The 174,940-nt window shown below is 37.1% G+C and carries 146 protein-coding genes, 1 other RNA gene and 1 pseudogene (1 of these 148 cut by a window edge); 66 read left to right on the forward strand and 82 right to left on the reverse strand.

What is annotated here, in order from left to right:
• The 4 genes in view from pfkA to pgi are tightly spaced (at most 58 nt apart) and all read left to right on the forward strand, a layout consistent with a single transcriptional unit that may run on beyond the window.
• Positions 1 to 318, forward strand: the end of a protein-coding gene (pfkA, locus tag VZD24_RS01715) for a 6-phosphofructokinase (RefSeq protein ID WP_279447758.1). 666 nt of this gene lie to the left of the window's left edge; the window shows 318 of its 984 coding nt (coding positions 667-984); its start codon lies off the left edge, out of view; the stop codon is at positions 316 to 318.
• 58 nt (positions 319 to 376) lie between these two features.
• A complete protein-coding gene (gap, locus tag VZD24_RS01720) occupies positions 377 to 1,372 on the forward strand; it encodes a type I glyceraldehyde-3-phosphate dehydrogenase (RefSeq protein ID WP_279447759.1) in 996 nt (331 codons plus the stop codon).
• Between the two features lie 3 nt (positions 1,373 to 1,375).
• On the forward strand, positions 1,376 to 2,281 hold the full coding sequence (locus tag VZD24_RS01725) for an N-acetylglucosamine kinase (RefSeq protein WP_342686496.1): 906 nt from the start codon (positions 1,376 to 1,378) through the stop codon (positions 2,279 to 2,281).
• Between the two features lie 15 nt (positions 2,282 to 2,296).
• Positions 2,297 to 3,865: a glucose-6-phosphate isomerase gene (gene pgi, locus VZD24_RS01730; RefSeq protein ID WP_342686495.1), complete on the forward strand. Its 1,569-nt coding sequence runs from the start codon at positions 2,297 to 2,299 to the stop codon at positions 3,863 to 3,865.
• A 21-nt stretch (positions 3,866 to 3,886) separates the two neighbouring features.
• On the opposite strand, the gene VZD24_RS01735 is transcribed toward pgi, so the two are convergent.
• The 3 genes from VZD24_RS01735 to VZD24_RS01745 all read right to left on the reverse strand — a co-directional run bounded on the left by VZD24_RS01735 (position 3,887) and on the right by VZD24_RS01745 (position 6,130).
• Positions 3,887 to 4,228 carry a Kazal-type serine protease inhibitor family protein gene (locus tag VZD24_RS01735; protein WP_279447762.1) on the reverse strand — a complete coding sequence of 114 codons (342 nt, stop codon included), beginning with the start codon at positions 4,226 to 4,228 and terminating at the stop codon, positions 3,887 to 3,889.
• A 98-nt stretch (positions 4,229 to 4,326) separates the two neighbouring features.
• A complete protein-coding gene (locus VZD24_RS01740) occupies positions 4,327 to 5,364 on the reverse strand; it encodes a hypothetical protein (RefSeq protein WP_342686494.1) in 1,038 nt (345 codons plus the stop codon).
• A 22-nt stretch (positions 5,365 to 5,386) separates the two neighbouring features.
• The gene (locus tag VZD24_RS01745; protein ID WP_342686493.1) at positions 5,387 to 6,130 is read right to left on the reverse strand and encodes a DUF6345 domain-containing protein; all 744 of its coding nucleotides are present in this window, start codon (positions 6,128 to 6,130) and stop codon (positions 5,387 to 5,389) included.
• 309 nt (positions 6,131 to 6,439) lie between these two features.
• On the opposite strand from VZD24_RS01745, the gene VZD24_RS01750 reads away from it, so the two are divergent.
• The 3 genes from VZD24_RS01750 (at position 6,440) to VZD24_RS01760 (ending at position 12,180) form a co-directional block, all read left to right on the forward strand.
• A complete protein-coding gene (locus VZD24_RS01750; protein ID WP_342686492.1) occupies positions 6,440 to 7,981 on the forward strand; it encodes a YifB family Mg chelatase-like AAA ATPase in 1,542 nt (513 codons plus the stop codon).
• A gap of 101 nt (positions 7,982 to 8,082) precedes the next feature.
• Positions 8,083 to 10,950, forward strand: a complete 2,868-nt coding sequence (locus VZD24_RS01755) for a M16 family metallopeptidase (protein ID WP_342686491.1) — start codon at positions 8,083 to 8,085, stop codon at positions 10,948 to 10,950.
• A gap of 105 nt (positions 10,951 to 11,055) precedes the next feature.
• The gene (locus VZD24_RS01760; RefSeq protein WP_342686490.1) at positions 11,056 to 12,180 is read left to right on the forward strand and encodes a DUF2891 domain-containing protein; all 1,125 of its coding nucleotides are present in this window, start codon (positions 11,056 to 11,058) and stop codon (positions 12,178 to 12,180) included.
• 1 nt (position 12,181) lies between these two features.
• Here the strand turns inward: VZD24_RS01760 and VZD24_RS01765 are convergent, their stop codons facing one another.
• The 17 genes from VZD24_RS01765 to VZD24_RS01845 form a co-directional block, all read right to left on the reverse strand.
• A complete protein-coding gene (locus VZD24_RS01765) occupies positions 12,182 to 13,510 on the reverse strand; it encodes an ATP-binding protein (RefSeq protein ID WP_279447768.1) in 1,329 nt (442 codons plus the stop codon).
• Positions 13,511 to 13,572: 62 nt separating this feature from the next.
• On the reverse strand, positions 13,573 to 14,076 hold the full coding sequence (locus tag VZD24_RS01770; RefSeq protein ID WP_342686489.1) for a hypothetical protein: 504 nt from the start codon (positions 14,074 to 14,076) through the stop codon (positions 13,573 to 13,575).
• Positions 14,077 to 14,120: 44 nt separating this feature from the next.
• Complete coding sequence (locus tag VZD24_RS01775; protein ID WP_342686488.1) at positions 14,121 to 16,055, reverse strand: eCIS core domain-containing protein; 1,935 nt, start codon at positions 16,053 to 16,055, stop codon at positions 14,121 to 14,123.
• Between the two features lie 67 nt (positions 16,056 to 16,122).
• The gene (locus VZD24_RS01780; protein ID WP_342686487.1) at positions 16,123 to 17,517 is read right to left on the reverse strand and encodes a contractile injection system tape measure protein; all 1,395 of its coding nucleotides are present in this window, start codon (positions 17,515 to 17,517) and stop codon (positions 16,123 to 16,125) included.
• A gap of 246 nt (positions 17,518 to 17,763) precedes the next feature.
• A complete protein-coding gene (locus VZD24_RS01785) occupies positions 17,764 to 20,388 on the reverse strand; it encodes a hypothetical protein (RefSeq protein WP_342686486.1) in 2,625 nt (874 codons plus the stop codon).
• Positions 20,389 to 20,400: 12 nt separating this feature from the next.
• A complete protein-coding gene (locus VZD24_RS01790; RefSeq protein WP_342686485.1) occupies positions 20,401 to 23,061 on the reverse strand; it encodes a baseplate wedge protein in 2,661 nt (886 codons plus the stop codon).
• Positions 23,049 to 26,186: a baseplate J/gp47 family protein gene (locus VZD24_RS01795; protein WP_342686484.1), complete on the reverse strand. Its 3,138-nt coding sequence runs from the start codon at positions 26,184 to 26,186 to the stop codon at positions 23,049 to 23,051. Before VZD24_RS01795 ends, VZD24_RS01790 begins: the two co-directional genes overlap by 13 nt.
• 6 nt (positions 26,187 to 26,192) lie before the next feature.
• Positions 26,193 to 26,600 (reverse strand): GPW/gp25 family protein, encoded by a 408-nt coding sequence (locus VZD24_RS01800; protein ID WP_279447775.1) that lies wholly within the window; start codon positions 26,598 to 26,600, stop codon positions 26,193 to 26,195.
• 30 nt (positions 26,601 to 26,630) lie between these two features.
• Complete coding sequence (locus VZD24_RS01805; protein ID WP_279447776.1) at positions 26,631 to 26,924, reverse strand: PAAR domain-containing protein; 294 nt, start codon at positions 26,922 to 26,924, stop codon at positions 26,631 to 26,633.
• 101 nt (positions 26,925 to 27,025) lie between these two features.
• Positions 27,026 to 28,771 (reverse strand): type VI secretion system tip protein VgrG, encoded by a 1,746-nt coding sequence (vgrG, locus tag VZD24_RS01810; RefSeq protein WP_342686483.1) that lies wholly within the window; start codon positions 28,769 to 28,771, stop codon positions 27,026 to 27,028.
• Positions 28,772 to 29,458 carry a CIS tube protein gene (locus VZD24_RS01815; protein ID WP_342686482.1) on the reverse strand — a complete coding sequence of 229 codons (687 nt, stop codon included), beginning with the start codon at positions 29,456 to 29,458 and terminating at the stop codon, positions 28,772 to 28,774.
• Entirely contained in the window at positions 29,458 to 29,616 is a 159-nt protein-coding gene (locus VZD24_RS01820; RefSeq protein WP_279447779.1) for a DUF5908 family protein, read from the reverse strand. The genes VZD24_RS01815 and VZD24_RS01820 overlap by 1 nt, the downstream gene beginning before the upstream one ends.
• A 1-nt stretch (position 29,617) precedes the next feature.
• On the reverse strand, positions 29,618 to 30,058 hold the full coding sequence (locus tag VZD24_RS01825; RefSeq protein ID WP_279447780.1) for a phage tail protein: 441 nt from the start codon (positions 30,056 to 30,058) through the stop codon (positions 29,618 to 29,620).
• Positions 30,058 to 30,495 carry a phage tail protein gene (locus VZD24_RS01830; protein ID WP_279447781.1) on the reverse strand — a complete coding sequence of 146 codons (438 nt, stop codon included), beginning with the start codon at positions 30,493 to 30,495 and terminating at the stop codon, positions 30,058 to 30,060. The genes VZD24_RS01825 and VZD24_RS01830 overlap by 1 nt, the downstream gene beginning before the upstream one ends.
• Positions 30,496 to 30,586: 91 nt before the next feature.
• The gene (locus VZD24_RS01835) at positions 30,587 to 32,011 is read right to left on the reverse strand and encodes a phage tail sheath family protein (protein ID WP_279447782.1); all 1,425 of its coding nucleotides are present in this window, start codon (positions 32,009 to 32,011) and stop codon (positions 30,587 to 30,589) included.
• Between the two features lie 8 nt (positions 32,012 to 32,019).
• Positions 32,020 to 32,895 (reverse strand): hypothetical protein, encoded by an 876-nt coding sequence (locus VZD24_RS01840; RefSeq protein WP_342686481.1) that lies wholly within the window; start codon positions 32,893 to 32,895, stop codon positions 32,020 to 32,022.
• Complete coding sequence (locus VZD24_RS01845) at positions 32,892 to 33,485, reverse strand: Pvc16 family protein (protein ID WP_279447785.1); 594 nt, start codon at positions 33,483 to 33,485, stop codon at positions 32,892 to 32,894. Before VZD24_RS01845 ends, VZD24_RS01840 begins: the two co-directional genes overlap by 4 nt.
• 243 nt (positions 33,486 to 33,728) lie before the next feature.
• Here VZD24_RS01845 and VZD24_RS01850 point away from each other — a divergent pair, with 243 nt between their 5' ends.
• The 4 genes from VZD24_RS01850 to VZD24_RS01865 all read left to right on the forward strand — a co-directional run bounded on the left by VZD24_RS01850 (position 33,729) and on the right by VZD24_RS01865 (position 36,207).
• Positions 33,729 to 34,076, forward strand: a complete 348-nt coding sequence (locus VZD24_RS01850; protein WP_279447786.1) for a hypothetical protein — start codon at positions 33,729 to 33,731, stop codon at positions 34,074 to 34,076.
• Positions 34,077 to 34,079: 3 nt separating this feature from the next.
• Positions 34,080 to 34,805 (forward strand): hypothetical protein, encoded by a 726-nt coding sequence (locus tag VZD24_RS01855; RefSeq protein ID WP_279447787.1) that lies wholly within the window; start codon positions 34,080 to 34,082, stop codon positions 34,803 to 34,805.
• 98 nt (positions 34,806 to 34,903) lie between these two features.
• Positions 34,904 to 35,557: a sensor histidine kinase gene (locus VZD24_RS01860; protein ID WP_342688755.1), complete on the forward strand. Its 654-nt coding sequence runs from the start codon at positions 34,904 to 34,906 to the stop codon at positions 35,555 to 35,557.
• Positions 35,554 to 36,207, forward strand: coding sequence for a response regulator (locus VZD24_RS01865; RefSeq protein WP_279447789.1), 654 nt, complete (start codon positions 35,554 to 35,556; stop codon positions 36,205 to 36,207). Before VZD24_RS01860 ends, VZD24_RS01865 begins: the two co-directional genes overlap by 4 nt.
• Here VZD24_RS01865 and VZD24_RS01870 read toward each other — a convergent pair.
• From VZD24_RS01870 to VZD24_RS01900, 7 genes are all read right to left on the reverse strand, one after another.
• Complete coding sequence (locus tag VZD24_RS01870) at positions 36,204 to 36,839, reverse strand: RluA family pseudouridine synthase (RefSeq protein WP_279450261.1); 636 nt, start codon at positions 36,837 to 36,839, stop codon at positions 36,204 to 36,206. The genes VZD24_RS01865 and VZD24_RS01870 overlap by 4 nt on opposite strands.
• A gap of 177 nt (positions 36,840 to 37,016) precedes the next feature.
• The gene (gene panB, locus VZD24_RS01875; RefSeq protein ID WP_279447790.1) at positions 37,017 to 37,835 is read right to left on the reverse strand and encodes a 3-methyl-2-oxobutanoate hydroxymethyltransferase; all 819 of its coding nucleotides are present in this window, start codon (positions 37,833 to 37,835) and stop codon (positions 37,017 to 37,019) included.
• Between the two features lie 119 nt (positions 37,836 to 37,954).
• Complete coding sequence (locus VZD24_RS01880; protein WP_342686480.1) at positions 37,955 to 39,379, reverse strand: L-serine ammonia-lyase; 1,425 nt, start codon at positions 39,377 to 39,379, stop codon at positions 37,955 to 37,957.
• 149 nt (positions 39,380 to 39,528) lie between these two features.
• A complete protein-coding gene (gene dinB / locus VZD24_RS01885; RefSeq protein WP_279447792.1) occupies positions 39,529 to 40,746 on the reverse strand; it encodes a DNA polymerase IV in 1,218 nt (405 codons plus the stop codon).
• Between the two features lie 136 nt (positions 40,747 to 40,882).
• The gene (locus VZD24_RS01890) at positions 40,883 to 43,915 is read right to left on the reverse strand and encodes a DNA polymerase III subunit alpha (RefSeq protein ID WP_342686479.1); all 3,033 of its coding nucleotides are present in this window, start codon (positions 43,913 to 43,915) and stop codon (positions 40,883 to 40,885) included.
• Between the two features lie 137 nt (positions 43,916 to 44,052).
• Positions 44,053 to 45,312 (reverse strand): MFS transporter, encoded by a 1,260-nt coding sequence (locus VZD24_RS01895; protein WP_342686478.1) that lies wholly within the window; start codon positions 45,310 to 45,312, stop codon positions 44,053 to 44,055.
• A 109-nt stretch (positions 45,313 to 45,421) separates the two neighbouring features.
• The gene (locus VZD24_RS01900; protein ID WP_342686477.1) at positions 45,422 to 46,885 is read right to left on the reverse strand and encodes an alkaline phosphatase family protein; all 1,464 of its coding nucleotides are present in this window, start codon (positions 46,883 to 46,885) and stop codon (positions 45,422 to 45,424) included.
• 155 nt (positions 46,886 to 47,040) lie between these two features.
• Between VZD24_RS01900 and dnaK the strand changes: the two genes are divergently transcribed.
• Entirely contained in the window at positions 47,041 to 48,954 is a 1,914-nt protein-coding gene (gene dnaK / locus VZD24_RS01905; RefSeq protein ID WP_342686476.1) for a molecular chaperone DnaK, read from the forward strand.
• A 168-nt stretch (positions 48,955 to 49,122) separates the two neighbouring features.
• Positions 49,123 to 49,977: a bile acid:sodium symporter family protein gene (locus tag VZD24_RS01910; RefSeq protein WP_342686475.1), complete on the forward strand. Its 855-nt coding sequence runs from the start codon at positions 49,123 to 49,125 to the stop codon at positions 49,975 to 49,977.
• 164 nt (positions 49,978 to 50,141) lie between these two features.
• Here VZD24_RS01910 and VZD24_RS01915 read toward each other — a convergent pair whose 3' ends face one another.
• A complete protein-coding gene (locus tag VZD24_RS01915; RefSeq protein ID WP_342686474.1) occupies positions 50,142 to 50,855 on the reverse strand; it encodes a leucine-rich repeat domain-containing protein in 714 nt (237 codons plus the stop codon).
• 87 nt (positions 50,856 to 50,942) lie between these two features.
• On the reverse strand, positions 50,943 to 51,590 hold the full coding sequence (locus VZD24_RS01920) for an alpha/beta hydrolase (RefSeq protein WP_279447799.1): 648 nt from the start codon (positions 51,588 to 51,590) through the stop codon (positions 50,943 to 50,945).
• A gap of 45 nt (positions 51,591 to 51,635) precedes the next feature.
• On the opposite strand from VZD24_RS01920, the gene VZD24_RS01925 reads away from it, so the two are divergent.
• Genes VZD24_RS01925 through menD form a run of 3 tightly spaced genes read left to right on the forward strand, consistent with a single transcriptional unit; the run spans position 51,636 to position 54,821 of the window.
• Complete coding sequence (locus VZD24_RS01925; RefSeq protein ID WP_279447800.1) at positions 51,636 to 52,061, forward strand: PaaI family thioesterase; 426 nt, start codon at positions 51,636 to 51,638, stop codon at positions 52,059 to 52,061.
• Positions 52,061 to 53,125, forward strand: a complete 1,065-nt coding sequence (locus VZD24_RS01930; protein WP_342686473.1) for an isochorismate synthase — start codon at positions 52,061 to 52,063, stop codon at positions 53,123 to 53,125. The genes VZD24_RS01925 and VZD24_RS01930 overlap by 1 nt, the downstream gene beginning before the upstream one ends.
• Positions 53,126 to 53,156: 31 nt before the next feature.
• Positions 53,157 to 54,821, forward strand: coding sequence for a 2-succinyl-5-enolpyruvyl-6-hydroxy-3-cyclohexene-1-carboxylic-acid synthase (gene menD, locus VZD24_RS01935; RefSeq protein WP_342686472.1), 1,665 nt, complete (start codon positions 53,157 to 53,159; stop codon positions 54,819 to 54,821).
• Here the strand turns inward: menD and VZD24_RS01940 are convergent.
• Entirely contained in the window at positions 54,811 to 55,218 is a 408-nt protein-coding gene (locus VZD24_RS01940; RefSeq protein ID WP_279447803.1) for a hypothetical protein, read from the reverse strand. The two genes, menD and VZD24_RS01940, sit on opposite strands and share 11 nt — an antisense overlap.
• Positions 55,219 to 55,305: 87 nt before the next feature.
• On the opposite strand from VZD24_RS01940, the gene VZD24_RS01945 reads away from it, so the two are divergent.
• Positions 55,306 to 56,136 carry a CvfB family protein gene (locus tag VZD24_RS01945; RefSeq protein WP_279447804.1) on the forward strand — a complete coding sequence of 277 codons (831 nt, stop codon included), beginning with the start codon at positions 55,306 to 55,308 and terminating at the stop codon, positions 56,134 to 56,136.
• Here the strand turns inward: VZD24_RS01945 and VZD24_RS01950 are convergent.
• The 6 genes from VZD24_RS01950 to VZD24_RS01975 form a co-directional block, all read right to left on the reverse strand.
• Positions 56,133 to 56,741, reverse strand: a complete 609-nt coding sequence (locus VZD24_RS01950; protein WP_342686471.1) for a MarR family winged helix-turn-helix transcriptional regulator — start codon at positions 56,739 to 56,741, stop codon at positions 56,133 to 56,135. The two genes, VZD24_RS01945 and VZD24_RS01950, sit on opposite strands and share 4 nt — an antisense overlap.
• Before the next feature lie 67 nt (positions 56,742 to 56,808).
• Complete coding sequence (locus VZD24_RS01955) at positions 56,809 to 57,072, reverse strand: DUF2024 family protein (protein WP_279447806.1); 264 nt, start codon at positions 57,070 to 57,072, stop codon at positions 56,809 to 56,811.
• A gap of 2 nt (positions 57,073 to 57,074) precedes the next feature.
• Positions 57,075 to 57,794: a hypothetical protein gene (locus tag VZD24_RS01960; protein ID WP_342686470.1), complete on the reverse strand. Its 720-nt coding sequence runs from the start codon at positions 57,792 to 57,794 to the stop codon at positions 57,075 to 57,077.
• Between the two features lie 53 nt (positions 57,795 to 57,847).
• Positions 57,848 to 58,081: a thioredoxin domain-containing protein gene (locus VZD24_RS01965; RefSeq protein ID WP_279447808.1), complete on the reverse strand. Its 234-nt coding sequence runs from the start codon at positions 58,079 to 58,081 to the stop codon at positions 57,848 to 57,850.
• Between the two features lie 164 nt (positions 58,082 to 58,245).
• Positions 58,246 to 58,725 carry a hypothetical protein gene (locus VZD24_RS01970; protein ID WP_279447809.1) on the reverse strand — a complete coding sequence of 160 codons (480 nt, stop codon included), beginning with the start codon at positions 58,723 to 58,725 and terminating at the stop codon, positions 58,246 to 58,248.
• A 54-nt stretch (positions 58,726 to 58,779) separates the two neighbouring features.
• Positions 58,780 to 59,898: a C1 family peptidase gene (locus VZD24_RS01975; protein WP_279447810.1), complete on the reverse strand. Its 1,119-nt coding sequence runs from the start codon at positions 59,896 to 59,898 to the stop codon at positions 58,780 to 58,782.
• Between the two features lie 132 nt (positions 59,899 to 60,030).
• On the opposite strand from VZD24_RS01975, the gene VZD24_RS01980 reads away from it, so the two are divergent.
• Entirely contained in the window at positions 60,031 to 60,870 is an 840-nt protein-coding gene (locus VZD24_RS01980; protein WP_279447811.1) for a 1,4-dihydroxy-2-naphthoyl-CoA synthase, read from the forward strand.
• 61 nt (positions 60,871 to 60,931) lie between these two features.
• Here VZD24_RS01980 and asnB read toward each other — a convergent pair whose 3' ends face one another.
• From asnB to VZD24_RS02020, 8 genes are all read right to left on the reverse strand, one after another.
• On the reverse strand, positions 60,932 to 62,629 hold the full coding sequence (asnB, locus tag VZD24_RS01985; RefSeq protein WP_342686469.1) for an asparagine synthase B: 1,698 nt from the start codon (positions 62,627 to 62,629) through the stop codon (positions 60,932 to 60,934).
• Between the two features lie 282 nt (positions 62,630 to 62,911).
• Positions 62,912 to 65,326, reverse strand: a complete 2,415-nt coding sequence (locus VZD24_RS01990; protein ID WP_279447813.1) for an alpha-ketoacid dehydrogenase subunit alpha/beta — start codon at positions 65,324 to 65,326, stop codon at positions 62,912 to 62,914.
• A 99-nt stretch (positions 65,327 to 65,425) separates the two neighbouring features.
• Positions 65,426 to 65,650 (reverse strand): hypothetical protein, encoded by a 225-nt coding sequence (locus VZD24_RS01995; protein WP_279447814.1) that lies wholly within the window; start codon positions 65,648 to 65,650, stop codon positions 65,426 to 65,428.
• A gap of 38 nt (positions 65,651 to 65,688) precedes the next feature.
• Entirely contained in the window at positions 65,689 to 68,499 is a 2,811-nt protein-coding gene (locus VZD24_RS02000; RefSeq protein WP_342686468.1) for a gluzincin family metallopeptidase, read from the reverse strand.
• A 45-nt stretch (positions 68,500 to 68,544) separates the two neighbouring features.
• Positions 68,545 to 69,234, reverse strand: a complete 690-nt coding sequence (locus VZD24_RS02005; protein ID WP_279447816.1) for an LOG family protein — start codon at positions 69,232 to 69,234, stop codon at positions 68,545 to 68,547.
• A gap of 60 nt (positions 69,235 to 69,294) precedes the next feature.
• Positions 69,295 to 72,156, reverse strand: coding sequence for an excinuclease ABC subunit UvrA (gene uvrA / locus VZD24_RS02010; RefSeq protein WP_342686467.1), 2,862 nt, complete (start codon positions 72,154 to 72,156; stop codon positions 69,295 to 69,297).
• Between the two features lie 83 nt (positions 72,157 to 72,239).
• Positions 72,240 to 73,952 carry a gamma-glutamyltransferase gene (gene ggt, locus VZD24_RS02015; RefSeq protein ID WP_342686466.1) on the reverse strand — a complete coding sequence of 571 codons (1,713 nt, stop codon included), beginning with the start codon at positions 73,950 to 73,952 and terminating at the stop codon, positions 72,240 to 72,242.
• The gene (locus VZD24_RS02020; protein WP_279447819.1) at positions 73,949 to 74,533 is read right to left on the reverse strand and encodes an acyl carrier protein phosphodiesterase; all 585 of its coding nucleotides are present in this window, start codon (positions 74,531 to 74,533) and stop codon (positions 73,949 to 73,951) included. The genes ggt and VZD24_RS02020 overlap by 4 nt, the downstream gene beginning before the upstream one ends.
• 40 nt (positions 74,534 to 74,573) lie before the next feature.
• Between VZD24_RS02020 and VZD24_RS02025 the strand changes: the two genes are divergently transcribed.
• Positions 74,574 to 75,641, forward strand: a complete 1,068-nt coding sequence (locus VZD24_RS02025; RefSeq protein ID WP_279447820.1) for an acyltransferase family protein — start codon at positions 74,574 to 74,576, stop codon at positions 75,639 to 75,641.
• Positions 75,642 to 75,721: 80 nt separating this feature from the next.
• Positions 75,722 to 77,110 (forward strand): phosphoglucosamine mutase, encoded by a 1,389-nt coding sequence (glmM, locus tag VZD24_RS02030; protein ID WP_279447821.1) that lies wholly within the window; start codon positions 75,722 to 75,724, stop codon positions 77,108 to 77,110.
• Here glmM and VZD24_RS02035 read toward each other — a convergent pair whose 3' ends face one another.
• Positions 77,111 to 77,986 (reverse strand): lysophospholipid acyltransferase family protein, encoded by an 876-nt coding sequence (locus tag VZD24_RS02035; RefSeq protein ID WP_279447822.1) that lies wholly within the window; start codon positions 77,984 to 77,986, stop codon positions 77,111 to 77,113. It abuts the gene before it with no gap.
• Between the two features lie 119 nt (positions 77,987 to 78,105).
• Here VZD24_RS02035 and VZD24_RS02040 point away from each other — a divergent pair, with 119 nt between their 5' ends.
• Entirely contained in the window at positions 78,106 to 78,756 is a 651-nt protein-coding gene (locus VZD24_RS02040; protein ID WP_279447823.1) for a rhomboid family intramembrane serine protease, read from the forward strand.
• Positions 78,757 to 78,801: 45 nt separating this feature from the next.
• Here the strand turns inward: VZD24_RS02040 and VZD24_RS02045 are convergent, their stop codons facing one another.
• The 3 genes from VZD24_RS02045 to VZD24_RS02055 all read right to left on the reverse strand — a co-directional run bounded on the left by VZD24_RS02045 (position 78,802) and on the right by VZD24_RS02055 (position 81,097).
• Positions 78,802 to 79,800: a phosphatase PAP2 family protein gene (locus VZD24_RS02045; RefSeq protein ID WP_342686465.1), complete on the reverse strand. Its 999-nt coding sequence runs from the start codon at positions 79,798 to 79,800 to the stop codon at positions 78,802 to 78,804.
• A gap of 89 nt (positions 79,801 to 79,889) precedes the next feature.
• Complete coding sequence (locus VZD24_RS02050; RefSeq protein ID WP_279447825.1) at positions 79,890 to 80,180, reverse strand: chaperone modulator CbpM; 291 nt, start codon at positions 80,178 to 80,180, stop codon at positions 79,890 to 79,892.
• Positions 80,180 to 81,097, reverse strand: a complete 918-nt coding sequence (locus VZD24_RS02055; RefSeq protein WP_342686464.1) for a DnaJ C-terminal domain-containing protein — start codon at positions 81,095 to 81,097, stop codon at positions 80,180 to 80,182. Before VZD24_RS02055 ends, VZD24_RS02050 begins: the two co-directional genes overlap by 1 nt.
• A gap of 313 nt (positions 81,098 to 81,410) precedes the next feature.
• Between VZD24_RS02055 and VZD24_RS02060 the strand changes: the two genes are divergently transcribed.
• The 14 genes from VZD24_RS02060 to VZD24_RS02125 all read left to right on the forward strand — a co-directional run bounded on the left by VZD24_RS02060 (position 81,411) and on the right by VZD24_RS02125 (position 99,008).
• Positions 81,411 to 83,261 (forward strand): DNA topoisomerase IV subunit B, encoded by a 1,851-nt coding sequence (locus VZD24_RS02060; RefSeq protein ID WP_279447827.1) that lies wholly within the window; start codon positions 81,411 to 81,413, stop codon positions 83,259 to 83,261.
• 12 nt (positions 83,262 to 83,273) lie between these two features.
• Entirely contained in the window at positions 83,274 to 83,711 is a 438-nt protein-coding gene (locus tag VZD24_RS02065) for a hypothetical protein (protein WP_279447828.1), read from the forward strand.
• A gap of 54 nt (positions 83,712 to 83,765) precedes the next feature.
• Complete coding sequence (locus VZD24_RS02070) at positions 83,766 to 86,426, forward strand: DNA gyrase/topoisomerase IV subunit A (protein ID WP_279447829.1); 2,661 nt, start codon at positions 83,766 to 83,768, stop codon at positions 86,424 to 86,426.
• 265 nt (positions 86,427 to 86,691) lie between these two features.
• A complete protein-coding gene (gene rpsA, locus VZD24_RS02075) occupies positions 86,692 to 88,542 on the forward strand; it encodes a 30S ribosomal protein S1 (protein WP_342686463.1) in 1,851 nt (616 codons plus the stop codon).
• 217 nt (positions 88,543 to 88,759) lie between these two features.
• Positions 88,760 to 89,299, forward strand: a complete 540-nt coding sequence (gene pyrR, locus VZD24_RS02080; protein ID WP_279450262.1) for a bifunctional pyr operon transcriptional regulator/uracil phosphoribosyltransferase PyrR — start codon at positions 88,760 to 88,762, stop codon at positions 89,297 to 89,299.
• A gap of 43 nt (positions 89,300 to 89,342) precedes the next feature.
• Positions 89,343 to 90,272, forward strand: coding sequence for an aspartate carbamoyltransferase catalytic subunit (locus VZD24_RS02085; protein ID WP_342686462.1), 930 nt, complete (start codon positions 89,343 to 89,345; stop codon positions 90,270 to 90,272).
• On the forward strand, positions 90,272 to 90,607 hold the full coding sequence (locus tag VZD24_RS02090; protein WP_279447832.1) for a ribonuclease Z: 336 nt from the start codon (positions 90,272 to 90,274) through the stop codon (positions 90,605 to 90,607). The genes VZD24_RS02085 and VZD24_RS02090 overlap by 1 nt, the downstream gene beginning before the upstream one ends.
• 49 nt (positions 90,608 to 90,656) lie before the next feature.
• Positions 90,657 to 91,562: a ribonuclease Z gene (locus VZD24_RS02095; RefSeq protein WP_279447833.1), complete on the forward strand. Its 906-nt coding sequence runs from the start codon at positions 90,657 to 90,659 to the stop codon at positions 91,560 to 91,562.
• A gap of 51 nt (positions 91,563 to 91,613) precedes the next feature.
• Positions 91,614 to 92,741 (forward strand): T9SS type A sorting domain-containing protein, encoded by a 1,128-nt coding sequence (locus VZD24_RS02100; RefSeq protein ID WP_279447834.1) that lies wholly within the window; start codon positions 91,614 to 91,616, stop codon positions 92,739 to 92,741.
• A 105-nt stretch (positions 92,742 to 92,846) separates the two neighbouring features.
• Positions 92,847 to 93,491, forward strand: coding sequence for a pyridoxamine 5'-phosphate oxidase (gene pdxH / locus VZD24_RS02105; RefSeq protein ID WP_279447835.1), 645 nt, complete (start codon positions 92,847 to 92,849; stop codon positions 93,489 to 93,491).
• 66 nt (positions 93,492 to 93,557) lie between these two features.
• Positions 93,558 to 94,043, forward strand: coding sequence for a SixA phosphatase family protein (locus VZD24_RS02110; RefSeq protein WP_279447836.1), 486 nt, complete (start codon positions 93,558 to 93,560; stop codon positions 94,041 to 94,043).
• A complete protein-coding gene (ppk1, locus tag VZD24_RS02115; protein ID WP_342686461.1) occupies positions 94,043 to 96,139 on the forward strand; it encodes a polyphosphate kinase 1 in 2,097 nt (698 codons plus the stop codon). The genes VZD24_RS02110 and ppk1 overlap by 1 nt, the downstream gene beginning before the upstream one ends.
• 1 nt (position 96,140) lies before the next feature.
• Positions 96,141 to 97,055 (forward strand): Ppx/GppA phosphatase family protein, encoded by a 915-nt coding sequence (locus tag VZD24_RS02120; protein ID WP_342686460.1) that lies wholly within the window; start codon positions 96,141 to 96,143, stop codon positions 97,053 to 97,055.
• A 345-nt stretch (positions 97,056 to 97,400) separates the two neighbouring features.
• Positions 97,401 to 99,008: an FMN-binding glutamate synthase family protein gene (locus VZD24_RS02125; RefSeq protein WP_279447839.1), complete on the forward strand. Its 1,608-nt coding sequence runs from the start codon at positions 97,401 to 97,403 to the stop codon at positions 99,006 to 99,008.
• Positions 99,009 to 99,038: 30 nt separating this feature from the next.
• Here VZD24_RS02125 and VZD24_RS02130 read toward each other — a convergent pair whose 3' ends face one another.
• From VZD24_RS02130 to VZD24_RS02160, 7 genes are all read right to left on the reverse strand, one after another.
• A complete protein-coding gene (locus VZD24_RS02130; RefSeq protein ID WP_279447840.1) occupies positions 99,039 to 99,509 on the reverse strand; it encodes a tRNA (cytidine(34)-2'-O)-methyltransferase in 471 nt (156 codons plus the stop codon).
• Positions 99,510 to 99,980: 471 nt separating this feature from the next.
• Complete coding sequence (locus tag VZD24_RS02135) at positions 99,981 to 100,256, reverse strand: hypothetical protein (RefSeq protein WP_279447841.1); 276 nt, start codon at positions 100,254 to 100,256, stop codon at positions 99,981 to 99,983.
• 128 nt (positions 100,257 to 100,384) lie between these two features.
• Positions 100,385 to 100,990, reverse strand: a complete 606-nt coding sequence (locus VZD24_RS02140) for a class I SAM-dependent methyltransferase (RefSeq protein WP_342686459.1) — start codon at positions 100,988 to 100,990, stop codon at positions 100,385 to 100,387.
• Between the two features lie 88 nt (positions 100,991 to 101,078).
• Positions 101,079 to 102,374, reverse strand: coding sequence for a chloride channel protein (locus VZD24_RS02145; protein ID WP_279447843.1), 1,296 nt, complete (start codon positions 102,372 to 102,374; stop codon positions 101,079 to 101,081).
• An 85-nt stretch (positions 102,375 to 102,459) separates the two neighbouring features.
• Positions 102,460 to 104,217, reverse strand: a complete 1,758-nt coding sequence (locus VZD24_RS02150; RefSeq protein WP_279447844.1) for an SLC13 family permease — start codon at positions 104,215 to 104,217, stop codon at positions 102,460 to 102,462.
• An 81-nt stretch (positions 104,218 to 104,298) separates the two neighbouring features.
• Entirely contained in the window at positions 104,299 to 104,880 is a 582-nt protein-coding gene (locus tag VZD24_RS02155) for a MiaE family protein (protein ID WP_279447845.1), read from the reverse strand.
• A 91-nt stretch (positions 104,881 to 104,971) separates the two neighbouring features.
• The gene (locus VZD24_RS02160; RefSeq protein ID WP_342686458.1) at positions 104,972 to 106,825 is read right to left on the reverse strand and encodes a DNA polymerase III subunit gamma/tau; all 1,854 of its coding nucleotides are present in this window, start codon (positions 106,823 to 106,825) and stop codon (positions 104,972 to 104,974) included.
• Between the two features lie 138 nt (positions 106,826 to 106,963).
• Here VZD24_RS02160 and rnpB point away from each other — a divergent pair.
• Positions 106,964 to 107,313: RNase P RNA component class A (gene rnpB, locus VZD24_RS02165), an RNA gene on the forward strand.
• A gap of 394 nt (positions 107,314 to 107,707) precedes the next feature.
• On the opposite strand, the gene VZD24_RS02170 is transcribed toward rnpB, so the two are convergent.
• From VZD24_RS02170 to VZD24_RS02180, 3 genes are read right to left on the reverse strand one after another with little or no spacing between them, the layout of a single operon-like run.
• Entirely contained in the window at positions 107,708 to 108,241 is a 534-nt protein-coding gene (locus tag VZD24_RS02170) for an RsmD family RNA methyltransferase (protein ID WP_279447847.1), read from the reverse strand.
• A gap of 2 nt (positions 108,242 to 108,243) precedes the next feature.
• On the reverse strand, positions 108,244 to 109,059 hold the full coding sequence (locus VZD24_RS02175; RefSeq protein ID WP_342686457.1) for a DUF3822 family protein: 816 nt from the start codon (positions 109,057 to 109,059) through the stop codon (positions 108,244 to 108,246).
• Positions 109,040 to 109,702 carry a hypothetical protein gene (locus tag VZD24_RS02180; protein ID WP_279447849.1) on the reverse strand — a complete coding sequence of 221 codons (663 nt, stop codon included), beginning with the start codon at positions 109,700 to 109,702 and terminating at the stop codon, positions 109,040 to 109,042. Before VZD24_RS02180 ends, VZD24_RS02175 begins: the two co-directional genes overlap by 20 nt.
• A gap of 128 nt (positions 109,703 to 109,830) precedes the next feature.
• Here VZD24_RS02180 and VZD24_RS02185 point away from each other — a divergent pair, with 128 nt between their 5' ends.
• The 6 genes and pseudogenes from VZD24_RS02185 to VZD24_RS02210 all read left to right on the forward strand — a co-directional run bounded on the left by VZD24_RS02185 (position 109,831) and on the right by VZD24_RS02210 (position 115,493).
• Positions 109,831 to 111,252, forward strand: a complete 1,422-nt coding sequence (locus VZD24_RS02185; protein ID WP_342686456.1) for an ATP-dependent DNA helicase — start codon at positions 109,831 to 109,833, stop codon at positions 111,250 to 111,252.
• A gap of 67 nt (positions 111,253 to 111,319) precedes the next feature.
• Positions 111,320 to 111,898 (forward strand): DUF4126 domain-containing protein, encoded by a 579-nt coding sequence (locus VZD24_RS02190; protein WP_342686455.1) that lies wholly within the window; start codon positions 111,320 to 111,322, stop codon positions 111,896 to 111,898.
• Positions 111,899 to 111,949: 51 nt separating this feature from the next.
• A pseudogene (gene kdsB, locus VZD24_RS02195) lies at positions 111,950 to 112,660 on the forward strand (3-deoxy-manno-octulosonate cytidylyltransferase); the annotation flags it as partial.
• A gap of 45 nt (positions 112,661 to 112,705) precedes the next feature.
• A complete protein-coding gene (locus VZD24_RS02200; protein ID WP_279450263.1) occupies positions 112,706 to 113,764 on the forward strand; it encodes an iron-containing alcohol dehydrogenase family protein in 1,059 nt (352 codons plus the stop codon).
• Between the two features lie 13 nt (positions 113,765 to 113,777).
• A complete protein-coding gene (locus tag VZD24_RS02205) occupies positions 113,778 to 114,338 on the forward strand; it encodes a 1-acyl-sn-glycerol-3-phosphate acyltransferase (RefSeq protein ID WP_279447852.1) in 561 nt (186 codons plus the stop codon).
• A gap of 123 nt (positions 114,339 to 114,461) precedes the next feature.
• The gene (locus tag VZD24_RS02210; protein WP_279447853.1) at positions 114,462 to 115,493 is read left to right on the forward strand and encodes a hypothetical protein; all 1,032 of its coding nucleotides are present in this window, start codon (positions 114,462 to 114,464) and stop codon (positions 115,491 to 115,493) included.
• A 175-nt stretch (positions 115,494 to 115,668) separates the two neighbouring features.
• Here VZD24_RS02210 and VZD24_RS02215 read toward each other — a convergent pair whose 3' ends face one another.
• From VZD24_RS02215 to gcvT, 5 genes are all read right to left on the reverse strand, one after another.
• The gene (locus VZD24_RS02215; RefSeq protein WP_279447854.1) at positions 115,669 to 116,394 is read right to left on the reverse strand and encodes a YebC/PmpR family DNA-binding transcriptional regulator; all 726 of its coding nucleotides are present in this window, start codon (positions 116,392 to 116,394) and stop codon (positions 115,669 to 115,671) included.
• Positions 116,395 to 116,543: 149 nt separating this feature from the next.
• Positions 116,544 to 116,825, reverse strand: coding sequence for a 4a-hydroxytetrahydrobiopterin dehydratase (locus VZD24_RS02220; RefSeq protein ID WP_342686454.1), 282 nt, complete (start codon positions 116,823 to 116,825; stop codon positions 116,544 to 116,546).
• Positions 116,826 to 116,866: 41 nt separating this feature from the next.
• Positions 116,867 to 117,724 (reverse strand): sugar nucleotide-binding protein, encoded by an 858-nt coding sequence (locus VZD24_RS02225; RefSeq protein WP_342686453.1) that lies wholly within the window; start codon positions 117,722 to 117,724, stop codon positions 116,867 to 116,869.
• 21 nt (positions 117,725 to 117,745) lie between these two features.
• Entirely contained in the window at positions 117,746 to 118,660 is a 915-nt protein-coding gene (locus tag VZD24_RS02230) for a glutaminase (RefSeq protein ID WP_279447857.1), read from the reverse strand.
• Entirely contained in the window at positions 118,660 to 119,742 is a 1,083-nt protein-coding gene (gene gcvT / locus VZD24_RS02235) for a glycine cleavage system aminomethyltransferase GcvT (RefSeq protein ID WP_342686452.1), read from the reverse strand. The genes VZD24_RS02230 and gcvT overlap by 1 nt, the downstream gene beginning before the upstream one ends.
• Before the next feature lie 221 nt (positions 119,743 to 119,963).
• On the opposite strand from gcvT, the gene VZD24_RS02240 reads away from it, so the two are divergent.
• Positions 119,964 to 121,325, forward strand: a complete 1,362-nt coding sequence (locus tag VZD24_RS02240; RefSeq protein WP_279447859.1) for an NAD-dependent succinate-semialdehyde dehydrogenase — start codon at positions 119,964 to 119,966, stop codon at positions 121,323 to 121,325.
• 48 nt (positions 121,326 to 121,373) lie between these two features.
• Here VZD24_RS02240 and VZD24_RS02245 read toward each other — a convergent pair whose 3' ends face one another.
• Together VZD24_RS02245 and VZD24_RS02250 are read right to left on the reverse strand one after the other, a co-directional pair.
• Positions 121,374 to 124,466 (reverse strand): WD40/YVTN/BNR-like repeat-containing protein, encoded by a 3,093-nt coding sequence (locus tag VZD24_RS02245; RefSeq protein WP_342686451.1) that lies wholly within the window; start codon positions 124,464 to 124,466, stop codon positions 121,374 to 121,376.
• Between the two features lie 93 nt (positions 124,467 to 124,559).
• Entirely contained in the window at positions 124,560 to 125,318 is a 759-nt protein-coding gene (locus VZD24_RS02250) for an outer membrane lipoprotein-sorting protein (RefSeq protein ID WP_279447861.1), read from the reverse strand.
• A 198-nt stretch (positions 125,319 to 125,516) separates the two neighbouring features.
• Between VZD24_RS02250 and VZD24_RS02255 the strand changes: the two genes are divergently transcribed.
• Positions 125,517 to 125,906, forward strand: coding sequence for an acyl-CoA thioesterase (locus tag VZD24_RS02255; protein WP_342686450.1), 390 nt, complete (start codon positions 125,517 to 125,519; stop codon positions 125,904 to 125,906).
• Positions 125,907 to 125,909: 3 nt separating this feature from the next.
• Here the strand turns inward: VZD24_RS02255 and VZD24_RS02260 are convergent, their stop codons facing one another.
• Together VZD24_RS02260 and VZD24_RS02265 are read right to left on the reverse strand one after the other, a co-directional pair.
• Complete coding sequence (locus VZD24_RS02260) at positions 125,910 to 127,172, reverse strand: mechanosensitive ion channel family protein (RefSeq protein WP_342686449.1); 1,263 nt, start codon at positions 127,170 to 127,172, stop codon at positions 125,910 to 125,912.
• A complete protein-coding gene (locus tag VZD24_RS02265) occupies positions 127,172 to 127,450 on the reverse strand; it encodes a DUF3817 domain-containing protein (protein ID WP_279447864.1) in 279 nt (92 codons plus the stop codon). The genes VZD24_RS02260 and VZD24_RS02265 overlap by 1 nt, the downstream gene beginning before the upstream one ends.
• Before the next feature lie 114 nt (positions 127,451 to 127,564).
• On the opposite strand from VZD24_RS02265, the gene VZD24_RS02270 reads away from it, so the two are divergent.
• Positions 127,565 to 128,488, forward strand: coding sequence for a mechanosensitive ion channel family protein (locus tag VZD24_RS02270; RefSeq protein WP_342686448.1), 924 nt, complete (start codon positions 127,565 to 127,567; stop codon positions 128,486 to 128,488).
• 48 nt (positions 128,489 to 128,536) lie between these two features.
• On the opposite strand, the gene VZD24_RS02275 is transcribed toward VZD24_RS02270, so the two are convergent.
• Entirely contained in the window at positions 128,537 to 129,154 is a 618-nt protein-coding gene (locus VZD24_RS02275) for a M15 family metallopeptidase (RefSeq protein ID WP_342686447.1), read from the reverse strand.
• Positions 129,155 to 129,224: 70 nt separating this feature from the next.
• On the opposite strand from VZD24_RS02275, the gene VZD24_RS02280 reads away from it, so the two are divergent.
• Positions 129,225 to 129,950, forward strand: coding sequence for an SDR family oxidoreductase (locus VZD24_RS02280; RefSeq protein WP_279447867.1), 726 nt, complete (start codon positions 129,225 to 129,227; stop codon positions 129,948 to 129,950).
• Between the two features lie 81 nt (positions 129,951 to 130,031).
• Here VZD24_RS02280 and VZD24_RS02285 read toward each other — a convergent pair whose 3' ends face one another.
• The 5 genes from VZD24_RS02285 to VZD24_RS02305 form a co-directional block, all read right to left on the reverse strand.
• A complete protein-coding gene (locus tag VZD24_RS02285) occupies positions 130,032 to 130,874 on the reverse strand; it encodes an OmpA/MotB family protein (protein WP_279447868.1) in 843 nt (280 codons plus the stop codon).
• A 90-nt stretch (positions 130,875 to 130,964) separates the two neighbouring features.
• On the reverse strand, positions 130,965 to 131,105 hold the full coding sequence (locus VZD24_RS02290; RefSeq protein WP_279447869.1) for a hypothetical protein: 141 nt from the start codon (positions 131,103 to 131,105) through the stop codon (positions 130,965 to 130,967).
• 26 nt (positions 131,106 to 131,131) lie between these two features.
• Positions 131,132 to 132,058, reverse strand: coding sequence for a mechanosensitive ion channel family protein (locus VZD24_RS02295; protein ID WP_342686445.1), 927 nt, complete (start codon positions 132,056 to 132,058; stop codon positions 131,132 to 131,134).
• A gap of 9 nt (positions 132,059 to 132,067) precedes the next feature.
• Entirely contained in the window at positions 132,068 to 133,888 is a 1,821-nt protein-coding gene (locus VZD24_RS02300) for a sodium:proton antiporter (RefSeq protein WP_342686444.1), read from the reverse strand.
• Positions 133,889 to 133,983: 95 nt separating this feature from the next.
• On the reverse strand, positions 133,984 to 134,850 hold the full coding sequence (locus tag VZD24_RS02305) for a sigma-70 family RNA polymerase sigma factor (protein ID WP_279447872.1): 867 nt from the start codon (positions 134,848 to 134,850) through the stop codon (positions 133,984 to 133,986).
• 124 nt (positions 134,851 to 134,974) lie between these two features.
• On the opposite strand from VZD24_RS02305, the gene VZD24_RS02310 reads away from it, so the two are divergent.
• From VZD24_RS02310 to VZD24_RS02335, 6 genes are all read left to right on the forward strand, one after another.
• Positions 134,975 to 135,184: a hypothetical protein gene (locus tag VZD24_RS02310; protein WP_279447873.1), complete on the forward strand. Its 210-nt coding sequence runs from the start codon at positions 134,975 to 134,977 to the stop codon at positions 135,182 to 135,184.
• An 84-nt stretch (positions 135,185 to 135,268) separates the two neighbouring features.
• Positions 135,269 to 135,919, forward strand: coding sequence for a hypothetical protein (locus tag VZD24_RS02315; RefSeq protein ID WP_342686443.1), 651 nt, complete (start codon positions 135,269 to 135,271; stop codon positions 135,917 to 135,919).
• A 194-nt stretch (positions 135,920 to 136,113) separates the two neighbouring features.
• Positions 136,114 to 136,572: a universal stress protein gene (locus tag VZD24_RS02320; RefSeq protein WP_342686442.1), complete on the forward strand. Its 459-nt coding sequence runs from the start codon at positions 136,114 to 136,116 to the stop codon at positions 136,570 to 136,572.
• 62 nt (positions 136,573 to 136,634) lie between these two features.
• Positions 136,635 to 136,940 (forward strand): DUF1456 family protein, encoded by a 306-nt coding sequence (locus VZD24_RS02325; RefSeq protein WP_279447876.1) that lies wholly within the window; start codon positions 136,635 to 136,637, stop codon positions 136,938 to 136,940.
• Between the two features lie 689 nt (positions 136,941 to 137,629).
• Positions 137,630 to 138,244 (forward strand): YqaA family protein, encoded by a 615-nt coding sequence (locus VZD24_RS02330; protein WP_279447877.1) that lies wholly within the window; start codon positions 137,630 to 137,632, stop codon positions 138,242 to 138,244.
• 71 nt (positions 138,245 to 138,315) lie between these two features.
• Complete coding sequence (locus VZD24_RS02335; protein ID WP_342686441.1) at positions 138,316 to 139,581, forward strand: MFS transporter; 1,266 nt, start codon at positions 138,316 to 138,318, stop codon at positions 139,579 to 139,581.
• A gap of 97 nt (positions 139,582 to 139,678) precedes the next feature.
• On the opposite strand, the gene VZD24_RS02340 is transcribed toward VZD24_RS02335, so the two are convergent.
• Entirely contained in the window at positions 139,679 to 140,413 is a 735-nt protein-coding gene (locus VZD24_RS02340; RefSeq protein ID WP_342686440.1) for a YoaK family protein, read from the reverse strand.
• 252 nt (positions 140,414 to 140,665) lie between these two features.
• Between VZD24_RS02340 and VZD24_RS02345 the strand changes: the two genes are divergently transcribed.
• On the forward strand, positions 140,666 to 141,280 hold the full coding sequence (locus VZD24_RS02345; RefSeq protein WP_279447880.1) for a Crp/Fnr family transcriptional regulator: 615 nt from the start codon (positions 140,666 to 140,668) through the stop codon (positions 141,278 to 141,280).
• Between the two features lie 87 nt (positions 141,281 to 141,367).
• Here VZD24_RS02345 and VZD24_RS02350 read toward each other — a convergent pair whose 3' ends face one another.
• Entirely contained in the window at positions 141,368 to 142,243 is an 876-nt protein-coding gene (locus VZD24_RS02350) for a pirin family protein (RefSeq protein WP_342686439.1), read from the reverse strand.
• Between the two features lie 244 nt (positions 142,244 to 142,487).
• Between VZD24_RS02350 and VZD24_RS02355 the strand changes: the two genes are divergently transcribed.
• Positions 142,488 to 147,578, forward strand: coding sequence for a translocation/assembly module TamB domain-containing protein (locus VZD24_RS02355; RefSeq protein ID WP_342686438.1), 5,091 nt, complete (start codon positions 142,488 to 142,490; stop codon positions 147,576 to 147,578).
• 32 nt (positions 147,579 to 147,610) lie between these two features.
• Positions 147,611 to 149,884, forward strand: a complete 2,274-nt coding sequence (tamL, locus tag VZD24_RS02360) for a translocation and assembly module lipoprotein TamL (RefSeq protein WP_342686437.1) — start codon at positions 147,611 to 147,613, stop codon at positions 149,882 to 149,884.
• A 6-nt stretch (positions 149,885 to 149,890) separates the two neighbouring features.
• On the opposite strand, the gene VZD24_RS02365 is transcribed toward tamL, so the two are convergent.
• Positions 149,891 to 150,502 carry a hypothetical protein gene (locus tag VZD24_RS02365; protein ID WP_342686436.1) on the reverse strand — a complete coding sequence of 204 codons (612 nt, stop codon included), beginning with the start codon at positions 150,500 to 150,502 and terminating at the stop codon, positions 149,891 to 149,893.
• 140 nt (positions 150,503 to 150,642) lie between these two features.
• On the opposite strand from VZD24_RS02365, the gene msrA reads away from it, so the two are divergent.
• Both msrA and VZD24_RS02375 read left to right on the forward strand, forming a co-directional pair.
• A complete protein-coding gene (msrA, locus tag VZD24_RS02370; RefSeq protein WP_342686435.1) occupies positions 150,643 to 151,188 on the forward strand; it encodes a peptide-methionine (S)-S-oxide reductase MsrA in 546 nt (181 codons plus the stop codon).
• A gap of 259 nt (positions 151,189 to 151,447) precedes the next feature.
• The gene (locus tag VZD24_RS02375) at positions 151,448 to 151,894 is read left to right on the forward strand and encodes a cold-shock protein (RefSeq protein ID WP_279447885.1); all 447 of its coding nucleotides are present in this window, start codon (positions 151,448 to 151,450) and stop codon (positions 151,892 to 151,894) included.
• Positions 151,895 to 151,961: 67 nt separating this feature from the next.
• On the opposite strand, the gene VZD24_RS02380 is transcribed toward VZD24_RS02375, so the two are convergent.
• Positions 151,962 to 152,195 carry a YtxH domain-containing protein gene (locus VZD24_RS02380; protein WP_279447886.1) on the reverse strand — a complete coding sequence of 78 codons (234 nt, stop codon included), beginning with the start codon at positions 152,193 to 152,195 and terminating at the stop codon, positions 151,962 to 151,964.
• 490 nt (positions 152,196 to 152,685) lie between these two features.
• Here VZD24_RS02380 and VZD24_RS02385 point away from each other — a divergent pair, with 490 nt between their 5' ends.
• The 5 genes from VZD24_RS02385 (at position 152,686) to VZD24_RS02405 (ending at position 159,659) form a co-directional block, all read left to right on the forward strand.
• Positions 152,686 to 154,788 (forward strand): elongation factor G, encoded by a 2,103-nt coding sequence (locus tag VZD24_RS02385; RefSeq protein WP_279447887.1) that lies wholly within the window; start codon positions 152,686 to 152,688, stop codon positions 154,786 to 154,788.
• 30 nt (positions 154,789 to 154,818) lie between these two features.
• Positions 154,819 to 155,049 (forward strand): VF530 family protein, encoded by a 231-nt coding sequence (locus VZD24_RS02390; RefSeq protein ID WP_342686434.1) that lies wholly within the window; start codon positions 154,819 to 154,821, stop codon positions 155,047 to 155,049.
• A gap of 84 nt (positions 155,050 to 155,133) precedes the next feature.
• Entirely contained in the window at positions 155,134 to 156,687 is a 1,554-nt protein-coding gene (locus VZD24_RS02395; protein ID WP_279447888.1) for a DEAD/DEAH box helicase, read from the forward strand.
• Positions 156,688 to 156,913: 226 nt separating this feature from the next.
• A complete protein-coding gene (locus tag VZD24_RS02400; RefSeq protein ID WP_342686433.1) occupies positions 156,914 to 158,155 on the forward strand; it encodes a peptidoglycan-binding domain-containing protein in 1,242 nt (413 codons plus the stop codon).
• A gap of 157 nt (positions 158,156 to 158,312) precedes the next feature.
• Entirely contained in the window at positions 158,313 to 159,659 is a 1,347-nt protein-coding gene (locus VZD24_RS02405; protein ID WP_279447890.1) for a DEAD/DEAH box helicase, read from the forward strand.
• A gap of 8 nt (positions 159,660 to 159,667) precedes the next feature.
• Here VZD24_RS02405 and VZD24_RS02410 read toward each other — a convergent pair whose 3' ends face one another.
• Both VZD24_RS02410 and VZD24_RS02415 read right to left on the reverse strand, forming a co-directional pair.
• Positions 159,668 to 161,923: an nSTAND1 domain-containing NTPase gene (locus tag VZD24_RS02410; protein ID WP_342686432.1), complete on the reverse strand. Its 2,256-nt coding sequence runs from the start codon at positions 161,921 to 161,923 to the stop codon at positions 159,668 to 159,670.
• Positions 161,920 to 163,431, reverse strand: coding sequence for a toll/interleukin-1 receptor domain-containing protein (locus VZD24_RS02415; RefSeq protein WP_342686431.1), 1,512 nt, complete (start codon positions 163,429 to 163,431; stop codon positions 161,920 to 161,922). Before VZD24_RS02415 ends, VZD24_RS02410 begins: the two co-directional genes overlap by 4 nt.
• Positions 163,432 to 163,705: 274 nt before the next feature.
• Here VZD24_RS02415 and VZD24_RS02420 point away from each other — a divergent pair, with 274 nt between their 5' ends.
• From VZD24_RS02420 to VZD24_RS02435, 4 genes are all read left to right on the forward strand, one after another.
• Complete coding sequence (locus VZD24_RS02420; RefSeq protein WP_279447893.1) at positions 163,706 to 164,650, forward strand: EamA family transporter; 945 nt, start codon at positions 163,706 to 163,708, stop codon at positions 164,648 to 164,650.
• Positions 164,651 to 164,895: 245 nt separating this feature from the next.
• Complete coding sequence (locus tag VZD24_RS02425) at positions 164,896 to 165,945, forward strand: NAD(P)-dependent alcohol dehydrogenase (RefSeq protein ID WP_279447894.1); 1,050 nt, start codon at positions 164,896 to 164,898, stop codon at positions 165,943 to 165,945.
• Between the two features lie 250 nt (positions 165,946 to 166,195).
• Positions 166,196 to 168,415, forward strand: a complete 2,220-nt coding sequence (locus tag VZD24_RS02430) for an ATP-binding protein (RefSeq protein ID WP_279447895.1) — start codon at positions 166,196 to 166,198, stop codon at positions 168,413 to 168,415.
• A gap of 46 nt (positions 168,416 to 168,461) precedes the next feature.
• Entirely contained in the window at positions 168,462 to 169,124 is a 663-nt protein-coding gene (locus VZD24_RS02435) for a response regulator (protein ID WP_342686430.1), read from the forward strand.
• A 3-nt stretch (positions 169,125 to 169,127) separates the two neighbouring features.
• Here the strand turns inward: VZD24_RS02435 and VZD24_RS02440 are convergent, their stop codons facing one another.
• From VZD24_RS02440 to VZD24_RS02450, 3 genes are all read right to left on the reverse strand, one after another.
• Positions 169,128 to 170,363, reverse strand: a complete 1,236-nt coding sequence (locus tag VZD24_RS02440; protein WP_342686429.1) for a T9SS type B sorting domain-containing protein — start codon at positions 170,361 to 170,363, stop codon at positions 169,128 to 169,130.
• Position 170,364: 1 nt separating this feature from the next.
• Positions 170,365 to 173,430 (reverse strand): Ig-like domain-containing protein, encoded by a 3,066-nt coding sequence (locus VZD24_RS02445; RefSeq protein ID WP_342686428.1) that lies wholly within the window; start codon positions 173,428 to 173,430, stop codon positions 170,365 to 170,367.
• Between the two features lie 215 nt (positions 173,431 to 173,645).
• On the reverse strand, positions 173,646 to 174,940 hold a 1,295-nt coding region (locus tag VZD24_RS02450), incomplete at its 5' end, for a hypothetical protein (RefSeq protein WP_342688757.1).

Consider the following 174,940-nt stretch of genomic DNA (forward strand, 5'->3'; position numbering starts at 1 on the left):
GTTGTTTCTGAAGGGGATGAAGCCGGAAAAAATATTTTTGGACTCGCAAAATACATAGAAGAAAATTTAACCGAATACGAGGTAAGAGTTACGGTGCTAGGCCACATCCAACGTGGTGGTTCACCCAGCTGTTACGATCGGGTACTGGCGAGCAGGTTGGGCGTTGGAGCAGTTGATGCCCTCTTGCGGGGAGAAACGAATGTTATGATTGGTATTGTTCACAATAGCGTAGTTTCGGTACCTTTTTCGGAAGCCATAAAGGGAAGTAATGCCATTGATGAAGAATTAATTCGCGTTGCCGACATTATTTCAATCTAACTAAGTGCTATAAATTAAAAGCACTTATAAATTCAATAATAAAAATTTTAAAACATATATGATAAAAATAGCAATTAATGGCTTTGGCCGAGTAGGGCGCTTAGTCTTTAGAGTAGCAGCCACAAGGGAGGATATAGAAATAGTAGCCATAAACGATTTACTGGATGTAGAACATCTGGCTTATTTATTAAAATACGACTCCGTACACGGAAAATTCCCTGGAACAGTAGCGGTAAAGAATAAAGAACTATGGGTTAACGGAAATAAAATTCGCGTAACTTCACAAGAACGCCCCGAAAACCTAAAATGGGACGAAGTTAATGCTACAATTGTAATAGATTGCACCGGTATTTTTAAGGAAGTAGATTCTGCTGCGGCACATTTAAAAGCAGGAGCAAAAAAGGTAATAATTTCTGCACCTTCAAAAACAGCTCCTATGTTCGTTATGGGCGTTAATCACAAAAATGTAAAACCAACTGATACAATAATTTCAAATGCTTCTTGTACTACAAATTGTCTTGCGCCATTAACCAAAATAATAAATGATGAATACGGTATAGTTGAAGGCTTAATGACTACTGTACACGCCGTAACAGCCTCTCAGGCTACCGTAGATCAGCCTTCAAAGAAAAATTACAGGATCGGAAGAAATGCACTCAGCAATATAATTCCTACAAGTACGGGTGCCGCAATTGCCGTAACCAAAGTTATTCCGGAGCTAGAAGGTAAACTAACGGGTATGGCATTCCGGGTGCCAACTACAAATGTATCTGTAGTAGATTTAACTGTCCGTACCAAACAACCAACAACCTACGATGCAATAAAGACCCTTTTTAAGAATGCAGCTGACAATGAATATAACGGAATTGTAAATTATACTGAAGATCCCGTAGTATCGCAAGATTTTATTTCGGACCCCTATATTTGTACTTTCGATGCAAATGCAGGTATAGCGCTTAATGATAATTTCTTTAAGTTAGTGGCCTGGTACGACAACGAATATGGCTACTCCGCAAAACTTGTAGATTTGGCAGCACATATTGCAACTATATAGATTATGATTTTAATAACCGACGGTGGCTCTACCAAATGCGATTGGGTCTTACTAGATAAGTCTGGCAACGTGCTCTTAAAAACAGCAACTTTAGGATTAAATCCTACGGTGGTTCCCAAAGACGAATTACTGCTTCGTATTGCTTCAAATACAGATCTAAAAAATGTTTTTGAGCAAATTGAAATCCTGAATTTTTATGGCGCGGGATGCGGAACCATTTCTCCGCGAACTATTTTACTAGAAGTATTACAAACACTTTTTCCGAAAGCAAAAGTAAGCGTTGCCGAAGATTTGGCAGCTGCGGTTTACGCTGCCACTACTAAACCTGGAATTGTATGTATTTTAGGTACAGGCAGCAATAGTTGTTACTTTGATGGTACCGAAATTCACGCGCCAATTGCATCATTGGGCTATATTTTAATGGATGAAGCTAGCGGAAATTATTTCGGAAAGCGATTAATCCGCGATTACTTCTACCGCCACATGCCGGATGAAATTGCTTTAGAATTTGAAAAATGCTTCAATTTAAATGCAGATGAAATTAAAATGAATTTGTACAAAAAACTAAATCCAAATGCATATTTGGCTTCTTTTGCGCAATTTATTTTTGCACAGCCCGAGCACCTACTTAATTTTGACACATCCAAAACCGGTGCAAAGAAAATAAACCCATATTTTTACGAGTTAATTAAAGAAGGCATTACACAATTTATTGAATGTAGGGTGCTGTGTTTCGAAAATGCGCGCGAGGTGCCCATTCATTTTATAGGCTCAATAGCTCATTTTTCAAAAGATATAATTAAGGATTGTTTTAATGAATACAATCTTGAACTCGGAAACATTGTGCAGCGTCCCATAGATGGACTCATTGAATATTATAAGGATAGCATTTTAAAATCACAGATCTAAACCCGCAAATTAAAGATGTCATTACCCGCCGTAAATCCTACTAAAACTGAAGCTTGGAAAGCGCTTGAAAATCACTTTCAAAATATAAAAGAACATCAAATGCAGCAGGTGTTTTCTGAAGATAGCAAAAGGGCCAATCGCTTTAAAATTGAATGGCAAGATTTTTATTTCGATTTTTCCAAAAATAGAATAACCGATGAAACGATATCACTCTTGTTAAAATTGGCCGAAGAGGTAAAGTTGAAAGAAGCCATAGACTTACAGTTTTCGGGAGCAAAAATTAACAAAACCGAAGATCGAGCAGTATTGCACACCGCCTTGCGCAATTTTGATAGTTTGAAACCCGAGGTAAAGGATACGCTGCAAAAAATGCAATACTTTTCAGAAAAAATTATTGGTGGCGCGCATAAAGGTTTTTCAGGAAAATCTATTACCGATGTTGTTAATGTAGGTATTGGCGGCAGTCATTTGGGGCCGGAAATGGTTACCGAAGCTCTCAAGTGTTATAAAAACCATTTAAACGTTCATTTTATCGCAAACATAGATGGCGATGAAGTTGCTGAAAAACTAAACAGGTTAAACCCTGAAACTACACTTTTTATAATTGTTTCAAAAAGTTTTACAACACAGGAAACGTTGGTGAACGCTTCGGTAATTCGGAATTGGTTTTTAGAAAATACATCTAAAGACGATATTCAAAAACATTTTGTCGCTGTTTCGGCAAATGTTGATAAAGCAATGGATTTTGGTATTTCGGCAGACAATGTTTTTCCCATGCCGGATTGGGTTGGTGGTAGGTTTTCGCTTTGGAGTGCAGTGGGACTATCTATTTCCTGTGTCGTTGGTTTTAAAAATTTTGAAGCCATGCTTTTTGGTGCTTTTGAGGCCGATAAACATTTTAAAAGCCAACCCTTTAAAAAAAATATACCTGTAATAATGGCGCTGCTCTCGGTATGGTACAATAATTTTTTTGGAGCCGAAAGCGAAGCAGTGGTTCCTTATTCGCATTATTTACATAAACTTGTTCCGTATTTACAACAGGCCGTGATGGAGAGTAACGGTAAAAGTGTTGATAGAAATGGCGAAAGTGTAAATTATCAAACCGGCACTATTGTTTGGGGCAGTGTGGGTACCAATGCGCAGCACGCTTTTTTTCAATTGCTACATCAAGGTACAAAATTAATTCCAACAGATTTTATTGGTTTTAGTGAACCCTTGCACGGCAATCTTGAAAATAACAATATTTTAATGGCGAATTTGTTTGCGCAAACTGAAGCGTTGTGGGAAGGCACCCAGTTAAAGACCGTTGAAAGTACTTTTAAACATTTTGAAGGAAATAAACCTTCCAATACAATTTTAATAAAGAAATTAACGCCCAAGAATTTCGGAAGTTTAATTGCTTTATACGAGCATAAACTTTTTGTACAAGGAATTATTTGGAATATTTTTAGTTACGATCAATGGGGAGTGGAGTTAGGAAAAACAGTTGCAAAAACTACATTAAAAGCTATTGAAAATCAACAATTATCGCTGTTGGAAAACGCTTCTACAAAAAATCTTGTTTCAAAAATAGTTGAGAAATAGCACGGTATTTTAGACTGCTTTTCATTTGCAATTTCCTTTTGTCCATTTTTTAATTCCTGCACGTTCCGCTTCACAACTATTGCTGTAGTTTTTATTATTGCAGCCGCAAACTGGATCGTATAAATCTGGGCAGGCTATTTTGTATGTTTTGGTAATTTCTTCGTAACAATCCTTATCTAAGTCTTTTAATGGAATGGAATCCGGAGCTTTTGGTTGCTCATAACCTTCTGGCGGTTCTGGGGTTTGTGGAGTTTCTACGGTTACGGTATTTTGTTTTCCGTCGTTGCATCCCGAAAAGCTAAATAGAAATACACTCACGGTACACAGTACGAAACAGATGAATATTTTTTGCTTAGTTTTCATATTATCGTATTTATAAAAGAACTATCAAGTTACAAAAATTAGCTTTTGCCAGGTAGTAACTTGATAGTTTTTAGATGATTATTAAATTGAAACAATAATTAATCTATGTCGTTTTTATTTTTCGGATTTGAAATTCGCGATCCTTTTAAAGACGTTTTCTTAATCATTCTCTGTGCTTGTGGCGATTCCTCAGCCGCGGCAATTGCCTCTGGCGGATTGTTTAGAGCAGAAACAATCCCAATGTAATCGAAGGTAATGCTGGGGCTTTCTTTTACCTTTGGCAACATTATATCTACCTGAAAGAAATATGCCGGTTGAATGTAATTTTTTCCGCCATCGTAGTATGCCAAATACATATCCTTTATTTTAAATTTAGCTTCTTTTCCGTAGTCCTTCATAAGTTGGCGTTGCATTTCCATTTCGGCTTGTTTTGCATTTTTTAATGACGACTTGCCAACAGCTTTACTTGAAGTTTTTTCCACTTCTTTCCATCTAGATTTTACACCTACAATTTCACCTTTATTGCCTACGTGTACGATAATTTTTGAACCCGCGCCATATACAGGCACTCCATTTAACATTCTACCATAGGTAATTGTACGCAGCACATCCATTACTTCTTCAGAACCAGCAGCAGAGGCGCGTAAACCACCAGAATGCATCATTTTCAGTTCTTTTAAATTGGCCGGTGCAAGTCCGGTTTCTTTAAGAAAAGAAAGCGAAATATCTTTTGCTTTTTCTGGATCCGGTAACCGGATACTGGCTTTTTCGTAATAGCCATCCATTCCTTTACTGAAAGACAAAGTACCGCTTTTTAGATCTTGCTCGTAAAACGCAGAAGGGTCTTTTTCGCTAAAGGTTAAAACTTCCTTTATAGAAGATGGTACCATTCCTTTGGCGGCTATACTTTTTGCAGCAACTTGCTGAAATTTTTTCATCTTCTCTGGCTTAACTGCCGATGTAGAATATACATACATATCGCCCTCTTGATAGGTAATTAGGTTTTTATATGCAGTAGGCGCAACAGTAAGGTTTTTAATAGGGGTTGTTTTTTTATTTACAAATGAAGACATTGTAAATATTGAAATCACGATGGTTCCAATTGTAAATAACGATGTTTTATATGATTTTTTCATTGTGTAGTTTTTTAATTTATTATTAATATTGCCAGTAAGTGTACATTCCTCCGGTTCCTGGCGCGGGATCGCTAGCATAGGAACCCAATCTGTCATTGGTGCAACCTCTACCTACAATTACACTTGCCAATCCCGGATACGGATAATTGCTCCCGTATTGTGGGTCGTAATATGAAGGATTAAAAATCCAGAAGCGTTCTTCGTCAACAGCATCAAACCATGATTGCCAAACAGCCCCATTATTTTTAAGCTTACAGGCGTAGTTGTTAGGTATTCCATTGTCGGAATGGCTTAGTGTATGAAAACCAACCAATTGGTGCATGCCACCAAACATTGCATTATAATCGCTCCACCAATTAGATTTTTCGGGTCGCGAAGATACCGTGTAACACGATTCAATTATCATAAATTCTAAATCGTCTCCCGAGTTTCCGTATTGGGGTACTGTTTTTAGGTTTACTCCCAAGCCCAAACTTTGATTGGTTTGGATGTAATGATAATTACCGTGACCAGCTACATAGGCTAAATCCATAGCATCTACATAATTTTGGTGCGAAGTGGTAAATTCATATGGTTCTGCCCAATAATACTGCTCGTATTGCCAACTGTGGGAACCAATGTTTTTTGGGCTTTGGAAATTTTTTATAAAATTCCATACATTTCTAACAAACCGGCTTTCAGCCTGATCTACGTAACCGCCAATTTTGCGGCTTCCTGAAAAGGAAATTGTGCTAAATATCAAAACGAAACTAACAGCTAGAATCAATTTTGAATTTTTTGAAATTTGGTTGAACATAATGTGTTTGTATTTAAGTTGTTAATATTAATTTGAAACTTTTCACGTTTCAATCTCGGCAAATATAAAAAAGAATCTTTCGGACAATAGAAGTTAAAACACTGTTTATCAATAGGTTAAATCCTATTTTTTAAATAGGTAATTCCCTGAAAGAAAGTCAGGAAAATTCCTATTTCTTCGTTGTAAATAATGGGTAAATGCGGTTTTAAAATAGTAATTCGCAAAAAATTAGTACCTTACTTTCAATAATCTCCCCTTCAAGTCAAAAATTAAATTACTATGCTTACAAAAGTATACGGAAGCGCAGTCTTTGGCGTTGAAGCCACAACAATTACGGTTGAAGTAAATGTAGATATTGGCGTAGGCTATCATTTGGTTGGTTTGCCGGACAATGCCATTCGCGAAAGCAATTTTCGGATTGCAGCAGCATTACAAAACAACGGCTACAAAATTCCCGGAAAAAAACTTATATTAAATATGTCGCCCGCAGATCTTCGGAAGGAGGGCTCGGCCTACGACTTAACTTTGGCAATGGGCGTATTAGTGGCAACGGGACAAATTGCCGAGCTAAATCCACTTTCGGAATATATTATTATGGGCGAATTGTCTTTAGATGGAAACTTACAACCCATCCGGGGTGCATTGCCAATATCCTTAAAAGCAAAAGAAGAAGGGTTTAAAGGCTTTATTCTTCCGAAGCAAAATGCAAAAGAAGCTGCTATCGTAGAAGGAATTGACGTTTTTGGTATTGATAATATTAAAGAAGTAATTGATTTTTTTAATAAAAACATTCCGTTGACCAAAATTGAAGTGGATATGGAAGCCGAATTCTACAATCATTTGGAACATCCCGAATTCGATTTTGCAGATGTAAAAGGACAAGAGTCTATAAAGCGTTGTATGGAAATTGCTGCTGCAGGTGGGCATAATATAATTTTAATCGGACCGCCTGGTTCAGGTAAAACGATGCTTGCTAAAAGACTGCCGAGTATTTTACCACCGATGACGTTGCAGGAAAGTTTGGAAACAACAAAAATTCACAGCGTTGCTGGACGTACAACGGAAAAAGGGGGCATTATGACTTCGCGACCCTTCCGCAGTCCACATCATACCATAAGCGATGTGGCCTTGGTTGGAGGTGGGCAATATCCACAACCTGGAGAAATTAGTTTGGCACATAATGGCGTACTATTTTTAGATGAATTACCCGAATTTAAACGTGGGGTTTTGGAGGTAATGCGGCAGCCATTAGAAGATCGCGATGTAACCATTTCGCGGGCTAAGTTTACAGTAACCTATCCTTCCAGTTTTATGTTAGTGGCTAGTATGAATCCAAGTCCGGGAGGATATTTTAACGATCCCGATGCGCCTGTAATGTCATCGCCAGCAGAAATGCAGCGGTATTTAAGTAAAATTTCGGGCCCACTTTTAGATAGAATTGATATACATATTGAAGTAACACCAGTGCCTTTTGAAAAACTGAGTGATGCACGTCGCGGTGAAGCCAGTATAGTTATTCGGGAGCGGGTTTCCAACGCCCGGAAAATTCAATCAGAACGTTTTATGGATTCTGAAAATGTTCACTACAATGCCCAAATGGGCGTAAAGCAAATTCGAAAATTTTGCAAGCTCGATGAGGCTTCACTTCAACTTTTAAAGACTGCGATGGAACGATTGAATCTTTCAGCCCGTGCCTATGATAGAATTTTAAAAGTGGCTCGCACCATTGCAGATTTGGAAGCTTCCGAAGAAATTAACGGCAATCATATTTCTGAAGCTATTCAATACAGAAGTTTGGATCGGGATGGATGGTTTGGGTAAATTACTTATTACATCTTTTTAAAGTAGGTTTTAACTTATTTTTAAGATTGAAGCCAACTTCCCGCACTATCTTTAAAACTTTCTTAAAAAACCAATTTATTATGTTTAAAATTTCCATTAAAACCAGTGCCGTGGTATTAGCCTTAACTGCACTAGTTGTTTTCTCCTGTAAAACAAAACAAGAGGTTAGCGGTGATGATAACGCCAAACTTTCCGTAGAATTTGAAAAATACGAGCTGGAAAACGGTCTAGACGTAATTCTTCATCAAGACAGTAGCGATCCAATTGTATCGTTGGCAATTCAATACGGAGTAGGTTCAAATCGCGAAAAAACGGGACGTACCGGTTTTGCACACTTGTTTGAGCATATGCTTTTCCAAGAATCTGAAAATGTGCCACAGGATCAATTCTTTAAAACAATTCAAGATGCTGGAGGAACATTAAATGGTGGCACTTGGAAGGATGGAACTATTTATTATGAAGTTGTGCCGAAAAACGCAATGGAAACAGTAATGTGGCTTGAAAGCGACCGAATGGGCTTTTTAATCAACACCGTAACTGAAGCTGCTTTTGAGAACCAACAAGAGGTAGTACAAAATGAAAAACGACAACGCGTGGATAATAATCCGTACGGGCACACAAGCTACGTTATAGACAAGAATATTTATCCGGAAGGCCATCCATATAACTGGCAAGTAATTGGCGAATTAGAAGATTTGCAAAATGCAACCGTGGAAGACGTAAAGGAATTTTACGATCAGTTTTACGGACCAAATAATGCAACCTTGGTATTAGCTGGAGATTTTAATACGGCGGAAGCTAAACAAATGATTGAAAAATATTTTGGTGAAATAAAGCGCCGCCAGGAGGTGGAGCCACTTAAACCACAACCTGTAACACTATCTGAAACTAAAAGACTTTATCACGAAGATAATTTTGCCACCGCGCCACAATTAAATATGGTTTGGCCAACGTTAGAACAATACACCGAAGATGCGTACGCATTAGATTTTTTGGGCGAAATACTTTCCCAAGGTAAAAAGGCGCCATTATATAAAGTTTTGGTTAAGGAAAAGGATTTAACTTCACGTACAACCGCCTATAACAATTCAAGTGAATTGGCTGGAAGTTTCCGTATTTCTATTACGGCAAATAATGGTGTAGATTTAGATGCTATAGAAAACGGTATTAATGAAGCTTTTGCTCTTTTTGAAAAAGAAGGGGTTACAGATCGCGATATTGAGAGAATTAAAGCTGGATTAGAAACGCAATTTTACAATGGAATTAGTAGTGTGTTAGGAAAATCATTTCAGCTTGCCCGTTACAATGTATTTACAAACGATCCCGGTTTTATTACTAAAGACATCGAAAATATTAAAAAAGTTACCAAAGAAGATGTTATACGTGTTTACAATAAATACATAAAGGATAAGCCGTATGTTATGACGAGCTTTGTTCCAAAAGGACAAGTTGAGCTCATTGCCGAAAATTCTACAAAAGCAAATGTAGTAGAAGAAGAAATAACGGAAAATGTAACCAAAACAGTTGAAGAAACAACTTCTGAGGTGGCAAAGACTCCATCAAATTTTGATCGTTCAGTGGCACCAACCCAAGGACCATCGCCAGAGCTTTCAATTCCTAAAATATGGGACACAACATTAGAAAATGGCCTCCAAGTTTCTGGAATCGAGCAAAACGAAATACCAACCGTAAACTTTAGTTTGGTGATTGAAGGTGGTCATTTGTTAGACAATATGAAAAAGAACGGTGTCGCAAATTTAATGAGCGACATAATGATGGAAGGTACTGCAAATAAAACGCCAGAACAACTGGAAGAGGAGATTGATCTATTGGGTGCTAGCATTAGAATGTACACCACCAATGAAGCTATCGTTATCCGCGGAAATACGTTAACCCGAAATTTTGAAAAAACAATAGATTTAGTAACCGAAATTCTTTTGGAACCACGCTGGGACGAAGAAGAACTTGCGCGTATAAAAACTAAAACCATAAATCAGATAGAGCGTTCTGATGCAAACCCAAATGTAGTAGCTAATCGAGTTTACAGTAAGATTTTGTACGGGGATGATCATATTTTCAGCTACCCAACCATTGGCACTGTAGAGTCAGTAGAAGCTATTACAATGAACGATTTAAAAGAATTTTATACCACAAATTTTTCACCTTCCATTAGCACATTTCAGGTTGTTGGTAAGATAGATAAAGAGTCTGTTTTAAAGGATTTACAAGGGCTGGAAGAGCGTTGGACGGCCAAGGATGTTACCATTCCAGACTATCCCGTAGCCAACAATCGCGACAAGGCTTCACTTTATTTTGTAGATATTCCGAATGCGAAACAATCTGTAATTAATATTGGATACATCGCTTTGCCAAGAACAGATTCAGATTTTTATCCAGCCGAAGTAATGAACTATAAATTAGGGGGATCTTTTTCTGGAAATGTAAATTTAATTTTACGCGAAGAAAAAGGATATACTTATGGTGCGCGTACAGGTTTTAGTGGAAGCAAAATTCCAGGAACATTTACCGCTTCATCAAGTGTTAGAACAAACACCACAGGAGAATCTGTTGCCATTTTTAGAGATCAAATTTCGGCATATAAAGACGGCATTTCACCGGAGGATTTAGAATTTACAAAAAATGCACTTATAAAATCGAATGCGCGCCGCTTCGAAACACAGGGTTCACTATTAGGGATGTTGCAGGAAATAAACGAATACGATCTTCCAGTAGATTATATTGAAAAAGAAGAAACAACAGTGCGCAACATGACTTTGAAACAGCACCAAGCTTTGGCGAACAAATATTTAGATGCTTCAAAAATGGCTTATTTGGTTGTGGGCGATGCAGCTACACAATTTGAACAGTTTAAAGATATGGGCTTTGACGAAGTAAAACTTCTCGACAAAAATGGAGAAGAAGTTAAACTTGAAGATGTGAAATTGTAATAATTTTATTGAAGTTAGATTACCACGAATACACTAATTTGCATATACATATTAGCGCATTCGTGGTTTTTTTAATTAGTATCTTTATGCAAATTCAATATTTTAATGAAAAAGTACTACTTTCTTCTTCTATCAGTCTTGCTTTTTTTTGGCTGTAAAAACGATGCAAGCAATACAATTAACACGGACGAATCTTTAGAAACTTCTATAAAGAAGTTTCCAGAACCCAGATTTACAGTAGCTGAAGCCAACAAGCTAATTGAACTCCCACTGCATTGTGTGGGTAACGCTTATCCCTACAAACCTAGCCACACCTTAGCAAGTAAAGCTAATCTGGTTGAACCCAAGTCTGTGCATCCAATATTTTATGGCTGTTTTGACTGGCATAGCGCGGTACACGGCTATTGGTCTATGGTTAGTTTATTAAAACAATTTCCAGAAATTGATAAAGCTAGTGAAGTTCGCGATTTACTAACAAAAAATATAACGCCCGAAAATGTAGCAACCGAAGTAGCTTTCTTTGAAAAACCAATTAATAAATCATTTGAACGAACCTATGGCTGGGCGTGGCTTTTAAAACTTTCTGAAGCATTACATACTTGGGATGATCCCATGGCCGAACAATTGTCAAAAAACCTAAAGCCTTTAGCTGATGTAATTGTAATTCGGTATAAAGAATTTTTACCAAAACTAAATTACCCCATTCGCGTTGGTGAACATACCAATACTGCTTTCGGGCTCGCGTTTGCTTATGATTATGCCGTAACTTTTGGTGATGGAGATTTAAAACAGCTAATAATAAATCGTGCCCGAGATTTCTATATAAATGATAAAAACTGCCCTATAAATTGGGAACCCAGTGGATACGATTTTTTATCACCTTGTTTGGAAGAAATAGATATAATGCGTCGCATTCTTTCCCACAAAGAATTTACACATTGGATTGATACATTTTTACCAAAGCTCGCTCAAGAAAATTATCAATTAAAAGTAGGGGAGGTGAGCGACAGATCTGATGGTAAACTTGTGCATTTAGATGGCTTAAATTTTAGCCGAGCTTGGGTGTTTTATGGTTTGGCTAAGCAATTTCCAAAATACAACCACCTTAAAAATATTGCAAACGAACACCTAGCATATTCATACCCCAATCTCGTGGGCGATAGTTATGAAGGGGGCCATTGGTTGGGGAGCTTTGCTATCTATGCGTTAAATACGCTACACGAGAAGTAGACTAATGCGTGCGATTTTCCTTTAAAAATTCTCGGCGAATTCCTTGTAATAAAAGCGAATAGGTTAAAGTTTTGCTTTTATCGTGCAACACTTTTAAAGCACAAAACTGAATAATATTTAAAATATTGGAACCTGTTAATTCGTATTTTTTTGAAATTTCTTCCCAACGAATGTCCTCTGAAATAATTAGCTTTTTCGGAAGATTCGTTTTCCAAATTTCTTCTCGTTGTTTTGGTCCCGGCATTTCAAACGAAATTAAAGACTGAAATCTGCGGGTAAAAGCCTCGTCTATATTATCTCTAAAATTTGAAGCTAATATTATTAAACCTGGATGTGACTCCACGCGTTGAAGCAAATACGAAACTTCTTGATTGGCGTATTTATCGTGAGCATCGCGAACATTTGTACGTTTCCCAAAAATGGCATCGGCTTCATCAAAAAATAAAATCCAATTTTTATGTTTTGCTTTGTTAAATAAATTTGAAAGATTTTTTTCTGTTTCTCCAATATATTTTGAAACCACGGTTGAAAGATCAATTCTATAAACAGGCTTTTTTGTGTATTTACCCAAAAGACTCGCCGTTAAAGTTTTTCCTGTACCCGGAGGCCCGTGAAAAAGTACGCGATATCCCGCTTTTAAACGTGTATTCATTCCCCAATCGTTAAACAATCGTTCGTTTTGCTGTAACCATATTTCCAATTCTTTAATTTGCTGAAGTGTTTTATCACTTAAAATTAGATCATTCCAGTTTAATTGGGTTTCTAGTTTTTCAGCTGGAAATTGTGTGCTTAACTTGGGCGCGGGAATTTCGCCCGTAGTAATTTGATATAAAAACTCTGTATCAACTATGAGTTTACCGCTCGTTAGAGGCTCTCCGTATGTAGCATTTTCTATGTAGAAAATATTTCTTTTAGCGAACAAATGATCTTCGGAAAAAAGGTGCAAACATTGCAATCTGTGTGAAAAATTGGTTCCGCCTATAATAAATTGAACTGTTTCACCCGTAGGCAATATCCCACGATGATTATGACCCTTTACTCCGCCAAATTGTATAAAATCGGTTCCGTTTGGAAATTCTTTTGAAATAGTATCATGTAAAAATGAAGGAGAAAATGAAGGTACCACTGCCAAAAGCAGCGCGACCGTTTCGGTTTTTGATAGTTTTTCTTCTTTTAAAAACCTTCCTAAATTAGACTTCCCTAGTTTCTTTAATTCAAGAATTGGCGATTGCGTATCAAAATCTGCCGTATTATTTCTTATTCGCCATACTATTATGGTTTCTAAAAAATTAAAGATTTTCTTTAATTCTACTTCTTTTGTATTTGCCATTAATTAAATTAAATATTTCGTAATTCTATATTTTGTTATTAGAACGGATAGATTTTAATATATTAAAATTCTCTTGGTGCACTAAAGGAATGCAAATGGTTAATGTAATTTTCAATTGTGGTGGGGGGGAAATAACTTATAAAATTGACAACCCCATCAGTAAGGCCTAAAAATACTGCTATTCCAATCTCTGGGTATATCCAGGCTTTATCTTCCATATATATTACGTCGTAGTAGTAATTAAGTTTAGTATTTGATTTAGGCAACTGTTGGAGTTTTTTCGAAACTTTTTCTGTGTTAGAAAACGTTTTAATAAGGTCTATCTTAATTATTTTGTTATTTGCTGTCCATATTTTAATAGCATTAAGCTTTTTAACACCAAACTTTATATCATAATACGCCACCTCCTCATTTTCTTTACCCAGATGGGTTTCAACGGCGTTTGATTGTGATTTTCTAAAATGATTTAAAACGGGTAAAAGTTCGCAACTCTCCATTGAAACTGGAACCGTAAAATTATCTACTGTTTTAGTTGTAATATTCTTTATACATTCAATGTTAGTCATAAGTTTTACTTATTTATTTTTTTAGCAATTTAAGGTTACTCTTATTATTGAATTAAATTTATTTTTCCCTTAAAAAAATACCCCATTACATTACTGGTGCCCACAATTCCAGCAATTTTTTCAGCATTTATTCCTTCAGAATAATAATGATTTGTGTAAATATCACTTTTAGTGGAATCATAGAAAGGACCTTCAACACTTTTCCTTAAGGTGTGATCGGAAAGGTTTAGATTATTCCAAACTATTTTGCTGAAATATTCGGGCATGCCTTCTCTTAATACTTTTCCGCCCTCTTTGTCTTTCAGGCTTTCTCGATAATTAATTGCGTCTTTATGTTCTAATGTATGTATGTATTCGTGGATAATAGTGGCAAAATTTCCCCACATATACTTTCTGTTGTCATCATTGTTGGAGCTTTTGTAACGTTGAAGAAAGACTTTTCCATCGTCTGCATATCCGGGCCAACCCAGGTGGGTTAGGACCAATTCTTTTTTATATGTTATGGACAGCTCCTTTATTATTTCTTTTACCACCGTAGCTTCTGGCTCTCTTTTTTGAATGGCGTTGTATTTTTTGTTTATTGGTTCAACTCTGGCGCTTTCAATAATTTTCTGTACCCGCCAATTTGCCCAGGCTTCTTTTATGGCATCCTTTTCTTTGGGGGATTTCCCCTTTAATTTTGCTTTTTTATTCTCCCACCCATCGAAAAGGTTCGTTCCAAAAACAAACTCTTTTCCTTTTTTTAAGTTACCATAAACTTTGTCTGTTTCGTTCTTCGAAACTTTTGCTAAAGCTTCTACATCATTTTTGTCGTGTAAATTTTTTTTGTTTCCTCTTAATGCTTCTTTACCTTTTCCTAAGTGATTGTATTGTGCGATTACATATTTTTCGGTAAGCGCTTTAAGTTCAGTTTTATAAGCTGCTGTTTTGGCTTTATCAAATATAGGATCCTTTCCGGTTTTAGGGTCTTTTTTTACCTCGGTATTCATCGCTTCTTTTACAGCAGCTTTTTCATCCGTTGTAATTGTTCGCGTTTGTGCATCCAAAGTGGCATCATCTATTCCCGAAAACTTTGTATGTTCAATTTTATGTCCTGTGAATTCTTGGTCAAACTCGCTCATAGTTATTGGGCCAACAACTCCATCTTGCTCCTTTTTGGGTAATTTTCGAGCTTTTTGAAATTCAATTACCTGCGCTTTCGTTTCACTTCCAAAATCGCCATCAATTCCATAGTGCTTTAAAATAAATCCAGCATCGGTCAATGCTTGTTGTATAATTCTAACATGAGCGCCTTTACTGTTCTTTTTAGTACTTACCAGTTGGTTTCCATCCAAAACATCTTCCAAAAGTGCGTCACCACCAAAGCGGGGAGAGGCCAAATCCTTTTTTTGAATTTTCTGAAATCTACCATTCTGTTGCTGCAAAGTATGGGTTAACTCATGTGCTAAGAGATGTTTACCGGCCGAAGTAGCTGGTGCATATTTTCCAGTATTAAAATAAATATCTTTTCCAGAAGTAAATGCTTGGGCTCCCAATGCTTTGCTCATTGAAACTGCATTAGTGTCTGTGTGGATCTTTACATCGCTAAAATCTGCCCCAATTCCTGTTTCCATTTCTTGTTTAGCTTTACCCTTTAAAGGCGTGCCGTGGCCTTTGGTACTTTTTATTTTTTGTTCAAAATTCTCGGGTGCGATTTTTTGAAATTTAGAAGACTTCATTTGTAGCACTTCCTCACTAACTTCACTATTCTTTCTCTGAACCGGGGTAGCAGGAAAAAAGGTATTGGGTTTTTGGGAATCTTTCTGCGAACCGGATACCACTTTATCAGCAACCGAATCTGCTTCTTTTTCGAAATTATCATTGGCTTTTCCAACCGAAAACTTGGCTTGAATAAATAATGGATTTGTTCCAGAATTTGAATGAATACGGGAGTTTCCCGTAGTTTTTGGATTATGTGTACTTTTAGTTAGCTTAAACATAACTACTTTGTTTTATTCGTTTTCCAATTTCTTTAAATTTTAATCTTTACTTAGTTTAATTACCTGCTTACCATTCCACAAAAAGTATTTTTTCTATCCAAGGAAGCTTCACTAAATGTAAGTTCCACGGTAGTTTGTCTAACAATAAATCTTGGGTCTTTCGCTGAATGTAGAGATTTCGCTTTTCTTTAGAAATAGTGAGCTTTCCGTCTCGTTGCAGAAATTCATTTTGAAGTATTTCTACCGAATTGCTTTTTAAGGCAGTCCAATGATTTAGCACAGCTTCCAATAAAATACGGCTCGCTTGCATTTGATCTTGCGTAAGATATATATGGCGATTTACAGGATAATTAATTGGTACATTGCAGAGAAATTTTTCAATAATTAATTGGTGTTCAAAGGGCTGTATTTGGCCGGTAGCTAGATAGTGAAGCGTGTGGATGGCTTCATCTATTTTATCGGGCTTTATATGTTTTTCTGATAGAAATTCCATTTTTTCGAAAAACATTTTTAAAAATGGATGAAGCAAAATTAATCCAGCATTTTTTATTAAAATCCCGTCGCTAATTATATTGTTTATTTCCGAATTAATTTCAGGAACAATATCTTTTTCAGAATCTGCTTTCAATACCTCAGCCCCCTCTATTTGGTCGTTAATTGTTGCCGCTGGGTCATTATTCTTCTTCTTTGTAGGTTGCATTTTTTGAAAACTTTCCCTGTCAATTGAAATATTGGAGTCTAAAATTTCATTAAAAGTATTTACCAGTTTTTCAGCAACTGAAAATGGGATGCTATTAAAAAGTACAACAATATTTTTATCATTGCGAAAGGCGGAATAATGTAGCACTGATTCCCAAAAAACACGTCTGTATTTTTGAAGTATTTTCGTGCTTAAAGTTTTTAATACTTCACTATGGTTACTTTCAAAAATGAGGTGCGTTAGCTGTTTATCATTAAATTGATAAATTAAACGTTTTCGGATTTCGGGATTGGTGAGAAGTAACTCTAATTTTTTTCTGAATGATTTTTTGCGCTTTATATTTTCAAAGAAGTCGTTATCAAACGCTAATTCATCTTCAGACCACCAAGGCAGAATTCCGTATTTTAAATAATAAAAAAATGCCGAACGCATACTCTTTTCCGCAGTGGTATTCTGAATGTTTTCAGATTTGACATCTACAGTATTTTTGTCGGATATTTTTTCTTTTAATTTATTGATAATTAATTGCTTTAATACAATTAATGAATCTTCTTCTTTAATGTTTATTTCAATGGAAATCTTGTTGTATCTGCTAACATTTACTTTATTATTTTGAATTGAATTGAAGTAATTATCTAATTCGGGAAAAATTTCGTTCTTAAAATAATCGGTTAGATTGTCCTTTAATTGCATACCATGGGCAAGTGAAGGGGTGTTTACTCCAATTTGCACTTTTTTTATGATATTTTTTGGCGCAACCATTTGTTATTTAATATTTAAGACTTATATTTACTATTCGATTCAGAGATGAATTACTGGGTTGTTTGCAGTTAGTGCTACGTTCTTTATAGTTTGTACTTTAGTTCTTACGTTAGTTTTTTCTATCGTTCCTTTTGTCATTCTTACGTTCTTAGTTCTTTTCTTGTTAGACCCATAAGGGTATCATTCGGATTGTACAATTTTACCGACTGATACCCTTCTTTTTTGTGCTAATTTCAGCTATATTTTTCATAAACTTATTGCGTTTTCTCCGGTTGGTTTTCCGAAATAAAAATCGGCTTTGGTCTTATATTTTGCAATTACCTCATCCAAATTTTTAGCGTATTTGAGGTTGGTAATATATACTGAAAGTTTTGTAACTCCAGTTTCGTTATGGAGGTACTTTCGTAAATTCACAAACAGCACTATATCGTCGTGGGTATTTTTTCTGTTTCTTCTATGATGATCTAACATAAATTTATTAACCCAAATTCCATTTACCCAGTCGCCATCTAATTCAAAATTGAGGTTCCTTTCTTCTTGTGTGGCTTGGAAATCTCTCTTAATATTTGAAACTAACGTTTTAATTTCTTTCGGCAACATTTGTTTTGAAGTAATCATACGGATTAATCCGGCTTCCTCTAGTACGGGGTTGCTAATTAATCGTTCGGTTAATTTACTCCATTTAGCCCACTTTTCGTCATATTTACCGTAGTCGTCGTCTTTATTTACCGGAGCAATCTGTGCGTGTAATTTTTGATAAAATGATTCGCGATAACTTCGCAGGTCTCTACATCGCATAGCATCGGGCCTAAAAACTAAATTATTCCGGAACATACCGTTATTGCTATAGGTATAAATTGCGTTATTATTCGCCATTGAAATTTCGCGTAAACGAATGGTGAAAGTATCTTCCTTAGCACGTGTAATTACAAGTCTTTTTTGGTTCTCATTAAAGTCAAATACTACACCTTTATCAAATTTATTATTTAAGGCTTCGGTAACGGCGTGGATTCTTCTTAAAAATATCTCTTTAAGTGGAATAGTAATGGTCGTGGTTCTATTAATTAAAGGTTCTCCATTAATTTTGTATTCAATAACCTGCAACACATAATTTTGCGGCATTGGTTTGTTTCTACTTTGCTGTCCTTTTAAGCTTCGCGAAAGATTATTCATATATTTTAATGAACTAATCCAAGGGTATGTACATTCCATTAAGGAACAACACCCGCCGTCAGTAGTATTATTTACTTTAGTTGTAAGACAAAAATCTGCCACAATCTGTTCGTTTTCTGAAACTAGAATAAAGGTGCCGCCTTTGGAAACTCCTGCTTTGTGTGCAATTGAAGGATTTTCACGAATAAACGAAGTAAATGCTTGGGCATCTCTTTGAAGATCAAAAAGTACACAATCAAAATCTAAGGCATGGGAGTTTTTTAAATTGTTTATGGCGTTGCGACTGTCTTGCGCAGGATGGCCTACATGACCTTCAATTCTATAAAAATTATTACAATCCGTTTCAAAATTTAAAGGGTTTTTTACCCAGCTGTTGGGTGCCAGATTTTCTCTGTGGTAGCCAATGTTGTACTCTTGTTTGTAATTTTCCGTTTTATTGAAATCCCAAGCATTTAACAACGCTGCATCTGTTTCATAATAGATGGGAATAGCCTTTAGGCCTAAACTGGCACAAGTTTTGGAAGGTGTAATATCAACTTGGTTTTCTTCAGACAGATTAAAATTTTTCAAAAGTAAAGTTAAACGTTGCAGCAGGCTTTTCGTTATTTTTAAATACTTTGCATATTCATTATTTGCGGGCGAATGGTAAAATTCGTGTCGCAATTCTGGATATTTCACTTCCGAAAAAAGCAGTCCAAGTAAAACGTGTTTTGGAAATGCACTAATACTCGGGCAACATTCGGTTTTTAATTTTAATAAAATTTCAATTAGCTCATTATATGTATCGCTAATGTCGCGAACTAAATCATATCTATATTGAATTTTTTCATTTGAATTAAAATCATCCAGATTATCAATGTTAGACAAAATGGTATTTGAGGTGCTCTCACTAACCTCCAAAACATCAGAAAATCCTTGAAATAGCTGCGTAAATGCGGTTTTCAAAATTTCTTTGGAAGAATTTATTGCCGTTTTATACGTAGCTGCAATTTTTGAATACGAGTTAGCATTACTGTCGTTTAAAATAACTTTGGGAATTGCTGTTGGTGGTAGATTGCTTAATGCTTCATAAACGTTGTGCTTTGAAAATATACCATCTTTAGGGTTTACTATATTTTCAACATCCTCACTGCTTATTAATAATACACGTAGATTCTGAATATTTGGCTGTCCTTGGTTATCGCAATTTGTGGTTGTACAGATATCTGGGGCTTTTGGATAACATTCTAAATATAGTACCGCAACTTTATTTTTTAACAAATCTTGATTGATAGGAAGATGACCGGCTTCGAGATCTATTTTTTCCTGTGGAATTAATTCCCATAAATCAATGGTATTGTTTTCGTTTTTAAAGTGTTTGTATTTCGCTTTATCATCCTCAAAATCTGTAAAGTGAGAATATGTGATACTTTCAATATCAATAGAAGTATCGGACGAATTTTTTATATTCTGTTGTAATTTTAAAAGGTCGCCATCGGTAGTAACACCGCAACCCTGGGTAATTGTTATAAGCGTTTTTGCATTGTTTACCGAAATTTTAAAGCCACAGGCCAGTCCAACACCCACAAGGCATACGCGTGTAAGACGGTCTTGGTCTTCAAAATATTCAATAAATTCATTTAGCTGCCCGGAGGTAAGTACTTGATCGTCCACGAAGGAACGGTACTGTGGAGTTATTTCCAATAATTTTGTGCTCATAACTTTGGTATTTTAAAGTTTCCCCAGGTTGGTCCTACCTAGGATAATATCTTGTTGTTCTTCATCGTCATCGCAATCGTGAAGTTTGCCCTGAGTATAAATTGTATGCAGGGTACTCATGATTTTAATTAAACGTTTCAGTTTTGTATTGGGTTGTTTTTGCCCCATATCGGTCTTGGCAAATAGCCATTCTTTGTAGGCTTCTTCCAGCACCATCATTTCATTTTCCTCGCCTTTGGTATCGAAACTTTTCGGATATCCAATCCAACATATTTTGGCCATTATATGGGCGGGCAATTCCTTTTGAATTAAATTCTCCAAGAACCGTCTAAAATCTACGTTGCTATACCGTTCCGTCCAACCGGGCAATACTATTGATACTCGGAAAGAATAAGGATCTATGCCTTCGCAACCCTCACAGTTTTCAGTGCAAATTGGTAAAAATGTATTTTCTGGAGCCGTATTTTTTGTTACATCTGGCCGAAGTAAAATATGCTCAATTACATACATTCCTTCGTTAAAATCTAACGTATTTATAAATTCAACTGTTTTTTCAATGGCAGTTTCCGCGGCCGATTTTGTAGTGAAACTCGAAATTTTTCGCACTATTACATGATCTTCATCGTTTTGATCGGGAACATTCGGATTGGTTAGATTAAAATAGAATTTTCCGGCTTTATTTACTTTTATCTCATAGTTTTCTGAAAAACGTCCGTAGTTTTTTACGTCTAAAATTTCTTTGAATAGCGAGGCTAAATTGTGGTAATGCTTGCTCGAAGATGACAGTATAGTTTTGTTTTTACTGCGAAAACGGAAGCGGTACTCAATTATTCCGTCTGTGTCAATTTCTTCATAAATTTCTAAAGGATCATCGGAGAAATTTCTTCTGGACACGTTTGGATTGCCACTTAAAAGAGCAATTCGTTTTTGAAATGCCGAAACATTTTCAGTATTCCACAAATCTTCATTTTCCTGCTCGTAATAGTTAAAACTCAACGGACGTTCACAGCCAATTTTACCATATTGTTGTAAAAATCGCTCCTTGGTTTTAATAACTGCTGCATCTGTATTGTTGCCGTACAGCTGTTTCATCAAAAAGGCATATTCGCTAAAATTTTCGGCAAAGCGCGCAAGTAAGTGATCTAAAATCTGATTACGGCGTTCTACTTTATTGTCGAGGTCTGAAAATAAAATATCGGTTATATTTTCATCGGTTGAATAATTTGCCGAGACCAATTCTGAAAGATCTTTGACGTTTTCAACAACTTGTGTGAAATAGCTTTTATCAATTTCGCCATTTATAGACAAAAGATTTTTTACATTTTTTAGATGTGCGAAATAGCTCGCGAAGATTTGATCGAAGAAGAGCAGATACGCTTTTAGTTGTTTTGCCTTGGCGCGATCTTCTGTAGTAGCGGTACTTTTCACGCCTAATTCGCCCACACCGTACACTTCGGGAAAATCATTTTGAATACTGTTGTATTTTTCCACCCCATAGTACTTTCCATTAGGCAAATCCAACGATTTTTTTTGTGAAGCAATATCGAGAATATTGGACGTGATTTTGTCGTAAATGGCCTGTAGGTGATTTTCAACAATTTCTTCATTTATATTCAATGGCAGAAAACCTTTGTAATAGCTAAATGAGCTTTTGTCGCAACGTTTTGGTTTTTTGCCTGCAGGAACACACAAATTCCATATTTTTTTAGTTTCGGTTTTACCATCACAATTATTTATTGTTATATCGCGAATAACCTCAACGCCATCTATTTTTTGAATTAAATCTATTAAATCCGTTATTCGAACCTCTTTTCGAAGTTCTGTGTTTTTTAATTCAGTTAAATCTATAAACCCGTTGTTTAGTAGCGGCCCGTTAAAAATATCGTCGGTTTTATAGCCTTTATCCAACATTTCCTTTAGCGAGTAGAAGCGGAGGGAGGGCGATAGGTATTCGTCTATTGTATATAAAATTTCGGCATGTACTTTTTCCTCATCAGCTTCTGGTTTTAAGGCCACGATTGCGCATACTGCTACGGGGTGTTCTGTTACCTCTTCAACATTTACGATGTCTTCGCAAATATTTCTGTGCGCGTGGTAGGTAGTTCGCACTTTTTCTTTAAGTCGTTTTATTTCTTTTTTCTGCTTTGCTTGCGTATTGAATATTTCGGCATTTAGTTCATCCAATTCAATTAGAACATCGTATAAACCGTTGAGTACAAACTCTTTTTTATATTTTTCATCAATTGTATAGGGTTTATAGGAAAGCTTATTTTCTTTGCAATTGGCAAAAACGGTTTTTTCGTGCTTTTTTAACCAAGCATTTTTTACCCCCTTTATGTCTATAAATAATTTACGGTAGTCCAAGGCTGTTACAGGCTTAATGGGCAATGCATTTTCGGCTGTAAGAAATTGTTCATTTAAAAACTTGGGATTGTCTTCTTCCGCTAGGATATCGGCCAATGGCAGTGAAAGCCTAGCGCCCAAATCGGTTATTGCGTAGCATAACACTTCTAAAGTAGTAATTCCTGGATCGTGAGCGTTGTAGTCTGTCCACATTGCACTACCCAATGCCTCAATATATTCAATTCCTTTTTTTCGAAGAAAATCAAAATCTAGATCGTCCAAGCTGGAAGTGTTCTTCGCTATTGTATTATATGTTTTTACGGAAGACATACCGTTGGGTTTTTAGGGGTTTGTACCTTGCAATTTGATTGCATAGCGGTAACGAAATGTTTTTTTGCCGACACCAAAATTGCTTTTGGGTTAGAGGGTATAATATTTGATTTTTCGGTATATACAGCAGTTTCCGACGTTCTGTGCTTTACAATTACATGGGCTAAATAATCTATGTAAGATTGATTTTCTAAAAATGATATAAGTTTGTTTTTATGAAAGACAACGCCAAAGTTTAATACAGAGGTTTCGGAATATGCCCAAGGAGACAGGTATTTTTTAATATCCTCCTCTAATTGTTTCGTGTAAAAGTTTTCATCAAAACCAACATTAAATTTTACGCTGAGGGTAACCTCAACTTCTTCATAATTTGGATTAATTATTTCTGCTGAAATGAAAAACGAATTAAGTTCATTTATATAATCTCGAATTTCATTGCGTTTTGCAGTGCTTAATCGTGGTTGAAATACATCGAATGCGTTGCTGTTTTGAATATCCGGAATAACCACGATGGTAACGTTTCCGGGATCGTGATAATCTGTGTCTTTTGTATGGTTTAGACACTTTACCTTATAAACTTCGGGAAATTTTTCGAGAATTAAATGTTCGTAATCCCACAAGGAAATGGCGCGATCGCGATGGCGAATTCGCTCACTAACGCGTCTATAATAACTATCGTCGCTTTCTTCGGGCTGCCCCCCGAACGAATTGTACGGTTGTGTTACTTTTTTGATTGCTGAATTGCGCTCAGTAAGTTTGCTAATGGTGGTTGCAGGCAACCCGTTTTTTAAATGATTTAACTCGTTATCGTGATCTTCAAAAGTGGCGGTAATAACTTGTGCATGAATGTTTATAAACTTGCAAACCGCATCAAAAGGCTTGGTGCTTTTAGCGCGTAACCAAACCAATCCTGACGGTAACAACGTATTGTTATCTGTGGCTTCTCTTGGAATAGTAATAGAAACAATGCCGGTTTTTAGAAAATTATCTGTTGTATTTCCAACTAAAAACTCACTCGAAAGCTCCATCCACGAATTATTGGAAAGTACTGCCCAAACTATTTTTTCATTAGCTGCGAAACTTTCAGTTAATGGGTTTTCGGTACCTTCCAATAATTGGAACAACAACTGCACTTGTTGCAGTGCTTGAGTATTTGCGAGACCAATATAGAGTTCGCCACCAGCACAATAAGTTGGTACTAAAGTGTTGGTAGTTGCTGCTTGCCCAAATGGATGTTCCTGATATAGCTGAATCTTTTCGAGGTTGGTAGTTTCGGAAACGACAAATGTAATTTCTTGCGATGCAGTGTATGATAATTCAATTTTTTCAATAATTGGGGTGTAAGGTTCATTTGGTAATACTGTGTCTTCTTCGGTGGTAAGCGCTAGTGCATAAACTTTGGGGAATAATGCGTGTAAAAACGGTTGGTTTAACGACATTTTTATAGGTCCGTTTTTTCCAGTAGTATAATTTGTGTTGTTGAGCGATAAATTGGCTTCAAAAATATTTCCGTTTTTGTTGAATAGGGAGAAGGCAGAATTCACATTTATAAAATCTTCGTTGTTCTCTACAGCGATTTTTGCCTTAAAATAATCATTGCCCGTTACGTAAAGATTAGAAGTGTTTGCGGTAGGGGTATAGGTTAGTCCTGCTGGCTTTGCATATATTTTGGTCCCTACATTAAAATTGTAATACAAGGTTTTAAAATACAGATTTGGCGAAAGATTAAAATTATTTTCGTCTCTTCGGTAGGCTATGTAGTGTTCCTTAAAGTCGTTGGGAGTATTTAACCACGTAGCATTAATTGTAATATTATCCCACTTTTTGGCAAAAACTTCGGGATAGTCTATATAAAAAGCAGAACGCTCCATAGGTTGTGTTCCAAAGGGATAAAAAGGCTTATTGGCAACTAAATTGCCGAAATCGTTTTTAAGCAACAGTTTTTCGGCTTCGGAAACAGATACTTTTACGGTTGCTTTATTTACTTTTTTTTGAAGTAATTCGGTGTATAATAAATATCCTGCACTAAATTCTGGTTGCTTCGTTTTTATTAAAAACCGAAATACAGGTTGGTCGGTTTGAAAATTTTCTTGATGAATTTCTTTATTGTAAGGAACGATGGGTTCTTCGGTTTTATCAATTTTTACACATAATTGAACTACTTTATTTCCTATAGCAGAGGTGAAACCATTTTCCGATTCAAAAACCTTAAAAGGGCCCAGCCAACCTTTTTCGCCAGTGGCGTACACGTCAATGCAATTTATAATCTGTTGAACATTAAAAACTTGAATGGACTTTTCGAGATTAAAAATAGATTGTACTATCCGCACGCCTTCTGCCAAATTAAGGGTAGGAGCTGCAATTGCAAAACCCAGCTTAGGTGTTGCTAAAGGTGTTTCGGGTTTAAAAAATGATGGATAACCAAACGGGAACCAGCTGGGATCATCTTTAAAGGGTTCGCCATTGCCATCTGCCGAATTTGTTACTGGGGCAGAAAATAGCCCATTAATTTCATTCGGATTAATTGTTTTTGTTTTTCTGTGGTGATATACACTTTTTATTGAACCAACTTCTGTATTATTGATAATAACTTCCTTGTTAGTAGCATATTGAAGACGCTTGCCAGTACCGTCTTTGCCAGCTTCCAGTAGCGTGTGTTCATCTACTTTAGAATTTGTGAAATTCTTGGCCAATTCAAAAATTAGATGAACACTGTCGGCGACTGGATTCCTTTTCTTTATTTGTAATATTTCGTTGTAATAAAAATCGAGGTGTCTTTTTGTAAGCGCATTAAATCGGGTTTTAGAAATTTTCATCAATTTCAAAAAACACATAAAAAGCGCGAGGTGGGGGGAGAGTTGGTTTGAAGTTTCTGCCTTTGTAAGAAAAGTTGCAATTTTTTCTTTTTCAACAAAAAATGACTCCCAATTTCCTGTAGGTACAGTTGCGTTTTCTGTTGAAAAATAATTCACTTCCTTTGCAAAATTATATGCAAACGTCATCCATTCTTCTTCTGAAAAATCGTTTAAATTGAAATTTTCAGGAAGTATATCGTTTAATGACCTCTGGGTTTGTTCTGTACCCATATGGTTTATTAAGAATTTATTTTCGCAATCTTTTGCCATAATTTTTTAAGCTTCTGTACCTTCATTTTTATAAAATGGAAATACCATATTAGCTCGCGAATTTGTGATGCGAACTAAATATTCAATTTTTATTAAAATTTCACCATTCAATTCGTTTGTGGTATCAAGGGTTATTTTTTGGGTATCAATTCTAGGTTCGAAATACAGAATTGCAGTTTCAATTAATTCGGTTATATATGTTTTTAGAGTAACATCCAAGGGTTGAAACAATAGCTCTTCTAAATTACAACCGAAATTGGGCAACATGATACGCTCGCCCAATCGCGTAGATAAAAGAATTTCCAAACTTTTATTAATGTCGGCTATACCGGCAGTGGTAACAACTTGGTTTGTTTTTTTATCAAAATGTGGCGGAAAACTCCAGCCTTCTCCTAAAAATGTTTCGGTATTCATATTCTTAAATCATAATTGTTAATCTCAATTTCATCCTCCAATCAAAACGGTAAATTCTCCCAATACAATACTACCCCCATGGGCGGTGCTATCGCCCATACGCGCTGCCGGCTTGCCTCCAATAAATACCGTTGACGAACCTGAAATTATTGAGTCTGGCGGTCCGGCACAGGTAGCCATATCGCCAACTATTGCCGCTGGTTGTCCACCTATTAGTACCGTGGGTTCGCCAGGTGGCATAATCGGCCCGCCAACGTGTGGACTGCCATTTGGATTTGTCATTGGGCATATGTGCATATCGTTTATTCTGGCTGCTGCTGGCATTGTGCTTGTTTTTAGATATATTTTTTAATTTATAATTTTAGTGTCTTTAGTATATCACCCATTGTAAAATACTTTAGATCTGATTATTGTGGTTTAGACCTTTAATTTATCTGTACCAACGATCCTTTTAATACGGCTACGGCATTGGTTGAAATTTCGGCACCGGCGCTACCTTCGGCTTTAAATTGAGCGTTTGCTTTTAAATTAATATTGGTTGCATCTATATTACAATCGCCGGTTGCTTTTATATTTAAATCGCTACCACTTTCTATTGCAATTCCGCCGTCATCCATTATAATAGTATTTCTATTGTCGTCTTCTATTTTAATTACTCCGGCATCTTCATCTATTTGAATATTTTTTCCTCCGGGTGTCTCAAGAATGATGGATTTATTTTTATCGTTAAAAATTAATTTTATTTCACTACGGGTAACAAATCCCTTCTCGTGATTGTTATCGGAAGCTGTAATGGGTGCGGGTTTTGCACTGCTATGAAGCATTCCAAGAATTACGGCGTGGTTTGGATCGTCGTTTATAAACCCTACAATAACTTCATCGCCAATTTCGGGCAGAAAGAAGGATCCGCGATTGTCTCCGGCGTCTAATGTTGCAATTCGCGCCCAAATGCCCTGTTGGTCTTTATTTATGATAGGTATTTTTACTAAAACTCTATCCTCTCCATCGGGATCTGATTCTAATTGCGAAACAACCCCAATTTGCAAACCACTTACGGCGGGTATTATTCCGGAGGCTGGTAATTCTGTAATATCATAGGTTTCACTAAACCATTTGGGGTTAACGCCAAATTCTGCATCTACAGTCCAATTACCATCGGCTATTTCGTGGCGAACGGCGCTTATAAAAATTTTGCCATTAAACCTGTCGCCTACTCCTTCCAGTTTGAGCATGGTACCTGGTTTGGCGCCTGAAATTCCTTGAAATTTTACCCTGCCACGCGTTTTTGAAAGTTGCTGAAATACGTTTTTTGCATCGCTCCACTGTTGAAGTTGCGTTGAATTATAATTCCCTCCATGTTTCAATTCAAGATCTTCGAGGTTTATGACACTGGCTAAATCTGAAACTGAAATATTTCCATTTAAAGCGAAGGTTGGGTCTATGGCTTCGGTTGAAACAATTTCCTGATCTGATGGGTTCCATCCAAAAGCAGTTATAGAACTAAACTGATTTCTGGCATCCATTTCAGCATCAAAATCCAGCAATGTAGCACCAAAAGCAACGGTCTCAATTGCATCTGCTGAAAGATCTGGCTTGGCAATAAAAATCTCGCCATCGTCCACCCTACAAACCTGACCATTTAATTGGGCACGTGTTATTATAAAATCCCAGTCTGAAGTTCGGTATTGTACTATTTCTTTATTAGTGAAAGTTGTAGCTTCAACATCACTCTGCAAGTTGTATTTGCCAATAATTTCTTCAATAATATCGCTGTCCTTGCTTTCGTAGTAATAATTGCTTTTTCTACCTATGGTCATTTTAACGGCTTCATCTCTACATTCTACAATTAAGACTGACGAGTTTTCACGAATTTTTATACTGTGTTTAATAATGATTCCTTTAAAAATAGTTTCATTGTCGTGATGATAACCCGCCTTAATTTCAATTTCTTTTCCTGGAATAAGTAAATCTTCATTACTTAGCCCAAAATTTTGGGAAGCCGCATCTCCATCAAAAAACACCAATTGTGCAAAAGGGATTCGGTTAATTTCTTTCTCTACTGAAATATTTTTTATTTGATAAACAGCGGAAAGCTCGGCACCTTCAATTAATATGTTGAAGCTTACTAAATCTGCGCTACGAGCGGTGTCTATGGTTCTGCTATTATTCATTTATGAAACTTTTTCTATTGGTGGAAATATTATTTCTTGCCCTGGTTGCAGTCTTCGGAAGTTAATTAGATTATTTGCAGCGGCCACCTGCAAGTAATATTTTGAATCGCCGTAAATTCTAAAAGTCATTAACGGCAAGGAATCGCCTTGCTTTACCATGCGTATGTGCGTTAAATCTGGTGAGTTATTATTTTCGCGAGCAACACGCAAACTATCTTCCACAAGTCCTTTAAAACTAGCTGTTACCACAGCTCGTAGGGGTACGCCTTCGGGCGAGAAGAGTTTGTATTCAATAGACATTTCGGCGAGGACTCCCTTAAATAATAATGTTCCCCAACCAATCATTAAATAATTGGGTTTGTGTTCATCGCCGTTATAATCAAAAACTATTCGTTTAAATTTTTCAATGTCTTCAATTATACCATCGCCTAACTTATTACTCTGACCGTTAAGAACGCCTGTACGATCAAAAAGGAATTGTAAATCTAAATCCTCAGGTACCGAGCGTAAATATTTGGGTTGTGTGGCGCTCGTGCCTTGGCCTTGCGCTTCGGTATATTCTACTTTATATTTAAACGTGTATTTCTCGGGGTTCAATAGAGAAGTAAATTCGCCATCGCCCACGGGTTCTGTGAACTTATCATCTTTAAAACCTATTATCTTCAGTTTTTTTAATTCGCCCTTCATTATCGTTCTTTTTTTCTAGATTCAATTCGCATTACTTCTTCAACACAAGATTTTATAATAGCTTCGGCTTTGGCTCGGGATTTATTGGGAGTAGCATTGGATTGTTCAGAGCCGTTCACATTAATTTTTATATGTAATTCTTTAATTTCTATGGGCATTTTAAACGAGTGTAAAATAGTTATACGCTAATTCTATGGTTTCAATCATTACCTTGCTCTCTTCGGCATTAAGTTCGGCTACATCCCATTTAACCGGATATGCATGTACAACATTCCACGTTATAATAGGCTCGTGTTTTTCGTTTAGTAATTTTACCGTAAGGTCTACAGGTTCAAACTGAAAACTTTCAATAGCGTTTCGGCACCATTTTATTAATTCGGAATCTGTTACCATACCACGTTTTAAAACGAGGTTGGGAAATTTAGATCTAACCGGAAACTTGTGTTTAAATCTATTTTCGCCCCCTTCGGCAAATTCTTCGGTTTCAATATCTACAGATAAACCCATCACAGATTGAAACTGAGCGTCTTTGTTCTGTGAGGAAATTCCATTGAATTCCACCAAAAAATGAAAACTAACGGGTGGGTAATCTGTGCCCATTAATCACCGTTTTGAATAGAAAGTCCTTCGTGTGCAATCTCAAGGGTTTCAATGGCCACTTCGTTACCATCGCCTTTTAAATCTGTGGATTGCACTTTAACGGGAAAAGCATTTTTTACTTTCCAAACCAAAACCGGTGCGTGTTCTTCATTCAGCAATGAAATAGTTATATCGCGACGTTCAATAGTGTTTAAACTAACGGTGTTCCACCATTGGTAAAACTCATTGTCGTTCGCAAATGAACCCCGTTTTAAGGTAATGTTGCCATACTTTTGCATCCCAGGCATTTTTATTTTACTGAATTCTGGACTGGCACCATTGCGGTATTCTATCAATTCGGTTTCTACATCTAGTCCGCTTACTTCGGTGAAACCTATGTTTGTTCCTCCCCATTCTACTGAGAAATGAAATTTTACTAATGGATATGTATTGGCCATCTTGTTATGATTTAAGTGAGTTTCCAAATTCCCTAAAAATGGGCTTTTTGAATCTCTGGTTATTGTTTATACTGGTTGTTACTAATTTATTTTAAGCCTCTTGCATTTTGTGTGAAAACTTGAGTACAATAAACTCGGCTGGACGGACTGCTGCCATGCCTATTTCAATATTCATGATTCCGTTTAGGATGTCGTCTGCAGTCATTGTTTGTCCCAGCCCAATACGTACATAAAATGCTTGTTCGGGCTTGGCTCCTGCCAGTGCTCCCGCACGCCATTGCAGCGTCAGGAAATTTTCAATCATAGCACGCACTTTAACCCACGTATTTGCATCGTTTGGTTCAAACACAAATTGTGCAGATGCTTTTTCTACAGATTCTTCAACCATATTAAAGAAACGACGCACGGGAACGTATTTCCACTCATTGTCGTTGCCGGCAAGTGTACGCGCACCCCAAACCAAAATACCTTTTCCGGTAAACGAACGGATTGCATTAATAGATTTTCCGGAGGTATGTATATTTAAATCTTGTTGTGCTTCGTGCGTAATTTTTATAGTAGGCTCTACGGCTCCACTTATAGATACATTGGCAGGTGCTTTCCAGACCCCACGGTTGCTGTCAACCCTTGCATAGATTCCGGCCATGGCACTACTCGGGGGTAGCGTTACGTATTGCTTTTCTAATTCGGTTTTAATTTTATTGTACAAAATTAAGTTGAAATCCGAATCACCGCTATCGGCAAGTTCATCAAGTTTTTTACCGTCATAAACACCTGTTGAAGTTGTATTTGTTTCGTCAGTAACACTGTGGGCTAGCGTCACTGCCGAATCTGCATAGGCATAACTGTACACTGTTCTTAAAAAAGGATGGTATGCAGCTCCGTATTTTAATAATGATACGCCATTACCCAAAGTTGATGAACTTCGAATATTTGCACTGTTATTTGCGAAGGCATCAATAATTACAAAACGATCCTTTAGTTTTTGGGCCTGGCTCAAAGCTTTATTTATTAACGAGTAATAGCTATCTGCAGTAGATACGGCCATTGCATCAGGAAAAGCATACAACGTTGGTTCATCAAATTTTTCTAATTCGTTTAAGCCGCCAACGAGTGCAACCTGGCTTACACTGCCACCCGAATAATCGCCGACCGAACAGATATAGCAGGGTCCGCCGCCGTTGTCAAAATACATTCGCATTGCATAGTACATAACAAAGGGGCTAGTAGAAGGCATTGCAACAGTAAATTTTTGGTCGGTTAGTTTTAAAGGTGGGCCACTGTCAATGGTATCATTTATTGTAACGGTTATTGCGGCTTCATTTTGTGCTTTGCCAAAATAGGTTTCGTATTCCAGTAATGATACTATGCGTTTTGGTTTGTTTTGCACTGAAGCATCACTGATTTCTGTGTAGCCAATAAAGGCCGGAATTGCTGTTTCCACTTGAGCCACTGATGGGGGAAACTTAGATATTTCCTCCACATAAACTCCGGGTGTTTTGTACGTAGTTGCCATAGTTTTTGTTATTGATTAATATAAATTTCTGAAATTGTTTTAATGATATTTCCGCTGCCATCTTTTTCAAAAATAAGTCGCGAAGGGGCTGCAGATGGGCGTTCTTTTCCATCGAAACTATACCCGATAATACCATTTTTGGCTAATGGAAGTTCGGTAGGATCTGTAGAGTGGAGCAAGTTGCTATTTACTGCATTACGGTAATTCCAAATAGTTTTACGATTTTTAAATTGAATTTTAAAAGTTTTTGGGTTCGCTGGAATGGTTCCGCTTACATTTAAGATATTTCGGGCGTTTCCATCAAAAGGAATGGTGTCGTCGCCACTGATCTCTAATGAAATAATTCCTAAGAGACCCAATTTTTCCTTTTCTGAAAGGGTTTTGCTTATTTCAGTATAGCTGGCTTGGTTTATAGTAAAATCTGAAATGGGTAGGGTAGTGGTTTCCAAATCTATATATTTAAAGGAAACACCTTCGGTATCTGGCTTTTTGTTTGAAAAGAAATAGGGGATCGGCGGTTTTGAATTCACTGTAGAATAATTTTCAAAAAGTGAATCTTTCACATAAATTAAGAAATTGAAGATTGTAGTCTGCGGCAAATTTACATATGGTTTGTAGGTGCCAGAATTAGGAGTAGTTTCGTCTGCTTGAATATAAATTGTAAACCCAGCAGGGAACGTTTTAAAAACAATTCGGTTTCCGTTAAATATTTCCTGGGTTTTTTCCGAAGGAATTATCTGGCAGAAATCTTCAAAATTATATTTCGTAAGCTGCTGTTCCTTTAAGCCCAAATTACTGTCAAAAGCTGTGGCGCCATTATCTAAAAAATAATGATGATATACATTTAGTTTGAACAGAACCTTGTATGTAGTGCGAAAACTCATTTTGTTATGTTGTTAAAGGTTCCGGAAATTTCTGTAATTGGGGTGCCTTTTTCAAATAGTGCGGTACTTTCAACTTTCACCACACTAATTTTATAAAGTACGGCCGGTAGGGCTTTTCCGCCCAATGTGCCCCAGATGTAATTTAACTGTTCAAAAGTGGGTGTATAGAGTTCTGCGATAAATCGGAACTCCTTAATATTAGACAATGCAGGAATCGCAGGATTTAATGGCGTATTAACTTGTGTAAATATTTTTTTTGATTGAAAAAATTCTATAATAAACGATACATCGCGTAATGCGCTGGTGTACGTGGTCCTATTGGCCGCAAAAAGCGCAAAAATGTTTACATGAACTGCGGGGTTTTTGTAAATGGTCTCGCCATTCTTAAACTTCACATTTGGATTGTTTTTTAGGGCTACCTCTTCTTCTATATTTAAAAGTGAAAGCACCACCTTATCATTCATTGTATTTATATCAGGATTGTCGTATTTTGAAACATTCTCCAGTACTACTAAATTGGCATCACTGGTTTTTTGTTCCAGATATTTTGAAACTTGATCTTTTACTATTTCGAGTGTTTCGTAGATCATTAGAGGGAAATCTTTAACCGTAATTTTTCAAGAATATAAATATATAGAAATGTAACGTGCTATTCAACAATATTTTACCTAATTTTTAAATGGGCTTTTTACATATTTTTAACAGGGAAAACCCTGTCTCTACTGTAAGTAAAATCTTATGGCATCTGAGGATTTTTCCTATTTATACATTATTGAAAGCATTGCTTAGATTGTTTTTACTACTTTAGTTGTAATTAACCTAAAGAATAAATTATGTCTAAACCAACAAATTGTATTACAGTGGCCGAAGCAAGGCAATTACAGGATAACTGGGTAGCTACTCGTGCCGTAGATATTGAACGCTCTATGGGGTCAGTAGATACGCGCGAATTTCTATTTAGCGTAGCGGAACTTGAACAGTTTTTAAATTATGTAAAAGCCGGATCGGGAAGTTTAAATCCTGGAATTCGTGTTTATTTTGGTGCCTATGACAATGATACTACTGATAAAGCAACGGTTTTTTTAGCACCTACTTTGGGGGTAACCTCAGGTGCGGCAAACGATTATAGTTTAGAGCCACTTAATAAAGGAATAAACGGTTGGCCTCCTAAAAATTACTAGAAATTGGAAATAAGTGATTTCTTGCGTTTTATATTTCCCATAGTTTTTGTGGAAATATTGGCCGCACTAGCGGGTACCTATTACTTAAAAGTAACACGGCCGTGGTTTAAAAGCGCGAAATATTTTGTGCTTTTTCTATGGATAACCGTTTTTGTTGAGTTTGTAGGCTCGTACGCGCCGGCTGCCTATTTTTCTGGTTACCAGTTTTTACCATTTATTAAAGGAACCAATTTTGAAAATAACTTTTGGTGGTACAATCTTTATTCGCTTTTAGGATATTCTTTTTTTGTGCTCTATTTTATTTCTTTTGTAAAAAATACTGTTTTAAAAAATGTCTTTACATTTTTGGTTGCATTGTTTGTAATTCTGTCTTTAGGACTTTACATATATACCGATAGTTTTTTTAAATCTACATCACAATTTGTAAGCATTGTAGGTACATTATTAGTGTTTTTTAGCGTTGCACTTTTTTATTTTGAACTGTTGCGGAGTGACTTGTTGTTACAATTAAAAAGATTCTTGCCCTTTTATCTTTCAGTTGGTGTACTGGTTTTTCATTTGTGCGTAACGCCAATTGAAATTTTTTCGCAATATTTTAATCTTGAGGGCGGGAATGATTTATTTGTTAAATTGCACGTAAATGTCCTGTTATACGCAAACATATTTATGTATTCCACCTTTATCCTTGGTTTTATAGTATGCTCGAGAAAGAAGAAATCCTCTTATTAATATATTTTATAGCAATCATTTTCTTATTGGTTCTGTTTGTGGTTATTTTTTTTATGGCCTTTCAACGCAGAAAAAATAAATTTTTACAAGAACGATATTTGGCAGAGCAACGTTATCAACGAGAACTGGCAGATTCGCAAATTGAAATCCAGGAACAAACGCTTAAAAATATAGCATGGGAACTTCACGATAACGTAGGCCAATTGCTTTCCGTTGCCAATATTCAATTAAATGTTTTAATGAACGCCGCACCCAAACCACTCTATGGACAAATAAACGAAACTAAAGAACTTATACAGGAAGTGGTACAAGAAATTCGGTCACTTTCCAAAGTGCTTAATAACGACGTTATACTTAAAAATGGTCTTTTAGCATCCTTGCAAGTAGAATTGGATAGATTTAAACGCTTGGGATATCTAGATGCCAGCCTAAAAATAACTGGCGATATAATTCCAATTAGTAGTGCAAATGAGATTATAATTTTTAGAATTTTACAGGAATTTCTCTCAAATGTGCTTAAACACGCCAGAGCTTCAAAATTATTCGTACATTTAGATTATAAAGAGAAATCTCTTAATATTGTAGCTATAGATGATGGTATTGGTTTTAACACCGCATTAAAAACCGATAGTTCTGGTATGGAAACCATGAGAAGTCGTGCACAACTTATTGATGCAAAATTTTTAATAAAATCTGAAATAGGAAAGGGCACACAGTTAACCTTAGGATATTCTTATAAAGGAAACAAATGAAGGCAGGCCATAAAAATACCATTGTAATTGTTGATGATCATTCGCTCTTTGCACGATCGTTGGCTAAACTTATTAATTCATTTACCGATTTCAATGTTCTCTTTATCGCCAAAAATGGAAAGGAATTACAAACCGAAATTCATAAACGAAATGTTCTTCCAGAAATAATCTTGCTCGATATCAATATGCCGGTTATGGACGGTTTTGAAACTGCCGAATGGCTGGGAGCTCACCATCCAGAGATAAAAATTCTAGCTCTTTCTATGGAAGACGACGAGCAAACTATTTTAAAAATGCTACGGCAAGGTGTAAAGGGGTACTTGTTAAAAGATATACATCCAGAAATTTTAAACGAAGCACTCGTTGAATTACAACAAAAGGGATATTATCATTCCGAGAAAGTAGCTGAAACTCTTTTACATTCCCTTACGCCAGATGATGAGGGAAAAATTCATGATTTTAAGGAAAACGAACTCACCTTTATGAAATTGGCTTGTTCGGAAATGACATATAAAGAAATTGCAGATGTAATGGCCCTTAGCCCCAAAACCATAGATGGGTACCGCCAAGATCTTTTTAAACGGCTCAATATTAAAAATAGGGTAGGGTTAGTGCTTTTTGCCTTAAAAAAGAATTTAATTAAAATTTAAGTACAAGCATTCCAAACCGAATCGTCTGGGGTGGGTGCTTCAAAAACAATTTTTTTCTTTAATACCGGGTGGGTAATTGTTAGTTTTTTGGCGTGAAGATGAATACTGCCATCCGGGTTACTTCGGTCTGAGCCATATTTTAAATCGCCTTTAATTGCACAACCAATAGCGGCGAGCTGCGCTCTAATTTGATGATGTCTTCCTGTTTCCAGTAGTATTTCCAATAAATAATAATTGTCTAATTTCTTTAAAAGTTTATACTGTAAAATTGCTTTTTTACTGTCAGGAACTTTATGGGCGTTGGCGTACGATTTGTTTTGCTTCGAATTTCTTTTTAAATAATGAATTAACGAATCTTCAATTTTTGGTGGTGCATTTTTTACCACAGCCCAGTATGTTTTTTCGGTTTCTCTTTCGGAAAACATTTTGTTTAAACGTCCCAACGCTTTTGATGTTCGAGCAAAAACTACAATTCCGCTTGTAGGCCGATCCAATCTGTGTACCACGCCTAAAAATACCGCCCCTGGCTTATTGTATTTTTCGGCAATGTATTGTTTTACTACTTCGGAAAGAGGTGCATCTCCCGTTTTATCGCCCTGCACAAGATCGCCCGGACGCTTGTTTACCACTATTAAATGATTATCTTCATATAAAACCTGAAGATTATCCTTGGTACTATGTGTTTTAGAATTTGAAATGGAGAAGGATTTAATGTTTTTTAAATAATTGCATTAAGAAACGATCAAGATTGATGTACTAATTTTTGAAATAAGGGTTTATTATATTTATGAAATGCTAAGCGAAAAATTTTAATACTGTTCACTATCATTTGGAAAATCGCCACTTTTTACATCATTACTGTACTGGCTAAAAGCATTTTTCATGTCTGAATAAAGATCTAAGTAACGCCTTAAAAACCGCGGATTAAATTCGTGAGTCATTCCGAGCATATCGTGGGTTACTAGTACTTGACCATCAACGCCATTTCCAGCGCCTATTCCAATAACGGGTATGCTTATTTTTTCGGCTACTTGTTGGGCAAGCTTGGCAGGAACTTTTTCTAAAACAATCGCAAAACATCCAGTTTTTTCTAATAAGATAGCGTCTTCAATAAGTTTTTCTGCTTCTTCTTCCTCTTTTGCGCGAACCGTATATGTTCCAAATTTATAAATAGACTGGGGCGTTAATCCCAAATGTCCCATCACTGGAATTCCAGCGTTTAAAATTCGTTTTATAGATTCCTTTACTTCTTTTCCGCCTTCCAATTTCACTGCATGTCCGCCACTTTCCTTCATAATTCTAATAGCAGAACGCAAGGCTTCCTTTGGATCGCTTTGGTAGCTTCCAAAAGGTAAATCTACTACCACCAAACTTCGTTCAATACCGCGAACCACAGAAGCGGCGTGGTAAATCATTTGGTCCAAGGTAATTGGGAGCGTTGTTTCGTGTCCAGCCATTACATTACTAGCCGAATCGCCCACCAATATTACGTCTATTCCGGCGCTATCTACAATTTTTGCCATGGTAAAATCGTATGCCGTGAGCATCGATATTTTTTCACCTTTCTTTTTCATATCTACCAAAGTTTTGGTAGTAATTCGCTTGTATTCTTTTTTAGCTGTACTCATAGTTTTTATGAAATTGAGGGGTAAAAGTAAGAATTTACGATTTTAGATGGGCAATTTAAAATTTTAAATAATTTTTAGAAACGAACGAAACAATTTTAGGATGTTTTAAATTATGCGTTTTAACAGTCGCTAATGTTTACTTGCACTGCCAGTCCGCCCTCGCTGGTTTCTTTATATTTTGAAGTCATATCCTTAGCTGTTTCCCACATCGTGGCGATTACTTTGTCCAGCGGTACTTTTGCTTTCGCAGGATCGCTGTCCAGTGCCATTTCACAAGCATTTATAGCTTTTATTGCGCCCATTGCATTGCGTTCAATACAAGGTATTTGCACCAAACCTGCAATTGGGTCGCAGGTAAGCCCAAGGTGATGCTCCATTGCAATTTCGCTAGCCATTAAACATTGGTCCGGTGTGCCGCCCATCAACTCGCAGAGTGCGCCAGCTGCCATAGATGACGAAACGCCAATTTCTGCTTGACAACCGCCCATAGCTGCAGAAATTGTAGCTCCTTTTTTAAAAATACTTCCTATTTCGCCGGCAGTGAGTAAAAATTTTCGAACGTCTTCAAAATTGGCATCGTGGTTTTCTATCACCATATAATACAGCATTACTGCGGGAATTACGCCGGCACTACCATTGGTGGGAGCAGTTACTACGCGGCCAAGAGAAGCATTAACTTCGTTAACCGCTAAAGCAAAGCACGAAACCCATTTTAATATTTGGCGAAAATGAACTTTTGTATTTCTAATGGCAGCAATCCATTCGTCTGCGCCGTTGTAAGTATGTTCCCCAATTAGATTTTTGTTCATGTCAAAAGCGCGTCGGGTAACGTTTAACCCACCGGGCAAAATACCTTCGGTATGGGTGCCAACATACATGGAATCTAGCATTACGTCCCATATTTTTTTCAGACCTTCGTTTATTTCGGTTTCACTTCGGAGCGATTTTTCGTTTTCGAGTACTATTTCGGAAATGCTTTTATTCTCGGCTTTGCAATACGCTGCAAGCTCAGCTCCGTTTTGAATTGGAAATGGAAATTTTGCAAACTTATCTTGCTTAAGCTTTTTGTTCTTTCTTTCTTCTTTTACGGTAAATCCGCCACCGATGGAATAAAAGGACGAAGATTTTTTTGAGCCGTTTTGTAAAGTTGCCGTAAACGTCATTCCGTTAGGGTGAAACTCAAGAAATTTTCGATTAAAGATGATATTTTCCTTCGGAATAAAGGGTACGTTCAACTCATTGTTTAGCTTCAGTTTATTTTCTGAAGTAATAAAATCGATTTCCTTTTCAATATTTTCAATGGGAAATGTTACGGGGTCAAAACCGGTTAACCCCAACATTACCGCAATATCTGTAGCATGGCCTTTTCCTGTTAATGATAAAGAGCCGTACAGATCTACTTTTATTCCGCGTACCTCGGCAAACTGTTTTCTTTCTTTTAGCTCCTCTATCCATCGCAATGCCGCGCGCCACGGTCCTAATGTATGCGAACTCGAAGGCCCAACGCCAATTGATAACATATCAAAAACACTAATGCTTTCCATAAAATACTTTTAAAAACAAAGATAGCATCTTATTTAATACCGAATTGGGAATTCTGTATTGTGTTATGTTTTTACTTTATTTATTTAAACTTGAATACTTCTGAATTAAAAACTACTGTTTTACAGTGGAATATGTGCCGTTTTACATATTAGAGTCGTCTATTGGGCAATAAGGGCGGTGGTGCTCCCGTAAACGGATTCCAACGCCCAATGCTTTTAGCTTCCATTCCCGCAGCACGCATTACGGCACGGTCGCCATAACGGTCTCGCATCTTGTCCATGGCGTGATAGAGGTTGATTATTTTTTCGTTATCGTCAAACAAATCTATTTGAAATCCGCCTTCTACCAAATGGCTAAACCGTACTCCAACCATTCGTACCAAAAGCCTACGTTGGTATAGTTTTTTAAAAAGCTCCATAACAACCGGAATAATTTTATGGTCTGCCGAGCTATACGGTATTTTTTGCTGCATAGTATAAGTCTGAAAGTCTGAATATCGAATTTTAAATGTTACGCAAGCGGTGAGTTTATTGCCACGTCTTAATTGAAAAACCAAATTTTCTGCCATTGCAATTATAATTCCTTCAAGTTTTTTTACGTCGGTGGTATCGCGGTCAAAACTTCGTTCGGTAGAAATAGATTTGCGTTCGGTGTATTGCTGTACGGGCGTATTGTCTATTCCGTTCGCTTTTTGCCAAATAGTCTGCCCATTTTTCCCAAAAACTTTCGCCATCATTTCCACCGGCATTTCCTGTATGGTTTTTATTTGTTTTATGCCGAGATCGCATAAAGCGCGGTAGGTAACTTCGCCCACCATGGGTATTTTATTGACTGATAGAGGCGAAAGAAACGGTTTCTCGGTTCCTTTTGCAATATGAATCTGATTGTTCGGTTTTGCTTCGCCCGTAGCTATTTTTGATACCGTTTTATTGATAGAAAGGCCAAAAGAAATAGGCAGTCCAGTTTCTTTTATAATGCGCTGCCGTAATTCTGAAGCTAATTTTTCGCAACCAAAAAATTTATCCATTCCCGTTAAATCAATGTAAAATTCATCTACGGAAGCTTTTTCGTAAAGCGGTACACTTTCTTTTATAACATCGGTTACGTTTTCTGAAAATTTGCTGTAGGTGCCAGCATCACCACGAACCACAATTGCTTCGGGGCATAATTGTCTGGCTAATTTCATTGGCATTGCGGAATGAATTCCGAAAGCACGGGCCTCATAACTACACGAAGCCACTACGCCACGATCGCTTGTGCCGCCAATTAACACAGGTTTTCCAATTAGTTTGTTGTCCAACAAGCGTTCACAGGACACGAAAAAGGTGTCCAAATCCATATGTACTATATTTCTTTTGTCGTTCATATTCATTCCCGTCCTTCTACTCACGCTCAGGATAAACTACGGGGGAATCTTTTAATTATTATTGGTTTTTTAGCGTCTTTGCGTCTTTGCGAGAAAAATTGCATGCAAATTCGCCAAGCCGCAAAGGTTTTTATGGTCAAAAAGTCTTATGTCTATTCTCTAAAGTAGTGCGCCTATTATTCGTAACGATTCCCCCTTCGGGGGCTAGGGGGCTATACCTCGGATCCTGAATTATCCCCATTCGCTCCATTTTAAAAACTTCAATATTTATACAATCAAACTCTTCAGTTACTTTTCCGGTAATGCTGTAAACTCCTTTTCCGCGAAAGCGATATTGATTGTTTACCGGCGGAAAATGTACCGTGTCTATAAAATCGCCATCACGATCTATAAAGTTTCCAAAATACATGTAATCGCCTCTGGAGGTTCTGGTTCTTTTGGTGGTTATTAAATATCCTTCAATGGTGATTGTTTTTCCTATAAATTGCGAAAGTTGCGCTGCCCGTAATTTATTTTCCGAAGCATTTATAAGCAAATCAAAAGGGCTACACAGCGGAAAACCCAACAATTCCATTTCATCAAAAGCGTCTTCCAGCGCGGTGTGGGGAAGGGAAGGGGTTTTGTATTCAATCTTTTTCGGCCTAAAAAGTGTGTAAGTGTTTTCTTCAAAACTCACTTTGTTGATTTTCATATACGCTTCCCAAAGCAGTTCGCGTTTGTTTTTTTCCGTAAAACGAAAAGCGTTTATTTTTATAAGAATTGTTAGTTGTTCCGTTCCGATGGAAACGCGTTCCAAAAAATTGTCTAAACTTTCAAAAGCGCCATTTTTGTCGCGTTCAACAATTATTTTCTCAATGAGTTTAGATTCTAAGGATTGTAAAAAACCAAATCCAATATAAATGTCTTTTCCGTCAATAATAGTTTCACCATAACTGCGATTGATGCAGGGTTGCAGAATATTTCCGCCGTGCATTCGCGCTTCGTGTACATACAGTTCTATACTGTAAAAACCGCCGCCATTGTTAAGGGTAGCCACCATATATTCCAACGGATAGTAAGCTTTCAGAAAAAGACTTTGGTAGCTTTCTACCGCATACGAGGCAGAATGTCCTTTTGCAAAGGCATAACCAGCAAAACTTTCAATTTGCCGCCAAACGTCTGCTGTAAATTTTTCATCTCTTCCCGCATCTTTACAATTATTAAAAAATTGATCTTTCACTTTTTGAAACTCTTCCCGCGATCTAAATTTGCCGCTCATGCCTCTTCGCAACATATCTGCTTCGCCTAAATCTAGACCGCCAAAATGATGCGCTACTTTTATTACATCTTCCTGATAGACCATTACGCCGTACGTTTCGGGCATAATATTTAGTAAAACGGGATGCGCTTCTTTTCTTTTTTCGGGAAAACGGTAGCGCAAAATATATTCGCGCATCATGCCGCTTTTTGCCACGCCCGGCCGTATTACCGAACTTGCCGCCACCAAACCTAAATAATCATCTACTTGCAGCTTGCGAAGCAACATACGCATGGCGGGCGATTCCACATAAAAACAGCCAATTGCCTGCGCGTTACGCAACAGGGTTTTTATTTTTTCGTCTTTCTTAAAACGTTTTATATCGTGAATGTCTAAAGGCGTTATTTTGGGGTGGTTGTATGTAACAATTTCAACGGCTTCTTTTATTTTTCCCAATCCACGCTGACTTAAAATATCGAACTTATAAAGCCCTATGTCTTCTGCAATTACCATGTCAAATTGTGTAGTAGCATAGCCTTTAGGCGGCATAAAAGTAGCAGTGTAATGATGAATTGGTTTTTCGGAAATTAAAATACCTCCTGCATGAATACCTAAATAATTTGGAAATCCTTGTATATATTGACTGTACATAATTACCAATTGCGACAATTTATCCAAGGTTTTAATATTGTAGTTTTGGGTGGAAAGTTTATCTATTTCTTCTTTTGGCAGGCCAAAAACTTTTCCCAATTCGCGAACGGAAGCTTTAAATTTAAAAGTGTTATAAACAGCTATAAGAGCTGTGTTTTTAAATTTTTTAAAAATAAAATCTGTAATATCGTCGCGGTCTTTCCAAGAAAAATCAATATCGAAATCGGGCGGATTTTTTCGGTAAAGATTTATAAAACGTTCAAAATACAGATCTAACTCTACCGGATCTACATCTGTAATTCGCAACAAATAAGCAATAATACTGTTGGCGCCACTGCCACGACCCACGTAAAAATATCCTTTGCTGCGCGCGTATTTTAAAATCTTCCAATTAATTAAAAAGTACGAGACAAAACCTTTTTCTTTTATAATGCCCAATTCTTTTTCTATCCGCACCATCACCCGTTGACCCGGGCGTTTGTAGCGGTAATGTATGCCTGCATACGCCAATTTTTTTAGCAATCGGAAATCCAAATCTTCATTCGTAGTGTACGATTTTTGATTGCAAGTGGTTTCTTTTGAAAAATTAAAAGAAATATGGCAACGTTCTAAAAGTTGCTCGGTGTTTTTAATTAGTTGCGGAAACTCTTCAAAATATTTTTTTAGTTTTTCTTCCGAAATAAACACATCGTTCTCGCTGCTCTGTTCCGAAGTTGGCAATTTGCTAAGCAACATATTATTATCTATGGCACGAAGCAATCTATGTGTATTGAAACCTTTTTTATTTTTGAAGGTAACGGTTTGTAATACCACCAATTTGTGCTGTTTGTTTTTCCAAGGCGAAAATTTTAACCGGTTTATATCTTCAATCTTTACACCGAGAAATTCATTTTCCGAAAGCGTTTCGCCTTTAAAAGAAGCAAAGGGATAAACAACAAATGTATTGGGCATTTGTTTGGCTTTGGCTGGAATTTCAGCACTTTTAGTTCCTTCGGCTTGATGGAGAAATTCAGATAAATATTGGTTTATATTTTGAAAACCAACATTGTTTTCCGCTAAAATTATAAATTGTTGTTTGGCGCCATTTCTAAAATCTACGCCCAAGATTGGTTTTACATTATACTCGGAAGCAATGCGGACAAACTCCAAACAAGCCGAAGTAGAATTTACATCTGTAAGAACCATGCACGTAGCGCTATTTTCCTGTCCCAAACACAGTAAATCGCTTATTTTCAGAGTTCCGAAACGCAGGCTGTAGTAAGTGTGGCAATTTAAAAACATGTGTATTGGATTTATTCCAAAATTATGGAATATTTCCATTAATTAAGTAAAAATTACGAAGAAAATATTTTTTTTACTCGTAGTAGTTGCAATGTGCTTTTAGACTTTGCGTTGCGACTTTTTTTAAAAATAGAAAGTTAAAAAGATGCTGCTTTTTTTGAAATTCGGTAAAAAATGAATGAAGCCACAAACCCTACCGCCGAAAAAATTGCCAACATCCAAAAAACTGTTTGATGTCCTTCTTTTCCCGGCGATGCATCTAAAAAATATCCAATTGCTGGGCCGGCAAAAATTTCGGGAGTATAGCCCATAAAGGATATTATTCCCACCGCCGTTCCTGTTAATGCCAACGGAATATTGCCCTCTTCCATAACAGCAAAATAAAGAACGCGAGCGGCGTACACCCCAACAGCGGTGATTATTATTGAAAGAAAAAATAAGATATCTGTGCCTTCATTTACAATTCCGGAGGAAAAAAGTATTGCTCCAAAAATAGAAAGTATAAAGCCAACACATAAGTAGATAGATGCGCGGGAACGATCTGCAAGAAAACCGATAACAACCCCAACAACGGGGCGAATAAATAATAAGAATGTTCCTGTTTTGGCGGCATCAACTTCATTATACAACATTACATCATTGGCATAAAGTGAAAATATATCGGTTATTTTATAACCTACGTAAGCGCATATTATAATTATCATTAGCAGCCAAACTGCGGGAAGTTTTAAAACTGTTTTTATATTTTTAAAAGTTATTTTATCCAGAGTAGTAGTTTCAGCCTCTTCGTCAACTTTTAGGAAAAAGAATACAATTATTCCTATTAAGGCCACAAGTGCCGAGGAAACATAAATAACATAATGAAAGGCTTTTATTTGTTCCTTTGAAGTTATCTGAATATCTGAAACGAAAAGGGAGAACACAAACACTCCTAGCAACCCAAAGAGCGCTCCTACTAATCCGCGGCCACCGTCTAAAAAGCCAAAAGCTTTTCCTTGGTTTTCGCTACCGCCCCATACCCGAGTAGCCTTTATCATTGCTGACCAAAAAAGAAAGATAGTTGTAAACCCCCAGAAGCCGTAGAGAATCGTTAATGTTTTAAGAGAAGGAGAGTTTGCGTACACCAATCCGCCCAATGCTGTAAGTAATAAAGCTGTGCCCATCAATTTACGGGGCGGGAATCTGTCTGCCAAAGGACCACCAAATAAATAGGAGAAAACGGCTACAATTCCATAAACCGAGAAGCAAAGCCCCAGTTCGGTATTATTAATTTGAAAAACTTCGAGTACCGTTGCCCGAAAGACACGCGCCAATACAAAAGGAAGAATAAAAACAGATTCCCCGGCCAAAATTAGTAACGTAATATAAAGAACGTGTTGACGAGAAATATTTTTCAATGAAGTTATTGTTTGTAAAATGATAGCTTTAGTAAAAGTACAGATTTTAAAAAACTGTTACTGCCGTAAAAACTGTTTACTACTTAATAATATTGGCTGTAAATAGAAGTTAAAAAGAAACCTTGTTAAAAACGAAAGTTCCATTTCCGTCAATAACTTCATAAACGCCAAACGGAACATCTTGGCTTACAATTAAAAAACTACCGTCGTCTTCCAATTGGTTGCGATACGTTGGCTCCTGGGCGAGATATGAAAATAAAATTCGGAAGAGGTTTACGTTTGTTTTTAAGTCAGTGTCAAATTCGGGGACTTCGTTGTTGGGCCACCGTATGGCGAGGGTGGCGGCAAAAATAGAGTTTACAAGGGTAGCGTTTTTTACTTTTCTTTTGAGCTCCCCAGTGTAATTAAAGCCCACATAACCTCCGTGATCTGCAACAATTACAACCAATGCCGAAGGATCGTTTTCGGTGATTAAAGTAATCATCTGGCGTAACCAAACATTTGCTTTTTCGAGATTATCAATGTAATTTTCTCTTTCTATTTCTTTGCCTTCAGAACCGCTTTTGGATACCGGAATATGTCCGGGCAGTATTTTTTCTACAAAATAAAAGTTTGTTTGGTCTTTGTTCGCTACAATGGCTTTTTCCATTTCGGCAACAACATTTACATTCATATCAAACCCGCGCGATAAAAAGGAGAGGTTGTTATAAGCAATGGAGCTGTAATCGTACCCCAATTTTGGTCTGTTAACAATAAGGTATGGCGATTCTATTAACAATGAAGTTTTATATCCATTTTCGTTAAAGATTGAAAGGGTAGCATTGTTGCCAGCAATACTTTTCCGCAAGCCAAATGCTTCTTTTGAACTAGGTTTTGGATTTTTATAATAGTGATGTTTCATTGCAAACATTGAACTATTGGAAGTAACCGTATTGGAATAATTGCTGCGAAAATTTGGATAAATCTTGAAATTATTTTCACTTAAAAAATTTTCAAAAGCACTATTATCTATAGCGTACGGCGGCTTTTTAAGCATATTGGCATTGGCATAGCCATCAGGTTGAATAATATATACGTTTGGTTTTTTCTTAAACTTGGCTTCCAAAATAGTATCCGGAAGTTGTTTCCATTGAGTAGAAAAGTTTAAATTATTAATTATATAAAAACCCAATTGAAATGCCACAATCAGAGCTAACAGATATTGCAGAAAAATAATTTTCTTTAATTGTTTTTTAAGTAAAAGAGCCAGTAGGAACACCAACACTATAACCAGAAGAATAATTTTTTTCTTTGGCCCCAAGATGCTGAAAGTAAGCAAAGACGCAAACCCAACTAAATTTGATAGGGTTAATAACAGTATATAATTTTTGGCTACAAAAGGTATTTTTTTGGAAGCTATTTTTATGCAAATATTAATTGCTACCGGCACTAATAAAAAAAACGCCACAAAAAAGTATAACTGGCCCAAAGAATCCACCAAAGTGAAATTGGAATAATAATTATAAATAAAAGGATAAAGCCCCGTTGCCAGGCCAACCACCACGGGATTCGTGCTTCTAAAGCGTTTTTTCATTTTGTATTATTAATGGGGAAGTAAAGCTACTAATAAAATTCTTGAAGTTGAATTCTGACATCCTGTCATAATCATTCTGCTGGCACAATCATTGACTTATAGAACTCGAAAATACGAATACACACAATAAATTATAAACAACAAACAATAATATTATGAGTAAAATAATTGGAATAGACTTAGGTACAACCAACTCCTGCGTTGCCGTAATGGAAGGTAGCGAGCCAGTAGTTATTCCGAATGCTGAAGGAAAAAGAACTACACCTTCTGTAATTGCATTTGTGGAAGGCGGCGAAATTAAAGTTGGTGACCCTGCAAAGCGTCAAGCTGTTACCAACCCTACAAAAACCATTAGCTCTATTAAGCGGTTTATGGGAAACAAATATTCTGAATCTAAAGTTGAAACAGAATATTCATCGTATAAAGTGGTAAAAGGAGATAACGATACCGCCCGTGTAGATATTGACGGTCGTTTATATACGCCACAAGAATTAAGCGCTATGATTCTGCAGAAAATGAAGAAAACTGCAGAAGACTATTTAGGGCAAGACGTTACCCGTGCGGTAATTACCGTTCCTGCGTACTTTAATGACAGTCAGCGCCACGCAACCAAAGAAGCAGGCGAAATTGCTGGCCTAAAAGTAGAGCGAATTATAAACGAACCAACTGCTGCGGCACTTGCTTACGGACTTGATAAAAAAGGAACCGACCAAAAAGTTGTAGTTTTTGACTTTGGTGGAGGTACCCACGACGTTAGTATCCTAGAATTGGGCGACGGGGTTTTTGAAGTACTCGCTACAGATGGCGATACCCACTTAGGTGGTGATGATGTAGACCAGAAAATCATTAACTGGTTGGCAGATGAGTTTAAGGCCGAAGAAGATTTTGATCTTCGCAATGACCCAATGGCACTGCAACGTTTAAAAGAAGCTGCCGAAAAAGCAAAAATTGAACTTTCTTCTGCAGCCCAAACCGAAATTAACTTGCCATACGTTACTGCTACTGCTAGCGGCCCAAAACACTTAGTTAAAACATTAACACGTGCAAAGTTTGAGCAGTTAATAGACGATTTGGTAAAAAGAACAATGAAGCCTTGTGAAACAGCAATGAAAGCTGCTGGCTTAACTAAAAGCGATATTGACGAAGTAATACTTGTAGGAGGTTCTACCCGTATTCCCGCGGTGCAGGAAGCTGTTGAAAAATTCTTTGGAAAAAAACCCCACAAAGGAGTAAACCCGGATGAAGTAGTGGCCATAGGAGCTGCAATTCAAGGTGGAGTTTTAACTGGAGATGTAAAAGACGTGCTGCTTTTAGATGTAACGCCACTTTCTCTTGGAATTGAAACTATGGGAGGAGTTATGACTAAATTAATTGAAGCCAATACAACAATTCCTACCAAGAAAAGTCAGATATTCTCTACTGCGGCAGACAATCAGCCAAGTGTTGAAATTCACGTACTGCAAGGTGAGCGTCCGATGGCAAACGACAACAAAACAATTGGTCGTTTTCACTTAGACGGAATTCCACCCGCACAACGAGGTACGCCACAAATTGAAGTAACTTTTGATATTGATGCCAATGGTATCATTAAAGTAAGTGCTACAGATAAGGCTACCAACAAATCGCAAGACATCCGTATTGAAGCTTCTTCTGGATTAACCGAAGAAGAAATCAAAAAGATGAAAGCAGATGCAGAAGCAAATGCCGAAAGCGACAAAGCTGCGAAAGAAAAAGTAGACAAACTAAATGAAGCTGATGGAATGATCTTCCAAACTGAGAAACAACTTTCGGAATTTGGCGACAAATTATCTGATGATAAAAAGAAGCCAATTGAAGAAGCATTGGAAGAATTGAAAAAAGCTTACGAATCTAAAGATGTTGCAACTATTCAACCTGCTTTAGATAAAATAAACGAAGCTTGGAAAACTGCTTCAGAAGAAATGTACAAAGCCCAAGCAGAACAGCAAGGTGCCCCAACCGGTGATGCCGGAGAAGGAGCAGAGCAAGGTAATGCCGGCAACTCTGAAAACAGTGATGTTGAAGATGTAGATTTCGAAGAAGTTAAGTAGCCTTTACTGAGCGAAATTGAAGTATAGATTTTGAAGAAGTGAAATAAGTTTCTTTAAATAGTTAAATGCAAAAACCGCAATCTTAATTGGTTGCGGTTTTTTTTGTAATGTGTTGCTCCAACTAGCAAGCTAAAACAATTTGCTTATCTTTCTTCAAAATAATAATGTATGGATAATATCTCTACCATCATCCTTGCCGGGTCGCTTATAGTCATTATGTTAGGAATGGGGCTCACTTTACGAGGCTCAGATTTTAAAAGAATATTTCGCTATCCAAAAGCTATTTTTATTGGGTTAACCAATCAATTACTTCTGTTGCCAATCATTGGTTTTGGTGTTACGTTGCTTTTCCCAATGCAGCCCGAAATTGCAATCGGCGTCATGATTTTGGCAGCTTGTCCGGGTGGACCTACTTCAAATTTAATTTCGCATTTGGCAAAAGCAGATTTAGCTCTTTCGGTCACGTTGACGGCTTTTAGTAGTTTAATTACTATTTTAACGATTCCGTTTATAGTGAATTTTGCCTTGGAATATTACATGGGTGTTGGGCAAGTGGTAGAACTAAATGTACTTTCAACGATTATCCAGATTTTTGTGATTGTTGTTATTCCTATTGCTACTGGAATGCTGGTGCGCAAGTATCGCCCACATTTTGCCGATAAAATGGCAAAGCCAGTGCGTATAGCTTCAGGCGCAGTACTGGGGTTAATTATTGTTGGCTTGGTAATTAAAGAAAGAACCAATTTTGTTTCCTATTTTGAGCAAGCAGGAGTTGCTGCCTTGGTATTGAATGTCATAACGATGGTTTTAGGGTATTTTTCAGCAAAACTGTTTGGGTTAAGTAAAGAAGCAGCACGTTCAATCTCTATTGAATCGGGAATTCAAAATGGTACATTGGCTATTACAATTGCAGTAGTATTGCTCCATAATGCTTCCTTTGCAATTGTACCAGCAGTATATAGTTTATTAATGTTTTTAACAGGAGGTGTAATAATTTATCTTTTTAATAGAAAAGCAACGTAGGTTTTTTTTCAATAGTTTAAAAAGAGAAACTTGCCATTAAATTTAAAAGCAATTTAATTTAAAATAAGCACACTAGTATTCACTAATAACCCTTTTAAAATAGAAATAAAAAAAGCGACCAGTGAAGGTCGCTTTTCGGAAGTGAGGGAATTTGAGGTATTGAGTTAATCTGCATTTTCATCCCTCTCCACGGCTATAATAGCTTCAGAAGATTTTGTTTGGAATGGTGAGTTCATTAAATTTAATTTTGAACCGGTGTTGGATAGCACTATAATTGAAAAATCGTTTGGATTGGTAAATTCGTTTTCTGCTACAACCAATTCTTTTAAAAACGGGCAATTTGCCAAGCCTTTAGGTAAGGGGCCAGTTAAGCCGTTGTCAAACACGTTAAAAACTTCTATTTGCTTAAGGTTCGTTACACTTTCTGGTACCGTTCCTGTTAATTGATTACTACTTAAATGTAATTGCTTTAATTTTGAAAGTTGGCCAATAGATTCTGGAATTCTTCCGCTAAGCGACGTAGCATTCAGCGCCAAAACTTCTAAATTACTAAGATTTCCTAACTCATCAGGAAGCGTGCCTTCAATTGGATTAAAGGATAATTCAAGCGTTTTTAAGTTTTGAAGTTGTCCAATTGAAGAAGGAAGCGTACCGTTTAAATTATTAAAAATTAAATCTATAGCAGTAATTGTATTGTTTTCTATTGTTACTCCATGCCAAGTAGATACTGGAGCATTAAGATTCCATTTCGTATTCCACTTTTGTCCGTTGGTAGCTGTATATAGATCTAAAAGAACAGATTTTTCTTGTTTGCTTATTTCGGCCATTGCAACAGATGCAACAAATAAACAAATACAGGTTAGTAGTGTAGGTTTCATAAGTAGCTGATTTAAAAATTAAGGCATTGTAAAATAACGCGAATTGAAGTTTAAATACAAATTTATTCGACGAAATGCACAAATTTTTTAAATCATTTCTGAAATTTTTAGTAAAAAGGGCTTGTTTACTTCATGGGTACCGTTAAATACTTCAATCTTTAAACGATCTTTAAAGAGATTAGTGCCTTTTAAATATTCCTCGGTTTTTCGCGCTTCGGTAATATATTCATCGTTGTTGCCGTATAAATATAATACCTGCGCATGTTCATTTAAGAAATTAAAATCCTTCGGTTGTAATTCGTTGGGAATACCTCCCGAATGCAATACCAAAACATTGCATTGTAGTTTTCGTCTGGCTACCCATCGTGTGGCGATAGACACGCCTTGAGAGTAACCTAAGACTATAAGATTGGGGATGGGGCCAGAAAGTTCCTTTTTAAATACTGCATCAACATAATTTAAAATATTCTCTGTTTCAGTAACGGTGTTTTCACGGGTTAGCCAAGAGGCGCCAATATGTTTAAAACGCTTATCCTGATAATATTTTGAAGGCGCTTGAGGCGCAATAATATAGTTTTCTTCGGCATTTAATTCAGAAAAATAGTTAATAAAATATTTGCTTAAGTAGCCCATCCCGTGAAAAACTATCCACACATTTTTAGTTTTGTCTGTTAACCTATTCAAAGTGTGGTAAGTATTGGTGCTGGTGTACGAAACCTCTTTTTGGATGCTCATTTTGTTTGTTTCAATTTTGTATTTTTACAAATGTAAACCAATACTATGAAGTACACTAACCAGGAAATTTTGGCTGCATGTAATAAGATGTGCCAAAACACCTTAATGGAAACCCTGAATATAGAATTTACCCAAATTGGCGATGATTTTTTAATTGCTAAAATGCCTGTAACTCCCAGAGTACATCAGCCCGACGGAGTTTTGCATGGCGGTGCTTCTGTTGCTCTCGCCGAAAGTGTGGGAAGTGCGGGCGCCTATTTTTTTCTAAATTCCGATGAAGTTACTATTCGCGGAATTGAAATTGCCGCCAATCATGTAAAAAGCATTCGTGATGGCTATGTTTATGCTCACGCCAGTATAATACATAAAGGCCGAACAACGCAACTATGGCAAATTAAAATAACCAATGAGGACGGGGCCCTTATTTCTCTCATTAAACTTACAACGATTGCTTTACCCAATAAAAAATAATGGACCTACAGCTATTTACCCAAAAAATTTCAGCACATTTTAAAAACGAATTACCGTTCGTGCTTTTTTCGCTGCCACAAGAAAATACAATTACTGCCTTGATACAGCAGTCTAGTGTGCTTTATAAATCTGACGAGTTTTCAGCAAACGGATTTATTTTCGCTCCGTTTAAATTTGAAGGTGAAGCATTTTTTATACCTGAAAGCGATTCGGAAAAAATTACTTGTGAATTTACCAAAACATCGTTTCAAATGGAGCCTGTGGCTATTGCTGAAAACGATGTAGAAAAGTACGAGTATATAGCATTAGTTGAAAAAATAATTGAACATATTAAAAAGCGGAAAGCAAAAAAAATTGTTGCTTCACGTTCCAAAGATCTAAACTTAGATCACTTTTCAATTGATACACTGTTAACTCGGTTATTTTCGGCATATCCTTCGGCTTTTTGCTATATCTGGTATCATCCAGAAACTGGCTTTTGGTGCGGTGCAACGCCGGAAACCTTGGTTCAAATTACAAACGATACTTTTAAAACGATGGCTTTGGCAGGAACCCAACCTTATACCGCTAACGAGGTAAGTTGGGGGCCAAAGGAACTTGATGAGCAACAATTGGTAACAGATGCCATAACTACCAATCTACAGCGCGTAACATCGCTTTTAAAAGTGTCTAATCCCTATACTTATCAGGCAGGGCCGTTACTGCATCTAAAAACCGATATTTCGGGCGTTTTGCGTAGTAGAAAAACAACGCTTACTAAAATTGCTGCTGCGGTTCATCCAACTCCTGCAGTCTGTGGTGTTCCTCAAAAATATGCCAAACAATTCATTATAGAAAATGAAGGGTACGATCGCACGTTTTATACCGGCTTTTTAGGTCCAATTCAGGAAAACGGAAATCGTGCAATGCTTATGGTAAATTTGCGATGCATGAAGATTGATAACAACACGGCACACATTTTTGTAGGTGGCGGCATTACTATAGGTTCCAAACCTATGGACGAATGGCAGGAAACACAAAATAAACTACAAACTATGCTACAAGTATTGTCACCAATGCTCTAATATTTTTGGCGTCTTCGTACCTTTGTAATCCATGATATTTTCAAATAATATTCTTTCGCAAACTCTTGTTCAACTATGTTTGGATAAAGGGGTAAACCATATAGTTATTTCTCCCGGTTCTAGAAACGCACCTCTAACTATTGGGTTTGGCAATCATTCTGAATTTAAGTGTTTTAGTATCGTTGATGAGCGATGCGCGGCATTTTTTGCCTTGGGAATGGCGCAACAACTAAAAAAACCGGTAGCCGTTGTTTGTACATCGGGTTCGGCGTTGCTCAATTATTATCCGGCGGTTGCAGAAGCATTTTACAGTGATATTCCATTGGTGATTCTTGCAGCCGATAGACCTGCGGACCGAATTGATATTGGCGATGGACAGACTATCCGACAACAAAACGTTTTTGAAAACCATATACTTTACAGTGCAAATTGTATAGAGGGTGAAGAATTCCAAATAAAAAATGAAACCGAAATAAACATAGCGCTCAATACTGCAATTGAGTTAAAAGGCCCAGTGCATATTAACTTACCGTTTTCTGAACCCTTGTACAATACAACCGAAACGCAATTAATCTGGCCACAAAATGTGTTAGCGCGAAAGTCAAATTTTAGTTTAGATGAAAGTTTAAATCCTTTTATTAAACAGTGGAACGATAGCAAAAGAAAAATGATTCTCGTAGGGGTTTTAGATCCAAATAGTGTGGAACAACGCTTTGTTCAGCAACTGGCCAAGGATAAAAGTGTTTTGGTTTTAACTGAAACTACTTCAAATCTGCATAATGCACATTTTATTTCGGCGATTGACCAGCTAATAACACCCTTAACCACTGAGGATTTTAAAAAACTTCAGCCAGATATTTTATTGACTTTTGGTGGGATGGTTGTCTCCAAAAGAATAAAGGCCTTTCTTCGTAACTATGCGCCCAAGGCGCATTGGCACGTTGATGCGAAAAAAGCCTACGATACTTATTTTGCGCTAAAGCATCATTTTAAAACAACTATTAATAATTTCTTTGCAGAATTTCTTCCGAATACAATTGAAGTACAAAGCAATTATCAAACTCAATGGCTAAAAATCAGGGAGCATAGATTGCTGCGCCATAGAACATATGAAAGCGAAATTCCATATTCAGATTTTATGGTTTTTTGTGAAATATTTCATCTTCTTCCGCAAAATATCCAGTTGCAATTAAGTAATAGTGCTACGATTAGATATGCACAGCTATTTAATATTTCGCCTTCGATTAGCGTGTTTTGTAATCGCGGCACGAGTGGTATTGACGGAAGTACAAGTACGGCGATAGGAGCGGCATTGGCTTCAAAATTGCCTACAATTTTTATTACTGGCGATCTAAGTTTTTTCTACGATAGCAATGCCCTTTGGAATAATTACATTCCACAAGATTTTAAAATAATTGTAATAAACAATGGAGGTGGTGGTATTTTTAGAATTCTTCCCGGTGAAAAAAACACCGAACTATTTAATACTTATTTTGAAACAAAACATAACTTAAATGCCAAGCAGCTTTCAAAAATGTACAATATAAAGTATGAAAGTGTTGAAAAGAAAGACGAATTAAAGGTAAAACTAAATGCATTTTTAAACAAAAAGGAAGGACCGGCATTGTTAGAAATATTTACACCTGCTACAATAAACGATAATGTACTGTTGGATTACTTTAAATTTATTTTATAAATTGTTTACCCCAGATTGCGGCTAAGGTAAGATCGTCAAAAACGGCAAAAGGTTTTTTGCAGAATTTAGATTCCAATTCAGCATTACTTCGTGCTATATCGCTATAGGCAACTACTACCATAGCCTTTAATGTAGTTACTTTGTTTAAATATTTGTAATCCGTAGGTTTTACAGAATACGATTGTACACGATGCGCAATATAAACCCAAGGTTTAGTGCCAAGGTACGCAAGCCCCTGCAATAATGTTGAAAACCCACTTTTGTGAGAAACAGTAGTACCTTCCTTTGCCTCAACAACAACTATATTTCCGTAAAAATATATTATGCCAATATTGGTTTCCAATACTTTTTCGAGCTTGAAATTTGATGGAAGATTATGTGGTGGATTTAAGTTCATTTCGGATGTGAATGTACATTTTAAGTTTGATATGTATCCTAGGTATCAAACAATTTTTTTCTGACAAAATACAGTACCTTTGCAACTATGATAAAATTGGGTGAATACAATACTTTAGAAATTCTTCGGGAAACAGAACCGGGGCTATATTTAGGCGATACAGAGGAAAACGTGGTGCTTTTACCGCATAGATATAAGCCAGAGCAATACGAAATTGGCGATGAAATTTCGGTATTTATATATTTGGATAATGAAGAGCGGCCAATAGCTACTACACTCGATCCTTTTCTTCAACTAAATACTTTTGGTTATTTGCATTGTAGCGACGTTACCGAATATGGCGCTTTTATGGATTGGGGTCTGGAAAAACAACTTTTTGTACCGTTTAAAGAGCAAGCCCGGCCAATGAAAAAAGGCAATTGGTATATAGTATATTTATATATTGATGAAAAAACAAATCGTTTGGTTGGCAGCAGCAAAACAAACCATTTTCTTCAAAATGAGAACTTATCGGTTGAACCGTTTCAACAAATAGATATTTTAGTAACGCATTTAACCGAAAAAGGTGCAAATGTAATTGTTAACGGCCAACACAAGGGACTTATTTATATTGAAGATATTTTCGAAGATATACGAACTGGCGATAAAATGAAGGCTTTTATTAAAAAAATCCGCCCCGATAATAAAATTGATATCGTCCTACAAAGGCCAGGTTATAAAAGTATCGAACCAAATGCAAACTTTATTCGAGAAGAATTGGAGGCTGCAGGCGGTTTTTTACCGCTTCACGATAAATCTGATCCAGATACCATTAAAAACATGCTGGGAATGAGCAAGAAAAGTTTTAAAAAGGCAATCGGGACGCTTTATAAGGACAAGCAAATTGTAATTAAAGAAGATGGAATTGAGTTAATTTAATTCCGTTTTTCTTCAAACTCGGGACAGTCTACCCGTATGGCCTCTGGCGCTAATGGTTGTTGAAGATATTCGCAATAATCTTTGCCATTTTTTTTAGTATAGAATTTACAAGCGAAACAGGTGCGCTGTACACTTATAATGCCGCTTTTATTCAGATTGTAAATAAGTTTTACAATAGCTTCATAAACCGTTTGAAGCTGCTCGTTATCAAAACTATCAAATTGTTTTTTTATGGGATTGGCATAGTTTTCGGTTACAGAAACCAATTCTTTTCCCTTTGCAGAAAGTACGATAAGATAGCTTCTACTGTCGGGTTTTGAATAGTCTTTTAAAATCAGTTTTTTCTTCTCCAAGGATTTTACGGCATCACTAATGGTAGGTTTTGTAACATCAAATTCCTTAGCCAGATAACTAACTGTACAAAGTGAACTTTCGTGATAGGCAATAAAAATTAGTATTTGAATCTGTATTGGGCTCACACCAGATTTTTTGGCTTCGGCCCAGAGTAGGGTTCGGAAAACTTCCGATATCCGTTCAAGACCAACCACTATTTTATTGCTCACACTTTCTTGCTGAAAGAAGGTATCAAAAACGCTTTTTTCCATAATAATGCCTGTTAAGAATTGAGGCTTAACAGGCAAAGTTAGTATTCCTAATTATTTATTTCAACTTTTAAGTACAGTTTTCCATTTCTAAAATATAAAAACCCATGGTGTGGATTGCTGTTGTTACTTCGGGAGTAGCATTTTCTACGTGACAGAAATTACATTTTTTGGAATTTAAACTTCCAGTTTTAAAAGGTTTGCTGGCTAAATACTGTTTTCCAAAAGCGTAAATTTGGTTTTCATTTTCTAGTGCTGCAGGTACCAAAATATCAAAATGCATTTGCAATCCGTCCGGTCTTGCTACATAAGTGTCCCAAACTGCTATTTTCATAATCAATTGTTTTTAACAGTATAGGGTAATGATAAATTTCCACTTGCCACACTGTAAACATTATACACGCCGAGCATTGGCTTATCCATATTTTCAGTGTTTACCTGCATATATGCCGCTACGCCATCATAATTGAAATTGGACTGGTTATTTATTCTGTACTTCGGAACTACCACTTTAATTATGTTGTTCATGGCTTTTACTCCATAGCCCGGAGAGTCCATATACATTGGCATTCCAGGATTTGTGGGTGGTAGCTTTACGGTTGTGTCGCCTTTTTTAAATTGCTTTACCGCAAGTCCACCTTCCACTCTTTTATCTTCAACCAAAATTACCCAATGGGGATGCCAAATTACACCATCATTATCGTAGCGAGTATCCATATTTTCATCCCATAGCGGAGTGTCGTCAAAATCTGGGTGGGAAGTAAGGGCCAAGGCAACAATTCCGTTCGTTTCACTAAAACCTACATCAGTAGATTTTAACGAAGTGGGGAATACATATCCCAAGACGGGAGCGCCATTCATCTTTCCGGCGGGGGTTGGCGTTGTTGCACCTGCTGTTCCCGCCACTGTTATTTCCCAAACTAAAACATCTAATTGGGTATGATTTATAACCTCGGCCTTTGTGATTTTAAAATCATTATTATCATATTCCGAATTTTGTGTACGGGCATGTGTAGCCAGTAAAAGCATTACTATTATAAATATTGGTTTTTTCATTTTTTTGTTGTTTTAATACAAAGGCTTTCGAAAGAATACCTTTGTAGGGTTAATTAATTTTTTAAATCTGCCATGGAGGCACCATAATTTATGTGTAATACATTGCCGGTAGGCGTAACCAGAGCTGGAACAGATTTTACTCCTAGATTTTCGGCAACCTGTATTTTTGATTTGTCTTCACCTAAATGCACTACTTCAATAGAAGTAGGATCCATCAGTTCTAGAATTTCAACTTCGGCACTTACACATACGGGACAACCGGCGTGGTAAAAAATAGACTTTTTCATAATTAAAACGTATTTAAAGATTAAAGCAATATTGCTTGGACAAATATAGTAAGGAATCCTAACTAAATAAAATATAATTGAATTTTTTTTTACGGTGAATGTTTTGGGTGAAAGAATTCACCCAAATATAAGTGCATATAAAGTGGAAGGGAAGAGGTATTGCGTTATTGCGAATACGGTCCGTAGGCGCCATACCCTACATAAAAACCGCCTCGCCGTGACGGCCGTTGATAAAAACCGTACGAGTAGGGCATAAGTTCAGGTCTTAAATAGCCACGAGATTCTTTATAAGAAATATTTTTAACCGCGGTAGAACCATCGGCACTATAACTGCTATTGCCTCCATAAATGCCATATTCTCTGGGATCCAATGAGATTTTTAAATCAGACTTTACATAATTTTCATTGGCTGCCATAGCATCGTACATGCTCACTGCTTCCCGGTAGTTATTCTTGTTTAGTTTAAAGGATGGAAGTGTATTCGAAGAGTTTGTTGAAAATTCTGAATTGGCAAAAGGTACCGTAATTAAACGCTCTAATTCGGGCAACTTCACGAAGTCTAATTTATTTTTATTGCTTTCAAAATCCAACTGTGCCGAGGCAATCAGCGGAAAAAGTACAATAAAAGTGAATAGCTTTTTCATCGCGACAAATATATCAAATTTTAAGCCAATTTAAACTTGCCGTTCAATTGTATGTTACAAACTTAACTTTTTAGCCGTATCTTTAGGAAGAGCATCTTTATGAACGGTTATGCTAATTGTCTTTAACCGCATGTACGCTTCGCTAAAATACACGTAACCTCCGTTGGCAACCCTTGATTCATCAGATCCCCAGCTATTTTTTACTTTATAATATTTGGTGCCGTTTTGATCGTGAAGTAACCCCGTAATATGCATTAAATGATCGTCTGTAGTATTGTAATTTTCAAACTCCTGTTGACGGTATTGTTGAGTAATATCTTTTTCGGGATAAATACTGTGTAGCGCTTTTAAAGTGTTTTCAGCATTTTCTGGCACAACGGCTACACCATCTTTTGATGAAAAGGCACGTTCACTTACATCACAATCCAATTCAACAGTAAAACCATTTTGCAAAGCATTATCAATGGTAGATATTAGCTCGTTTAGCGGAACATTGTAAAAACTTCCGTTGCTCCAATTATCTGGAATATTCAAAATAAATTTAGAATAGAATGGCGCATGTGTAAAGCTGGTAATATTTATATAATCCGTTGGTACAATTTTGGTCATTTTTAAAAAACTTTCCGGAGTATACTGTTTTCCTTCAAAAGTAAAGTTGGTAATGTTTTTGCCGATGTACACATCCAGAACACCTTCAATTGCCGCACGCCATTTTGGGCTTAAGTTTCTACCGGGATTGTCTATATAGGTTTTTAACATTGCTTCGAGTACCGCAACCATTTCGGCGTGGTTGTATTTGGTTTCTCCCTCAGATAGACCATTAAATGCTATTTCGGGTACCAAACCATTTTTTTTAATCGAATTAATAACGTCGTGTGCCAAACCCCCTTCGCCAAATTGTGCTTTTCCTTGGCGCATAATAAAATTTTCAGCCTTTAGTGGGTAGGTGTTTCGCACTTGGTACATTTCGCTAAGATCTATATTTTTTCCGGTGAGCCTAATAATTTCACTCTCCAAAAATGAAGTACTACTAAAACTCCAGCAAGTTCCGGTAATACCTTGGCTTAATACGGGTGTTGTTTCAAGATCGGTGACGGTTGTAAATTTGTAAATTTCTTGTGATGAGAGTGTTACTGTGAAGAGTAATACGAAGAATAGAATAAAATGTTTCATTGTATATGCCTGGCCGAGCGCAGTCTAGACCATAATGTAATTTATAAGTTAATACGACCGCCCGACTGCACTCGAGACGTCATTGTATAATTTAAGAGTATGATTTCATATATTTACGCTAAAATAACAAATATGATTTCACCCAACTGGAAAACAGCAAAAGAATATACAGATATAACCTATAAAAAAGCAAATGGCGTAGCGCGAATTGCATTTAACAGGCCTGATGTGCGCAATGCGTTTCGGCCAAAAACAACCGCCGAATTACTTGATGCTTTTCACGATGCGCAAGAAGATACATCTGTTGGAGTGGTATTGTTATCTGCGGAAGGTCCATCATCTAAAGATGGGGTGTATAGTTTCTGTAGCGGTGGCGACCAAAAGGCGCGTGGCCACCAAGGATATGTAGGCGATGACGGCTATCACAGGTTAAATATTCTGGATGTACAACGATTAATCCGTTTTATGCCGAAGGCGGTTATTTGTGTAGTTCCGGGATGGGCAGTGGGCGGCGGGCACAGCTTACACGTGGTCTGCGATTTAACCCTAGCAAGTAAGGAACACGCTATCTTTAAACAGACCGATGCCGACGTTACCAGTTTTGACGGTGGTTACGGAAGTGCTTACTTGGCCAAAATGGTAGGGCAGAAGCGAGCCCGTGAAATCTTTTTCCTTGGAAGAAATTATTCTGCACAGGAAGCTTTTGAAATGGGAATGGTTAATGCCGTAATTCCACATGATGAATTAGAAGATACAGCTTATGAATGGGCGCAGGAAATTCTTGCGAAAAGCCCAACTTCCATAAAAATGCTGAAATTTGCCATGAACCTAACCGATGACGGCATGGTTGGGCAACAGGTTTTTGCAGGTGAAGCAACGCGCCTTGCCTATATGACCGATGAGGCCAAAGAGGGGCGCGATGCTTTTCTAGAAAAACGAAAGCCTAATTTTGATAAGAAGTGGTTGCCGTAGCTCGTTATATTTTTTTAAAGTTGATATTGATGCGACAGTAAAATTCGCAGACCTTAAATAATTATTTATTTCCATAAGCATCCGCGTGCACATTTTTAACCGCACGCCCGCTCGGGTCATTCATGTTCTTAAAACTCTCATCCCAATCTAACGCTACTTGACTGCTACAAGCCACACTTGGCACGCTTGGTACTGTTAGAGCTGCAGCATCGCTTGGAAAATGTTCTTCAAAAATGGTTCGGTAATAAAACTCTTCTTTACTTGTAGGAGTCTGTATCGGGAATCTATAATGAGCATTTGCTATTTGATCATCGGTCACTTTTTCATTGACCATTTCTTTTAAGGAATCGATCCAACTGTAACCCACCCCATCACTAAATTGCTCTTTCTGCCGCCACGCTACCTCTTTCGGCAACATATCGCCAAAAGCCTCGCGGAGGACCCACTTTTCCATTGCCTGTTTATCCTGTGGAGTTTTTTGTCCGGCAAGTATCATTTTATCTTTTGGGTTTAACCGCATAGCAACATCCATAAATTCCTTATCGAGAAAAGGAACACGGCCTTCAATACCCCAAGAAGCTAGAGATTTGTTGGCACGTAAGCAGTCATACATATGTAGTTTGTCTAATTTTCGTACGTTTTCTTCGTGAAAATCTTTAGCCGATGGCGCCTTATGGAAATATAGATATCCACCAAAGATTTCGTCAGCACCCTCGCCTGATAATACCATTTTTATACCCATTGCCTTAATAGCACGCGCCAATAAGAACATTGGGGTGGAGGCGCGAATGGTAGTTATGTCGTAAGTTTCAACGTGATAAATAACATCTTGTATTGCATCAAGGCCTTCTTGGACAGTAAAATTTATTTCGTGGTGTACTGTGCCTAAATGTTCAGCAACTTTTTGGGCGGCAGCCAAATCGGGTGATCCGTCTAAGCCTACAGCAAAGGAATGCAGTCTTGGATACCAAGCACCTTCGGTGTCGCCAGATTCTATACGTTTATCGGCGTACTTTTTAGCCAACGCAGAAGTAATGGAAGAATCTAAACCTCCGGAAAGCAAAACTCCATAGGGCACGTCGCTCATTAACTGTCTTTTTACGGCGGCATCCAATGCTTCTCGCAAATCGCTTATACTTGTTTCATTTTCTTGTACAGCGTTAAAATCCATCCAATCGCGGGTCCACCATTGTTTTAATTGTTCATCACTGCTGTGTAAATAATGACCGGGAGGGAAAAGTTCAATTTTAGTACAAAAGCCTTCCAGTGCTTTTAATTCGCTGGCGATATAAAATGTTCCATCTTTATCCCAGCCCATATAGAGCGGGATAATTCCCATGTGGTCTCGAGCTATTAAATATTCATTCTTTTCTGCATCATATAACGCAAATCCAAATATTCCGTTGAGCTCATCTAAAAGTGAAACTCCCTTTTCCCTATAGAGCGCTAAAATTACCTCGCAGTCACTTTTTGTCTGGAAGTTGTATTTTCCAACAAATTGCTTGCGCAATTCCAAATGATTGTAAATTTCACCGTTCGCGGCCAAAACCAGCTTTTTGTCTTCAGAAAATAACGGTTGTTTACCTGAAGTGGGATCTACAATTGCCAGGCGTTCGTGTGCCATAATGGCTTTTTTGTTGCTAAAAATTCCACTCCAGTCTGGACCGCGGTGTCTTAATCGTTTTGCCATGGTTAGTAATTGCGGCCTTAATTCTTCTGAAGGCCGTTTTAAATCGAATGCACATACAATTCCACACATAATTTTATAATTTAAATGGTTAGTTTCTTTTTAAATTCATCAGCACTACCTAGAACTGTTTATTTTGAACTCGGCTGAGCTAAGTCGAAGCCAAAAAAAAAGCCCGTCAGGAAAAACCTGACGGGCCGTATATCGCGACAAGTTTTTGTTACGGCAGCTCGTTATTATTAATATTTAAACTTAAATGTAACATATACTTGTTTTTGTTTTACTTGTGAATTACGAATGTAGAATAATTATTTTAAACCAACGCAATTCTTTTTTATATATTTTGAAATTTAATTATCGAAGTTTTGGAAACTTTGAAGGATTGGCTTCGTGCATAATTTCATAAACTTTTTCATAAACATCCTCTACAGAGGGTTTGGTAAAATAGTCGCCATCGGTTCCATAGGGTGGACGGTGATCTTTCGCGGCTAGTGTTTGTGGTTTGCTATCTAGGTATTTATATCCGCCCTGTACTTCAATTACTTGGTTAAGAATATAGGCCGAGGCGCCCCCTGGCACATCTTCATCTATAACTAGCAATCTGTTGGTTTTGGCCACACTTTTCACCAAATCGTGATTTATGTCTAGCGGTAATAGCGATTGTACGTCTATTACTTCGGCATCAATTCCGGCTTGCAATAGCTCCTTGGCAGCTTCCTCAACTATTCTTAACGTACTTCCGTATGAAACTAACGTAATATCGGTACCTTTCTTAATTGTTTCAACTACCCCAATTGGTGTTCTAAAATCGCCCAAATTGTTGGGCATTTTTTCTTTTAAGCGGTAGCCGTTTAAGCATTCTATTACCAATGCAGGCTCATCTGTTTCTAAAAGTGTATTATAAAACCCGGCGGCCTTTGTCATATTTCTTGGCACTAGTACATACATACCTCGCAACAGGTGAATTAGACCACCCATTTGAGAGCCACTATGCCAGATTCCTTCCAATCTATGGCCACGAGTACGCACAATAAGCGGTGCTTTTTGAGTGCCATTGGTTCTATAGCGAACCGTCACCAAATCGTCGCTCATTATTTGTAAACAGTACAAAATATAATCTAAATACTGAATTTCAGCAATAGGGCGAAGGCCTCGCATGGCCATTCCAATACCTTGCCCAAGAATGGTTGCTTCTCGAATGCCCGCATCGGCAACCCGAAGTTCTCCATACTTATCCTGCATTCCTTCCAAACCTTGGTTTACGTCGCCAATTGTACCGCTGTCTTCCCCAAAAATTAATACTTCTGGATGTTTTTCAAAAATGGCGTCAAAATTGTCGCGCAGCACTACACGTCCGTCAACATCTTCTGCATCTTGGGCATATGTAGGAGCTACTTCTGCAATAGTTTTGGCATTTTCTTTTGCTTCGGAATATAAATGTGTGCTGTATTTAGGTTGAATAAGTTCAAAATAATTAGCAATCCAATCTTGAAGTTGTTTCTTTTCTGTTGATTCTTCACCAGTTACGTAACGCAATGCCTTTCTGGCCGATGCGAGAATATTTCTGCGCAATGGTTCTTTTTCGGCGGCCAGTTCATTTTTTATTTTTTCAATAAAGTTTTTATTGGCACTGTTTTCAGCTAAATTACCAAGAAGGAGAACGGCTTCTTCCTGCTCGGTTTTCTGTGGCGATACAAATGCCTCCCAAGCTGCTTTTTTACCGTCGCGAACTTGTTTTTTTATCTCTTTTTCAATAGCTTCCAAAGTTTCTTCCGTAGCAATATCACTTGCAATCATCCATTCGCGCATTTTAGCGTTGCAATCGTATTCTACCTCCCATGCTAGGCGTTCCTTGCTTTTATAGCGTTCGTGAGAGCCGCTGGTACTGTGGCCTTGGGGCTGTGTTAGTTGTTGTACGTGAATTAAAACCGGCACGTGTTCGTCGCGCGCAATCTGTGAGGCGCGACTGTAAACGTCTATAAGTTCAGAATAGTCCCAACCATTTACCCGTATAATTTCATACCCTTTTTCATCTTCGGTACGTTGGAAACCTTTTAAGATTTCAGAGATGTTTTCTTTGGTAGTTTGGTGTTTTGCGTGAACGGAAATTCCATATTCGTCATCCCAAACGCTCATAACCATTGGTACTTGTAAAACGCCAGCGGCATTTATAGTTTCCCAAAAAAGGCCTTCGCTGGTGCTGGCATTTCCAATGGTGCCCCAAGCAACTTCATTTCCGTTGATGGAAAAATTGGTTTTGTTTTCAATGCCTTTTACGTTTCTAAAAATTTTTGAAGCTTGTGCCAACCCTAATAAACGTGGCATTTGCCCTGCCGTTGGCGAAATATCTGCGCTACTGTTTTTTTGTTGCGCTAGGTTTTTCCAACTACCATCTTCGTTAAGTGAATGTGTAGCAAAGTGACCGCCCATTTGTCTTCCGGCGCTCATTGGGTCTGCTTTTATATCGGTATGTGCGTACAAACCAGCAAAAAATTGCTCGATGGTAAGTTTGCCAATGGCCATCATAAAAGTTTGGTCTCGGTAGTAACCACTACGCCAGTCGCCATTTTTAAAAGCTTTGGCCCAGGCTAATTGTGGCACTTCTTTTCCATCGCCAAAAATACCGAACTTCGCTTTTCCCGTAAGTACCTCGCGGCGCCCTAAAAGACTACACTCGCGACTGGTTACCGCAATTTTGTAGTCGTTTAGAACTGTTTCTTTGAAATCTTCAAAGGAAATCTCGCCATTTGTCTTTGGATCTGTCTGCATGAATTTTTCTTTAAGGATTACAAAAGTAGCGAAATTGAAGGAGTTTTTCAACGCTAATTTTAGAACATAGCAATTTTCAAAAAGCTGCGATTTTTCTTGCTATTTTGTTTTAATAGGGATTAGCTTCAAAATCAATAATCTAAGTAGTAGGATAAACGGAAACCCGTGCAATAAAACGTCAAACCAGTCTTCGGCTTGCATTCCTTCGGCGCCTCCTGCAATCCATTTTAGTTTTCCCCAAAGGTGTGGTTCTGGAAAAAATGGTGCCAAACCAAGTGTAAGGCAAATTAATATAATGATGCGCCAGTTATTGAGTATTTGCATTAAACTATATGGTTACTTGTTCGTTTAAAATTTGTAATCTAGTACCATCTTCGGGTAAACAAGCCGAGCAATGTTTTTGGACTTAAAGTTACAATAAATCGTACTTTTTCGTCGTAATGGGGTAAGTTGGGTTCGAATCCTAAGTTGGAATAAATAGGGAAATACAATTCAAAATAATCTGCAACCAAACTCAATCTTATTCCGCTATCGAACACGGTATTTACGCCTCGCTCCTTGTTTGCCACCAACCCTATGTCGCCATAGGCATAAATCCATTTCCAGATATTGGTGCTGGCATTCACGGTTGCCATCCAACTATTGGCATAGGCGGGTTCTAACTGCGATTTAAAGCCGCCTTCAGCAATAATAAGCTGTTGGCTAAAAAGTCCGGAGTCTTCACTTCGACCGTAATAATTATAATCGAAAAGATAATCATTTGGACGGTCTAATGCGAAGCTGAAAAAATCTTCATTTTCTCGCGTATCATTAAATAAGAACACCCCCGCGAAGAAACGAAGATTTAACTGTCTGTTACTCAAAAACAGCTTTCTGTATTCTAAATCTACCGAAAGCTTGCTAAACTTGGATGAAATTTCGTAGTCTGCAACCCCTCTAAAATAATTTATAAGATTTGGGTTTGAATATACATATTGCATATTAAACACACTATAATTGGGCTCTTGATCGGTATCATTGGGGTTTTCATCTCTATAAACATTTACATTTCGCAGATTTATAAATTGTTTTTCATTGTTGCGCAAATCTGAATTCCGGAAAGCAAATGTTATATAAGGTGTAAAGCGTTTATAAAAAAGTCCACGATCGTATGAATAATAATTTCCCGAAAATCCATAGCGCATTGCATATAAATCGCCCTGATCCATGGTCTGGGAATAACTAATAGACGCACTGCCCACGAGCGTTTTGGAACGAAATCCGAATTGAGGTTCTAAACTGTAATGAACGGCTTTAGGCAGTACCGTTTTGTTGTAAAGTCGCAAACCTGCCGAAACGCCATCGTAGAGGTTGTACTCGAAAATAGGCATAAAGAAAAACTGTGTGAATCTAGGATCTTCCACGTCCTGAAATAGCCGAAATTGCAAGGGTTTGTTCAATAGCCCATTTACGGTTTTAAAGTTATTTCTTCGGTTGTATTCGGGTATTTTTCCTTCGTAATTTAAAGCTAGTTTCTCAATATTTTGGGCCGGAATAGTAATAGTGCTTATACTATCTAAAGGCTTTGTCCAGGTTTTATATACTACCGTATTTTTGTTGAGACCGTATAGCGAAATGGGCAGTTCGCTTTGCCTGTTATTCTTTATGGAAACTCTAAGCGAATCGCCAATTTTTTTAACATTTTTAATTTTGAAATCAATGGTATTTCGGGTGTCGGCAAAATCCTCAAAAAACCAATTTATGGGCAAATCTGTTTTGCTGGCGAGTAAATTTTCAAAATCTGAAGATGTAACTGGTTGCAACTTATTTGCCACATAAAATTCCTTTATTGCTTTATCTAAAACGCCTTGGCCTAGATAATCTTCTAAATAACGCAAGCCGCTGCCTCCATAATATCCATTGGCAATATTCATATTAAACTTTAACAATGAATCTTTTGGGGTTGTTAAAGATTGATGAATATTATTGCGTGCCATATTTAAATATAAAATAGGATACTGATCATTAAACTCAAGATCTGCTGCGTGCGCCCAACGAATTACCCACCAATCACTCAGATTCCCTATAATCTTCATTTTAGGATAATAGGTATCTACATATTTCATCATTAAATAAATCTGAAGCGCATCCTGTAACCAATAATCGCGGCGCGAATCTAAAATAAGCGTGTTTTGAATATAATGCCGTGTTATGGTTTTTAACTGTTCCATATCGTACTCAAAACCATCGGGATAGGGGCTAATAAAACTAGGCAAAAGATTTAGCCCATACACCGGATTAGTTTTATAATCTGCTTCGCTGATAACCATTTTCTGAAACGGATAGGGGCCGAGCTTTTCATCTAAAAAATGGGCAATTCTATCAATCAGTAAAGCTTGTACCGGCGGGTTTATCTTGCTGTTTTGTAAGTTGGTTACTACGGTAAACTTATCGGTTTCAATGGTTTCAAAGTTTGAATATCGTTGCAAGTAAAGTATTGCATTTGTACGTTGGCTGCCTTTTAACGATACTATTTTTTTGTTTTCTGAAATGTTTTCCGAAACCAACTCTAGATCCGATAGTACTGAGTATTGCTTTGGAAGCTGAAGAACAATGGAGTATTCTGAAGGTGTAGTAAAAAGATCGTTGGTGTTTTTATTGCTGTAAATGCGCCATTCACCATTGTAAACAGCAGGCAAAATATACCAATTTCGCAATTTAAAATTTGCTTGATTATCTACTCCAAACCGAGTAAACTTACTGTTTGGAACTTTTACAACATATTCTAAATTAAAGGTGTAATTCGCCCCCGGAAGCAACGGACTGTCGGGAATAACCTTTAAAATATCTACCTCTTCTCCGCGTGCCCACTGAAGTGGCGTAGCAGTATTAGTATATATTTTTTCGATAGAAGTTTTACCGCGATCGCTATCTTTTTCAAAATGAAAAGAACTGTTGTAGTTTTCGGAAAAACGCTTGCCCAACGGACTGGTTTTAGTGGAAAAACTATTGGGCCAATCAAATAAGTAGAGTTCCCGTAATGTATCTGCAGTGGTATTTTTAAAAGTAATTTTTTGTTTAATTGAAAGAGTTTTCTGTGCAGGGTTAAGCGTAGCATCTATATGTATTGTATGCTGAGCTCTTGCTTGTGCTACCAAACAAAATAGGAAGAGGAATATGATTCTATTTGGCATCAAAAAATTTTAGTGAATTTAAACAGGTTCGCGAAGAAAAGACTATTAAAAATTCGGACTTAAATTATACTCGTTATAAAAATCGTTTAATATTTGAAGCACTTCATCTTCGGTATCTACTAAGTGGACTAAATCTAAATCTTCGGCACTTACATTATTATTGGCTTCTAAAAGTGTGGTTTTTATCCATTCAAAAAGTCCCCCCCAAAATTCGGTGCCAACTAAAATAATTGGAAACTTATCTATTTTATGCGTTTGAATGAGAGTTAATGCCTCAAAAAATTCATCTAAAGTTCCAAAGCCTCCGGGCATAACTACAAAGCCCTGAGAGTACTTTACGAACATTACCTTTCGCACAAAAAAGTAATCGAAATCAATATTTTTATCACTATCTATGTACGGATTGTCGTGTTGCTCAAAAGGCAGTGCAATATTTAACCCAACTGATGTTCCGCCGGCCAAATGGGCTCCCTTATTTCCTGCTTCCATTATTCCAGGACCACCACCGGTTATAACACCATAACCATTTTCGGTTATTTTCTTAGCTATGTTTTCGGCCAATTTGTAATGTGGATTATCCGGTTTGGTTCTAGCGGACCCAAATATTGAAACGCAAGGGCCAATACGGCTCATTTTTTCGTATCCATTTACAAATTCTCCCATGATTTTAAAAATCGCCCAAGAGTCATTGGTCTTAACTTGGTTCCAGTTTTTTGGTATTTGTTCGTCTCTCATTATTCGGTATTCAGTGTATTGTAATCTGTTTAATAAATTTGGTGCTTTATCATTAAGCAACTAATATAATTCTTTTTTAAGGAAACGGGCGGTGTAGCTTTTTTTGTTTTCTGCCACTTCTTCTGGGGTTCCCAGAGCCATCACTTTTCCACCTTTTTTTCCACCTTCTGGGCCAATGTCTATAATATAGTCTACGGTCTTTATTACATCCATATTGTGTTCAATTATTAAAACGGTATTCCCTTTTTCCACTAGTTTGTTTAGTACAATCATCAACACGCGAATATCTTCAAAATGAAGCCCGGTAGTGGGTTCGTCTAAAATATAGAACGTATTTCCGGTATCGCGTTTAGAGAGTTCCGTAGCTAGTTTTATACGCTGTGCCTCGCCACCCGAAAGGGTTGTAGATTGTTGGCCAAGGGTAATATAGCCTAAACCTACATCTTTTATGGTTTTTACTTTTCGATAAATTTTTGGAATATTTTCAAAGAAGTCTGACGCTTCATTTATAGTCATTGCCAAAACGTCGAAAATAGATTTGCCCTTATAACGAATTTCTAAAGTTTCTCGATTAAAACGCTTGCCTTGGCAAGTTTCGCATTCTACATAAACGTCGGGTAAGAAATTCATCTCAATAACCCGAAGTCCAGCGCCTTTGCAGGTTTCACAGCGACCGCCAGCCACATTAAAACTAAATCGTCCGGGTTTATAACCCCGAATCATTGCCTCGGGTGTTTTAGCGAATAGATTCCTAATTTCGGAAAAAACACCTGTGTATGTGGCTGGGTTGCTTCGTGGTGTTCTTCCAATTGGCGACTGATTAATATCAATTACTTTATCAATATTTTCAAGTCCCGCGATTTTTTTATAGGGCATTGGCTTTTTAACCCCGTTAAAAAAATATGCATTGAGAATAGGGTAAAGGGTTTCATTGATTAAAGTAGATTTTCCGCTTCCTGAAACGCCCGTAACTCCTATCATTTTCCCCAATGGAATTTCTACCGATACATTTTTTAAATTGTTGCCAGTAGCTCCTTTTAAAGTTAAGGTTTTTCCGTTGCCATCGCGTCGCTGCTTCGGAACTTCAATATTTTTGGTACCGTTTAAATAATCGGCGGTAAGAGTATGATGTTTTTTAATTTCTTCGGGTGTGCCTTCCGAGACTATTTCGCCACCATGCCTACCCGCAGCGGGGCCAATGTCTATAACAAAATCGGCGCTTTCTATCATGTCTTTGTCGTGCTCCACCACAATTACCGAATTACCAATTTCGCGTAATTGTTTCAATGAAAAAATTAAGCGTTCATTATCGCGTTGATGCAGGCCAATACTGGGTTCGTCTAAAATATATAGCACGCCAACCAACTGCGATCCAATTTGTGTGGCCAATCTGATGCGCTGGGCTTCGCCTCCCGAAAGCGACTTTGAACCTCTGTCTAAGGCTAAATATGTTAAACCAACATCTACCAAAAATTGAAGTCGCGAACGTACTTCCTTAATAATTTCTGAAGCTATTTTTAATTGTGTTTCCGAAATATTTTTATCGAGATCCCTAAACCATTCCGCCAGCTCAATTACATCCATATGGGCCAGTTCAGCGATGTTCTTTCCGTTCACTTTAAAAAACAATGACTCTTTTCGAAGTCGTGCTCCCTGGCATTCCGGACACGGGATTTTATCCATATATTCCTTTGCCCATCGTTTTAGTGACGTGGTTTCGCTGGCATCAAAAGTGTTTTGTATAAAAGTAGCAACTCCTTCAAAATCTATTTTATAGCTTCGGGTAATTCCCAATGCTTTCGATTCAATATCAAACTTTTCATTCCCGCCGAAAAAGATAACGTCTTTGGCTTCCTTCGGAATTTTTTCAAAAGGATCGCTCAGCTTAAATTTGAAACGTTCGGCAATTAACTCCAGTTGCTTAAACACCCAGTTGTTTTTCTGCGGACCGTGTGCAGCCAAAGCACCTTGTTTTATAGAAAGTTTGGGATTTGGTACTAACTTGTCTAGGTTTACTTCGTATAATTTACCCAACCCTTTGCAATGTGGGCACATCCCCTTGGGCGAATTGAAAGAGAAATTATTGGGTTCGGGGTTTGGATATGAAATACCCGAACTCGGACACATTAACGATCGGCTAAAATAACGGGCTTCATTTGTATCGTTGTCTAAAACCATTAAAATATCATCGCCGTGATACATGGCGGTATTTATACTTTCAGCGAGTCGCTTATGGTTTTCGGCTCCTTCAATTTCAGAAACATCAATAGTAGCTATTGATGGTATTTTTAAACGATCTATTACAATTTCAATATCGTGTGTTTTGTAACGATCTACCTTCATTCCTTTGGTTATATCGCGCACTTCGCCATCTATGCGTACTTTTAAAAAGCCTTGTTTGGCAATCTGTTCAAAAAGTTCGCGATAATGACCTTTTCTAGATCTAATTTTGGGTGCAAGTATACTTACCTTTTTGCCCGCATACTCTTCCAGAATTAATTGTTTTATTTGTTCGTCGTTATAGCATACCATTTTCTGCCCCGTGTTGTAGCTATAAGCATCGCTCGCACGTGCATAAAAAAGCCGAAGAAAATCGTAAATTTCTGTGATGGTCCCGACGGTAGAACGCGGACTTTTACTCGTAGTTTTTTGCTCAATGGCAATTACGGGTGAAAGACCTTCAATTTTATCGACATCTGGTCGCTCTAAACTACCCAAAAATTGGCGGGCGTAGGCAGAAAAAGTTTCAATATAGCGGCGCTGCCCTTCGGCATAAATGGTATCAAACGCCAAAGAGGATTTTCCGCTGCCGGAAAGACCTGTTATTACAACTAATTTATCTCTTGGAATACGAACGTCAATGTTCTTTAAGTTGTGGACCCGAGCGCCCAAAACTTCTATAAAATCCTCATTTTTCGACATAGCTTGCAAAGGTACTCAATTGAACCGAAAATAAAGAACGCATGTTATTTGTGGGGTGTTAATATTTGATAAAAAAATAAATTTTAATAGCCGATGGCTGTATCATCCCCACGACGATCGGCACCGCCTTGGAGTTTTCCATTTGGCAAAATTAAAATTGCATCTACACTTCCAATTTCGGGTAGTATTTGGTTGCTGGAGGAATAACCTTTAGCTTCAAGGTTTTTAATTGTTTCAGACGAAAATCCATCGGCTTCAAATAATATTAAATCAGGCAGCCATTGGTGGTGAAAGCGCGGAGCATTAACAGCTTCCTGCATATTCATTTCAAATTCATATACATTTAAAAATGTTTGCAAAACCGATGTAATAATCGTAGATCCACCGGGTGTGCCCAAAACCATTAAAAGTTTGCCATCTTTTTCTACAATGGTGGGCGTCATAGAGCTTAGCATTCTTTTTTGTGGGGCAATAGCATTGGCTTCACCACCAATAAGACCAAACATATTTGGTGTGCCGGGCTTGGCACTAAAATCGTCCATTTCATTGTTTAAAAAGAAGCCGAGCTCAGGAATATATAATTTAGATCCGTATGAAGCGTTAAGGGTTGTGGTTACTGAAACAGCGTTTCCAAATTTATCTACTATTGAATAATGCGTGGTTTCAAGACTTTCGTAACTAGTAATTTTTCCTGGTTTTATCGTTTCGGAAGGAGTGGCTTTTTCAAATGAAAAGTTTTTCATTCTTTTGGATATATATGTATTGGAAAGTAGTGAATCTACCGGAATATCAATAAAATCAGGGTCGCCCAAATATTCGCTTCTATCGGCGTAGGCGCGTTTTTCAGCTTCTACCAAAAGCTGTATATATTTTTCTGAATTATGACCGTATTCGGTAAGCGGAAATGGCGCAATCATTTGCAAAATTTGTGAAAGACAAATGCCACCACTCGAAGGTGGCGCCATTGAAATAAGTTTTACATCTTTATACTTAAAAACCATGGCCTCGCGCCAAATGGCTTCATAGGCATCTAAATCTTTTTGAGTTATGATTCCTCCTTTTTGTTGGAGGAAATCGATCATTTTCTTACCAGTTTCTCCAGCATAAAATTCGGCTCTTCCGTTTTTTGCAATTCTGCTAAGGGTAGTTGCTAGCGCAGTGTTTTTTAAAGTATCGCCAGCCGTGTAAGTTGACGTAAAAATTGACGCCCCGCCATTAATTTTTTCAAATTCATCTTTAAATTCATCAAAACGTGCCTTTTGTTTTGGTGTTATTAGAAATCCTTTGTTTGCTAATTCAATCACGGGTTTTAACAGTATTTCCATGGGCATTGTGCCAAATTTTTCGTGCACGGCAAAAATGCCTGCAATACTACCGGGTACGCCAACTGCCAATCCGCCTTCAGTACTTTTTTCAGGAATATACTTACCGTTGTTGTCAAGATACATATCTCGTGTAGCAGCCAAGGGCGCTTTTTCACGAAAATCTAAGGAACCAATTTCGCCAAATTCGGTTCGGAAGACCATAAACCCGCCGCCCCCAATGTTTCCGGCGTTGGGATGCGTTAAAGCCAAAGCCATATGAGTGGCAATCATGGCATCAAATGCGGTACCGCCATTTTTTAGAATCGATGCGCCTATTTTTGAAGCTTCCGCACGAGCCGAAACTACCATGGCACTATCTGCAATTACAGCTTTTATTTCGGTTTTTGGTGAGGTTGTTCCTGTTATGGGCTTGGGATTGTCTTTACAGGAAATCAATAGCATAATTAGTAAAAGGGCGAGGTATTGTTTCATAATTGGTTGCGTTTATTGTTGCAATAGCTAATAAGTTCTTCAAAAAAGGAAGTGAATTCTGCTTCAAATTCGTCGTAATAGATTTCTAGCTCCTCAACGGCCAGATTCATTTTTGAAATCCCTTTGGTGCGAACATTCATTTGAGCCAGTATTTTTCCGATACCTTCAACAGTAGCGTAGCTTAAAAGCCAGTTGTCGGCTATCATGTATGGCATCATTCGCTGAATGCGTGCGGGGAGTATTGTAAAGTTTTCGCGAAGTAATTTATAAAAATCCTGTACGTATATATCCAAAGGTTGGTTAGAATATTGGCTCCAATTTTTGGCTAAAAAGTGATCGTACAGTATATCTACAATTACCCCGCTATAATGACTGTAATTTTTGTGAAGCCGCGCCGTACTTTGGTGTACGGTGGGGTGGGCGTCTGTAAAGGTGTCTATAGCCCGGTGGAGCAAAATTCCTTTTGCAATGCCGGGTGGAAATTTTAGATAACGTTTCCCTTTTATGCCATCGGCAATAAAGTTGCCGATAATTACGTCTTCTTCGTCGCCGGAGAGATAGATGTGGGCTAAAAAATTCATTCAATAAATATATGTATTTTTGAGCTGTAAAAACTGAAAATTGAAGAGGTTACCCAATTTAGATCCATTGCGGTTTTTTCTAGCTTCCCTCGTGTTGCTTTTTCACTTGCCCCAACTTTCGGCCAATCAAGGGTTGCCTTTTTTTGACGGGCTTCCAGTATTTCATCGCGGTTTAGAGGCGGTGTACATGTTTTTTGTGCTTAGCGGTTTTTTAATTATTCGGATTATTTACCGAGCAAAAATTCGAGATTCTTTTTCTATTAAAGATTTTTACATTCGCCGAATTCTGCGCATATTTCCACTGTATTATTTAGTTTTAGGTTTTGGCCTGCTTTTTTACAATGTTATTTTACCGTGGTTAAATATACCTTTTGAAATAAATTATACGTGGAAACAAGCCTTATTTTACAACGTTTTCTTTCTTCCGAATGTATTCGCAAAATTATACGACCCCGGCGGAATTATTGAAATACTGTGGTCTATCGGCATTGAAGAACAATTTTATTTACTAATTGCACCGTTGCTGTTTTTTATTAATGCGAAATGGATTTTACGTGTTTTAAGCATTTTGTTGTTAGGATATTTCATTCTTTATTGGTCCGATGTTTTTGAGTTGCTTCGCCAATATACCTTTGTTTTTTTCTATCTTTTTACGGGTGGTGTAATTGCCATTTTAGAAGAAAGGAAAAAGCTCGAATTTTTAAAATGTTCGGCAATTTTTCCGGCAGTAATTTGTGTAGCAACTTTACTGTATTACATTACAGATATATTTCTGTTTGAACCGTTGTGGCTTCGGTCTTTAATAACGTGCTTTTTGTTTGGTTTCTTTATACATTCCTTGGCTTTTAACAATCGGGGTGTACAGGCCAACAGCAAAGTTTTAAATCACCTTGGGAGTATTTCATATGGCATTTATATGTATCACGCCATTGTATTAAATGCCGTAGTGTTTTTATTTTTGAAATTGGAGATACTACAAAACCTTAATGAAAAATTAACTGTAATTTTAATGCTCCTGCTTACCTTCGCGGGAACTATATTTATTGCCCATTTATCCTATACATATTTTGAGCTATACTTTTTAAAGTTGAAAAATAAATTTAGATAACGATTTTTTAAACTACGAGATATTGAATTTCACGTTAAATACAACTTCAACAAATAACTATTAAAATATAACAATATATAATGACACTAATTAAATCTATATCGGGAATCCGTGGCACAATTGGCGGAGCGCAAAGCGAAAACTTAACACCTATTGATGCGGTAAAATACGCCGCGGCATACGGCACTTGGGTTAAACAACAACGCAATAAGAAAGATTACAAAATTGTGGTAGGTCGCGATGCGCGTATTTCGGGACAAATGATTCAACAACTTGTAATGAATACCTTGGTGGGGATGGGAATAACCGTGATAGATTTAGACCTTTCAACCACACCTACTGTAGAAATGGCAGTAACAATGGAACACGCTGACGGCGGAATAATTCTTACCGCAAGCCACAACCCAAAACAATGGAATGCGCTTAAATTACTAAATAATAAAGGTGAATTTTTAAACGCAGCTGCCGGCCAACAAATTCTGGATATTGCCGAAGAAGGAAATATACGCTTTGCCGAAGTTGACGATTTGGGTGAAATTCATAAAAACGATGCCTACATAGATTTACATATTGATGAAATTTTAGAGCTGCCACTAGTAAATTCAGATGCCATAAAAAGCGCAAAATTGAAAGTTGTGGTAGATGCCGTAAATTCTACGGGAGGTCTTGCAGTACCTTTGCTTTTAGAGGCTTTAGGCGTAGAAACGGTAAAATTGTATTGTACCCCAAACGGCGAATTTCCACACAATCCGGAACCGTTAAAAGAACATTTGGGCGATTTAATGGAATTAGTGGTGGAAGAAAATGCCGACTTCGGAATTGTGGTGGATCCCGATGTTGATAGACTTGCTTTTGTAGATGAAAAAGGCGAAATGTTTGGCGAAGAATACACCCTCGTTGCCGTTGCCGATTATGTTTTGCAAAACAATCCAGGAAATACGGTTTCAAATATGTCGTCTTCCCGGGCTTTGCGCGATGTTACCGAAAAACATGGCGGAACTTATACCGCAAGTGCCGTTGGCGAAGTGAATGTAGTTGAAAAAATGAAGGAAACCAATGCTGTGATTGGGGGAGAGGGCAATGGCGGTATTATTTACCCTGAGCTGCACTACGGCCGAGACAGTTTGGTGGGCATTGCTTTATTCTTAAGTTTTTTAGCAGAAGAAAAAATTTCAGTGAGTGAACTTCGTAAAAAATACACCGCGTATTTTATGAGCAAAAAGAAGATTGAATTAACCCCGCAATTGGACGTTGATGCAATTTTAAAAGCAATGGAAGCTAAATATGCTTCGGAAGAAATAAATACCATTGACGGCGTAAAAATAGATTTTGCAGAAAACTGGGTACACCTTCGAAAATCAAATACCGAACCTATTATAAGAATTTATACCGAAGCGAAAAGCCAAGAGGAGGCGGATGCTTTGGCAGATAGGATTATTGGGGAGATTAAGGGCATTGCTGGGTTGTAGTCAATCAGTTCTTCTAAGTTTCCACCGTTTGTGCGACCATAAATAATACTCAGGTTTTTCACGAATCTGCGCTTCCAAAGCGTCAAAAAACATGCGGGTAATTTGAAAATCTGGGTATTCTTTCGGGTTGTCAACCAACGGAATAAAAGTGGCCGTGTAATAGCCTCGTTTCACCTTTTCAACTTTAAGATAAACTACTGAAAAGTCAAGTTTTTTTGCCAGTTCCTCAGTTCCTGTGAACATAGGTACATCTATTCCCATAAAGGTGTCACGATGTTTAAAAGCACCTATTTTTGGAGTTTGGTCGCTAAGAATATAGGTAAGGGTTTTTATGCCTTTTTTCCATTTTCTAAATAGAACCGGCACAATTTTTTTATTGCTGACAATGATACCGCCAAAGTGTTCGCGGGTTTTTTTAACCAAAGCGTCAAATTGTTTACTGCCCAAAGGTTTGTAAACGGCGTGGGCTTGATGCTGCATCAATTTATTCAAAATTCCGCTCCATTCCCAGTTGCCATAATGGCCTGCCATTAACAGGATGCTTCTGTCGTTTTGGTAATAGCTGTCAAGTATTTCGGCATTGGTAACCACAAACCGTTTGCGGATTTCTTCTTCGGAAATGGTAAATGCTTTTATCGTCTCAAAGATAATATCGCACAAATGTTTAAAAAATTGTCGCGCAATTCGGTTTCTTTCTTTTTGGGTTTTTTCGGGAAAAACCAAGGCCAGATTATCCTTTACAACTTTTTTGCGATAGCCAATAATATAATAGGCCAATATGTACATTGCGGTAGATTTAATGTACAAAATGCGCATTGGCATAATGGAAAGTAGCCAAAGAATTGGATAAGCCAGGATATAAAGCAATCTTTGCATAGCGAATGTTCGTGCAAAACTAATTAAATAAATGTTCAATATTCAACGTTCAATATTCAATATTCAGGATAATGCCACAATTAATCACTAACTTTTAACTATTAACTTTTCAATTAAAGATGCAAAACTTACACATCGCCACAATTGTTATCATTGCCGCCAATGTAATTATTTCGTTAAAAGGATTTAACGATTTTTCATTTTTCGAAAAATATAAATTCAATATTGCCGGGATACGCCGCGGCGAGCAGATACGTATGTTTAGCTCCGCTTTTCTGCATGCGGATTTTTCGCATTTATTGTTTAATATGCTTACGCTTTACTTTTTTGCGCCTGTGGTTATTATGAGCGTGGGGGTTACGTATTTTGTAATAATATATGTAGCGAGTTTAATCATTGGCAACCTGCTTTCGTTTTATTTCCATAAAGACGAGTATCACTATAGTGCAATTGGCGCGAGTGGCGCGGTAATGGGCGTTTTATATTCTGCCATTTTATTTTTCCCAGACATGGGTCTTTATTTATTTTTTATTCCCATCCCCATACCTGCTTGGCTTTTTGGAATGGGTTATTTGCTGTATTCAATTTATGGTATGAAAAAACGATTGGGCAATATTGGCCACGATGCCCACATTGGCGGAGCAATTGGCGGGTATGTACTTACCCTTGTTTTTGCGCCTTATTTATTTCAAACTAGTTTGTGGATAGTTGTGTTATTGGCTATTCCTCTAATTATATTGTTTGTTATGCACAAACTGGGAAAAATATAGAAAATTGGACGCTGGGTATTATACTTTTAAATGTAGAACAATTATTTAAAAACTATATCTAAAAGCCATTCCATTATAGCTATCGCCATTAAAGCTGGTTCCTGAACTTGGGTAAATATCTATATTGTCCATTTTCTTTTTATGTAGTTCGGGCACTAAAATTCCTGTTCCGGCGCCCAAAACATACCCTAATAATACATCGGTTAAAAAATGTTGTCCGGCTTCCATTCTCAAAACTCCAACTGCCGCAGGTAGGGCTGCCGCCCCGGTCCATATGAGTACTTTCCCGTCTCCGTCCGGGTTAAAATCGCTGTATGCCTTTGCGGCAAAAAAGGTAGCTGTGGCGGTGGCTGCAACATGACCGGAATAAAAGGAGCGCTGCCCATTATTTTTAAACCGTCTGTCGTTAGGTGTATCTCCACTATTATCATATACATACGGTCTACTTCTATTTACCAGACCGGCAGTTATGGAGTATAAAGCAGCCGTAGTGGCTAAGCTTTCTATATATAGCCCCAAATATTGTCCTGTGTAGTCGTTAATTTCATCGTCTATTAGGAGTGCGAATGGTGCTGCAAAAGACAGCGCAAAAGGAATGTCGCTTATGGAGTTTGCGCTTTTATTGTGTTTTCCTGCCACCCATTGATCTAAAAAATTTAATTTATCGATTTTTTTCTGGAGTGATTCTTCATTCAAATATTGCTCACGTTCGGCCAGGGGCATATCGTCTTTATTTTGAATTAAAATTAAACCATATGCGCTGGCTCCCAAAGCAGCACCCGTCCAAATACCATCGCGAACCCATTTCCATTCATAGGGCGAACCGTTTTTTTGGTGGTTAACAGCAAAATTTATTTTATCCTGAAAGTTACTTTCGGGTGCAGCGCTGGGCAATTTAAACATAAACGCATTTGAATTGCCTATTGCCAATTTTTGGAAATGCGTGTTATTGTTTTTTATAGAAATTGATGAATTTTGAAAGGATTGCTGCGCATAAAAATTAATGCCGGCAAAAAACGCAAAGAGTAGAGTGATTTTTTTCATATAACCATAAAGATATGGTTTTGGCCAACTGCGCAAATTTCATTTAACGTTTAATTAAAGAGAATTTATAGTTCCTTTTGGAAATTTTTTTATTCGTACAACCGTAATCTTTTCTGAAGTGAATTCATTTCTTTTTCCATCTTCCTCATACGTTTTAGCATTTGTTTAATGGCGTCTAATCCTTCAAAATTAATTCCTAAATCGTGATGTAGCCGAAACATTCGTTCAATTTCCGAAATATCCTTTTCATCTATAAAAAGGTCGTTTTGTTTCTCTTCAAAAGCAATAAGTCCAAAATCGTGAAGCCTTTCAATAAAGGTATTTTCAATTTGTGAAACTTTGCAGTAGTGACTTACCAATATGTATTTTTCTCGTGCCATTATCTCAGTTTTGAAAGTTCAGTAAACAGTGCTTTTTCTTTTTCCGACAGATTTTTTGGAAGCTCTATTTTGTAAGTAACATACAAATCGCCGTGTTGATTTTCCTTTTTGTACTTCGGTAAGCCTTTGCCTTTCAGTTTAACCTTGGTATCGTTTTGGGTCTCGGGTTTTACTTTTAGCTTAACTTTACCAGAAAGGGTTTCAATTGTAATTTCGCCGCCTAAAATTGCAGTGTACAGCGAAATATTTTCGGTGGCATACAAATCGCTTTCCAATCTTTTGAAACGCGTATTGTTGAAAATTTCAAAAGTAATTAGCAAATCGCCTTTTGGGCCGCCCTGCATTCCTTCGCCGCCGTAACCTTTAATTTTTATGGTTTGCCCGTCTTCAACGCCTGCCGGAATTGTTAATCTAATTTTTTTATCTCCAATGCTGATAGTTTGCTTTTGACTTTCCAAGATATCGGTCAAATTCAATCGAAGCGTTGCGGCTAAATCTTGCCCTTTAAACTGTGCAGATTGCCTGCGGCCGCCACCAGTAAATCCGCCTCCGCCAAACATAGATTCAAAAAAATCTGAAAACTGACTTTCGTCAAAACCTTGCCCGCCGCCGGAGTAGGTTCGTTGCCCACCAAATCCGTCGCCGAATCCTTGCGAGCCTTGTTTACGCTTGGCTTCTTCAAATGCATCGGCGTGTTGCCAATCCTTTCCGTATTGGTCGTATTTTTTACGTTTTTCGGGGTCGCTCAAAACTTCATTTGCTTCATTTATCTGTTGAAATTTTTCCTGCGACGCTTTGTCGTTGGGATTTAAATCGGGATGATGTTTTCTGGCAAGTTTGCGGTACGCCTTTTTAATATCGGCCGCAGTCGCACTTTTATCCAACCCGAGAACTTTATAGTAATCTATGAATTCCATTGAAGTTTTTATTTGTGCTATGAAATTATAAAAAGAAATTTACCTATTCAATTTCCAACCATATTCTTCACAAAAGTTTAGCAATCATACTAGCTAAACTCTCCGCAAAAGCTATTTTTCCAAACAAAATATTTCAATCTTGCTATTGTGGAAAACTAATTGTATTTTATTCAGAATAGCACGGATATTTGCACAATTGGAGCAAAAACCAAATTACTAACAATTAATATTGTTTTATTGTTAATTACTTTCCGAAGTATTGGTTTCACAAGTGCTCACGTATATTTATATTAGCCACCCTACACCAAATCTTATGTCTGAAACACAATATACCGAAGATAACATTCGCTCGCTAGACTGGAAAGAACACATCCGGATGCGTCCGGGGATGTATATTGGAAAGCTCGGCGATGGTTCGTCGCCCGATGACGGTATTTATATTCTTCTAAAAGAAGTGATAGACAACTGTATTGACGAGTTTGTAATGGGCGCCGGGAAAACCATCGAAGTTCGCATTAAAGACAAGGAAGTGAAAGTGCGCGATTACGGTCGCGGCATTCCGCTTGGGAAAGTGATCGACGTGGTTTCAAAAATGAATACGGGCGGAAAGTACGACAGCCGCGCGTTTAAAAAATCTGTCGGTTTAAATGGTGTCGGTACCAAAGCGGTAAATGCCCTTTCTGCATTTTTTAAGGTGGAATCGGTTCGCGATAACCAAATGAAGGCGGCGGAATTCTCTTTGGGTGAATTAACCAACGACGTTGAAGTTGAAGAAACCAGCAAACGAAAGGGGACGAAAGTAATTTTTATTCCCGACGAAAGTATTTTTAAAAACTTTAAATACCGTACGGAATACGTACAAAAAATGCTGAAAAACTACGTTTATCTCAACCCGGGATTGACGATAGATTTTAATGGGGAAAAGTTTTATTCCGAAAATGGATTGAAAGATCTTTTAATGGAAACCATCAGCGACGAAGATATGGCATACCCCATAATTCATCTACGCGGCGATGATATTGAAGTTGCCATAACGCATAGCAAAACCCAATACAGCGAAGAATATCACAGTTTTGTCAACGGACAAAATACAACCCAAGGCGGAACACATTTAGCAGCTTTTCGCGAAGCGTTGGTTAAAACCGTTCGCGAATTCTACAATAAAAATTACGACGCCAGCGATGTGCGAAAAAGTATCGTTTCGGCAATTAGTATAAAAGTGATGGAGCCCGTTTTTGAAAGCCAAACGAAAACAAAGCTTGGCTCCACCGATATGGGCGGCGATCTGCCAACGGTGCGCACGTTTATAAACGATTTTGTAAAAACAAATCTCGATAACTTCCTTCATAAAAATCCTGAATCAGCAGACGCCATTCAGCGTAAAATTGTGCAGGCCGAACGTGAGCGTAAAGAGTTAAGCGGTATTCGAAAACTGGCAAAAGATCGAGCTAAAAAGGCAAATCTTCACAATAAAAAATTACGTGATTGCCGCGTGCATTTGGGCGACGTGAAAAACGAACGCAATCTTGAATCTACACTGTTTATCACCGAGGGAGATTCCGCGAGCGGAAGTATCACCAAAAGTCGTGATGTAAATACGCAGGCTGTGTTTTCACTACGAGGGAAACCGTTGAATACATACGGAATGACCAAAAAAATTGTGTACGAAAACGAAGAATTTAATCTGTTGCAAGCGGCATTGAATATTGAAGATTCAATGGAAGATTTGCGTTACAACAACATCGTAATCGCTACCGATGCAGATGTTGACGGAATGCACATTCGGTTATTGCTAATTACCTTCTTTCTTCAGTTTTTTCCTGAATTGATAAAAGAAGGGCATTTATATATTTTGCAAACGCCATTGTTCCGCGTTCGAAATAAAAAGGAAACCATTTATTGTTATTCCGAAGAAGAAAGAATAGCCGCAATAGAAAAACTAAAACCAAAACCCGAAATAACCCGTTTTAAAGGTTTGGGTGAAATTTCACCAGACGAGTTTGTGCATTTTATTGGCAACGATATCCGGTTAGATCCCGTGATGCTCGATAAATCTATGAGTATTGAAGAATTACTTTCTTTCTATATGGGAAAAAACACCCCCGATAGACAAGAGTTTATTATTGATAATTTGAAGGTTGAACTTGATAGAGTGGAAGAATAAAAAATATTAGGCATGGAAAAAATTTATGTAGTGTTTTTCTTATTGTTAATTATGAGTGCGTGTGATACAAATGATGATTGTGCGGCGACAGACCCACCTCCGCAATCAATACATATTTCTATTCTCGACACCGAAGGAAATTCGCTGATTGGTGAAAATAATATATATAAACCTACGGAAATTACACTTGATAGAGGCAATCAAAATATTCCATTGAGATTTTATGATTATGATGGGAAAACTTTTATAGAGCTTTATTATTATGATATGGAATCTGAAAAGGATTATAACTTGATGCTTAATCAGCAGGAAACTGATATTTTAAAATTAAAAATAAATATTTATAACACTGATTGCTTTACGGAGCTTAAAAGTGTTGAGAAATTTTTATTGAATGGTGAAGAAATTCAAAGAGATAATGAAACTTATAGTTATATCATTCAAAAATAATATTAAAAGATTTCCGAACCTGGAACCTGAATTCTGAAACTTGGAACCAAAACAATGAGTGACGAACTCGACAACAACGAAGAACAACAAACAGGCCCAGACTACTTGGGCGTAAACGACGATACTTCCGGCGATACCATAAAAAAGGTAACCGGCATGTACCGCGACTGGTTTTTGGATTACGCCAGTTACGTAATACTTGAACGCGCCGTACCCGCTATTGAGGACGGTTTTAAACCTGTGCAGCGCCGCATTATGCAGTCTATGAAAGATTTGGACGATGGGCGTTACAACAAAGTGGCAAACATCGTGGGGCATACCATGCAGTATCACCCACACGGCGATGCGAGTATTGCGGATGCCATGGTGCAAATTGGCCAAAAAGATTTATTGATTGATACCCAAGGTAACTGGGGAAATATTTTAACCGGTGATAGCGCCGCAGCATCGCGATATATTGAGGCACGGCTTTCAAAATTTGCCTTGGATGTGGTTTACAATCCAAAGGTAACAAAATGGCAGGCTTCATATGATGGTCGAAGAAAAGAGCCAATAAATCTGCCAGTTAAATTTCCGTTGTTGTTAAATCAAGGTGGCGAAGGTATTGCGGTTGGGCTTTCAACAAAAATACTTCCACATAATTTTATTGAACTGATTGATGCTTCAATTAAGCATTTACAAGGTAAAAGGTTTACAATCTATCCAGACTTTCCCACAGGTGGATTGATGGATGTGGCCGATTATAACGATGGTCTTCGCGGTGGGAAAATCCGAAGTCGCGCGCGTATAAACCAACTGGATAAAAATACGCTGGTAATTACCGAAATTCCCTTTGGAACCAACACTTCATCGCTTATCGATTCAATTTTAAAGGCGAACGACAAAGGGAAAATAAAAATTAAAAAAATAGAGGATAATACTGCTGCGGAGGTGGAAATTCAAATCCATTTGCCAAGTGGCATTTCGCCGGATAAAACCATAGATGCGCTGTATGCCTTTACGGCTTGCGAAAGCAGCATTTCGCCATTGGGTTGTGTAATTGAAGATAACAGTCCGTTGTTTGTTGGAGTGTCTGAAATGCTTCGCGTAAGCACAGATCGCACGGTGGAACTGCTTAAAAGCGAACTCGAAATTCAATTAAATGAACTGGAGGAGCAGTGGCATTTTGCGTCTTTGGAGCGAATTTTTATAGAAAACCGAATCTATCGCGATATTGAAGAAGAGGAAACGTGGGAAGGCGTAATTGCTGCAATCGATAAAGGATTACAGCCGCATATTAAACATTTAAAGCGTGCTGTAACCGAAGAAGATATTGTGCGTTTGACTGAAATTCGCATTAAGAGAATTTCAAAATTTGATATTGATAAAGCACAGCAAAAGATTGAGGCGCTGGAAGATAGCATCGCTCAAATAAAGCATCACTTAGCGCACTTAATTGAGTATGCAATAGACTATTTTAAACGTTTAAAAAAGGATTACGGCGTAGGAAAGGAACGGAAAACCGAAATCAGGACTTTTGATGATATTGAAGCTACAAAAGTAGTAATCAGAAATACAAAATTGTACGTAAACCGCGCTGAAGGATTTGTGGGCACCAGCCTAAAACGCGACGAATACGTTACCGATTGCAGCGATATTGACGATATTATAGTGTTCACCGAAGATGGTACAATGATGGTCACAAAAGTGGACGCCAAAACGTTTGTGGGCAAAAACATTATTCATGTGGCCGTTTTTAAAAAGAAGGACAAACGCACTATTTATAATATGATTTATCGCGATGGAGCTCGCGGCGCAAATTATGTAAAGCGCTTTGCGGTGACTTCTACAACTCGCGATAGGGAATATGATATGACGAACGGGGCAAAAGGTTCCAAAGTGCTTTATTTTACTGCAAATCCCAATGGTGAGGCCGAATTGGTTACTATTTATTTACGCCAAAGTGGAAGCATTAAAAAACTTAAATTCGATTTAGATTTTGCAGATCAGCTGGTAAAAGGGAGAAATTCCAAAGGAAACATCGTTACTAAATATTCCATCAGAAAAATTGAATTAAAAGAGAAAGGACTTTCTACACTCAAACCCCGTAAAATATGGTTTGACGATTCTGTACAACGTTTAAATGTGGACGATAGAGGTGAGCTTTTAGGCGAATTTCGTAAAGAAGATCGATTGCTAATAGTGAACCAAAAAGGTGTAGTAAAAACCGTTGTGCCCGACCTTCAGCTTCGGTTTGATGACGATATGATAATTCTTGAAAAATGGGACCCTAAAAAACCGTTGAGCGCCATTTATTGGGAAGGCGAAAAAGAATTGTTTTATGTGAAGCGTTTCTTAATTGAAAATCCCGATAGAGATGAAACAATTATTACCGATCATCCAAATTCATATTTAGAAAAAATATTTACCGATTACCGACCAATGGCCGAAGTGGTATTCGCAAAAAAAAGAGGGCAGGAGCGCGAGGAAAATTTGGAGCTTAATTTGGAGGAATTCATAGCTGTAAAAGGCATAAACGCAATGGGCAACCAACTTACAAAGGAAAAAGTTTTGGAAATAAACACCAAAGAACCTTTGCCTTACGAGCCGCCAGCACCTGTAGAGCCCGAGGAAATTGATGTTGTGGACGAGGAGGATATGGCTTCGAAAAACAACGATTCTAAAAACGATAGTGATTCAAAAACCGATGAAGGCGGGCAGGGGTTATTGTTTTAAACATTCAAGGTCGTTTTTGCTGCAAAATTAATTATTCCAAAAAATAATTTTCAGTCCCCAAACCTTTTGATTTTCAAAAGAAAAACACTATTTTTGCACCCCTCTTAGCGACGAGGCAAGAATAAGAGGAATTAAAACAAAACAAAATCAAACCCTTCTGTGGGATAGTCGCAGTAAAATCTTGTAACAACGCAGAATACAAAGCGTTTGAAATTAGCAGTTTTCACTTTGTTGAAAATTTAAAATTTCAAACACAAATTAACAAATGGCTGATAAAGCAAAAAAAGAAGAAGTGCAGGTAGAAGATACTGCAACTCAAAATGAGGTAGCTACAAAACCTCAAAAAGAAGTTTCTCTTAAAGAGAGCAATCCTGAAAAATTTCTTGAAGAATTTAACTGGCACAACTACGAAGAAGGTATTGACCCAATCGACGATGGTAAGCTAGAAGAATTCGAAAAATTGGTAGCAGAGAATTTCGTTGACACTTTGGATGACGAAGTTGTTGAAGGAAAAGTGGTTTACATCACAGATCGTGATGCAATCATCGACATTAACGCGAAAAGTGAAGGTGTTGTTTCGTTAAACGAATTCCGTTACAATCCAGATTTAAAAGTTGGAGACAAAGTAGAAGTATTGATCGACGTGCGTGAGGACAGCACAGGTCAACTTATTCTTAGCCACCGTAAAGCTAGAACCATTAAGGCTTGGGATCGCGTAAATGCGGCTCACGACGAAGGTACTATTGTAAACGGTTACGTAAAATGCCGTACAAAAGGTGGTATGATTGTAGACGTATTTGGTATTGAAGCATTCTTACCAGGTTCACAAATTGATGTTAAGCCAATTCGCGACTACGATGTTTACGTTGGTAAAACAATGGAATTTAAAGTGGTTAAAATCAACCACGAGTTTAAAAACGTTGTTGTTTCGCACAAAGCGCTTATTGAAGCAGATATCGAAGAACAGAAAAAAGAAATCATTGGCCAACTTGAAAAAGGTCAAGTACTTGAAGGTGTTGTTAAAAACATCACTTCATACGGAGTATTTGTTGATCTTGGTGGTGTTGATGGACTTGTTCATATTACAGACCTTTCTTGGTCACGTATCAACCACCCGAACGAGATTGTTGAGCTTGATCAAAAGTTAAACGTTGTAATTCTTGATTTTGATGAAGATAAAACACGTATCCAATTAGGTCTTAAGCAATTAAACCCACACCCATGGGAAGCTCTTGGTGAAGAGTTGAAAGTAGGTGATAAAGTAAAAGGTAAAGTAGTTGTTATTGCAGACTACGGTGCGTTTATTGAAGTTGCTGAAGGTGTTGAAGGTTTAATCCACGTAAGCGAAATGTCTTGGAGTACGCACTTACGTAGCGCACAAGATTTTGTAAATGTTGGTGACGAGGTTGAAGCGGTAATCCTTACAATGGATAAGGAAGAGCGCAAAATGAGCCTTGGTATTAAGCAAATGACTCCAGACCCTTGGACAGATATTACTACTAAATACCCAGTAGGTTCACGCCACAAAGGTGTTGTACGTAACTTTACAAACTTTGGTGTTTTTGTTGAATTAGAAGAAGGAATTGATGGACTTATCTACATAAGCGATCTTTCTTGGACTAAGAAAATTAAGCACCCAAGTGAGTTTACCAATATTGGTGACACGCTGGAAGTTGTTGTATTAGAATTAGATGTTGAAGGTCGTAAACTTAGTTTAGGTCACAAACAAACAGAAGAAAACCCTTGGGATAAATACGAAGATGAATTTGCAGTTGGAACTAAGCACACTGCTTCTATTGACGAAGTAGTAGACAAAGGAGCAACTATTAAATTCAACGAAGATATCGTAGCATTTGTACCAAGCCGTCACCTTGAAAAAGAAGATGGTTCTATGTTGAAAAAAGGCGATGAAGCAGAATTCCAAATTATTGAATTCAACAAAGAATTCAAGAAAGTGGTTGCTTCGCATATGGTAATTCACAAAGAGGAAGAGGCAAAAATTGTAAAAGAAGCTGTTAAAAAACAAGCAACTGCACAAGACGAGTCTAAAACCACTCTAGGCGATGCCAATGCTGCATTACAAGCGCTTAAAGACAAAATGGACGGTAAAAAATAATCGGTTCATTTTATAAATAATGAAAAGCCTTCCCGAAACGGAAGGCTTTTTTATTATATAAAACACTAACTTTTTCTGATTATTACCATTATAGGTAGGCGTCAAAGAGGGAGGAGATCCCTGAAAAACAGTCCCTTCAAAATCAATTTCAAAATCTTCACTTTTTGAACCCAAAAAAATCGTACTTTTGCTCTCTGAATACAATTCAGAACTTCCTATGAGCCAAAAAGTGTTATTGAACGCAACCGAGATAAACATTGCGCTTAACCGTTTGGCTTGCCAATTAATTGAAAAGCACGACGATTTTTCTAAAACCGTACTTATTGGCATACAACCCCGCGGTGTATTCTTAGCTGAAAGATTAAAAACCTTGCTCGAATCTGAATACAAAATCAAGGATATAAAACTCGGGTATTTAGATATTACTTTTTTTCGAGACGATTTCCGAAGAGGCCAAAAGCCCTTGGAAGCAAACAAAACCAAAATAAATTTTATTGTTGAAGATAAAAATGTTGTTTTTATAGACGATGTTTTATTTACAGGAAGAAGCATACGCTCTGCGTTGACCGCAGTACAATCCTTTGGAAGACCGTTGGAAATTGAGCTGCTAACATTGATAGACCGTCGCTTTAGCCGGCACTTACCCATACAGCCCGATTACCGCGGCAGACAGGTAGATGCAATTAATGGAGAAAAGGTAAAAGTATGCTGGAAAGAAAATGACGGAGAAGATGCTGTTTACCTCGTAAAAAATTAAAATAGAAATTGAGAACAGACAACCGATAACTGATAATAGAAAAATGAGCGAACTAAGTGTAAACCACTTACTGGGAATTAAATACATCACCGAAGCCGATATCCAACTTATCTTTGAAACGGCAGACCATTTTAAGGAAGTTATAAATAGGCCCATCAAAAAAGTACCCTCACTTCGTGATATTACTATTGCCAACCTTTTTTTCGAAAACAGTACCCGTACCAAACTTTCCTTTGAACTTGCAGAAAAAAGACTTTCCGCAGATGTTATAAACTTTGCCTCATCGAGCTCTTCGGTTACCAAAGGCGAAACATTGATAGACACGGTAAACAACATACTTTCTATGAAAGTAGATATGGTAGTTATGCGCCACCCAAACCCGGGCGCGGGCGTATTTCTTTCTAAACACGTAAAGGCAAGTATAATTAATGCAGGCGATGGAGCCCACGAGCATCCCACCCAGGCTTTGTTAGATACGTATTCCATTCGTGAAAAACTTGGTGATGTTTCGGGTAAAAAGGTTGTAATTGTTGGTGACATTCTTCATTCACGGGTTGCACTTTCAAATATATTCGCACTTCAAAAACTTGGAGCGACAGTTAAGGTATGTGGTCCTAAAACTTTAATTCCTAAATACATAGAAAAACTTAATGTGGGGGTTGAAACAAATCTTCGTAAAGCGTTGGAATGGTGCGATGTGGCCAATATGCTTCGTGTGCAAAACGAACGGATGGACATTAGTTATTTTCCTACTACGCGAGAATATACCCAGCAATTTGGTCTTACTAAAGCAATCTTAGATTCTTTAAATAAAGAAATAGTGGTTATGCATCCAGGTCCCATAAATCGCGGAGTTGAAATAACCAGCGACGTGGCAGATAGCAAGCAATCAATTATTTTGGAACAAGTTCAAAATGGCGTTGCCGTGCGTATGGCTGTTATATATTTATTGGCTTCAAAAATAAAATCGTAATGAAAATTGACAATCATCCTAATTATGTGGTCCTTGAAGATGAAAAGGACGATATTGTAGATTTTGCATCGTTTATTGAATCGCAAATTCCTACAAAATACAAAGGTCAAAACGTAGTGTTAAATCTTTTAAAATACAATTCGTTAGAGTTGGTGCAATTATTAAGGTTTCTTAAAACCTCCAATCTACACCGAAAAACAAAACACTCTTTTGTTATCGTAAACGATGCTATTGATATTGACGATGTACCTTTTGAAATGGTAGTTGTTCCAACGCTGCAAGAAGCACGTGATATTATTGAAATGGAGGAAATTGAAAGAGACTTAGGGTTTTAATGCTGCAATAATTTTGTTGTAACCCTAGCTCAAAAACGGCCATTTAATTATGAAGCTTACTATCTTAGGATGTCATTCTGCAACACCAACAGCCAAAGCGCACCCAACGGCGCAGGTTTTGGAAATGAAGGGACACTTATTTTTAATTGATTGCGGCGAAGGTACGCAAATGCAGCTTCGAAAATATAGAGTAAAGTTTTCGCGAATTCGACATATCTTTATTTCCCATTTGCACGGCGACCATTTTTTTGGATTGCCGGGGCTTATTTCCACTTTTCTACTATTGGGAAGAGAGGCAGAGTTGCACATATACGGCCCAAAGGGAATAAAGCAAGCTATATTATTATTGCTAAAACTGGGTAAAGCATATACTAATTATCCGCTCTATTTTCACGAATTGGAGGAAACCACACCACAACTCATTTTTGAGGATGACAAAGTATCCGTTGAGACCATTCCGTTAGATCATCGCGTTTATACCAATGGATTTCTTTTTAAAGAAAAACCAGATGACAGAAAATTAGATGTTGAAAAGGCTCGAAAACTCAATATCGATTTAAGTTATTACAATAAAATTAAACAAGGTTTTGATGTTGAGAATAGGGAGGGCAAACTAATTTCTAATAAAGAAATTACTTTTGACCCGCCACCTTCAAAAAGCTATGCTTATTGCAGCGACACAGCTTATTATCCACAGATAGTGCCGCAAATTGAAGGCGCCACTGTTTTATACCACGAATCTACTTTTCTGGAAGAACACCACCATCTTTGCGATAAAACCAAACACAGTACTGCAAAAGAAGCTGGAGTGATTGCCAGAAAGGCAAAGGTTGAAACTTTAATACTCGGTCACTATTCTGGGCGTTATGGCGATTTGGAGCTTTTCCGAAAAGAAGCGCAGGAAGTTTTTGAAAATGTGGAATTGGCGGAGGATGGGAGAGTATTTGAGTTCTGAATAATTTATTTGTATTTTTATTGAAACCATCGCCCTGTTATTTAGAGAAACATGAAAAAATCAATACTCTTTTTCTTATTCCTGGCCACAACAATGGTTTGTTATCCTCAATATACAGCGGTGCCCGACCCCAACTTTGAAGATTTTTTAGAAGCCAACGGCATGGGTGATGGTGTACCGGGAAATGGGCAGGTGCTTACTGCAAATATTGAAAACGTAATTACCTTAGATCTTGATTCTCAAATTGGGGTTACAGATTTAACTGGAATAGAGGATTTTATAGCACTCGAATGGTTGGATATTAGTTATAATTTGGTGGAACAGGTAGATCTTTCACAAAATTCAATGCTTAAAACGCTGGGCTGCACATTTAATCCATTGACCAGTTTGGATTTGTCGAGCAATACACATTTGGAGTGGCTTAGCTGTCAAGGCAGTCAATTAACTAGTTTACTGTTAAATAGTCAAATGTTAGTGGTAGTGGAGTGTTTTGAAAATTATTTAACATCACTGGATTTATCCAATGTGCCATCTTTGATTGAAATCGATTGTAGCCAAAATCAAATTTCAGCATTGGATCTTTCTCAGAATCTTTTTTTAGAAGTACTTTCTTGTTCTTCAAACAATATTGCCTCTTTAGACACCTCTAATAATCCGGAGCTTTTTTATTTGGTTTGCGGTAGAAACGATATAGAGAGTTTGGATCTAACTCAAAATCCTGCCCTAACACTCTTATTGGCTCCATTTATGCCCCCATTAAATCATCTAGACCTACGCAACGGCAATAATGAAAATATAGGCTCCTTCAATGTATATGGCACAGACAACTTACAATGTATCTTTGTGGACGACGCCAGTGCTACCTATCTTGACGATTGGTACAAAGATCCGTTTACCACTTTTGTGAACAACGAGGCGGAGTGTGATGCGTTGGGAAATCAAGAATTTGTTATGGCACCATTCAAGATTTTTCCCAATCCGGCAAAAACTTATTTTAATATTTCATCGAAAGTGGAAGGTGAGTACTCATTGATTTCCGTGCAGGGTAAAATAGTGCGTTCGGGCACTCTGAATGTCGGGCTATCCAGAATTCCGGTTGAAGGATTTTTAAGTGGGCTTTATTTTTTAAGAGTTTCAACCGTCAATGGCACGACAACCGAAAAAATAGTTGTGCAATAGTCTTTCAATTTCGATTTCTTTTTCATCGGTAATTTTAATACAGATTTAATAAGCCACTGTTTTATAGCTTCGTTAAAACTCTTAACTTGCGTTAAAACTCAAACAATGGCCGAAAAACTTCACGATTACCGAAAATCTTACGAAAAAGGCGAACTTTCTGAAACGTCCGTTGACGTAAACCCGATGCAGCAATTCCGTACTTGGTTTTTTGAGGTGAAGGATAGTGGCGGTGTAGATGAAGTAAATGCGATGACAATTTCCACAATCGGTACTGATGGTTTTCCAAAGGGGCGCGTAGTGCTGTTGAAAAAATACGACGAATACGGTTTCTATTTTTACACCAATTACAACAGCGAAAAAGGCAAATCAATTACAAATAATCACAAAGTTTCGCTTTCTTTCTTTTGGCCAAATATGGAACGGCAAATAATTATAAAAGGAATTGCTGAAAAAACTTCGGAAGCAGATTCAACCAACTATTTTCATTCCCGGCCAAAGGGAAGTCAGTTGGGAGCTGCTGTTTCACACCAAAGCGAAGTTGTAGCTTCTCGAGAAGTTATAGAAAAAAACTTAGCCGAACTCGAAAAAAAATACGAAAATAAAGAAGTGCCAAAACCCGACGATTGGGGTGGGTTTTTAGTAAAACCTTTTTCAATTGAATTCTGGCAAGGCAGACCAAACAGGTTACACGATAGAATTCGATATACTTTAAAAAATAATGACTGGCTAATTGAAAGACTGGCTCCTTAACAATTTACAGTTTTAAATTGCTGATTTTCAACTTAACACATTTACGAATCCCCAATTAACAAAACAATGAAAACACTATACTTAGTCCGCCACGCAAAATCTTCCTGGAAACACGATGTAGACGATCATAAGCGTCCGTTAAAAGGAAGGGGAGAACGCGATGGTAAACTGGTTTCGGCCAAGGTTGCCAAAACCATTGATCCGCCTCAAAAAATTATTAGCAGTGATGCCACACGTGCCTTAGCTACCGCACATTTTTTTAAAACTGCCCTCAAAATAGACGATGCAGATTTCGAGACAAACCACGATCTTTATGACTTTAGTGGCCAGAATGTAATGCGCATTATAAAATCGTTGCCGGACGGTTTGGATAAAGTTATGATTGTGGGCCATAATCATGCTTTTACTTCGGTAGTAAATATGTTGGGTAATCGCTATATTGATAATGTTCCAACCTGCGGCTTTATTATTTTGGCCTTCGATGAAAAAAGTTGGAGCGATATAACTACAGGTAAAACTGTTAAAACCATCTTCCCACGGGATCTTAAATAATGATCGAAAAAATAGACCCACATACTCAAGTTCGCAATATTTACACCAACCGAGAGTTAAGCTGGTTGCAGTTTAACGCCCGTGTGCTGCAGGAAGCGAATGATAAAAAACTGCCCTTAATTGAAAGACTTCGATTTTTGGGTATTTTCTCAAATAATTTAGATGAATTTTTTAAAGTGCGTTACGCTACCATAAAACGGATTGTTGAAGCCGGAAAGTTAGGTCGTAGTTTTCTGGGCGGTATTTCGGCTAAGGATTTATTGGAAGAAATTACACAGACCGTAATTGCGCAACAAGCACACAGTTTAAATATTTTGAGCGATATCCAAAAAGAATTGCGCAAGGAAAACATTTTTATAATTAACGAAACTGAAATAACGCCCGATCAAAGCAAGTTTATTTCAGAATATTTTATCAGAAATGTTAGTCCCGCCATGATGACTATTATGATTGGCGAATTGGAAGAATTTCCCAGTTTAAGAGATAGTGCCGCATACCTTGCAGTAACCATGGTGATGAGCAAAGACGACGATACGTTTGAAGCAAAACACAATTATGCACTTATAGAAATACCGCGAACTATAGATAGATTTGTGGTGCTTCCTCCGCAAGGGAACAAACAATACGTAATTATTCTGGACGATTTAATTCGCCATTGTTTGCACAATATATTTAGCATTTTTAAATATGAAACCATTTCGGCACATATGATTAAAATTACACGCGATGCCGAATTGGATATAGATAGCGACTTAAGCCGAAGCTTTATAGATAAAATTTCAAAAAGCGTTAAAAACCGAAGTACAGGCGATCCGGTGCGTTTTGTTTACGATAAAAGCATAGATAAAAGAACCCTGCAATTTTTGTTAGACAAAATGGGGATTGATAAAACCGACAGTATTATACCGGGCGGGCGTTACCATAACAGACGCGATTATATGGATTTCCCTAGACTGGGACGGCCCGATTTACAATATGAAAAAATAGAACCCTTGCCTATTCCAGGCTTGAGCTTACAAGGCAATCTATTCGATAAAATAGTAGAAAAAGATTATCTGCTGCATGCACCCTACCAAACATTTATGTATGTGGTTAAGTTTTTACGCGAAGCGGCATTAGACCCCAAGGTAAAATCTATTAAAATTACTATTTATCGCCTGGCCGAAGTTTCGCATATTGCCAGTTCGCTTATCAATGCGAAGAAAAACGGAAAAGACGTAACAGTGCAAATAGAACTGCAAGCCCGTTTTGACGAGGAGGCAAATATTAAATACGCCGAAATATTACAGAGTGAAGACATACGCTTAATTTTTGGTGTAAAAGGTTTAAAAGTGCACTGTAAAGCGTGCCTTATTGAACGGGTGGAAAACAAAAAAACCGTTAGATACGGAATTTTAAGTACCGGAAATTTTAATGAATCTACAGCGCGACTTTACACAGATTACACCCTATTTACCGCCAACCAAAAAATCTGTAAAGAAATTAAAAAGGTTTTTGAATTTTTTGAAGTGAATTATTTAGTGCGAAAATATCGCCATTTAATTGTTTCGCCACATTATACCCGCAAAGCAATTTACCATTTAATAGATACCGAAATAAAAAATAAAAAAGCCGGTCTGCCAAGCGGCATTAAACTTAAGCTCAACAGTCTTTCAGATTATAAAATGATCGATAAACTTTATGAAGCCAGTCGTGCCGGGGTAAAGATAAAAATGATTGTTAGAGGTATTTGCTGTTTAATTCCGGGAGTAAAGGGTATGAGCGAAAATATTGAAGCCATAAGTATTGTCGGAAAATTTTTGGAACATCCGCGGTTGTTTATCTTTGAAAATGGAGGCGACCCAAAAGTATATATTTCATCTGCAGATTTTATGGGACGAAACTTGGACAATAGAGTTGAAATATCGTGCCCCATCTACGATGAAGATATAAAGAAGGAAATATTGGAAAACTTTGAAATAGGCTGGAGCGATAATGTAAAGGCACGTGTAATAAGCATTAAAAATGATAATGCGTATCTAAAAAATCACAAGCCACCGGTGCGTTCCCAGTTTAAAATGTATGATTATTATTTAAATAAACTTGAAGTAAACTGATTTGTTAAATATTGAAAAATACGGCGCCATAGATATTGGCAGTAATGCTATTAGACTATTAATTGTATCTGTAATAGAGCAGAAGGAGCAACCTACTTTGTTTAAAAAAACTTCCTTGGTACGAGTACCAATTAGGTTAGGAGCCGAAGTTTTTCTCGATGGAAAAATTTCGGAGGCTAGTGCCCATAGAATGGTAGATGCTATTCAAGCTTTTAAGCTTTTAATGAAAACCCACAATATAAAACGTTTTAAAGCTTGTGCTACATCAGCTATGCGCGAAGCCTCCAATGGCCCACAAATTGCTAAATCAATTAAAGAACAAAGTGGCATAGCCATTAATATAATTGATGGTAAAGACGAAGCAAAAATCATAGCTTCTACAGATTTAAAAAACTTAATTCAGGCCGATAAAGTGTTTCTGTATGTAGATGTTGGTGGCGGAAGTACAGAACTTACAGTTTTTGCCAATGGCGAAAATATTAGCTCGCAGAGTTTTAAACTTGGCACCGTTAGACTTTTGGAAGGACTGGTTGATGAAAATGTGTGGACAGACATGGAAACTTGGATTAAAAGGGAAACGAAAGATTTCAGAAAAATCTCACTAATAGGTAGTGGCGGTAATATTAACACCATCTTTAAAAAGAGTGGAAAAAAACTGGGAAAACCACTTAGCTATTTTTATCTCTCTTCGTATTACGAGTTAATAAAATCGCTTTCATATGAAGAGCGCATTACAGAACTGGATATGAATCCAGACCGGGCAGATGTTGTTATACCCGCTACGCGCATTTATCTCTCTGCCATGAAATGGAGCAAAGCAAAGAATGTGTTTGTGCCAAAAATAGGGCTGAGCGACGGTATTGTACGTAGTCTTTATAATGAAAAAGTTGCAGCCCATACGCAAATTAAAGATTAATAAGCATCCCCACATTATAAAGATAATTCTTCGTCTTTAAATTTTTAGTAGCCTTAAAAACACTCTTGATAAGACAAAATTCAACGCGGTAATATTGGCCACTTGCTGTAAAATATATATAAATTTTATATTTTCAACATAAGTAAAAACGCTTGCATAAAGTTGTGTTGATAGTACCGAATGACTTAAATATTCTTTAATTTTGTTGGGAATATGTTTCGGAAAGAAGCTGAATTTTCAACTTCACTTTTAATAGTGCCGACTAGTCACTTTCAGTATAAAATTTTAAAATAGGCGATTTCATTCTTTTTGAAATTTCGCCTAAAACTTTAATATTTTTCAATTATGAGAATGCAGTTTTTTGTTATCTCGGCCGCATCGTTAATTATAACATTTGCATTGGCCTATTTTTTAAGTTCCAATTGGTATGTGCTGTTTGGCATCGTTTTAATACTAACCATTGTTGGTTATTACGATGTTTTTCAGACCCGGCATACCATCATGCGAAATTATCCGTTGCTCGGCAGGCTGCGCTTTGTACTTGAAGAATTACGCCCTAAAATGTATCAATATTTTATTGAATCGGATATTGATGGACGCCCCTATAACAGAGTAGATAGATCTACCGTATATCAACGAGCTAAAGGCGTTCGCGATACCATTCCCTTTGGTACCCAATTAGATCTTTACTCCGAAGGCTACGAATGGATCTGTCATTCAATTGCACCTAAACCGTTTAATACATTAAATCATGATCCTCGTATATTAATTGGCAATAAGGATTGTAAACTGCCATATTCTGCCAGTATTCTGAATATTTCGGCCATGAGCTTTGGAGCCATTAGTGCCAATGCCGTAAAAGCCTTAAATGCAGGTGCCAAAATTGGCAATTTTGCCCATAATACGGGAGAAGGGGGATTAAGCGATCATCATTTATCGGAAGGTGGCGATTTAATTTGGCAAATTGGAACTGCATATTTTGGATGTCGTACTGAAGATGGAAAATTTAATCCTGAACTGTATGCTGAAAAATCCAAGCACCCGAACGTAAAAATGATTGAGCTTAAAATTTCCCAAGGCGCTAAACCCGGTCACGGAGGTATTTTGCCCGCAGAGAAAAACTCTGAAGAAATTGCGAAAATCAGACATATTAAACCGTTTACTAAAGTAGAATCGCCACCGTATCACTCAGCATTCGATACGCCATTGGAGATGGTAAAATTCATTAAAAAATTAAGAGACCTTTCCGGAGGTAAACCTATTGGTTTTAAATTATGTATAGGATATAAAAGTGAATTTATATCAATTTGCCAAGCAATGGTAGAATTAGATATCTATCCCGATTACATTGCTGTTGACGGAGGTGAAGGAGGTACGGGAGCGGCGCCGCCTGAGTTTAGTAATTACGTTGGCGCACCGCTTATTGACGGTCTTGACTTTGTACATAACATTCTTAGAGGAATGGGCATTCGCCAACATATTAAAATAATTGCTTCAGGAAAAATTAGTTCTGCCTTTCATATAGCGCGTGCCGTGGCATTGGGAGCTGATGGATGCTACCAAGCCCGTGCCATGATGTTGTCCTTAGGATGTATTCAAGCCCTGCTGTGTAACACCAATAAATGCCCAGTGGGTATTACAACTCAAGATCCTAAATTAACGGTAGGTTTGGTTCCGGAAGATAAAAAAGTTCGAGTGGCTAATTATCACGAAAAAACAATTAAAAATTTTGTTGAACTTTTGGGCGCAACAGGTCTAGACGAAACAAAAAATTTAACCCGTTCGCATATTTATCGCCGTATTTCGCTTAACGATATGATTACTTATGAAGAACTTTTCCCTTCTATTAAACCTGGGTCTATGCGCAATGGGGAAATTCCAAAGAAATATGAATTAGATTTTGCATTTGCCGATAAAACACGTTGGGGAATTAATCCGGAAGTTGAATTTTAAAGTGAAGTCCTAAACGTAATAAGGTGAAGGTTATAGAGTTTGGTTTTTAAAACTTAGATTTCTAATTCCTTCATAAACTACGATACTTACTGCATTTGCTAAATTTAGGCTACGAATGTGCGAACTAAAGATAGGAATGGTATAAACTGAATTTAAATTTGCTGAAACGATGTTTTTAGGCAAACCAACCGATTCTTTTCCGAAGATTAAAAACATATCGTCTGTATAATCAATAGCAGTGTATAGCTGATTTCCGTGACTGGAAAGATAGACGAATTGCTTTCCTTTATTTTTTGAATAAAAATCGTCCAGGTTTTCATAAATAAAAAGAGAAACATGTTTCCAATAATCTAAACCAGCTCTTTTTACGCGTTTGTCATTTAATTCAAAACCGAAGGGTTTTACTAGGTGTAAATTAGACCCTGACGCCAAACTTAACCTGCCAATGTTTCCAGTGTTGGTGGGTATTTCCGGCTCGATTAATACAATGTTGAATGCCATATTTTAAATTGATTTATGAATATATAAAATGTTTTAAAAAAGTACTGAAATCCTTTTACTAAAAGTATTAATTGTGCAGAGCTAAATTAGCAATGACAGCAAAAATAAACTATGTTTCTTTTTGTAGAAAATAGAAAACTACACCGCCGATAAAATAACAAAAAACATCCCAAATATCTGCAGTATAACGATAGGATTGCTTCGGAAGATAATATTCAAAAAAAACGGCAAACACAATCACTAAACTTAAAATGGTAAACTTATTTAGGCGAATTGTCTTATCTTTTTTTATAAACCATACCCCGTGTAAACCTATTATAGCCACCAACGGAATAGTTAAAAAATCGTTTAAATAATGGTAAATCCAATTAGCCTGAATGCCTGAAGTTACTTTCGAACATTGCACACATAAAAATGTTATAAAAGACAAAAGTGCATACAGATGCAATACTTTTAATGGAAGATGGCGCATCATATAAATAGAAGTGAAATTAACCAAGCAATAAAACCGCCAATGAGCATTACAATCATCCAAACAGAGCGCAACACGTTAAAAATTCCTCTAAGTAGCCAAAACCTACTATTTTCCCATCGATAAAAAAATGAGCTATTTTCTACTACTTCAGATTTAACGGTTAATTTTTGTTCGGACTTTTTTTCGATGAACTTTCTTTTCGATGACGATTTTTGAGCCTCAATATAGGAACGTTTGTATTTAAGGCTTTCATCGTCTTTTCGCTGGGTCATAATTATAAAATTCAACTGGCAAAAATACAATATATTAGGGTTATAAAGAATTATACCCTCACTTTACCACGCCATTTACAATTTATAAATAGTAGCGGAAATGTTGTAAGGAAATGGCCTCCGCAGTATTATTTTCTTTTAAAACTGCAAAACAAAAAATTCTGAAATGTTTTAAATGGGGTTTTGTGATCTTCGGTTAAACAGCTAATTTTTTTAAACGTGTCCTTAAATTCAGCTACTAAATTCTCATGGCTGTACCTTGTTATTTCGAGCCCACTGCATTTTAACGGACCTTTTTCAGAAAATGTTCCAATAACCAAATAATTTTTTACTGCTGTGTTTATTGTTTTCTTGTATTTTTCAATCTGCTGTGGATTGGTTAAAAAATGAAAGGCAGCGCGGTCGTGCCAAAGATCGTAAACCGTTTCCGGTTCAAAAGCGGTAATATCGCTTACAATCCAACATACTTTTTTTGCTTTTTCACCCAATCTATCTTGGGCTTTTTTCAATGCTTTAGCAGAAATATCAAGAACGGTAATATTTTCAAAACCTTCATCTAGCAAATAATCTACAAGTTTACTATCGCCGCCACCTACATCTATAATTTTTGCAGTTTTATCTAATTTAAACGATTTAATAAAATTCAATGAAGTTTCCGGAATAGCTTGTGTCCAACTTACTTGATCCGGACTTTTTGTTTCATAGACGGTATCCCAATGTGTTTTTTTATTCATTTGTATTTTTTATTTGTGGCATAAAAATAAATGTCAAGTATAAGCAATACCCCGAAGTATTTTCTTAAAAGTTCTATTTTTAAATATTCTACTTATTTTTCTGAACTTGTTTTAGTTCTTCCTCTTTCATTTGTGCGCCAATAAACGGAATTTTGGGTGCTAAAAAATAGCCTGTTAAACTTGCGAAGAGTATGGGTATAAAATAAGTGAAACCCGTAAGTGTTGCCAAAAGAATAGTGGTGCTCATTGGTGTGCGCGTTACGCAGGCATTAATTGCCGCCATACAACTTACAATTGTTAGGGATAAACTGATGGAAGGAAATACAGTGTGAAGAAGCAAACCCAGCGCCGTACCGCAGAAAAATAACGGAATTATAAATCCACCGCGCCAACCCGATGTTACTGTAATAGCAATGGCAATAATTTTAAAGATTAAAACACCAATTAAAAATTGAACAGTGCCGTTTTCCTGTAATAATTCGTTGATTTCAAAATGGCTGAAATACCTTGTAAGTGGAATATAAAAAGCGATGGTTCCCAGTAAAATTCCACCAATTAGTGTTTTAACGTAAATAGGGGTTTTTAGTTTTCCGAAAATATTTTTAAAAAATTTAGTGCAGAAAATAAATCCCCAACCAACTACAGTTGCAATTACCGCGAAAAAGAAAGCCCATCCAAAATCGAAAAAAGTTTCCATTTGGTAGGCAGGAAGATTCCACATAGGACCCCAGCCCAGTTGAACTATAATAGCAAAAACAATATAACTAAATCCACTAGCTACCAATGCCGGAATAATGGCTTGATAATATTCTACAGCGTGTTTGTGGTGAAGTATTTCCAAAGAAAAAAGGCTGCCTCCCAGAGGTGCGCCAAACAAAGCGGTAAAACCCGAGGCCATCCCAGCAATACTTAGCGAACGTAATTCTTCTCCTTTTAATCTTAAAATTTTTCCCAACCAACTACCTGTAGAACCTGTAACTTGTACCAAGGGCGATTCTGGCCCTAAACTTCCGCCGGATGCTACACAGAGCAGGGAAGAAAGGATCATAGATGGATTGTTTTTTGGGTCTAGTTTTCCCTTATTGAAACGAATGTTGTTTACAATTAGCTGCATTTCGCCCGGATCGCCAATAAAATATATAATTAAACCAGCAAGCAATCCGCATATAGCCATTACGGGAATTACGAGCCACCCTTCGTACCCTCCAAGAAATTCGGTTAAAAACATCAGTACAATCCAATAAGCTCCCGAAATTAACCCGCCAATTAACCCCAATAAGGCCCAAAGAATAAACATTCTACTAAATACAAACGGATTAAACCGAATTGGTTGATCCAGAATGTCGGTGTATTTAACGAGTTTTCTTCTTCGTTTTAATTTCATTGTTAACTACTTATAGCTCAAAAATCCGTGATTAGTTATTGTACCATTTAGAAGGCTTAAAAGAAAATGTTAAATTGAACAAATTTTAATTTAAAGGCCAAAATATAGGAACAAAAAACATAAGCAAAATAAATAAAATTAAAGTTAAGGGCAGACCCACTTTTAAGAAATCTGCAAACTTATATTTTCCGGGACCAAATACTAAAATACACGAAGGTTCAAACGGGGCAATTAGCGAAACCGAGGCTCCCAGCATTATGGCAATAGCGAAGGTTCGCGGATCTGAATTCATCATCACAGCGGTGTCTATTGCTACTGGCAGCACAACTAATGCCGCTGCCGCATTGCTCATGGGTTGGGTAAGTAGAATTACTAAAATTACAAAGCCTCCCATAACGTAAAGAGGCCCTAAGTGACCCAATAGGTTTAAAATGTTCTCTGCTAAAAATTGAGATGCACCCGAATTTTCCATGGCGGTTCCGAATGCTGTCATTCCTCCGATGAGTATTAAGAGTTTCCAATTAATAACTTGGTAAACCCTATCTATATTAATTGCGCCCGAAAGTACGGTTAGCAAGGCCGCTCCTAAAAATGTAATTGATAATGGAGCCCATTCTAAAGTACCTACAATTACGGCTACTAGAAATATTACAGCAGCAAACACCCCTTTTTTCTCTTTGAACATATTTACACGGAAATCGCCAATTATAGAAAAATCGTTAGAATTTCTATTTTTATCTATATCTTCTTGCGTGCCTTGAACTAAAAGGGTATCGCCAATTTTTAAATGAATTCCGCCTATTTTTTGTGAAACAGTGTCGCCAAAACGTTGGATGGCTAAAACTACCAAGTCATAATTTTGGCGAAATCGCGCTTCTTTTAACGACCTATTAATTAGTTGGGAACCTGGGAGAATGAGTAGTTCTGCGAGAATTATTTTTTCGTTTTCTATTTCTTTATCACCAATTGTATCGGCTAGGACATCTAATTCCGGAGTTTCCTTAATTTTAATTAAGTTCTCCACGCTACATTCAACTATTAAAATATCATTCGCCTGAATTCGGGTAAAGCGATGGGGGATAAAATCTTCTTTATTTCGAATAATTTTTAGAATACGTACTTCCTGTTTTGCCAGATCTGAAAAAAATACTGGCTGCCCGATTAAAGTAGATTTTTCCGAAACCACAATTTCAGATAAATATTGGGCAATTTCATAACGCTCGTTATAACTTTCTTCTTTGTAATCGGGCAACAATTTTCTGTAAAATAGCACGATAAAAATAATACCCGTAACGAGAAAAATGAGGCCTATAAAGGATATTTCAAAAAAACCTAAAGGTTCTATCCCAGCTTGTACAATGTAACCACTCACTGCAATATTTGTTGATGTGCCAATAAGGGTGCAAGTACCGCCCAGAATAGAGGCGAACGCTACTGGAATTAATACTTTTGACGGACTTATCTTTAATTTTCTGCACATTCCTATTACGGGTCCAGTAACCAAGGCGGTGACGCTGGTATTGTTCATAAATGCAGATAGCGCCCCCGTAATAAACATAATGTAGCCCACAAATAAGGTTTTGCTTTTTACTACTTTTATTAACTGCGATCCAACTTTATCTAACAAACCTGTTTCTGCCAGCGCGCCCGAAATAACGAAGATAGATGCTAGAATAATAATAAAATCGCTACTGAATCCTTCAAAAGCTTCTTGAGGTGAAATGATTCCTGAAAGCGCTAAAACCAAAAGCATACCAAGGGTTACAATATCCACGGAAAACTTTTCGGTTGCGAATAGAACTATTGCTATTACGAGCAAACATATAACAATGGCAATTTCCATACTGAAATTTTTGAAAGGCCATTAAAGATATGTAAAACAAGTAAATGAAAAGTAGGTGTTAAAAAATAAATAGCAGAACAACTAGCCGTGAATAGACTGGTGTTTGCCCAAATCTTTCATTACTTCGGCTTCAAAAGAAAGCAGGTCGTGCCATTTTTGATCCACTTCCTTTCTATCGCCATATTGGCGTGCAAAACCGAGAAACATTGTGTAGTGATTTGCTTCGCTTACCATCAGTTTTCGGTAGAATTCTGCCAGTTCTTTGTCTTCAAGTTCTTCGCTTAACAAGCGGAAACGTTCGCAACTGCGGGCTTCAATTAAAGCGGCGTACAGCAATCTATGAACCAATTGTGTAGTTCTGCTGCCGCCTTTCGGGAAAAAATTTACAATTTTTAAAACATATTCGTCTTTTCTATCGCGGCCTAAAACCCAGCCATTTTCCAAAATTTTGTCGTGTACCATTTTAAAATGGCTTATTTCTTCTTTTACCAAAGCAACCATTTCCTGAATAAGCTCAGTGTATTCTGGAAAGCTCACAATAAGCGAAACTGCGGTGGAAGCAGCTTTTTGCTCGCACCACGCATGGTCGGTTAAAATGTCTTCTATGTTTTTTTCTACAATATTAACCCATCGTGGGTCTGTGGGAAGTTTTAAGCCTAACATAATTTTTAACGATTGCTGATTAACGATTTTTGATTTTTTGTACCTTGATATTTATGATATATTATTCCCCGTTTGGGGGCTAGGGGACATTTTACACGTCCAAATCAAATTCCTTGCGAAGCTTTTCGATCGCTGGATTCATTTCTTTTAATTTTTCAAATTTTTCGCGCGTAGTGTAAGCGTATTTTTTTTCGACTGTTTCGTTTACGGTTATGTCTAAATCTATTTCGTAATTCTGCAGTTTATCGCGTAAAAATCCGAGTAATTCATATTTGGCGCGCTCTACTTCGGTTTTAATGGTTTGGTTCGGGAATTCAAGATGTATAATGGAACCATCCAATTTTGGAACCCCCATTGTTAAGTGCGATAACAGATTGTATTTTCCATCGCTTTCTACGTGTGCTGTGTATTCGGTCCATACCGCTTGCATTTCTTCTTCTGAAAAATCGTTGACGGGTAGATTTTCTGCATCGGGTTGGTTTGCGACTATTTCCTGTTGTATTTCCTGCTTTTTTTGAATGCTTTTTAGTGATAGAGCAGATACTTTTTTAGCGTTTCTCTCTGCTAAAATTTGAGGCCTTTCAATTACTTTTTCTGATTCTCCGCTGGTTGTAGATGGTGTGGAGCTGGGTTGGTTGGGTTGATTGTTTTCTGGGGCGTCTACTTCTGAAGGTTCGTTTACTTCATTTTTAATTTGGTTGTTCGTGGCATTAATCGCAGTTTCGGGTTCAGCCTTTCTTATTGAGTTTGAAGCTGCGCTACCTGCAGAGGTTATTTTTTCTGATGTAAATTCTTCACTTTTAAAATGGGAGGGAGGAATAACAAAATGGGTGGCGCCTTTGCTGGTGCCGATTTCACCTACGCGGGAATTAGGCTTTTTTTTTTCGCCCTGAAAAGTCAAGGAAGCAAGTTGCATTAAAGTTAATTCAACCAATAGCCGCTGGTTTTGGCTGTTTTTATATTTTAAGTCGCAGGTATTAGCAATGTCTATTCCTTCAATTAAAAATTGTTGGGTGGTTTTTTGCGACTGTTCAAAATACATGGTTTTAACTTGCTCGCCAACTTCTAATAAACTAATTGTTTCTTGGTTTTTGCAGACCATTAAATCGCGGAAATGGGAAGCGAGGCCCATTATAAAATGATGGCCATCAAAACCTTTGGAAAGGATTGTATTATATGATACCAATACTTGCGGGATATTGTTTTCCAACAGTAAATCTGTAATTTGAAAATACCAAGTGTAATCCAATACATTTAGATTTTCGGTAACAGCTTCGCGCGTAAGGTTTTTTCCAGCAAAGCTAACCACCCTATCAAAAATTGAAAGCGCATCGCGCAAGGCACCATCGGCTTTTTGTGCAATAATGTGCAGAGCGTCGTCTTCGGCTTCTATATTTTCTGCCTTTGCAACTTCGGCTAAATGTTCTTTTATATCGCGAATGCCAATTCGTCTAAAATCGAAAATTTGGCAACGTGAAAGAATAGTTGGTATTATTTTGTGCTTTTCGGTTGTAGCCAGTATAAATATTGCGTGCTTTGGCGGTTCTTCCAAAGTTTTTAAAAACGCGTTAAAGGCATTTGCAGATAGCATATGTACTTCATCAATAATATATACTTTGTATTTACCAACTTGGGGCGGAATACGAACTTGGTCTATTAAATTACGGATGTCGTCCACAGAGTTGTTGGAGGCTGCATCTAATTCAAAAATATTAAAGGCGAAATCTTCATCTACTTTCTCAGTGCCATCTTCATTAATTTTTTTGGCGAGAATACGCGCGCAGGTTGTTTTGCCTACGCCACGGGGGCCTGTAAAAAGCAATGCTTGGGCAAGATGGTTATTTTCTATGGCGTTCTCCAAAGTATTGGTAATGGCCTGTTGCCCAACCACGTCTTTAAAAACGGCTGGCCGGTATTTTCTGGCAGATACAATGAAGTGTTCCATCTTTTTGTTACAGAATTTGGTAATTGGTTACTCAATCATTCCATAGTGAGTAGAGAGCAAATATAAAGATGTGCAATGGGTTTTAAAAAAATAGCTGTTTGTATTTTACCATATTTATTAACATTGATGTACTTTTGCCGCGCAGGCCGCCTTATCGCCGAGATCCTCGCTTTTGCGGGGGTGTGGGAGGAAAGTCCGGACACCAAAGGGAAGCATAGCGGCTAACAGCCGTCGGGAACTCTGCTTTTGCTGAGTTTTCAGGACAAGTGCAGCAGAAAGGATGTACAGGTAATGCTGTAGTGAAATCAGGTAAACTCTATGCGGTGAAATGCCACGTAAACCTGCGCTCCGATATTAATCGGGAAAGGGTGCCCGCCCAATGCAGGAGGGTAGGCAGATTGAGCGTGTGGGTAACTGCACGTCTAGATAAATGATAAGGCCCCAATGCATATTGGGGACAGAACCCGGCTTATAGGCCTGCTTTTTTTTCTTTTAAGGTATTTGTTTGTTCTAACATCCAAACCTTTGCGGCACTTAACTTTTGGAATGTTTGAAATGGAACCGTGATAAAGAAACTTTCAAAATTTGCAATTTGCAAAGATCGTTCAGATTTATAAACAATCGCAAATGCTACTAAGCGAGGAATTTGTCGGGTATATGATTTTGGCGATAAATTTCTGGAATAATCGTTTACCCTATTAGAAATATAACCGAAAGATTTTTCGCCATAGAAGCGCGATGCCAACTGCTGAATTTTAGAAACATAAGCTTCATCTAACACTATGGCGTCCGCGGGCGTTGCAATCATGAAATTTTCGTAGAATTCAATTTTTACAAAATCTAATTCTATCAGTTCTACGGGAAGTTGAAACATATTACAATTTACGCAAAAAAACTGAAAACATTTCCACCGTATTTTCTGGCTTCAGCAAAACCGGGTAATGCGTCGAGGGTATTTTGTTTTGAATGTTCTATTACTAAAATCCCATCTTCCTTTAAGAGTTTTTTTTCTGCAACTGCCAAAACAATATTCTCTAATTGTGAAGCATTAAAATCATAGGGCGGATCGGCAAAAATAATATCGTAATTTCCCGAAGCCTTTTCCAGGTATTTGGCAACGTCAGATTTTATGGCATTTATAGGAAAGGAAAATTCTTCCGAAACTTTATTTATGTACTGCACACAGCCTAAATGAGCATCTACGGCGGTTATATTGGGAACACCGCGGGAGGCAAATTCAAAACTTATATTTCCAGTACCTGCAAAAAGATCTAATACAGTAAGTTCATCAAAAAAATATCGAACCCGTAAAATATTAAAGAGCCCTTCCTTTGCAAAATCGGTTGTGGGACGGACAGGCAAGTTTTTTGGAGCGGTTAATCTTCTTCCTTTGTATGTGCCTGAAATTATTCGCATTACTAAGCGTTTTTTAAAATGAAATGATTGTGGGATTCGTCATTGCCCAAACTTTTAGTATTGTACATATTTGCATCTAAAAATGTGAGATTACGTATATAAGTGTAGGCAATTTTAAAATTTTCGTCGTTTTTTTCAATAGCACCCAAAAGTACAACGGGAGTATTTTCTGGGTTTAATTGAAGCTGCTCCATACAGAAGAGCGTATAATAGATAAAATCTTCAGGGGTTTTATAGTGGTAACTATTGCAGAGTTGCAGTTGGCCATTTTTTAAAACGATACAATCGAAATTATTTTTTTGAAAATGTAAAAACATTTTTGGAAGCGAATATATTTCGCGTTCAAGAATTGAATTCAATAGTACGGTCATCGCGTGGTAATAATTGAAGGATCCATACTTTTCAAAGAAAAAATTATTGATGTTCATAAACGGAACATACACTACCACGATGTTATGGTTTTCAACAACATCGTGCGCCATATAATCGTTTGCTAAGATTTTGGAGTTAAACTTTAAATATTCGCTCGCTTTAGTTTCGTTAAAAAGCGGAGCTGGCACCAAGCTGTAAACTGGAGTAGCATATACTACGGTTACATCGCTAAAGCTAGTGTTTAAAATTTCATTGTTACTAACAATAGTTTCAATATCCATCAAAAGTTCCTCGGGGGTTGTACTGTGGTCTAAGTTTTTTTCCACAAACAAGACGGGTTCTTCACTTTCGGGATTAGTCACCAAAAAAGAAAGCCCGTTCAAAGAAACTTGAACGGACAGTCTGTTATGTAATGTATTTTTTATGTTATTCTTCTTTTGCGGCATCGTAAATTTTTGGCCAGTTTCCAGAAGTGTTTACTTCTTCTAAAGAGCCTACTCTAATATCCGGACCGTTAACCCCATCTACAGACTGTACTTGAAGTTCTTGTGTAACTAGGTCTGAATCTTGATCTGCCAAGATTACCTTTTTTGAAACCTTTGCTTCAAAAACTGAATAGGTGGCGTCGTTTTTTTCAATTTTACCAGATTTTAGTTCAAACTTGGCGTCAACACCTTCTACAGGCACATTCATCATTGTTTTATATCTATCGGTGCCGCCAAAGAGTGAATCTCTAACTGGGGTAAATCCTAAGGTATCAATTAATGATTTTTCAATAAAATATCCTTCGTCTATACCGAAAGCTTTATTCTTGGCTACATCGGCATAACTGGTATCGCGACGTTGTGTACGTGCAAATTTGGCCGTATCAATAAATTTAACCAAACTGTCCCAGTCTCCTGTAAATTTACCTGTAATTTCTTTGTGTGCAAGCTCTGCGGCCTGAATATCCTTCAAATTCTTAATTACTTTGGCATAGCGTGCCTCTTTTACTTTGTTGAATTCAACTGGGCCCATTACCGAGTTATATAGCTTCCAACCCAGGAAGATTATTACAATCCAAAGAACAATCTGAATTACTAATTTCATTATTGATTTTATTTAAGTGTTGATTTTACTAAAAGGTCTATCGCAAATCTACAATTTTTTTTTGTTCACAAAAGTATATTGCGAAAAAATCATACCTATCTTTAAACCCTCATTGATAGCAGCAAATAATGAATGTATCAGAATTTTACAGTTTTTTAAAAAATGATTTTCCACATAATACTACCCCAAAACAGGATATAGCGCTTCAACTGTTGGCTAAATTTGTGTTGAGTCCAAACAAAAATGAGACGTTTTTGTTGAAAGGATATGCAGGTACGGGGAAAACCACAATTGTGGGGGCGCTGGTAAAGAATTTGGCCAAAATAAAAAAGCGATCTGTACTTCTTGCCCCTACGGGCAGGGCGGCGAAGGTAATTAGTAATTATTCAAGCAAACAGGCTTTTACCATTCATAAAAAAATCTATTTCCCCAAGCGAGAAAAGGGAGCTGTTTTCTTTTCATTACAGCAAAACAAGCATCGTGACACTATATTTATCGTAGATGAAGCATCCATGATTCCCGATATAAACCAAGACTCAAAACTATTCGAAAACGGTTCGCTACTCGATGATTTAATGCAATACGTTTATAGTGGTAACAATTGCAAACTTTTGCTAATTGGCGATTCTGCGCAGCTTCCACCCGTACATTTAGATATTAGTCCCGCCTTGGATGCCTCCTTGCTTGAAATCCAATACAATCGTGAAGTTATAAAACTGGAGCTCGATGAAGTGGTGCGGCAACAACAGGATAGTGGTATTTTAGAAAACGCAACGCGAATCAGGGAGTGTTTGGATAATGAACTGTATGAAGCCTTTAAATTTTCGGGTATAAATTTTCCGGATATAGTTCGACCGGTAGATGGGCAGGAAATTATGGATGCAATAAACGACAGTTATTCAGCCTTGGGAAATGAAGATACCGTAATTGTAGTGCGATCCAACAAAAGAGCAAATCTATATAACCAGAGCATTCGCGAACGTATTCTGTTTCAAGAATCCGAACTTTCGGCGGGCGATTATTTAATGGTGGTAAAGAATAATTACTTTTGGGTAGATAATACGAGCGAAGCTGGCTTTATTGCCAATGGCGATATAGTAGAGGTTTTGGAAATTTTTGCCTTTAAAGAACTCTATGGGTTTCGTTTTGCTGAAGTAAAATTACGAATGGTAGATTATCCTACAATGAAACCTTTGGAAACCGTGTTACTTTTAGACACTTTAACATCCGAAACTCCATCACTAACCTATGATGAATCGAACAAATTATATCAAGAAGTAATGAAAGACTACGAGTCGGAAAAATCTAAGTACAAGAAATTTTTGGCAGTAAAAAATAACAAATTTTTTAATGCGCTCCAAGTAAAATTTAGCTATGCCATAACCTGTCATAAATCGCAGGGAGGCCAGTGGAATACCGTTTTTGTTGAGCAACCGTATCTTCCCAATGGAATAGATAAGGAGTACTTGCGTTGGCTTTATACAGCTATTACGCGGGCGCAGGAAAAATTGTATTTAATAGGTTTTAAAGATGAATTTTTTGTAACGTGATATTAATTAGAATTAAACTTTTGTGTAGGGCAATCAACGCTTTGCATGACCTAAATTAGAAATACCCATGGAAACTTTTAATTTAATACTAAGTATTTTTTTAGGTATCGGTTTAGCTGCAGCCGTAGGTTTCCGAGTATTTTTACCATTATTGATTATGAGCCTGGCGGGTTATTTTGATGTAATTCCAATAAACGAAAATTGGCAGTGGATTGGCAGCCTTACCGCAGTAATAATAATGGCCGTGGCAACGGTTGTTGAAATTTTTGGTTACTATATTCCTTGGTTTGATAATTTGCTAGACACCATTGCCCTCCCATTAGCCACCTTGGCAGGCACAGCGGTTATGGTAGCAACGGTTACCGATTTAAGCCCTGTTATTACATGGACGCTGGCAATAATAGCGGGCGGTGGTACAGCCGCAGCAATAAAGGGCAATACTTCGGCGGCAAGACTTACTTCCAGTACAACCACCGGAGGGATTGCAAATCCGATTTTGACCACAGCAGAAACGGGCACTTCAATAGTTATGGCTGTGGCTGCCATCTTTGTACCTGTTGTTGCTTTTGTCTTGGTTCTCTTTCTTTTTTATGTAATATTCAAATTTTATAAAAAGCTTCGTAAAAAAGGGACGCCGAGAACATAATCTTCTTATTTTTGAATTCAATTTAAAAACTTCGACTTGAAAATAATAGCCATGATTCCCGCGCGTTACGGTGCGTCGCGTTTTCCCGGAAAATTGATGCAGGATTTAGCAGGAAAACCTGTAATAGTTAGAACATACGAAGCTGCAAAAGCCACCAATCTTTTTGATGAAGTTTATGTTGTTACAGATAGCGATGTAATTTTTAAAGAAATTGAAGCCAACGGCGGCAAAGCAATTATGAGCCAAAAGGAACATGATTGCGGTAGCGATCGTATAGCCGAAGCCGTAGAAAACCTAGATGTAGATATTGTCGTAAACGTGCAGGGCGACGAGCCATTTACGAGCCGTGAAGGCTTAGAAAAGGTTTTGGCGGTATTTAACGAACCCGATGCAGATAAAATTGACTTAGCTTCGTTAATGACCGAAATACATGATTGGAAAGAAATAAGCGACCCAAACTGCGTAAAAGTAATAGTTGATAAAGATAACTTTGCGCTCTATTTTTCACGTTCGCCAATACCGTATCCGCGCGATAAAAATGTGGCACTTCAATACTACAAACACAAAGGTATCTACGCTTTTAGAAAACAAGCGATAATGGATTTTTATCGCTTACCAATGCGTTCTTTGGAAGCTGTAGAAAAAATAGAGTGTATTCGTTATTTAGAATACGGGAAGAACATAAAAATGGCAGTGTCTAACACTACTGGGGTTGAAATAGACACTCCAGAAGACCTTGCGCGCGCAAATAAATTGCTAAAAGAAAAGGAAAAGGATACCATAAACAATAAATTTAGAAATTTCCCAATGGTGCCCAAAGTGGTTTTTGGCGAAGGTTGTTTTGATCAGCTCAGTTCAATATTATCTTCTAAAAAGAAGGAAAAAGCACCGTTTATTTATTTGGTTGACAACGTTTTTGAAGAAGACACTAAATTTTTAGATAGAATTAATCTTCGGTTCAATGACAAATTAATTTTTGTTTCGGCAGAAGAGGAACCAAAAACGAGCCAAGTAGATACCCTTGTAAAAAATATAAAATCTGAATTTACCTACCTACCATCGGGCATTATCGGAATTGGTGGCGGAACGGTCATGGATTTGGCCAAGGCGGTGTCCATTATGCTCAATAATAAAGGAAGTGCTGCAGATTATCAGGGTTGGGATTTAGTGTCCAAAAAGGCGGTTTATCATGTAGGCATCCCAACGATTTCGGGAACCGGTGCCGAAGTTTCCCGTACAACCGTATTAACGGGTCCTGTTCGCAAACTGGGGATTAATAGCGATTTTACTCCCTTTGATCAAGTAGTGCTCGATCCGGAACTAACCAAAGGCGTTTCAAAAAACCAATGGTTCTTTACCGGAATGGATTGTTTTATACATTGCGTAGAATCTCTAAACGGAACGTTTTTAAACGCATTTAGCCAAAGTTATGGCGAAAAGGCCTACGATCTTTGTTTGGAGATATTTCTTGGCGATACACTTTCCGAAAAAGAATCGCGGGCTAAACTTATGATGGCGTCGTGGCATGGAGGAATGAGCATAGCGTATTCACAAGTTGGGGTAGCGCACGCAATGAGCTACGGTTTAGGCTATGTTTTAGGAACAAAACACGGGGTGGGTAATTGTATTGTTTTTCAATATTTAAGTGAATTTTACCCCAAAGACGTGGCTTTATTTAAACAGATGGTTGCCAAACACGGCGTAACTATTCCGCAAGGAATTTGCCAAAACCTTACGGAAGCGCAGTTAAATACAATGATTACTGTAGCATTGGGTATGGTTCCACTGTGGGAAAATGCCCTTGGCGCAGATTGGGAAAAGGTTATAACACCAGAAAAACTGAGGGAGCTTTACTTAAAGATGTAACCGCGCTGAATATATGGGATTCACAAAATTTATTTTTGAAAAAGTAATGGGTTGGAAAATTGAAGGAACTTTTGATCCTTTGGTTAAAAAAGCTGTTATAATTGTGGTGCCACATACCAGTTGGCACGATTTCTATCTCGGGCTGTTTACGCGAAGATTGACCAAGGTTAAAATTAATTATATCGCTAAAAAGGAACTATTCGTGTGGCCAATAGGCTGGTACTTTCGTTGGACGGGAGGTACAAAACTAGACAGAACCCCGGGCCAAAAAAAAGTAGAAGCAATTGCTGAATTATTTCATAAAAAAGAAGAATTTCGTCTGGCGCTTTCACCGGAAGGCACACGTAAAAAAGTAGATACGTGGAAAACGGGTTATTATTTTATGGCACTGGCAGCAAATGTGCCAATTATTTGTGTTGCTTTTGATTATGGCAGAAAACGAATAGTTATTGACAAACCCTTTTATCCAACAGGAAATATAGAAGCAGATACGCCAAAATTGCGTTCTTTCTTTAAAGGTGTGATTGGTAAAAATAAAGACTATTCTTTCGATATAGGGCTCGATAAAGAATAATCTTATCTTCAATTACATCAAACTAACAACCATTAATTTGATGTTAAAAGTTAGTTAAGCATTCCAAAAAAAATTCGCTAGTTCAAAATCTTAGTATTAATTATGCATAAAAAATATAAAACTATGAAACGAAGTAAATATTTAATTCCAATTTTTGTTTTTGCAATGGCACTAGTTTCGTGCAGTAGCGACGATGAAACCGGTGGTGGAGGCGATCCAACCCCTGTAGCTATTTTAGCAAACTTGTACGCTACCAGTAATACAAGTACCGCAATTCAATCGTATGATTTTACGCCTAATGGTATAGCTCTGCGCTTATTGCTTACCAGTTCGGAAAATAATGAAGGAGTTTACTACGATGAAGATTCCAGCGAACTCGTTGTTTCCTCAAGATCGCAAAGAGCAATAAACACGTATTCAAATATAGATAACGTTGAAAGCGGCAATAATTTAAGTCTTTTTCTTTCAAGCGATACTGTTTTAGAGAGTCCGCGCGATTTGGCTGTAAAAGACGATTATTACATTATTTCAGATAATGCCGATCTTGATAACAATCCCGACACTGATGAGGGTAGGTTTTTTATCTTTAAACGCGATGATGATGGTTATACATTGCGAAATATCGTAACCGTAAATTATGCAGTTTGGGGTATTGAACTTATAGGAAACGATCTGTATTCTGTAGTTGATAAAACGAGCGATGTTGCCGTACTAAAAAACTTTATTTCTACTTATACTACAGATGTTACTGCTACGCCAGATAAGCAAATAACAATTGAAGGAATAACCAGAACGCACGGAATAACCGAAGACGGTGGTTTTGTGATATTAACAGATATTGGTGATGCCGCAAATGACGGCGACGGTGCATTTCATTTTATAAATGGTTTTGTATCTAAATTTGAAGCTACTGCAAACGGTGGAACGTTAAGTTTTGCAGGAAATCAAGTTCGCGTTTCGGGTAGATTAACAGAACTGGGCAACCCTGTAGCTGTTGAATACGATAGTGCGAGCCAGACGGTATTTATTGCAGAGCGTGCCAATGAAGGTGGTAAAATTTTGTTTTTCAGTGAAATAGGAGCCGGTGGAAATCTAGTTCCAAATTTAAGCTCACCCTTTGCTGGAGCTTCATCTTTGTATTTTATCGATAGATAAAAAAAGGGATATTTTTTGAAAAATAAAAAAGGCTCTCTAAAAAGTATAATTCAGTAAGTTTGTTTGGTCTCGCAGCGAGTATAATTTGCGTGTTGAAGTTTTCAACTTTGCCCAAACCGACAGTGAATCTAACTTTTTAGAGAGCCTTTTTTTATTGCTTGATTGTAAGGTTAATTTACTCTTCTTCAGACGTCTCTTGCATTGTGTGATACACATTTTGAACATCGTCGTCTTCTTCTATTTTTTCCAAAAGTTTTTCAACGTCGGCGGCTTCTTCTGCCGATAGCGTTTTTGTAACTTGTGGAATTCGATCAAAACCGGAAGAAAGAATTTCAATATTATTTCCTTCAAGATACGACTGAATGGCGCCAAAACTTTCAAATGGGCCATAGATTAAAATTCCGTCTTCATCTTCAAAAATTTCGTCCATTCCGTGGTCTATTAGTTCAAGTTCTAATTCTTCAATATCTAAACCTTCTGGATTTATTCTGAAATTACAGGTATGATCAAACATAAACGAAACAGATCCGGACGTACCCAAACTGCCATCGCATTTATTAAAATAACTGCGAATATTGGCAACCGTTCGGGTGTTGTTATCGGTAGCGGTTTCAATTAAAATTGCAATTCCGTGTGGTGCATACCCTTCAAAGAGAACTTCTTTATAATCGCCAAGACTTTTGTCGCTTGCACGTTTTATGGCGCGCTCCACATTGTCTTTGGGCATATTTACAGCCTTTGCGTTCTGGATTACGGCGCGGAGTCTTGAATTGGCATCCGGGTCGGGACCGCCTTCTTTTACTGCCATAACAATGTCTTTGCCAATACGTGTAAACGCTTTAGACATTGCAGACCAACGCTTCATTTTTCTTGCTTTTCTGAATTCAAAAGCTCTTCCCATAAATTATTGTATTACTTGATTTATTAGTTATTCCGTGAAAAGAAAGTTCAAATATAAAAAATTCCAAAAACCAAATGCTAAAAGAACAAAGCCTTTCATAAGTATAAATTTTGCACAGCTAGAATACTATGGTTTTGGAATTGTATATACTACCCAATGAGATCATCAATTATCTTTGCCAACTCAAAATCCTTTTCAGTAACACCGTCGGCATCGTGGGTTGAAAGATAGATTTCTAACGAATTGTAAACGTTGCTCCACTCCGGATGATGATTTAGTTTTTCGGCTTCAAAGGCTATTCGCGTCATAGCTGAAAAAGCTTCTTTAAAATCCTCAAATTCAAAAATAGTATGTAGGGCACCTTCGTGAAAATCCCACCCTTCAAACTCCTTTAATTTATCTTCAATTTGTTTATCGGTTAATGGTTTCATGGTTTATTGTTTTTTAGTTTGAGACACCAGGCCTAGCATCTCTATTTAATTGATATAATTTCTTCGTTTAAAACACAGTCTTCAATCACTTGTGCCACAGTAATTTGATGAGGATTTGGCAATCTGTTTTCTTTTGGAAGTATTGCCGCATATCGATCTTCATTACTGCTAAAAACACTTTTAAAGATAGGCATTTTATCGCCAATTTTTGAAGATATTTCGTTGAAAAGGTCTTCGTGATGTACCATATCGTTACTCGCCAAATGATAAATGCCGCGGAGCGATTGGTTAATTATATAATGAATTTGTTGGCAGATTTTATTGATGGTGGTAGTGGTAATTACCAAATTCGGAAAAACTTCAAAAGCGGCGCGATGCCTGATACACTGCCTTAAATGAAGAATCTGTGGCGAGTTTATGCCCAGCACCATCGGCAACCGTAAAATAGTTGTTTGAGAAGGAATGACTTCCAACAACAACTTTTCTATTGAAATTTTAAATTTTCCCGAAACTGATTCAGATAATGTTAAGTTGTTTTCAAATGAGGGATGACTAAACTTTCCATCGAAAACTTCGGAAGAAGAAATATAAATCACAGAACAATTTGAATGTAGCAGGGCGTAATTCGCAATTTGCTGATGAGCTTCAAACTGACTTTTATAGTCGCCTTTAAATGCTGAAATTATTACAGTGGGTTGAATTTTATGCAACAATAAAAATAAAGAATCTTCGGCAACACAGTATTTATGAAAAACATGATTTTCGGAAAATGCACCACTTTGCCGACAATAGGTACAATGAACGTCAAAATAGGAAAGAAGCTCTTTGTAGATGGCGTTGCCAATAAAACCGCTTCCTCCTAAAATTAAAATCCGTTCCTTTTCCAGTTTCGTGTTCATGTAAATTTTTAGAAATGCTGTTTAAAATATAGATAATTGAGTTTTAGTTGTAAACTGTTCTAACGCCTGCATTCCCAAATACGAATTGCCCTGCGGGTTTAAACCCGGAGCCCAGGTGGCAATTGTGAAACACTGTGGCAACAGCGCTACAATACCTCCACCAACGCCGCTTTTGCCGGGTAATCCAACTTCGAATGCAAACTCTCCTGCTTCGTCATAAAATCCGCAGGTAAGCATTATTGCATTAATACGTTTTACTTGGCTTGCAGTTAAATGCTGTCTGTTTTTTAAACATTTACCTTTATTGGCGTAAACAAAAAAAGCATTTGTAAGTTGTTTACAATCCATTGCTATGGAGCATTGGTGAAAATAAAAATCCAAAACATCTTCCACGTTATTGTATAAATTGCCGTACGATTTTAAAAGGTTTGCAGCAGCGTAGTTGTTGTAACCCGTTAATCGTTCCGATTCGGCCACCTTGTTGTTAAAACATATTGTATGATCGTGCGAAATTTCTCTTACAAAGTTTAAAAAATCTTCTTTCGGATTCTTTAAATGTGTGAGTAAAATATCGGCAACTACAATGGCGCCAGAATTAATTAGCGGGTTTCTCGGTATTCCGTTTTCAAGTTCTAAAAGTGAAAGGTGGTTAAATGGGTTCCCCGAAGGTTCAACGTCCATTCTGTCCCACAGTTTATTTCCAACCAATTGAAATGCCTTTGTAAGCGAAAGTACTTTTGAAATACTTTGAATAGACAGTTTTTCCGCAGAATCGCCAACCGAATAATTTTCGCCCGTTATAAGCTGCAAGTTTATTCCAAACTTATCTTTCGGAACATTGGCAAGTTCGGGAATGTAAGCAGCAACTTCACCTTTATTTTCAACGTTTGTTACCGATTCGTAAATTTCTTCTAATATTGCTTGATAATCTAGCATTAGCCCTTATAAAACGGTGTTTTCACTACAGTTGCCGCAACAGGTTTATTTCTAATTTGTATAAATATTTCTGTGCCCGGAGTACTGTTTTCTACCGTTACGTACCCTAAACCAATAGCTTTGTTTAATGACGGTGCCATAGTTCCGCTGGTTACAATTCCAATTGTATTTCCGTCCTTATCTGCAATCTCATAATCGTGCCTTGGAATACCGCGTTCGTTTAATTCAAAGCCAATTAGTTTTCTTTTTACGCCTTCTTCTTTTTGTTTTTTGAGATTTTCAGAATTTACGAAATCTTTAGTGAATTTTGTAATCCATCCCAATCCAGCTTCCAAAGGCGAAGTTGTATCGCTAATATCGTTGCCGTATAAACAAAACCCCATTTCGAGTCGCAAAGTATCGCGAGCCGCAAGCCCGATAGGCTTAATTCCGAAATCTTTTCCAGCATCCATTACTTTGTTCCAAACTTGTTCTACCTCGCTATTTTTGCAGTAAATTTCAAAACCGCCACTACCGGTATAGCCTGTTGCGCTAATAATTACATGTTCAATTCCTGCAAAATCGGCTACTTTAAAATGATAAAATTTAATAGCATTTAAGTCTTCCGAGGTTAAAGATTGCATTGCTTCAATAGCTTTTGGCCCTTGTATTGCGAGCAGCGAATAATCGTCTGAAAGGTTGCGCATTTCTGCACCCATAGTGTTATACTTAGAAATCCACGCCCAATCTTTATCAATATTTGACGCATTTACAACAAGCAACCATTTTTGGTCTTCAATCCGGTAAATTATTAAATCGTCCACAATACCGCCTGTTTCATTGGTAAGGCAGGTATATTGGGCTTGGCCCACGGACACTTTTGACGCGTCGTTGCTACAGACTTTTTGAATTAAATTGAGTGCTTCTGGGCCAGAAACTAAAAATTCGCCCATATGCGAAACATCAAAAACGCCAACTGCGTTGCGAACGGTTTGGTGTTCAGTGTTTACGCCTTCGTATGATACGGGCATGTTATAACCTGCAAATGGCACCATTTTGGCACCCAATTGTTCGTGAATATGCGAAAGTGCTACGTTTTTCATAGGTAAAAAGTTTTCGTATTAGACGCTTTGATACCGCTTAGAGTCTAAGATTAGTTATTTTTATTTTGAATAATTTATAGATAAAACATTTTAGCAAATGTATCATAATCGTTCAAAGGTAACGAAAGTTTACAGGGTTTATTTTCAACAATTTCTTCGTTAAAATCATCTTAATCGGAAGCATTGTTATCAATGTTTTCAATACTTTTAAAAGAAAAACCATGGCCACAACCACTTCGTACAATCCTTATACAGGTGAAACATTAAATTCATATAAAAATCATACAAAAACTGAAGTTTCTGAAATAATAAACAAAGCCGATAAACGCTTTTATAGTTGGCGTGAAACTTCCTTTTCTACAAGAAAGAAACTAATGCTTTCTGCTGCTGCCGAATTGAAGAAAAACAAAAAGGAATACGCCGAGATGATAACCCAAGAAATGGGAAAACCTATTTCGCAGGCCGTTGCCGAAGTAGAAAAGTGCGCTTTGGCGTGCGAGTACTATGCCGAAAATGCTGAAAAACAACTACAAAATGAAATAATAAAAACCGATGCGTTTAAAAGTTACGTTAGCTACGAGCCAATTGGGGTAGTATTGGCGGTAATGCCGTGGAACTATCCTTTCTGGCAGGTTTTTAGATTCGCAGCGCCGGCGTTAATGGCTGGGAACATAGGTGTTTTAAAGCACGCATCCAACGTATTTGGCTGTGCTTTGAACATTGAAAAGGTTTTTAAACGAGCGGGGTTTCCTGATAATTGTTTTTCAACATTACTTATTAAAAGCGACTCCGTTGAAACTGTGATTGAAAACGACAAAGTAAAAGCCGTTACTCTTACCGGGAGTGGGCCAGCGGGTTCATCGGTGGCTGCCATTGCTGGAAAAAATATTAAAAAATCTGTACTGGAATTAGGCGGAAGCAATGCCTTGGTTGTTCTTAAGGATTGCGATATGGAACAAACAATTAAAACCTGTGTGCAAGCGCGTTTTCAGAATACAGGACAGAGCTGTATTGCCGGAAAAAGACTGATTATAGATGCGTCTATTTCGGAAGAATTTATAGAGAAAATGCTAATTCAGGTTCGTGAATTAAAAAGCGGCGATCCCACCAACGATAAAACTTTTATCGGTGTAATGGCACGCGAAGATTTAGCTAAAGATTTAGAAAAACAAGTAAATGCCTCAATTAAAGCAGGAGCAAATTTACGAATAGGAGGTAAGCGACAAGGAGCTTATTTTGAACCTACTATTTTAACAGGCGTTACGAGTAGCATGCCGGTTTTTAAAGAAGAAACTTTTGGACCAGCACTCGCAGTTACAACATTTAAAACAGTGGAGGAAGCCATTGAGCTTTCTAACCTTTCCAAATTTGGATTGGGGGTTTCCATTTTCACCAAAAATATTGAAGCTGCCGAAAAATTAGCCTTGCAATTTGATGAAGGTGCGGTTTTTATAAATGAATTGGTAAAAAGCGATCCGCGATTACCTTTCGGAGGAATTAAAGAGAGTGGTTATGGTCGCGAATTAAGCGAACACGGTATTCGTGAATTTGTAAATAGAAAAACGGTTTTTATCAATAAATAACTTTAAAACCTAACAGGCTTGTTTAAATCTGTTAGGTTATTTACACAATTATCCTTTCTGCAAAAACTCAGCTTTATTTTGTATTTCAGGTTTTAAAATATTGTTTTTTTCTAAAAATGAATTGAATTTAGCTCCTTCTTTCTCTTTTATCTTTTGATAACGCATTTTTGCTTTATTAAATTCTTCAGAAATTAATTCGAAATTCGCTTTTGAAGCCCCAGAGACCTTATTGTAATTGGAAGCCACATTGCTGTACAAGTCTGCCATTTTTTCGCGTAATTCTGGTTCTGCCGAAGCCACATAATTATCGCCAGTGGTAATTACCAAGTCCTTTCGTAGGTTCTCCAGCGCTTCGAATAATTTTTCGGCCTCTTTCTTTCCCTTTGGGTTGTTTTCAATTACTTCGGTTGCTTTTAGCTGAGTTGTGTTAATTTCATAAACCATATATGCCAAATCCTCAACCATATTAAAGAGGTCTTGTGTGAGTGATTCTTGCTCTTTTCGTTGCGCCAAAGTAGTAAGAGATTTTTCGTCGTACTTTATTTCAATGTCGTGGCTATATGTTTCTTTGCCTTTTTTAAGTACTACCTTATATTTTCCGGCCGCTACTCTAGGCGCGGTAAAGCCACTAAATGCAAGGGTTTTTGCTTGGGCCATTTTTGGAGCTGTAGTCATAAAATTCCAGCTGACTATATTAATACCTTTCGACTTTCCTGGTGTTAATGTCGTAATTTTGTTTCCTGTCATGTCTTGTATTTCCATCTCCATTTTGCCAAAGGTGTGTCTTTTTTTTAGGTAATACACTATTTGAGCGTCGGTATTTTTATTTTCGCCAACAAATTGTGTTTCTGCGCCAAAACTGCCACTAAAGCCGCTATCTTCGGTCATGGTAAATGGTTCCGATTGAAAGAAATGTACCTCTTTATCTAAAATTTCTGAGGTTAGTTGGCGCAAAGGGCTTATATCGTCAATTATAATTACGCCACGACCGTGGGTGCCCATTACCAAATCGTTGGTGCGCTTTTGAAGATCTATAAAATGAACCGCAACAGGTGGCATATTGTTTGTAAATTCAGACCAATTTTTACCACCATCAATTGTAACGTAAAGTCCTAATTCGGTTCCTAAAAATAGCAAATCTTCATTTTTATAATCTTCTTGAATATTTCTAACAAATGCTTTGGAATTTATGTCATCCGAAATAATCGATTTCCAAGTTTTTCCGTAATCAGTGGTTTTTAGGGCGTATGGTTTCATATCGCCAGTGGTATGCCCTTCAAAAACTGCATAAGCTGTTCCTTTGCCGTGAACGCTGGCTTCAATGTGGTACACCCAGGTATTTTTTGGAATTCCCACTAAATTTTCGGTAAGGTTTTTCCAAGTTTTTCCGCCATCGGTTGTAAGTTGTACATTCCCATCATCTGTGCCCACCCATATTATATTTTCATCTAATGGCGATTCGGCAATGGTAAAAAGAGTAGTGTGTTTTTCTGCGCCACTATTATCTACCGAGAGTCCACCAGATTTGGCCTGATCTTGTTTTGTTTTATCGTTAGTAGTTAAATCTGGCGAAATAATCGTCCAGCTATCGCCCATATCTTCAGAACGATGAAGAAATTGGCTTCCCATATAAAACCTGTCCGGAGCAAAGTTGCTCACAGCCATAGGTGCATTCCAGTTAAAGCGAAGCTCTGGATCACCTTTTTTAGGTTGTGGTTGTACAGTTGTGGTACGGTTTCTATCTACATCATAACGCCAAACATTTGCGGCACCCTGCATTTCAGAATAAATAATATTTTTTGTGGGATGTTTTAAAACTCGAAATCCGTCGCCGTATCCAATACTATTCCAGTCGCGGGCATTTACGCCGCCGGGAGCAGAGGAGGGGCCATACCAGGAGCCGTTATCTTGCAGACCGCCGTAAACGTTGTAAGGTTCGGCATCATCAACACTTATGTGGTAAAATTGGGAAAGTGGCAGATTTTCAACAATTTCAAAAGTTGAACCTCCATTCCATGAACGATAAACGCCACCATCGGTTCCTGAATAGAGAATATCACTATTATTAATATCGAAAACAACATCGTGAATATCTGCATGCATATTTCCGAGATTTTTAAAGGTTTTTCCGCCATCGCGGCTTATGGAACCTGTTAAGCCACCTTTTACCACGATGTCGGGGTTTTTTGGGTCAACCGTAATCCGCGAAAAGTAAAAAGGACGAACGGTTAGTCCAAAATCATTGTTTAAATGTTTCCAGGAATTACCGCCATTGTTAGATCTCCAGAGTCCGTTTGTTTCTTTCTCACCGGTTTCAATAACGGCATAAATAATTTTAGTATCGCTCGGAGCCATTGCAATACCAATTCTTCCTAATTTTCCGGTAGGAAGATTACTAGTAAGTTTATTCCAAGTTTTTCCACCGTCGGTAGATTTATGGATTGCACTATTTTCCCCACCCGAATTGAAACCCCATGCGGTTCTTCGAAATTGCCACATAGAGGCAAAAAGTATGTTTGGATTATTTGGATCCATTAATAAATCTGAAACACCCGTAGAATTTCCAGTGTATAAAATCTTGTTCCATGATTTTCCGCCATCGGTGGTTTTGTAAACACCGCGATCCTCGCTATCGCTCCAAAGTGCGCCTAAAACACCAACATAAACTTCATTGGTATTACTTGGATTGATTACTATTGAAGAAATTCTTTCTGAATTTTCGAAACCTGGAATTTCTTTCCAGTTATTGCCGCCATCGGTAGATTTAAACAAACCATTACCCACGGAAACCGAATTGCGGGTCCAAGTTTCGCCCGTACCCACCCAAATAACTTCATCGGGGTTTTTGGGATCTAAAGTAATTACGCCTATAGATTGCGCGTGCTCATCAAAAATGGGTGCGAAGGTTGCACCACCATCGCTAGATTTCCAAACCCCGCCCCCTGCGGCGCCAGCATAAATAATACGCGCATTTGTGGGATGATTCTCAAGATCGTTTATTCGGCCGCTCATAAGGGCGGGACCAATATGGCGCGCCTTCATATTACCAAATAATTCTTTTCCTTTTAAGGCGGTATCTTGAGCACGGACGAATGTAAAGCAAGACAGTAGTGTTAGCAATGCGAAGATGGAATTTTTCATATTGGTTGTTGGTTTGGTTATTCTGAAAAAAATAAAATTGTATTGAAAAAAAAATCCCCGAATAGACAGGGATTTTTATACTAAAAAGAAGGGTTAATCTTTTTCAACTTCTGCCGGAGAAGTTGCAGGGAAAGCAAACATAGATACTTTAATTTCAGGATTTAGCTCTATATCTTTTAACTGAATAGCTTGCCCGCCCATAGACAGGGCAAAAGGAAAATACAAACCATCTACTTCTTGATAATCGCTCATGGTACTCACATTCATTTGTCCAGCCATTGGGCCTTCTTTAATTTCACTTTCAGCAACAATGGGTACAAAGTTTTCGGTGTCAAAATAATAGTATGATACGTTTGGTTCCTCCACTCCGTTAACCATTACGGGAGTTTGTGTAAGTTTCAATTTAAAAGTTTCGGCACCCTCTTTTGTTTCTTTTCCCATAAGTTCTACTGTAAATCCTTTTTCTTTGTAATTCATAAAAGGACTGGGGAAATCCTTCATTTGTTTCTTCATGTTTTCAGTAGTTTCAGCATCACTTTTTTCGGGTTGCATGGTCATGAAGTTTGTGGTCCACATGGTTTCACCATCAAAAGCGAGTTGGGTAATATCTTGCCCTTGAAAATTAATTTTAATTAATTGTTTGCCGTCTTTGGTTTGGTAAATTTCTACCGGAATCTCCATGCCTTGCGCGTTGGCAGTAGCTGTCATTTTTACGCTTTCTAGATTTTCCCAAGCTGTTTTTCCTCCAGTATTTTCAAAATAATTACTAATTATTTCATCTGCAGTTTGTGCTGTTACGGGTACGATGGCAGTTAATAAAAAGGCGATGGTGAGTGTTTTAAAAATTTTCATACGTGTTTTTTATTTTATTAGTATTTTGAAGTTGGCATGCCCTTTTGCCGTCTTCTCTTTCATTATAATACTTTGTTTGGGCAACACTTTTTTGAAATGTTAGTAAATATAAGACTAACCGTTTTATAAAAAGTTACACATTAATATTTTTTTTGAATGTAGGCGTAAGCACTATCTTTACATAAAACAAAAAAAATCATGAATTTTCATACAAGAAAATGGATTAAACCTGAAGATTTAAACCCCAACGGAACACTTTTCGGAGGCAGACTTTTGGAGTGGATTGATGAGGAGGCCGCACTTTACGCAATAATTCAACTTGAAAACCCACGAACCGTTACAAAGTTTATGAGTGAAATAAATTTTAAAAGTTCTGCGAAAAAAGGCGATATAATTGAAATAGGTATAGACACCGTGAAATTTGGTAATAGCTCCTTAACCCTTTGTTGTGAGGTAAGAAATAAGATGACGAGAGAGGTTATAATAAGTATTGAAAAAATAATAATGGTAAGTCTTGGAGAAGATGGTAAACCCCAAAAACACGGCAAAACAGAAAAGGAATTTGTAAAAGATAGATTGGCAAAATAAAGTTTATGCCAACGATTTAAAATCTTTTCCAGTGGGTAATTCAAATACTTCGAGATCAAAGTAAGGCGTTGCAGCCAACAAGTGATCAAAAATGTCTGCTTGGATGTGTTCGTAATTTACCCAACGCTTGTCTTTACTAAAACAGTAAATTTCAATAGGCAATCCTTTTTCGGTAGGTTCCAAATGTCTAACCATCAAAGCCAAATCTTTATTAATAGCGGTATTTTCGTTTAAATATGCATCAATATAATATCTAAACACTCCGAGATTTGTTTGGTTTCTCCCATTAATTTGCACTTCTTTATTTGCTTCGGTTTGGCGGTTAAACTTATCAATATCTCTTTGTCTATGTTCGATATAAGGTTTTATAAGTGCAATTTTTTTTAAACGATCCAAATCTTCATCAGATAGAAATTTAATGGAAGTCTGCTTAATATAAATAGCGCGTTTAATTCTTCTTCCACCGCTATCTTGCATTCCGCGCCAGTTCTGAAATGAGTCTGCAATTAAGCTATACGTTGGAATGGTTGTAAAAGTGTTGTCCCAATTTTGTACGCGTACGGTAGCGAGGTTAATTTCGGTTACAAAACCATCTGCACCAAATTTACTGAAGGTAATCCAGTCGCCAATTCGCACAATATCATTTACTGCAACCTGAATACTGGCTACAAATCCGAGGATGGTATCTTTAAAAATCAGTAAAACAACAGCCGAAGCAGCGCCTAAAGTTGCAAGGCTAGTTACTGAATAGCCGGTGAGTAAATTAATTATAAAGAATGCGCCTACACCCCAGGCAAAAATCATTAATACCTGCACGTAACTTTCTAAAGGCTTATCGCCGTAGCGTTCGCTTTCTTCCATAAAATTACGGGTAGTGCGCAATATGCTTCGGAAAATAAGAACGAATAAAACAACGGAGTAAACTTTGGCTACAATTAGTAACAGGCCTATAACCAAAGGCGATTCCATAAAAATAATAGGTATAAGATACCATACTATAATTAATGGCAAAACGTGCGCTATGTACTTTGGAAAATTACTTTTTATTAGATAATCATCAAATGTAGAAATGGTTTTATTGCTAAATGCTTTAAAAACCTGGATGATCGTTTTCCTAAAAACAATATCAATTATTGATACCGCCAGCCAAAGTATAATGCAGTTAACCACAACATTAATAAAGACCGCCCAACCATAGGTCATGCCTTCATTTACCAGATAATCCTGAAGTAAGCAGCTATAGGCCTGTATGGCTTCGGTATTCATTATAAATATTTACGTTCTACATAAAAAGGTCCAAATGGCAATACGGAGCACATAACTACAATAAATAAATCTGTAAGAGACCACTTTAATTTTTTATACATATAAAAGGCGCCGGCTACATAAATTACAAATAGCACCCCGTGGGCCATACCCACAATTTGAACCATTTGAGGCAAGTGCCAAATATATTTTAACGGCATTGCAATGCCTAAAAGTACTAGAAATGAAATAGCTTCTAGAGTGCTAATTAATCGGAAGGATTTTACTGATAATATCACTGTGAATAATTTTTTTGCAAAGATACAAGTTGCAAATAGACCCGCTACATTTTTAGGTTAATTTATAGTTTATAATATTATAATTAGAATTACTATCTTTAAAAGAAAATATACATGCATCTACTGCTACAAACGCCTACGGAAACAATTCACAGATCACTATTAAATTATTACGATGAGTTTTTGAAAATTCTTCCGCGAATAGCATTGGGAGTCTTAGTGATAATCTTGGGAATTTTACTGGCCCAACTGCTTACCAATTTTTACAAAAGACGGTTTCAACAAAAATCTGAAGATCCGTTAATGTCTAAGTTTTTGGCTCAAGCGGTTAAAATTGTTTTAATAATAATTACAATAATGCTGGCCTTAAAGGTTGCTGGCTTAGATGGCATAGCCACCGGCTTATTAACTGCAGTTGGAGGAGGCGCAATTATTTTGGGATTTGCCTTTCAGGATATTGGAAAGAACTTTTTAGCGGGAATTATTCTGGCTTTTAATAGACCGTTTAACATTAACGATACGATTAAGGTAGACAACATTTTCGGAAAGGTGAAAGAATTGAGTTTTAGATATTCGCATATTAAAACTTTTGACGGTCGCGATATTTATATCCCCAATAGCGATGTACTCACAAAACCTGTTGAAAATTATACCGCTGATGGGTTTTATAGAGTAGATTTTACGGTAGGCATAGGATATGAAGATAATATTGAGGCAGCAAAAAAGGTAATACAAGATATTTTGGATGCCAACGAAGAACTAATGCGCGACGAGTTCCACGAAAATTTTGTGATAGAAGACGAGTTGGCAGCAAGTACGGTTAACCTGAAAGTTTTCTTTTGGGTAAACACAATGGACTATCGCAGAGCCTCACGGGTTTTGCGAGGTTTGATTATTAGGGAGGTTAAAGAAGCATTATTTAAGCAAGGTTTTAATTTACCTGCAGATATTAAAGAGCTTAAAATTTATGGAACAGAGGATGCAATTCCTATAAAATTTAGAAATAACCCCGAAATTACGTACGAAGATAAAATGTAAGCCGTATATAAATTTTAAAATGAGATTATAGTTACTAATTTGGTAAAACTATTGTTCGCAGGGCAACGGTGTATTCAACGTTTTGTAGCTCCAGTTTTTCTGATAACTAAAGTGCCACCATTCGGTGCGAATGGTATTAAAACCAAACTGGCGCATTCCTTCAAAAAGCAACTTTCGGTTGGCTAATATTTCTTTTGAAAAATTGTAATTATCAATATGAGCCTCTTTTCCAAAGTAATCGTAATCGCTGCCCATTTCAACATAACACCCGTCTAACATTTCCAAAGTAATATCTATTGCGGCTCCTTTATTATGCACAGAGCCATTGCCGTACGGATTGCCCACATAGGTTGCGCGAGGTACTTTGGCCCACATTTTTTTCTGCACATCTAACGGTCTGTAACAATCGTATATTTTTATACGGTATCCCTTTTCACAAAAGTATTGATTGGCTTGTAGTAAAGCTTCGGCTACTTCAGGACGAAGTAAACATTCAGCACAATCGTAAAGCGTTTCACCTATAAAATTATTTGGGGTTGCATACCGAATTTCATAGTTAAACTCTGTTGAAAGATCTTTTAAATTCACCAATGTATCTTGCGAAGTAACTTCGGAAGCCAAACTTAGGAATAGTAAAGTAACAAAGCGTAATAAGGGTAAATTCATATGTCAAATTTAAGTAGAATTTAATAACATTCGCAATCGCTATTTGTAACTTTGAAAAAAACGAAAATATATGAATGATTTAGGAAAAAAATCCGCGCTTATTACAGGCGGTACAAAAGGAATAGGATTCGGAATTGCAGAAGCGCTATTAAAAGAAGGCGTAAATGTTGCCATAACGGGAAGAAATATAAAAACAGCCGAAGCAGCTGCAAAACAATTAAATGCCGACGGAAACGATAGGGCACAAGCAATAGGATTGGAGGCCGATGTGCGTAATTTTGAAAGTCAACAAAATGCGGTAGAACAAACCATTGCAAAATTTGGAAGTGTTGATATTGTAATTGCAAACGCAGGTCTTGGACACTTTGGTTCGGTAGAAGAACTTACTATTGAACAGTGGCAGGAAACAATTGATACAAATCTTACAGGTCCGTTTTATTCTTTAAAAGCGAGTGTGGAGCAATTAAAAAAATCTAAAGGATATTTTATTAGTATTTCCAGTTTGGCAGGAACTAATTTTTTTAAGGGCGGGAGTGCATATAATGCCAGTAAATTTGGATTAACCGGTTTTACACAAGCTGCAATGTTGGATTTACGGGATCATGGAGTAAAGGTTAGTACTATTATGCCTGGTTCGGTTTCAACACATTTTGCGGGAAATGAACCTGATGCCAAAGATGCGTGGAAAATTCAAAAGGAGGATATAGGTAAACTAGTAGTAGATTTGCTTAAAATGAACGAACGTACCTTGCCAAGTAAGATTGAAGTGCGACCTACCATGCCACCTTCAAAATAAATACTTTAACCGATCCATATTAAAAAGGCGGCTCATTTTATAAAATGAACCGCCTTTACTTTAAATGTTTACTTGCTATTTTTAATTGGCTGCAAGTAGGGCCAGGAATTTATCCAGATTCGGCAGAATTACAATACGGGTTCTTCTGTTTTTAGCACGCCCTTCTTTAGTATCATTTTCAGTTAATGGGTGAAAACTACTTCTACCTGCTGCAATAAGTTTTTCCGGTGCTACACCATATTTATCCTGCAGCGTTCTAATTACGGCTGTGGAGCGTTCTACACTCAATTCCCAGTTGTCTTTAATATAGGCGCCAGGTTTTACTGTTTGGCTGTCTGTATGACCTTCAACCATAACTTCTAGTGCGGGTTCGCTGTTAATTACATTTGCAAGTCGCTCTAATAATGGATTTGCCTTCGGATTTACGCGCGCACTTCCAGAATTAAATAAAAGCTTATCTGAAATGGTAATCATAACCACGGTTTCATCTATATCAATCTTAATATCGTCATCTTCACCTTGACCAGCGAGGCTATTGTCTAGGTTTTTTTTAAGATTGTAAGAAACTATAAGATTCATAGAGTCTTTTAAAGTTTTTGCTTGCGCCAATTCTTGCTGATCTACATTTGCAAGCGCCTGCTTCATTTTTTCTTTATCGTTCTCCGAAATAACAACACCTTCCACTTGCTGTAAACGGCTGTTGTTAGAAGTTGTTAACGACTGGATTTTTGCGTTGTAATTAGAAACGCGTTCTTCAATTTTTGCGTATTTCGCTTCAATCTCTTCTTTTTCAAGTTGGGTTTTAGCTAATGTAGAGCGGGTATCATTATACTGGTTTTCCAGTTCTACATACTTTTTTTTCGATACACAGGAGGTTGCCAAAAGCGTTCCTGCTATCATGGTTAGTGCAATAACTTTTTTCATAATACTAAGTTTTTTAGGTTTATGCTATCTATAACTCGTTGAAGCACCAAAAAATTAGTTAACGGATGCTATTGTTTTGTTAAAATAATTTTAGCTGAACCATTCAAAAACATAGCCCAATACCACATATAAAATAATAAAGACGACAATAGTACCGATACAGCCGCATTTTCCGCCACCAATTTTTTTGGCACCCCATCCGGCTAATAAAATTCGAAGTATTTTTTTCATATTTAATTTAAGGTTGATTAAAGAATTTATTCATTTTCTTCGGAGGTTCCATCCTGTTTTGACTGCTCTTGTTGCGGTTCCATTCGCAATTTATTTTTTCCGAAGTCTAATGTTCTTATTGGGAATGGAATATTAATTCCTGCTTGATCAAAGTTTTTCTTAATAAGCTTTATTGCTTTGTGTTGTGCTTCGTATTTAGGTTTTGGTTTTTGGCAGGTAATCCAAAAGCGCACCATAAAATTAATAGAGCTATCGCCAAATTCGGTAAAGAAAAATTCAACGCCTTCATTTTCGCGTTGTTCAAAATTTTCAGTAATTATTTTTACGACTAAATCTTCTACTTTTTGTAGGTCGTCCTCGTAACCCACGCCGCAACTAACAGATATTCTTGCCCGCTCTGTCCACGAATAATTGGTAAATGGGTTTTCGGCAAAAATTTTATTCGGTACAATAACGTAATCGTTATCTGGTTGTCGGAGCGTTACATTGCGCAGATCAATTTCCTCTACATACCCTATATTGCCTTGGGCATCGATAAAATCGCCAATTCGAACTTTGGGCTGAAATGAAAGCATAAAACCTGAAACTGTATTGCCTAATGTGCCTTGTAAAGCAAACCCGATAGCCAGCCCCATAACACCTGCACCGGCTAGTACCGAAGTTAACACCTTATCTAATTGCATTACTCCAAGAGCAATAAAGAAACCAATCAATAATACAATGGCGTAAATTAATTTTGACAGTACCTGTTTTATTGAATCGTCGCTAACTTTTTTGAAAAGCACCCGATATGAAAACTTTTTTATTCCTTTCGCAATGAAATAACTGATTACCATTATTACAATTGCCAAGGCGAAATTTGGCAATTTTAAAATAATGGCGTCTAGCCATCCATCAAGTTTGTCCCATAATGCTGTAATTGAATCGTGTACTGAAAATTTTTGATCTTCCATATAATTGTATTAAAATAAAGTTGAAAGCATAAAAGTACCTAAAACCCATAAAATGAGTGAAAGTATGCCTCCGATTAAAAAAAAGTGTTTGAATTTGTAAAACCCCATACCATAAATTAAGGTATTGGTTTGATAGCCCATTGGGGTAAAGAAACTAAAGTTTGCTCCAAATAATACTGCCAGTATAAAAGGTTTCATAGAGAGATCTAGCCCAACGGCAATGGCTATGGCTATTGGGGTCATAATAATAGCGGTAGCGTTGTTGCTAACTACGCTGCTCAACACCATGGTTATTAAAAAGATTAAACCTATAACAATTAAATTAGATTGCCCGCTGAGTATTTCGAGTAGCTGGTCTGAAATCCAATGGTCTGCGCCAGTATTGTTCATAGCTATTCCCAAAGGAATCATCCCGGCCAGTAAAAAAATTACTTGCCAATTTATGCGATGATATACATCGTTTAGATTTAAGCAGCGCGTAAGTAATAACAGCGAAACGCCTGTAATGGCACTAATAAGGATGCTAAGAATACCGCTAGCCGCCAAACCTATTACCAATAATAAAATAACAGACGAGATAGCTCTCTTTTTGCTATTTACAGATTGTGATTTGTGTTCCCTTAAAATAGCTACATTTTCTAAATCGTTAAGCTGGTTTATTTCGTCGGAGGGTATTTCAACTAGTAACCTATCGCCTGGTTTTAATGTAATTTGATCCATATTTCTACGAACGAGACGTTCCTCGGTATTCCGAAAATTCTTTCGTTTTTTTATGGCAATGGGCAAAGCATTGTGAAAAGTTTGCTTGCGCAATTGTTTTAATGATTTGCCTATAAATATTGATCCTGGCAGAATTAATAACTCTACAAAACCATAATTTTCAGAATTTTTTGTTGTACTAGCATCTTCATCAGTAAAAGATTCATTTTTCTTGGAATCGTCCTTGTTTTTATGCACGCTTATACCTTGGGCGTCGTTTAGTTTAGAAAGATTTTCAATATCGCACATTAACAGCAGTTTATCTTTTTCTTTTAAAGTAATGTACTTTCCAGGCGCATTGGTAATTTGCTTGTTCCGGGTGAGTTTTAGAATGGAAATTTCTGGATTGTTATACAGAAATGTGTCTTCTATATGCTTGTCTATTAAGTTTGAATTCTCGTTTATCACCACAGTAGTAACAAAGCTTTCCAGGTCGTAAGCATCGTGTAAATTTTCTTTCGAATCTTTTGGGAGCCACCGTGAAGCGATTGTTATTACAAAAATACCAACCACTAAAAAAATGGCGCCGAATAATGAAAATTCAAAAAAGCTAAAACGTTCGGCACCTAAATCGCGCGCTACGGAATTTACAATTAAATTTGTTGAAGTTCCCATTAACGTACAGCTACCGCCCAAAATTCCCGCAAAAGAAATGGGTAAAAGCAATTTTGCTTGTGGTAGGTTAAAACGTTTGGACAATTCCGAAATAATCTTAATAAATACGATTACTACGGCCGTAGTATTTATAAATGCCGAAATGCCACCTGTAATAAGCATGAGCACAGGTAGTAATAAAAAAAGCGGTAAGACGTGCAGGTTTTTTAAAAAGCGCGCTAGAGAAGCAATTACCCCATTATCTTCCAATGCCAATGCTATAATCATTAAAGAAAGTACGGTAATTGTAGCAGAATTTGAAAATCCGGAAATAGCTTCCTCAGGTTTTACAAGACCAGTTAATGCAAGGGCGGCAATAAGAAGCATTGCAATTTTATCTACTGAAAAAACTTCAAATGCAAATAGAATAATGGTAACTAACAGAATAGAAAAAACGAGTATTATTTCTGGCGTCATTTGGTTGAAAGGTTAGCTTTATAAAGATAACCGCAGAAATAATACTCGTTCCTAAGAAATTCATAAAATATTGAAAAGATCAATATTTTAACATTTTAGCCAAGATATTTTTTAAGGATGTGGCTTTTTGATGTTTGTCGTAATCTTCTAATAGCCTTTTCGCGAATTTGGCGTACACGCTCTCGGCTTAAATCAAAAGTGTCTCCAATTTCCTGAAGCGTCATTGGCGGTTGGCCGCAAAGTCCAAAATTTAATTTTACCACATCGGCCTCGCGTGGAGCTAGTGTATCTAAAGCTCGGTTAATTTCAATGCGAAGCGATTCGTGCATCAAATCCTTATCAGGATTTGGACTTTCGCCAGAACTAAGCACATCGTAGAGGTTATTGTCGTTCTCACCCTCTTGGAATGGCGCGTCCATCGATAAACTTCGAGTTGAATTTTTAAGCGAACTTTTTACTTTAGATTCACTAAAATCGAGCTCTTTGGCAATTTCGGCTGCCGTGGGTACACGTTGAAATTTTTGTTCAAGATGAATAGATGCTTTTTTTATTTTATTTATATCGCCAATTTTGTTTAAAGGCAAACGCACCACACGCGATTGTTCGGCGATGGCTTGTAAAATGGCTTGGCGAATCCACCACACTGCATAGGAAATAAACTTAAAGCCTCGTGTTTCATCAAATCTTTTGGCGGCTTTTACCAAGCCTACATTTCCTTCGTTGATTAAATCGGGGAGGCTCAATCCCTGATTTTGATATTGTTTTGCCACGGAAATCACAAATCTTAAATTTGCTCTGCTTAGCTTGTTCAGCGCTGCCTGATCTCCTTCACGAATGCGTTGAGCCAACTCAACTTCCTCTTCAGCAGTTATTAAATCTATTTTACTAACATCCTGTAAATAACTGTTTAATGATTTTGTTTCGCGGTTGGTTACTTGCTTCGTGATCTTAAGTTGTCTCATATATTCTCCTGTTTTTTATAATAACACGGCATAGTATGACATTTTAGGGTAATTTCCAAATAGTTAACACATATTGTTAAAATTTGTTAGTCCATTTTTTTTATATACTTTCATAAAAAAAAGTATGAACACTATTAAAATATTTTCCACGTCTGTTTTCTTATTGGTTTGTAATGTGCTTTTCGCTCAAAAACCAACCGAAGTTCCCAAACCAAGTGAAGAGCCTATAGATTTAACCAGTACGGCAGATATTATTATATATATTGTGCTGCCAGTGTGCGCGGTTCTATTGTATTTGATTTATAGAAATAGTAGAAAAAAGAAGAAAAAATAATTTTTTCATGAAATATATATTTTACCTCTTCAAATACTACATTTGGTGTAGTTGTTGTTAATTGTATTGAAAACATTTTTTAATATGTTGAAACATTTTTTTCTTTTTGGATTGCTATTAACTACCTGCTCTTCCTTTTCACAAATTGAATTGGGAAACAATTCCGTTCGTTTTAATAGTTCAGAATCTAATATAAATAGTTCTTCGGGTTTTGAAATACCCGCAATAAAAGCACCATCGCTTTCCAATACAAAAAACCCCAATACTCCAAATAATTCAGATTTGGGAAAGGAAAAGGAAAAACAGATAGATATGCAAAATGGAGATGGGTTACAAGAATACATAACCAATAAGACTCCAAAATATTTTACGAATGACAAAGAGATAAAACCTGAATACGGGAAAGATCAGTATTTGGGGGATTTTAAAACCACTGCAAAAACGGCTACTTTTATGTATCGTGACCATCAGTTTGTAGATGGCGATATGATTCGAATTTGGGTTAATGGCGAAATTGCGCTTCCCAGAGCGCGGTTAGAGGGCAGTTTTAGAGGGTTTGATGTTCCACTGCAAATAGGTTTCAATAAAATAGATTTTGAAGCCTTAAATCAAGGTTCTTCTGGACCAAATACGGCGCAATTAAATATCTACGACGAAATTGGCAATCTGCTAGCCTCCTATGAATGGAATCTTCTTACGGGCAATAAAGCTACCGCTATTCTTGTGAAAGAGTAATTGGTAATTATTTAAAATTTTTTGGAATTTTTTGCCCAACGGGTTGCAAAACGCTTTCAGATTTAAATAGAAGTTTTATCTTTAAGCAAGTAGAAACTGAAATTAAATGTTATCAAAAAGGCTATTTCACTTTTTAAGAGGAAAAACTGTAAAAAGAAGACTACATTTAATTTTGAATTAAAACCTGTATTCAAATGAAAAAAGTACTAATAACGCTCGACTATAATCCCAACTCCGAAAAAGTAGTAGAAATGGGAAGCCAACTAGCTAAGTTAATGGGAGCGGAAATTTGTTTATTCCACGTTTTGGCAGAAGTTCGGTATTACGGGATGCAATACGAACCATTTATGGGGTACGAAGGATATGCATTTCCTGTAGATTTCAGAATTCAAGAGGAATTTGTAAAAGTAGCAAAGGATTATCTCGAAAAAACCGCAGCTCACTTAGGCGGCGAAAATGTTACAACCCATTTAGCTGAAGGCGATACCGCTAAAAGTATTCTTGAATATGCCGAATCGTGGAATGCTGATGTAATAGTGATGGGAACACACAGTCACAGTACTTTAGAAAAACTATTTTTAGGCACAGTTGCTTCCAGTGTTTTGGAAAGCACTAAAATTCCTGTTTATATGGTGCCAACTGGGGAAAAATAGGGGATAAGAAGTGTGTTTTTTTATGGTAGATAAATAAAGTTACCTTTACACAAAAATTTTTTATGGCTTTAAGTAATAACGATATAATGAAAAAACTGCGTGTTGCACACAAATTGCGCGACGACGATATTGTAAAAATATGTTCGTTGGTAGATTTTGCAGTAACTAAAAGTGAATTGGGCGCAATTTTTAGACACGAAAGCCACGAGAAATATATGGAATGTGGCGATCAGTTTTTACGTAATTTTTTAAACGGTTTGGTAATTCACTTAAGAGGGCCTATGCCAGAGCGGAAAATTAAAAAACCAGAAGGCAAAAAGCCACGCACGCACAAACCGCGACCGAATAAAGGAAAAGAAAAAAGCTAAATTAAATTTCTTCAATTCAGCTTTGTTTCGGCGTAGGTAATTTTAATAAATGTATCTGCATGTTTTTCTTATTGTGGGATCTTCAAATACGCGTTGGTTTGCGCTTAAGTATTGCAAGGTATGCAGTTTTTGCGATCCGCATTTGATTCTCTTTTGAATGTTTCTCAATGTTTTCATCTTAGCTCTTCTTATAAAAATTACTTGTAGCGTCTTTTCGTATTCCAAAGATATGCTCTGGAATTAGTGGGTCTGTGTTGCTTTTCGTTGCTGTCTAAAGTTCTCATGATTTTTAATTTTAATTAATTTTTGAATTCATTTTTAGTGAAACCTTCTTTTCAGATTCCAAGAATACGATTTTGAAGTTTTCATTTTAGCTGATAATTGATTGTTGTCTAAAGTTCTCATAATAAATAAATTTTACTGGGTTATATCTAAAAGACGCACGATTTAATTAATTGTTACAGTACTATGCTATACAAAGTAGTGTTTTAACTAAATATTAACTTTTTTTATGGTTACATTCACAAGAAATCGTCCTAAAATGTTTAACATACTATTAACCGCCAATGAGTTACCAAATTGTTGCAGGGTAGGGGCTTTAGCTTTATATTTGCACCCTATAATATCGGTGCGATTTTAGCACTGATATGTAAAAATGGAAAAGAAATTAGCATTATCCCAAATTAAAAATGAATACGGTAAGAAAATCTGAAACCAATAAGCTTAAGCGCACCCATTTATACTACAAATACACAGGATTTTATTCATTTGTAGGGCAGAGCCTTAAGCAGGCAATTATTCCAATTATTTTGGCTGTGGCCGTTTTAATTGTTTTAGATAGATATGTTGTAGATTTTAGCGATTTATTTACCTATATAACGGTTACCTACGCTCCCATAAACGTATTATTGGTTTTCTTGGCATCAGAATCGTTATTGGGGCTCGTTCCTCCAGAAATTTTTATTGCCTGGAGCGATAAAATGCCGCAACCCATACTTTATTTAACTTTATTGGCAACCCTTTCATACATTGGGGGTATTATTTCCTATTTTATAGGGAAATGGATTTTTACTATTCCGCGTGTGTACGCATATATGGAGGGCAAGATGAAAAAACACCTAAAACACATTCGAAAATGGGGTGGCTTTTTAATTGTAGTTGGCGCTTTATTGCCCATTCCGTTTTCTATGACGAGTATGGCAGCGGGTATGATTCACTATAAATTTAAGAATTACCTATTATTTGGTTTGCTTCGTTTTGTTCGGTTTTATCTATACGCGATTGCTATATTCAGTTTGCTGTAGTACTTTTGTAACTGTTCGAAGACTATTCTTCCGAAAATAAAATACCCATTTTAAATTTCCACTTCTTTTAAATGAAGAAAAACGATCCCTACGCCGCTTTACGATTTCGGGAATTTAATATTTTTCTTCTGGTTCGGTTTGCAATGGTTTTTGCGTGGACTATGCAATTTGTAGTAATAGAATGGGAGGTTTACAGTATTACCAAAAATCCACTTTCCCTTGGAATAATTGGTTTAATGGAAGTAATTCCTGCAGTATCCATGGCACTTTTCGCAGGGCATATTGTAGATCAAAAGGAAAAGCGCGGGTTATTAATTAAATGTATTCTCGGTTTTTCGGTTGTTAGTCTGGGTCTTTTCTTAATAACGTGGCCTCGAATAATTGCCAATCTTTCTACAGATGTAATTCTTTATACCGTTTATTTTTTGGTTTTTCTGGGAGGTATTGTTCGCGCATTTCTCGGTCCGACAATTTTTTCACTTTTCTCGCTATTGGTTCCTAAAAAAGTATATCCAAATGCTGCAACGTGGAGCAGTTCGGTTTGGCAAATGGGCGCCGTGGTTGGACCAGCATTTGGTGGGTTTTTTATTCATTGGATTGGGGTGCATTGGTCTATGTGTTTTGTTTTTGCTTTTTCACTAATGGCTCTATTATTATTAATTCAAATTCCGAAAAAACCTATTTTAAACCCAAACATCGGGGAGCCAATACTAAAAAGTCTTAAAGAAGGAATTAAATTTGTAAGAAATACACGGGTTATTTTAGGAGCGCTTACATTAGATATGTTTGCAGTACTTTTTGGAGGTGCAGTGGCACTGCTGCCAATTTACGCGCAGGATATACTAAAAGTAGGACCCGAAGGGTTTGGTGTTTTACGCGCTGCGCCAGCTGTGGGTGCATTGCTAATTATGTTTACTTCAGCACATTTTCCCTTAAATAAAAATGCAGGAATGAAACTACTGGCAGCCATTTTCGGGTTTGGTATTTGTATTATTGTATTTGGAATTTCCACTTGGTTTTGGGTTTCGGTAATTGCACTTTTTCTCAGTGGTGCAACAGACGGCGTTTCTATGGTAATTCGCCAAACAATTCTTCAACTGCGAACTCCAGATGCAATGCGTGGCCGCGTGGCTTCGGTGAATTCTATGTTTGTGGGATCTTCAAATGAGTTGGGAGCTTTTGAAAGCGGCCTTACCGCGCGATTGATGGGTACGGTAACAGCGGTGGTATTTGGTGGTGGAATGACTATACTTACTGTAATCGGTACCGGAATTTTATTCCCAAAACTGCGAAAATTAGACTTGCAAAAGGATTTGGAAGAACATCAAAAAGAATAAGGACTATTTCTTATTAGGATTATTCCAAAACTAGTTTTTTAAATTTTTTGTGTTTCGCAGTGGTAAATACAGTATAATCTATTGGTATCATAACTAATTACCATTCTTGAAACTTTCTTCGTTTTGCCTTGATCCATCCAAATCTCACATCGTCATAGATTAAACTCGCCAGTAAGATAAAAGCTCCTAAAAGTAATGTATTTAACTTTAAGTTGAATGTTGAATAACATAAACCACCCGTTATTCCGCCAATAAAGAAAAAGGCAATTATATAAAGTCGCAATCTAATAGTTGCTCTAATTTTTTTTCTATTTGGATGCGTTTTGGGAAAAAACAATTGGGAAAGTTCTATACCCAAATCTGTGAAAAGCCCAGTTAAATGCGTAGTTCTCACAATAGCATTCGAAATTTCGGTAACGTATGAGTTCTGCATTCCCATTGCGAAAAGTAGAAAACAGGCAATTATATGCGGAAATTCAATTGCAGTAAAATTGCTATTTACAGCTATGATTATTAATATGAGTGATTCAATTAAAATTGGGGTTGCAAAAATATTGAGCTTTTTGTTTTCCTTAAATATTTCAATCAGAAAACTAGAAGAAAAAGAACCAAGAAGAAACGAAAAAATATACAAAACATAAATGGTGCCTTGCCAGAATTGAAAATTCTCAACGTCGTACATAAATTGTGCGAAGTGCCCCGTTACATTTGTAGTGAGTTGGTGAATAGACAGAAAACCAGTAACATTTACAATTCCGGCCACAAAAGATAAAACAGTGGCAATTTGCAGATTGTGTCTTAAAGTCCTACTGCGGCCTTGGTGTCTTAGCATTAAATTGTAGTTTGTAATTTATTATAAAACAGTATTGTACCCTGACGCAACTGTTTATATCGTTGCCCGCAAATTTAGCAATTTTGGAGTATAATTGATTTAATATGATATTTTCCTTCTGTGTTATTATAGAATTTTTTACAACTATTTTTTCTTTTAACTGCCAATGTTCGAAATTTATAATTAAATAGAATTGATGAGCCGTGTGAGAAGAAATTAGTAATTTTAAAATGTTATATAACTTACCGATTAATGATTTCAGAAAATAATAAAATAGAATTTCCATTTGATGCATATTTGGTTGAAACCGCGGGTATGACATTAGATGAAGCGCTACATATTACGGCAGACTTAAAGCGAATTAAATATAAAAAAGGAAATATTGTTTTGAGAAAAGGCGATTTGTGCAACCATTCTTTTTTTGTAGAAAAAGGTTTGCTACGCTCATATATGCTCGAAGATGATGGAAAGGAACGCGTAATTCAATTCGCGCCCGAAAATTGGTTTATCGTAGATAGAAGCAGTGTTTATTTTAATGATACTTCCGAAAGTTTTATTGAAGCAGTTGAAGATTCTGAGGTGGTTTTACTAAGTGAAAATTTTATATGCAAAGCCAATGAAAATAATTCATCTTTCAGCAAATTCAATGATAAATTATTGCACAACCACATTAGGCAATTGCAAAAAAGAATTAATTTATTACTCGGAGCCACCGCCGAAAATCGATACTTAAGTTTTATAGAAACATATCCAGATTTGTTGTTACGCGTACCGCAATGGATGATTGCTTCGTATTTGGGAATAACCCCCGAAAGCCTTAGTCGTGTACGCAAAGAACTGGCACATAAAAATTTTAAACCAAATTGAAGGTAACCTAAGCACCCGCGAAAGCATATGTTTGGTTCAATAAACAATTACGAAACTCACTACTGCAGTCTTTAAGTGTAAAACACATTATTCTAAATATCCAAATTTACCCATATTAAAGTCATTCATAGCTTGCATTATTTCGGCGCGGGTATTCATTACAAAGGGACCTTGGGCCACAATGGGTTCGTTGAGGGGTTTACCACTTAAAACCAGAACTACAGCGGGATTGGTCGCTTCAATCGTAAATTTTTCACCGTCATTTTTAAACAATCCTAAGCAGTCTGTTTTTATTTCATGTTCGTTGTTTACTTTTATATTTCCTTCTACAACTAAAACAACGGTATTGTAATTTTCTGGAAAATTAAAACTTGCTTTTCCCGCCGTTTTCAACTTTGCGTTAAACATGTGCACGGGAGTAAAAGTACTTGCAGGACCTTTTATACCAGCGTATTCGCCAGCAATTACTTCAACAAAACCAGCATCATCGGGGAGTTCCACCTTTTTTATTTCAGCATTTGTAATACCTTGGTATTTTGGTGGACTTGACTTGTATTTTGCGGGAAGATTTACCCATAGCTGCACCATTTGGAAATCCCCTCCAGTTTTGCTAAAATTCTCCTCGTGATATTCCTTATGAAGAATTCCAGAAGCAGCCGTCATCCATTGCACATCGCCTTCATTAATTACTCCGCTATAGCCAGTGCTATCGTGGTGCGCAACGCTTCCTTTATAAGCAATAGTTACCGTTTCAAAACCTTTATGCGGATGCACACCCACGCCCCGAGGTTGGTCTGTGGGCGGAAAGTAAAACTTACTATTGTAATCCATCATTATAAATGGATCCATTCTTTCAAAACCTTCTCCCAATCCGGAAGGAATATATTGATGTACCCTAAAACCATCGCCAACCATATGCGGACGGGGAGGTGTTAGAATGCGTTCTATATTGCGTGTTTTCATCTTGGTTTCTTTAAGTTGAAAGTAAAATTACTGTGTATAATACGTAAATACATTGATGTATGATAAGTAATACGAATGTTATCTGAAATACTTTCGACGGCGCCATTTTTTATTTTGAACTAAATTTTGAAAATTTTAAAAATAAACTTTAACAGAAGTTTATGCCATAACACACTTAGTTAGCGGGATTGAGTGTATAATTGAGCTAGATTTTTTATATTTTTGAGAATACCCAAAAAGTACTTTGGAAAAGAAAAAAGAAAAAAAAAGTAAGCCAAAATATTACAGGTTTTTAAGATTTCTCGGAAAATTTACCGTGGGTCTTATCATCCTGTTTTTCCTGTTAGTGCTTTTTATCCGAAGTCCTTGGGGGCAAAATATTATTGTTCAGCGTGCCGTAAAATACGTGTCTGACAAAACGAATACGACAGTTGAAATAGAAAAACTCTTTGTTACGTTTAGCGGTAATATTGTGCTTAATGGGCTCTATCTTGAAGATAAAAAGGGCGATACTCTTATCTATTCAAAATCGTTAGAGGCAGATGTGCCTCTATTGCCCATTATTCGGGGCAATACCATAGCAATTAATTATATAAACTGGGAGGGGTTGCGCGCCAATATTGTTCGAAAAGATTCCATAAATGGATATAATTTTCAGTTTTTATTGGATGCTTTTGCTGTGGCAGATACTACTACCGTTACGCCCGATAGCACTTCAGCTCCATTAGATATAGTTTTGGGCGATTTACGTTTAAAAGATTTCAATATAGTTTATAATGATGCCGTACTGGGAATTGACAGTAAATTTATCGTAGGTTCCTTGGCGCTCAATATGAAGAAAACCGATTTATCCAAAATGGATTTTCGCGCATCGGAAGCTAAAATTGCCAACGCTAACATAACCTATATTCAATCGCCGGTGCCGCCCTCAACTACCGAAGCCCCGCCATTGCCGTATTTAGCTTTAAATAAATTATTGCTTAATAATGTTCGTGTAGATTATCAATCATTCGGAGATAGAATTGCAGCAAATCTGGAATTTTCAGATTTATTTCTTGAACTCCCAAAAGCCGATTTAACGACAAACGACATTGAAATTGGAGATTTCAATCTAAAAAATTCTATTGTCACCATTTATACTAAAACTGAAAATAATGGCATAACTCAAAAAGTTGATGAAGTAACTACCGATATAAAGGAAGACATCGAAAAATTTGAGTGGCCAGATTTTACAATTTCACTTTCTGAAATAAATTTGGAGGGAAATAACATAAGCTACTTTGTCGGTAAAAATAAAGGAGCACCAAATGTTTTTAATCCCAATGCTATTGCGTTGGAAAATGTTTCTTTAAAAGCGAATTCTATTTATCTAAAAGACAAACGGGCTGGTATAAATTTAGACGCTTTAAGTTTTCGAGAAGCATCGGGATTTAATCTTCATAAACTTGCATTAAACCTAGAAGCAACAGATTCGTACTTGAACGTAAACGCCCTAAATTTTGCGCTTAACAACAATAAGTTAAACGGTAAATTGCGGTTGGATTTTAAAACTTTGGCCAGTTTATTTAAAGCACCTGAACAATCAAAAATTGCATTGGATTTTCCTGTTTTTCAGGTCGATTTAAAGGAGGTCTTTAAATTTCAACCAGAACTTAAAAGCAATGAATATTTAAAAACGCTCAGCCAAAAACCACTTTTTGGCCAAGTAAAGGCTTCGGGTTATATTTCGGCAATTCAAATTCCTACGGTAAATCTGCGCTGGGGTAACACTACGCGCATCGTTGCCAAAGGTTTTATTGAAAATGCAACACTGCCTGAAAATTTAAAATTTAATATTCCTCAATTTTCAGCCCAAACCAGGCGCAGCGATTTAATTCAGTTTGTAAGCGAGCAGGAGCTAGGTATTAAATTACCGGAAGATGTAGCCCTTAAAGGAAACGCCCAGGGAAACACGAAAGATATTTATGCAAATGCTATACTTACAACCTCACAAGGTATGGCAAAAATTGACGGTCATTTTACAAACGATTCGCAGATTGCATTTAATGCAGATATTGAAATAACAGAATACCAACTTAATGAATTGCTTCAAAATGAACAGCTGGGACCAATTAGTTTACAGCTAAATACAACAGGTTCTGGCAACGATATTAACTCGCTAGACGCAACTTTGGAAGCTAATGTATCTAAATTTCAATTTAACGATTACGCAATAAAAAACTTAGGAATAATTGGTAATATAAAAAATGGAAAGGGTGAAGTAATATCAAATTATAAAGACCAAAATTTAAATGTAAACTTAAACGCAGACGTTGTTTTAGACTCCGTTACACCCAGAGCGAGTGCGCATCTAAACATAATAGGCGCAAATCTTCAATCGCTTGGACTTATGACTCGCGATGTGCGAACTGCTTTTAAATTAGATGCCGATTTTGAAGGCAATACAGACGGGTTTGATGTAATTTCTACTGTTGGCGACGGGGTAGTGGTTTACGACAACAGAACCTATTTGTTGGGAGATTTGCTTGCAACGGCCCACGTGCGAAGCGATACAACTTCTATTTGGCTGGATAATAAAATGATAGAATTGAGTCTTGAAAGCAATACAGATCCTGCAACTTTTAGTCGTTCGGTACGACGGCACATTAGCAGTTATTTTTCCAAAAAAACGGCTTTTGCAGATACGTTACAAAATCCAGTTAAACTCGACGTAAAAGGCAAAATTGTGGAGGCACCGGTTTTAAACGAAGTGTTTTTAGTAAATGTTAAGGACTTAGATACCGTAAAAATTGATGTGGCATTTGATGAAGCAGCCCGAAAATTAAAAGCTGCCATAAATGCGCCACATATAAACTACGGTGGCAACGAACTGGACAGCCTCGCTTTTACGATGGATACCGACAAAGAGAAATTTGTTTTTAACCTCGGTTTTGGCAGTATAAAGGGAGGTCCGTTAGAAATTCCGAAAACACAAATTAGCGGCAATCAGCTTGATGGGCAAATGAATTTAAATTTTCACGCAGTTCATAAAGATAGCACGCTAATCAATATACAATCGCAAATAACAGGAACTTCAGACAAATTGCGGTTTCACGTAGTACCGCAAGATTTAATTCTAGATAGAAAACCTTGGAAAACACCCGCGAATAACGAAGTTTTAATTTTTAAAAACAATGTGGAATTTAATGATTTTCGCTTCACAAAAAATAACGAAACGGTTGCATTAACCCATAATCTGTCAGGCGTTTTGCAACAGCACGCTGCCATTACTTTTGAAAACTTTAAACTAAGTGAAATTTTAAATTATTTAAATCCTTCCGAAGAGCTTGCCAAAGGTAACCTCAACGGTAGCTTGGCGATTGTTGAGCCCTTTGGAAACGCGGGGCTTTTTGCCGATTTGTTAATTGATGAACTTAATCTTCTAAACGTAGATTTGGGAAAATTAACAGTAGATGCAAAATCGAAAGGCGGAAATAGCTACGACTTTAATCTAGCCGTAAAGGAGGGTGAGGTAAAATTAGATTTAACCGGAGATTACATTGCAACGGAAACTGACGCAAAATTGAATTTAGATTTAAATATCATCGACTTCAAAATGAGTGCTTTAGAAGGTTTCACTTTAGGTGAAGTAAAGAATGCGGATGGTAGCTTTTCGGGAAAATTTAACGTTACGGGTAGTACTACCGCTCCAAAATACGAAGGTAGCTTGAATTTTGACAACGCCGATTTTACAATTTCAAAATTAAACGCGCCTTTTACATTGGTTAATGAATCCTTGCGAATTGACAATAACGGTGTGTATTTGGAAGGATTTACGATCTTGGACGAAAACCAAAACAAACTCAATATAACAGGAAAAATTGGCACGGAAAGCTATATAAATCCAACATTCAATTTAAACTTAAACGCGCAGAATTTCCAAGTTTTAAATGCCACCGAAGACGATAACGATATGGTTTACGGACAGGCTTCGTTTAATGCCGATGCCAAATTAACGGGCGATTTGCAAATTCCAAAACTAGATGCACAAATTACCGTAAATAAAGATACTAATGTCACATATATATTACCTTCCTCCAGTGTTGCTATTGAAGAGCGCGATGGCGTAGTATTATTTGTGAATCGCGAAAATCCTGATGCTATTTTAACCAAAAATGTTGAAAAGACCGCCACATTTACCGGCTTAGATATAAATGCTTTTTTAAACATCGGTAAATCCGCAAAGGTTACCATAATTATAGATCAGGAAACTGGCGATAATTTTGAAGTCTTTGGCGACGGGGAATTTAACTTTAATATGAATCCAAATGGTAGAATGACCTTGAGTGGCGTATATGAAATTGCCGGAGGCCATTATGAAATGAATTTGTACAATCTTGTAAACAGACGGTTTGAACTTTCTCCCGAAAGTAGAGTTACTTGGTCTGGAGATCCCTTTGATGCCAAATTAGACGTAAAAGCAATCTATACTGTAAAGGCATCGGCCTCTCCTTTAATGGCGCCAATAACATCGGGCTCAGACCCTTCAGTAAAAAATAAATACAAACAGGTTTTACCCTTCAATGTGTATTTAAATATAGACGGGCAGTTAACCCAACCTGAAATAGGTTTCGATTTAGATATGCCCGAAGAAGAGCAGGGTGCTATTGGCGGCCAAGTTTATGGCAGATTGCAACAGGTAAATACCCAACAAGACGAACTAAACCGGCAAGTATTTTCACTGTTGGTATTAGGTCGTTTTTATCCTGAGCCGGGCAGCGATGGTAGCCGCGGCGGATTTGCAACAGTAGCCCGCGATAACCTGAACGATGCCATCTCAGATCAATTAAATGTGTTTTCTAATAAACTACTCGGAAATACAGGCGTTGAACTGGATTTTGGATTAGACAGTTACACAGATTACCAAGGCGAAACCGCACAAGAACGCACTCAATTGGACATCGCAGCACAAAAAAAGCTATTTAACGATAGGCTTATTGTGCGTGTTGGCAGCGAAGTAGATATTCAGGGAAGCAGCGCTACCAACGAACCCGTACCGATAATTGGTGATGTAAGTTTAGAGTATCTCCTTACGGAAAATGGTAGATATAGATTAAAAGGTTTCAGAAAAAATCAGTTTGAAAACATAGTGGATGGGCAGACCATTGTTAGCGGTATAGCACTTATTTTTACTCAAGAGTTTAATAAGTTTGATGAATTGTGGCAGGCCTTGCTCCGCGGAGAAACGAAAGAAGAAAAAGCAGAAAAGAAGGCTGCAGAACAACAACCCAAAAAAGAGCAGGAGCAAACCGAAAAAAACAAAACAGACAAGATTGAAAATACAAATAACGAATAGCACACTGCATATAGGTTGAAACAAATTATTACATGCTGAATAAAAAAAATATAATATCCATTTGTTTTTCTGCGATTTTTCTCGTGTTACAATCCTGCGCCGTAAAGAAATTTATTCCGGAAGGAGAACGACTTTATACAGGTGCCAAAGTAGAAATTGAAGCAGATTCAGTAATTGCAAACAAACAAAGTTTAGCAGCGGTATTGGAACAAGCATTGCGACCCAAACCGAATAAAAAGTTTTTGGGAATGCGACCGGGGCTTCATTTTTACTACAAAATGCAACAAGAAAAGCCAGGATTTATAAATCGGTTTTTTTATAAAAAAATAGGAGAGGAGCCGGTTTACCAAAGCGATGTAGAACCTTATGAAGTTGAAGATATATTGCGCAACCGAATGGAGAATAGAGGTTTTTTCTACAGTGAGGTAAGTTCAGAATTTAAGGAACAGGAAAAGGAGGCTGCTGCAATTTATACGGTAAAAGCACCAACGCCATACACCATTGCAAGTTATCAATTAGATTCGTTACCACAACCCATAAATTCACAAATAGAGCAAAGTGTTTCCGAAACAAAACTTACAAAAGGAATGCGTTTTGACCTTTCTAATTTGAAACTTGAACGGGAGCGTATAGACCGAGATTTAAAGCAAAATGGCTATTTCAACTTTAACCCTGGCTTTTTAATTTTTGAGGCAGACACCAATCAATACGATAGAAAACGTTTCGATTTATTTCTACGACTAAAGAGGGATGTACCGCAAAAAGCAATTGTTCCCTATAAAATTTCAAAAATAAACGTTTACGCAAATTACGATGTGCAGGACAGTACCGTAACAGATATCACGGAGTTTAACGGTCGAAATTATATTAACAGTGCAGCGCATTTTAAGCCAAAATATCTGGATCCGTTTATTACTTTGGAAGCGGGAAAGTTATACAGTCCCGAGGATTCAAGAAATACTGCCCGACGGCTTTCAACGATTGGGGCATACAAATTTGTTAACATTCAATATAAAGAAAAAGACTCACTACTTACTGATAGTTTGGGAGTTTTGGAAGCCAATATATTTCTATCCCCACTAAATAAACGCGCTTTGCGTGCGCAATTACAAGCCGTTACAAAATCTAATAATTTTGCTGGCCCTGGATTGGCACTAACCTATAGCAACAGAAATATTTTTAAAGGGGGCGAAACTTTAAATACCACTGCCAGCGTAGGATACGAGGTGCAAGTAGGCAGCGGCAGCAATAGTGGAAATACCAGTGTTGATTTGGGTTTAAAACAAGAATTAATTTTTCCCCGTGTAATATTTCCCATAAAAATTAATACCGACTTTTTTAAATATTCAATCCCTAAAACCAAAGCAAGTTTAAGCGTAGATTATTTAAGTAGAACAAAACTATATGCCCTGCTTTCAGGAACCGCTCAATTTGGATATCTCTGGCAGGCCAATAAGTTTGTAAGTCATGAAATAATTCCTATTTCAATAAATTATACAAAACCTTCAAATACCACCCCCGAATTTGAAGCAATTTTAGACGAAAATCCGTTTTTAAAACGAAGTTTTGACCAACAATTTATTTCGGGCCTAAATTATTCATTCACTTATAATGAAATGATTGATGCTTCAAAAACCAATCAAATATTTGTAAATACTACCCTGGATGTGGCGGGAAATAGCGTTAGCCTTTTCGGAAAAGATAATGATACGGGCACAAAGGAGTTTTTAGGACTTGAATATGCCCAATATGCAAAGATAGATTTAGATTTTCGGTATCATCTTAAATTTGGAAAGGATCAGCTAATTGCCGCAAGATTATTTGGAGGTTATGGATATGCCTATGGAAATTCTGAAATTGTGCCCTACGTAAAACAATATTATTCTGGTGGCCCCTACAGTGTTCGTGCGTTTCGCATTCGTTCTTTGGGGCCGGGAACGTATAACAACGAAGCCAATCCAAATTCCAATTATTTTGACCAGACTGGTAACATACGCTTGGAGGCCAATATTGAATATCGGTTTCCGTTATTTTCATTCTTTAAGGGCGCCATTTTTGCAGATGCCGGAAATATCTGGAATTCAATAGCGAATCCCACCTACGGCGGAAAAGACAAATTTACTTCCAATTTCATAAACGAATTGGGAATGGGCGCGGGCGTTGGGCTGCGTGTAGATGTGCAGGGTTTTGTACTTCGGTTTGATTTTGCAGCTCCCTTTCACGATCCATCGCTAATGGAGGGTAAACGCTTCAATTTTAATGTAAAGGAAACAGTATTTAATTTTGGAATTGGATATCCATTTTAAAAAATACTATTTGTTTAATTCCTCTAACAACTGATCATAATCTTCAATTTTAACATGCAACGTGCCGTCTAAACTTATAATGGGTGTAGTAACCGAATCTATTTTTACTGTTGAATTGGCAAAGGCAGGAGCTAACTGCTCTTTTAATTCAGGTTTTTCAGAAAAACGATGCACCGTGTACAAATAATGACTTTTGTTGAGACTTGATACAAGCGTATCGCAACTGGTACAGCTTTCGGCAATATAAATAATTACTTTTTTCTTCGGTTCTATTTTTATAGGTTCAAAACTTCTGCGCATTGCTCGTCGCGACAAACTATCATTTACATCCAAGGTGTAGGTGTAATGCGCTATTTTACCTCTTTCCACAATTAAATTTGCGAGCAACACTTTTGATGCCGCTGGAATACGAACAGGTCTTGGCGCGCTTTTACTTTGTCTAAAATTGCTTCCTTCAACTGTGATTGTAACGTCAAGATCTCTTTCAGTTTTATTTAAACCATATAAAAAAAGGCGGCTTGGTTTTTCTTCTTCAACAATCTCAATTTGTTTGTTCTGTGAAAAGAATGATGGCATGCTCAAGAAATAAAGGAGCGTAAATAGTATTGCTTTATTCATACAAAAGGCTTTAAAATTTATTAAAGATATGATTTTCAGTATTGTTTCTTAATAGAAACTGGTATAAAATATACTATGTGCTTTAACAATACTTTGTAAAATTTAGAAAAGTGCTATAAGTATCTTTGAGAAAAAAGTAGATGGAGGAAAATAATTTACAGTCAATGACTGTTGGCGGTGGCTGTTTTTGGTGCACTGAAGCAGTTTTCGATCAAATAAAAGGCGTGGTAAAAGTGGTTTCGGGATATTCTGGGGGTACTGTTCCGGGAACACCCACCTATCGGGAGGTTTGCAGCGGACTTACAGGTCATGCCGAGGTAATTCAGGTTACTTTTAATGCCGCAATTGTATCTTTTGAAGATTTGCTAGTTATCTTTATGACGAGCCATGACCCCACAACGCTAAATAGACAGGGAGCCGATAGAGGCACACAATATCGTTCCGTGATTTTTTATCACAACGAAAGCCAAAAGGAAATCGCTCAAGCAGTTTTAAACGAAATGAGACCGTATTATAAAGATGAAATCGTTACGGAAGTGAGTGCATTAAAAACTTTTTATCCAGCCGAATTGGAGCATCAAGACTATTATAAAAATAATAAAACCCAAGGCTATTGCACAGCGGTAATTTCACCTAAACTTGCACGATTGCGGCAAATGCACGCAGATAAACTAAAATTGAATTAAAAGCGCTAAGTAGTGTTTATGCAATAAAAAAATCAAATTTTTTGAATAACTTGTGAGGTAAATGTAATTCGCATTTTATACTTTAACCCTTTTTGTGATTATAATTGCTTAAAAAACTGTACCTTCGCAGTCCTCGGATGAATAGTATTTAAAACCCAGCTAGGTAAAACCAATAAAATTACAAATTACATATAACTAATTAAAAAGTCATCTGCAGCTTGTGGATGGCTTTTTTTATTTTAAAAATTTAAACTCTAAAATGGCAAAATCGCAACAGACGTATAGTAAAAAAGAAAAAGAAAAAGCAAAGCAAAAAAAGCGCGAAGAAAAACAAAAAAAGAAAGAAGCTCGCAAAGCAGAGAAAACTCCGGGTATTGATTTTGTATATGTTGATTACAATGGAAACCTTGTAGATACTCCGCCAGATCCATCTATGAAAGTGGAAATTGAAGCTGAGGATATAGTTCTTGGTATTCCACCAAAAGAAGAGGGCGAGCGCGAGGCATTTGATCCGGTAAGAAAGGGTAAAGTATCATTCTACGACTCTTCCAAGGGCTTCGGATTTATTATCGATAACGAAAATAACGAAAAGTATTTTACGCATGTAAGTGGCATTATAGACGAAATTACCGAAAATGATAATGTGTCCTTCGAGCTGGAAAAAGGCCAGCGCGGAATGAATGCTGTCAAGGTTAAAAAAGTATAAGCTTTTTATTTAAAGTAAAAAAAAATCCCGCTGTTTGCGGGATTTTTCGTTTTCAATAATTACATTTTTAATTTGTAATGTTGTCTACTTCCTTTTTAGCAGAATTCTTAAGTTGGTCATACTTTTCAGAAATGGTATCCTGAACTTCTCCAGCTCTTTCCTTAATTCTACTTCCAGTTTCAGTGGCTTTATCTTTAAGTCTTTGTTTTTCTTCGGGCGTCATTGTTTTGTATTTCCAAAATGCAAATGCGCCAGCTGCTACTCCTAGCAAAGCTAATATTCCTTTTCCTTTATTGTTCATGTTGTTTATTTTTTTGTTTGTGTGAAGATACTGCTTTGAAGGGTTAGACAATAATTTTAAAATGACTTTAGTAAAAGTTTAATACTAATGCTGCCAATTGCAAAAAATATTCACAATTTTTTCAATTGAAGTTACGATCAATTAAAGTTTTTAAAGGGCTATCTGTTTTTTAATCAATTTGTTGTAACTTTAAAAGCACTTCTTTAGTTCTTCTAATATGAAAAGTATTTACATTAAAAATATTACTACTTTCTTATACTATTTGTACCATTATATTAGCACAACTACCACACTATTTACAGAAGTAATTATGAGGCAAAACTTTCCAAAGAACTATCGCAAAATTCGAGATGGTGGGTGTATTATAATTTTTTGGACTTTGGGAATCTTTTCATTTACGTCTATAATTTCAAACTATTTTCTAACGTATATACAAGTTAACCTGAACTAAATATTCTTAAGCAGATACCTAACCAAAAAATACAGCCAGATGAAAATATACGACGAAAAGCACATAAAAAACGTAGTATTTGTGGGTGCTCACAATAGCGGAAAAACCACCCTCGCAGAAACCATGCTTTTTGAAGCGGGACTGTTAAACAGACGCGGTACAGTTGAAACCAAAAATACCGTTTCGGACTACCACGACATTGAACACGAAAGAGGCAACTCTATTTACGCCACCCCGTTACACACCGAATGGCGCAATTTTAAAATCAATATAATAGACACTCCAGGTTTGGATGATTTTATTGGAGAAATAATTTCCTCCATCCGTGTTTCAGATACAATTGTGACTGTTCTGAATGCTCAATATGGTGTAGAAGTGGGCACGGAAATTATTTGGAATTACATTGATAAATACCATAAATCTACAATTTTTGTAATAAATCAAATAGACCACATTAATGCTGCCTTTGAGGAGAGTTTTAACAGTATAAAAAACTTAGTTGGCAATAATGCGGTGAAAATTCAATACCCCTTAGTTGTAGAGGGAGCACAATGTATTGTAGATGTTTTAAAAATGAAGATGTATAAATTTTCTGCGGAAGGAGGGAAGCCCGAAAAGCTCGAAATTCCAAAAGACCAAAAACTATTGGCTAAACAACTTAACAACGAACTAATAGAAAAAGCTGCAGAAAATGATGAAACATTAATGGAGCTTTTTTTTGAAAAAGGAACTTTGAACGAAGACGAAATGCGGATAGGGATCAAAGCGGGTATGCTAAATCAGGAACTTTTCCCCGTTTTTTGTGTTTCGGCTTTAAACGATATGGGAACGGGAAGGTTAATGGGATTTATAGATAATGTAGCCCCAGCGGCCGCCGATTTAAAGCCCGAGCAAAGCACGGAAGGAAAAGAGATAGTAGCCAATAAAGAAGGCCCTACCGCATTGTTCGTTTTTAAAACAGTGTATCAACCCAATTTAGGACAAATTACCTTCTTTAAAGTCATGCGTGGCGAAGTACGGTTAAATGACAAACTTACAAATTCGAGAAATGATGAAACCGAAGTGATAAACCAACTCTTTATAATGGATGGAAAGGAGCGGCAACCCGTGACCAAATTAACCGTTGGCGATCTTGGTGCAACGCTAAAGTTGAAATATACAGAAACAAACGATACACTTTCTTCGCAAAATGACACCATTGAAATTAAGCCTATTAAATTTCCGCAGCCGCGATTAAAAAAAGCTATTTCGGCAGTGAGTACAAAAGATGAAGAAAAACTCAGCGAAACGTTGAAGAAAATTCACAGTCAAGATCCCACCGTTGTAATTACATATTCCTCTGAAGCAAAGCAGCTATTTATTTCTTGTCAAGGTGATCTTCATTTGGCTACGATAGATTGGACATTAAAAAATATTTACGGCGTGGAAGCGCAGTTTAATAAACCCAAAATTGCTTTTCGCGAAACCATTCAACGATCCTCAACTTCAAATTACCGTCATAAAAAGCAATCTGGTGGTTCCGGACAATTTGCAGAGGTTCATTTAAAAGTTGAACCGTGGTTTGAGGGTATAGACGAACCACAAGGTTTTAATTTAAGAGGAAAAGAGGAAATAGATCTTCCGTGGGGCGGAAAGTTGGTTTTTTACAATTGTATTGTAGGCGGGGTAATAGATCAGCGATATTTGCCTTCAATTATGAAAGGTGTTCTGGAAGTGATGGAATCTGGTCCGTTGGTAAATTCTTACATTCGCGATGTGCGCGTACTCGTTTTTGACGGTAAGATGCACGCTGTAGATTCTAATGATATTTCGTTTAAAATTGCCGGGGCGCATGCTTTTAAAGAAGCGTTTTTAAACGCCAATCCAAAGTTATTGGAACCAGTGCTGGAACTTACGGTAAAAGTTCCGGAAGAAATGGTAGGTAATGTAATGACCGATTTGCAAGCGCGCCGGTCTATGATTCAAGGAATTGAAAGCAACAACAACTATCAAATTTTGAAGTGCTTAACTCCAGAAGCGGAATTATATGGATTTTCAACAGACTTGCGCTCTTTAACACAAGGAAGAGCTACTTTTAAATCTACCTTTGCATCATATCAGCCCGTTCCATCAAATGTTCAAAAGGAAATGGTTAATCGCTAAAAAAGCAGGGTGTAAATTAAATAAACAATTATGAGTAACGAACAACCCAACAATCCATTGCACGGTATAAAACTGGCCGACATAGTAACATTTTTAGTTGAATATTACGGCTGGGAAACGTTGGGCGAAAAGATTAAAATTAATTCATTTAACAGCAATCCATCCATAAAGTCTAGTTTAAAATTTCTTCGAAAAACACCTTGGGCGCGAGAAAAAGTAGAGCAACTTTACTTAAAGACAAAGTTGAAAAAGACGCCCTAATGGGCTTTCAAAATAAAATTCTTGAATATCCTTTTAAAACCTACAAAAGGGTGTATTTTTGCAATCCCGCAAAACTAAAATTCTATGACCGATATTCAAGACGCTGTTCAAGAAAAAAAGACTGATAAAGAACTGTATAGCTACCAAAAAGGAGCAATAGACCAGATTTTTGAGAAGTTTGAAACTGCGCCAGACGATTACCATTTGCTTTATCAACTTCCTACGGGTGGCGGAAAAACGGTTATTTTTTCTGAAATAGTGCGTCAGTATTTAAAGCATCACAACAAAAAAGTATTGGTTATGACCCACCGGGTTGAACTTTGCAAGCAAACTTCGGAAATGCTAACAAGCTTTGGGGTGGTTAACAAGGTGGTAAATAGCACGGCAAATCTTTCTGATCAGGCTAAGTACAGTTGTTTTGTGGCAATGGTAGAAACCTTGAACAATCGTTTAAACGACGATAAGTTGGATATTTCGGACATTGGATTGGTAATTATTGATGAAGCACATTACAATTCGTTTACCAAACTTTTCAAATTTTTTGAAAAATCCTTTATTTTAGGAGTTACCGCAACGCCTTTAAGCTCTAATAGAAGTCTTCCTATGAAAGACAATTATCAGGAATTGATCGTAGGCGAAAGTATAGAATCGTTAATTGAAAATGAGTTTTTGGCCGAAGTTGAAGTATTTCAATATAACATGGGGCTCACTTCATTAGAAATTGGATCCAATGGCGATTATACCGTTAAATCGTCAGACGATTTGTATTCGGGCGTGGGAATGTTGGACCAATTGTTACAAGCCTATTTAACGCACTCTAAAGGTAAAAAAACCTTGATTTTTAATAATGGTATCAATACTTCTATACAAGTGTATTACCACTTAAGAGCCGAAGGTTTGCCAGTAATGCATTTAGATAATACAGCTTCAAAAAAGGAACGTAAACAAATTTTGCGTTGGTTTAAAGAAACCCCGGACGCCATTTTAACATCAGTAAGTATTTTAACTACTGGATTTGATGAACCTACGATTGATACTATAATTTTAAACAGAGCAACCCGTTCGTTAACTTTATATTTTCAGATGATTGGTCGCGGTTCGCGAATTTTAAATAATAAGTCGAAGTTTTCTGTTATCGATTTAGGAAACAACTATCAGCGTTTTGGCCCTTGGGAAGCACCATTGGATTGGCAGGCTATTTTCCGTTCGCCAGATTATTATATGGATAGGTTAATGAGCGATGACGAACTGGAAAGTCATTTTAGATATGAAATGCCAGACGAACTCAGAGCCGAATTCGCAAAAAGTAAAGAAGTTTATTTCGATATTAAAAAAACATATACCGAAGCAACCTTTAAAGGCGAATCGTCTAAAGTAGTGCTAGAACGTTCTATTGCGCAGCACGCGCATATTTGTATAGAAAACAGCGAAGATGTTTATGATGCTTTGGGTCTTGCAAAAATGTTAAACGACGATATTGACCATCGTATCGAAAAATACTCACAGTGCATTAGTAAAAGCACCCATAATTTTATTAGCTGGCTTAAAGACGACTACCGACTAAAACTGCGTAGTTACATTCGCGAAAATTTTGACGCCGTTTTTGAAGAAATTAACGGATTTCCACCTGAAGACTAATAATTTTTTTCCTGAAAAATTCTTTTAAATTGAAAACAATAGGTAGGTATTAGGTCTATTTGTCTTCACAATATTACTTATCTTTAGTGTCGAAGCACAATTGCTTTGATTGATTGTTATTTTTACACCTCACTATTTACTTCGCATAAATAAAAGGCTCAATAGTTTTTAGCATCCGAATTTGTTCGAATTCGGTTTTGATTAATCGTTAATTAAAACAACTATTATGAGCGTATTTTCACTTGGCATCTGCGATATTGGTAAAATTCCTGCAAACCGTAAACAATTTCTAAAACCATATCATAAAGACGGACTTACTGCTCGGGCGGTTTCCTTTCGCGACGATGATAGAACCACTTGGCGCTCATTTAGAGAAGGACAAGCTAACGATGTGGCTGAGCTTCAAGAATTTTTATTTAAGGCAGGCTTTATGCCCAGAGGGGTTATTGATGGTATATTTGACTATGTAACTCAAGCGGCTGCGCGTTTGTTTCAGGAATATATTCGCACTATAGATCCAGACGGTGACCCAAGTATGGTACCCGATGGTATAGTTGGTACTATAACTATGAAACATGTGGAACGATGGAAGAGTCAAGGTATAGTAGCAGACTGGGATACTTCCAAAGCTCAAAATCCTTCAAAGGAATACGGTGATTGGATAAAACTTTTGAATAAATCAAAGGAGCATTATAAAGCTAATCCGGGCCCAATTATGAAAGCAGTAAATGCTTTCGGAAATACGCATTCAACAATTAAAGCTCCCGATTGGAATTTTACCACAGACGAAATTCACTTAATTGGAATTCGCCGTAAACAAGACAAATCTGAAGCAAATAGACGTGCAAACGACGATTTGTTCGTGCTATTATTAAATGGATTGGTTTTTAAGTTTTGGGGTTCAACAGACCCGAGTAAAAATATGGTAGGCACTAGGAGAAATGCTCCCTTTCTAGTGGAAGGTCAACATAAATACCGTTTTGGATGGCATAAAATTTCAGTAGAGAAAAAGATTTACCGAGCCTTAAAACCCTACGATCCAGCTGGGGTAATAATTCTTCGTGATTTAAACAGAGATCACGCATTAACACCGCACGACCTTACAGTAGCGGGAAGTAATAGCTTAGAGTTAAACAACAGTATAAATATTCATTGGTCTGGTATGGGGCAATCTAATTGGTCTGCAGGCTGCCAAGTAATTGTTGGTAAAAATTACATAAACAATAAAAATGAGTTGGTGGACTGTTCAAAATTTGCTTCAACAGCTTATAGCCAACTTAATAGCGCCTCTAAAAAAACGAAAGGGGCATATAACGTATTGGCAGATTTAATTGTTTGCTATTCAAAACCTGGGGTAGATTACGTTTTATATACTTTGGGTAGAGAAGAGTCATTAGATTTGGATGCCAATTTTGGATCCAATTACGCTATCAGCGCTTTAAGAAAGATGAATCCCAGTGCTATTTAAATTTATTTTAGTTTTCTAATTTTATAGTTATAAGCCATAAATGCGTTTATGTGTATAGCTTTAATTATAAAAAATGAAGGTTTCAATTTGCTTATAAAGATATAAAAGTGAATTATTCGTGCTCGAAACGCTACTTTTGCAGAAAATAGAATAAAACATGGAGTCATTTAACGAGCTTAATATTTCCAAACAACTGCAATATGCAATTGCCGATTTGGGCTTTGAGAAGCCAACACCTATACAGGCTGAGTCTTTTTCAGTTATTATGTCGGGTACAGATATGGTTGGGATTGCCCAAACTGGAACTGGGAAGACGTTTGCGTATATGCTCCCGATTCTGCAAGATTTAAAATTTTCAAAACAGTTACAGCCAAGGGTTTTAGTTTTAGTACCCACGCGCGAACTGGTGCTCCAGGTAGTAGAAGAAATTGAAAAGTTTGGCAAATATTCATCTGTTCGGGTTTTGGGAATTTATGGCGGTACCAATATCAATAAACAAAAACAAGCCGCCGCAGAAGGTGCCGATATTGTCGTGGCTACTCCAGGGCGTTTATACGATTTAATTATTAGCAGGGCCATACCCTTAAAAATGGTTAAGAAAGTAGTAATTGATGAAGTAGATGTAATGTTGGATTTGGGATTTCGTTTTCAGCTTACGAATATTTTGGAGCTTCTGCCAAACAAAAGGCAGAATATTATGTTTTCTGCAACCATGACCGATGATGTAAATGTTTTTATCCACGATTTTTTTATTTCACCAACAACCGTTTCCGTGGCGGTGAGTGGTACGCCTTTGGAGAATATTTCGCAGTATGCGTATAAGGTCAAAAACTTTTATACCAAAGCAAATTTGTTGAAGCATTTACTTTTAAATGATAGCGATTTCAAAAAAGTGCTCGTTTTTGTGCCGAATAAAAAGAGCGCCGATTTACTTTTCGATTTTTTAGATGAGTACTTTGGAAGTGAAGTTGCTGTAATCCATTCAAATAAAACTCAGAATTACAGAATTCGTTCTATTGAAAATTTCAATTCTGAAAAAACGCGAATTCTGGTAACTACCGATGTAATGGCACGTGGATTGGATTTAGACCAAATTAGCCATGTAATAAATTTTGATACGCCAAATTTTCCTGAAAATTATATGCACCGTATAGGCCGTACTGGTAGGTCAGAGCAGGAGGGAACGGCTATTTTGTTTTATACCGAAAAGGAAGAAGCAGCCAAAGTTGCCATTGAAAAATTAATGGATCTTAAAATTAAGGAGTTGGAATTTCCTAAAGAAGTTGAAATTTCTGAAAAACTTACATACGAAGAGCAGCCTCAAGTTGTAGAAATAAACAACCCCATTAATGTTGAAGAAGTTGGTCCGGCTTTTCATGAAAAAAAGGAGAAAAACAAGAAAGAAAACCAAGGTGGATCGTATAAGCGTACTATAAAACAAAAATATAAAAAACCAAAAACCCGTGGCGATAAAAACTACAACAAGCGTAAAAAGGGACGTTAACTTGGGGGTTAATATATAATTTCTACAAAAACCGCATTTCCTTGCAGGAAAACGCTTTTTACAAAATAGATACTGTCTTGCCGCACTAAATTGCCCGATTCGTTACGAACCGCGGGGTCGTTGTAAATTCTTCTATTTTGTAAGGTGCGCACAATGTCGTTTACACGCAGCATACTATCATCCTTAAACTCACCGCCATTCCTATAAATTAAATCGAATACCGGTTCGTAGATTTGTTCATTGTTTGCTTTACCGGCGTATAAAAAACCGGTTTTTCCAACTTCTTGTAATTTCACCATTGCAATCATATCGTACTCGCCAATCACTTTTTCGTTTTTAATATAGTTTAAATAGGAGCTTACACGGTTTTTAGATTGGGCTATTTTCCAAGCATTGTCATCAAGTAAAGTTGTTGATTCTGAATTTCTAAGCGAATCGATTTTTTTTTGCGCAATGGACACGTATTTCGCCAATTTGGAAAAGCCGGTAATTTTACCATCGGCGTCGCGAGTAGTGGCTGCGAAATTTAAATAATTCTCGTAACCTTTTACGGCATTCAACGTGGTAGCTTCCAACCAAAAAGCTCTTAAATCCTTTTTAAACTTTAAGGAGGCAATAGAGTCATGAGCAACCGTGGCATATTCCCCTTTTCCATACGAATCTATATAGGTTTCATAACTTCCAACCGTGTTTTCGGAAACCGCCAAATCCCAAGCTTTTTGATCTGTTATGGGACGGGTGAAATAATAGAATGTTCCAAGACTAAGCAATGTTATAACGGTGTAAAGAATACCTTTTTTAAAACGCTTAACTCTTCGTGCGTTTAGCTTTTTTTTGTTATAAACTTTTGCGCTGTTGGACAGATAATTAATGCTTTCATCAAAACGATCTTTGTATTTTTCATCAAAATTGGTGTTAAAACGTTCGGCCCAAATTTTTGAAGGTTCAAATGTTTTGAACCATTCTTGGGTAATTTCAAATTCTTTTCCGCTCAATAAATCTTTTCGGTTTTCGGAATAGGCCAGCTGGGCATCACAAAGACCTAAATATTGAACTGCGGCATTATTTTCCTCTTCAACCCAATGATTGAGAATTTTCCAGTGCCTAATTAAACTCTCGTGCGAAATATCTATCAACTTGTCGCCGGTATCGCCAATGTTGCCAACAACTAAAAAAGAACGATTTTCTTTAATGAAATTATTAATTACCGTTTTCAGTTTATCTTCGCTGGCACCGGTTAATTTCTTTAAATAGCTCAATTGGGCGGGTCGCCTAATTTTCCTGCCATTTTCGTCTATGGTCGTCAGGGCTTGAAACAACGATTTGGCCAGTGAAACTTCCTCTGGCTTTAATTCTTTTAAGGCCTCATCGGCATGAACGGAGAGGGCATTTTCAATGCCGCCAATTTGTTTGTAATCTTCCAGGTCGAGTTCGCCGCTTTTATCAACTCTTACTTCGTAATCCCACATTCGCATTAACGCGTGTTGCACCAAGGGAAGCTCGTCTTTTACCTTTCCTAGGTCGTTTATAAGGCGAGAGGTGAGGGCTGTATTAAACTTACCACCGTATAATTTGGCAGGACCTTCTATTACTTTTTTAAGCTCCAGTCTATTGAGTCTTGGCACTAAGTACTGGCTCTTGTTTAATGCCTCTGGCAATCCGAAAAACTGGGCACAGTCGCCAATAAAATCAGAACGCATAGTAAGTACTACATAAAAAGGAATGTGCTTTTGTTCTGATAATTTTAGAATAATATTTACAAAATCTATTGCCTCGGTTTTATGGGAAGCATCAGTTTGTTTCATAGAAAACCGAAAAAGCTCTTCAAATTGATCTACCAACAAAAAGAAATTTGCGTTTTTATTTATTCGAAGTGGTTGGATAGTATTTAAAAGTGCGGAAACACCTTCTTTTTTAATTCGTTTTACAAGTGCTTGTATTTCTGGGGCTTCAATATTATAATTAATTTGGCGCAAAATGGTTTCTGCCAAATTATACATGGGATTTTGGCCTGGTTTCATAACAGCTACTAACCATTGGCTACTGTTTTCAACTAAAAAACCACCTTTTAAAGCGGGTATTAATCCCGCTCTAATTAATGAAGATTTGCCACTTCCCGAACTGCCAACCACAGCAACAAATCTATTGGAATGTAGCCGTTGCAATAACTCTAAAGTTTGCTCGTCGCGACCAAAAAATAGCAGGTTTTCTTCTTCTGTAAAGGGCCGAAGCCCTACGTATGGATTAAAAGATTTGTCGCTCATAAATTATCAGCTTTTAAATCGTTTAAGAATGCTTCCAATACGGCATCATTTTCCGACATTTCCTGGCTGTGGTCAACCAATTTTACCATAGGATTTTGTGCTACCTTTATAGATCCCGTATCCTTTTCGGGCGGAGTAACATATATAAAAATATCTTGCCCATAACGGTCGTAATCCATCAGTTTTTTTAAGGTGTTTTTTACACGAATGTCTACCCAATCCTTATGTGTTTCATTGCCGTATAAGAAAATGAATTTTTTAGCTTCGTTTATATTTGCGTATAGCGACTTAATATTTTCCTGTGGATCGCCATCTTCGGGGTTAAAGATTAAATCTACGTTATATTTATTCAGTATTTTTTTAAGGTTAAAGGCTTGTTTAAAATCATCGGTATGCGTGTCTAGCAATACTTTTAACGGGGCTCCTTTTTCGTTACTTTGCGTTGCAGCTTTTTGCGCTTGAACCTCTTGCAATTGCTCGGCAAAATTATTTATTAACAGGGCCAATTCGCCTTCGTTGCCTCGAACATATTCATATTTTTTGGAGGTGTGCGTTGCATCTTCCAAACTTTGAAGAAATTGCTTGTATTCAGTGTTTTCTATTTTTTCAAAATCGGTATCTCTTGAAACCCAAATTAATTGGGGAATTTTTGATTCTAAAGCAATTTCGGTCTGTCTTTGAATATAACGTGCATCGGTTTCATTCGAAATTTTGCGTCCTGGAAAATTTCCTAATATATGAACCGCAAAATCTGAATTGGCGATGGCTTCTTTTGTAAGATCATCGTGGCTTTCAAGAGTAGTTGCAGAATCGTTGCCCGTAATAACATTGTATCCTTTTTCTTTTAAATCGGCAATAATGCCGTCTCTTCGATCTAAAAGAGAATCATTTACTTCAGACAGAAAAATAGTAAAGGGCTTATCTTCCTTGGCTTCCTGCGAACTGGGTTTGATGGCAGCAGTAGTTTCTTTCGATAGATCGTCAAAAATACGAACAAGGGCGTTTCGCAATTGTATCATTGCAGAGCCGAATTCGGGGCTGGTGTTTTTTAATGGATCGCCATATTCGTTATTATCGTGAAAGGGAAATCCGCTAGTTCCGCGAAGTTTGTCGTGCCATTCGGTATGGGGAATATTGGACATAAAGACGGGAATTATCCGCGAGCGATTGCCTACTGTAAGTCCAACTTTTTCTTTAGCTACCTTTTTGTAAAAATGTTCTAATTCTTTTATGCAGTACTCCGATTGTGGGTATAACCTGGAGTACAAGCAAATCATAATAGCCGATTTGTCTATTGCTTCTTCAATAGAATTGTCAAAAACCTCGCTGCGATCCAAGTTTCTGCTATCCCACCAAATTTTAATGTTTTTGGAGTGTTTGTTCAGTTTTGTATCAAGATATTTATAGAACTGATCTATCCAGCCTTCTTCTTCCAAAGTTTCCGATTCGTTATCGGCATGCACGTAGCTAATAAAAATATCGTAGTCGTATCCTGGAATTAATGCCATAGTTTACCAATTTTTAAAAATATTAATAAATAGGTAGGGGCGAAATATCCTGAGGAGTGTGATATTTGTACTAATTTACAAATTGTAAAGTGTAAAACGTCATTTTTTAATTAAAAAACGTCATTATTACCATTATAACTGTAGTTTGGCGATTTTCTATGATGTAAGAATTGCTGCTTTTGTGAAATTTCACGTAAGAATTTTTATACGAAAGCGAAATCGCCACAGCCTAAATTCATACCTTCATACCCTTAAAAAAACAAAGCTTCGCTAAATGAAAGTTGTAAAAAATACAAGTTTAATAATCCTCGCTTTTTTCTCCATTTACGTTATTTGGGGATCTACATATATGCTGAATAAAGTGGCGGTGGCAGAATTACCACCATTCTTTTTAGCTTCAATTCGGTTTACAAGTGCGGGGCTGCTTATTTTTATTATTTCAAAAGCAATGGGTAAAAGTCTTGCCATAACGCGTAAACAGTTTATAAATTCATTCATTGTGGGAGTGTTATTTCTTTCCTTTGGAAATGGTATAATTGTTTGGGCGCTTAAATATGTTGATAGTGGTTTTGCAGCTTTAGAAATTTCTGCTCAGCCGTTGGTGGTATTATTACTCATGCGTTTGTTGCAAGGTAAACCTATAAAAGTTATGTCGTTAGTGGGAGTAGCTTTAGGGATTGTCGGTATAATTTTACTAGTAGGTCAGCAGCAAATTATTGCTAAAGAAGGAACAGTTTTAGGAATGGTAATGATTTTTGCATGTATGCTTAGTTGGGCATATGGCAGTTTATTTGTGGGCAAAGCAGATTTGCCAAAAAACTTTTTTGTAAATACAGGTTATCAAATGTTTACTGCGGGTATTACACTTGCGTTGGCTAGTTTAGCTTTTGGGGAACAATGGACTGCTCCGAGCGAGTGGAGTGATTCTGTACAGTGGAGTATGGTGTTATTAATAATCTTTGGAAGTATAGTTGCATTTACTTCGTTTAATTATTTGCTTAAAACTGTTTCGCCAGATAAGGTTGCTACTTCTACTTATGTAAATCCGATAATAGCTTTGTTTTTAGGTTGGTATATTTTAGACGAAGTAATTACCACACAGTCTATAGTTGCCGCCGCTGTATTGTTAACGGGGGTTTATTTTATAACTACATCGCGAACTACTATTGCAATTCCTCGATTTTCGGGTAAGATAAAGCGTGAAAAGCTCGAAAAATAGGTTTTAGCAATGGGTCATATTATTTGTAGGAATAAGTTGTTGTTTTCCTACGTTTTAATACACTATCTATGCTTTATCCTAGGCTTTGCTATACAGCAGCTATGTATTTTATGACCTTTCAATTAACATTGCCTTAACCCGATTTGCAATTGCGTATAAATATCTTTACATAATTCAGGCAAATTGAGTAATGGTATTCTTTTTATTTTGCTTGATTCAATCATTTTAAAACAAACAAATAAATAATGGCTACAAGCACAAAAGCATACGGTGTACAAAGTGAAAAGGACAACTTAAAACCAATGAATATACACCGAAGAGATGTTGGTGATAACGATGTTAAATTAGATATTACCTATTGTGGTGTTTGCCATAGCGATATTCATACTGCCAGAAATGAGTGGGGTGGATCAAAATATCCTGTGGTTCCGGGACACGAAATTATCGGGCACGTTAGTGAGGTGGGTAAAAATGTAAAAAATATAAAGCAAGGAGACGTAGTAGGCGTAGGATGTATGGTAGATTCCTGCCAAGAATGTAACTCCTGCAAAAATAATTTGGAACAATTTTGCGAAAAAGGCGCAACCTTTACATACAACAGTAAGGACAAGTATTTAAGTGGACAACAAACTTATGGTGGTTATTCTAAAAGTGTGGTTGTTGATAAAGAATTTATTTTAAAAATCCCTACTAACTTAGACGAAGCAGGAGCCGCGCCGTTGTTATGTGCTGGCATTACTACTTGGTCGCCTTTACGCCATTGGAATGTAAAAAGTGGCGATAAGGTTGGAGTAATAGGTTTAGGCGGATTGGGCCACATGGGGGTTAAATTTGCACATGCTTTGGGCGCTCATGTAGTAATGATAACTACTTCACCTTCTAAAGCAGAGGATGCGAAAAAACTAGGTGCTCACGAGGTACTCATCAGCAAAGACGAAGCTGAAATGGCAAAGCATAAAAACAGTTTCGACTTTATTCTAAACACCATACCCGTAGGCCATAAAATGGATCCGTATATAAGTCTCTTAAAAATTGATGCAACTATGGTACTCGTAGGGGCCGTAGAGCCATTAGAGCCATTTCATGGTGGCGGTATAATAGGAGGTCGTAAACGTATTGCAGGCTCACTAATTGGCGGTATTCAAGAAACCCAAGAAATGCTGGACTTCTGTGGTAAAAATAATATTGTTTCAGACATAGAACTTATTGATATTGAAAATATAAACCAAGCGTATGATCGTGTTGTTAATGCAGATGTAAAATATAGGTTTGTAATTGATATGAGCTCATTATAATAGTATAATACTTATTACTTCATATAAAAAATGCGATCTACAAAAGATCGCATTTTTTATATGATCCTGAATTTGAATGTAATAGCTTTCCTTTAAAAACATACTCAAAAAGTAAATATAATTCAGGTGTTGGCAATTGATTAATTTTTCTATCTTTATTGTGCTAATACAATAAGATTTACAGCTGTTTTATGATAAAATAATACGAAATCTATTTAAAATAAGTCAAATTAACATCTCCTCACTTTTAATGTTAGATATTTCAACGTGGATAAAGTCGCTACTATTTTTAATTACTGTATTATTTGGATTAAGTGGCATTGGGCAGTCTAAACTAGACAGTCTTTCACAAGAAATTAATAGTGAAATCAATACTTCAAAAAAAGCTAAACTCTTATTAGAAAGAGCACTCCTTTACGATAAAAGTGAAAGCAATAAGGCTTTTAAAGATATAGAAGAAGCATTAGAATTTTATAGAAACACGGGCAATAAAGAAGGAGAAGTTGATAGCTATATTGCCTATGGAAATTTACATTTCTGGAATAGAAACCCACCGAAGGCCGCGCATTTTGACTCGTTAGCGACCGCTTTAGCCGAAAAAATTTCATACAAAAAAGGACGTGCAACCGCTGTGGGAAACTTGGCGCGTGAATTTATAACTACAGGAAATTTTAAAATAGCAGACAGCCTCCTAATAATTGCCATCAATATTGAAGAGAACCTTTCACCCTTAGATCGCGATCGTTTGGCAGAGCTTTATAATCGTACAAGCATATTAAAATCTAAACGTGGCGATAATCTTGAAAGTTTATTGGCCATAGAAAAGGCTGCAGATTTCGCAGAAGGAAGTACAGACAATATTCTACTTTCTAATGTGTATATAAATTACGCCAACACACTCTCCCGTTTAACCCGGTTTGATGAGGCTGTAAAAATGCATTTTAAAGTTATTCGTCTAAACGAAAAGTTGAATAACGAAAACGGCTTAATGAGAGCCTATAACAATTTAGGTATAGCTTTTAAAAATGCGGGAGAATATGAAAAGGCCCTCATGTATTACAACAAAAGTCTTGCCATTGGTAAAAGATTAAACGAATATAAATCTATGGGGTTAACCTTGGTTAATATGGCCACGGTATATAGCGCTTTAGAAGAATTCAGTGGTATTGACACCCTTTACATTCAAGGAATAAAATATTTTGAGGAAATTTCAGATTTAGGCGGTATTGCCTTTGCAAACCACAATTACGGCAATTCATTAGTTGTAAGAAAAAATTACATTAAGGCAGATACGTTTTTGCTCAAGGCGTATAAACTTCGAAAACAAATAGGAGCTGAACTGGCGGCGGCCTCATCGCAATCTATCTTGGGAAAATCGGCATTTGAACAAAATAAACTTAAAGAGGCCGAAACCCATTTATTGGCTGCAGAAACTGCTTTTTATGGTAAAAATCGTGAAGATAGAAACTTAAAGGAATTGTATGGACTATTAAAAGAGTTATATACCAAAAAGGGAAACTTTGAAAAAGCTTTGTATTATCAAACCAATGAATTGGATTTAGAGCGCACGCTTTTCACTGAAAACGAAAAAGTAAACACGCTTAAAACCGAAACCACATACCTGCTTGAAAAACGTGATATGGAAATGGCACTCCAAAACAAAAAGCAACAATTGGTACGAGACAGAATGATTTTTGGCGGAGGTAGTGTGGTGCTAATTTTACTTTTAATTTCTTTATCGTTGTGGCAGCGCAGAAAACAATTAAAGGAACGACACCAATCTCAAATTATAACTTTAGATCAGCAGCATCGCTTAACCTTAACGCGTTCCTTAAAAAATGCCGAACAAGAGGAACGAAAAAAAATAGCCCATAAATTACACGACGAAACAGGCGCAATGCTTTCTATTGCTTTGTTGAATTTAAAACAATTTAAAAATGATTTGGGTGTAATACAAAGTAAGGTTGAAGATAAACTTACAACCACCCAAAAACTACTGGGAGAAATAAGTGAAAACGTTCGTAGCATTAGCCATACCCTTATGCCTGTCGCCCTCGAAAAATATGGACTAAAACCTGCAATTCACGATTTGGTAAGCGCCGTAAACACTTCAGAAAAACTTAAGGTAGAAGAAATTTTTGAAGGACTTGAAAATACAAACGATTGGAGTGAAGAGTTCTGTTTAACCGTTTATAGAATTGTACAGGAAGTGATGAACAATATCATAAAGCACGCACAAGCAAGCCATGTATTGTTACAAATAGTAGAATTGGAAGATTCCGTAACAATTTATATTGAAGACAACGGGACCGGGATAAAGCAAGACATAGAGCAGGAGGGAACCGGTTTAAGAATGCTGAAAAGTAATGTGGCCTACCTTAACGGAACTTTAGAAATTAACGGCAATCAAAACAGTGGAACCTTTATTTTGGCAGAGCTTCCTATAGAAAAAAAAGAAATTACAAATTAATCTGTATTAACAATAAGTAAATTAATTTTCACCAAAAACCTATATTTTGACGCAAAACGGCACCGAATCTAAAATACGCGTAATAATTGCAGACGATCATCCGCTAATTATTAAGGGAATTACAGAATTGCTGGAAAAGAACCATCGTTTCGTTATTACAAAAACATTTACAAATGGGAATGCTCTATTGCAATCTACGGCTGTGCCAGATGCCGACGTATTATTATTAGATCTTAATATGCCTGGAAAGGATGGGCTTCAAGTCTTGGAGGAAATTAAATCGATGAAGCTCAAAGCAAAAATACTTGTACTTACATCTTATTTTTCAAAGGAACTTGCAGAACAGTGCCAAGCTGCGGGCGCCAATGGCTATATTTTAAAGTCGGACAATCTGGATAGGCTCGCTGACAATATTTTGGAAGTAATGGAAGGTAAAGGCGTGTTTCCAGATTTTTCAATGAAGACCGAAGAAGACCCAAATGAATTCACTTATATGGATGAATTTTTAAAGAAATACAATCTCACCAAGCGCGAGACCGAAGTAATACAGATGGTCTGTAAAGGATATAACTCTAAAGAAATAGCCGACCAACTTTATCTTTCAAGTTTTACCGTACAAACGCACAGACGCAATATTTTTAGAAAGTTAAATATTGAAGGTAATACCATTGCCCTGTACAAATTTGCTTCTGCTCACGGGCTTCTTTAATTTTTAGTTTAAATATAGAAATCCGGTTTGTTTGTGTCTATTGCCTAATGCAGGATCGCCATATTCGTAATTTAATATGTAAAAGTATGTTCCTGTGGGTAAACGATCTTTAGATTTTATGGTAACCCTACCCGTTGAAGTGCCGTCAAACACATCGCCGTCGGGACCGTAATTATCTGTTTCAAATACTTTTACCCCCCAACGGTTAAATATTAACACGTGCATATCGCGTGCGCAATTGTCGGTTGCTTCAATTCGGAAATAATCATTCATACCATCGTCATTCGGACTCACGGCATTATAGATGGCTAGGCTACTACAGCCTAAAACTTCACCTTCAACCAACCTGCCAAAGGTAAAAACCCCATAGCCTGTAGCCGCAGCCGTAACAGTTTGATTACCCATATTTATGACGCCACCTTCATTTACCCACATATTGGTAGGTTCGTCCCAACGTACTATTGTTAAGGTTTCTCGTTCGGCGGCCGAAATCATTGTTGCTGGCGTTGTTACGTCGCGCCACGATAAAGTTATTAAGAGATCTTCGCTAGCGGAAGATTCTTTTTCTATAGTCCAATATTCTTGGTTGTCTATTTCTAAAATTATTCCAGCTTTTAAATCATGTGGATATTGATCATTTGAATTTTCAAAATAAAATTTACCATCAAAAACTGCGGAATTACTTGCGGGAGCAGAAATTCCACCGAAACGATAATATCCTCCATCACCAATGGGGTAGGTAAACTCAGTGTTTCCAAATTTATTAACCAAACCATCTACGTGACTGTAGTCTGAGGTATTTATGTGGTTCGCATTGGTGTTAAAAGTAATGGCTCCTCCAAAATTATCATTATCTACAATTCCTTCAAAAAAATCGGCCTCACCAGAAATGTGAATACTTCCCGATAGTAGAAATGGCACGGAATTGCTAGTATTATTAAACAATGTGTTAAAAAGATAACTTACTTTTGAGCCGCTAATCATTTGGTCTGACCTTCCTATAAATCGTGTAATACCCGTATTCTGGTAAAAATCTATAACGCCTTCATTATTAAAGTGACTATAAATAAATGTATTTCCGTCATTATAGAACGAACCTGTATTTAGGTTGTTAAATCGTTCAACTGTTGAAAACTTGGTGTCTTCACTTACGTAGAGCATGCCTTCGTTAGAAGTTTGGGCCTTTATACACAAGGTAAAAGACATAAAAAGAGCGATGGAAAATAGAAACTTCTTCATATTAATTATCTTTTACTTTTTGATAAATATGCGGATTCGATATCAATAAATTACGCTTTCCTACCGTAACTGTAACTGTAGCAGTTTTACAATTTGTAGGGAATGCGGTCTGGCAAATAGTATAATCTATAGTATAAATTCCGGGCAATGTTCCCACCGCCACAATAACATCTCCCGTTGCTGAATCTATGGTTAGAGGTCCTGTGGGAATAGATGAAATATTTACGGTTGAAGGGTTAATTGGTGACGTTCCATTTAGTACGTCATTATCCAATATTCCACTAAAGGTGATACCATTAAGACCTTGTAGATAAGTAGCAGTATAACTGTCGTTTACGGCTATTAGTGGATTTTTATACCCATCTTTTCCTGCGTTCACACTTCCACCTCCTATTACGGTAACGTTTGTAGGTTCCGTTCCTTCAGACAATATAAAACCTGCGGGCACAGTTGAAGTGTTAACAACAATATTTACCGAGCCTGCGGGAACATTCGTGATAGTGTATGTTCCATTAGCAGCGGTTGTTGCACTTGGTTCACCTGCATCGAGGGTGCCATTGTTATTTAAATCGGCAAAAACAGTCACTGGCGAAGTAAATCCGGTTTCCGATCCATTTTGAGTACCGTCACCGTTTTCATCATTATATACAGTTCCGGTTACAACCCCAACCGTTGAATATCCGTCTTTTCCTGCACTTACAGTTCCGCTTGGTGTTACAGTAACATTTGTTGGTTCGGTTCCTTCTGTTAAGGTAGCGCCTGAGGGCAGGGTAGAAGTAGCTACTACAATATCTATATTTCCGGCTGGAACATTAGTAATGGTATACGTTCCATTAGCGGCAGTTGTAGCCGAAGGTTCACCTGCATCTAAAGTTCCATTGCTGTTAAGATCTGCAAATACAGTTACTGGCGATGTAAAGCCAGTTTCGGAACCGTTCTGAGTTCCGTCGCCGTTGATATCATGATATACTAATCCGGTTACTGTTCCATTACAAGCGTTAATTCTTCTATTTTTGGCACTAATGTCTGCTTGTCCTCCGTTTACTAAAAGAGGAACTCCGTTTACATCTACGTTCCCAGTAATACTTCCATTTGCATTTAGTTGATTAACTATAATACCGCCATCGCCTTCTAATGAATCATAACACCCATCAGCATCACTATCTAAATCTAGATGATTTGGGGTGCCATCTTCATCTGTATCAAGATTTGCATAAAGGTTTGGTTTATTAACCCAAAATGTTTTCGGCAGGCATGGAGACATAGATATTGAATGGTTAGCACTACTGGATGCTGTGGATCCGAACCTAAAACTTACTGTATTAGTTAGTGAATAAACAGCCGATACTTGAAATTTAGGATCTGTGGTAATTCCATTCGCTGTAAGTCCGTTACTTACATATCCTTGGGAAAATCCATTTAGAATTGCAGGCCCGTAGAATGGTTGGTTATTAGAGGGTGAGTCAATAATTACGCCCGTAGAATGTCCATCTTTAAACGAAACAAATTCGTTTCCATCGTTGTCCATTGCCGTTACTACATAACTATTTAATTCGGCAGGAACATTTGATCCTCCTTTTACAAAATCAATTTTAAATTCAGTGTAACTTTCGGGAGACGCGTGATTTATAAGCGGTTGAAAAGCATCGTCGTCTCCATCCGTAGATCCCGGAACATCTAGCGCAACAATTTTTGTATCTGTAGAAGATACAATTGTTACAAGAGCATGTATGCCGCCCGGACTAACATTATTGTACTTAAAAACATCACCGACTTGAGGATTATTTACATTGGCGCCTGACGAAAAGGGAAGTGGGCCTTGACTGGTGCCAAACTTAGGATTTACAACAGTTGTGCAATTTAGCAGTTCTTGTTCATCAGTGTCTAAAATACCATCGTTATCGTCATCTAAATCGTCTTCGTCATGATAGCCATCACCATCAGTATCTGGTATAACTCGTATAATTACCCTTGCAGTGTCACAAGTTGAAGTATTAGGACTCGGCAAACACAATCTATACTCAAAACTATCAACACCTGTAAAACCATTATTGGGAATGTAGGTAAAGGTTCCATTAGCGTTAAAATTCAAAGTGCCATGATTTGGTCCTGAACCATTAATCAGACTGTACGTAGAACCAGTTGGAGTAGGATCGTTAATTGCAACATTTCCGCTATACGGACTGTTCCATTTAGTTTTATAGTTGTCATTTTTTGCGTACGACTGTAATATGAAAAATTTTCCATCACCGTGATCTACAGTAGCAGCGGTTATTTGCACTCTTTTTATTAGCGAACCCTCTTCAGCTATATCGTTTAAATGAAACAAGGCAATACCAATAGTATTATTTCCTTCTAAAACACGGTCAGATAACCAATAATCTGATCCAGTATTTGGTGGATTCATTGCGCCCGGTGTTCCAATATTTCCGGACGAACCTGTACCTCCAAACCCCCATTGTGTTGCATCTTGATTAACAAAAGTTTGCCCCAAAGATCTGTCGGAACCTCCATTCGCTGGAGTGCCAAATACCTCTATATGAAAACAGTTATTAGCATTTCTTTCAGTTATGGCAACTATTCCACCACTATTAGATGGTATTGCTGGATTGTAAAATAAGGTTTGTTGTTGTGCGGTCGTATTATTGGCCAATTCAGTAAAATTGTCGCATAAATTAGCACCATTTGGATTGGATTCAAAGTAGTGGTTTAAGTTTTTATCTCGAAATGCCGCAAGTGCAGACGATCCCCAATTCGGACTTGTACTATTGTTTACAACTACGGTTCCATTTCGTCTAATATTATTAGAACTCGGACTGGGTCCTTGTCTTGTTAATTGATAACTTGTAGGTACCACAAAAAGTTTATAAACATTTCCGTTTACCGTTATACTTCTAATTGTAGCTGGGTCTGAACCTACTGTTTGGGTATCACTCCATTGAAATCTGACGCCTGACTGAATACTTGGTGCATTGCTTTGGGCAGAAACAGATAGAGCAGAAAATACAATAAACACTAAAGTTATGTATAGCGATTTTATATAAGAGAATCTTTTAATGATTTTCATTTTCTTGTGTAGGTTAATATTTCATACTGTTTAACTATACAAATCCGTGTATGTAATAGTTCAAATTTAAATTTCTAAATACTTATTCTATAAAAATCATATTTAGGATGGGACAGTTTTATTTGCATTTCAGCCAATTAAATAATTATTAAATTTTTTAAAGGAGTTAATTTGTAATGCCAGCTCTTTGCAAACTAGCATTACAAATAATACTATTACTTAACTACAAATACAATAGTCATAAATGAAGCCGCGGTAGCATTATTTATGATATTATATGTTAATACTCCATTTGCATTGATTGATACATTAGAAAATACGTTTGTATCATAGTATGTGATGTAGTAATACAAATCTGTTGGACCTGGTACATTTGGTATTTCACTAGGTGCAGCGGTACTGCGGACTAGAGTAGGGTTGCTTGTTCCTGAAAATTGCCCTAAATATTCTGTGTGTAAATTTTTGGTGAAAGTTCCATTTACAGAAGTATCAAAAATAATTGGAGGCATATAGAAGAACTTCGGCATTGCCGCATTTACTTGTCTTAATGTACCATCAGATTCCGCAACTACTAATTTATCTGAGGTAGTACCAGGTTGTAAACCAGCTAAAGCTAATGTGTTTGTGGCATCGGTAATAACGGTAGTTGGTTTAATAAGGTTACCACCTAATTGTACAGCATCTGCCGTTGAATCTACATTTAAACCGTTATTAGCATTAACGTCAAGTGCATTGGTAGTACTGTTTTTAACTAACCCCACACCAGCAACATCATTGTTTAACTTAACCGCAGTAACGTTTGTATTAGCAAGATCGTCAGTTTTAACTTCACCATCAATTATCTTAGCTGAATTTACCGCGTTGTCTGCAAGTTTTATGGTTGAAATCCCACCATCGGCAACTTTTATATTTGAATCTACCAGGGTAGCACCCGTTCCATCTGTTACAGTTATAGAAGCATCTGCAGCTGTTAGGTCTTTTGCGTCAATAACACTGTTAACTAAATTTCCTAAATCTATTGTTTGTGTTACGCCCAAAGAGTTCACATAAACCAAATTTTGGGTAGTAGTATTGTACGATAAATCAGTTGCGTTTAATGTTAACGTAGTTGCATTGCCGGCAGCATCTGTGTATGTTATTACGTTGGTTACAGCATTGTACGCAACAGTGCCTTCGTTCAAGTTAAGATTATACGGAATACCTGTTTCATCGGTATAGGTAAGTGTGTTAGTAGAATCATTATAGGCAAGTACTGTTAACGACTCAAGATTCTTAACAATATCTGTTAGATCTAATTGAGTAGTTGCTCCATCTTCATCTATATAATCAATATGCGTATTGTCGGTATTTAAAGCAATTGAAGTAAGCGTTTCAAGATTTGAAATATCAATGGTGGTCGTAACATTGTCCTCATCGGTGTAGGTAAATGTGCCATTTCCATTATCTACGATCGTGGTCAATGTTTCAAAATTATCGATCACCGTTTCAAGGTCGATGCTGGTCAGGATTC

Source organism: Aequorivita flava (genome assembly GCF_038742595.1).
GTDB lineage: Bacteria > Bacteroidota > Bacteroidia > Flavobacteriales > Flavobacteriaceae > Aequorivita > Aequorivita marisscotiae.

What these genes read in the sequence shown, in the direction of transcription:
- VZD24_RS01800 (WP_279447775.1), bottom strand. Translation starts at nt 26,600, where the DNA reads ATGAATACCGAAACATTTTTAGGAGAAGGCTGGAGTTTTCCGCCACAT.
- VZD24_RS02305 (WP_279447872.1), bottom strand. Translation starts at nt 134,850, where the DNA reads ATGAGACAACTTAAGATCACGAAGCAAGTAACCAACCGCGAAACAAAA.
- VZD24_RS02330 (WP_279447877.1), top strand. Translation starts at nt 137,630, where the DNA reads ATGAATACGGTAAGAAAATCTGAAACCAATAAGCTTAAGCGCACCCAT.
- VZD24_RS02275 (WP_342686447.1), bottom strand. Translation starts at nt 129,154, where the DNA reads ATGAATTTACCCTTATTACGCTTTGTTACTTTACTATTCCTAAGTTTG.
- gcvT (WP_342686452.1), bottom strand. Translation starts at nt 119,742, where the DNA reads ATGAAAAACGTAGCACTTTCGCATATTCACGAACAATTGGGTGCCAAA.
- VZD24_RS02175 (WP_342686457.1), bottom strand. Translation starts at nt 109,059, where the DNA reads ATGCCGCAAAAGAAGAATAACATAAAAAATACATTACATAACAGACTG.
- VZD24_RS02405 (WP_279447890.1), top strand. Translation starts at nt 158,313, where the DNA reads ATGGAGTCATTTAACGAGCTTAATATTTCCAAACAACTGCAATATGCA.
- VZD24_RS01805 (WP_279447776.1), bottom strand. Translation starts at nt 26,924, where the DNA reads ATGCCAGCAGCAGCCAGAATAAACGATATGCACATATGCCCAATGACA.
- VZD24_RS02385 (WP_279447887.1), top strand. Translation starts at nt 152,686, where the DNA reads ATGAAAATATACGACGAAAAGCACATAAAAAACGTAGTATTTGTGGGT.
- VZD24_RS01925 (WP_279447800.1), top strand. Translation starts at nt 51,636, where the DNA reads ATGAAGTACACTAACCAGGAAATTTTGGCTGCATGTAATAAGATGTGC.
- VZD24_RS02215 (WP_279447854.1), bottom strand. Translation starts at nt 116,394, where the DNA reads ATGGGAAGAGCTTTTGAATTCAGAAAAGCAAGAAAAATGAAGCGTTGG.
- VZD24_RS02400 (WP_342686433.1), top strand. Translation starts at nt 156,914, where the DNA reads ATGAGCGTATTTTCACTTGGCATCTGCGATATTGGTAAAATTCCTGCA.
- VZD24_RS02295 (WP_342686445.1), bottom strand. Translation starts at nt 132,058, where the DNA reads ATGGAAGATCAAAAATTTTCAGTACACGATTCAATTACAGCATTATGG.
- VZD24_RS02160 (WP_342686458.1), bottom strand. Translation starts at nt 106,825, where the DNA reads ATGGAACACTTCATTGTATCTGCCAGAAAATACCGGCCAGCCGTTTTT.
- dnaK (WP_342686476.1), top strand. Translation starts at nt 47,041, where the DNA reads ATGAGTAAAATAATTGGAATAGACTTAGGTACAACCAACTCCTGCGTT.
- VZD24_RS01840 (WP_342686481.1), bottom strand. Translation starts at nt 32,895, where the DNA reads ATGAGTTTTCGCACTACATACAAGGTTCTGTTCAAACTAAATGTATAT.
- VZD24_RS02130 (WP_279447840.1), bottom strand. Translation starts at nt 99,509, where the DNA reads ATGGCATTCAACATTGTATTAATCGAGCCGGAAATACCCACCAACACT.
- VZD24_RS02005 (WP_279447816.1), bottom strand. Translation starts at nt 69,234, where the DNA reads ATGAGAGACGAACAAATACCAAAAAACTGGAACCAAGTTAAGACCAAT.
- VZD24_RS02230 (WP_279447857.1), bottom strand. Translation starts at nt 118,660, where the DNA reads ATGCTAGATTATCAAGCAATATTAGAAGAAATTTACGAATCGGTAACA.
- VZD24_RS02220 (WP_342686454.1), bottom strand. Translation starts at nt 116,825, where the DNA reads ATGAAACCATTAACCGATAAACAAATTGAAGATAAATTAAAGGAGTTT.
- uvrA (WP_342686467.1), bottom strand. Translation starts at nt 72,156, where the DNA reads ATGTCGAAAAATGAGGATTTTATAGAAGTTTTGGGCGCTCGGGTCCAC.
- VZD24_RS02135 (WP_279447841.1), bottom strand. Translation starts at nt 100,256, where the DNA reads ATGACCCAGCGAAAAGACGATGAAAGCCTTAAATACAAACGTTCCTAT.
- VZD24_RS02260 (WP_342686449.1), bottom strand. Translation starts at nt 127,172, where the DNA reads ATGAATACCGAAGCCATACAGGCCTATAGCTGCTTACTTCAGGATTAT.
- VZD24_RS02270 (WP_342686448.1), top strand. Translation starts at nt 127,565, where the DNA reads ATGCATCTACTGCTACAAACGCCTACGGAAACAATTCACAGATCACTA.
- VZD24_RS02110 (WP_279447836.1), top strand. Translation starts at nt 93,558, where the DNA reads ATGAAAACACTATACTTAGTCCGCCACGCAAAATCTTCCTGGAAACAC.
- gap (WP_279447759.1), top strand. Translation starts at nt 377, where the DNA reads ATGATAAAAATAGCAATTAATGGCTTTGGCCGAGTAGGGCGCTTAGTC.
- VZD24_RS01900 (WP_342686477.1), bottom strand. Translation starts at nt 46,885, where the DNA reads ATGAAAAAACGCTTTAGAAGCACGAATCCCGTGGTGGTTGGCCTGGCA.
- VZD24_RS01865 (WP_279447789.1), top strand. Translation starts at nt 35,554, where the DNA reads ATGAAGGCAGGCCATAAAAATACCATTGTAATTGTTGATGATCATTCG.
- dinB (WP_279447792.1), bottom strand. Translation starts at nt 40,746, where the DNA reads ATGAACGACAAAAGAAATATAGTACATATGGATTTGGACACCTTTTTC.
- VZD24_RS02300 (WP_342686444.1), bottom strand. Translation starts at nt 133,888, where the DNA reads ATGACGCCAGAAATAATACTCGTTTTTTCTATTCTGTTAGTTACCATT.
- VZD24_RS02310 (WP_279447873.1), top strand. Translation starts at nt 134,975, where the DNA reads ATGAACACTATTAAAATATTTTCCACGTCTGTTTTCTTATTGGTTTGT.
- VZD24_RS01930 (WP_342686473.1), top strand. Translation starts at nt 52,061, where the DNA reads ATGGACCTACAGCTATTTACCCAAAAAATTTCAGCACATTTTAAAAAC.
- VZD24_RS02350 (WP_342686439.1), bottom strand. Translation starts at nt 142,243, where the DNA reads ATGAAAACACGCAATATAGAACGCATTCTAACACCTCCCCGTCCGCAT.
- VZD24_RS01965 (WP_279447808.1), bottom strand. Translation starts at nt 58,081, where the DNA reads ATGAAAAAGTCTATTTTTTACCACGCCGGTTGTCCCGTATGTGTAAGT.
- VZD24_RS02020 (WP_279447819.1), bottom strand. Translation starts at nt 74,533, where the DNA reads ATGAATTTTTTAGCCCACATCTATCTCTCCGGCGACGAAGAAGACGTA.
- pgi (WP_342686495.1), top strand. Translation starts at nt 2,297, where the DNA reads ATGTCATTACCCGCCGTAAATCCTACTAAAACTGAAGCTTGGAAAGCG.
- VZD24_RS02320 (WP_342686442.1), top strand. Translation starts at nt 136,114, where the DNA reads ATGAAAAAAGTACTAATAACGCTCGACTATAATCCCAACTCCGAAAAA.
- VZD24_RS02420 (WP_279447893.1), top strand. Translation starts at nt 163,706, where the DNA reads ATGAAAGTTGTAAAAAATACAAGTTTAATAATCCTCGCTTTTTTCTCC.
- VZD24_RS02445 (WP_342686428.1), bottom strand. Translation starts at nt 173,430, where the DNA reads ATGAAAATCATTAAAAGATTCTCTTATATAAAATCGCTATACATAACT.
- ppk1 (WP_342686461.1), top strand. Translation starts at nt 94,043, where the DNA reads ATGATCGAAAAAATAGACCCACATACTCAAGTTCGCAATATTTACACC.
- VZD24_RS02380 (WP_279447886.1), bottom strand. Translation starts at nt 152,195, where the DNA reads ATGAACAATAAAGGAAAAGGAATATTAGCTTTGCTAGGAGTAGCAGCT.
- VZD24_RS02065 (WP_279447828.1), top strand. Translation starts at nt 83,274, where the DNA reads ATGGAAAAAATTTATGTAGTGTTTTTCTTATTGTTAATTATGAGTGCG.
- ggt (WP_342686466.1), bottom strand. Translation starts at nt 73,952, where the DNA reads ATGAAACAATACCTCGCCCTTTTACTAATTATGCTATTGATTTCCTGT.
- VZD24_RS02335 (WP_342686441.1), top strand. Translation starts at nt 138,316, where the DNA reads ATGAAGAAAAACGATCCCTACGCCGCTTTACGATTTCGGGAATTTAAT.
- VZD24_RS02315 (WP_342686443.1), top strand. Translation starts at nt 135,269, where the DNA reads ATGTTGAAACATTTTTTTCTTTTTGGATTGCTATTAACTACCTGCTCT.
- VZD24_RS02395 (WP_279447888.1), top strand. Translation starts at nt 155,134, where the DNA reads ATGACCGATATTCAAGACGCTGTTCAAGAAAAAAAGACTGATAAAGAA.
- VZD24_RS01880 (WP_342686480.1), bottom strand. Translation starts at nt 39,379, where the DNA reads ATGGAAAGCATTAGTGTTTTTGATATGTTATCAATTGGCGTTGGGCCT.
- VZD24_RS02345 (WP_279447880.1), top strand. Translation starts at nt 140,666, where the DNA reads ATGATTTCAGAAAATAATAAAATAGAATTTCCATTTGATGCATATTTG.
- VZD24_RS02070 (WP_279447829.1), top strand. Translation starts at nt 83,766, where the DNA reads ATGAGTGACGAACTCGACAACAACGAAGAACAACAAACAGGCCCAGAC.
- VZD24_RS02430 (WP_279447895.1), top strand. Translation starts at nt 166,196, where the DNA reads ATGTTAGATATTTCAACGTGGATAAAGTCGCTACTATTTTTAATTACT.
- VZD24_RS01790 (WP_342686485.1), bottom strand. Translation starts at nt 23,061, where the DNA reads ATGTCTTCCGTAAAAACATATAATACAATAGCGAAGAACACTTCCAGC.
- VZD24_RS02125 (WP_279447839.1), top strand. Translation starts at nt 97,401, where the DNA reads ATGAGAATGCAGTTTTTTGTTATCTCGGCCGCATCGTTAATTATAACA.
- VZD24_RS02325 (WP_279447876.1), top strand. Translation starts at nt 136,635, where the DNA reads ATGGCTTTAAGTAATAACGATATAATGAAAAAACTGCGTGTTGCACAC.
- VZD24_RS01970 (WP_279447809.1), bottom strand. Translation starts at nt 58,725, where the DNA reads ATGAAAAAGCTATTCACTTTTATTGTACTTTTTCCGCTGATTGCCTCG.
- VZD24_RS02055 (WP_342686464.1), bottom strand. Translation starts at nt 81,097, where the DNA reads ATGGAATTCATAGATTACTATAAAGTTCTCGGGTTGGATAAAAGTGCG.
- VZD24_RS02375 (WP_279447885.1), top strand. Translation starts at nt 151,448, where the DNA reads ATGGCAAAATCGCAACAGACGTATAGTAAAAAAGAAAAAGAAAAAGCA.
- VZD24_RS01940 (WP_279447803.1), bottom strand. Translation starts at nt 55,218, where the DNA reads ATGAACTTAAATCCACCACATAATCTTCCATCAAATTTCAAGCTCGAA.
- VZD24_RS02410 (WP_342686432.1), bottom strand. Translation starts at nt 161,923, where the DNA reads ATGAGCGACAAATCTTTTAATCCATACGTAGGGCTTCGGCCCTTTACA.
- VZD24_RS02100 (WP_279447834.1), top strand. Translation starts at nt 91,614, where the DNA reads ATGAAAAAATCAATACTCTTTTTCTTATTCCTGGCCACAACAATGGTT.
- VZD24_RS01815 (WP_342686482.1), bottom strand. Translation starts at nt 29,458, where the DNA reads ATGAAGGGCGAATTAAAAAAACTGAAGATAATAGGTTTTAAAGATGAT.
- VZD24_RS02095 (WP_279447833.1), top strand. Translation starts at nt 90,657, where the DNA reads ATGAAGCTTACTATCTTAGGATGTCATTCTGCAACACCAACAGCCAAA.
- VZD24_RS01980 (WP_279447811.1), top strand. Translation starts at nt 60,031, where the DNA reads ATGATTTCACCCAACTGGAAAACAGCAAAAGAATATACAGATATAACC.
- pyrR (WP_279450262.1), top strand. Translation starts at nt 88,760, where the DNA reads ATGAGCCAAAAAGTGTTATTGAACGCAACCGAGATAAACATTGCGCTT.
- VZD24_RS01975 (WP_279447810.1), bottom strand. Translation starts at nt 59,898, where the DNA reads ATGAAACATTTTATTCTATTCTTCGTATTACTCTTCACAGTAACACTC.
- VZD24_RS02180 (WP_279447849.1), bottom strand. Translation starts at nt 109,702, where the DNA reads ATGAAATTAGTAATTCAGATTGTTCTTTGGATTGTAATAATCTTCCTG.
- VZD24_RS02145 (WP_279447843.1), bottom strand. Translation starts at nt 102,374, where the DNA reads ATGAAATTAAAACGAAGAAGAAAACTCGTTAAATACACCGACATTCTG.
- VZD24_RS02290 (WP_279447869.1), bottom strand. Translation starts at nt 131,105, where the DNA reads ATGAAAAAAATACTTCGAATTTTATTAGCCGGATGGGGTGCCAAAAAA.
- VZD24_RS01995 (WP_279447814.1), bottom strand. Translation starts at nt 65,650, where the DNA reads ATGCAAATACTCAATAACTGGCGCATCATTATATTAATTTGCCTTACA.
- VZD24_RS01795 (WP_342686484.1), bottom strand. Translation starts at nt 26,186, where the DNA reads ATGGCAAAAGATTGCGAAAATAAATTCTTAATAAACCATATGGGTACA.
- VZD24_RS01990 (WP_279447813.1), bottom strand. Translation starts at nt 65,326, where the DNA reads ATGCAGACAGATCCAAAGACAAATGGCGAGATTTCCTTTGAAGATTTC.
- VZD24_RS01960 (WP_342686470.1), bottom strand. Translation starts at nt 57,794, where the DNA reads ATGAAAAAACCAATATTTATAATAGTAATGCTTTTACTGGCTACACAT.
- VZD24_RS02245 (WP_342686451.1), bottom strand. Translation starts at nt 124,466, where the DNA reads ATGAAAAATTCCATCTTCGCATTGCTAACACTACTGTCTTGCTTTACA.
- VZD24_RS01910 (WP_342686475.1), top strand. Translation starts at nt 49,123, where the DNA reads ATGGATAATATCTCTACCATCATCCTTGCCGGGTCGCTTATAGTCATT.
- VZD24_RS02040 (WP_279447823.1), top strand. Translation starts at nt 78,106, where the DNA reads ATGCAAAACTTACACATCGCCACAATTGTTATCATTGCCGCCAATGTA.
- VZD24_RS01770 (WP_342686489.1), bottom strand. Translation starts at nt 14,076, where the DNA reads ATGACTAACATTGAATGTATAAAGAATATTACAACTAAAACAGTAGAT.
- glmM (WP_279447821.1), top strand. Translation starts at nt 75,722, where the DNA reads ATGACACTAATTAAATCTATATCGGGAATCCGTGGCACAATTGGCGGA.
- VZD24_RS02340 (WP_342686440.1), bottom strand. Translation starts at nt 140,413, where the DNA reads ATGCTAAGACACCAAGGCCGCAGTAGGACTTTAAGACACAATCTGCAA.
- VZD24_RS01740 (WP_342686494.1), bottom strand. Translation starts at nt 5,364, where the DNA reads ATGAAAAAATCATATAAAACATCGTTATTTACAATTGGAACCATCGTG.
- VZD24_RS01820 (WP_279447779.1), bottom strand. Translation starts at nt 29,616, where the DNA reads ATGCCCATAGAAATTAAAGAATTACATATAAAAATTAATGTGAACGGC.
- VZD24_RS01920 (WP_279447799.1), bottom strand. Translation starts at nt 51,590, where the DNA reads ATGAGCATCCAAAAAGAGGTTTCGTACACCAGCACCAATACTTACCAC.
- VZD24_RS01830 (WP_279447781.1), bottom strand. Translation starts at nt 30,495, where the DNA reads ATGGCCAATACATATCCATTAGTAAAATTTCATTTCTCAGTAGAATGG.
- VZD24_RS02280 (WP_279447867.1), top strand. Translation starts at nt 129,225, where the DNA reads ATGAATGATTTAGGAAAAAAATCCGCGCTTATTACAGGCGGTACAAAA.
- VZD24_RS02225 (WP_342686453.1), bottom strand. Translation starts at nt 117,724, where the DNA reads ATGAACACGAAACTGGAAAAGGAACGGATTTTAATTTTAGGAGGAAGC.
- VZD24_RS01775 (WP_342686488.1), bottom strand. Translation starts at nt 16,055, where the DNA reads ATGTTTAAGCTAACTAAAAGTACACATAATCCAAAAACTACGGGAAAC.
- VZD24_RS01890 (WP_342686479.1), bottom strand. Translation starts at nt 43,915, where the DNA reads ATGTTTTTAAATTGCCACACTTACTACAGCCTGCGTTTCGGAACTCTG.
- VZD24_RS01845 (WP_279447785.1), bottom strand. Translation starts at nt 33,485, where the DNA reads ATGATCTACGAAACACTCGAAATAGTAAAAGATCAAGTTTCAAAATAT.
- rpsA (WP_342686463.1), top strand. Translation starts at nt 86,692, where the DNA reads ATGGCTGATAAAGCAAAAAAAGAAGAAGTGCAGGTAGAAGATACTGCA.
- VZD24_RS02050 (WP_279447825.1), bottom strand. Translation starts at nt 80,180, where the DNA reads ATGGCACGAGAAAAATACATATTGGTAAGTCACTACTGCAAAGTTTCA.
- VZD24_RS01850 (WP_279447786.1), top strand. Translation starts at nt 33,729, where the DNA reads ATGTCTAAACCAACAAATTGTATTACAGTGGCCGAAGCAAGGCAATTA.
- VZD24_RS02000 (WP_342686468.1), bottom strand. Translation starts at nt 68,499, where the DNA reads ATGCCAAATAGAATCATATTCCTCTTCCTATTTTGTTTGGTAGCACAA.
- VZD24_RS01825 (WP_279447780.1), bottom strand. Translation starts at nt 30,058, where the DNA reads ATGGGCACAGATTACCCACCCGTTAGTTTTCATTTTTTGGTGGAATTC.
- asnB (WP_342686469.1), bottom strand. Translation starts at nt 62,629, where the DNA reads ATGTGTGGAATTGTATGTGCATTCGATTTAAAACGGCCTTCAGAAGAA.
- VZD24_RS01835 (WP_279447782.1), bottom strand. Translation starts at nt 32,011, where the DNA reads ATGGCAACTACGTACAAAACACCCGGAGTTTATGTGGAGGAAATATCT.
- VZD24_RS02140 (WP_342686459.1), bottom strand. Translation starts at nt 100,990, where the DNA reads ATGAATAAAAAAACACATTGGGATACCGTCTATGAAACAAAAAGTCCG.
- VZD24_RS02255 (WP_342686450.1), top strand. Translation starts at nt 125,517, where the DNA reads ATGAATTTTCATACAAGAAAATGGATTAAACCTGAAGATTTAAACCCC.
- VZD24_RS02210 (WP_279447853.1), top strand. Translation starts at nt 114,462, where the DNA reads ATGAAACGAAGTAAATATTTAATTCCAATTTTTGTTTTTGCAATGGCA.
- VZD24_RS02200 (WP_279450263.1), top strand. Translation starts at nt 112,706, where the DNA reads ATGGTGCCCAAAGTGGTTTTTGGCGAAGGTTGTTTTGATCAGCTCAGT.
- VZD24_RS02035 (WP_279447822.1), bottom strand. Translation starts at nt 77,986, where the DNA reads ATGCAAAGATTGCTTTATATCCTGGCTTATCCAATTCTTTGGCTACTT.
- tamL (WP_342686437.1), top strand. Translation starts at nt 147,611, where the DNA reads ATGCTGAATAAAAAAAATATAATATCCATTTGTTTTTCTGCGATTTTT.
- VZD24_RS02045 (WP_342686465.1), bottom strand. Translation starts at nt 79,800, where the DNA reads ATGAAAAAAATCACTCTACTCTTTGCGTTTTTTGCCGGCATTAATTTT.
- VZD24_RS02240 (WP_279447859.1), top strand. Translation starts at nt 119,964, where the DNA reads ATGGCCACAACCACTTCGTACAATCCTTATACAGGTGAAACATTAAAT.
- VZD24_RS02085 (WP_342686462.1), top strand. Translation starts at nt 89,343, where the DNA reads ATGAGCGAACTAAGTGTAAACCACTTACTGGGAATTAAATACATCACC.
- VZD24_RS02365 (WP_342686436.1), bottom strand. Translation starts at nt 150,502, where the DNA reads ATGAATAAAGCAATACTATTTACGCTCCTTTATTTCTTGAGCATGCCA.
- VZD24_RS02190 (WP_342686455.1), top strand. Translation starts at nt 111,320, where the DNA reads ATGGAAACTTTTAATTTAATACTAAGTATTTTTTTAGGTATCGGTTTA.
- VZD24_RS02060 (WP_279447827.1), top strand. Translation starts at nt 81,411, where the DNA reads ATGTCTGAAACACAATATACCGAAGATAACATTCGCTCGCTAGACTGG.
- VZD24_RS01780 (WP_342686487.1), bottom strand. Translation starts at nt 17,517, where the DNA reads ATGGTTGCGCCAAAAAATATCATAAAAAAAGTGCAAATTGGAGTAAAC.
- VZD24_RS02390 (WP_342686434.1), top strand. Translation starts at nt 154,819, where the DNA reads ATGAGTAACGAACAACCCAACAATCCATTGCACGGTATAAAACTGGCC.
- msrA (WP_342686435.1), top strand. Translation starts at nt 150,643, where the DNA reads ATGGAGGAAAATAATTTACAGTCAATGACTGTTGGCGGTGGCTGTTTT.
- pdxH (WP_279447835.1), top strand. Translation starts at nt 92,847, where the DNA reads ATGGCCGAAAAACTTCACGATTACCGAAAATCTTACGAAAAAGGCGAA.
- VZD24_RS01915 (WP_342686474.1), bottom strand. Translation starts at nt 50,855, where the DNA reads ATGAAACCTACACTACTAACCTGTATTTGTTTATTTGTTGCATCTGTT.
- VZD24_RS02425 (WP_279447894.1), top strand. Translation starts at nt 164,896, where the DNA reads ATGGCTACAAGCACAAAAGCATACGGTGTACAAAGTGAAAAGGACAAC.
- VZD24_RS01785 (WP_342686486.1), bottom strand. Translation starts at nt 20,388, where the DNA reads ATGAGCACAAAATTATTGGAAATAACTCCACAGTACCGTTCCTTCGTG.
- VZD24_RS01945 (WP_279447804.1), top strand. Translation starts at nt 55,306, where the DNA reads ATGATAAAATTGGGTGAATACAATACTTTAGAAATTCTTCGGGAAACA.
- VZD24_RS01750 (WP_342686492.1), top strand. Translation starts at nt 6,440, where the DNA reads ATGCTTACAAAAGTATACGGAAGCGCAGTCTTTGGCGTTGAAGCCACA.
- VZD24_RS01950 (WP_342686471.1), bottom strand. Translation starts at nt 56,741, where the DNA reads ATGGAAAAAAGCGTTTTTGATACCTTCTTTCAGCAAGAAAGTGTGAGC.
- VZD24_RS02440 (WP_342686429.1), bottom strand. Translation starts at nt 170,363, where the DNA reads ATGAAGAAGTTTCTATTTTCCATCGCTCTTTTTATGTCTTTTACCTTG.
- VZD24_RS01735 (WP_279447762.1), bottom strand. Translation starts at nt 4,228, where the DNA reads ATGAAAACTAAGCAAAAAATATTCATCTGTTTCGTACTGTGTACCGTG.
- VZD24_RS02150 (WP_279447844.1), bottom strand. Translation starts at nt 104,217, where the DNA reads ATGGAAATTGCCATTGTTATATGTTTGCTCGTAATAGCAATAGTTCTA.
- VZD24_RS02205 (WP_279447852.1), top strand. Translation starts at nt 113,778, where the DNA reads ATGGGATTCACAAAATTTATTTTTGAAAAAGTAATGGGTTGGAAAATT.
- VZD24_RS02170 (WP_279447847.1), bottom strand. Translation starts at nt 108,241, where the DNA reads ATGCGAATAATTTCAGGCACATACAAAGGAAGAAGATTAACCGCTCCA.
- VZD24_RS02185 (WP_342686456.1), top strand. Translation starts at nt 109,831, where the DNA reads ATGAATGTATCAGAATTTTACAGTTTTTTAAAAAATGATTTTCCACAT.
- VZD24_RS02415 (WP_342686431.1), bottom strand. Translation starts at nt 163,431, where the DNA reads ATGGCATTAATTCCAGGATACGACTACGATATTTTTATTAGCTACGTG.
- panB (WP_279447790.1), bottom strand. Translation starts at nt 37,835, where the DNA reads ATGAGTACAGCTAAAAAAGAATACAAGCGAATTACTACCAAAACTTTG.
- VZD24_RS01955 (WP_279447806.1), bottom strand. Translation starts at nt 57,072, where the DNA reads ATGAAAATAGCAGTTTGGGACACTTATGTAGCAAGACCGGACGGATTG.
- VZD24_RS01725 (WP_342686496.1), top strand. Translation starts at nt 1,376, where the DNA reads ATGATTTTAATAACCGACGGTGGCTCTACCAAATGCGATTGGGTCTTA.
- VZD24_RS02155 (WP_279447845.1), bottom strand. Translation starts at nt 104,880, where the DNA reads ATGTTAGGCTTAAAACTTCCCACAGACCCACGATGGGTTAATATTGTA.
- VZD24_RS01755 (WP_342686491.1), top strand. Translation starts at nt 8,083, where the DNA reads ATGTTTAAAATTTCCATTAAAACCAGTGCCGTGGTATTAGCCTTAACT.
- VZD24_RS02285 (WP_279447868.1), bottom strand. Translation starts at nt 130,874, where the DNA reads ATGAAAAAAGTTATTGCACTAACCATGATAGCAGGAACGCTTTTGGCA.
- vgrG (WP_342686483.1), bottom strand. Translation starts at nt 28,771, where the DNA reads ATGAATAATAGCAGAACCATAGACACCGCTCGTAGCGCAGATTTAGTA.
- menD (WP_342686472.1), top strand. Translation starts at nt 53,157, where the DNA reads ATGATATTTTCAAATAATATTCTTTCGCAAACTCTTGTTCAACTATGT.
- VZD24_RS02090 (WP_279447832.1), top strand. Translation starts at nt 90,272, where the DNA reads ATGAAAATTGACAATCATCCTAATTATGTGGTCCTTGAAGATGAAAAG.
- VZD24_RS02250 (WP_279447861.1), bottom strand. Translation starts at nt 125,318, where the DNA reads ATGAAAATTTTTAAAACACTCACCATCGCCTTTTTATTAACTGCCATC.
- VZD24_RS01765 (WP_279447768.1), bottom strand. Translation starts at nt 13,510, where the DNA reads ATGGCAAATACAAAAGAAGTAGAATTAAAGAAAATCTTTAATTTTTTA.
- VZD24_RS01760 (WP_342686490.1), top strand. Translation starts at nt 11,056, where the DNA reads ATGAAAAAGTACTACTTTCTTCTTCTATCAGTCTTGCTTTTTTTTGGC.